Origin of the sequence: Bradyrhizobium sp. I71, assembly GCF_022354745.1 — a bacterium.
Classification (GTDB): Bacteria; Pseudomonadota; Alphaproteobacteria; order Rhizobiales; family Xanthobacteraceae; genus Bradyrhizobium; species Bradyrhizobium liaoningense.
Genome location: NZ_CP059398.1, coordinates 395648 through 622468, shown reverse-complemented (window position 1 = coordinate 622468; position 226821 = coordinate 395648). Strand labels below are relative to the sequence as shown.

220 protein-coding genes, 3 tRNA genes and 7 pseudogenes (1 of these 230 running past the window's edge) are annotated in these 226821 nt (G+C 63.3%); 149 read left to right on the top strand and 81 right to left on the bottom strand.

The genetic code is table 11. The features are described from left to right. The first annotated feature begins 47 nt into the window (after positions 1-47). Both FJV43_RS02955 and FJV43_RS02950 read left to right on the top strand, forming a co-directional pair. Complete coding sequence (locus FJV43_RS02955) at positions 48-746, top strand: histidine phosphatase family protein (RefSeq protein ID WP_239624501.1); 699 nt, start codon at positions 48-50, stop codon at positions 744-746. 120 nt (positions 747-866) lie between these two features. Continuing rightward, positions 867-1634 (top strand): SDR family oxidoreductase, encoded by a 768-nt coding sequence (locus FJV43_RS02950; protein ID WP_239624499.1) that lies wholly within the window; start codon positions 867-869, stop codon positions 1632-1634. Between the two features lie 149 nt (positions 1635-1783). Here FJV43_RS02950 and FJV43_RS02945 read toward each other — a convergent pair whose 3' ends face one another. Beyond that, positions 1784-3019 carry a serine hydrolase domain-containing protein gene (locus tag FJV43_RS02945; protein ID WP_239624498.1) on the bottom strand — a complete coding sequence of 412 codons (1236 nt, stop codon included), beginning with the start codon at positions 3017-3019 and terminating at the stop codon, positions 1784-1786. A gap of 149 nt (positions 3020-3168) precedes the next feature. Here FJV43_RS02945 and FJV43_RS02940 point away from each other — a divergent pair. Then, a tRNA-Trp gene (locus FJV43_RS02940) sits at positions 3169-3244 on the top strand. A 110-nt stretch (positions 3245-3354) separates the two neighbouring features. Here the strand turns inward: FJV43_RS02940 and FJV43_RS02935 are convergent. From FJV43_RS02935 to FJV43_RS02835, 21 genes are all read right to left on the bottom strand, one after another. Beyond that, entirely contained in the window at positions 3355-4116 is a 762-nt protein-coding gene (locus FJV43_RS02935; RefSeq protein ID WP_239624497.1) for a glycosyltransferase family 2 protein, read from the bottom strand. A gap of 141 nt (positions 4117-4257) precedes the next feature. Beyond that, positions 4258-4665, bottom strand: coding sequence for a hypothetical protein (locus tag FJV43_RS02930; RefSeq protein WP_239624496.1), 408 nt, complete (start codon positions 4663-4665; stop codon positions 4258-4260). A gap of 107 nt (positions 4666-4772) precedes the next feature. Further along, positions 4773-5279, bottom strand: coding sequence for a hypothetical protein (locus tag FJV43_RS02925; RefSeq protein WP_239624495.1), 507 nt, complete (start codon positions 5277-5279; stop codon positions 4773-4775). A 228-nt stretch (positions 5280-5507) separates the two neighbouring features. Beyond that, positions 5508-6548, bottom strand: a complete 1041-nt coding sequence (locus tag FJV43_RS02920; protein ID WP_239624494.1) for a Gfo/Idh/MocA family oxidoreductase — start codon at positions 6546-6548, stop codon at positions 5508-5510. 3 nt (positions 6549-6551) lie between these two features. Beyond that, a complete protein-coding gene (locus FJV43_RS02915; protein WP_239624493.1) occupies positions 6552-7757 on the bottom strand; it encodes a class I SAM-dependent methyltransferase in 1206 nt (401 codons plus the stop codon). Continuing rightward, on the bottom strand, positions 7750-8967 hold the full coding sequence (locus FJV43_RS02910) for a class I SAM-dependent methyltransferase (RefSeq protein WP_239624492.1): 1218 nt from the start codon (positions 8965-8967) through the stop codon (positions 7750-7752). Before FJV43_RS02910 ends, FJV43_RS02915 begins: the two co-directional genes overlap by 8 nt. Positions 8968-9211: 244 nt before the next feature. After that, positions 9212-11140 carry a hypothetical protein gene (locus FJV43_RS02905; RefSeq protein WP_239624491.1) on the bottom strand — a complete coding sequence of 643 codons (1929 nt, stop codon included), beginning with the start codon at positions 11138-11140 and terminating at the stop codon, positions 9212-9214. Between the two features lie 344 nt (positions 11141-11484). Then, positions 11485-13236: a hypothetical protein gene (locus FJV43_RS02900; RefSeq protein WP_239624490.1), complete on the bottom strand. Its 1752-nt coding sequence runs from the start codon at positions 13234-13236 to the stop codon at positions 11485-11487. Positions 13237-13253: 17 nt separating this feature from the next. Continuing rightward, positions 13254-13826, bottom strand: a complete 573-nt coding sequence (locus tag FJV43_RS02895; RefSeq protein WP_239624489.1) for a WbuC family cupin fold metalloprotein — start codon at positions 13824-13826, stop codon at positions 13254-13256. Next, complete coding sequence (locus tag FJV43_RS02890; RefSeq protein ID WP_239624488.1) at positions 13804-14469, bottom strand: class I SAM-dependent methyltransferase; 666 nt, start codon at positions 14467-14469, stop codon at positions 13804-13806. Before FJV43_RS02890 ends, FJV43_RS02895 begins: the two co-directional genes overlap by 23 nt. A 25-nt stretch (positions 14470-14494) precedes the next feature. After that, positions 14495-14887 (bottom strand): LIC12192 family sporadic carbohydrate cluster protein, encoded by a 393-nt coding sequence (locus FJV43_RS02885; protein WP_239624486.1) that lies wholly within the window; start codon positions 14885-14887, stop codon positions 14495-14497. Then, positions 14880-15686: a sporadic carbohydrate cluster 2OG-Fe(II) oxygenase gene (locus tag FJV43_RS02880; RefSeq protein ID WP_239624485.1), complete on the bottom strand. Its 807-nt coding sequence runs from the start codon at positions 15684-15686 to the stop codon at positions 14880-14882. Before FJV43_RS02880 ends, FJV43_RS02885 begins: the two co-directional genes overlap by 8 nt. Then, positions 15683-16801: a DegT/DnrJ/EryC1/StrS family aminotransferase gene (locus FJV43_RS02875; protein ID WP_239624483.1), complete on the bottom strand. Its 1119-nt coding sequence runs from the start codon at positions 16799-16801 to the stop codon at positions 15683-15685. Before FJV43_RS02875 ends, FJV43_RS02880 begins: the two co-directional genes overlap by 4 nt. Further along, complete coding sequence (locus FJV43_RS02870) at positions 16791-17897, bottom strand: DegT/DnrJ/EryC1/StrS family aminotransferase (protein WP_239624482.1); 1107 nt, start codon at positions 17895-17897, stop codon at positions 16791-16793. The genes FJV43_RS02875 and FJV43_RS02870 overlap by 11 nt, the downstream gene beginning before the upstream one ends. A gap of 8 nt (positions 17898-17905) precedes the next feature. Further along, the gene (locus FJV43_RS02865) at positions 17906-18865 is read right to left on the bottom strand and encodes a transketolase C-terminal domain-containing protein (protein ID WP_239624480.1); all 960 of its coding nucleotides are present in this window, start codon (positions 18863-18865) and stop codon (positions 17906-17908) included. Positions 18866-18875: 10 nt separating this feature from the next. Beyond that, a complete protein-coding gene (locus tag FJV43_RS02860; protein ID WP_239624478.1) occupies positions 18876-19724 on the bottom strand; it encodes a transketolase in 849 nt (282 codons plus the stop codon). Further along, positions 19699-20736, bottom strand: a complete 1038-nt coding sequence (locus FJV43_RS02855) for an aminoglycoside phosphotransferase family protein (protein ID WP_239624476.1) — start codon at positions 20734-20736, stop codon at positions 19699-19701. Before FJV43_RS02855 ends, FJV43_RS02860 begins: the two co-directional genes overlap by 26 nt. Further along, on the bottom strand, positions 20733-21344 hold the full coding sequence (locus FJV43_RS02850) for a hypothetical protein (RefSeq protein ID WP_239624474.1): 612 nt from the start codon (positions 21342-21344) through the stop codon (positions 20733-20735). The genes FJV43_RS02855 and FJV43_RS02850 overlap by 4 nt, the downstream gene beginning before the upstream one ends. Positions 21345-21349: 5 nt before the next feature. Then, complete coding sequence (locus tag FJV43_RS02845) at positions 21350-22351, bottom strand: SDR family oxidoreductase (protein ID WP_239624473.1); 1002 nt, start codon at positions 22349-22351, stop codon at positions 21350-21352. Positions 22352-22377: 26 nt separating this feature from the next. Next, positions 22378-23943: a PfkB family carbohydrate kinase gene (locus FJV43_RS02840; RefSeq protein WP_239624471.1), complete on the bottom strand. Its 1566-nt coding sequence runs from the start codon at positions 23941-23943 to the stop codon at positions 22378-22380. An 84-nt stretch (positions 23944-24027) separates the two neighbouring features. Beyond that, on the bottom strand, positions 24028-25056 hold the full coding sequence (locus FJV43_RS02835; protein ID WP_239624466.1) for an SDR family oxidoreductase: 1029 nt from the start codon (positions 25054-25056) through the stop codon (positions 24028-24030). A gap of 165 nt (positions 25057-25221) precedes the next feature. On the opposite strand from FJV43_RS02835, the gene FJV43_RS02830 reads away from it, so the two are divergent. From FJV43_RS02830 to FJV43_RS02590, 49 genes are all read left to right on the top strand, one after another. Then, the gene (locus tag FJV43_RS02830; RefSeq protein ID WP_239624465.1) at positions 25222-25809 is read left to right on the top strand and encodes an SIS domain-containing protein; all 588 of its coding nucleotides are present in this window, start codon (positions 25222-25224) and stop codon (positions 25807-25809) included. A 12-nt stretch (positions 25810-25821) separates the two neighbouring features. Next, positions 25822-26844 carry a lysylphosphatidylglycerol synthase transmembrane domain-containing protein gene (locus FJV43_RS02825; RefSeq protein ID WP_239624463.1) on the top strand — a complete coding sequence of 341 codons (1023 nt, stop codon included), beginning with the start codon at positions 25822-25824 and terminating at the stop codon, positions 26842-26844. 154 nt (positions 26845-26998) lie between these two features. Further along, positions 26999-28195 carry a class I SAM-dependent methyltransferase gene (locus FJV43_RS02820; protein WP_239624462.1) on the top strand — a complete coding sequence of 399 codons (1197 nt, stop codon included), beginning with the start codon at positions 26999-27001 and terminating at the stop codon, positions 28193-28195. A 338-nt stretch (positions 28196-28533) separates the two neighbouring features. Continuing rightward, entirely contained in the window at positions 28534-28725 is a 192-nt protein-coding gene (gene secE, locus FJV43_RS02815) for a preprotein translocase subunit SecE (protein ID WP_007611620.1), read from the top strand. Continuing rightward, on the top strand, positions 28725-29279 hold the full coding sequence (gene nusG / locus FJV43_RS02810; RefSeq protein WP_028177956.1) for a transcription termination/antitermination protein NusG: 555 nt from the start codon (positions 28725-28727) through the stop codon (positions 29277-29279). Before secE ends, nusG begins: the two co-directional genes overlap by 1 nt. 134 nt (positions 29280-29413) lie before the next feature. Continuing rightward, complete coding sequence (rplK, locus tag FJV43_RS02805) at positions 29414-29842, top strand: 50S ribosomal protein L11 (RefSeq protein WP_011088164.1); 429 nt, start codon at positions 29414-29416, stop codon at positions 29840-29842. Between the two features lie 6 nt (positions 29843-29848). Further along, on the top strand, positions 29849-30541 hold the full coding sequence (rplA, locus tag FJV43_RS02800; RefSeq protein WP_018647230.1) for a 50S ribosomal protein L1: 693 nt from the start codon (positions 29849-29851) through the stop codon (positions 30539-30541). Between the two features lie 90 nt (positions 30542-30631). Next, entirely contained in the window at positions 30632-31585 is a 954-nt protein-coding gene (locus FJV43_RS02795) for a 2-hydroxyacid dehydrogenase (protein ID WP_239624459.1), read from the top strand. Positions 31586-32173: 588 nt separating this feature from the next. Further along, positions 32174-32692 carry a 50S ribosomal protein L10 gene (gene rplJ / locus FJV43_RS02790; protein WP_035709556.1) on the top strand — a complete coding sequence of 173 codons (519 nt, stop codon included), beginning with the start codon at positions 32174-32176 and terminating at the stop codon, positions 32690-32692. A 54-nt stretch (positions 32693-32746) separates the two neighbouring features. Next, positions 32747-33124 carry a 50S ribosomal protein L7/L12 gene (rplL, locus tag FJV43_RS02785; RefSeq protein WP_028177960.1) on the top strand — a complete coding sequence of 126 codons (378 nt, stop codon included), beginning with the start codon at positions 32747-32749 and terminating at the stop codon, positions 33122-33124. A gap of 482 nt (positions 33125-33606) precedes the next feature. Beyond that, the gene (gene rpoB / locus FJV43_RS02780) at positions 33607-37731 is read left to right on the top strand and encodes a DNA-directed RNA polymerase subunit beta (RefSeq protein ID WP_027574048.1); all 4125 of its coding nucleotides are present in this window, start codon (positions 33607-33609) and stop codon (positions 37729-37731) included. A 128-nt stretch (positions 37732-37859) separates the two neighbouring features. Further along, positions 37860-42056: a DNA-directed RNA polymerase subunit beta' gene (gene rpoC, locus FJV43_RS02775; RefSeq protein ID WP_239624457.1), complete on the top strand. Its 4197-nt coding sequence runs from the start codon at positions 37860-37862 to the stop codon at positions 42054-42056. Between the two features lie 194 nt (positions 42057-42250). Further along, positions 42251-44305, top strand: a complete 2055-nt coding sequence (locus FJV43_RS02770; protein WP_239624455.1) for an FAD-dependent oxidoreductase — start codon at positions 42251-42253, stop codon at positions 44303-44305. A gap of 115 nt (positions 44306-44420) precedes the next feature. Then, the gene (locus FJV43_RS02765; protein WP_239624453.1) at positions 44421-46445 is read left to right on the top strand and encodes an ABC transporter ATP-binding protein; all 2025 of its coding nucleotides are present in this window, start codon (positions 44421-44423) and stop codon (positions 46443-46445) included. Between the two features lie 851 nt (positions 46446-47296). Next, on the top strand, positions 47297-47668 hold the full coding sequence (rpsL, locus tag FJV43_RS02760) for a 30S ribosomal protein S12 (protein WP_007603006.1): 372 nt from the start codon (positions 47297-47299) through the stop codon (positions 47666-47668). 15 nt (positions 47669-47683) lie between these two features. Continuing rightward, positions 47684-48154 carry a 30S ribosomal protein S7 gene (gene rpsG, locus FJV43_RS02755; protein WP_018647239.1) on the top strand — a complete coding sequence of 157 codons (471 nt, stop codon included), beginning with the start codon at positions 47684-47686 and terminating at the stop codon, positions 48152-48154. A gap of 33 nt (positions 48155-48187) precedes the next feature. Then, positions 48188-50260: an elongation factor G gene (gene fusA / locus FJV43_RS02750; RefSeq protein WP_239624451.1), complete on the top strand. Its 2073-nt coding sequence runs from the start codon at positions 48188-48190 to the stop codon at positions 50258-50260. Positions 50261-50300: 40 nt separating this feature from the next. Continuing rightward, positions 50301-51491, top strand: coding sequence for an elongation factor Tu (gene tuf, locus FJV43_RS02745; protein ID WP_028177965.1), 1191 nt, complete (start codon positions 50301-50303; stop codon positions 51489-51491). An 83-nt stretch (positions 51492-51574) separates the two neighbouring features. After that, positions 51575-51883 carry a 30S ribosomal protein S10 gene (gene rpsJ / locus FJV43_RS02740; RefSeq protein ID WP_002712302.1) on the top strand — a complete coding sequence of 103 codons (309 nt, stop codon included), beginning with the start codon at positions 51575-51577 and terminating at the stop codon, positions 51881-51883. A gap of 98 nt (positions 51884-51981) precedes the next feature. Continuing rightward, positions 51982-52695 carry a 50S ribosomal protein L3 gene (gene rplC / locus FJV43_RS02735; protein WP_239624449.1) on the top strand — a complete coding sequence of 238 codons (714 nt, stop codon included), beginning with the start codon at positions 51982-51984 and terminating at the stop codon, positions 52693-52695. A 1-nt stretch (position 52696) separates the two neighbouring features. Further along, positions 52697-53317: a 50S ribosomal protein L4 gene (gene rplD, locus FJV43_RS02730; RefSeq protein ID WP_018647243.1), complete on the top strand. Its 621-nt coding sequence runs from the start codon at positions 52697-52699 to the stop codon at positions 53315-53317. Then, a complete protein-coding gene (locus FJV43_RS02725) occupies positions 53314-53616 on the top strand; it encodes a 50S ribosomal protein L23 (protein ID WP_007603019.1) in 303 nt (100 codons plus the stop codon). The genes rplD and FJV43_RS02725 overlap by 4 nt, the downstream gene beginning before the upstream one ends. 12 nt (positions 53617-53628) lie before the next feature. Further along, positions 53629-54462 (top strand): 50S ribosomal protein L2, encoded by an 834-nt coding sequence (gene rplB / locus FJV43_RS02720; protein ID WP_239624447.1) that lies wholly within the window; start codon positions 53629-53631, stop codon positions 54460-54462. Positions 54463-54474: 12 nt separating this feature from the next. Further along, positions 54475-54753 (top strand): 30S ribosomal protein S19, encoded by a 279-nt coding sequence (rpsS, locus tag FJV43_RS02715; RefSeq protein WP_008136357.1) that lies wholly within the window; start codon positions 54475-54477, stop codon positions 54751-54753. A 10-nt stretch (positions 54754-54763) separates the two neighbouring features. Continuing rightward, a complete protein-coding gene (gene rplV, locus FJV43_RS02710) occupies positions 54764-55150 on the top strand; it encodes a 50S ribosomal protein L22 (protein WP_008136353.1) in 387 nt (128 codons plus the stop codon). A 17-nt stretch (positions 55151-55167) separates the two neighbouring features. Further along, positions 55168-55893, top strand: a complete 726-nt coding sequence (gene rpsC, locus FJV43_RS02705; protein WP_237861444.1) for a 30S ribosomal protein S3 — start codon at positions 55168-55170, stop codon at positions 55891-55893. Positions 55894-55922: 29 nt separating this feature from the next. Further along, positions 55923-56336, top strand: a complete 414-nt coding sequence (gene rplP / locus FJV43_RS02700) for a 50S ribosomal protein L16 (RefSeq protein WP_008136349.1) — start codon at positions 55923-55925, stop codon at positions 56334-56336. A gap of 5 nt (positions 56337-56341) precedes the next feature. Beyond that, a complete protein-coding gene (gene rpmC / locus FJV43_RS02695) occupies positions 56342-56548 on the top strand; it encodes a 50S ribosomal protein L29 (RefSeq protein ID WP_011088144.1) in 207 nt (68 codons plus the stop codon). A gap of 13 nt (positions 56549-56561) precedes the next feature. Continuing rightward, a complete protein-coding gene (gene rpsQ / locus FJV43_RS02690) occupies positions 56562-56810 on the top strand; it encodes a 30S ribosomal protein S17 (protein ID WP_028177969.1) in 249 nt (82 codons plus the stop codon). An 84-nt stretch (positions 56811-56894) separates the two neighbouring features. After that, positions 56895-57263, top strand: coding sequence for a 50S ribosomal protein L14 (gene rplN / locus FJV43_RS02685; RefSeq protein WP_007603030.1), 369 nt, complete (start codon positions 56895-56897; stop codon positions 57261-57263). After that, positions 57263-57577 carry a 50S ribosomal protein L24 gene (gene rplX / locus FJV43_RS02680; RefSeq protein ID WP_028177970.1) on the top strand — a complete coding sequence of 105 codons (315 nt, stop codon included), beginning with the start codon at positions 57263-57265 and terminating at the stop codon, positions 57575-57577. The genes rplN and rplX overlap by 1 nt, the downstream gene beginning before the upstream one ends. After that, complete coding sequence (rplE, locus tag FJV43_RS02675; protein ID WP_018647250.1) at positions 57570-58127, top strand: 50S ribosomal protein L5; 558 nt, start codon at positions 57570-57572, stop codon at positions 58125-58127. Before rplX ends, rplE begins: the two co-directional genes overlap by 8 nt. Positions 58128-58173: 46 nt before the next feature. Further along, positions 58174-58479 carry a 30S ribosomal protein S14 gene (rpsN, locus tag FJV43_RS02670; protein ID WP_239624445.1) on the top strand — a complete coding sequence of 102 codons (306 nt, stop codon included), beginning with the start codon at positions 58174-58176 and terminating at the stop codon, positions 58477-58479. Positions 58480-58493: 14 nt separating this feature from the next. Further along, positions 58494-58892: a 30S ribosomal protein S8 gene (gene rpsH, locus FJV43_RS02665; RefSeq protein WP_131867594.1), complete on the top strand. Its 399-nt coding sequence runs from the start codon at positions 58494-58496 to the stop codon at positions 58890-58892. 16 nt (positions 58893-58908) lie between these two features. Next, positions 58909-59442 (top strand): 50S ribosomal protein L6, encoded by a 534-nt coding sequence (rplF, locus tag FJV43_RS02660; RefSeq protein WP_239624443.1) that lies wholly within the window; start codon positions 58909-58911, stop codon positions 59440-59442. Between the two features lie 11 nt (positions 59443-59453). Then, on the top strand, positions 59454-59816 hold the full coding sequence (gene rplR / locus FJV43_RS02655) for a 50S ribosomal protein L18 (RefSeq protein ID WP_024342458.1): 363 nt from the start codon (positions 59454-59456) through the stop codon (positions 59814-59816). Between the two features lie 47 nt (positions 59817-59863). Further along, the gene (gene rpsE, locus FJV43_RS02650) at positions 59864-60460 is read left to right on the top strand and encodes a 30S ribosomal protein S5 (protein ID WP_014494507.1); all 597 of its coding nucleotides are present in this window, start codon (positions 59864-59866) and stop codon (positions 60458-60460) included. 25 nt (positions 60461-60485) lie between these two features. Further along, the gene (gene rpmD / locus FJV43_RS02645; RefSeq protein WP_027554162.1) at positions 60486-60680 is read left to right on the top strand and encodes a 50S ribosomal protein L30; all 195 of its coding nucleotides are present in this window, start codon (positions 60486-60488) and stop codon (positions 60678-60680) included. Between the two features lie 75 nt (positions 60681-60755). Beyond that, positions 60756-61241 carry a 50S ribosomal protein L15 gene (gene rplO, locus FJV43_RS02640; RefSeq protein WP_239624441.1) on the top strand — a complete coding sequence of 162 codons (486 nt, stop codon included), beginning with the start codon at positions 60756-60758 and terminating at the stop codon, positions 61239-61241. Between the two features lie 148 nt (positions 61242-61389). Further along, on the top strand, positions 61390-62721 hold the full coding sequence (secY, locus tag FJV43_RS02635; protein ID WP_239624439.1) for a preprotein translocase subunit SecY: 1332 nt from the start codon (positions 61390-61392) through the stop codon (positions 62719-62721). Further along, positions 62718-63929 (top strand): preprotein translocase subunit SecY, encoded by a 1212-nt coding sequence (locus tag FJV43_RS02630; RefSeq protein ID WP_239624437.1) that lies wholly within the window; start codon positions 62718-62720, stop codon positions 63927-63929. Before secY ends, FJV43_RS02630 begins: the two co-directional genes overlap by 4 nt. After that, positions 63926-64816, top strand: a complete 891-nt coding sequence (locus FJV43_RS02625; protein WP_239624435.1) for an adenylate kinase — start codon at positions 63926-63928, stop codon at positions 64814-64816. Before FJV43_RS02630 ends, FJV43_RS02625 begins: the two co-directional genes overlap by 4 nt. Positions 64817-65001: 185 nt before the next feature. Then, on the top strand, positions 65002-65370 hold the full coding sequence (rpsM, locus tag FJV43_RS02620; protein ID WP_028137012.1) for a 30S ribosomal protein S13: 369 nt from the start codon (positions 65002-65004) through the stop codon (positions 65368-65370). A 130-nt stretch (positions 65371-65500) separates the two neighbouring features. After that, positions 65501-65890: a 30S ribosomal protein S11 gene (gene rpsK / locus FJV43_RS02615; RefSeq protein WP_007603045.1), complete on the top strand. Its 390-nt coding sequence runs from the start codon at positions 65501-65503 to the stop codon at positions 65888-65890. Positions 65891-66004: 114 nt separating this feature from the next. Further along, on the top strand, positions 66005-67036 hold the full coding sequence (locus tag FJV43_RS02610) for a DNA-directed RNA polymerase subunit alpha (RefSeq protein ID WP_239624433.1): 1032 nt from the start codon (positions 66005-66007) through the stop codon (positions 67034-67036). Positions 67037-67183: 147 nt separating this feature from the next. Further along, on the top strand, positions 67184-67600 hold the full coding sequence (gene rplQ / locus FJV43_RS02605; RefSeq protein ID WP_063682058.1) for a 50S ribosomal protein L17: 417 nt from the start codon (positions 67184-67186) through the stop codon (positions 67598-67600). A 167-nt stretch (positions 67601-67767) separates the two neighbouring features. After that, on the top strand, positions 67768-68556 hold the full coding sequence (locus FJV43_RS02600) for an SDR family oxidoreductase (RefSeq protein ID WP_239624431.1): 789 nt from the start codon (positions 67768-67770) through the stop codon (positions 68554-68556). A 10-nt stretch (positions 68557-68566) separates the two neighbouring features. Continuing rightward, positions 68567-68863, top strand: a complete 297-nt coding sequence (locus FJV43_RS02595; RefSeq protein WP_239624429.1) for a DUF1330 domain-containing protein — start codon at positions 68567-68569, stop codon at positions 68861-68863. Between the two features lie 55 nt (positions 68864-68918). Further along, a complete protein-coding gene (locus FJV43_RS02590) occupies positions 68919-70247 on the top strand; it encodes a chloride channel protein (RefSeq protein ID WP_239624427.1) in 1329 nt (442 codons plus the stop codon). 3 nt (positions 70248-70250) lie between these two features. Here the strand turns inward: FJV43_RS02590 and FJV43_RS02585 are convergent, their stop codons facing one another. The 5 genes from FJV43_RS02585 to FJV43_RS02565 all read right to left on the bottom strand — a co-directional run bounded on the left by FJV43_RS02585 (position 70251) and on the right by FJV43_RS02565 (position 79937). After that, the gene (locus FJV43_RS02585; RefSeq protein WP_239624425.1) at positions 70251-71264 is read right to left on the bottom strand and encodes a zinc-binding alcohol dehydrogenase family protein; all 1014 of its coding nucleotides are present in this window, start codon (positions 71262-71264) and stop codon (positions 70251-70253) included. A gap of 102 nt (positions 71265-71366) precedes the next feature. Beyond that, positions 71367-72854, bottom strand: a complete 1488-nt coding sequence (locus FJV43_RS02580; RefSeq protein WP_239624423.1) for an efflux transporter outer membrane subunit — start codon at positions 72852-72854, stop codon at positions 71367-71369. Between the two features lie 179 nt (positions 72855-73033). Then, positions 73034-74299, bottom strand: coding sequence for an efflux RND transporter periplasmic adaptor subunit (locus FJV43_RS02575; RefSeq protein ID WP_239624421.1), 1266 nt, complete (start codon positions 74297-74299; stop codon positions 73034-73036). A gap of 23 nt (positions 74300-74322) precedes the next feature. Beyond that, positions 74323-77541 carry an efflux RND transporter permease subunit gene (locus tag FJV43_RS02570; RefSeq protein ID WP_239624419.1) on the bottom strand — a complete coding sequence of 1073 codons (3219 nt, stop codon included), beginning with the start codon at positions 77539-77541 and terminating at the stop codon, positions 74323-74325. A gap of 896 nt (positions 77542-78437) precedes the next feature. Next, positions 78438-79937, bottom strand: a complete 1500-nt coding sequence (locus FJV43_RS02565) for a porin (RefSeq protein ID WP_239624417.1) — start codon at positions 79935-79937, stop codon at positions 78438-78440. A gap of 317 nt (positions 79938-80254) precedes the next feature. Here FJV43_RS02565 and FJV43_RS02560 point away from each other — a divergent pair, with 317 nt between their 5' ends. The 8 genes from FJV43_RS02560 (at position 80255) to FJV43_RS02525 (ending at position 88338) form a co-directional block, all read left to right on the top strand. After that, positions 80255-81661: a DegQ family serine endoprotease gene (locus FJV43_RS02560; protein WP_239624415.1), complete on the top strand. Its 1407-nt coding sequence runs from the start codon at positions 80255-80257 to the stop codon at positions 81659-81661. Further along, positions 81658-82995, top strand: a complete 1338-nt coding sequence (locus FJV43_RS02555) for a replication-associated recombination protein A (protein WP_239624413.1) — start codon at positions 81658-81660, stop codon at positions 82993-82995. Before FJV43_RS02560 ends, FJV43_RS02555 begins: the two co-directional genes overlap by 4 nt. Positions 82996-83047: 52 nt before the next feature. After that, a complete protein-coding gene (locus tag FJV43_RS02550) occupies positions 83048-84286 on the top strand; it encodes an RluA family pseudouridine synthase (RefSeq protein ID WP_239624411.1) in 1239 nt (412 codons plus the stop codon). Positions 84287-84331: 45 nt separating this feature from the next. Further along, a complete protein-coding gene (locus FJV43_RS02545) occupies positions 84332-84628 on the top strand; it encodes a hypothetical protein (protein ID WP_239624409.1) in 297 nt (98 codons plus the stop codon). 135 nt (positions 84629-84763) lie between these two features. Then, entirely contained in the window at positions 84764-85558 is a 795-nt protein-coding gene (locus FJV43_RS02540; protein WP_239624407.1) for an ATP12 family protein, read from the top strand. Between the two features lie 55 nt (positions 85559-85613). Next, positions 85614-87185: a flagellar hook-length control protein FliK gene (locus FJV43_RS02535; RefSeq protein WP_239624405.1), complete on the top strand. Its 1572-nt coding sequence runs from the start codon at positions 85614-85616 to the stop codon at positions 87183-87185. After that, positions 87182-87445, top strand: a complete 264-nt coding sequence (locus tag FJV43_RS02530) for an EscU/YscU/HrcU family type III secretion system export apparatus switch protein (protein WP_131867626.1) — start codon at positions 87182-87184, stop codon at positions 87443-87445. The genes FJV43_RS02535 and FJV43_RS02530 overlap by 4 nt, the downstream gene beginning before the upstream one ends. Positions 87446-87519: 74 nt before the next feature. Then, entirely contained in the window at positions 87520-88338 is an 819-nt protein-coding gene (locus tag FJV43_RS02525) for a penicillin-binding transpeptidase domain-containing protein (RefSeq protein WP_239624403.1), read from the top strand. 102 nt (positions 88339-88440) lie between these two features. Here FJV43_RS02525 and FJV43_RS02520 read toward each other — a convergent pair whose 3' ends face one another. Then, positions 88441-88845 carry a DUF4260 domain-containing protein gene (locus tag FJV43_RS02520; protein WP_239624401.1) on the bottom strand — a complete coding sequence of 135 codons (405 nt, stop codon included), beginning with the start codon at positions 88843-88845 and terminating at the stop codon, positions 88441-88443. A gap of 139 nt (positions 88846-88984) precedes the next feature. On the opposite strand from FJV43_RS02520, the gene FJV43_RS02515 reads away from it, so the two are divergent. Both FJV43_RS02515 and FJV43_RS02510 read left to right on the top strand, forming a co-directional pair. Continuing rightward, entirely contained in the window at positions 88985-90517 is a 1533-nt protein-coding gene (locus FJV43_RS02515) for an acyl-CoA carboxylase subunit beta (RefSeq protein WP_239624399.1), read from the top strand. 445 nt (positions 90518-90962) lie between these two features. Next, entirely contained in the window at positions 90963-91310 is a 348-nt protein-coding gene (locus FJV43_RS02510; protein WP_239624398.1) for a hypothetical protein, read from the top strand. Between the two features lie 16 nt (positions 91311-91326). Here the strand turns inward: FJV43_RS02510 and FJV43_RS02505 are convergent, their stop codons facing one another. Both FJV43_RS02505 and FJV43_RS02500 read right to left on the bottom strand, forming a co-directional pair. Then, positions 91327-91479: a hypothetical protein gene (locus FJV43_RS02505; protein WP_239624396.1), complete on the bottom strand. Its 153-nt coding sequence runs from the start codon at positions 91477-91479 to the stop codon at positions 91327-91329. Positions 91480-91554: 75 nt separating this feature from the next. After that, positions 91555-92208, bottom strand: a complete 654-nt coding sequence (locus tag FJV43_RS02500; protein ID WP_239624395.1) for a glutathione S-transferase family protein — start codon at positions 92206-92208, stop codon at positions 91555-91557. Between the two features lie 124 nt (positions 92209-92332). On the opposite strand from FJV43_RS02500, the gene FJV43_RS02495 reads away from it, so the two are divergent. Further along, positions 92333-92647, top strand: coding sequence for a hypothetical protein (locus FJV43_RS02495; RefSeq protein WP_239624393.1), 315 nt, complete (start codon positions 92333-92335; stop codon positions 92645-92647). Positions 92648-92758: 111 nt separating this feature from the next. Beyond that, a complete protein-coding gene (locus FJV43_RS02490; protein ID WP_239624391.1) occupies positions 92759-93043 on the top strand; it encodes a twin-arginine translocation signal domain-containing protein in 285 nt (94 codons plus the stop codon). 162 nt (positions 93044-93205) lie between these two features. Here FJV43_RS02490 and FJV43_RS02485 read toward each other — a convergent pair whose 3' ends face one another. The 3 genes from FJV43_RS02485 to FJV43_RS02475 all read right to left on the bottom strand — a co-directional run bounded on the left by FJV43_RS02485 (position 93206) and on the right by FJV43_RS02475 (position 95551). Then, complete coding sequence (locus tag FJV43_RS02485; protein WP_028182358.1) at positions 93206-93457, bottom strand: hypothetical protein; 252 nt, start codon at positions 93455-93457, stop codon at positions 93206-93208. A gap of 190 nt (positions 93458-93647) precedes the next feature. Continuing rightward, positions 93648-94658, bottom strand: coding sequence for an alpha/beta hydrolase (locus FJV43_RS02480; RefSeq protein ID WP_239624389.1), 1011 nt, complete (start codon positions 94656-94658; stop codon positions 93648-93650). Positions 94659-94852: 194 nt separating this feature from the next. Further along, positions 94853-95551, bottom strand: coding sequence for an ArsR family transcriptional regulator (locus FJV43_RS02475; RefSeq protein ID WP_239624388.1), 699 nt, complete (start codon positions 95549-95551; stop codon positions 94853-94855). Between the two features lie 145 nt (positions 95552-95696). Between FJV43_RS02475 and FJV43_RS02470 the strand changes: the two genes are divergently transcribed. Genes FJV43_RS02470 through FJV43_RS02460 form a run of 3 tightly spaced genes read left to right on the top strand, consistent with a single transcriptional unit; the run spans position 95697 to position 97239 of the window. After that, complete coding sequence (locus FJV43_RS02470; protein WP_131867649.1) at positions 95697-96005, top strand: NIPSNAP family protein; 309 nt, start codon at positions 95697-95699, stop codon at positions 96003-96005. Between the two features lie 23 nt (positions 96006-96028). Then, entirely contained in the window at positions 96029-96379 is a 351-nt protein-coding gene (locus FJV43_RS02465; protein WP_239624386.1) for an antibiotic biosynthesis monooxygenase, read from the top strand. 50 nt (positions 96380-96429) lie between these two features. Then, positions 96430-97239 (top strand): isocitrate lyase/phosphoenolpyruvate mutase family protein, encoded by an 810-nt coding sequence (locus tag FJV43_RS02460; protein ID WP_239624384.1) that lies wholly within the window; start codon positions 96430-96432, stop codon positions 97237-97239. A 58-nt stretch (positions 97240-97297) separates the two neighbouring features. On the opposite strand, the gene FJV43_RS02455 is transcribed toward FJV43_RS02460, so the two are convergent. Then, positions 97298-97723 carry a hypothetical protein gene (locus FJV43_RS02455; RefSeq protein WP_239624382.1) on the bottom strand — a complete coding sequence of 142 codons (426 nt, stop codon included), beginning with the start codon at positions 97721-97723 and terminating at the stop codon, positions 97298-97300. A 166-nt stretch (positions 97724-97889) separates the two neighbouring features. Here FJV43_RS02455 and FJV43_RS02450 point away from each other — a divergent pair. Next, positions 97890-98541, top strand: a pseudogene (locus FJV43_RS02450) (trimeric intracellular cation channel family protein). 55 nt (positions 98542-98596) lie between these two features. Here the strand turns inward: FJV43_RS02450 and FJV43_RS02445 are convergent. Then, positions 98597-99817, bottom strand: a complete 1221-nt coding sequence (locus tag FJV43_RS02445; protein ID WP_239624380.1) for a c-type cytochrome — start codon at positions 99815-99817, stop codon at positions 98597-98599. Between the two features lie 292 nt (positions 99818-100109). Here FJV43_RS02445 and FJV43_RS02440 point away from each other — a divergent pair, with 292 nt between their 5' ends. From FJV43_RS02440 to FJV43_RS02400, 9 genes and pseudogenes are all read left to right on the top strand, one after another. Beyond that, positions 100110-103601 (top strand): indolepyruvate ferredoxin oxidoreductase family protein, encoded by a 3492-nt coding sequence (locus tag FJV43_RS02440; RefSeq protein ID WP_239624378.1) that lies wholly within the window; start codon positions 100110-100112, stop codon positions 103599-103601. A gap of 974 nt (positions 103602-104575) precedes the next feature. Then, a complete protein-coding gene (locus FJV43_RS02435; protein WP_239624376.1) occupies positions 104576-105733 on the top strand; it encodes a thiolase domain-containing protein in 1158 nt (385 codons plus the stop codon). Then, a complete protein-coding gene (locus tag FJV43_RS02430; protein WP_092192950.1) occupies positions 105733-106122 on the top strand; it encodes an OB-fold domain-containing protein in 390 nt (129 codons plus the stop codon). The genes FJV43_RS02435 and FJV43_RS02430 overlap by 1 nt, the downstream gene beginning before the upstream one ends. A gap of 208 nt (positions 106123-106330) precedes the next feature. Continuing rightward, entirely contained in the window at positions 106331-107191 is an 861-nt protein-coding gene (locus FJV43_RS02425) for a MaoC family dehydratase (protein ID WP_061027166.1), read from the top strand. A gap of 191 nt (positions 107192-107382) precedes the next feature. Further along, entirely contained in the window at positions 107383-108261 is an 879-nt protein-coding gene (locus FJV43_RS02420; protein ID WP_239624374.1) for an SDR family oxidoreductase, read from the top strand. A 199-nt stretch (positions 108262-108460) separates the two neighbouring features. Then, complete coding sequence (locus tag FJV43_RS02415) at positions 108461-109414, top strand: dihydrodipicolinate synthase family protein (RefSeq protein WP_239624372.1); 954 nt, start codon at positions 108461-108463, stop codon at positions 109412-109414. Between the two features lie 4 nt (positions 109415-109418). Further along, positions 109419-110216, top strand: coding sequence for an NUDIX hydrolase (locus FJV43_RS02410; protein ID WP_239624370.1), 798 nt, complete (start codon positions 109419-109421; stop codon positions 110214-110216). A 35-nt stretch (positions 110217-110251) separates the two neighbouring features. After that, positions 110252-110401, top strand: a pseudogene (locus FJV43_RS02405) (EamA/RhaT family transporter); the annotation flags it as partial. 127 nt (positions 110402-110528) lie between these two features. After that, the gene (locus FJV43_RS02400) at positions 110529-113216 is read left to right on the top strand and encodes a PAS domain S-box protein (protein ID WP_239624369.1); all 2688 of its coding nucleotides are present in this window, start codon (positions 110529-110531) and stop codon (positions 113214-113216) included. Here the strand turns inward: FJV43_RS02400 and FJV43_RS02395 are convergent, their stop codons facing one another. Next, complete coding sequence (locus FJV43_RS02395) at positions 113217-113570, bottom strand: GrlR family regulatory protein (RefSeq protein ID WP_028178611.1); 354 nt, start codon at positions 113568-113570, stop codon at positions 113217-113219. Positions 113571-113831: 261 nt separating this feature from the next. Between FJV43_RS02395 and FJV43_RS02390 the strand changes: the two genes are divergently transcribed. Further along, entirely contained in the window at positions 113832-114329 is a 498-nt protein-coding gene (locus FJV43_RS02390) for a hypothetical protein (RefSeq protein WP_239624367.1), read from the top strand. Positions 114330-114383: 54 nt separating this feature from the next. On the opposite strand, the gene FJV43_RS02385 is transcribed toward FJV43_RS02390, so the two are convergent. Further along, entirely contained in the window at positions 114384-114770 is a 387-nt protein-coding gene (locus FJV43_RS02385) for a VOC family protein (RefSeq protein WP_239624366.1), read from the bottom strand. A 180-nt stretch (positions 114771-114950) separates the two neighbouring features. On the opposite strand from FJV43_RS02385, the gene FJV43_RS02380 reads away from it, so the two are divergent. From FJV43_RS02380 to FJV43_RS02370, 3 genes are all read left to right on the top strand, one after another. Further along, entirely contained in the window at positions 114951-115523 is a 573-nt protein-coding gene (locus FJV43_RS02380; RefSeq protein ID WP_239624364.1) for a hypothetical protein, read from the top strand. A 160-nt stretch (positions 115524-115683) separates the two neighbouring features. Next, a complete protein-coding gene (locus tag FJV43_RS02375; protein ID WP_239624362.1) occupies positions 115684-116223 on the top strand; it encodes a hypothetical protein in 540 nt (179 codons plus the stop codon). Positions 116224-116373: 150 nt separating this feature from the next. Then, positions 116374-116450, top strand: a tRNA-Arg gene (locus FJV43_RS02370). Between the two features lie 70 nt (positions 116451-116520). On the opposite strand, the gene FJV43_RS02365 is transcribed toward FJV43_RS02370, so the two are convergent. Together FJV43_RS02365 and FJV43_RS02360 are read right to left on the bottom strand one after the other, a co-directional pair. Continuing rightward, positions 116521-117486: an AraC family transcriptional regulator gene (locus FJV43_RS02365; protein ID WP_239624360.1), complete on the bottom strand. Its 966-nt coding sequence runs from the start codon at positions 117484-117486 to the stop codon at positions 116521-116523. A 362-nt stretch (positions 117487-117848) separates the two neighbouring features. Next, complete coding sequence (locus FJV43_RS02360; RefSeq protein ID WP_239624358.1) at positions 117849-118127, bottom strand: hypothetical protein; 279 nt, start codon at positions 118125-118127, stop codon at positions 117849-117851. A gap of 257 nt (positions 118128-118384) precedes the next feature. Here FJV43_RS02360 and FJV43_RS02355 point away from each other — a divergent pair, with 257 nt between their 5' ends. Together FJV43_RS02355 and FJV43_RS02350 are read left to right on the top strand one after the other, a co-directional pair. Further along, complete coding sequence (locus FJV43_RS02355) at positions 118385-118795, top strand: DUF3775 domain-containing protein (protein ID WP_239629820.1); 411 nt, start codon at positions 118385-118387, stop codon at positions 118793-118795. Between the two features lie 39 nt (positions 118796-118834). After that, positions 118835-119296, top strand: coding sequence for a host attachment protein (locus FJV43_RS02350; RefSeq protein ID WP_239624356.1), 462 nt, complete (start codon positions 118835-118837; stop codon positions 119294-119296). A 24-nt stretch (positions 119297-119320) separates the two neighbouring features. On the opposite strand, the gene FJV43_RS02345 is transcribed toward FJV43_RS02350, so the two are convergent. Next, complete coding sequence (locus FJV43_RS02345; protein ID WP_239624354.1) at positions 119321-119584, bottom strand: hypothetical protein; 264 nt, start codon at positions 119582-119584, stop codon at positions 119321-119323. Between the two features lie 301 nt (positions 119585-119885). Here FJV43_RS02345 and FJV43_RS02340 point away from each other — a divergent pair, with 301 nt between their 5' ends. Together FJV43_RS02340 and FJV43_RS02335 are read left to right on the top strand one after the other, a co-directional pair. Next, the gene (locus FJV43_RS02340; RefSeq protein ID WP_028178621.1) at positions 119886-120332 is read left to right on the top strand and encodes a hypothetical protein; all 447 of its coding nucleotides are present in this window, start codon (positions 119886-119888) and stop codon (positions 120330-120332) included. Between the two features lie 96 nt (positions 120333-120428). Continuing rightward, positions 120429-121301 carry a DMT family transporter gene (locus FJV43_RS02335; protein WP_239624352.1) on the top strand — a complete coding sequence of 291 codons (873 nt, stop codon included), beginning with the start codon at positions 120429-120431 and terminating at the stop codon, positions 121299-121301. A 191-nt stretch (positions 121302-121492) separates the two neighbouring features. Here the strand turns inward: FJV43_RS02335 and FJV43_RS02330 are convergent, their stop codons facing one another. Beyond that, positions 121493-121795: a histone gene (locus FJV43_RS02330; RefSeq protein ID WP_239624351.1), complete on the bottom strand. Its 303-nt coding sequence runs from the start codon at positions 121793-121795 to the stop codon at positions 121493-121495. A gap of 66 nt (positions 121796-121861) precedes the next feature. Next, complete coding sequence (locus FJV43_RS02325; RefSeq protein WP_239629818.1) at positions 121862-123253, bottom strand: deoxyribodipyrimidine photo-lyase; 1392 nt, start codon at positions 123251-123253, stop codon at positions 121862-121864. 170 nt (positions 123254-123423) lie between these two features. Between FJV43_RS02325 and FJV43_RS02320 the strand changes: the two genes are divergently transcribed. Next, complete coding sequence (locus FJV43_RS02320; RefSeq protein ID WP_239624349.1) at positions 123424-125148, top strand: Cache 3/Cache 2 fusion domain-containing protein; 1725 nt, start codon at positions 123424-123426, stop codon at positions 125146-125148. A 117-nt stretch (positions 125149-125265) separates the two neighbouring features. Here the strand turns inward: FJV43_RS02320 and FJV43_RS02315 are convergent, their stop codons facing one another. After that, complete coding sequence (locus FJV43_RS02315; protein ID WP_124157731.1) at positions 125266-125925, bottom strand: peroxiredoxin; 660 nt, start codon at positions 125923-125925, stop codon at positions 125266-125268. 394 nt (positions 125926-126319) lie between these two features. On the opposite strand from FJV43_RS02315, the gene FJV43_RS02310 reads away from it, so the two are divergent. Further along, complete coding sequence (locus FJV43_RS02310) at positions 126320-126904, top strand: hypothetical protein (RefSeq protein ID WP_239624347.1); 585 nt, start codon at positions 126320-126322, stop codon at positions 126902-126904. A 55-nt stretch (positions 126905-126959) separates the two neighbouring features. Here the strand turns inward: FJV43_RS02310 and FJV43_RS02305 are convergent, their stop codons facing one another. Beyond that, positions 126960-128813, bottom strand: a complete 1854-nt coding sequence (locus FJV43_RS02305; RefSeq protein ID WP_239624345.1) for a nucleotide pyrophosphatase/phosphodiesterase family protein — start codon at positions 128811-128813, stop codon at positions 126960-126962. Between the two features lie 1228 nt (positions 128814-130041). Next, entirely contained in the window at positions 130042-130323 is a 282-nt protein-coding gene (locus FJV43_RS02300; protein WP_239624343.1) for a hypothetical protein, read from the bottom strand. Between the two features lie 285 nt (positions 130324-130608). On the opposite strand from FJV43_RS02300, the gene FJV43_RS02295 reads away from it, so the two are divergent. After that, positions 130609-131055, top strand: coding sequence for a hypothetical protein (locus FJV43_RS02295; RefSeq protein ID WP_239624341.1), 447 nt, complete (start codon positions 130609-130611; stop codon positions 131053-131055). Here FJV43_RS02295 and FJV43_RS02290 read toward each other — a convergent pair whose 3' ends face one another. Further along, the gene (locus FJV43_RS02290; RefSeq protein WP_239624339.1) at positions 131056-131898 is read right to left on the bottom strand and encodes a GNAT family N-acetyltransferase; all 843 of its coding nucleotides are present in this window, start codon (positions 131896-131898) and stop codon (positions 131056-131058) included. 114 nt (positions 131899-132012) lie between these two features. Here FJV43_RS02290 and FJV43_RS02285 point away from each other — a divergent pair, with 114 nt between their 5' ends. From FJV43_RS02285 to FJV43_RS02275, 3 genes are all read left to right on the top strand, one after another. Beyond that, entirely contained in the window at positions 132013-132717 is a 705-nt protein-coding gene (locus FJV43_RS02285) for an SDR family oxidoreductase (RefSeq protein WP_239624337.1), read from the top strand. 83 nt (positions 132718-132800) lie between these two features. Then, positions 132801-133190 carry a metalloregulator ArsR/SmtB family transcription factor gene (locus FJV43_RS02280; protein ID WP_239629815.1) on the top strand — a complete coding sequence of 130 codons (390 nt, stop codon included), beginning with the start codon at positions 132801-132803 and terminating at the stop codon, positions 133188-133190. Next, the gene (locus FJV43_RS02275; protein ID WP_239624335.1) at positions 133190-133681 is read left to right on the top strand and encodes an SRPBCC family protein; all 492 of its coding nucleotides are present in this window, start codon (positions 133190-133192) and stop codon (positions 133679-133681) included. The genes FJV43_RS02280 and FJV43_RS02275 overlap by 1 nt, the downstream gene beginning before the upstream one ends. 55 nt (positions 133682-133736) lie before the next feature. Here the strand turns inward: FJV43_RS02275 and FJV43_RS02270 are convergent, their stop codons facing one another. From FJV43_RS02270 to FJV43_RS02255, 4 genes are read right to left on the bottom strand one after another with little or no spacing between them, the layout of a single operon-like run. After that, complete coding sequence (locus tag FJV43_RS02270) at positions 133737-134957, bottom strand: ABC transporter substrate-binding protein (protein ID WP_239624333.1); 1221 nt, start codon at positions 134955-134957, stop codon at positions 133737-133739. Positions 134958-134977: 20 nt separating this feature from the next. Next, the gene (locus tag FJV43_RS02265; RefSeq protein ID WP_239624331.1) at positions 134978-135964 is read right to left on the bottom strand and encodes a tripartite tricarboxylate transporter substrate binding protein; all 987 of its coding nucleotides are present in this window, start codon (positions 135962-135964) and stop codon (positions 134978-134980) included. A gap of 57 nt (positions 135965-136021) precedes the next feature. Further along, positions 136022-137218: a CaiB/BaiF CoA-transferase family protein gene (locus tag FJV43_RS02260; RefSeq protein ID WP_239624329.1), complete on the bottom strand. Its 1197-nt coding sequence runs from the start codon at positions 137216-137218 to the stop codon at positions 136022-136024. A gap of 1 nt (position 137219) precedes the next feature. After that, a complete protein-coding gene (locus FJV43_RS02255; protein ID WP_239624328.1) occupies positions 137220-138107 on the bottom strand; it encodes an IclR family transcriptional regulator in 888 nt (295 codons plus the stop codon). A gap of 213 nt (positions 138108-138320) precedes the next feature. Between FJV43_RS02255 and FJV43_RS02250 the strand changes: the two genes are divergently transcribed. Further along, entirely contained in the window at positions 138321-139163 is an 843-nt protein-coding gene (locus tag FJV43_RS02250) for a hypothetical protein (RefSeq protein ID WP_239624326.1), read from the top strand. Between the two features lie 3 nt (positions 139164-139166). Here FJV43_RS02250 and FJV43_RS02245 read toward each other — a convergent pair whose 3' ends face one another. The 4 genes from FJV43_RS02245 to FJV43_RS02230 all read right to left on the bottom strand — a co-directional run bounded on the left by FJV43_RS02245 (position 139167) and on the right by FJV43_RS02230 (position 143718). Next, positions 139167-140378: an ABC transporter substrate-binding protein gene (locus FJV43_RS02245; RefSeq protein ID WP_239624325.1), complete on the bottom strand. Its 1212-nt coding sequence runs from the start codon at positions 140376-140378 to the stop codon at positions 139167-139169. Between the two features lie 41 nt (positions 140379-140419). Next, a complete protein-coding gene (locus FJV43_RS02240) occupies positions 140420-141271 on the bottom strand; it encodes a fumarylacetoacetate hydrolase family protein (protein WP_239624323.1) in 852 nt (283 codons plus the stop codon). Between the two features lie 22 nt (positions 141272-141293). Beyond that, on the bottom strand, positions 141294-142802 hold the full coding sequence (locus tag FJV43_RS02235) for a bifunctional 3-(3-hydroxy-phenyl)propionate/3-hydroxycinnamic acid hydroxylase (RefSeq protein WP_239624321.1): 1509 nt from the start codon (positions 142800-142802) through the stop codon (positions 141294-141296). 124 nt (positions 142803-142926) lie between these two features. Further along, positions 142927-143718, bottom strand: coding sequence for a DNA-binding transcriptional regulator (locus FJV43_RS02230; protein ID WP_239624319.1), 792 nt, complete (start codon positions 143716-143718; stop codon positions 142927-142929). 147 nt (positions 143719-143865) lie between these two features. Between FJV43_RS02230 and FJV43_RS02225 the strand changes: the two genes are divergently transcribed. Both FJV43_RS02225 and FJV43_RS02220 read left to right on the top strand, forming a co-directional pair. Beyond that, positions 143866-144849 carry a VOC family protein gene (locus FJV43_RS02225; RefSeq protein ID WP_239624318.1) on the top strand — a complete coding sequence of 328 codons (984 nt, stop codon included), beginning with the start codon at positions 143866-143868 and terminating at the stop codon, positions 144847-144849. 36 nt (positions 144850-144885) lie between these two features. Next, on the top strand, positions 144886-145848 hold the full coding sequence (locus tag FJV43_RS02220) for an MBL fold metallo-hydrolase (protein WP_239624316.1): 963 nt from the start codon (positions 144886-144888) through the stop codon (positions 145846-145848). 11 nt (positions 145849-145859) lie between these two features. Here FJV43_RS02220 and FJV43_RS02215 read toward each other — a convergent pair whose 3' ends face one another. Further along, positions 145860-146507 (bottom strand): response regulator transcription factor, encoded by a 648-nt coding sequence (locus FJV43_RS02215; protein ID WP_131867745.1) that lies wholly within the window; start codon positions 146505-146507, stop codon positions 145860-145862. Next, entirely contained in the window at positions 146504-147886 is a 1383-nt protein-coding gene (locus tag FJV43_RS02210; RefSeq protein WP_239624315.1) for a histidine kinase, read from the bottom strand. Before FJV43_RS02210 ends, FJV43_RS02215 begins: the two co-directional genes overlap by 4 nt. 193 nt (positions 147887-148079) lie before the next feature. Here FJV43_RS02210 and FJV43_RS02205 point away from each other — a divergent pair, with 193 nt between their 5' ends. Beyond that, positions 148080-148946 carry a DUF3280 domain-containing protein gene (locus FJV43_RS02205; protein ID WP_239624313.1) on the top strand — a complete coding sequence of 289 codons (867 nt, stop codon included), beginning with the start codon at positions 148080-148082 and terminating at the stop codon, positions 148944-148946. Between the two features lie 6 nt (positions 148947-148952). On the opposite strand, the gene FJV43_RS02200 is transcribed toward FJV43_RS02205, so the two are convergent. Genes FJV43_RS02200 through FJV43_RS02190 form a run of 3 tightly spaced genes read right to left on the bottom strand, consistent with a single transcriptional unit; the run spans position 148953 to position 151984 of the window. Then, a complete protein-coding gene (locus FJV43_RS02200; protein WP_239624312.1) occupies positions 148953-149984 on the bottom strand; it encodes an L-idonate 5-dehydrogenase in 1032 nt (343 codons plus the stop codon). 20 nt (positions 149985-150004) lie between these two features. Then, positions 150005-150772 (bottom strand): glucose 1-dehydrogenase, encoded by a 768-nt coding sequence (locus FJV43_RS02195; protein WP_239624310.1) that lies wholly within the window; start codon positions 150770-150772, stop codon positions 150005-150007. A gap of 12 nt (positions 150773-150784) precedes the next feature. Then, on the bottom strand, positions 150785-151984 hold the full coding sequence (locus tag FJV43_RS02190) for a mandelate racemase/muconate lactonizing enzyme family protein (protein WP_239624309.1): 1200 nt from the start codon (positions 151982-151984) through the stop codon (positions 150785-150787). Between the two features lie 177 nt (positions 151985-152161). On the opposite strand from FJV43_RS02190, the gene FJV43_RS02185 reads away from it, so the two are divergent. Together FJV43_RS02185 and FJV43_RS02180 are read left to right on the top strand one after the other, a co-directional pair. Then, the gene (locus tag FJV43_RS02185) at positions 152162-152932 is read left to right on the top strand and encodes a GntR family transcriptional regulator (protein ID WP_239624307.1); all 771 of its coding nucleotides are present in this window, start codon (positions 152162-152164) and stop codon (positions 152930-152932) included. 26 nt (positions 152933-152958) lie between these two features. After that, positions 152959-154323, top strand: coding sequence for an MFS transporter (locus FJV43_RS02180; protein WP_239624305.1), 1365 nt, complete (start codon positions 152959-152961; stop codon positions 154321-154323). A gap of 48 nt (positions 154324-154371) precedes the next feature. On the opposite strand, the gene FJV43_RS02175 is transcribed toward FJV43_RS02180, so the two are convergent. The 4 genes from FJV43_RS02175 to FJV43_RS02160 all read right to left on the bottom strand — a co-directional run bounded on the left by FJV43_RS02175 (position 154372) and on the right by FJV43_RS02160 (position 159843). Further along, positions 154372-154608 (bottom strand): hypothetical protein, encoded by a 237-nt coding sequence (locus FJV43_RS02175; protein WP_239624304.1) that lies wholly within the window; start codon positions 154606-154608, stop codon positions 154372-154374. Positions 154609-154729: 121 nt separating this feature from the next. Continuing rightward, complete coding sequence (locus tag FJV43_RS02170; RefSeq protein WP_239624302.1) at positions 154730-155980, bottom strand: arsenic transporter; 1251 nt, start codon at positions 155978-155980, stop codon at positions 154730-154732. Positions 155981-156006: 26 nt separating this feature from the next. Continuing rightward, entirely contained in the window at positions 156007-157290 is a 1284-nt protein-coding gene (locus FJV43_RS02165) for an MFS transporter (RefSeq protein ID WP_239624301.1), read from the bottom strand. 75 nt (positions 157291-157365) lie between these two features. After that, positions 157366-159843: a PAS domain S-box protein gene (locus FJV43_RS02160; protein ID WP_239624299.1), complete on the bottom strand. Its 2478-nt coding sequence runs from the start codon at positions 159841-159843 to the stop codon at positions 157366-157368. Positions 159844-160058: 215 nt separating this feature from the next. Here FJV43_RS02160 and FJV43_RS02155 point away from each other — a divergent pair, with 215 nt between their 5' ends. The 4 genes from FJV43_RS02155 to FJV43_RS02140 all read left to right on the top strand — a co-directional run bounded on the left by FJV43_RS02155 (position 160059) and on the right by FJV43_RS02140 (position 164651). Further along, positions 160059-161150 (top strand): putative zinc-binding peptidase, encoded by a 1092-nt coding sequence (locus FJV43_RS02155; RefSeq protein ID WP_239624297.1) that lies wholly within the window; start codon positions 160059-160061, stop codon positions 161148-161150. 164 nt (positions 161151-161314) lie between these two features. Further along, positions 161315-163330, top strand: a complete 2016-nt coding sequence (locus FJV43_RS02150) for an acetyl/propionyl/methylcrotonyl-CoA carboxylase subunit alpha (protein WP_239624296.1) — start codon at positions 161315-161317, stop codon at positions 163328-163330. Positions 163331-163488: 158 nt separating this feature from the next. Further along, on the top strand, positions 163489-164355 hold the full coding sequence (locus tag FJV43_RS02145) for an isocitrate lyase/PEP mutase family protein (RefSeq protein WP_239624294.1): 867 nt from the start codon (positions 163489-163491) through the stop codon (positions 164353-164355). Further along, the gene (locus tag FJV43_RS02140) at positions 164352-164651 is read left to right on the top strand and encodes an acylphosphatase (RefSeq protein WP_239624292.1); all 300 of its coding nucleotides are present in this window, start codon (positions 164352-164354) and stop codon (positions 164649-164651) included. Before FJV43_RS02145 ends, FJV43_RS02140 begins: the two co-directional genes overlap by 4 nt. Positions 164652-164731: 80 nt before the next feature. Here the strand turns inward: FJV43_RS02140 and FJV43_RS02135 are convergent, their stop codons facing one another. After that, a complete protein-coding gene (locus FJV43_RS02135; protein ID WP_239624291.1) occupies positions 164732-166249 on the bottom strand; it encodes a PAS domain-containing sensor histidine kinase in 1518 nt (505 codons plus the stop codon). A 124-nt stretch (positions 166250-166373) separates the two neighbouring features. Next, complete coding sequence (locus FJV43_RS02130) at positions 166374-167228, bottom strand: LysR family transcriptional regulator (protein ID WP_239624289.1); 855 nt, start codon at positions 167226-167228, stop codon at positions 166374-166376. Between the two features lie 114 nt (positions 167229-167342). Between FJV43_RS02130 and FJV43_RS02125 the strand changes: the two genes are divergently transcribed. Beyond that, a complete protein-coding gene (locus FJV43_RS02125; protein WP_239624287.1) occupies positions 167343-167765 on the top strand; it encodes a 4-oxalocrotonate tautomerase family protein in 423 nt (140 codons plus the stop codon). Between the two features lie 50 nt (positions 167766-167815). Here the strand turns inward: FJV43_RS02125 and FJV43_RS02120 are convergent, their stop codons facing one another. Together FJV43_RS02120 and lipB are read right to left on the bottom strand one after the other, a co-directional pair. Further along, a complete protein-coding gene (locus FJV43_RS02120; RefSeq protein WP_239624286.1) occupies positions 167816-168529 on the bottom strand; it encodes a DNA helicase in 714 nt (237 codons plus the stop codon). 170 nt (positions 168530-168699) lie between these two features. Beyond that, positions 168700-169449 (bottom strand): lipoyl(octanoyl) transferase LipB, encoded by a 750-nt coding sequence (lipB, locus tag FJV43_RS02115; protein WP_239624284.1) that lies wholly within the window; start codon positions 169447-169449, stop codon positions 168700-168702. A gap of 67 nt (positions 169450-169516) precedes the next feature. On the opposite strand from lipB, the gene FJV43_RS02110 reads away from it, so the two are divergent. Both FJV43_RS02110 and FJV43_RS02105 read left to right on the top strand, forming a co-directional pair. Then, positions 169517-169759: a FliM/FliN family flagellar motor switch protein gene (locus FJV43_RS02110; RefSeq protein WP_028177375.1), complete on the top strand. Its 243-nt coding sequence runs from the start codon at positions 169517-169519 to the stop codon at positions 169757-169759. 193 nt (positions 169760-169952) lie between these two features. Beyond that, positions 169953-170037 (top strand) — tRNA-Leu (locus FJV43_RS02105). A gap of 23 nt (positions 170038-170060) precedes the next feature. On the opposite strand, the gene FJV43_RS02100 is transcribed toward FJV43_RS02105, so the two are convergent. Continuing rightward, entirely contained in the window at positions 170061-171518 is a 1458-nt protein-coding gene (locus FJV43_RS02100) for a hypothetical protein (RefSeq protein WP_239624282.1), read from the bottom strand. Between the two features lie 119 nt (positions 171519-171637). Then, a complete protein-coding gene (locus FJV43_RS02095) occupies positions 171638-171859 on the bottom strand; it encodes a hypothetical protein (RefSeq protein ID WP_239624281.1) in 222 nt (73 codons plus the stop codon). Positions 171860-172469: 610 nt separating this feature from the next. Between FJV43_RS02095 and FJV43_RS02090 the strand changes: the two genes are divergently transcribed. The 10 genes and pseudogenes from FJV43_RS02090 to FJV43_RS02045 form a co-directional block, all read left to right on the top strand. Further along, a complete protein-coding gene (locus FJV43_RS02090) occupies positions 172470-173063 on the top strand; it encodes a hypothetical protein (protein WP_239624279.1) in 594 nt (197 codons plus the stop codon). 42 nt (positions 173064-173105) lie between these two features. Then, a complete protein-coding gene (locus tag FJV43_RS02085; protein ID WP_239624278.1) occupies positions 173106-173609 on the top strand; it encodes a thermonuclease family protein in 504 nt (167 codons plus the stop codon). Between the two features lie 130 nt (positions 173610-173739). After that, entirely contained in the window at positions 173740-173931 is a 192-nt protein-coding gene (locus FJV43_RS02080) for a hypothetical protein (protein WP_239624276.1), read from the top strand. 267 nt (positions 173932-174198) lie between these two features. Further along, the gene (locus tag FJV43_RS02075; RefSeq protein WP_239624274.1) at positions 174199-175392 is read left to right on the top strand and encodes a DUF932 domain-containing protein; all 1194 of its coding nucleotides are present in this window, start codon (positions 174199-174201) and stop codon (positions 175390-175392) included. Between the two features lie 163 nt (positions 175393-175555). After that, entirely contained in the window at positions 175556-177676 is a 2121-nt protein-coding gene (locus FJV43_RS02070; RefSeq protein WP_239624273.1) for a ParB/RepB/Spo0J family partition protein, read from the top strand. A 179-nt stretch (positions 177677-177855) separates the two neighbouring features. Next, positions 177856-181775, top strand: a pseudogene (locus FJV43_RS02065) (strawberry notch-like NTP hydrolase domain-containing protein). After that, on the top strand, positions 181775-182839 hold the full coding sequence (locus FJV43_RS02060; protein WP_239629813.1) for a toprim domain-containing protein: 1065 nt from the start codon (positions 181775-181777) through the stop codon (positions 182837-182839). The pseudogene FJV43_RS02065 and the gene FJV43_RS02060 overlap by 1 nt, the downstream one beginning before the upstream one ends. Before the next feature lie 349 nt (positions 182840-183188). Further along, a complete protein-coding gene (locus FJV43_RS02055; protein WP_239624271.1) occupies positions 183189-184121 on the top strand; it encodes a DUF2493 domain-containing protein in 933 nt (310 codons plus the stop codon). Between the two features lie 141 nt (positions 184122-184262). Further along, a complete protein-coding gene (locus FJV43_RS02050; RefSeq protein WP_239624269.1) occupies positions 184263-184745 on the top strand; it encodes a hypothetical protein in 483 nt (160 codons plus the stop codon). A 547-nt stretch (positions 184746-185292) separates the two neighbouring features. Further along, positions 185293-185448: pseudogene (locus FJV43_RS02045) on the top strand (DUF736 family protein); the annotation flags it as partial. Positions 185449-185586: 138 nt separating this feature from the next. On the opposite strand, the gene FJV43_RS02040 reads toward FJV43_RS02045, so the two are convergent. Then, complete coding sequence (locus FJV43_RS02040) at positions 185587-185883, bottom strand: DUF736 domain-containing protein (RefSeq protein WP_239624262.1); 297 nt, start codon at positions 185881-185883, stop codon at positions 185587-185589. Positions 185884-186456: 573 nt separating this feature from the next. Between FJV43_RS02040 and FJV43_RS02035 the strand changes: the two genes are divergently transcribed. The 5 genes and pseudogenes from FJV43_RS02035 to FJV43_RS02015 form a co-directional block, all read left to right on the top strand. Then, on the top strand, positions 186457-187668 hold the full coding sequence (locus FJV43_RS02035; protein ID WP_239624268.1) for a tyrosine-type recombinase/integrase: 1212 nt from the start codon (positions 186457-186459) through the stop codon (positions 187666-187668). Continuing rightward, positions 187662-188576, top strand: a complete 915-nt coding sequence (locus tag FJV43_RS02030) for a tyrosine-type recombinase/integrase (RefSeq protein ID WP_239624266.1) — start codon at positions 187662-187664, stop codon at positions 188574-188576. The genes FJV43_RS02035 and FJV43_RS02030 overlap by 7 nt, the downstream gene beginning before the upstream one ends. Further along, complete coding sequence (locus FJV43_RS02025; protein ID WP_239624264.1) at positions 188573-189580, top strand: tyrosine-type recombinase/integrase; 1008 nt, start codon at positions 188573-188575, stop codon at positions 189578-189580. Before FJV43_RS02030 ends, FJV43_RS02025 begins: the two co-directional genes overlap by 4 nt. Positions 189581-190057: 477 nt before the next feature. Continuing rightward, a complete protein-coding gene (locus FJV43_RS02020; RefSeq protein ID WP_239624262.1) occupies positions 190058-190354 on the top strand; it encodes a DUF736 domain-containing protein in 297 nt (98 codons plus the stop codon). A gap of 169 nt (positions 190355-190523) precedes the next feature. Further along, positions 190524-190691: pseudogene (locus FJV43_RS02015) on the top strand (DUF736 domain-containing protein); the annotation flags it as partial. Between the two features lie 108 nt (positions 190692-190799). Here FJV43_RS02015 and FJV43_RS02010 read toward each other — a convergent pair. Then, entirely contained in the window at positions 190800-191042 is a 243-nt protein-coding gene (locus FJV43_RS02010; RefSeq protein WP_239624260.1) for a helix-turn-helix transcriptional regulator, read from the bottom strand. A 170-nt stretch (positions 191043-191212) separates the two neighbouring features. Here FJV43_RS02010 and FJV43_RS02005 point away from each other — a divergent pair, with 170 nt between their 5' ends. From FJV43_RS02005 to FJV43_RS01950, 12 genes are all read left to right on the top strand, one after another. Further along, the gene (locus FJV43_RS02005) at positions 191213-191500 is read left to right on the top strand and encodes a DUF2285 domain-containing protein (RefSeq protein ID WP_239624258.1); all 288 of its coding nucleotides are present in this window, start codon (positions 191213-191215) and stop codon (positions 191498-191500) included. A 142-nt stretch (positions 191501-191642) separates the two neighbouring features. Continuing rightward, positions 191643-191837: a DUF6499 domain-containing protein gene (locus FJV43_RS02000; RefSeq protein ID WP_239624256.1), complete on the top strand. Its 195-nt coding sequence runs from the start codon at positions 191643-191645 to the stop codon at positions 191835-191837. 49 nt (positions 191838-191886) lie between these two features. Further along, on the top strand, positions 191887-192417 hold the full coding sequence (locus FJV43_RS01995) for a DUF2285 domain-containing protein (RefSeq protein ID WP_239624254.1): 531 nt from the start codon (positions 191887-191889) through the stop codon (positions 192415-192417). 132 nt (positions 192418-192549) lie between these two features. Continuing rightward, the gene (locus FJV43_RS01990; protein ID WP_239624252.1) at positions 192550-192828 is read left to right on the top strand and encodes a helix-turn-helix domain-containing protein; all 279 of its coding nucleotides are present in this window, start codon (positions 192550-192552) and stop codon (positions 192826-192828) included. Positions 192829-192882: 54 nt separating this feature from the next. Continuing rightward, positions 192883-193347: a DUF2840 domain-containing protein gene (locus tag FJV43_RS01985; RefSeq protein WP_239624250.1), complete on the top strand. Its 465-nt coding sequence runs from the start codon at positions 192883-192885 to the stop codon at positions 193345-193347. Further along, positions 193344-193853, top strand: coding sequence for a S26 family signal peptidase (locus FJV43_RS01980; protein ID WP_239624248.1), 510 nt, complete (start codon positions 193344-193346; stop codon positions 193851-193853). Before FJV43_RS01985 ends, FJV43_RS01980 begins: the two co-directional genes overlap by 4 nt. 2 nt (positions 193854-193855) lie before the next feature. Continuing rightward, complete coding sequence (locus FJV43_RS01975) at positions 193856-194605, top strand: lytic transglycosylase domain-containing protein (RefSeq protein ID WP_239624246.1); 750 nt, start codon at positions 193856-193858, stop codon at positions 194603-194605. A 481-nt stretch (positions 194606-195086) separates the two neighbouring features. After that, on the top strand, positions 195087-197225 hold the full coding sequence (locus FJV43_RS01970) for a DUF3363 domain-containing protein (RefSeq protein WP_239624245.1): 2139 nt from the start codon (positions 195087-195089) through the stop codon (positions 197223-197225). Positions 197226-197426: 201 nt separating this feature from the next. After that, complete coding sequence (locus FJV43_RS01965; protein ID WP_239624243.1) at positions 197427-199433, top strand: conjugal transfer protein TraG; 2007 nt, start codon at positions 197427-197429, stop codon at positions 199431-199433. A gap of 8 nt (positions 199434-199441) precedes the next feature. Further along, positions 199442-199879 (top strand): CopG family transcriptional regulator, encoded by a 438-nt coding sequence (locus FJV43_RS01960; RefSeq protein ID WP_239624241.1) that lies wholly within the window; start codon positions 199442-199444, stop codon positions 199877-199879. A gap of 160 nt (positions 199880-200039) precedes the next feature. Beyond that, positions 200040-200684, top strand: a complete 645-nt coding sequence (locus FJV43_RS01955) for a hypothetical protein (protein WP_239624239.1) — start codon at positions 200040-200042, stop codon at positions 200682-200684. 109 nt (positions 200685-200793) lie between these two features. Continuing rightward, complete coding sequence (locus tag FJV43_RS01950) at positions 200794-202110, top strand: MFS transporter (RefSeq protein ID WP_345946140.1); 1317 nt, start codon at positions 200794-200796, stop codon at positions 202108-202110. Between the two features lie 253 nt (positions 202111-202363). Here the strand turns inward: FJV43_RS01950 and FJV43_RS01945 are convergent, their stop codons facing one another. Beyond that, positions 202364-202963 (bottom strand): TetR/AcrR family transcriptional regulator, encoded by a 600-nt coding sequence (locus tag FJV43_RS01945; protein ID WP_239624237.1) that lies wholly within the window; start codon positions 202961-202963, stop codon positions 202364-202366. Between the two features lie 196 nt (positions 202964-203159). On the opposite strand from FJV43_RS01945, the gene FJV43_RS01940 reads away from it, so the two are divergent. From FJV43_RS01940 to FJV43_RS01885, 12 genes are all read left to right on the top strand, one after another. Continuing rightward, entirely contained in the window at positions 203160-203618 is a 459-nt protein-coding gene (locus FJV43_RS01940; RefSeq protein WP_239624235.1) for a hypothetical protein, read from the top strand. Between the two features lie 610 nt (positions 203619-204228). Beyond that, complete coding sequence (gene trbB, locus FJV43_RS01935) at positions 204229-205197, top strand: P-type conjugative transfer ATPase TrbB (protein WP_239624233.1); 969 nt, start codon at positions 204229-204231, stop codon at positions 205195-205197. Beyond that, positions 205194-205520 (top strand): TrbC/VirB2 family protein, encoded by a 327-nt coding sequence (locus FJV43_RS01930; RefSeq protein ID WP_239624231.1) that lies wholly within the window; start codon positions 205194-205196, stop codon positions 205518-205520. The genes trbB and FJV43_RS01930 overlap by 4 nt, the downstream gene beginning before the upstream one ends. Then, a complete protein-coding gene (locus tag FJV43_RS01925) occupies positions 205520-205783 on the top strand; it encodes a VirB3 family type IV secretion system protein (RefSeq protein ID WP_239624229.1) in 264 nt (87 codons plus the stop codon). The genes FJV43_RS01930 and FJV43_RS01925 overlap by 1 nt, the downstream gene beginning before the upstream one ends. Before the next feature lie 8 nt (positions 205784-205791). Further along, the gene (trbE, locus tag FJV43_RS01920; RefSeq protein WP_239624227.1) at positions 205792-208233 is read left to right on the top strand and encodes a conjugal transfer protein TrbE; all 2442 of its coding nucleotides are present in this window, start codon (positions 205792-205794) and stop codon (positions 208231-208233) included. Further along, the gene (gene trbJ, locus FJV43_RS01915; RefSeq protein ID WP_239624225.1) at positions 208230-208964 is read left to right on the top strand and encodes a P-type conjugative transfer protein TrbJ; all 735 of its coding nucleotides are present in this window, start codon (positions 208230-208232) and stop codon (positions 208962-208964) included. The genes trbE and trbJ overlap by 4 nt, the downstream gene beginning before the upstream one ends. Then, positions 208964-209341 (top strand): putative entry exclusion protein TrbK-alt, encoded by a 378-nt coding sequence (trbK-alt, locus tag FJV43_RS01910; RefSeq protein WP_239624223.1) that lies wholly within the window; start codon positions 208964-208966, stop codon positions 209339-209341. Before trbJ ends, trbK-alt begins: the two co-directional genes overlap by 1 nt. 3 nt (positions 209342-209344) lie before the next feature. After that, positions 209345-210550, top strand: a complete 1206-nt coding sequence (gene trbL / locus FJV43_RS01905; RefSeq protein ID WP_239624221.1) for a P-type conjugative transfer protein TrbL — start codon at positions 209345-209347, stop codon at positions 210548-210550. Then, a complete protein-coding gene (trbF, locus tag FJV43_RS01900; RefSeq protein WP_239624219.1) occupies positions 210550-211230 on the top strand; it encodes a conjugal transfer protein TrbF in 681 nt (226 codons plus the stop codon). The genes trbL and trbF overlap by 1 nt, the downstream gene beginning before the upstream one ends. A 50-nt stretch (positions 211231-211280) precedes the next feature. Beyond that, complete coding sequence (gene trbG, locus FJV43_RS01895; protein ID WP_239624217.1) at positions 211281-212213, top strand: P-type conjugative transfer protein TrbG; 933 nt, start codon at positions 211281-211283, stop codon at positions 212211-212213. Between the two features lie 65 nt (positions 212214-212278). Beyond that, a complete protein-coding gene (locus tag FJV43_RS01890; protein ID WP_239624215.1) occupies positions 212279-213406 on the top strand; it encodes a TrbI/VirB10 family protein in 1128 nt (375 codons plus the stop codon). A gap of 10 nt (positions 213407-213416) precedes the next feature. Next, positions 213417-213653 (top strand): DUF2274 domain-containing protein, encoded by a 237-nt coding sequence (locus FJV43_RS01885; RefSeq protein WP_239624213.1) that lies wholly within the window; start codon positions 213417-213419, stop codon positions 213651-213653. Here the strand turns inward: FJV43_RS01885 and FJV43_RS01880 are convergent. From FJV43_RS01880 to FJV43_RS01860, 5 genes and pseudogenes are all read right to left on the bottom strand, one after another. Further along, positions 213632-214558 carry a LysR family transcriptional regulator gene (locus FJV43_RS01880; protein WP_239624211.1) on the bottom strand — a complete coding sequence of 309 codons (927 nt, stop codon included), beginning with the start codon at positions 214556-214558 and terminating at the stop codon, positions 213632-213634. The genes FJV43_RS01885 and FJV43_RS01880 overlap by 22 nt on opposite strands. A 278-nt stretch (positions 214559-214836) precedes the next feature. Then, on the bottom strand, positions 214837-215217 hold the full coding sequence (locus FJV43_RS01875) for a DUF779 domain-containing protein (protein WP_239624210.1): 381 nt from the start codon (positions 215215-215217) through the stop codon (positions 214837-214839). A gap of 71 nt (positions 215218-215288) precedes the next feature. Further along, entirely contained in the window at positions 215289-216809 is a 1521-nt protein-coding gene (adh, locus tag FJV43_RS01870) for an aldehyde dehydrogenase (protein ID WP_239624208.1), read from the bottom strand. A gap of 179 nt (positions 216810-216988) precedes the next feature. Then, positions 216989-217939, bottom strand: a complete 951-nt coding sequence (locus FJV43_RS01865; RefSeq protein ID WP_239624206.1) for a GAF domain-containing protein — start codon at positions 217937-217939, stop codon at positions 216989-216991. A gap of 64 nt (positions 217940-218003) precedes the next feature. Further along, positions 218004-218561: pseudogene (locus tag FJV43_RS01860) on the bottom strand (aldehyde dehydrogenase family protein); the annotation flags it as partial. Positions 218562-219154: 593 nt separating this feature from the next. Between FJV43_RS01860 and FJV43_RS01855 the strand changes: the two are divergent. From FJV43_RS01855 to FJV43_RS01845, 3 genes and pseudogenes are all read left to right on the top strand, one after another. After that, a complete protein-coding gene (locus FJV43_RS01855; protein WP_239624204.1) occupies positions 219155-220276 on the top strand; it encodes a ferritin-like domain-containing protein in 1122 nt (373 codons plus the stop codon). Between the two features lie 63 nt (positions 220277-220339). Beyond that, positions 220340-220753 (top strand): globin family protein, encoded by a 414-nt coding sequence (locus tag FJV43_RS01850; RefSeq protein WP_239624202.1) that lies wholly within the window; start codon positions 220340-220342, stop codon positions 220751-220753. Between the two features lie 286 nt (positions 220754-221039). Next, positions 221040-221385, top strand: a pseudogene (locus FJV43_RS01845) (transposase); the annotation flags it as partial. 126 nt (positions 221386-221511) lie between these two features. On the opposite strand, the gene FJV43_RS01840 reads toward FJV43_RS01845, so the two are convergent. The 3 genes from FJV43_RS01840 to FJV43_RS01830 form a co-directional block, all read right to left on the bottom strand. Further along, on the bottom strand, positions 221512-222060 hold the full coding sequence (locus FJV43_RS01840) for a DUF2478 domain-containing protein (protein ID WP_239624200.1): 549 nt from the start codon (positions 222058-222060) through the stop codon (positions 221512-221514). 149 nt (positions 222061-222209) lie between these two features. Further along, positions 222210-222674 (bottom strand): molybdenum cofactor biosynthesis protein MoaE, encoded by a 465-nt coding sequence (locus tag FJV43_RS01835; protein WP_239624198.1) that lies wholly within the window; start codon positions 222672-222674, stop codon positions 222210-222212. Between the two features lie 17 nt (positions 222675-222691). Continuing rightward, positions 222692-222973: a MoaD/ThiS family protein gene (locus FJV43_RS01830; protein WP_239629810.1), complete on the bottom strand. Its 282-nt coding sequence runs from the start codon at positions 222971-222973 to the stop codon at positions 222692-222694. 547 nt (positions 222974-223520) lie between these two features. Between FJV43_RS01830 and moeB the strand changes: the two genes are divergently transcribed. Continuing rightward, the gene (moeB, locus tag FJV43_RS01825) at positions 223521-224267 is read left to right on the top strand and encodes a molybdopterin-synthase adenylyltransferase MoeB (protein WP_239624197.1); all 747 of its coding nucleotides are present in this window, start codon (positions 223521-223523) and stop codon (positions 224265-224267) included. Between the two features lie 31 nt (positions 224268-224298). Here the strand turns inward: moeB and FJV43_RS01820 are convergent. Continuing rightward, a protein-coding gene (locus FJV43_RS01820) for an IS5 family transposase (protein ID WP_239624195.1) occupies positions 224299-225122 on the bottom strand; the annotation gives its coding sequence in 2 pieces (ribosomal slippage) (positions 224299-224456 and positions 224456-225122; 825 coding nt in all). A 299-nt stretch (positions 225123-225421) separates the two neighbouring features. Between FJV43_RS01820 and FJV43_RS01815 the strand changes: the two genes are divergently transcribed. Beyond that, positions 225422-225790: a LysR family transcriptional regulator gene (locus FJV43_RS01815; protein WP_239624194.1), complete on the top strand. Its 369-nt coding sequence runs from the start codon at positions 225422-225424 to the stop codon at positions 225788-225790. A 416-nt stretch (positions 225791-226206) separates the two neighbouring features. Next, on the top strand, positions 226207-226821 hold the 5' portion of the coding sequence (glp, locus tag FJV43_RS01810) for a gephyrin-like molybdotransferase Glp (protein WP_239624192.1). The gene runs 615 nt beyond the window's last position; only the first 615 of its 1230 coding nucleotides appear in the window; its start codon is at positions 226207-226209; its stop codon lies beyond the right edge, outside the window.

The following is a 226821-nucleotide window of genomic DNA, read 5'->3' as shown; positions in this document are numbered from 1 at the left end:
GTTCGCTACTCACGTACAGCGACATCAGACGGGATGGAAGGGTTTCGATGGCAGGTGCAGACAAGCCAAATGTGGTCGTCACGCGATGGTGGTGGGTCCGTCACGCGCCGGTGCGCAATGACGGCGGCAACATCTACGGACAGTCCGACATCGCCTGCGACACCAGCGACACCTATGTGTTCAATGCCGTTGCCAAGGTGCTGCCACGCACGGCGGTCTGGTATTCGAGCAACCTGATGCGCACCCACCAGACCGCCGAGGCGATCTGGGCCGCCGGCTTTCCAAGGCCTGCGTCGATGAAGCGGGAGGCGGATCTCGCCGAGCAGAATCTCGGCCGCTGGCAGGGCATGAACCGGGCCCAGTTCATCGCGAGCCGCCCCGTCGGCACGAGCTGGTTCGCCGACGTCAACGAGCCCGCGCCCGGCGGCGAGAGCTTCATGGACCTCTACAACCGCACGCGCCGCACCATCGAGCGGATCAACGCTGAGGCGGCAGGACAGGACATCATCGCGGTCGCGCATGGCGGCACGATCAAGGCGGCGCTGGGGCTCGCGCTCGACGGCCAGCCGGAGCGCGGGCTGTCGTTCGACATCGACAATTGCTCGGTGACGCGGCTGGACTATTTTGCGAGTCCCGAGCGCACCGTCTGGCGGCTGCCGATGGTGAACCAGCAGCCGTGGATTGCGGATGCTGCGCACGCAGCGATGCACCAGCCGGCGGGGCCGGAAGTCAAGAAGCTCGCCTGAGTTAAGCTGTCATTCCGGGGCGATGCAACGCATCGAACCCGGAATCTCGAGATTCCGGGTTCGGTCCTGCGGACCGCTCCGGAATGACATTCAATACCAAGATCAATCAGGGAGAGACACATGACCTTGTTCGACATGAAGGGGAAAGTCGCCGTCATCACGGGATCGACGCGCGGCATCGGGCTTGCGATCGCCGAGCGCATGGCCGAGCACGGCGCCAAGGTGGTGATCTCCTCGCGCAAGGCCGATGTCTGCGAGCAGGTCGCCAAGGGGATCAACGATAAGTTCGGCAAAGGTACCGCGATCGCGGTCGCCGCCAACATCTCGTCGAAAGAGAATCTGCAAAACCTCGTCGACGAGAGCAACCGTGCCTTCGGCAAGATCGACGTGCTGGTGTGCAACGCTGCGTCGAACCCGTATTACGGGCCGCTCGCCGGCATCTCCGACGATCAGTTCAGGAAGATCCTCGACAACAACATCGTCGCCAACAACTGGCTGATCTCGATGGTGGTGCCGCAGATGATCGAGCGCAAGGACGGCTCGATCATCATCGTCTCCTCGATCGGCGGCCTCAAGGGTTCGACCATCCTCGGTGCCTACGCGATCTCGAAAGCCGCCGACATGCAGCTCGCGCGCAACCTCGCCTGTGAATACGGCCCGCACAACATCCGCGTGAACTGCATCGCGCCGGGCCTGATCAAGACGGACTTCGCCAAGGCGCTGTGGGACAATCCGGAGAACCTGAAAGCCTCGACCTCGCGCTCGCCGCTGCTGCGCATCGGCATTCCGGACGAGATCGCGGGCGCAGCGGTGTTCCTGGGCTCTGCGGCCGGCGACTTCATGACCGGCCAGACCATGGTGATCGACGGCGGCGCGACGATCAGTTGACGGTTTCGTGTCCCGGACGCGGTGCGGCACGCAGTGCCGCTCCGCAGAGCCGGGACCCAGAAAGCCAAGGGCTAGATTGCAGAGGCATGGGCCCCGGCTCTGCGCCGCACCGCTACGCGCTGCGTCGCGTCCGGGGCACGAGCGAGACTTCACTCCACCGCAGCGTAAACCAGATCCCGCACCAAGGTCCGCGTGTAGTCGCGCTGTCCAGGGCCCTGGCTCATGAACACCGCGAACAGATCCTCCTTCGGGTCGATCCAGAAGAACGTGCCGGCAATGCCGCTCCAGAAATACTGGCCGACGCTGCCGGGGAAGGGCGCAATGCCGGCCTCCTTGCGCACGGCGAAGCCGAGGCCGAAGCCGTGGCCGGGCGAGAGCAGGGTGCCGTTGATCGCGACGTCCGGCCCGAGGTGATCGGAGGCCATCAGCTCCAGCGTCTTGCGGCCGATGACCCTGTTGCCGTCGAGCGTGCCGCCATTGCGCAGCATCAGGCAGAAGCGGGCATAGTCCATCGTGGTCGAGACCAGGCCGCCGCCGCCGGACTCCATCACCGGCTGCTCGAGCATGTTGAACAGCGCGACCTTGTCGCCGGTCCAGGGATCGGCCGCGAACGGCTCGGCGAGCCGGCCGGCATTGGCCTCGGATGCGGAGAAGCCGGTCTCGGCCATCTGGAGCGGCGCGAGCACGCGCTCGGTGAGGAAGGCGCCGAGCGTCTTGCCGCTGACGACCTCGATGATGCGGCCAACGATGTCGGTGGAGCGGCTGTAGTTGAACGCCGCGCCGGGCTGGCAGACCAGCGGAAAGCTCGCCACCAGCGCGGCGTGCTCGGCGTTGCTGATCTTGCGGCTGCGGACGCGGGACTCCTGGTAGAGCTTGTGCACGGGGCCGTCGCCCTGGTGCTCATAGGTGAGGCCGGAGGTGTGGCGGAGCAGGTCCTGCACGGTCATGGGCCGCGTCGGGGGCACCAGCTCCAACTTGCCGTCCTTGACGACGCCGACCTTCTGGTTCGCAAATTCCGGGATGAATTTTGCGACGGCGTCGCCGAGCAGGAGCTGGCCATCCTCGACCAGCGCCATGATGCCGACCGAGACGATCGGCTTGGTCATCGAGAAGATGCGGAAGATCGAATCGCGCGCCATCGGTGCGGCGCCGGCCGGGCTTTGCTTGCCGAGCGCCTCGAACCAGCCGATCTGGCCGCGCCGGGCCACCAGCACGGTCACCCCGGGCACGGTTCCCTTGTCGATCTCGCGCTTGAACGCGTCCGACATGGCCTGGAGGCGGGGACGCGACAGCCCGAGCGTCTCGGGGCGCGCTTCCGACACAGGCGGGGTCTGGAGCGCGGTCGTGGCCTGTGGGGCGGCTGTGGCGGTCGCTGTCGCGGTCATGGGCACTCCCGGTTGCTTTTGTTATCGCCGACGGACTGTGGCCCAGAAAGCCCGGCACAAACAAGCGAAGCCGGCGCGGTTCACCCTTGCAAAGCGGCCGTCCCTTGTGCTTGAAAGCGCGCCTGATCCTGTGGCGACGCGGGGTCCGTAGGAGTGTAGCTCAATTGGTAGAGCACCGGTCTCCAAAACCGGGGGTCGCAGGTTCGAGCCCTGCCACTCCTGCCAGTCAAATCAATTGCTTAAGCTAGATGCTGGCGGGATAGGGACGGTGCGTCCCACGGACGAATCGCCAAGGAGCGGGTCCCAATTCTCGACGTTCAAATGCCAGGCCCCGCCTAGCGCGCCGGGACCCGCTCGCGGTCGCCGGGAACCTGGCTGGGATCGACGTGACGGATGGGAACGCGGCGGATCAGCGAGAAGATCGTCCCGATGAGCTCGAAATAGGTGCGCAGCCGCAGCGCGCGGGAAGAGCCCTTCAGCTCCGCGTTCAGGCTGACCGGCACCTGCACGTAGGTGAGGCCGAGCTGGAGCAGCGAGATCAGCGCGCAGATCTGATAGCCGTAACCGTCGGCCTTCACCGCGATCTGGCGCAGCCATTTCACGGGGTAGACGATCATGCTGTGGTAGTCGGACAGCCAGAAGCCGAACAGGCAGTTCAGGATGAACCGGAGGGAATGCGACTGGAGGGAGCGGTTGATGGAGCGGTCCGACTGGTTGTCGCGATAGGTGATGACGAGGTCGGCGGCGCCTGCCGCCTTGAACATCCGGGCGATCCCTTCGTTTTGAAAGGCGTGATCGCCGGGAATGAGCGTGATGGCATCGAACTTAGCGCGCGACAGGGCGAATTCGAAGCCGGCGCCGACACCCCGCCGTTCGGCGTTGTGATGCACGATGATGCGTGGCTCGCCGGCCGCGAACTCGTCCATGATCGCGCCGGTGGCGTCGGTGCTGCCGTCGTCGATCAGGAAGATCTCGAAATCGTCGAGCAGCTCGCGGGCGAGTGGCAGCACGCCGTCGATGGTGTCGGCGATCTTGTCCTGCTCGTTCAGTGCAGGGATGACGATCGTAAGCCTTTTAGCCGCCCTGGAAGGTGTCATCTTATGCCGCCGTTGCCGGCTACCCTTGACTGGTAGAATCCCGGGGCAACTCTAGGTCATCTGAGCCGGGCGAACAATGTGGCTCCCGGACATGGTCCACACAACCGGACACGAAAGGCGGGATGTGTGTGTTTCGCGCAACTAGTCGGAAAAATCGTAGAGGCCGGTATCGCCAATGCCGAAGGCGCGGCGCAGCCGTCCGATGCGGCCTGCCACATTCCGGCCCGCCGCCGTCGCCCTGAAGTGCGAATCGACCGGTTCGACCAAGCCGCCATCGACCAGGTTCCCAATTCGTCCCCGGAAGAGATCCGGAACCTGCCTTTCGGCGATGTCCGAAACCGGGGCCCTGCGACCGGGCCGGTCGACGAGGCCGCGCAGGATGTCCAGGGAGACCGATTTATAGACTGCGCCAAAGGCGAAAACGTAAGCCATGACGCAAAATCCGAAAATCGACGCGGCGTTCCAATACTGAAATTGCGGAACGGCGAAAATTCCGAGCATCACGCCGAGACCATGCGAGACGACCGCGGCGATCGCGAGCAGGATCACGGGTCCGAGCGCCCATGCGCGAGCGCGGGCCATGAGCTGCAAGGCAGGCGCCAGCAGGGCGAAGACGACGACGGCGACAAGTCCGACAGCGAAGGACATTGTGCTGCTCACCCAAGACCCGACGATAAACGAACGAGTTTGACCAGATGTGCGACCGCTACCCCCTTGGCCGTCGGGGCCAGCCGGCCGTCCGCCGTCACCACCAGCCTCGAGCTGATCAGGAGTTTCAGGCGGTTGTGCGCGAAGGTGCCGAGGTCGCCGCCCTGCATGTAGGCCGCAGCCCATTGGTCCAAGGTGAGGGGACGTCCGGACTTGACCAGTGCCGTGAGCAGCGTGACCGTAAAGCCCCAGGCCAGCAGGCTGAACAGGACGTAGCAAAACATCATCGCTGTCGCCAGCAGGAGCAGACCGCCAAGCACGTCGTCGACGTGGCGTTGACCTGGAAGCGCGATACAGGCGATCGCGAAAAGCACGACGACGCTGACGCAGGCCAGACGGAAGCGGCGGCCGGATCCGCCGGTGGCGGCGATGCGCGCGTAACACAGCAACAGGAGTGGAAAGGCGATGCTGAGACCAATTGCAGCGGCCTGCGCCGGGCCCGGTAGCATGTTCATTGCGTAAATCGCCCCGGACGCCTCTCAGGCCCAGCCAGAGCGAAAGTCTATAGGAGGTCGCATTTTTCCGGTCAAGAGAGCCCGGCGCCCCGGACTTGCGGTCGTCACACGGGCATGCCAATCGTGTGTCGCGATGCCATTCCTCCGTCCGAGAGTCTTGACCTCGACTTGAATGACGCTGGCCATCCGCTCGACAGCGCGAGCAAGGGTGCCGCGGCTAAAGCGCGATCATGCTTTGCCGCTAGCCCGCGGCTTCCAGACCGTCTCTGCAAGCGAGATGTCGGTCACTGAATCCGCGCCGGAGGCCAAGGGTATTTTCCGCTCGATGATATCGGTGACGAAGGCGTCGGCTTGGCGCTGAAATGCCCAGCTGGCTGCGCGCACCAGCCGAGTTGATTTGCCGTCATGATCGACGATGACCTGCGCCTCCTGTTTGGCGAAGGGGGCGGGCAGCTCGATGGTCACCGCACCGCGCTCAAAATCGATCGTCAGTCCCTCGTGCCAGGCGCCTTCGGACCCGTTCACGAGATCCAGCGTGCAAGCGATGCCGTCGAAGTCAAGGGTCATGCGCGCGGCGCCGGAGGTCTCGATCGAGCTTTCGGCGAGCGTCGGCGATGGTCCGAGCAGGTAGCGCGCCAGATTGATGATATGGCTGAAGACGTTCAGAAAATTGTCGTAGCCGGGGCGCATCGCGCGCGGCATCCAGTCGGGACCATCCTCCCAGAGTTCGAGCCCGTCCGGACGCGCTTCGCCGGTCATCACGAAATTGTCCTGCGCGCGGCCCGTGTCGCCGCCGAAGCACCAGCCTCGCGCGGCGACGATGCGTCCGAGCGACTGGTCTGCGCGGATACGCGCCAGCTCGGCCAGCGCGCGTGCCACGCCGGCGTCGTGTCGTTTCATATAACCGATGCTGTAGATGAGGTCCTGTCGCCGCGCGGCTTCGACCAGTGTCTCGGCCTGAACCGTCGTGTAGGCCATCGGCTTTTCCGACAGCACGTGGCGGCCGCTGTTCAACGCGTCCAGGACGATCGGCCCGGTCGCCCGCCGCTTCGTCACGACGACCACGGCGGACACCGCGCTGTCCGCAAGCAACTCCCGGTGCGTGCCGTAGACCCGCGAGATGCCGAACTTCTGCGCCGCGGCGGCAGCGAGATCCGGCCGGAGATCGGCGATCGCGACGACGCGGCAGGCGGGATTGGCAGCGAAATTGGTGAGGTGGCACATCTGGCCGACCATGCCCGTCCCGATGATGCCAATGCCTGGCTTCACTGGCTATGATTCCTTGGAGCGCTTTCGGATGACGAGGAAGTGCGCCGGCTGTCCCCAGGTGTTGATGAACGCCGGATCCGTCTGGGTGAGGGCAGTGACCGCGGACGCATCCCGTCGCCCGATCGCGCCAAAGATGCGATGGAAACTATCGAGCGTTGCCGTGATGGCTTCGATGTCGGCAGCATCGTCGGCGAGAATGTCCGTCGTCCGGATCGTCTCGCGCAGGGACGCGAGGTTCGCGACCACGCGCGGCAGGCTCTCGCCGAAGGGATCGTCGATCATCGCATCAACGTCGGGAACCAGCGTCTCGATCGATGCCGAGATCGCCTCCACTGCATCGGCGTTGCCGACCAGATAGAGCTTTCGTCCGCCAAGGAAGCTCAGGCGGCTGCGGTCGAGATGGCGCGCCGTGCGCCGCAGCTTCTCGTCGTTGGGCAGAACCTTCTTGTGCCAGTAGACGTCCAAGCTGTCGCGATAGGCTGGCCATGCCGAATGGATGTCGAAACCCTGTTCATGCGCCGCCGTGCACAAGGCCGCCGCGTCGAGGAAGTACCGATGCCGGACGAAGGGATTTTCGAGCACGTCCATCAGCCAGGATTCGAAGCTGCGGGTGTGCGGAATGCTGCTCCATTTCGCATCGAACAGCATCCTCGCCGTCTCGAGCGCAGGACGGCCGGTCAATGCCTTGCCGGCCGAATGGATCGCCTTGAGCGCGAGCTCGAAGAATCCGCCATGGCGCTCGTAATAGGACACGACGGCGTAACCGTCGGGGTTGAGCAGCCGGTGGAAGACGCCGAGCCAATTTTCAGTCGGCTGCACCGTGTAGATGAATCCTTCGGCATCGATGATGTCGAACCCGCGGTCGCTGCGGAATCCCTCGACATCGGCGAGTGCAAGCTCGCGGAGACGTTCGGTCAGGCCGAAATGAGCGAAATAGGCCTGGATCTTCGGGTGTGCATGCCGGTTCGGCTCGGCGAGCGTCATGTTCGCGCCCCAGCTCGCAAACACCAGAGCGTTCTCGCCGGAATCAGGACCGAATTCGAGCACCTCGGCATTGCGGAACAGCCGCGGTGGCAGCACCAGCTTGTCCGAGAACAGTTCGCGCCGCTGGCCGCCGTAAGCCTCGAGCTCGGCGGACGACTTGAAATTTCCGAACGTCGGCAGAACGTCCTGACGTTCGTAGTAGTTGAAGAGCTTGTCCTCAACCATGCGGCGACCCTGCGGCCGCCTCGAGACGGTCGAGCTCGCTCCAGATGTCGGAGGGCGCGAAGATCGAAACGACGTGCAGCGGCCGCTTCACGTTCTCGCGCAGCCGGCTGCTGACCTTGGCTTCGTTCTCCTCGTTCACGGCGAGAAGACAGACGAGCGGTTCTGACTTGCTGGCGAGATCCTCCGGCGAGCGGATCGGAATGCCGGTGCCGGGCAGGAACAAGCCCTGCCGCTCTTTCTGATCGTCGACCGAGAGGTCGACGAGATCCGCCAGCTCGTGGGCGTTGGTGAAGGTGCAGGCGCGGCAGCCGGCGCCGTAGATGGCGATCTCGGCACCATTGGCCCGGGCCTTCGCGAGGATCGGACGAAGGCGCGCGCCATATTCCCGTGCACGTTGACCGAATTTCTCGCCGACTCCCGACGGCGCGGGCGGCGGCGTCACGCGGCCCGCGGCACGACGGGCCGCGATCGCGAGGCTGCCGCCGCTGAAATTGTACTTCTTCACGGACACCGCCTCGAAGCCATGGCGCGCCAGCAGAGCGAGCAGGGTCGGTTCGGTGAAATAGCTGACGTGCTCCTCCCAGAGCACGGAAAGATCGCCCGCTGCCGAGCCGGGGGCGAAATCAGGCACGTCGATGAACAGCAGCCCATCCTCGCGCAGCGCGATCTTCACGCAGTCGAAGAAGTTCTCGAAATCGACGATGTGCTCCAGCACCTGGCGCGAGACGACGAGGTCGAACTTGCCGGCCTGGGCAACGGCGTCGTGACACAGCGCGGGGCTGATCATGTCGGAATAGACCTTGATGCCGCGCTCGCGGGCGATCTTGCCCGACACAGGGTTGGGCTCCACGCCTACCAAGACCTTCGCGCCGCGCTCGCGCAGCTTGTCCATGAACAGGCCATCGTTGCATCCGATCTCGAACACGGACTGATGCTTCGAGAACTTCGCGATGGTGTCGAGCTCGTCCGCCTGGTGCGGCTCCGGCTTCCAGCTGCTGAAATTGTAATTGAATTGGCGATACAGAATTTCGGGATCGATCGGCTTGACGATCTGCGGCAGGCCACATTCGCCGCAAGCCAGCACCTCGAACGGATACCGTTCCTCCTGCTCGTTTCGGCTGTGCCGAAGCCTATGAGCAATCGGCATCAGGCCGAGGTTGATGACCGGTCGCAGGTTGGTCGAATGGCAAAGGCGGCAATGGTCGGTCACTGATTATTCTCGCATTTGGGCAGGTCTGACGAGGCGACCTTCAATGAAAGCCGCCGTGGCCGGCAACGAGACGGTCCCGGATACATCATATCCGGGTTGCGCGGAGCATTCCTCCGGCCGATGCGTCCTCGGGCAAAGCAGGTAGCAGCCGTTGATAGGTCTTGCAAGATGTGCCGCCGCCCATCAATTGGAGGTGGATACGGCCAGCTATGTGCGCTCTCAAGGGCCGCGAGCACGGCCGAGGTCAATGCCGCCGCTCATAGAGTGTCAAATTACCCCTGGTCTCCACTGCCACGAAATCTCTCTTGATCCGCTTCATGGCCTCTTGGACATAGGGATACTCCGGCCTGCGCTCCACCATCCTATCATAAAACAGCCGGTCCGCCGGGTTCATCGAGCGATCCAGGAACCGCGCGTCAAAGGACACCAAGAACGGCATGAAATAGGCCAGTGGCGCCCGATGGGCCTGCGCCAGATGGGCCCAATCCCTGAGGGCGATGACCAGGACCCTCTCGTCTGGCCTGGTTTTTTCCTGGATGAACTTGGTTTCAGTCTCGGTGATCTGGTCAAGGTCCTCCTGCCACGTGACGGGTGGGCTCGAGACGAATGGCCACCTCAGAAGGCTGGGATAAGTTGCATACGATCTCAGGCCGTAGAGGTGTGGATTATTCTCGTCTTGCACGAGCAGCAGCGCAAGAATGGTGGCAACGGCCGCTGTAGCGCCGGCGGCTCTTCGGAACGACGGTTGCCACCCGGCTGAAAATTGACGGATCCACCAAGCCGAGACGATCACCAGCGGCAACGCGTTCTGGTGCCAGACAGCGTCGAGCGTTCGATTGACCCATTTGATCATCAGCGCCATGCCAATCATCGACAGTGTCAGAAGAATCCCTGTCACGAACCGGTCCTGCGCGGAATCACAGGGCCGTGACAGCCGAATTGAGGCCCAGCCGACGGTGATGCATCCGACGATTTGTAGCGGCAGATTGTAGATGATGCCCCAGCCGAAGTCCCATTTGATGGGCGTGCTTCCCCATCCCGTCCCGTAGAGTACGAGCGGGCGGAAGCATTCGATCAGAAAGTCCAGGGAGAAGGCTCTCGATCCGAACAGCACCAGGCACATCAAGATTGCAGCGGCAATCGATGTGACTGCGAACACAAGTGCATTGCGATAGCTCGGAAAACCTCCGGCGATCGCGGCGACGAAGGTGCCTGTCACAAGGAAGAATAGTCCGATCTCGGTCTGCCAGAGCAGCGAGACGGCGCACATGATGGCCGATACGATCAGCCATGTGAGGCGCCCCGGAGCGGTGCAGTGCAGGCTGATCGCGAGGGCAAAGACGATCAAGAGAGGAAATCGCGTCGGGTAGGCAGACGGCGAGTAGAACTGGCCGGTTGTGGAGAAAGCCAGCACGGCGAGAGCCGTGATGATGGCGATTGCGGCGAGTTTCGACCGGATCAAGTAGTTCAGAAGAAAGTAGGCCTGGATGTACGTTGCAAGCGTGATCGCGATGTTCAATCCGACCGCTCGCATGGCCGCCGATTTCCAGCCGTCTCCCATGATGAGATGAAAGAACCAGCCGAGTGCGGGGCCATAATGCGAATGGAAGTCCAATCCCGGAACGAGACCGGGGGCGTAGCCATAGAGCGCCGGACCGATGAAGTAACTTACCTTGTGCGCTTCGTCCCTCACGGCCGCCGTTACGCCTTCAAGGTCGGAGGGGATCAGCAGCAGGGCAAGGAATACGATCACGAGCAGATCGGCGGCCCCCACGCTGAACCGGGTGTCGGTCGAGGGACTTGCAGCAGGAAAGTAATTGTTGGCGCCTCGATTGAGACCGACGGTGATGGCCGCGGCCGCCAGCAAGGCGATCGCGATCCCGGACCTGCCCGTATCGTTGGCGGCGTGGAGTGCAAGGTAGACGAGGCTCGCCGTGATGGTGCTCAGTGTGAGCGAGCCCGATGATCGATGCGTCGCATACAATGCAGCTGCGGCCGCAATCGGCCCGGACAGGAAGAACGAGCCGTAGAACGCCTTCTTGCAGAAGTCGCAATTCCTGTCTGCCAAGGCCATATCGAAGCCTTCGACGAAATTCGATTGAAACGACGGAAGGTGATTTTTCAACAGCAGCAGCACCACATAGGCGACGGCGCATCCCAGCAGGGCGGCCACAACTGCTCTGGCGGCGATCGAGAATTCCCTTGTGTACTCCACTAGGAGGTCTCGAGGCTGGCTACGATCGAAGTCGTGGAGGAGGCTGCGTCGAACACAGCGGAAAATCTAACTCTCTCTGAAATCACGTCCAGTCCCCAATTGCCTCAACTTCCCCTTGCGCCGCGCTTCTACCACCACAGCGTTCCTTGAACAATCCCGCGAAGCCCGTGGTTGCCTCTGGCGTGGCATGTTGCGTTCGAAATGACGGGCGCTGGAACCCTTCATGGCTGACGGCATGCCTGTTCATTTCGGGCAAAAAATCCGGGGCCGCGCGTGCCGGCTCGATCATCGCAACGCGTGGTTTAGCGAACTCCAGAGGCGGCACCATCACATGCGGGGGCGGGGAGAGCCAGCAACCAGGCCGACGCTCGGACGCCGGGCCGGTCGCAAGGTGGCCGATACTCGGCTCTCGCCAAAGGCGCCGGCTCTCCGTCCTTCAGCTGCACCAGTTCACCGCGGCCTTCCGTGGCCGAGAGGCTGTTTCCGAGGACCGCTGTCAGCAACGCGACGAAGCCAATGTCGTCGGGCCGCGGAAGTCCCGGTGCTGCGCGATAACGCCAGCTCTCGCGGCGGGGCGGACAAGGAAAGGTCTCGAGATATGAAACCGGGCAGTTGCCGTTCACGACGAAATGAGGATCGGTGAAATCCCCGCAATAATCAGTATAGACGAACGACCGCTCTCGATTTGCATCGCGCAACATCATCTGAGCCACGTTCATATCATTGGCGCCAAGGCATCGTGAGCGGAACGAGAACACGTGCGAATCCTCGACCTGGAGCTTCACCACCTTTGGCTCGGGATCTGCGAGCAAAGCTGCTCGAACTTGCCGCAGCATGTCGCTACTGAGCAACCCGTCGTAGAGCAGCCATTTGGAATCGTGAGCCAACGACAATGCGAAGATCGCGATCAAGCCTCCCGCGACCGCCGCGCGTACGCGCAATCCCGGAATTGCCTGTACAATGGTCGCAATCAGGATCAAGACGCCAAACTGCGAGGGAAAGAGCAGCCTCGACTCGCCCCGCGTCACGTCGCCATAAATTCCGGTAAGTGCGTAGGGCAGCGCCCCAATAAGGGCAATCGCGGCTCCCAACATCAGCAGCAGAAGTGTCGCATTCCTGGTCGAGCGGCTGTTCAGCACCCAGGGCGTCCACAATGCTCTCGAAGAGAACAGAGGAAACACGGTGATCGCGGCCAATGTCAGGACCACGGAAGCAGGAAACCCCAGCAGCGCGAACCCGTGAGAGTAGGCGTAGCTTAGGCCGTGCGGAAAGGCCATGAGATGAGCATAAAGCGCATTGCCTATGATCGTGAGATCGTTCGCGAAACTATATTGTCCGGCGTAGTGACCGCTCTTCCCAAGAATTGTCAGTCGCAGAACGATCATGGCTGCAACAGCCAGCCAGAACGGTACAAGACGCGCGAGCTTCTGCCTCCAATGCTCAGGGCTAGACCACGCAAGCGCGACGCGGAGCGGTTCGAGGGCGATCAGTGTCTCGAGCGACAACGAGAAAAGCAGACTAAATGGCGCGGCCCATCGAAGCGCACGGACTTTCGAATAGGACAGCTCATAGGACAGCAGATAGAAGAGCAGGAAGAAATCATAGACCGCATTCTGAGTCAGGCGAATTGCATAGAACGGGCTGAGCAAGAACAGGGCGGTAACGAGTGCCGCGATCATTCTTGTGAGAGAAGAGCGCGATAGGACGGAATAGAGCAACACGCCGTTCACAAGATGGCAAGAGAGTCCAGCGAAGCGGGCGGCGACGTCGGGAGTATCGTTCAGGAGCCAGACGAACAGCGTCATGGGAATCGCGAAGCCGGCGTGTGCGGACTCCCACAGCACGCGGGCAACGCCGGCTGTGCCTTCGGTCCAATAGATGTAATAAACGGTCCAGTCGTCGCCGAAGACCTCACGCGCGAGCAGTGCAGGTGCGCTTGCAATAGCAGCAAGAGCGAGGGCCGCGTAGACAAATCCAATGCCCGGTCGGGATCGCTGTCGGAGAGCCGCGGCTCCTGTCGCCGTCATGTCATCGGAATTGGCAGAATCGTCCATCGTCCCCAGGCCTTGCCTCAGCCGCCTCGATGTTCCGCAGCGAGCGCGCCGATTTTCGTGACATAGTCCTGGACCGCGGCAGCGTCGCTGCCGTCCGGGGCCCAGTCGGGAAATGCGGTGCGGGAGGGATCGAACGGACCGGCGGTGGTTTCGTGAAACACCAGCCACTCCGAGGTGATCAGGATCGAGTGGTAGACCTTCTCGGGCATCCGGTAATAGCAGAGGGCGCCCTGGCCGTAGGGTGCCATCTCGAGCACGTCGCGAATGCGGCCGTCGTCCTCGAAGATCACGACCTGCGCGGTACCCTCGATCAGGTGAAACGATTCAGGTTTGCCAAAATGCTTGTGGGGCCGCACATAGGCCTCGCGATGATGCACGATCAGCATCTCGTGCAGGCCGGAGGAAGGATCGGGATGCGTGCAAAGCCGGCTGCGCAGGCGCGGGTTGCCGGCGGCGATACGCTTCAGCTCCGCGATCGTGGCGTCGTCTGCCGTGACGATCGCGTCGTCCGAATAGTACACTTCCGGATTTTGCGCGCGCAACGAGGACGGCCGGCGCAGGCCTGCTTCATTCGAAGAAGATGAACCCATGGTCGCCCCGATACCCGCATTTGTCGTAAATCCAGGCCCACGTTTGCGGACCGTGGAAGCTCAGGCAGGTGAGCTGCCAGTAAAGCAGATTCGCCTTCTCGCGCTCGTTGCGGAAGGATTCGACCATCAGATATTTCGAGGCGCCGCGTCCGACGCGCTCGATCTCCGACACGGCGCGAAAGACGTCCTCGAGCGGAAGATTGTGCAGCACGCCGAGCGACACCACGAGATCGAAGCTGTGATCGGGATAGGGGAGCTCGACGGCGCTGCCGACCGTCAACAGCGGCCGCACCTCCTCCTTGGCATTGGCGATGCCGTAGTCGGAGATGTCGATGCCGGCGATCCTGAGGTCGGGGACGAGCTGGGTGAACTCGTAGAGCAGGTAGCCCTTGCCGCAGCCGACGTCGAGCACGCTCATGCCGGGCTTGATGTCGTAGCGATCGATCAGGGTCTGGGCCAGCGGGCGCCATCGGCCGTCATAGCGATAGCCGCCGTAGCCGTAGCGCCGGTCGCCGTCCCAATAGTCGCGTCCCCATTGTCGCGCGATGGTGGCTGATTCCGCCTTGTCGTGCTCGACCACGCGCTGGACGTAGTTCCGCTTGGTCGAGGCGTGCATCGGCTGCAGCAGGTTGATCTCGGCCATGATCGTCACCCGCCCCGCGCCATCGTCACAGGATGGTCGCGAACTTATTGACGAGCAGGATGTCCTCGACCGCCTGGATGTCCTTCTGCGACGACAGCGTGATCTCCTCGACCGCTGCGTGGAGGTCGCAACCCTCGCGCAGCACGCGGTCGTAGATCTGCCGCCGCCGTGCCTCGTCGGGCGGCAGCATGAAGATGCTGTAAAGTATCAGACCATGCAGCCGCGGCAGCTCGTCCAGGATGTCCTCGAGCACCATGTAGCTGCCGGGCATGGTGTGCTCGGCGGCGCTCAGCAGATAGTGCAGGTTCTTCCGCCGCGCGTAGTCGCGGATCACGATGTTCTGGACGTGCTGCGGGGTGCGGCTGCCGTTCAGCGGCCGGGCGCCGATATAGCCGCGGTGGCCGGCTCGCTCAGCCATGGAAGCCTCCGGGCAGCTTGTATTGCATGCCGACGCGAGTCGCCGGGCGCAGCAGGATCGGCTCGAAGAACTCGCCGAAGCGCTTGTCCGCGTAGGGCGACATGATGCTCTTGAAGCGGCAGTTCATGCTCCAGCGCGTGCCGGCTTCCTCGTTGACGCGATTGCCGTGCATCAGGGTCTGGTTGAACAGCATCACGTGACCGTATGGGATCTCGATGAAAGTCGCGTGCGGCTTGATGGTCTTGTACAGCTCTTCGGCGCTGCGCAGGCTGGCCATCCGGTCCTGCATCTCGCCGTTCAGGGACGGCGGCAGCAGATACATCGATTTGGTGCGGCGCACGTCGACCAGCGGCACCCACACCACGACCTCGAACGGCGAGTCGCCCGACCAGACGTCGGAATGGGTGGCCAGCAGCGACGAGCTGTCGCCGGGGAGCTGGATGCTGAGATTGACGCGGCGCTGCATGCAGAGCTCGTTGCCGACGATGGTCTCGATCGTCGAGCGCGCCAGACGGAAGTAGGTCGGCCGGAACCACGGTTCGGCGTTGAGGCCGTTGAAGACGTGCAGCCGCAGGCCGTTGAGATCATCCACGCTCACCCGCGTGTGGATGGTGTCGAGCATCGCGTAGGGATCGTTGCTGTGCGGCAGCTTGAGATAGTCCGCCGCGAGCTCGGCGGCACGACGCTGGATCCGGTCGAGCCCGGCGCGATCGTCAGCCGGCGTGGTGACGAAGCCATCGTCGATGAAGCGCTGCGCCAGCGCCTGCTCGTCGGCGTGGAGGAAGTCCGTGTCCGTCATGCAAAATACTCCCGGGCGGTCGCGCAAATATAGCTGATGTCGGAGGCCGAGAGGAACTGGTTGATGGGGAGGGTGAGGATCTGGTCTGCCTGCCGTTCCGTCACCGGGAACGCGCCGCGGCCATGACCCAGATGCGCAGCCGCCGGCTGCAGGTGGATCGGGACCGGATAGTGGATCGCGGTCTCGATGCCCTTGTCGGCAAGATATTTCTGGAAATCGTTGCGATGGTCGGTCTGCACGACGAAGGTGTGGAAGGTGTTGAACTCGATGTTGCGGCAGGGCGGAATGAACAGCGGCAGGCCCGCGAGCTCCGCGCGGTATTGCGCGGCGTTGCGCCGCCGGCGTTCGATCACCGACGGCAGGTGACGCAGCCGAATGCGCAGCACCTCGGCCTGAAGCGTGTCGAGCCGCGAGACGATGCCCCATTCCTGGACGTCGCTGCGGTTGATCAGGCCGTGATTGCGCAGCCGGCGGATTCGCCCGGCGAGCTCGGCGTCGGCGGTGACGAGGAAGCCGGCATCGCCCGCGGCGTTCAGGTTCTTCAAGGGATGGGCAGAGAAGCAGCCGAACGTGCCGATGGTGCCGCTCATCCGGCCGTCACAGGTCGAGCCGATCGCCTGGGCGCTGTCCTCGATCACGGCGAGCGCGTGCTTGCCCGCGATCGCCATCAGCGGGGCCATGTCGGCCATGCGCCCGGTCAGATGCACCGGCATGATCGCCTTGGTGCGCGCCGTGACGGCAGCCTCGACCGCGGCCGGATCGATGTTCTGGTCCGGCAGCACGTCCGCAAAGACCGGCGTGGCGCCGACCGCGATGATCGCCGCGGTCGATGCCACGAACGAATTCGGCGGGGTGATGACCTCGTCGCCCGGGCCGATGTCGAGCGCGCGCATGGCGAGGATCAGCGCGTCGGTGCCGGAATTCAGCGTCACGACATGGGGCGAGCCGAGATACGTGGACAGTTCATCCTCGAGCTTTGCGACCGCCGCCCCGCCGATGAAATCGCCCCGCTGGAACACGCCCTCGACCGCCTGCATGATCTCGGCGCGTTCTTCCTCGAATTGCGCGGGAAGATTGACGTAGCCGATGCGCCGGCGGCCGGTGTCAGCGTCCATGGCAGAACTTCCTGACGGTCTCGATGACGCGGTCCTGCTGTGCGCGCGTCAGATGCTGGTCGACGGGGAAGCTGATGACTTCCTTGGCATGGCGATCGGTGACCGGGAAGGTGCCGGGCGCGTAGCCGAGATGCTTGAGGCCTTCCTGCTGATACAGCGGGATCGGATAGTGGATCTTCGCCTCGATGCCGTTCTCCAGGCAATATTTGTAGAGCTCGTCGCGGCGCTCGGCGAACACCATGTAAAGGTGGTAGACGTGCTTCACGTTGGGACGGCGCGGCGGGATGCGCAGGCCGGGCAGGCCGGCAAGGCCCGCGTCGTAATAGGCGGCGTTCTCGATCCGGCGTCGCGTGATCTCGCTGGTCTGGCCGATCAGCCAGTTGCCCACCACCGCCTGTAGAGAATCGAGCCGCGAGTTGCAGCCGAGGATCGCGATCTCGTCGCGGTTCTTCATGCCGTGGTTGCGGATGAGGCGGAGCCGCTCGTTCATCCCGTCGTCATTGGTGACGACGACGCCGGCATCGCCCCAGACGTTGAGGTTCTTGAGCGGATGCAGCGAGAAGCCGGCCGCGATGCCGTGGGTGCCGGAGCGTTTTCCGGCGAACTCCGACAGGATGCCCTGGCAGGCATCCTCGACGACCGGAAGATTGTGGCGCTGCGCGATCGCCATCAGCTTGCCCATGTCGGTGACCTCGCCGGTGAGCTGGACCGGCATGATCGCCTTGGTTTTCTTGGTGATCGCGGCTTCGACCTGGTCGACGTTCATGCAGAAGGAATCGTCGCAATCGACTAGCACCGGCGTCGCGCCGGTCTCCGCGATCGCGCCGACGGTGGCGATGAACGTGTTGGCGGCGGTGATGACCTCGTCGCCATGGCCGATGCCGAGCGCCTTGAGCGGCAGCTTGAGCGCGTCGGTGCCCGATCCGACGCCGATGGCATGACGCACGCCGATCAGCTCGGCAAAGCGCTTCTCGAATTCGGCGACGGGCTTGCCAAGGGTGAAGTCACCGGTCGCAACCAGCCGGCCGATCTCGGCCAGGATCGGAGCGGGGTCGGCGAATTGCTCGAGCAGGTAGGAATATCGAACGTCGTACATGTGACCCGTCAGGTGGAATGAAGTTGAGGGGAGGAGGTGCGCGAGGCGGCGAGCGCATGCTCGATCGAGGTCGCAATCGCACCAGCGGAAAGGCCGTGCTTCTTCAGGAGCGAGTCCTGCGAGCCGTAATTGTGCATGAAGCGGTCCGGCAGCGACAGACGCAGCATCGCAGGGAAGCCGGAGCCGAGCTTGTCGATCAAGGCCTCCGCGACCGCGCTGCCGAGGCCACCGGAGGGTACGTGCTCCTCCAGCGTCGCCACGAGCCTGGTGCCGCGGATCGCCTGCAGCAGGGCCGCGGTGTCGAGCGGCTTCACCGTGTGCATGTGCAGGATGCCGGCGCGAATGCCTTGCGCGGCCAGAAGGTCGGCCGCCGCGAGGGCGCGCTGGAGCATGATGCCCGTGGTCACCATGAGGACATCGCCCGGCGACCGCATCAGGATGGCCTTGCCGATCTCGAAGCCGTGCTCCGCCTTCGAGACGATGGCGTCGCCGCCCTTGCCGAGCCGGATGTAGATCGGACCCTTCCAGTCAAGCGTGTGCTCCATCATGCGCGCCGCCTCGTCGGCGTCGCACGGGCAGATCACCGTCATGTTGGGCAGCGCGCGCATGATGGCGATGTCCTCGATCGCCTGGTGCGTGGGGCCGAGCGGCGCATAGACGAGCCCGCCGCCATTGGCGATCAGCCGGACCGGCAGATTGTGCAGGCAGAGGTCGACGGCCACCTGTTCGTAGCAGCGGCGGGTGAGGAAGGTCGCGATGGTGTTGACGTAGGGCACGAAGCCCTCCATCGCGAGGCCGGCCGACATGCCGATGATGTGCGCTTCCGAGATACCCTCGATCAGATGGCGCTTGGGAAACTCCTTGCTCATCGCGCGCAAGGTGCCCGCGCCGGGATCGGAGCCGATGTAAAGCACACGCTCGTCGCGCGCGGCGAGCTTGTGGACCATGTTCATCGCTGTGTTGCGCATGGGGAGCCGATCAAAAATCGCCGACGGCGACGCGGATGGCGTCGAGCTCGCTGTCGGTCAGCTTGTTCTTGTGATGCCAATCGGCGTTGGATTCCGCCGGCGGCAGACCCTTGCCCTTGACGGTATGGCAGATGATTGCGGTGGGTTTGCCCGGAACGGCCGGGACCTGCTTCAGGACGGTGCGCAGCGCGCCGACGTCGTGGCCGTTGAGCTCCTGCACGGCAAAGCCGAAGCTGCGCCATTTGTCCGCAAGCGGCTCCAGCGGCAGGACGTAGTCGGTCGGCCCGTAGCTCTGGAGCTTGTTGTAGTCGATCATCGCGACCAGGTTGTCGAGCCCGTGCTTGGCCGCGCCCATGGCGGCTTCCCACACCGATCCCTCGTTGATCTCGCCGTCACCGAGCAGCACGAAGGTCCGGTAGCTGCGTTCGCGCATGCGTGCGGCGAGCGCGAGGCCGACACCGATCGACAGGCCGTGGCCGAGCGCGCCGGTCGAGGCCTCGACGCCCGGCACCATGCCGTATTCGGGATGTCCGCCCAGGATGCTGTCGGACCCGCAGAAGCCGTCCAGCTCCGACAGGGGAAAGAAGCCGCGATCGGCCAAGAGCGCATAGAGCGCCAGACAGCCGTGTCCCTTGCTCAGGATCGCGCGGTCGCGATCGGGATCGCGCGGGTTGTTGGGATCGATCCGCAACACGTCGTCGTAGAGCACGCGGACCATCTCGATCAGCGACAGAGCCGGACCGACATGGCCGCGTCCGGCCGAGCGGACAGAACCGAGGACCAGGCGGCGCAGATAAAGGCTGCGCTCGTCCAGCGTGCAGGTGAGGGCGGCTTCAGCGTGGGGTGAGATCTGGATCACGTTGGCAAATCGTTTGATGGAGCCGGCGGGCTTTGTCGAGCTGGCCGGCGAGGCGGACCGTCAGATCGCCACCTTGCGCAGCCAGAGCGCGCCGGGAGCGGCTTTCCGGCAAATAGGCATTCAGGACAATCAGGCACCAAATCGCCCCGAACACAGGATACAGTACGTCACGGCGGATCGCAAACGCGTCATCCCCAGCTTCGAAGGCGCGCGAGAGCCGTTCGATCAATCGGTTCGCGCCGGCAGCCGGCAGATCGCTGCCCGGATGGATCGCGGTGTCAGTCACGAGTTTGACCGGATCGTCCCAGCCGAAATATTCGAAGTCGATAAATCGCAGTCTGCCGTCGTCGGCGCGCAGCGCGTTGTGCAGTCCGAAATCCGACGGGCTCAATGCGCGATGGGCGGGCACAAGGACCGCTGCGGGATCCAGGCCCAGTTCCGCATAGCGTCGACGGAGTTGCCGGATTGCGATGGCGGTGCTGGGAACCAGGCTGCCGTCCATGAACGCGCGCAGGTCCGGATGATCCTGCGATGCGCGCCGCAGTCCGTCCAGGCGCTGCTCGTACTGCGCGATGGCTTCCTCGGGCGAAAAGATGCTGGCTGACGCGCTCCGCAAATTCTGCGCGCCGTCCGCGTTGCGGAGCCTTTGCAGCTCGATCAGGAAATCGGCCAGCTGATCGGCATCATCGTCCTGGGGATGCAGAACTGCCGGATCACCGTCGAACCATTGATACAATGCGCAGAACGCAGCCGGATCTTTCGCGATCGGCCGCGGCGTCGACGTGATGCCGTGGCGCGACAGAAACGAGAGCGCGTCATATTCCTGTCCCAGGCGATCACGCCCATCGGACGGATAGTGCTTGAGGGCGAGGGGCGGTCCCTCCGCCATCTCCAGCCGAAACACCCGGTTGTTGCCTCCGGACCGCGCCGGTTGGGCGGCCGCGACCCGCGCGCCGGAGAGGCGGCTGCCGATCGAGACCGCATCCTGGACGCTGATGTCCGGCTCGCTCATTGCGCGAACACTCCGCGGCGGATGTCGGCCCAGGTCGCGATCGGCTCGCAATGCGCGGGATGGGGAGGCCGCGACTGCGCGAACAGGATCGATCGCGTCGTCTTCGGAAAATGCGGCTGCTCGAACACATCGACGAGATCATCAATGAAGACATCGAGCTTCAGGCTCGCAAGCCGCTCGACCTTCGTCGCCAGCGTGTCCTCGAAATAAATGTTGCCCGCGGCCAGCGCCGTACCGGCGGCGTCGATGAGACCTGCACCCCTCAACCAGCCGCGCGCGGCCTCGCGCAAGTCGACGCGGTCGGGATCCTGATGGCCGAACTGCGTCTTGTGGCTGACGATATAGACGCTCGCGCCTGCCGTGCGACACGTTGAGAGGAATTCGCGGACTCCGGGATAGATCTCGGCGCCGCCAATTCCCTTGCCATAGACGAAGCCTTGCAGTCCTTGCCAGGCAAGCTCGCCGCCCGCGCGGGACCGCAGATAGTTCCGCACCTCGGTCTTCAGCCCGTCCCAGCCCTCCGGCACCAGCCCACGCTGCCGCGCGACGGCGGCAAAGACCTTGTCGTAGCAGATGATCGTGTTGTCGAAGTCGATGCCGATCCGCACGCCGCTCACTTCAGGCTGATGTTCTGCATCATCTTGATGTTGAAATACCTGGGATCGTTGAGCGAGTTCGGCAGGCGGCCGGCCTTGAAGGCGTCCACGAGGCCGGATACGGCCTGCTCGATCGTGTGCGTTGGCGCAAATCCGAGCTCGCGGCGGATCTTCTCCGATGAGACGTGATAGGAACGGAGATCGTCGGTCGGCTCGACGGCCACGTCGACATTGTCTCCGACCACCGATTTGACGATGTCGGCGATCTTCATCAGCGAGTGGTTCTCGTAGCCGATGTTGTAGGTCTTGCCGTCGATCTTCGCGTCATCCTGCTGGAGCAGGAACAGATAGGCCGCGGACATGTCCTCGATGTGCAGGTTGGGTCGCTTCTGCGTTCCGCCGAACACGCGGATGCGGCCGGTGTTGACCGCGAGATTGGTCAGGATATTGACGACGACGTCGAGTCGCTGCCGCGGTGCGTAGCCGCAGACGGTGGCGGGACGAACCGTACAGGTGACGAAGCCGGATGCGGCTTCTTCGGCAAGGTCGGTCTCGCACATCGCCTTGAACTTCGAGTAATCGGTGAGCGGCTCGCAGGACAGCTCCTCGGTCACCTCGGCCTCGTCCTTGATGCCGTAGACGCTGGACGAGGACGCATAGATGAAGCGCTTGATGCCGGCCTTCTTCGCAGCGCGCACCATCGGACGGAAGCAGTCGTAGTTGATGGACTTGCCGAGCGCCGGATCCAGCTCGAACGAGGGGTCGTTGGAGATGCAGGCGAGGTGGATCACCGCATTGTTGCCGCGCAGGGCCTCGTTGATCGCGGCCTCATCGCGGATGTCGCCCTTGATCAGGCGCAGATTGGGATTGTCGCGGACCCCGTTGAAGACGTCCTCGCCATACATGAACAGGTCGAGCACGGTGACCTTGTGGCCCGCCGCCAACAACTGGGGAACCAGCACGCTGCCGACATAGCCGGCGCCACCGGTGACCATCACATTCCATTTCTGACCAATCACTGTCGTTCTCCCGATTCCGGTTCGCGTCACTTCAACAACGCAGTGACAAATTTGACCAGCGGTGCCTTTTCGACCGAGCTGCGGTGGCCGACGATGCCCACCTTGATCGCGCCCGCCGCGTTGCCGATGAAGGCGACGTCTTCGATGTTGCCGCCGGCTGCCACCAGCGGCGCCGTAATCGTCAGGAAGGCATCGCCGGCACCGACCGTATCCACGACGGTCTTGGTGAAGGCGGGCACGCGTGCGACGCCGGTCTTCGACGAGAAGGGGTAGCAGCCGAAGGAGCCGTGCGTGATGATCATGTTGTCGCAATCGATCTTGCGGTGCAGGCGGTCCTGGATCACCGACGCGATGTCGCTGAACTTGTCGGTGGCCGCCAGGCGCGCTTCCGGCGCGTCGATGCAGACGTAGTCGGCGCGCGGATATTTCGTGATCAGATTGTAGCCGTGGTTTCCGCTGTTGCTCTGGGCGTTGACCGCAAGGAACTTCGAGTTTGCGATCAGCGTGTCGATCGTGCTGGGTGCGATCATGCCGTGGCCGAAATCGGTGACGATGACCACGTCACCGCCGCGCACGCGCTCGGCGGTGACACGGTCGATCTCCTTGCGCTCGGCCTCGTCGAGCGGCGTGTCGTCCATGGTGTAGACTTCGAACAGCTTGTGCAGGTAGCCCATCTCGACGTACCGCAACTTGCGGGTGGTCGGGCGGCCCTGAATGCGGATCGGGGTGAGCGTGACATTCGGGCGGACATGCGCGCGGATGAACTCTTCGGGGTAGTCCTTGCCACCCAGCGTCGTGACGATCTCCACCGACTTGCAGAAGCTCGCCACGTGATTGGCCGCGGCAATGACACCGCCGGCAAATTGCTCGCCGTTCTTGAACAGAGTGGCGACAATGTTCTCCTTCGAGGCCTTTCCGAGCGCCGTGACGTACTGGTATTCGTCGATGATGGTATCGCCGACCAGCACGACGTGCATGTCCTGGATCTTGTCGATCAGCTTCAGCAGGCGTTCGGCGCCACCGCCTTCGCGCACCTTCTGGAGGTAATCGCGCAGAGGGGGATCGTAGATGTCGAAGTAGCGGTTCATCAGCGACGACGAGCTGAAGGTCACGTCGCGGGTGAAGACGATGCGGCCGCCATGGCGTTCGACGGCCTCCCGCTCGACCGCGATCTTGCCGGTGACGTCGTCCTCGGGATTCTCGTAGTCGGAGCCCTTCACGTAGATGTCTGGGCGCACGGTATCGAGGATCGGCTCGGCGCTGGATGTCCGGTTGATGCCGACCCAGTCGACGGTGCCGAGCGCGGCCAGCATCTCGGCACGCATGTTCTCCGGAAAAATCGGCCGTCCCGGACCCTTGTTCACGAAGCGGTCCGCCGTGACGGTCACGATGACCACATCGGCCTCGTTGCGTGCCGCCAGGATGTGCCGGACGTGGCCGAGATGCACGAGATCGAACACGCCATGGCAGAGCGCAACGGTCCGGCCCTCGGCCTGCGCGGCCCGCGCGATCTCGCCCAGTTCCTCGACCGTCTTGATCTTCTGGTGCGGCGCCGGATGAACGGTCGGCTTGTCCGTCGGAATATTACCCATGTGAATTATCCAAAGCGCGGGTCGGTCTGGCCGGCCCGGAAATGATCGGTTGGCGGCACGAACGCCGGGGTCGAACGAGTCTGCTCAACGGCCCGCCTTCTGCGGAGTGCCGGACGCCGCATCGCCGTCGTCGCCGAGATATTTGAACCAGTCCTTGGTGGCATCGGCGATCTTGTCCACAGTCCACAGAGGCGCGTCCCTGTACTGGTCCATCGACTTCAACATCGTCGCGACGCCATCCTCGAACTTCACCTTCGGCGCCCATTTCAGGACCCGTTTGATCTTGGTGATGTCGGCGTATGTGCAATCGGGCTCGCCGGGACGCTTGGGAATATGGACCTTGTCGCCGCCGAGAAGCTCGACCAGCCGGTTGACGCTGTAGGTGTTGTCCGAACCGACGTTGAATATCTCATGAGAGACATCGGAGCGCGCCGCGGTCACGAAGGCATCGGCGACATCGCTGACGAAGGTGAAGTCGCGGGTCTGCTCGCCATCGCCGACCACGGTGAAGGGCTTGCCCGCAAGCTTCTGCGCCATGAACACGCCGAACACGGCACCGTAGGTGCCCGTGGTGCGATGGCGAGGCCCGTACACGTTGAACAGGCGTAGCGCCACGGCAGGCAGCTTGTAGACCTGGCACCAGTGCATGACGCACTGCTCGCCGAGATTCTTCGTGAGTGCGTAGGGATACATCGGCCGGATCTCGGCGCTCTCCGGCGTCGGATAGGTGTCGGGGATGCCGTAGCAGGACGATGACGCCGCATAGACGAAGCGGCTGACGCCCGCGTGCCGCGCAGCCTCGAGAACATTGACCGTGCCGTCGACGTTGGCGCGGTGATACGGGATCGGGGACTCGATCGAGGGAACGATGTCAGCCAGTGCCGCGAGATGGAAGACCCAATCGATACCGTGGAAATACGGTTTGATCGCGTCGAGGTCGGTGACGTCCGCCCGCACGACCTTCAACTGGCTCGAACTGGCGCGCGCGGCCAGATTCTCGGCGCGTCCGATAACGAAATTATCGAGCGCAATGACCTCATGGCCATCGTCGAGCAGGCGATCGACGAGGTGGCTGCCAATGAAACCGGCGCCGCCAGTAACGATGCATTTCATGGGGAACATCCGTGACGCGAATGCCCAGCGAAACAGGCTCGCCAATGTTGAGTGAAACCCGAAAGCCGACTACCAGCCGCTCGGAAACTTTGCAAGTATTATACCTTTGCAATCCTTGGTAATAGCCGGTATCACCCGGACATGTTGCAATCGAGCCGCCAGCCCATGCCTGCCGAGTCCGTCGATCCCGAGCATAAGGCCTTTCTCGACGACTACGTGGGCCGCCTGCATCGCGCGACGGCGATCGACGACGGTATTTTTGCCAGGATCTCCGCCACGCGCGCGTCCTGGTTGCGTACGCGAGAGCAGGGCGGTCGTGTCATCTTCATCGGCAATGGCGGCTCGGCCGGCATCGCCTCGCATCTGGCGATCGATCTGGCGAAGAATGCGTCGGTGCCTGCACTCTGCTTCAGCGATGCGAGCATGATGTCGTGCCTTGCCAACGATTACGGCTTCGAGGACTGGATCGCGCACGCAGTGCGGCTGAATGCCCGCGCCGGCGATTGCCTCGTCGCGATCAGCTCGTCCGGACGTTCGAAGAACATTCTCAATGCAGTTGCGCAGGCGCGTACGATGAAGCTCGACGTGATCACGCTGTCGGGCATGAATGCGGACAATCCGCTGCGCAATCTCGGCGACGTCAATTTCTGGGTCGACAGCCGCAGCTACAACATTGTCGAGACCACGCACCAGTTCTGGATGATGGCCGCAATCGACCTCGTCATCGGTCGTGCGGAATATCCGGCGTCCTGAGGCGGGCATCCGATGCAGTCGCGATTCAAGCATGCGGCCCTGTTTTCGGTAAAGCTGCTGCTGTCGGTCGCGGTGCTGGTCTACATCGCGCGCGGCCTCGACCTGCGCCAATTGCGAACCCATCTCGTCTCGGTCGATCCTGTCCTGTTCGTCGTCGCGTTTGCGCTGATCTTCTTTCAGACCTTCGTGCTCAACGGCCGGTGGGAGCTGATCATGCGTGCGCTCGGCGTGCCGCTGAACTGGCTCGCGGGCTGGCGGATCCTCATGATCAGCCTCTGGTTCAATCAGGTGTTGCCGTCGTCGGTCGGCGGGGACGCGGTGCGGATGTGGCTGCTCCGCCAACGTGGCGTGCAGTGGTCGGAGGCGGTCAAGGGCGTTGCGGCAGACCGCTTCACGGCGTTGATCGGGCTGATCGTGCTGATGGTGGCCGGATTGCCGTTTCTGCTGTCACGCGTGTCCAATCCCGCCGCGATCCTGGCCATAGGCGGACTGACGCTGGCGGGCGTCGCCGGCACCGTGGTCCTGTTGACGCTCGACCGTCTGCCGAAACGCCTCATCGCGCTTCCCGCGATCGCAAGCTTCGTTCGGTTCGGAGCGCTCGTCAGGTTTCTTCTGCTGCAATCCGAGCGCCGTGGTTTGCTGTTCGGATCCGCGCTTCTCATCCATCTCGTGACGGCGGCGGCCTGCTACACCCTGGCGCGCGGAGTCGGAGCGCAGCTCTCGATCCTAGACGCCGGCATCCTGATTCCGCCGGTCGTGCTGTTGACGGCCGTTCCGATCTCGATCAGCGGCTGGGGCGTGCGTGAGGGGGCGATGGTCGCCTGCCTCGGTCTTGCGGGTGTGCCGTCCGAGGAGGCGCTGTCGGTTTCACTCCTGCTGGGTGCTATCAGCGTGATCGTTGGCCTCGTCGGCGGCGTGATCTGGCTGGCGAGTCCGGAGCGCGGGTCGTATTCCGCGGACAAGGCCGCCAGGGCGGCGGACGAAGCGCCGGGTTTCGCGCTGCGGCAGGGCACGGAAGTCTCGAGCCACTCATGACCTGCTTGAGCCCGTTGCCAATCTGGTCTTCACAGGGTGGGATTATCTCATTCGCTCGCGTATCTCATATCTCGGTTCCACGATGAAAAACCTGTTCTACGTCCGCCAAACTTGCCGCCTCTGCCATTCGGACAAGCAGGAGCTGGTCGTTCCGATGGCAGGCATGCCCATCGGCACTCCGAACTTCCAGGTGCCGGACGCCAGCGTCGACGATCCCGTCTTCCGGGCCGCGGTACCGATGGCGCTGCATCTGTGCAGGGACTGCGGCCACCTCCAGATTCTCCATGTCGGCAATCCGGAGATCCAGTATCGCAACTACGTCTATACCACCTCGCTCTCGCTCGGCTTGCGGGAGCATTTCGCAGGTTATGCCAACGACGTCGTCAGCCGCTTCGCCATCGCGCCGGGCTCGCTGGTCGTCGAGCTCGGCAGCAATGATGGATCGTTGCTCGGCTTCTTCAAGGAGCGCGGCATGCGGGTGCTGGGTGTCGATCCCGCTGTCGACATCGCGCGGCGTGCGACGGAAGCCGGGATCGAGACCATCGGCGATTTCTTCACGGACGCGATCGGGCACCGCATCCTGCAAAGCCATGGTGCGGCGAGCGTCGTGATCGCCAACAACATGATCGCCAATGTCGACAATCTCGATCCGCTGGTGATCGGGGTTCGCGACGTGCTCGCGCCGGATGGATTGTTCGTCTTCGAGACGCAGTACGGCGTCGATGTCACCGAGAAGAACCTGCTCGACACCGTCTATCACGAGCATCTGTCCTATTTTAACATCAAGCCGTTGACGCGCTTCTTCGCGCGGCTCGGCATGGAAGTGATCGACGTTCAGCACATCTGGACCAAGGGCGGCTCGATCCGCGTGACGGTCCAGCGCGCCGGCGGTACGAAGAAGCCGTCAGCGGAGGTTGCGAAGTTCATCGCTGAGGAAGACCGGCTCGGCGTCGATCAGCCGGCCTATTATGCGCCCTATGTCAAGAGGATCGCGGCCATCCGCGACGAGCTGGTCGCGATGGCCGATGCCGCCCATGCGCGGGGGCAGCTGGTTGCCGGCTACGGTGTCTCGGTCGGCACCACGACGCTGCTTCCGCAGTTCGGCCTGGAGAACAAGATCGACTTCCTGGTGGACGACGACCCCAAGAAGGGGAACGTGATGGCAGGCCCGGGTTACGACATTCCGATTCTGCCCCCGGCGGCCCTCTACGAGCGCAAGCCCGCGTTCGTCGTGGTGTTCGCCTGGCGCTATGTCGACCCGATCCGGGCCAAGCACGCCCGCTATTTCGCCGAGGGTGGAAAATTCGTGGTGCCGCTCCCGGGTGTCTCCATGGTCGACCGGGCCGACTGATCCGGGCGGCGGGTTGGTCAGGGAGGTTCCGGGGCTGATCTCGCCCCCGCGGGGAGGGGGGATAAGTCCTTGATCCTCCTTGGGGTGTGCATGGTCGCCTGAGGACGCCGGCTTCTCGCCGCGAAGCCCCGTATCTTGACCTTTGGCCCCATCCGCAGTATTTACCCGGCACTCGCAGCCGGCCCGTTAGACGCGGATCTCCGGCGCGGCTTTGAAATCCCCGAACAATCGAGCCCGGTTTCCGGCTCATCCTTCGAGACAGAGGGCTGGGCCAACGGCGGCTGTTCGGATCCCCGAAATTCATTCGCGTCTGTCGACGGACGTTGGACATCAAAACGATGGCAGTCAGCCCGTTCAAGTTCTTGCAGGAAGTGCGTTCGGAGACCGCCAAGGTCACTTGGCCGACCCGTCGTGAGACCACGATCACCACCATCATGGTGTTCGTCATGGTCGCCGTCGCCTCGATCTTCTTCTTCGCCGCCGACCAGATCATCCGCTACCTCATCACCTTCCTCCTGGGCATTCACTGATGGCAACGGCAACCGCTCAATTGTCCGACAAGCGCTGGTACATCGTTCACGCCTATTCGAACTTCGAGAAGAAGGTCGCCGAATCGATCCGCGAGCAGGCCAAGCAGCGCGGCCTAGAGGATCTGTTCGAGCTGGTGCTGGTTCCGACCGAGAAGGTCACGGAAGTGCGCCGCGGCCGCAAGATCGATGCCGAGCGCAAGTTCTTCCCGGGCTATGTGCTGGTGAAGATGAAGCTGACCGACGAGGCGTTCCATCTGATCAAGAACACGCCGAAGGTGACAGGCTTCCTCGGCGCGGAAAACAAGCCGATGCCGATCTCTGAGGCCGAGGCCATGCGCATCCTGCACCAGGTGCAGGAGGGCGTGGAACGGCCGAAGGCGTCGGTGTCGTTCGAGATCGGCGAGAATGTGCGCGTGGCCGACGGCCCGTTTGCCTCGTTCTCGGGTGTCGTCGAGGAAATCGACGAGGCGCGCTCGCGCGTGAAGGTCGCGGTGTCGATCTTCGGCCGCGCAACGCCGGTCGAGCTGGAATTCGGTCAGGTCGAGAAGGTCTGACCGGACGAGGCGTGAGGCTTCAGGCCTTGCGCGACAAGAGGCCGTGGGAGGACGAGGGCGGTTGCCAGCCGCGCATCGATCCCGACCACGAACCTGAAACCGCCGGCGACATGCCGGCACAACAGGAGTGATACATGGCAAAGAAAGTGACCGGATACCTGAAGCTTCAGGTCCCGGCCGGCGCGGCGAATCCTTCGCCCCCGATCGGTCCCGCGCTCGGTCAGCGCGGTCTCAACATCATGGAGTTCTGCAAGGCGTTCAACGCCCAGACGCAGAAGGAAGAGAAGAACACCCCGATCCCGGTGATCATCACCATCTATGCGGACCGTTCCTTCACCTTCGAGATGAAGACGCCGCCGATGTCCTACTTCCTCAAGCAGGCCGCCAAGATCCAGTCCGGCTCGAAGGCGCCGGGCCGCGACAAGGCCGGCAAGGTGACCAAGGCGCAGGTGCGCGAGATCGCCGAGAAGAAGATGAAGGACTTGAATTGCGACACCATCGAATCGGCCATGAAGATGGTCGAGGGCTCTGCCCGTTCGATGGGTCTGGAAGTTGCGGGGTAAGCGGTCATGGCAATCGGAAAGCGTTTGAACAAAGCCCGCGAAGGCATTGATCGTGAAAAGCTTTACCCGCTCGCGGACGCCATCAAGATGGTCAAGGAGCGCGCGAAGGCGAAGTTCGACGAGACCATCGAGGTCGCGATCAATCTTGGTGTCGATCCGCGTCACGCCGACCAGATGGTCCGCGGCGTCGTGACCCTGCCGAACGGCACCGGCCGTACGCTTCGCGTCGGCGTGTTTGCCCGGGGCGCGAAGGCCGACGAGGCCAAGGCGGCCGGTGCTGACGTCGTCGGCGCCGAGGACCTGGTCGAGAAGGTGCAGAACGGCTCGATCGACTTCGACCGCTGCATCGCCACCCCCGACATGATGCCGCTGGTCGGCCGTCTGGGTAAGGTGCTCGGCCCCCGCGGCCTGATGCCGAACCCGAAGATCGGCACCGTGACCATGGACGTCACCGGCGCGGTGAAGGGTGCCAAGGGCGGCTCGGTCGAGTTCCGCGTCGAGAAGGCCGGCATCCTGCAGGCCGGCGTCGGCAAGGCCTCGTTCTCCGAGGAGAAGCTGGTCGAGAACATCAAGGCCCTGGCGGATGCCGTCTCCAAGGCGAAGCCGGCTGGTTCCAAGGGTACCTACATCCAGCGCGTTGCGGTGTCCTCGACCATGGGCCCGGGCGTGAAGGTCGAGCCGGGCACCATTCTCGGCTAAGGTTCGGAAATTGCATGAGGCGAGGGGCGGAATTGGGCAACCGATTCCGCCCCTCGTCATTTGTGGCGGCGCTCTCCGGAAACAAGAACAATGGCTGACAAGGTCCTGATCTACTCGCGCTTTCCGAAAACGATGATGGCGCGTTTCGCCGAGCGGTTCGAGCTGCTCGACACCGCTGGCAAGCCCGCGCACGAGGTTTTTCCGGCGGATGAGCTCAGGGGCATCCGCGCGATGCTGACCGCGGGCGGGACCCCGCTCGGCGCGGAGGCGATGGATCTGTTTCCAAAGCTCGGCGCCATCATCTGCTACGGCACCGGTTATGACGGCGTCGATCTGAAGGCAGCCGCCGCGCGCAACATCGCCGTCGGCCACAGCCCGGGCGCCAATGCGGCTTCGGTCGCCGATATCGCGATGACCCTGATGCTCGCGGCGACGCGGCGGCTTCTGGTCGCCGACCAATATGTCCGTAGTGGCGACTGGGCGGCGTCAAAACAGTCGCCAATGATGCGGCCTCAGGCCGGCATGCCCGGCCGCCGCATCGGGGTCTACGGCATGGGCGAGATCGGCCGCAAGATCGCCGTGCGCTGCGCGGCTTTCGAGAGCGAGGTTGGCTATTTCAGCCGCACCAAATACGATCTGCCCTATCGATATTTTTCCTCTCTGGAGGCGCTGGCCGACTGGTGCAGCGTCCTGATGATCGCGGTCCGGGCAGGGGCCGAGACCCAGCATGTCGTCAATGCCGATATCTTTCGGCGACTCGGCGCGGACGGCTATGTCGTCAACATCTCCCGCGGCTCCGTCATTGACGAGAAAGCCCTGGTCGCCGCGCTCGCCGACAAGACCATCGCCGGCGCCGGCCTCGACGTCTTTGAGACGGAACCGCACGCCCCCGATGCGCTGACAGCGCTGCCGAACGTGGTCTTCGCCCCGCATATCGGCGGCCACACCCTGGAATCGCACGTTGCCATGCAGAATTGCGTCCTGGCCAACCTGACCGCGTTCTTCGACGGCAGGCCGCTCCCTTACGCGGTCAAATCGTCCTGAATCGGGCCTTGTCGGCCGAGATCAAGCCTGGCCGGCAATCGATTGGAACTGGTGTGAATTTTGCTCTTGGCAAGCAGGCAGAGAGCGGTTAAAGAACCGCCTCCGGACGTGCCGGCCTCGGCTGGCGCGTTCGTGCACGCATTCCGAAAACCTGACGCGACAGGAGATCATTCCTTTTCAGGACGTCCGCAAGGATTTGCCCGAAAAGGAAGGAAAACCCGTCGGTTGGTGGGATGCGGGCAGAGGTCGGACGGTTCGCCGGCTGGCCTCGTCCTGTCCAAGACTGCAGGCGCCTGCGGGAAATTTCGATTTCTCAACGGCTTAATCGCATGGCCTGCATAGACGGGTGAAGACCGGATTTCACTTCGCGCCCAGCTTCAACGGTTGGGTTCGCGAAACGGGTCTGGTTCGGACCTCGACACGCCGTGGGTGCCCTCAGGTGCTCCCGGAGGGCAGGCTTTGAATTGTCGTCTTGCCCGGCGCGTGTCCGAAGGGTTTTGGCCCCGAGGTTCAGGTTTTGGGCGGGACGATGGGTGCAACCCGGCGGTCCCGCTTCTCGCGATGACCGCCAACCGGAGAGAGCTTGCTGTGGAACGAGCGGCAAAAAAAGAAGCGGTCGAACAGCTCAATGAGGTCTTCAAGACCACGAGCGTCGCGGTCGTTGCTCAATATTCCGGCCTCACCGTCGCTCAGATGCAGAAGCTGCGCCAGCAGATGAAGCAGGCGGGTGCTGCGGTGAAGGTCTCGAAGAACCGTCTCGCCAAAATTGCTCTTGAAGGCACTGACGTCGTTGCCATCGGCCCCATGCTGAAGGGGCCGACCGTGATCGCCACTTCGAACGATCCGGTAGCGGCGCCAAAGGTCGCCATCGAATTCGCCAAGGCGAACGAAAAGTTCGTCATCGTTGGCGGATCGATGGGAAAGACCGTCCTGAATGTCGACGGCGTGAAGGCGCTTGCCTCGCTGCCGTCGCTTGATGAACTGCGCGGCAAGATCGTCGGCCTCATCGTGGCCCCGGCGACCAAGATCGCTCAGCTCGCCAATGCGCCCGCGGGCAAGCTCGCGCGCGTCATCCAGGCTCATGCCTCAAAGGGCGAAGCGGCCTGACGCCCTTCGCAAAACTCAAACCCGAACCAGACTTACACGTAAGGAAACTGAACAATGGCTGACTTGCAGAAGATCGTTGACGACCTCTCGAGCCTCACCGTGCTCGAAGCTGCCGAACTGGCGAAGCTCCTCGAAGAGAAGTGGGGCGTTTCGGCCGCCGCGGCTGTCGCCGTGGCCGGCCCGGCTGCTGGTGGCGCCGCTGCCGCTCCGGCGGAAGAGAAGACCGAGTTCACGGTCGTTCTCGCCAGCGCTGGCGACAAGAAGATCGAGGTCATCAAGGAAGTCCGCGCCATCACCGGTCTCGGCCTGAAGGAAGCAAAGGACCTCGTCGAGGGTGCTCCGAAGCCGGTGAAGGAAGGCGTGAACAAGGAAGAAGCCGACAAGATCAAGGCCCAGCTCGAGAAAGCTGGCGCCAAGGTCGAGCTCAAGTAAGCAACGCTTGCTGACGGGATCCCGGCCGCGCATCGGCGAGGTCCGGGATCCCGGTCCGCTCCTGACAGGGGTGGGCCAGATGCAAAAGGCGTGCGACGGAACGTCCCGACGCAGGCCGAACACGAAAATGTGTGGGGATTTGAGGGTTTACCCCTCGAATCTGCACTATTGTCGCCCCATATCGGGTCGGCAGCACGAAAGCGCGGTGGGCAGGGATGCCGGATTTCCCTGTAAGCCGTTGGGAGAGCAGGCTATTTCGGGCTTTTGCAGTCCGTGAAGACGATCGTTGTGACGGGCGGGTGCGCTCTTGCGCCCCGCGCGTCGTTTTGCGTTTTGAAGGTCTGAAGAACAGATTCAGGACATTCAAGCCTGAAGCTGCGTCTCTGGCCCCCAAGGCGGGTTCGAAAATTCAACCCGGAGAGCGGTGGCAGCCGCGTTCCGGACGGCGCGCCCAGAGCGGGCGACGAAAATGAGAGGCCACGATGGCGCAGCAGACATTCACCGGTCGCAAACGTGTTCGCAAGTTCTTCGGACACATCAAGGAAGTCGCCGAGATGCCGAACCTCATTGAGGTTCAGAAGGCGTCCTATGATCAGTTCCTGATGGTCGACGAACCCCCGGGCGGCCGTCTCGACGAGGGTCTGCAGGCGGTGTTCCGCTCGGTGTTTCCGATCTCCGACTTTTCGGGCACCTCGATGCTGGAATTCGTCCGCTACGAGTTCGAGCAGCCCAAATATGACGTCGACGAGTGCCGCCAGCGCGGCATGACCTTCGCTGCACCCCTCAAGGTGACGCTGCGCCTCATCGTGTTCGATATCGACGAGGAAACCGGCGCGAAGTCGGTGAAGGACATCAAGGAGCAGGACGTCTACATGGGCGACATCCCGCTCATGACGATGAACGGCACCTTCATCGTCAACGGCACCGAGCGCGTCATCGTCTCGCAGATGCACCGGTCGCCCGGCGTGTTCTTCGACCACGACAAGGGCAAGACCCATTCCTCGGGCAAGCTGCTGTTCGCCGCCCGCGTCATCCCGTATCGCGGCTCCTGGCTCGACATCGAGTTCGACGCCAAGGACATCGTCTATGCGCGTATCGACCGTCGCCGCAAGATTCCGGTGACGTCGCTGATGTTCGCCCTCGGCCTCGACGGCGAGGCGATCCTGTCCACGTTCTACAAGAAGATTCTCTACAAGCGGACCAAGGAAGGCTGGCGCGTTCCGTTCGACGCCAACCGTTTCCGCGGCTACTCGACCGTCAACGACCTGATCGACGCCGACACCGGCAAGGTCGTGCTCGAGGCGGGCAAGAAGCTCACCGTCCGCGCCGCCCGCCAGCTCCAGGAGAAGGGGCTGAAGGCGCTGCGCATGGCCGACGAGGAGCTGGTCGGCAACTACGTCGCCGAGGATCTCGTCAACCCGAAGACCGGTGAGATCCACGCCGAGGCCGGTGAGGAAATCACCGACAAGCTGATGAAGGCGCTCAACGAGCAGGGCTACAAGGAGCTGCCGCTGCTCGACATCGACCACGTCAATGTCGGCCCCTACATCCGCAACACGCTGTCGGCCGACAAGAACATGACGCGCGAGGACGCGCTGTTCGACATCTACCGCGTGATGCGTCCGGGCGAGCCGCCGACGCTGGAATCGGCGCAGGCCATGTTCCAGTCGCTGTTCTTCGACGCCGAACGCTACGACCTGTCCGCGGTCGGCCGCGTCAAGATGAACATGCGCCTCGACCTCGATGCGCCCGACACCCAGCGCACGCTGCGCAAGGAGGACATCCTCTCCGTCATCAAGACGCTGGTGGATCTGCGCGACGGCAAGGGCGAGATCGACGACATCGACCATCTCGGCAACCGCCGTGTGCGTTCCGTCGGCGAGCTCATGGAGAACCAGTATCGCATCGGCCTCCTGCGCATGGAGCGTGCCATCAAGGAGCGCATGTCCTCGGTCGATATCGACACGGTCATGCCGCAGGACCTGATCAACGCCAAGCCGGCGGCCGCCGCCGTGCGCGAGTTCTTCGGCTCCTCGCAGCTCTCGCAGTTCATGGACCAGACCAACCCGCTGTCGGAGATCACCCACAAGCGCCGCCTGTCGGCGCTCGGACCGGGCGGTCTGACTCGCGAGCGCGCCGGCTTCGAGGTGCGCGACGTGCATCCGACGCATTACGGCCGCATCTGCCCGATCGAGACGCCGGAAGGTCCGAACATCGGCCTGATCAACTCGCTCGCGACCTTCGCGCGCGTGAACAAGTACGGCTTCGTCGAGACGCCGTACCGCAAGGTCAAGGACGGCCGCGTCACCGACGAGGTCGTGTACCTGTCGGCGATGGAAGAAGGGCGCTATTCGGTGGCCCAGGCCAACGTGCCGGTCGACGCCAAGGGCCGCTTCACCGAAGACCTGGTGGTCTGCCGCTCGAGCGGAACCCGCGACGTCGTGCCGATGACGCCCGACAAGGTCGACTACATGGACGTGTCTCCGAAGCAGCTCGTTTCGGTCGCCGCGGCGCTGATCCCGTTCCTCGAGAACGACGACGCCAACCGCGCGCTGATGGGCTCGAACATGCAGCGCCAGGCGGTGCCGCTGGTTCGCGCCGAGGCGCCGTTCGTCGGCACCGGCATGGAGGGCGTGGTTGCCCGTGACTCGGGCGCCGCGATCGCGGCGCGCCGTTCGGGCGTGATCGACCAGATCGATGCGACCCGCGTCGTCATCCGCGCGACGGAAGATCTCGATCCGACCAAGTCGGGCGTCGATATCTACCGTCTCATGAAGTACCAGCGCTCGAACCAGTCGACCTGCATCAACCAGCGTCCGCTGGTGAAGGTCGGCGACATCGTCAAGAAGGGCGACATCATCGCTGACGGTCCGTCGACCGATCTCGGCGAGCTCGCGCTCGGCCGCAACGTGCTGGTCGCGTTCATGCCGTGGAACGGCTACAACTTCGAAGACTCGATCCTGCTGTCGGAGCGGATCGTGAAGGAAGACGTCTTCACCTCGATCCACATCGAGGAGTTCGAGGTGATGGCCCGCGACACCAAGCTCGGACCTGAGGAAATCACCCGCGACATTCCGAACGTCTCGGAAGAAGCGCTGAAGAACCTCGACGAAGCCGGTATCGTCTACATCGGTGCGGAAGTGCGCGCCGGTGACATCCTGGTCGGCAAGATCACGCCGAAGGGCGAAAGCCCGATGACGCCGGAAGAGAAGCTCCTGCGCGCCATCTTCGGCGAGAAGGCCTCCGACGTCCGCGACACCTCGCTGCGCGTTCCCCCGGGCGTGCAGGGCACGATCGTCGAAGTGCGCGTGTTCAACCGTCACGGCGTCGACAAGGACGAGCGTGCGCTGGCGATCGAGCGGGAAGAGATCGAGCGCCTTGCCAAGGACCGCGACGACGAGCAGGCGATCCTGGACCGCAACGTCTACAACCGTCTCGCCGAGCTCCTCGAGGGGCGGCAGGGCATTGCGGGTCCGAAAGGCTTCAAGAAGGACACCAAGATCACCCGTGCGGTGCTCGAGGAGTACCCGAAGTCGCAGTGGTGGCTGTTCGCTTCGCCCAACGACAAGCTGATGGCCGAAATCGAGGCCATGCGGAAGCAGTACGACGAGTCGAAGAAGGGGCTGGAACAGCGCTTCCTCGACAAGGTCGAGAAGCTTCAGCGCGGCGACGAATTGCCGCCCGGCGTGATGAAGATGGTCAAGGTCTTCGTCGCGGTGAAGCGCAAGATCCAGCCCGGCGACAAGATGGCCGGCCGCCACGGCAACAAGGGCGTGGTGTCGAAGATCGTGCCGATCGAGGACATGCCGTTCCTCGAAGACGGTACGCATGCCGACATCGTGCTCAACCCGCTCGGCGTGCCCTCGCGCATGAACGTCGGACAGATCCTCGAGACCCATCTCGGCTGGGCCTGCGCCGGCCTCGGCAAGCGTATCGGCCAGACGGTCGATGCGTACCTGTCGAAGCAGGACATCAAGCCGCTGAAGGAAACCTTGAAGAAGGTCTACGGCGAGGACGAGACGATCAAGTCGCTCAACGACAACGAGCTGCTTGAACTCGGCCATAACCTCAGCCGCGGCGTGCCGATCGCGACGCCGGTGTTCGACGGTGCCAAGGAAGCCGACATCGAGGAGATGCTGAAGCTTGCCGGTCTCGACGCTTCGGGTCAGTCGACCGTCTATGACGGCCGCACCGGCGATCCGTTCGATCGCAAGGTGACGGTTGGCTACATCTACATGCTCAAGCTGCACCATCTGGTCGACGACAAGATCCATGCGCGTTCGATCGGTCCGTACTCGCTCGTCACCCAGCAGCCGCTGGGCGGCAAGGCGCAGTTCGGCGGCCAGCGCTTCGGCGAAATGGAGGTGTGGGCGCTCGAGGCTTACGGCGCGGCGTACACGCTCCAGGAAATGCTGACGGTGAAGTCGGACGACGTTGCCGGCCGTACCAAGGTGTACGAGGCGATCGTGCGCGGCGACGACACGTTCGAGGCCGGTATTCCGGAATCGTTCAACGTGCTGGTCAAGGAAATGCGCTCGCTCGGCCTCAACGTCGATCTGCACAACTCCAAGATGGGACCGGCGCCGACGTCGGAAGCGGCCGAGTAATTCGACCTTTCATGCCCGGCCTTCGCGGCCGGGCATCGGCGCCCTTCTCGAGGCCTTGAGGGCAGGGCGCCTCGTTGAATGATTTTCGAATTTGCGGCCGGAGGCGACCGGCACGCGAGGAGAAGACGATGAACCAAGAAATTATGAATCTCTTCAATCCGACGACGCCGGCTCAGGTCTTCGACCAGATCCGGATCTCGATCGCGTCCCCAGAGAAGATTCTGTCCTGGTCCTATGGCGAGATCAAGAAGCCGGAGACCATCAACTACCGCACCTTCAAGCCCGAGCGCGACGGCCTGTTCTGCGCCCGCATCTTCGGGCCGATCAAGGACTACGAGTGCTTGTGCGGCAAGTACAAGCGAATGAAGTACAAGGGCATCATCTGCGAGAAGTGCTCGGTCGAGGTCACGCTGTCGCGCGTCCGGCGCGAGCGCATGGGCCATATCGAGCTCGCAGCTCCCGTCGCCCACATCTGGTTCCTGAAGTCGCTGCCCTCGCGCATCGGCCTCCTGCTTGACATGACGCTGAAGGATCTCGAGCGGATCCTCTACTTCGAATATTACGTCGTGCTGGAGCCGGGCCTCACCGCGCTGAAGGACCGTCAGCTGCTGTCGGAAGACGAGTATCTGAAGGCGCAGGACGAGTACGGCCAGGATTCCTTCACCGCCATGATCGGCGCCGAAGCGATCCGCGAGCTGCTCAAGGGCATGGACCTCGAGAAGCTCGAGGCTTCCCTGCGTGTCGAGATGCAGGAGACCGACTCCGACATCAAGCACAAGAAGCTCGCCAAGCGCCTGAAGATCGTGGAAGCGTTCCGCCACTCCGGCAACAAGCCGGAATGGATGATCATGACCGTGGTGCCGGTGATCCCGCCGGACCTGCGTCCGCTGGTGCCGCTCGACGGCGGCCGCTTCGCGACCTCGGACCTCAACGACCTCTACCGCCGCGTCATCAACCGCAACAATCGCTTGAAGCGGCTGATGGAGCTGCGCGCGCCCGACATCATCATCCGCAACGAGAAGCGCATGCTTCAGGAGGCCGTCGACGCGCTGTTCGACAACGGCCGCCGCGGCCGCGTCATCACGGGCGCCAACAAGCGCCCGCTGAAGTCGCTCGCCGACATGCTCAAGGGCAAGCAGGGCCGCTTCCGTCAGAACCTGCTCGGCAAGCGCGTCGACTATTCGGGTCGTTCGGTGATCGTGGTCGGTCCCGAGCTGCGCCTGCACCAGTGCGGCCTGCCGAAGAAGATGGCGCTCGAGCTGTTCAAGCCGTTCATCTATTCGCGGCTTGACGCCAAGGGCCTGTCCACCACGGTGAAGCAGGCGAAGAAGCTGGTCGAGAAGGAGCGGCCCGAGGTCTGGGACATCCTGGACGAGGTGATCCGCGAGCATCCGGTGCTGCTCAACCGCGCACCGACGCTGCATCGCCTCGGCATCCAGGCGTTCGAGCCCGTGCTGATCGAGGGCAAGGCGATCCAGCTCCACCCGCTGGTCTGCTCCGCGTTCAACGCCGACTTCGACGGCGACCAGATGGCCGTGCACGTTCCGCTGTCGCTCGAAGCGCAGCTGGAAGCGCGCGTCCTGATGATGTCGACCAACAACATCCTGCATCCGGCGAACGGCCAGCCGATCATCGTGCCGTCGCAGGACATCGTGCTCGGTCTGTACTACGTCTCGATCATGCGCGAAGGCCTGCCCGGCGAGGGCAAGGTGTTCGGCGACATGGCCGAGCTCGAGCATGCGCTGCACGCGAAGGTCATCCACCTCCACACCAAGATCAAGTACCGGTGGGAAGGCATGGACGAGACCGGCAAGGTCTCAAAGCGCTGGATCGAGACCACCGCCGGCCGTGTGATGCTCGGCAATTTGCTGCCGAAGAATCCGCGGATCTCGTACGAGATCATCAACAAGCTGATGACCAAGCGCGAGATCTCCGGCGTCATCGACCAGGTCTACCGTCACTGCGGACAGAAGGAGACGGTGATCTTCTGCGACCGCATCATGGCGCTCGGCTTCTACAACGCGTTCAAGGCCGGCATCTCGTTCGGCAAGGACGACATGGTCGTGCCGCACGGCAAGTGGAAGATCGTCGATACCACCCGTACGCTGGCGAAGGATTTCGAGCAGCAGTACAACGATGGTCTGATCACGCATGGCGAGAAGTACAACAAGGTCGTCGACGCCTGGTCGAAGGCCACGGAAGAAATCGCCAAGGCGATGATGAAGGAGATCTCCGCCACCAAGAAGACGGCGAGCGGAGCCGACGCCGACATCAACTCGATCTACATGATGGCCCACTCCGGTGCCCGCGGTTCGCCGGCCCAGATGCGCCAGCTCGCCGGCATGCGCGGCCTGATGGCCAAGCCGTCGGGGGAGATCATCGAGACGCCGATCATCTCGAACTTCAAGGAAGGCCTCTCGGTGCTCGAGTACTTCAACTCGACCCACGGCGCCCGCAAGGGCCTCGCGGACACCGCGTTGAAGACCGCGAACTCCGGCTACCTGACGCGTCGTCTCGTCGACGTGGCGCAGGACTGCATCATCACGCAGAGCGACTGCGGCACCAAGCTCGGCATCAAGATGCGCGCCATCGTCGATGCCGGCACCGTGGTGGCTTCGCTCGGCTCGCGCATCCTCGGACGCACGGCCTGCGAAGACGTGCGTGACAGCTCGGGCAAGGTGATCATCAAGCGCGATACGCTGATGGAAGAGAGCCACCTGGAGGCCATTCAGCAGGGTGGCGTGCAGGAGGTGAAGATCCGCTCGGCGTTGACCTGCGAGCTCGTCAACGGCATCTGCGGCAAGTGCTACGGCCGCGACCTCGCCCGCGGCACGCCGGTCAACCACGGCGAAGCGGTCGGCGTCATCGCGGCGCAGTCAATCGGCGAGCCGGGGACCCAGCTCACCATGCGCACCTTCCACATCGGTGGTGCGGCGCAGCTCAACGAGCAGTCGTTCGTCGAAGCCAACTTCGACGGCAAGATCGTGATCAGGAACAAGGCCATCGCCCGCAACAGCGAAGGTCACCTGATCGCGATGGTGCGCAACATGGTTGTCGCAATCGTCGATGCCGACGGCACCGAGCGTGCGACGCACCGTATCCAGTACGGTTCGCGCCTGCACGTCGACGAGGGCGACATGGTCAAGCGCGGCCAGCGCATCGTCGAGTGGGATCCCTACACCCGGCCGCTGCTCACCGAAGTCGAAGGCACCATTGGCTTCGAGGATCTGGTCGAGGGACAGTCGATCTCGGAAACGCTCGACGAAGCCACCGGTATCGCCAAGCGCGTGGTCATCGACTGGCGCTCGACGCGCGGCGGCGCGGACCTGCGTCCGGCCATCGTGGTGAAGGGCAAGGATGGCAAGGTGCTCAAGCTCGCCCGTGGCGGCGATGCCCGCTACATGCTGTCGGTCGATGCCATTCTCTCGGTCGACATCGGAGCCAAGGTACAACCGGGCGACATCCTCGCCCGTGTCTCGACCGAAAGCGCGAAGACGCGTGACATCACCGGCGGTCTGCCGCGGGTGGCCGAGCTGTTCGAGGCGCGGCGTCCGAAGGATGCGGCGATCATCGCCGAAATCGCGGGCACCATCAGGTTCGGGCGCGACTACAAGAACAAGCGTCGCATCTCGATCGAGCCGATGGACAAGACCGACGAGCCGCGCGAGTACCTGATCCCGAAGGGCAAGCACATCCACCTTCAGGACGGCGACGTCGTCGAAAAGGGCGACTTCATCGTGGAAGGCAACCCGGCGCCGCACGACATTCTTGCGGTGAAGGGCATCGAGGAACTCGCGGCCTATCTGGTCAACGAGATCCAGGAGGTCTACCGGCTGCAGGGCGTGCTCATCAACGACAAGCACATCGAGGTGATCGTCCGTCAGATGCTCCAGAAGGTGGAAATCACCGATCAGGGCGATACGGACATGATCTCCGGCGAGCAGGTCGACAAGATCGAGTTCGACGCGCTGAACGTGAAGGCCAAGGAAGAGGGCAAGAAGCCCGCCACGGGAACGCCGGTTCTGCTCGGCATCACCAAGGCGAGCCTCCAGACCCGGTCCTTCTTCTCGGCGGCATCGTTCCAGGAGACCACGCGCGTCCTCACCGAGGCGGCGGTCAACGGCAAGATCGATCCGCTCGAAGGCCTCAAGGAGAACGTCATCGTCGGCCGGCTGATCCCGGCGGGCACGGGCGCCTCCATGGCCAAGATTCGCGAAGTCGCCATGAAGCGCGACAAGCTGATCCTGGACGAGCGCGAGAAGCAGACGGCCGTCGTGTCGCCGGCACCGGAAGCTGAGCTTCCTGCGCTGCCGCCTGCGGAATGATCGTTCATCCGTAGGAATACCGAGGACAACGAAAAGGCCGGCTTTTGCCGGCCTTTTTGCTGCTTTGATTGCTTGCTGCGATGCAGGATCAGCCTTTGTTCATCTTTCCTTCAGCCGTAAAAGCGCTTCTGCTAGGAGAGCTTAGACCGGTGGTCCCGTGATGGGGGGCAGCGCCGGAGGACCACGGAACTCACATGCTTGATCTCGCAATCGTAGGCGGCGGCCCCGGCGGGCTGATGAGCGCCTGGTATCTGAAGCGTAAGCTCGGCGATCTCTGCCGCGTCACCATCTACGAGGCCTCCGACCGGCTGGGCGGCAAGATCGTCACGCGCAAATTCGATTCGGCGCCCGCGATGTACGAGGCCGGCGTTGCCGAGATCTACGACTACTCGATGACGGGGCCGGACCCGCTGCGCGAGCTGATCCAGCATTTCGGCCTCCAGACCATTCCGATGGACGCCGAGCAGGTGCATTTCGGCGGCGAGCTCCTCAATGACGTGCCCGGCATGCGCCGCAAATACGGTGCCAAGACCGCGGCCGCGATCGAGGCATTCCGCGAGCGCTGCACCGAGATGTTGTCGCCGGTCGAATATTACGAGGGCGTCGGCGCGCACGACAACGAGAATCCCTGGGCCTACAAGACCGCCGAGCAGGTGCTCGACGAGGAGGTCGAGGACGAGACGGCAAAGCGTTTCTTCAAGGTGATGGCCCGCTCCGACATCGCGACCGAGAGCCACAACACCAACGGTCTCAACGCGCTCAAGAACTATCTGATGGATGTCGACGGCTATATCGGCCTCTATTCCATCCAGAACGGCAACGAGCAGCTGATCGAATGCCTGCAGTCGGAGGTCAATGCCGACATCCAGCTCAATCACCGCGTGCTCACCGTCGGCAAGGCGCCGACCGGCCGCTATCAGCTCAAGATGATGAACGGCAAGGGACCGGAGACGCGCGACTTCGATCTTGTCCTGGTCTGCCTGCCGCATTCCTGGCTCGCCACCCTTAGCTGGGAGGGCGAGCAGCTGCGCAAGTCGATGGTCAAGCACGTCGCCTATTTCGACCGCCCCGCGCACTATCTGCGCGTCTCGATCCTGTTCGACGAGCCGTTCTGGGGCGAGAAGATTCCGGGCGCCTGGTTCATGTCGGAGGCTTTCGGCGGCTGCTGCGTCTACAACGAGGGCGCGCGCCACGACGTCGGCAAGCATGGCGTTCTGAACTGGCTCATTCCCGGCTCCGACGCGCTGGCTTTCGCCAATCTGTCGGACCAGGAGCTGATCGATGCCGCCCTGAAATCGCTGCCGGCTTCTCTCGGCGATGCGCGTTCGCATTTCATGGAAGGCAAGATCCACCGCTGGCTGTCGTCGGTGAACGCGATTCCCGGCGGTCTGCCCGTACGCGACGTGATGACCAACCACCGGCCCGAGCCGAAGGAGCATCCCGGCATCGTGGTGGTCGGCGACTATCTGTTCGACTCGACGCTGAACGGCCTGCTCGATTCTTCGGATGCGGCGACCGACATCATCCTGACCGAGATGATGCGCCTGCGCCGCGAGCGCTCACAGGACGACAAGCCGCTGTCGGACAAGATCGATCGCGACTATTTCGAGAACTATCGCGGCCTCGGCCCCTATCATGAAGCGTGGCGGCACTTCACCGATCCCGATTACCTCACCAGGCTGATCGGCATCGTCTGGGGCAAGGCGACGGGCGCCAAGCTGCTGGTCGCGGGCTCCGCCAGCGGCGAACTGGTCGGCGCGCTGCGTGATCGCGGCATCGATGCGTGGGGAATCGAGAACAACCGCGCCATCCACGCCAAGACGCCGAAAGCGCTGAAGAAGTACAACAAGCTCGGCTCGATCACCGACATGCCGTTCAAGGACGGCATGTTCGACTTCGTGTTCGAGACCAGCCTCTGCCACGTGTCTCCGAAGCAGGTGGCCCGTGCGATCCGCGAGCTCAACCGCGTGGTCAAGACCGGCCTCGTGTTCGGCTCGATCACCTCGGACATGGCGCCGGCGCTGATCGACCGCTACGACCTGCTGCGCGGGGTCAAGAAGCTCGCCACTTGGTGGGAATGGTCCGAACTGTTCTTCGGCAACGGTTTCGACCTCTCGATGCACCGCAAGGATTGCACCGATGCGCTCTGGGAGGCGACGCTCGCCGCCAACAAGGGGCCGGGGCAGTGGTATGCCGACGCCGACAGTTTGCGCTATTCCTTCTTCGACAAGGTCGAGGACGAGGACTAGCCGCGGGGCGCGGATCGATTGGCCAATTGTTTTGCCGAATTCATTCTGATCGCATAGAATCGGTGCAATAGCGCATTCTCTGCGGTCATGCCGGCCGTCAGCATCGGTTGGTTTCATGGCATCCAAGCCTCTCTTGCCCGACAACAAGCCCGTCTCTGCCGACAAACAGAAGCTCGCCACGGACGAGGCGGTCGAACTCGACGACAAGCTCGCCTCCGCGACCAAGCCGGACCTCGAAGACGACGAGGACGGCGAAGACGAGGGGGACGACGAGCTGGAGCTCGACGAGGACGATGAGGACGAGGACCTCGTCGTCTATACCGCGAGCGAAGCCGCCGGCGCGCTCGCGACCATCGTCGGGTTCGTCAAGCCCTATCTGACGAACTACAAGCGGATGCTGTCATTCGTGGCGTTCGGCGTCTTCGTGGAGACGCTGTTCAACGTCATCATGCCGCTAAGTCTCAAGTTCCTGATCGACGAAGCGCTCGGCGAGGAGGATTTCCAGGCGCTGTACAAGATCCTCGGCGTGCTTGCGGTCGCCGGCATCTTCACCTCGATCGTTGCCGTCTGGTACGAGCGCTGGGATGCGCGCCTCGCCGCCTGCATCATCTCCGACGTCCGCAAGCGCCTGTTCGAGCACGTCCAGGACCTGCCGGCGGCTTATTTCGGCCGCACCAGGCGCGGCGAGATCCTGTCGCGCTTTTCGGTCGATCTCTCGGCCTTTGAAGGCTCGGTCAAGACCTTTGCCAACAGTGCCGCGCTGCCGTTCCTGGAACTGGTGGCCGGCATCATCCTGATGCTGTTCCTGAACTGGCAGCTCGCCGTCGTCGCGCTGCTGGTGTTTCCGATCACGCTGATCGGCCCGCGGATCCTGACGTCCAAGGCGGTGCAGGCCAACTACGAGCAGAAGCTCAACGAGTCGGCGCTGCTCGGCATGGTGCAGGAGAACGTGGCCGCCCAGGCCGTGATCAAGGCGTTCAGCCTGCAACGCAAGATGTTCGGCTTCTTCGCCTTGCGGAACGACGAGACCCGCAACAAGATCGCCTCGGCCGCCTTTCTCTCGACCATGGTGGAGCGGACGGTCACCATCTCGGTGCTGCTCCTGCACCTCGTGGTGCTCGCGATCGGCGCGTATCTCGCAACCAAGGGCCAGATCACCATCGGCACCTTCGTCACCTTCGAGAGTGCGTTCTGGGAGGTTTCCTACAACATCGCTCACGTGATGCATTTCATCCCGGTGTCGATCTCCTCGGCCGCCGCGATTCGCCACATCCAGGAACTGCTCGACGAGCCGACCCGCGGCGCCGATCGCCCCGGCGCGCCGGATCTACCGCGCATCACCAACGACATCACTTTCGATCACGTCACCTTCCGGTACGAGGGCAGTCAGACGCCGGTGCTGGACAATCTCAGCCTCAAGCTCAATGCCGGCAAGCGCATCGCGATCGTCGGCCCGAGTGGCTCCGGCAAGAGCACGCTGCTCAATCTGATCCTGCGGCTCTACGTGCCCGACGAAGGCCGCGTCACCATCGACGGCGTCGACGTTCGCAAGGTGACGCTGGATTCGCTGCGCCGGAGCATGGCGGTGGTGTTCCAGGAGAACATGCTGTTCAACATGTCGATCCGCGAGAACATCCGGCTCGGCAAAGAGGGGGCGACCGACGCGGAGGTGGAGGACGCGGCCAAGAAGGCCGAGATCCACCGCTACATCATGAGCCTGCCGCAGCGATACGACACGCCGGTCGGCGAGCGTGGAGACACGCTGTCTGGCGGCCAGCGCCAGCGCATCGCAATCGCACGCGCAATCATCCGCAACCCGTCGGTGCTGCTGCTGGACGAAGCCACCTCGGCACTCGACCAGACCACGGAAGCGGCGATCAACCGCACGCTGCTCAAGATCGCCAAGGGCCGCACCATGATCTGGTCGACTCACCGCCTGACCTCGGTGGTCGAGATGGACGAGATCATCGTGATTTCAGGGGGCAGGGCGATCGAGCGCGGCTCCCATGCCGAATTGCTCGCCAAGAACGGCACCTATCGCAAGCTGTGGAACGACCAGATCCACCAGCCGCATGGCGCGCCGGCTCACGACGACAGAAGCGATGACGACGAAGACGATGACGAAGAGGACGAGGAGTGACCGGGGCCGGGCACTGCAGCTCCGGCTCGGTGATTCCCGGATGCAAATCGTTCGGCCGGAGCCGAGCCGCTGATTTTTGGCTTCCTCAGGTTGGTGGCATCAACTCCTGCCGATCGATCCGCGCTGCCCGGAGATCGCTGGCGCGACCGGGTGTCACGGCAGGCAATTGCACTGGATCCCCGCCGCACAAGGCGGATTCGCTCACAAGCTGGGAAAAGGGCCTCGGTTTGGTAATAAAAGTATATTTAATCCGGGTATAATATCGTCGAGGCCGACGAAGCAGGTCCTTCGTTCCACGATCGGGCCGGCACGGTGAGGGCACCGAAGAGGCCATTTCTGCAGGCGCATGAAGCGCTTTCTGACTGTCGTTTCGCCTTGACTGGACCGATTCTCGCCTATAGAAAGCGCCTCACTTAACGACAGGCGGTGAGCATCGCCAGCGTCGGAACGGGCCACCCGTTGATCCCAAAGGACCAGTTCCACGAGGGATCGCTCAAGGCGGGCACCAACCTCGACGAATGCCGCTCAAACGCTGTCGATCATAGCTAGGCAATGCCAGTGCGACTTTAGGTCTCTTGAGCACGTTCTCTTGAGATCGAATTCGGATGCATGACCTCAGTGCACGGGCCGCGGCTTTACGCCGAGCGGCCTCGATACTGCGGTCCTCTGTGGCGTCGAAGCGCTTTCCGCTCGTTGATGGAGCGGTTGGCGCAATTTCGCTTTGTGCGGATTGTTCGCATGAGGCGGCCTCGTCGGGCGGGTGGCTCGAAAGAATTTGCGGTTCCGGCAACGGGCCGCGGCAAGACAGCGGACCCGGAAGGGGCCGCGGCAGAACAAAGGGTAAGGCCAGGATGCCGACGATCAACCAGCTGATCGCTCAACCGCGTGAAGTGCAGAAGTCGCGCAAGAAGGTGCCGGCGCTGCAGCAGTCGCCGCAGAAGCGTGGTGTTTGCACCCGCGTCTACACCACGACCCCGAAGAAGCCGAACTCGGCGCTTCGTAAGGTCGCCAAGGTGCGCCTGACCAATGGCTTCGAGGTGATCGGCTACATCCCCGGCGAGGGCCATAACCTCCAGGAGCACTCGGTGGTCATGATCCGCGGCGGCCGCGTCAAGGACTTGCCGGGCGTGCGCTACCACATCCTCCGCGGCGTTCTGGATACCCAGGGCGTCAAGAACCGTAAGCAGCGTCGTTCGAAGTACGGCGCCAAGCGTCCGAAGTAAGCGGGAACCAGGTCCATGTCTCGTCGCCATTCTGCTGAAAAGCGTGAAGTCCTTCCCGATCCGAAGTTCGGGAACATCATCGTCACGAAGTTCATGAACTCGGTGATGTACGCCGGCAAGAAGTCGGTCGCCGAAGGTATCGTCTACGGCGCGTTCGGCATCATCGAAAGCAAGACCAAGCAGAACCCGCTCGGCGTGTTCGAGCAGGCGCTCGAGAACGTCATGCCGACCATCGAGGTGCGCTCCCGCCGCGTCGGCGGCGCGACCTACCAGGTTCCGGTCGAGGTTCGCTCGACCCGCCGTCAGGCCCTGGGCATCCGTTGGCTGATCGCGGCTGCGCGCGAGCGCAACGAGAAGACGATGACCGAGCGGCTCTCGGCGGAGCTCTTGGACGCATCGAATAATCGGGGGAACGCCGTCAAGAAGCGCGAAGACGTGCACCGCATGGCGGAAGCCAACCGCGCCTTCTCGCACTATCGCTGGTAACGGCGCCACACTCGGACTCGCAAGGAACGACCCATGCCCCGCCAACATGCCATCGAGGATTACCGTAACTTCGGTATCATGGCGCATATCGACGCCGGCAAGACCACGACGACCGAGCGCATCCTCTATTACACCGGCAAGAGCCACAAGATCGGCGAAGTGCACGAAGGTGCCGCGACGATGGACTGGATGGAGCAGGAGCAGGAGCGTGGCATCACGATCACTTCGGCTGCCACCACCGCGTTCTGGAACGGCAAGCGCCTGAACATCATCGACACGCCTGGTCACGTCGACTTCACCATCGAGGTCGAGCGCAGCTTGCGCGTGCTCGACGGCGCCGTCTGCGTGCTCGACTCGAACCAGGGCGTCGAGCCCCAGACCGAGACCGTCTGGCGCCAGGGCGACAAGTACAAGGTTCCGCGCATCGTCTTCGCCAACAAGATGGACAAGATCGGTGCGGACTTCTTCAAGTGCCTGTCCGACATCGTCGACCGTCTGGGCGCGAAGCCCGTCGCGATCCAGCTTCCGATCGGTGCCGAGAACAACTTCAAGGGTCTCGTCGACCTCGTGAAGATGAAGGGCGTCGTCTGGAATGATGAAGCGCTCGGCGCCAAGTTCGACTATGTCGACATTCCGGAAGACCTCGTCGACCAGGCCAAGGAATACCGCGAGAAGATGGTGGAAGCCGCCGTCGAGCTCGACGACGACGCCATGGCCGCCTATCTCGACGGCAAGGAGCCGGACGAGGCGACGCTGAAGAGGCTGATCCGCAAGGCGGTGCTGACCGGCGCGTTCTATCCCGTGCTGTGCGGCTCGGCCTTCAAGAACAAGGGCGTGCAGCCGCTGCTCGATGCCGTCGTCGATTATCTGCCGTCGCCGCTCGACGTGCCTGCGATCAAGGGCACCGACGACAAGGGCAACGAAGTCGTGCGCAAGGCGGACGACAAGGAGCCCCTGGCGCTGCTCGCGTTCAAGATCATGGACGACCCGTTCGTCGGCACCATCACCTTCTGCCGCATCTACTCCGGCGTTCTGCAGAGCGGCACCGGCGTCGTGAACTCGACCCGCGAGAAGAAGGAGCGGATCGGGCGCATGCTCTTGATGCATGCGAACAACCGCGAGGACATCAAGGAAGCCTACGCGGGCGACATCGTCGCGCTGGCGGGCCTGAAGGAAGCGCGCACCGGTGACACGCTGTGCGATCCCGACAAGCAGGTGATCCTGGAGAAGATGGAATTCCCCGAGCCGGTCATCGAGATCGCGATCGAGCCGAAGTCCAAGGCCGACCAGGAGAAGCTGGGCGTGGCGCTGGCCAAGCTCGCTGCGGAGGATCCGTCCTTCCGCGTGTCGACCGACCACGAGTCCGGCCAGACCATCCTCAAGGGCATGGGCGAACTCCACCTCGACATCAAGGTCGACATCCTGAAGCGCACCTACAAGGTCGACGCCAATATCGGCGCGCCGCAGGTGGCTTTCCGTGAGCGCGTCACCAAGCGGGTGGAGCACAGCTACACCCACAAGAAGCAGACCGGCGGTACCGGCCAGTTCGCGGCCGTGTCGTTCATCGTCGAGCCGAACGAGCCCGGCAAGGGCTACGAGTTCGAATCGAAGATCGTCGGCGGCGCGGTGCCGAAGGAATACATCCCCGGCGTCGAGAAGGGCCTGGAGAGCGTGCTGTCGTCGGGCGTGGTCGCGGGCTTCCCCGTGGTCGACGTCAAGGTGACGCTCGTCGACGGCAAGTATCACGACGTCGACTCGTCGGCGCTCGCCTTCGAAATCGCTTCGCGCGCCTGCTTCCGCGAAGCGCTGCAGATGGGCAAGTCCGTCCTGCTCGAGCCGATCATGAAGGTCGAAGTGGTGACCCCGGAAGACTACACCGGCTCGGTCATCGGCGATCTGAATTCCCGGCGCGGTCAGATCCAGGGACAGGACATGCGCGGCAACGCCAACGTCATCAACGCGATGGTGCCGCTCATGAACATGTTCGGTTACGTGAACAATCTGCGCTCGATGAGCCAGGGTCGCGCGACCTTCACCATGCAGTTCGATCACTACGCAGAAGCGCCGGCCAACGTGTCGGCAGAAGTCCAGAAGAAGTTTGCCTGATTGTCGTCGGTCTCAAGCTGACGATTGAACGGAGAGTCAAATGGCCAAAGCAAAGTTTGAACGTAACAAGCCGCACTGCAACATCGGCACCATCGGTCACGTCGACCATGGCAAGACGTCGCTGACCGCGGCGATCACCAAGATCCTCGCCGAGACCGGCGGTGCGACGTTCACCGCGTACGACCAGATCGACAAGGCGCCGGAAGAGAAGGCCCGCGGCATCACGATCTCGACCGCGCACGTCGAGTACGAGACCCAGAATCGCCACTACGCCCACGTCGACTGCCCCGGCCACGCCGACTACGTGAAGAACATGATCACCGGTGCCGCCCAGATGGACGGCGCGATCCTGGTCGTGTCCGCCGCTGACGGCCCGATGCCGCAGACCCGCGAGCACATCCTGCTCGCCCGCCAGGTCGGCGTCCCCGCGCTCGTCGTGTTCCTCAACAAGTGCGACATGGTCGACGATCCGGAGCTGCTTGAGCTCGTCGAGCTCGAGGTCCGCGAACTGCTCTCGAAGTACGAATTCCCGGGCGACAAGATCCCGATCATCAAGGGTTCGGCGCTCGCCGCTCTCGAAGACTCCGACAAGAAGCTCGGCCACGACGCCATCCTCGAGCTGATGCGCAACGTCGACGAGTACATCCCGCAGCCGGAGCGTCCGATCGACCAGCCGTTCCTGATGCCGGTTGAAGACGTGTTCTCGATCTCTGGCCGCGGCACCGTGGTGACCGGCCGTGTCGAGCGCGGCGTCGTCAAGGTCGGCGAGGAAATCGAGATCGTCGGTCTCCGCGCCACCCAGAAGACCACCGTCACCGGCGTTGAAATGTTCCGCAAGCTGCTCGATCAGGGCCAGGCCGGCGACAACATCGGCGCGCTGCTCCGCGGCACCAAGCGCGAGGACGTCGAGCGCGGCCAGGTTCTGGCCAAGCCCGGTTCTGTCAAGCCGCACACCAAGTTCAAGGCTGAGGCCTACATCCTCACCAAGGAAGAGGGCGGTCGCCACACTCCGTTCTTCACCAACTACCGTCCGCAGTTCTACTTCCGCACCACCGACGTGACCGGTGTCGTGCACCTGCCGGAAGGCACCGAGATGGTGATGCCGGGCGACAACATCGCGATGGAAGTGCACCTGATCGTGCCGATCGCGATGGAAGAGAAGCTCCGCTTCGCGATCCGCGAAGGTGGCCGCACCGTCGGCGCCGGCGTCGTCGCCTCGATCATCGAGTAACAAGCGAATAGGGAATGGTGAGTGGCGAATAGGGGATTCTATTCGCTACTCGCTACTCGCCACTCACTAGAGAAAGCACGGCAATGAACGGCCAAAACATTCGTATCCGTCTCAAGGCGTTCGACCATCGTATCCTCGATACGTCGACCCGCGAGATCGTGAACACGGCGAAGCGCACCGGCGCGCAGGTCCGCGGACCCATTCCGCTGCCCACGCGCATCGAGAAGTTCACCGTCAACCGTTCGCCCCACGTGGACAAGAAGAGCCGCGAACAGTTCGAGATGCGCACCCACAAGCGCCTGCTCGACATCGTCGATCCGACCCCGCAGACCGTCGATGCTTTGATGAAGCTCGACCTGGCCGCCGGTGTCGACGTCGAGATCAAGCTCTGAGCAAGACCCCGAGAAGTGGGCACCGGTTCTCGGACCGGGTCTTGCTCACTACGAAGATTAGCTAGTCCGCAAGGACAGAAAGAACAGGAAGCAAGCCGATGCGCTCCGGAGTGATCGCACAAAAGGTCGGGATGACGCGGGTCTTCACGGAGGCCGGCGAACATATCCCCGTGACCGTGCTGAAGCTCGGCAATTGCCAGGTCGTAGGCCACCGCACCGAAGAGAAGAACGGTTACGTCGCGCTCCAGCTCGGTTCTGGCGGCCGCAAGACCGTTTACATGCCGAAGGCCGAGCGCGGCCAGTTCGCGGTCGCCAAGGTCGAGCCGAAGCGCCGGGTCGAGGAATTCCGGGTCAGCGCGGATGCGATGATCCCGGTCGGCGCCGAGATCCAGGCGGATCACTTCGTCGTCGGCCAGTTCGTCGACGTCACCGGCACCTCGGTCGGTAAGGGCTTCGCCGGCGGCATGAAGCGCTGGAACTTCGGCGGTCTGCGCGCCACGCACGGTGTGTCGATCTCGCACCGCTCGATCGGTTCGACCGGTGGCCGTCAGGACCCCGGCAAGACCTGGAAGAACAAGAAGATGCCCGGCCACATGGGTGTCGATCGCATCACCACGCTCAACCTTCGCGTCGTCCAGACCGATGTCGAGCGCGGCCTGATCCTCGTCGAAGGCGCCGTTCCCGGCTCCAAGGGCGGTTGGATCCGCGTGCGCGACGCCGTCAAGAAGCCGCTGCCGAAGGAAGCCCCGAAGCCCGGCAAGTTCAAGGTTGCTGGCGACGCGGAAGCCGCTCCGGCTGCGCAGGAGGCGTGAGATGGAATTGAAGGTCACCACCCTCGAAGGTAAGGAAGCCGGCTCGGTCCAGCTCTCCGACGCCATTTTCGGCCTCGAGCCGCGCGAGGACATCATCGCGCGCTGCGTGCAGTGGCAGCTCAACAAGCGCCAGGCCGGCACGCACAAGGCCAAGGGTCGCGCCGAGATCTGGCGCACAGGCAAGAAGATGTACAAGCAGAAGGGCACCGGCGGTGCTCGTCACGGCTCGGCCCGCGTGCCGCAGTTCCGCGGCGGCGGCCGTGCCTTCGGTCCGGTGGTGCGTTCGCACGCCACCGACCTGCCGAAGAAGGTCCGCGCGCTCGCCCTCAAGCATGCGCTCTCGGCCAAGGCCAAAGACGGCGATCTCGTCGTGATCGAGAAGGCCGCGCTGGAAGCCGCCAAGACCAAGGCGCTGCTCGGTCACTTCTCGGGTCTGGGCTTGACCAACGCGCTGATCATCGACGGCGCCGAGCTCAACAACGGTTTTGCCGCCGCGGCCCGCAACATCCCGAACATGGACGTGCTGCCGATCCAGGGCATCAACGTCTATGACATCCTGCGCCGTCAGAAGCTCGTTCTGACCAAGGCCGCCATCGATGCGCTGGAGGCGCGCTTCAAATGACGAAGAACATCGAGCCTCGCCACTACGACGTGATCCTGTCGCCGGTCGTGACCGAGAAGGCGACGATCGCCTCGGAGCACAACAAGGTGCTGTTCAAGGTGGCCGCAAAGGCGACCAAGCCGCAGATCAAGGAAGCGATCGAGAAGCTGTTCGACGTCAAGGTCAAGAGCGTCAACACGTTGGTCCGGAAGGGCAAGACGAAGATCTTCCGCGGCAATCTCGGCTCGCAGTCGAATTCCAAGCGCGCGATCGTGACCCTCGAAGAGGGTCACCGGATCGACGTGACCACCGGTCTGTAAGGTCGTACGACGATGGCACTGAAGACATTCAATCCCACGACGCCGGGCCAGCGCCAGCTGGTCATGGTCGATCGTTCGGCCCTGTACAAGGGCAAGCCGGTCAAGGCGCTCACCGAGGGCAAGCACTCCGCGGGCGGTCGCAACAACACCGGTCGCATCACCGTGCGCTTCCGCGGCGGCGGTCACAAGCGGACGCTGCGCACCGTGGATTTCAAGCGCGAGAAGATCGACGTCCCCGCGACCGTCGAGCGTCTCGAGTACGATCCCAACCGCACCGGCTTCATCGCGCTGATCAAGTATCAGGACGGCGAGCAGGCCTACATCCTGGCGCCTCAGCGCCTGGCCGTGGGTGACACGATCGTCGCCGGCAACTATGTCGACGTGAAGCCGGGCAACGTCATGCCGCTCGGCAACATGCCGGTCGGCACGATCATCCACAACATCGAGGTCAAGATCGGGAAGGGCGGCCAGCTCGCCCGTTCCGCAGGCACCTATGCCCAGCTCGTCGGCCGCGACCAGGATTACGTCATCATCCGCCTGAATTCGGGCGAGCAGCGCCTGGTGCACGGCCGTTGCCGCGGCACGATCGGCGCGGTGTCGAACCCCGATCATATGAACACCTCGATCGGTAAGGCCGGCCGTAACCGTTGGCTGGGCCGCAAGCCGCATAACCGCGGTGTTTCGATGAACCCGATCGACCATCCGCACGGCGGTGGTGAAGGTCGTACCTCGGGCGGCCGTCATCCGGTCACTCCGTGGGGCAAGCCGACCAAGGGCAAGAAGACCCGCACCAACAAGTCGACCAACAAATTCATTCTCCTAAGCCGCCACAAGCGGAAGAAGTAAGGAACGCCGGACATGGTTCGTTCAGTCTGGAAAGGCCCGTTCGTCGAGGGTTCTCTGCTCAAGAAGGCAGATGCCGCGCGCGCGTCCGGCCGTCACGACGTCATCAAGATCTGGAGCCGTCGCTCGACGATCCTGCCGCAGTTCGTCGGCCTGACCTTCGGCGTCTACAACGGTCAGAAGCACGTGCCGGTGGCCGTCAACGAGGAAATGGTGGGTCACAAGTTCGGCGAGTTCTCGCCGACCCGGACCTTCCATGGCCACTCCGGCGACAAGAAAGCCAAGAAGGCTTGAGGATTACACGATGAGCAAACCTAAGCGCGAACGGAGCCTCGCCGAGAACGAGGCCAAGGCGGTCGCCCGGATGCTGCGGGTGAGCCCGCAGAAGCTCAACCTGGTTGCCCAGCTCATTCGCGGCCGGAAGGCAGCTGCTGCGCTCGCCGACCTGCAGTTTTCGCGCAAGCGGATCGCGGTCGATGTCAAGAAGTGCCTGGAATCGGCTATCGCCAATGCCGAGAACAACCACGACCTCGACGTCGACGATCTCGTCGTGGCGCAGGCCTTCGTGGGCAACGGCCTCGTGATGAAGCGTTTCGCCGCTCGCGGCCGCGGCCGCTCGGGCCGTGTCTACAAACCATTTTCGCAGCTGACGATCATCGTTCGTCAGGTCGAAGCCGAAGCAGCCGCTTAAGGGCGCAGGAGAACACGATGGGTCAAAAGATCAATCCGATCGGTCTGCGTCTCGGCATCAACCGGACCTGGGATTCCCGCTGGTTCGCCGGCAAGCAGGAATACGGCAAGCTGCTGCACGAGGACGTCAAGATCCGCGAGATCCTGCACAAGGAGCTGAAGCAGGCGGCCGTCGCCCGCATCGTGATCGAGCGTCCGCACAAGAAGTGCCGCGTCACCATCCACTCGGCCCGTCCGGGCGTGGTGATCGGCAAGAAGGGCGCGGACATCGACAAGCTGCGCAAGAAGGTCGCGGATATCACCTCGTCCGACGTCGTCATCAACATCGTCGAGATCCGCAAGCCGGAGCTCGATGCGACGCTGGTGGCCGAGTCGATCGCGCAGCAGTTGGAGCGCCGCGTGGCGTTCCGCCGCGCCATGAAGCGCGCCGTGCAGTCGGCGATGCGTCTCGGCGCGGAAGGCATCCGCATCAACTGCTCGGGACGTCTCGGCGGTGCGGAAATCGCGCGCATGGAGTGGTATCGCGAAGGTCGCGTGCCGCTGCACACGCTGCGCGCGGACATCGACTACGGCGTCGCGACCGCGTTCACGACCTTCGGCACCTGCGGTGTCAAGGTCTGGATCTTCAAGGGCGAGATCCTCGAGCACGATCCGATGGCCCAGGACAAGAGAATGGCCGAGGGCGAGACGGGCGGCGGTGGCGATCGCGGTGGCCGTCAGCGCCGCGACACGGCTGCAGCCTGAGCTGCACCAGAATTTGAGGGCTTGAAGCCATGATGCAACCTAAGAAAACGAAGTTCCGGAAGGCGCACAAGGGCCGCATCCACGGCGTTGCGTCTTCGGGCGCGACGTTGGCGTTCGGCCAGTTCGGCCTGAAGGCGACCGAGCCTGAGCGCGTCACCGCGCGCCAGATCGAAGCCGCCCGCCGCGCGCTGACCCGCCACATGAAGCGCGCCGGCCGCGTCTGGATCCGCGTGTTCCCCGACGTTCCGGTGTCGAAGAAGCCGGCCGAAGTCCGCATGGGCTCCGGCAAGGGTTCGCCGGAACTCTGGGTCGCGCGCGTCAAGCCGGGCCGGGTGCTGTTCGAGATCGACGGCGTCAACACCCAGACCGCGCGTGAGGCGCTGACCCTGGCGGCGGCCAAGCTGCCGATCAAGACGCGCTTCGTCGAGCGCATTGCGGAGTAATGGCCATGGCCCAGATGAAGATCGAAGACATCCGCGCGATGAGCCCCGACCAGCAGGATGACGCCATCCTGAATCTGAAGAAGGAGCGCTTCAACCTGCGCTTCCAGCGTGCCACCGGGCAGCTCGAGAACACCTCGCGCCTGCGCGAGGCCCGCCGTGACATCGCCCGGATCAAGACCGTCGCCGCGCAGACGCGCGCCAAGAAGAAGTAAGAGGCTTACGAAGATGCCGAAACGTACTTTGCAGGGCGTGGTCGTCAGCGACAAGCAAGCCAAGACCATTGTGGTGCGTGTCGATCGCCGCTTCACGCACCCGATCTACAAGAAGACCATCCGCCGGTCGAAGAACTACCACGCGCACGACGAGAGCAACGAGTTCAAGCCGGGCGACATGGTGTGGATCGAGGAAACGAAGCCGATTTCGAAGTTGAAGCGCTGGGTCGTGATCCGGGGCGAACACAAGAAAAGCGCCTGATCTGTTGGCTCTAGCCGACTGACTTCAGGGAAATGTTGAGCGCCGGCTGGGCTGGCGCAAAGAGAAAGAGGACGAGGTGCATCAATGATTCAGATGCAGACCAACCTCGACGTGGCCGACAATTCTGGCGCACGCCGTGTCATGTGTATCAAGGTGCTCGGAGGCTCCAAGCGCCGCTACGCCACGATCGGCGACATCATCGTCGTGTCGATCAAGGAAGCGATTCCGCGTGGCAAGGTGAAGAAGGGCGACGTGATGAAGGCCGTCGTGGTGCGCGTCCGCAAGGACATCCGCCGCGCCGACGGTTCGGTCATCCGCTTCGACCGCAACGCCGCCGTGCTGATCAACAACCAGTCCGAGCCGGTCGGCACCCGTATCTTCGGGCCCGTGCCGCGCGAGCTGCGCGCCAAGAACCACATGAAGATCATCTCGCTCGCGCCGGAGGTGCTGTGATGGCTGCGAAGATCCGCAAGGGCGACAAGGTCGTCGTGCTGACGGGCCGCGACAAGGGCCGCACCGGCGAAGTGTTCGAGGTGCGTCCCGACGCCGGGACCGCGCTCGTGCGCGGCATCAACGTGGTCAAGCGTCACCAGAAGCAGACGCAGGCCCAGGAGGGCGGCATCATCTCGAAAGAGGCGCCGATCCAACTGTCCAACATCGCGTATGTCGGCAAGGACGGAAAGCCGACCCGCATCGGATTCAAGATTCTGGCGGACGGCAAGAAGGTCCGCATCGCCAAGAGCTCGGGAGCTGAGATCGATGGCTGAGGCCGCTTACACGCCGCGCCTGCGCGCGGAATATGATGCGAAGATCCGCACGGCTCTGACCGAGAAGTTCGGTTATGAGAACGTGATGCAGGTTCCGCGCCTGGACAAGGTCGTGCTGAACATGGGCGTTGGCGATTCCGTCAACGACCGCAAGAAGGCCGAGACCGCCGCTGCCGAGCTGACCCAGATCGCCGGCCAGAAGGCGATCGTGACCTATTCGCGTATCGCGATCGCGACCTTCAAGCTGCGTGAGAACCAGCCGATCGGCTGCAAGGTCACGCTGCGCAAGGCTCGCATGTACGAGTTCATCGATCGCCTGGTGACGGTCGCGCTGCCGCGCGTCCGCGACTTCCGCGGCCTGAACCCGAAGAGCTTCGACGGCCGCGGCAACTACTCGCTCGGCATCAAGGAACACATCATTTTCCCCGAGATCGACTTCGACAAGGTCACGGAAGCCCGCGGTATGGACATCACCGTCTGCACCACGGCCAAGACCGACGAAGAGGCGAGGGCCTTGTTGACCGCTTTCAATTTCCCGTTCCGGCAGTGAGACGCTGACCTAGAGCCTCTCAAACGCGGATACCCAGGAGCCAAGCATGGCAAAGAAGAGTTCAGTCGAGAAGAACAACAGGCGCAAGCGGATGGTGAAGAACGCCGCCGCCAAGCGTGAGCGGTTGAAGGCGATCATCGTCGACAAGACGCTGCCGATGGAGGAGCGGTTCGCCGCGACCCTGAAGCTGGCGGAAATGCCGCGCAATTCGTCGGCGACCCGCATCCGCCTGCGCTGCGAGCTGTCGGGCCGCCCGCGGTCGAACTACCGCAAGAACAAGCTGTCCCGTATCGCGCTGCGCGACCTTGGCTCCAAGGGCATGGTCCCGGGCCTCGTGAAGTCCAGCTGGTAAGGAGGGTCGTTTAGATGTCAACGCACGATCCAATCAGCGATCTGATCACCCGTATCCGCAACGCGCAGATGCGTTCGAAGTCCAAGGTTTCCACGCCTGGCTCGAAGATGCGCGAGAACGTGCTCGAGGTTCTGAAGGCCGAGGGCTACATCCGCGGTTACGCCACGCTCGAGCATTCCTCGGGCCGCAGCGAGATCGAGATCGAGCTGAAGTATTTCGACGGCGAGCCCGTCATCCGCGAGATTGAGCGCGTTTCCAAGCCCGGGCGTCGCGTCTACGCCTCGGTGAAGAACCTGCCGCGGGTGAACAACGGACTCGGCATTTCGGTGTTGTCGACGCCGAAGGGGATCATGGCCGACCACAGCGCGCGCGACGCGAATGTGGGCGGTGAAGTCCTCTTCACGGTGTTCTGAGAAGGATTTTCGATCCATGTCACGTGTTGGCAAAAAGCCTGTGGCGGTGCCGTCGGGCGTTACCGCGACCGTCGACGGCCAGACCGTCAAGATGAAGGGGCCGAAGGGCCAGCTTCAGTTCATCGTCCATGACGACGTCGAGGTGAAGCTCGAGAACGGCCAGGTCAAGGTCAAGCCGCGGACCGAGACCAACCGCGCGCGGGCGCTGTACGGTACCGCTCGCGCCCAGGTCGCGAATCTGGTCGAAGGCGTCACCAAGGGCTTCGAGAAGAAGCTCGAGATCACCGGCGTCGGCTATCGCGCCGCGATGCAGGGCAAGAACCTGCAGCTCGCGCTCGGCTACAGCCACGACGTGATCTATCCGATCCCCGAGGGGATCACGATCACGGTGCCGAAGCCGACCGAGATCACGGTGGCGGGCAGCGACGTCCAGCGCGTCGGTCAGGTCGCCGCCGAGATCCGCTCCTATCGTCCGCCGGAGCCCTACAAGGGCAAGGGCGTGAAGTATGTGGGCGAATTCATCTTCCGCAAGGAAGGCAAGAAGAAGTAACGGAGCCGGTCATGTCGAAAGCCAAGGTTACGAATGCCCGGCGCAAGCGGAGTGTGCGGCTGAAGCTGCGCCGTTCCGCCGGCGGCCGTCCGCGCCTGTCAGTGTTCCGCTCGTCCAAGCACATCTACGCCCAGGTCATCGACGACCTGAAGGGCGAGACGCTGGCCTCCGCCTCCTCGCTCGAGAAGTCGATGCGCGACGGCGGCAAGACCGGCGCCGACATCGATGCGGCGAAGGCGGTCGGCAAGTTGCTGGCCGAGCGCGCGGCCGAGAAGGGCGTCAAGGAAGTCGTGTTCGATCGCGGCAGCTATCTCTACCACGGGCGCGTCAAGGCTCTTGCCGACGCGGCGCGTGAGAGCGGGCTGAGCTTCTAACAGAATTTGAGGATTGGGGCGCAAGCCTCTGAAGGATTGGAAAAACCATGGCAGCTGAACGCGAACAACGTGGTGGACGCGATCAACGCGGCGGCGGACGTGAACGCAGGGAGCGCGAGGAGCGCGACAGCGAGTTCGTTGACAAGCTCGTCCACATCAATCGCGTGGCCAAGGTCGTCAAGGGCGGCAAGCGCTTCGGTTTCGCAGCGCTGGTCGTGATCGGCGACCAGAAGGGTCGTGCCGGCTTCGGTCACGGCAAGGCGCGCGAGGTGCCCGAGGCGATCCGCAAGGCGACCGAGTCCGCCAAGCGCAACCTGACGCGCGTGTCGCTGCGCGAGGGCCGCACGCTCCATCACGACATCGCCGGCCGTCATGGCGCGGGCCGTGTCTACCTGCGTGCAGCTCCGGCCGGTACCGGCATCATCGCCGGCGGTCCGATGCGCGCCGTGTTCGAAACGCTCGGCGTCCAGGACGTGGTGGCGAAGTCGATCGGCTCGTCGAACCCGTACAACATGGTGCGCGCGACCTTTGACGCGCTGAAGCATCAGGATTCGCCGCGCTCGGTCGCTGCCCGCCGCAACATCAAGGTGTCCACCCTCCAGTCCCGCCGTATCGGTGGCGACGCAGAGGCGGCTGCCGACTAACGGAAGCTTTTCGGAGTAGACCACGATGGCCAAGGCCGCAAAGACGATCAAGCTCGAGCAGACCGGCAGCGCGATCCGCCGCCATCACTCGCAGCGTTCGACGCTGATCGGGCTCAAGCTCAACAAGATCGGCCGTATCAGCGAACTGCCGGACACCCCGGCGGTCCGCGGCATGATCGAGAAGGTTCACCATCTCGTCCGCATCGTCGACGAGAAGTAAGCAAAGGCGCACGATCCCGAAGAGCGGGAAGCGGTTTTCGGTGAAGATCGTGCGCAAGACACAAGGAGAAGGGCGATGAAGCTCAGCGATATCGCCGACAACGCCGGCTCGCGCAAGAAGCGTATGCGCGTCGGCCGCGGCATCGGTTCCGGCAAGGGCAAGCAGTCCGGCCGCGGCGGCAAGGGCCAGACCGCGCGTTCGGGCGTGCGCATCAAGGGTTTCGAAGGCGGCCAGATGCCGATGCATCGCCGTCTGCCCAAGCGCGGCTTCAACAACATCTTCCGCATCGAGTTCGCCGAGATCAATCTCGACCGGCTCCAGGAAGCGGTCGATGCCAAGAAGATCGACGCCGGCAGCGTCGTGAACGTCGAGGCCCTGGTGAAGGGCGGCGTGCTGCGCCGCGCCAAGGGCGGCGTGCGGCTGCTCGGCCGCGGCGAGCTCAAGTCCAAGCTCAACATCGAAGTGCATGGCGCCACCAAGACTGCAATCGCGGCGGTCGAGAAGGCCGGCGGCTCGGTGAAGATCCTCGCCCCTGCCAAGGAAGAAGGCGAGGCGGCGTAACAACTGCGTCATTGGCCCGCGGCTCGCGGGCCTTTACGCATGCGGGACGTGGACTTATCGAAGCCGAGCCCCAGATAATGTCCGGCGTCCGCTAAAGTAGCCCGGCCGCGGGCATGACGGCGCAACAGGCGGCGGGAGAAAGTCCAAGATGGTCTCTGCAGCGGAACAACTGGCAGCCAATCTCAATTTCGGCGCGTTCGCCAAGGCCGACGAACTGAAGAAGCGCATCTGGTTCACCCTGGGTGCGCTGCTCGTTTATCGGCTCGGGACCTACATCCCGCTGCCCGGGATCGATCCGAACATCTGGGAGCAGGTGTTCCGCTCGCAGGCGGGCGGCATCCTCGGCATGTTCAACATGTTCGCCGGCGGCGGCATCCACCGCATGGCGATCTTTGCGCTGAACATCATGCCGTACATCTCGGCCTCGATCATCATCCAGCTCCTCACCACCGTCTCGCCGCAGCTCGAGGCGCTGAAGAAGGAAGGCGAGGCCGGCCGCAAGACGCTGAATCAGTACACCCGCTATCTGACGGTCATCCTGGCCGCGTTCCAGTCCTACGGGATCGCGGTAGGTCTCGAAGGCGCCGGCAACGTCGTCAGCGAGCCCGGCCTGTTCTTCCGCCTGTCCACGGCGATCACGCTGACCGGCGGCACCATGTTCCTGATGTGGCTGGGCGAGCAGATCACCTCGCGTGGCATCGGCAACGGCATCTCGCTGATCATTCTCGCCGGCATCGTCGCCGAGCTGCCCGCGGCGCTCGCCAGCATGCTCGAGCTCGGCCGTCAGGGCGCGATGTCGACCGGCCTGATCCTGGTCGTCATCATCATGGCCGTCGCCGTGATTGCCTTCATCGTGTTCATGGAGCGCGCGCAGCGCCGCCTCCTGATCCAGTATCCGAAGCGCCAGGTCGGCAACAAGATGTTCGAGGGCCAGTCCTCGCATCTGCCGCTCAAGCTCAACACCTCGGGCGTGATCCCGCCGATCTTCGCGTCCTCGCTGCTCTTGCTGCCGACCACGGTGGCGAACTTCAATGCGGGCAGCGGGCCGGAATGGTTCCAGTGGATCAACACCCAGCTCGGCCATGGCCGCCCGCTGTTCCTGATCATGTATCTGGCGCTGATCGTGTTCTTCGCCTTCTTCTACACCGCGATCGTGTTCAACCCGACCGAGACCGCGGACAATCTGAAGAAGCACGGCGGCTTCATTCCGGGCATCCGTCCTGGCGAGCGCACTGCCGAATATATCGACTACGTGCTGTCGCGCATTACCGTGCTCGGCGCGATTTATCTGGCGATCGTCTGCCTGATTCCCGAGATCCTGATCTCCTACGCGTCGGTGCCGTTCTATTTCGGCGGCACCTCGCTGCTGATCGTCGTCAGTGTCACCATGGATACGGTGGCGCAGGTCCAGGGCTATCTTCTGGCCCATCAGTATGAAGGCCTGATCCGGAAGTCCAAGCTGCGCGGCCGCCGTAGATGAGCCGGGAGCTCGCGCGCCGAATCGCTTTCACGATCGGCGCGCTTCTCCTCTTCAGGCTGGGCACGCAGATCCCGATCGCGGGGCTGGATGTTTCGCGCCTCTCGTCGCTACCCGATTTCAACGGCCGCCTTTCGCTGTTTTCGCTCGGCCTCGTTCCCTATCTGACTGCGGCGATCTTTGTCCGGTTGCTGTCGTTGGTGTGGCGCGGCCTTAGTTCGCTCGAGCGGTCGGGCGAGGACGGCCGACGCAAGGTGGCCCGCGCCACGCTCGGACTCACGCTGGCTCTTGCCGCCTTTCAGGCTTACGGCATCTCCTCCGCGCTGATCTCCATTCCGCAGCTCGTCAGGGATCCCGACGGCTGGTTCGTGCTGACGGCCACGGCCTCGATGATCGGCGGCGTCGTTGTGCTGGTGTGGCTGAGCGAACAGATCACCCGCTACGGCATTGGCAACGGTCTGGCGCTGATCTTGAGTGTCGGCATGCTCGCCTCCCTGCCGCGAGACGTCGCCGGCATCGCAGATGTCGTGCGGAGCGGGGCGATCTCGGGCAATCTCGTGTTCTTCCATGCCGTGTTCTGGGTCGCGACCGTCGCTGTCATCGTGCTTGTCGAAGGCGCACGGCGAAATGTTCGGGTCCAGTTCGGCGCGCTCAATGTCGGCGCACGGCAACTGCCGGTGCGCGAAGCGGTGCTGCCGATCAAGCTCAACAGCGCGGGGTTCCTGATTCCGGTCACCATGGCGCCGTGGATCTTCTTTCTTCCGCTCGCCCTTGCGGGCCTCGTCATGGGCGCCGATCACCCCTTGGTCGCCGCGGCCTATCACCATCTTCAGCTGGGGCAGCCGGTGCACCTCATCCTCGTATCCGTCGCGGTGTTCGTGCTGGCCTTCGTCTACACCGCTTATGTCATCGATCCCGAGTACACGGCCAAATCCCTGGCGCAACGCGACGGCATCATTTCCGGTGTCGCGCCCGGCGAGGCGACCGCCGCCTATCTCGATCGCGTCGTGTCATTGACGACGGTCATCGGAGCCGTCTACCTGACGGCGTTGCAGTTGATTCCGGAGGTGTTCGACCTTTACGGGATCGGTCTGCCTTATAGTATGGTCGTCAATGGTGGTGCTGCGCTGGTTGTGGTTTGCACCGCTCTTGATATCAAGGCACAGGTGCGCGACGTATCGCTCACCAATCCGGGGGGCGTACGCCGATGAGAATTATACTTCTGGGACCGCCGGGGTCGGGCAAGGGGACCCAGGCGCAACTCTTGGTGCAGCGCTATGGCATCGTCCAGCTCTCGACCGGCGAGATGCTACGCGCGGCGGTTGCGGCCGGAACGCCGGTCGGGCTGAAGGCCAAGGAGATCATGGCCGGTGGCGGCCTCGTTCCGGACGAGGTCGTGGTCGGAATCATCTCCGACCGGATCGACCAGCCGGACGCCAGGAACGGTTTCATCCTCGACGGTTTCCCGCGCACCGTGCCGCAGGCCGAGGCGCTGGATGAGCTGCTCAAGCAGAAGCATCTCAAGCTCGACGCCGTGATCGAGCTCCGCGTCAACGAGAGCGCGCTCTTGAACCGCGTCGAGACCCGTGTTGCCCAGATGCGCGAGCGCGGCGAGGAGGTCCGGGTCGACGATACCCCTGAGGTCCTGACCAAGCGGTTGGCCAGCTACCGCAGCCAGACGGAACCGCTGATTCACTACTATTCCGAGCGGCGGAAGCTCTCGACCATCGACGGCATGATGGCCATCGACGAGGTCACCCGCGCCATCCACCGCCAGCTTTTGGCGCTCGGCGCGGTCGAGCCCAAGACCCACTCGAGAAGCGCGGCCAAGACGGCGCCGGCCAAAAAGGCCAAGGCGGCGAAGAAATCGGCCAAAAAGCCGGCGAAGGCAGCCAAAAAGGCGGCCAAATCGGCCAAAACTGCAAAAAAGGCGGTCAAGAAAGCCGTGAAGGGTTCCAAGACCGCTGCCAAGACCGCTACCAAGACCGCGACCAAGAAAACGGCCAAAAAGGCCGCAAAAACGACCGCCAAGAAGGCCGTCAAAAAGGGTGCCAAAAAGACCGCAAAAAAGGTCACGAAAAAGCGAGCCAAGCGCTAGCAGCGGTTGACGAAAGCCCCCGGAATCCCCTAATAAGCCCCGCATCCAAGTCGGATAGTTTCAGACGATGCCGGGCCCCAGGAAGACCGGGGGTGGGCGTCGTGTTCGCGTTTGTGAACACCTGCCCGAGAACACAAGCACTTAAAGCCCGATCCTGACGAGGATCGGCGACAGGAGAGAAGGCCGTGGCCCGTATTGCCGGCGTGAACATTCCCACCAACAAGCGCGTGCTGATCGCGCTCCAGTACATCCATGGCATCGGTCAGAAGATCGCCAGTGAGATCCTGGAGAAGGTGAAGATCCCCGTGGATCGTCGCGTCAATCAGCTCAGCGACGCCGAAGTGCTCCAGATCCGCGAAGTCATCGACCGCGACTATCTCGTCGAGGGCGATCTGCGTCGCGAGGTCGGTATCAACATCAAACGTCTGATGGACCTCGGCTGCTATCGCGGCCTGCGTCATCGTCGCGGTCTGCCGGTGCGCGGCCAGCGCACCCACACCAATGCGCGCACGCGCAAGGGTCCGGCCAAGGCGATCGCCGGCAAGAAGAAGTAAACTCGCGAATAGGGAATGGCGAATGGCGAGTAGGGAGCATCCCTATTCGCCATTCGCTCTCACTATTTGCTTCCACAGGTGTAGCCGCTGGCATTACGGCGGCGTTTGAGATCTTCAGGAAAGGGACTCAATGGGCAAGGAAGCCACCCGCGTTCGTCGTCGTGAGCGCAAGAACATTGCCTCCGGCGTCGCGCATGTGAACTCGTCGTTCAACAACACGACCATCACCATCACCGACGCGCAGGGCAACACGATTGCCTGGTCTTCGGCCGGCACGATGGGTTTCAAGGGCTCGCGCAAGTCGACCCCGTACGCCGCGCAGGTCGCCGCCGAAGACGTCTCCAAGAAGGCGCAGGAGCACGGCATGCGCACGCTGGAAGTCGAGGTGGCCGGCCCCGGTTCGGGCCGCGAGTCGGCGCTCCGCGCGCTCCAGGCCGCGGGCTTCACCGTCACCTCGATCCGTGACGTGACCACGATTCCGCACAACGGTTGCCGTCCGCGCAAGCGTCGTCGCGTTTGATTTTTACGAGTTGCGGGCGCATCGGCGCCCGCAATGACTTTGCAAGAAGCCGCAGGAATGCTCTGCGGCCTTTCTCCAACGCCAGTATTTGATGCCTCAAATTGGCTGGCCTGTATGGGTGAAACAGTGACGATCCAGAAAAATTGGCAAGAACTGATTCGGCCGAACAAGCTCCAGGTGACGCCCGGCAGCGATTCCTCGCGTTTCGCGACGATCGTCGCCGAGCCGCTCGAGCGCGGCTTCGGCCAGACACTCGGCAATGCCCTGCGCCGCATCCTGCTCTCCTCGCTCCAGGGCGCGGCGGTGCAGTCGGTGCACATCGACGGCGTGCTGCACGAGTTCTCCTCGATCGCCGGCGTGCGTGAGGACGTCACCGACATCGTGCTGAACATCAAGGACATCTCGATCAAGATGCAGGGCGAAGGCCCCAAGCGCATGGTCGTGAAGAAGCAGGGCCCCGGCGTCGTCACCGCCGGTGACATCCAGACCGTCGGCGACGTCGTCGTGCTCAACCCGGACCTCCAGATCTGCACGCTCGACGAGGGCGCCGAGATCCGCATGGAGTTCACGGTCGCCACCGGCAAGGGCTACGTGCCCGCCGAGCGCAACCGTCCCGAGGATGCGCCGATCGGCCTGATCCCGGTCGACAGCCTGTACTCGCCGGTCCGCAAGGTCTCCTACAAGGTCGAGAACACCCGCGAGGGCCAGATCCTCGACTACGACAAGCTGACCATGACGATCGAGACCAACGGCGCAATCACGCCGGACGACTCGGTGGCTTATGCCGCCCGCATCCTGCAGGATCAGCTCAACGTGTTCGTCAACTTCGAAGAGCCGCGCAAGGAAGTCGCCCAGGAGATCATCCCGGACCTCGCCTTCAACCCGGCCTTCCTCAAGAAGGTGGACGAGCTCGAGCTGTCGGTGCGTTCGGCCAACTGCCTGAAGAACGACAACATCGTCTACATCGGCGACCTCGTGCAGAAGAGCGAAGCGGAAATGCTCCGCACTCCGAATTTCGGTCGCAAGTCGCTGAACGAGATCAAGGAAGTTCTGGCCCAGATGGGTCTGCACCTCGGCATGGAAGTGCCGGGCTGGCCGCCGGAGAACATCGACGAGCTCGCCAAGCGCTTCGAGGATCATTACTGAGCGAGTTGGGAGTGGCGAATAGCGAATGGAGAAGAACATCCATTTGCTACTCGCCATTCGCTATTCGCGAACTAGGGCGAACGCAGGAAGCCCACCTGAAAACCAGTCGCTGAACCACCGCGACACAATCGAAAAAGGACTACTCACATGCGTCACGGCAAGGTTCATCGGAAGCTCAACCGCACGGCCGAGCACCGCCGCGCGATGTTCGCCAACATGGCGGCCTCGCTGATCAAGCACGAGCAGATCGTCACCACGCTACCCAAGGCCAAGGAGCTTCGCCCGATCGTCGAGAAGCTCGTCACCCTCGGCAAGAAGGGCGGCCTGTCGCTGCGCCGCCAGGCGATCGCGGAGCTGCGCGACGTCGACATGGTCAAGAAGCTCTTCGACACGCTCGCGACCCGCTACAAGGACCGGCAGGGCGGCTACACCCGCATCATCAAGGCCGGCTTCCGCTACGGCGACAACGCCGCGATGGCCGTGATCGAGTTCGTCGATCGCGACGTCGATGCCAAGGGCCAGGATTCCGGCCCGGTGCAGGAGAAGGAAGCCGAGGCGGCGTAAGCCGATCAGCTTCTATGAATTGAAAGCGGCGCCTTTCCGGGCGCCGTTTTTGTTTGGATGCGTGAGCGGTTCGCCCGTGTACATGCGCTTCCTCACGCGTCAGTGAGCCCGATTGCGGCATCACAGTTCGCTCCCGATATCTCCATCATCATCCATGGAGACATCGCATGAACATCGACCTTTCCGGAAAGACCGCCCTCGTCACCGGCTCGACCGCCGGCATCGGCCACGCCGTTGCCAAGGGCCTCGCCGCCTCGGGCGCGAGTGTCGTGATCAACGGGCGCGGTAAGGACAAGGTCGATGCGGCCGTCCGCAAGCTGGAAGGGGCAGGGGCGAAGGTCCGCGGCATCGCCGCCGACGTCTCGACCGCGGCAGGCTGCGAGGCGCTCGTTGCGGCGCTGCCAGACGTCGACATCCTCATCAACAATGCCGGCATCTTCGAACCCAAGGACTTCTTCGACATCCCGGACGAGGACTGGACCCGCTTCTTCGAGATCAACGTGATGAGCGGCGTGCGGCTGTCGCGCGCGTACATGAAGGGCATGCTCGAGCGCAACTGGGGCCGCATCGTCTTCATCTCCTCGGAGTCGGGTCTCAACATTCCCGTCGAGATGATCCATTACGGCATGACCAAGACAGCCCAGCTGTCCGTCGCGCGCGGCCTGGCGCAGCTCACCCGCGGCACCGGCGTCACGGTCAATTCCGTGCTGCCGGGCCCGACCATGTCGGAGGGCGTCGAGACGTTCGTCAAGGATCTCGCCAAGCAGAATGGACAATCGGTGGACGAGGCTGCTGCGAACTTCGTCAAGCAGCATCGGCCGAGCTCGCTGATCCAGCGCTTTGCCAGCGTCGACGAGATCGCCAACATGGTGGTCTATGTCGCATCCAAGGAAGCGTCCGCGACCAACGGTGCAGCGCTGCGCGCCGAGGGCGGCATCGTCAACACGATCGCCTGAGGCGGCGCGCATGGCGGCCTATGTGATCTCCGAGGTCGAGGTGCGCGACGGAGCCGCGATGGAGGCCTACCGCACGCTCGCGGCTCAGACCATTGCCCAATATGGCGGCCGCTACCTCGCGCGCGGCGGCGCCGTCGAGGTGGTGGAGGGCAGCTCGTCGCCGGGGACCGTCATCATCGTCGAGTTTCCCTCGATGGCGCGGGCACGCGAATGGTACGGCTCGCCGGACTATGCCGAGGCCCTGAAGTTGCGGCGGACGGCGCTGGAGCGCCGGCTGATCTTCGTCGAAGGTGTGGTTCCGGCCTAGCTGATCTGTTCCTCGACCCCTTCAATTCCGGGCGTGACCGGCTAAAACTCGGTGAATGATCACGGCTCGGTTCATACGCAACAAGCGGCTGTGGAGGATCGCTTCCGCCCGATGGCAGCGGCGGGCGATCTTCCTGCTCGGCGGCATCGTCATTGGCGCCGCAGCCGTGGTGCTGGCGCAACTCGCCGATCTCGCCCAGGACGTCTTCGGGCTGCTGCTCGCCAAGTCGCGCTATGCGGTCCTGGTGGTGACGCCGCTCGGCTTCATGTTATCGGCCTATCTCACCATCCGCCTGTTTCCCGGCGCCCAGGGCAGCGGGATTCCGCAGGCCATCGCTGCGCGCCATTTGAACGATCAGGCTGCGCGAGCGCGGCTCGTGTCCCTGCGCATTGCCGCCGGCAAGATGATCCTCACCCTGTTTGGACTGTTGTGCGGGGCTTCCATCGGACGGGAAGGGCCGACTGTGCAGGTCGGCGCCTCCGTCATGTTCGCGATCGGGCGGGTGTCGCCTCGCCGTCAACCCGGATTGATCCTGGCCGGTGCGGCGGCCGGGGTCGCCGCGGCCTTCAATACGCCGTTGGCGGGCATCGTGTTCGGAATCGAGGAGATGAGCCGCGCCTTCGAGACGCGTACCAGCAGCCTCATCATCGCTGCCGTGATCGCGGCCGGCCTGACCTCGCTGGCACTCGCCGGCAATTACGCCTATTTCGGCAGCAGCGTGACGTCGCTGGCGCGTGGCACGGACTGGCTGGCCGTTCCGCTCTGTGGCGTGGTAGGCGGCCTCGCGGGCGGCCTGTTCAGCCGCATCGTCATTGCGACGGCGCGCGGGTTCAAGAATCCGCTCGGACGCGCGATCAAGGTCCATCCGCTCTGGTTCGCATTCGCGTGCGGACTTGCCGTCGCGGTTTGCGGCCTAGTGTCTGGCGATACGATCTATGGCACCGGCTATGAGCAGGTGAAGACGGCACTGGAGCACGGCTCCGCATTGCCGCAGGATTTCGGCGTGCTCAAGCTCCTGGCGACGACCTTGGCCGCGATCAGCGGCATACCGGGCGGCATTTTCTCGCCGTCGCTGGCCGTCGGTGCCGGCATCGGCAGCAACATCGCCTCGTTCTTCCACGATGCGCCGCTCGGCGCGATCATGCTGCTCGGCATGGTCTCGTACTTTGCCGGCGTCGTGCAGGCGCCCATCACCGCGTTCGTGATCGTGACCGAGATGACGGACAATCACGGCATGGTCGTGCCGTTGATGGCGGCCGCGCTGATCGCGCACGTGACCTCGCGAATGATCTGCGAAGAGGGCATCTATCACGCATTGGCCAAAGGCTTTGTCGAACGGGCGACGCGTCCGCCGGAAGCGAAGGCGCCGCCCGCGTCGAGCTGAAGCCTACCACCCCTCCAGCACGATCTTGCCGCGCGACTTTCCGCTCTCCAAGAGCGCGTGGGCTCGCTTGAGGTTGGCGGCGTTGATCGTGCCGAAGGTCTGGTCGAGCGTGGTGCGCAGCACGCCCTTGTCGATGAGGTCGGCGACATCATTGAGCAGATGATGCTGCGCGATCATGTCTGGCGTCTGGAACGAGGAGCGCGTGAACATCGATTCCCAGTGCACCGAGATAGCCTTGCCCTTGAAAGTGCTCATGGCAAATTCCGGGGGATCGTCGATCAGGCCGAACCTTCCCTGCGGAGCCATGAAGTCCGCAATCGCCTTGTAGTGCTGGTCGGTGAAAGTCAGGCTCGCCACCAGCCCGACCGGCGGCAGCTTCAGCTTCTCGATCTGCTCCTTCATCGGCTTGCCGTGGTCGATCACCGCATGAGCGCCGAGATCGAGGCACCATTTCTGCGACTCCGGCCGCGTCGCGGTGGCAAGTACGGTCAGCCCGGTGAGGCGGCGGGCAAGTTGGATCAGGATCGAGCCGACGCCGCCGGCGCCGCCCGTGATCAGGAGCGTGCGCGGATCGACGCTCTTGCCGGGCACCGCGCCGAGCCGGTCGAACAGCAATTCCCAGGCGGTGATGGACGTGAGGGGGAGAGCGGCGGCCTGCGCGAACGACAGGCTCTTCGGCTTGTTGCCGACGATGCGCTCGTCGACCAGGTGGAATTCGGCGTTGGTGCCCTGGCGCAGGATCGAGCCGGCGTAGAACACCTCGTCGCCCGGCTTGAAGAGAGTCACGTCGGGGCCGACGGCATCGACCACACCGGCCGCGTCATAGCCGAGGATCTTCGTCTCGCCCTCGGGCGGAGCTGCGCGCTTGCGCACCTTGTAATCGACCGGATTGGCCGAGATCGCCTTCACGGCGACGCGGATGTCGCGTCCCCCGGGCTCAGGCCTGGCGGTCTCGAAATCGATCAGTGAATCCGCATCCTCGATCGGAAGCGATTTTTTGTAGCCGACGGCCTTCATACCTGTATCTCCGTGAGTAACAGCGTCCTCATAGACTAGTTGTCCTCTGGTGTCCCAATTGCAAGCCGCTCGCCTGCGGCGAGCCAAGAGGCAGCGATCACTTCAGGGTTGGAATTGCAATGAACCGGGATCTGCAGAGGCCGGACGCAGCCGGGCGGATTCCCGCACTGCGGCAGCAATCGCGGGCTCCGGGATCCGTACGGGCGGAACGGCCTGATAGGACTCCCAGCCGCCACCCAGGGCTTTGTAAAGAGCCACTAGCTCACCTCCCGCTCTGCGCTGAGAAGTGACGTATTGGGCCTCGAGTTCGAACTGTTGTCGCTCGGCATCGAGAACGTTGAGGAAATCCGTGAGCCCTCGCTCGTAGCGCTCAGACGCAAGCTTGACGGCAACAAGGGAGGCGCTACGGGCGCGTGACAGGCTGGCGAGGCGACTCCGCTCACCATTGTAGCCTGCGATCGCCTGGTCGACCTCCTGCACGGCATTCAGCACACGGGCCTTGTATCGAAGCAGCGCCTCGCGCGCCTGATAATCGGCCAACTCGACGCGGGCATCGAGGGTGCCGAAGTCCAGCACCGGCCAATAGAGCGCGGGACCGACCCCGCCGATGAACGTAATCGGCGTCCCGGTGGCTGCGCGTGCGCCACCCTGGCCGCCAACTGCGCTTGTAACGGCGAGACGCGGAAAGAGATCTGCGGTTGCAGAACCGACGCGTGCGGTCGCGGACCCAACCTCGAATTCGGCTTGCTGGATGTCCGCGCGTCGCTGCAGTAGGCTGACCGGTAGATCGATCGGGATCTTGGCCGGAAGACGCGGAGGAGGCGTGTACGTCCCGAGTTCTTTGGCAAGCGTCTCGGGAAACTGTCCAAGCAGGCCAGCTATGACATACTGGCTCGACTGAATCTGCCCCGTCAGTGGTCCAACCGTGGCCTCGAACGTCGCGACCTGGCGTTGCGCGAGCGTCACATCCAGCTCGTTCGTGAGTCCTTCACTGAAACGGGTCTGCGCGACCTTCAAACTCCGCTGGGCGGTTTCCATGCTCCTGCGAACTGCTGCGAGTTGGGCCTGATAACCCCGCAATTCGATATACACGCGAGCAACGTCGGCAATGACCGAGACTAGGACCGCGTCGCGAGCCTTAGCGGCAGCCAGCGCGTCCAAATGCGAGGCCTCGATCTCGCGCCGCAGCTTCCCGAAAACGTCGAGCTCCCATGCTGAATCGAATCCTCCAGCTTCGAATACGTGATCGAAACCGGCAGTATTGCTCGCGCTGTGCAGAGTCTCCGAGACTCGTCCTCGGGTGTTGTCGCTACCAGTTCCAAATCCGGCGCCCGCTGACAACTGGCCTTTCGGGAGGGCCGCGCCGGTCAAAACAAACTGTCTGGTGCGGGCCTGTTGCAGGCGGCCTAATGCGATTGCGATGTCGGGATTGGCCGCGATCGCCCGCTCGACAAGTGAAACCAAGTGAGGATCCCGAAACGAACGCCACCATTGCGACAGATCGACGGCTGTCGTTCGCTCATGGGCAGAATGGTTTGCGTTGGAGTCTGGTCTGGCGATGTATCTTCCCGGAAGCTGCGCTTCGGGCATGCTGAAATCCGGGCCGACGGAGCAAGCGGACAAGCTCGCGGCTCCCCAACACAAAATCCAGCTTCTAAATACCCGCGAGGGAAGGAGCGAGTTCATATGCCACCGCCATCATCTAAGGGCTTCGAGAGATCCGGTACCCTTGCCGGGCTTTCAAGATTTCGCTGCTTGCGAGGCCGAAGCTATGATTCCTTGTCGTCCCGGGGGCTGGCGTCGAGATCATGCGCCTCGACTGTCATCCCGGACACGATTTGGCTGGAAAGGTTGAGTGCGACCCTTTCGCCTTCCCTGAGGCCGGATTCGATCTGCACGACATTCCCGTCGTCTACACCGATTTTGACATCCCGAAACTCTACCACATTTTTGTCGTCGACGACCGCAACCTGCGGTGCCGGTCGGAACGACAACGCAGCTGCCGGAACCTGGACCCCGATGGCATTCTTCAGGCTGAACTTTGCCTCCACGTACAGTCCCGGCACCAGCCGGGAATCTGCGTTCGGAATATCGATCTCGACCCGAAGGGTTCTGGAGCGCGGATTGATGGCGCGGGAGGTGCGCGATACCTTGCCTTCGTAATGCCGGCTCGCATCGCCCCCGACTGCAATGTCGGCTTCGGGGGCGTCGGTCAGAAGGCGGTCCGCGGCACTTTGCGGCACGTCGACGAAGACCCGCATCGGTCTGCTCTGGACCACCCGAAAGAGAGCCGACATCCCCGATCCGCTGCCGGCTGTCACGAGGTCGCCGAGGTCGATATCACGCTCGACGATGGTGCCGCCAAACGGAGCCTTCACCTGCTTGAACTCCGTGAGGGAGGTCAGTCGGTCCACGTCCGCCTTGTCCAGCGTGACTTGAGCCTTGGCAGCAACCAGCTCGGATTCCGCAGCTATTGCGGCTGCCTTCTTCGACTCGCGCTCCTGATCCGATACGACGCCTTGAGGCGAGCTACGCCAGCGCTCATACGTGCTCTTGGCGAAGTCGTCCTTGGCTTGTTTGACGTTCACTTCGGCCTCCGCGGCACTCAATTTGGCCCGGGCGGCCTGAAGCTGAGCGTCGAGCTCGGGTGTCTCTATCAATGCCAGCACCTGTCCCTCGCTGACGGGATCACCGATGTCGACGAGCCACTTTTTGACGTAACCATTCACCCGGGCATATATCTTGCTGTCATGCCAGGCGGCGGTCTCGCCGGGCAGGACGAGACGATGTGTGAGCGGCGACGACTTGGCGAGGACGACGTCGACCGGCGGAGGCCTCGACATTTCTTCCCGCGTCGTGGCAGCCAGCTTGTTCGTCTTGTAGCGCCGCTCGGCATTGACGTAGAAGAACCCGGCGACCAGCACTCCCGCGAGCACGAGGGCGACTATGCTCATTCGCGATCCGGTGCGGAAATCATAGTCCAGCATCTTCTTCGGTGGCTGTTCGTCGTTGGGCAGCGGGGGATCGGCTGGCATGGATACCTCGGCTCGAAAGCTCTCTATTGAACGGATGGATTTTCGTCGATTGCGATCCGATCCATCGGGTCGTCCGTCGGCAGAGGGCGTCGGATCAGCCGATAGACGGCTGGTACCAGGATCAGTGTTGCAAACGTTGCAAATAACAGGCCGCCGATGACCGCCCTCGCGAGCGGCGCATTCTGCTCGCCCCCTTCGCCGACGCCGAGGCCCATCGGGATCATCCCCAGGATCATGGCGCCCGCCGTCATCAGCACCGGCCGTAACCGCGTATAGCCGGCTGCCACCGCGGCAGTGATCGGGGTGTCGCCGGCCGCCATTCGTTGATTGGCAAAGGTAACGACGAGGATGCTGTTGGCGGTCGTCAGGCCGATGCACATCAGTGTCCCCATCAAGGCTGGCACGCTGATGTTGGTCCCCGTCAGGAACAGCATCCAGATCACTCCACTGATCGCGAGCGGCACAGCGGACAGGACAATCAGGGGATCGATCCAGCTCTGGAAATTGATCGCGAGGATGAGGTAGACGAGGATAACGGCCACCGCCATGCCGGAAAACAATCCGTTGAAGCTCTCGCGCATGGTGGCGACCTGACCCGCGAGCGTCACGTGGGTCGCTTTGGCCGGGGGAGGCTGGTTCGCCGCCAGGACCTTGTCGATCTCGCGCGCTGCCGTGGCGAGATCGATTCCCTGAACGTCGGCATTGACGTCGAACACCGGGCGGATATTGAGCTGGGACGCCACGAGCGGAGTCTTCTCGCGTCCAAGTTTCGCAACGTTCATCAGGACCTGACTTTGCTCGCCGTCGTTTCTCGCCAGCACAGGCAAGGTGTTGAGGGCGGCGGTCGAGTCCAGGCGATAGGTCGGCGCCTGGATGACCAACGGATAGCTGACGGAGTTCTTGGGGCTGACCCAGAAATTCGGAGCTATCTGTGCGCTCGAGTTGGTAGTCACCAGGACGTTGCCGGCGATGTCTCCCTGGTGCAATCCGAACTGCTGTGCAATGGCGCGATCAACCGAGACCGTGAGTGCGGGCGCGTCGGGGACCTGAAACACGTGCGAGTCGACGATTCCCGGAACTCGCTTGAGATCCGCCGCGATCTTCGACGCCAGCGCGAAACTGTAGTCGCTGTCGGGCCCGGATATTCTGACATCGATTGGCGCAGGCTGGCCGAAGTTGAGGACCTGGTCGATGATGTCGGCCGCCTGGAAGAAGAACTGCATCTGAGGAAACTGCCGCGGCAATTCACGCCTGAGGTCGGCGACATGCGCGGCGGTCGGCGTATGCTTCTTTTTCAGCGATACGAGAATTTCTCCGTCCATCGGACCGACCGTCGCCGAATCGCTCAGCGCGATGTTGATCCCGCTATAGGGCAATCCGATATTGTCGAGCATGGTGTCGATCTGATCGTCACCCACGATCTTGCGGATCGCGCGTTCGACCTGTGCGAATTGCCGCTGGGTTTCCTCGATCCGAGTTGCCGGCGGCGCACGGACATGCAGCCGCATCTGACCGGCATCGACCTGCGGGAAGAAGTCCTGCCCGATCAGGGGAAAAAGCGCCAGGGAAAAGGCCATCAGCACGCCGAAGAAGACGGCGGTGACCGCCGAATGCGCAACGCAGAACGCGAGTGCATTCCGGTAAGTCTCCCGGAAACGCGAGAAGCCCTTTTCGAAGCCGTTGTGGATCGCCCTGAACGGCTTGAGCGCGCGCTCCCTGAGCGAAGTCTGCGGCTTGACCTCGTGTTCGCCATGTTGCTCCACAGCCGATCGCATCAGGGCGCGAAACAGCAGCGGCACGAGCGTGAAGGACAGTAGCAGGCTGGCGACCAGGGAAACGCAGACCGAGAGGGACAGCGGGGAAAAGAGATACTTCGCCACGCCTTGAAGCAGGAAGATCGGGACAAAGACGATGCAGATGCACATCGTCGACAGCACCGTCGGGATGCTCACTTCGCCGGCGCCGTTGATGATCGCGGGCACCAGCGGCTCCTTCTCGCGAATATGCCGCTCGATGTTCTCAATCACCACGGTGCCGTTGTCCACCAGGATGCCCACCGCGAGCGCGAAACCGCCAAGTGTCATCGTGTTGAGCGTCTCGCCGCCCGCATACATGACCAATATGGCGGTGATGATGGCCATCGGTATGGTCGCCAGGATGATGAGCGTCAGTCGCCAGCTGCCGAGGAAAAGCAGAATCATCAACGCGGTCAGGCCTGCCGCCATCAGGCCGCCCATGACCACGCTGTTCAGAGCGGCTTTGACAAAGACCGACTGGTCGAAAATCGGCTTGATGGTGACCCCGTCGGGCAGCAAGTGCCTGATGTTGGAAAGGCTGTCTCGGATTCCATTGATCACGGTGAGCGTGGAAGCGCCTCCCGTCTTTCGCACGGACATCAGCGCGCCCGGAGTTCCGTCGACCGTCACCGAATTGGTCTGCACCTGGTACCCGTCATGGACGTGGGCGACGTCCTGGACGAACACAGTGCGGCCATCGATCTGCTTGAGGGGAAACCGATTGATCGTGCCGATCACGTCGGGACTATTGTTCATCGAGAGCGAATAGTCCTTGCTGCCGATCTTCACGTCGCCGGAGGGCAAAATGATGTTCTGTCGCTGCAGCGCCTTGGCGACGTCACTCGGTGTCAGGCCGCGCGCGTTCAATGCATCCTGGTCGAGGTCGGCCATGATGACACGGGGCTTGCCGCCATACGGATAGGGGACCTCGGCGCCATGCACGACCGCGAGATCAGGACGGATGATGTTCTGACCGAGGTCGTTGAGGGTGGAATCGGGCAGCGACGGGCTCGAGAGGCTGAGCTGGATGATCGGGACGTCCGTCGCTCCGTAACGCAGGACGAGCGGCGGCGTGATGTTGGGCGGCATGTACTTCAGAACGACGAGGGCGCTGCTGGAAAGCTGGGCAATGGCCCGTGTCACGTCGGCGCCCTGATGCAGGAATATCTTTTCGACGCCGACTCCGTAGTAGCTTGTCGCTTCGATGCGTTCGATATCATCGACCAACGAGGCAAGTTGACGTTCGTGCAGCGTCAGAATCCGGTTCTGGATGTCCTGCGCCGACATGCCGTTATAGGTCCAGACCACCGCCACCACGGGAACGTCGATCTCAGGAAAGATGTCGATGGACATCCTTGATATGGCACCGACGCCGAGCAGCGCGATCAGGATCAATCCCGAGATGACCGTATAGGGTCGCTTCAGCATGAACGCGACAAACGCCATCAGATGGGTCTCCCGCGATCGCTAGGAAGCGGTCTTGCATGTCCGGAAGGGCAAATTGATCGCTCTCTGACCCTCAATGTGGTCTGTACAGTCATTGCAGTTGTCCGCGGCACTTCGCATTCGGAGGGATGAGGTGCATGAGATCACAGACCGGCAGCGATGAAGATGCTATGTTGACAGCTTGTCGCGAACTGGCGTCGAGGAAACCACCGATACAGCCCCTCTTGTTGTCGAGGTTCCCGATCGTTCAAGATCCGCTTCTGCCGTCACCATGCGACCTCAGCATCTCCTATAAGATGGGCCGCCGGGTCTTTCATTCGCGCACGGTTATATTCCGTTCGCCGGTCCGAGGACCGGTCCGGCGGCTGTCAGCGTTCACGTGCACGACGGGTCGAGGTAGCGTTTGTTTGAATCGCCTCGCGCGGGCTCCAACGTGTCGGAATTCGATCGTTGTCAGACTGTCGGCCGCTTGATGGGCTCTGAGCGAATCTCGATTGCGCCAGCCCTGGACACCGCCGCGGCCGTGACCATCGCCGCGCTGCGGTCACCTAGCGAATCGTTGCTGGGTCCGAAGTCGCCTATGAGAACAAAAGCTTGTGCCACGATTGCGACAGATACGGCTACAGTCACGTGTACCGACCTGCTGTGCCGGCGTTTGCTTAGGGTGTTCATTTGCTGTCTCGCCAATGCGCTATTCCTGGCCATCGACGCCGGTCGTTTGGCGCTGCCCCGACCTGGCGAGCGACCGGACCGGCTGGTCCGCCTGGAAGCGATGTAGTTCTGGAATGCGCGGGCACCATTGAATTGCAATTTAATCAGCGGGCTCCGCAGACCCAAAGCGAGCGAGTTCGAACGGTGCCCTGGAAACGATCGGACCTATTCGCAGATCGGAGAATTCAGAAGCGGAAGCGCAACCCGACTGTGGGGGCGATGTTGTTGTGTTGCAGAAAGCCGGAGGCCAAGCCTCCATTCACTTGCGTGAACATGATCCCGGCGTAGGTATCCCATTTCGGGGCGAATCGCCAATCAACGGCAGCGGAGATCGCGTCGAAAGTCCCGGCGCATTGTGCGCGCGCGGCACTGAAGCAGGGAGCTGGTCCTCCGGCCGCTGTTCCGAAGAAGGAGTTCTGGATGTAATGGTAGTAGCCGGCGATCACATCCAGATCTTCCGTGACGGCATACTTTGTCCCGAGCCACATGATTTGCAAGGTCCTGTTGCCAAGACCGTTCACACCAAACGCAGCATTGTTGATATTCGTGTTGTTGAATGCGGCGCAGCCTTCGCAAAGGAAGTCTCCGGAGATACTGGTAAAGGCAGTCTGCGGATTGCTCGGCGCCATGTATCGAATATGCTCGTAACCGGCGTATAGCTTGAGCGCTCCGGTCGTGTACTTGGCTACGAACATCACGGCGCTGTTGTCGGAAATCGTCGCCGTGAGAATCTGCGGGAGGAACGGCGGAATCGGCGTCCCATTGGCGTCGTTGCTGCCAGGGGCGAGTCCAAGCGCCACTGAATCCCTGACATAGCTGTAGATGGTGTCGATCGAGAGTACGTCTTTGCCCCATGTCGGAATATCGGCGCCAACTCCGAACTGGTATGCGCCATGGGAGGCGTTGTTCTGGGCATAGCCGCCGAATTGCCAGAGTGCGGCCGCGCGAAACTGGCCGACCTTGAGCCTGTATTTCAGCGACGTCGAGTGTCTGCAATTTTCGGTATTGCCGCCGCCGCACGTGATTCCCTGGAAGCCGATTGGCGAGAAGCCGTAGGAGGCGCCGAACGGATCGTAATCCAGGACTGCATCGAGGGTCAGCGAGTTCTGTCGGAAAACGGTCAAGGTGCCGTAGGTCGGAGAGCTGACACCCACGAAGCCTTGGCCGTTGTACCACTGACCCGCCCGGCTGGAGTCGGAAAACGCAGTTTGCTGGTTCTGGGGGACGCCAATGTTCGCGGCAACCGATCCCGGTCCATCAGATAGCCGCAGGGAATATGGGTCAAATCCGGCGTCCAGCGCGAATACAACGGAGAAGTCTGCGCCGATCGGCTCGGTCCCTTTGATTCCAATGGTGGAGTTGCTGAGCGCGTTGGGCGCTAAAGTCCAAAGGGGTGACCTGTTCTGTTTCTGCACCAGGTATGACGCCGCGACGGCGGACCGTGGGTCGAACGGCGCGCCGTGGCTCTGCCAGCCAACCCCGACGTCGATCGTGCCGTAGACGGTGATACCCTTCCAGGTCAGCAGGCAGTTCGTGGCGACGAAATCCCAGGGATCGGCGCATGGCTTGGGCGCCAAAGCTCCCGCCGCCGACTTGCTGCTGCTGGCTGATTCTGCCTGGGCCTGGGAGGCCGCGAGCACGCCGGCAAGAACAAGCGCCGCTGCCGCAATTCTTGTCCTGATCACGTCAGACCTCCATCGTTTGACGAACCTCCCCAAGTCGCGACGGGAGAGACTAGGATTGAATGATGACTGCCCCGCGGCGGCGCGTCACGGTTGGGCGGTTCCCACTGATGCAAATTCGTCGCAACCGAATTCTGCCGGTGCGCCACAATGCGAGAGGACGCGGATCATGCCAACCCACGGCGCTCTGAAAATTGCGATTTCGCACGACGGGCTTGCATCCGGGGAGCCGTCGGAATGAGGCCGAATATTGCCGCCCCGCGCCCTTCTATTGAGGGGCGAACGCGCCTATATTCCGGCGTCTTTTCCGAGAGGTAGGAATGTTTCGATCGACCTGGACCGCCGTCGTCACGGCCTTGTGCATAGCCTTTTCGGCCCATTTCAATCCGGCCTCTGCGCAGGACCGCCGCGTCCCGTCGTCGCCGGCCGAGCTGCGGCTGTCCTATGCGCCGATCGTGCAACGGGTGCAGCCCGCGGTCGTCAACGTCTATGCCGCCAAGATGGTGCAGAACCGCAATCCGCTGCTGGACGACCCGATTTTCCGCCGCTTCTTCGGCGTGCCGGGTCAGCAGCCCGAGCAGATGCAGCGCTCGCTCGGCTCGGGCGTCATCGTCGATGCCTCCGGTCTCGTCGTCACCAACGTCCACGTCATCGAAGGCGCGGACCAGGTGAAAGTGTCGCTGTCGGACAAGCGCGAGTTCGAGGCCGAGATCCTGCTGAAGGATTCGCGTACCGATCTCGCCGTGCTGCGCCTGAAAGACGCCAAGGAAAAATTTCCGACCCTCGATTTCACGAATTCCGATGAACTGTTGGTCGGCGACGTCGTGCTCGCGATCGGCAATCCCTTCGGTGTCGGCCAGACCGTGACCCACGGCATCATCTCGGCGCTGGCGCGCACGCAGGTCGGCATCACCGACTACCAGTTCTTCATCCAGACCGATGCGCCGATCAACCCCGGCAATTCCGGCGGCGCGCTGGTCGACATGAGCGGCAAGCTCGCCGGCATCAACACGGCGATCTATTCGCGCTCCGGCGGCTCGCAGGGCATCGGCTTTGCGATTCCCGCCAACATGGTGCGCGTCGTCGTCGCATCCGCCAAGAGCGGCGGCAAGGCAGTGAAGCGGCCGTGGCTCGGGGCAAAATTGCAAGCGGTGACGCCAGAGATCGCGGAAAGCCTCGGCCTGCGCTCGCCGACCGGTGCGTTGGTCGCAAGCGTGGTGCCCAACGGCCCCGCAGCGAAGGCCGGTCTGAAATCCTCCGACCTCATCACCGGCATCGACGGCCAGACCGTGGATGATCCCAACGCCTTCGACTACCGTTTCGCAACCCGTCCGCTCGGCGGCACCGCGCAGATCGACGTGCAGCGCGGCAGCAAGCCGATCAAGCTGACCGTGGCGCTGGAGACCGCGCCCGATACCGGGCGCAGCGAGCTCGTCGTCACGGCTCGCTCGCCGTTCCAGGGCGCGAAGGTCTCGACCATCACGCCCGCGGTCGCTGACGAACTGCGTCTGGACGCCGACACCGAAGGCGTCGTGATCACCGATATCGGCGGCGATACCGCGGCTGCCAATGTCGGCTTCCAGAAGGGCGACATCATCCTGGCCGTCAACAACCAGAAGATCAGCAAGACCGGCGACCTCGAGAAGGCCGCAGGCGAGCGGTCGCGGATATGGCGCATCACGCTGGTGCGCGGCGGCCAGCAGATCAACGTCACGTTGGGCGGATGAGTCCGAAGCGACCACAGCCAACGCCGACTCTCTTTGCCGCGGCGGGGCTCGACCACGAGGCGCCACATCCGCTGCCGGACCGGCTGCGGCCGCGCGCGCTGTCGGAGGTCGTCGGTCAGGACCACATCCTCGGCCCCGACGGCGCGCTGACGCGCATGCTGGAGACGCGCACGCTCGGCTCGCTGGTGTTCTGGGGCCCGCCGGGCACCGGCAAGACGACGGTGGCGCGGTTGCTGGCGGATGCCACCGATCTGCATTTCGAACAGATCTCCGCGGTGTTCTCCGGCGTCGCCGATCTCAAGAAGGCATTCGACGCTGCGCGCGCCCGCCGCGAGATGGGCAAGGGCACGCTGCTCTTCGTGGACGAGGTGCATCGCTTCAACCGCGCCCAGCAGGATTCCTTTCTGCCCGTGATGGAAGACGGCACGGTGGTCATGGTCGGCGCCACCACCGAGAACCCGTCCTTCGAGCTCAACGCGGCGCTCCTGTCCCGCGCGCGCGTGCTGGTGTTTCGTTCGCTTGATGCCGCCGCGATCGAAAAGCTGTTCGCACATGCCGAGGCGGTCGAGGGCAAGAAGCTGCCGCTCGATGCGGAGGCGCGCGCGGTACTGGTGCGCATGGCCGACGGCGACGGCCGCGCATCGCTGACGCTTGCCGAAGAGGTGTGGCGTTCGGCGCGGGCGGACGAGATTTTCAATGCCGCGCAGTTGCAGGACATCCTGCAACGCCGCGCGCCGATCTACGACAAGTCGGCCGACGGCCATTACAACCTGATTTCGGCGCTGCATAAGTCGGTGCGCGGCTCCGATCCCGACGCCGCGCTGTATTACCTTGCCCGCATGCTCGATGCCGGCGAGGATCCGCTGTTCCTGGCCCGTCGTGTCGTGCGCATGGCGGTCGAGGACATCGGGCTTGCCGATCCACAGGCGCTCGTCGTCGCCAATGCCGCCAAGGACGCCTTCGACTTTCTCGGCCATCCCGAAGGCGAGCTCGCCATCGCGCAGGCCGTCGTCTATCTCGCCACCGCGCCGAAATCGAACGCGGTCTACACCGCCTTCGGCACGGCGATCCAGGTCGCCAAGCAGGCCGGCTCGCTGCTGCCGCCGAAGCACATCCTCAATTCCCCGACCAAGCTGATGAAGTCGGAAGGCTACGGTGCAGCGTACGAATACGACCACGATGCCCCCGACGCCTTCTCGGGCCAGGACTACTTTCCGGAGGCTCTCGGCCGCCAGACCTTCTACGACCCGCCCGAGCGAGGCTTCGAGCGGGAGATCAGGAAGCGGCTGGATTACTGGGCCAAGCTGCGGAAGGAGCGGGGCGGCTCGCGCTAGAGGCGGCCATTTCGCCGTGACGGGAGCCGGCTTTTAGGGTAGGCAGGCTACCATGAGCCGCCGTATCAAGAGAATGAACCCAAAGCCGCGCTCGCGTGACGAGCGCGATGACTCGCGACCGCATCAGTCGCACAGCGCGAAGAAGGCCGGCCCGCGTCCGGGCGGGAAGCCTGGCGGCAAGCCGCCGCGCTTTGCCGGTGAGCGTGTTGAGCGGCGCGCCCCCGAACGCTCTGAGCGGCGGCCGCCTAAAGCCGCCCTGGAAAGGCCTGCGCCGGAGAAATCTATCGAGCCGCTGCTGCCGACCAAGGTCCAGACCGTCAAGGTGACGGCCGACGAGAACAACATGCGTGTCGACCGTTTCCTCGAAGCGCGCTTCCCCGGGCTGTCGTTCTCCCATATCCAGCGCGTCGTCCGCAAAGGCGAGCTGCGCGTCGACGGCAAGCGCGTCGACAGCAAGGACCGCCTGGAGGAAGGGCAGAGCGTCCGCATCCCGCCGCTGAAGCTCGATGCGCCGAAGGTCGTCGGCGAGCTCTCGGAAGCTGCGCAGAAGACACTGAAGGCGCTGAAGGACATGACGATCTTCGAGGACGACGACGTCCTCGTCCTCAACAAGCCGGCCGGCCTTGCCGTGCAGGGCGGGTCGGGCATGACGCGGCACATCGACCAGATGCTGGAGGTGATGCGCGATGCCAAGGGCCAGAAGCCGAGGCTCGTGCACCGCATCGACAGGGAGACGTCGGGCTGTCTCCTGATCGCCAAGACGCGCTTCGCCGCCTCGCACCTGACAGGCGCATTCCGCTCGCGGTCGGCGCGGAAGGTCTATTGGGCTCTGGTACCGGGCCTGCCGAAGCCCAAGCAGGGCCGCATCTCGACCTTCCTCGCCAAGGAAGAGAGCGAGGACGACACCATCATGCGCATCGCCCAGCATGGCGACGAGGGCGCGAGCCACGCGGTGACCTATTATGCGGTGGTCGAGACCGCCGGCAACAAGCTGACCTGGGTGTCGCTGAAGCCGGTGACGGGCCGCACCCACCAGCTGCGCGCCCACATGGCCCATATCGGCCATCCGATCGTCGGTGATCCCAAATATTTCAACATCGAGAACTGGCAGCTGCCGGGCGGCTTGCAAAACCGGCTGCATCTCTTGGCACGCCGCATCGTCATCCCGCATCCGCGCGGCGGAGTGATCGACGCCACCGCGCCGCTGCCGCCACACATGCAGCAGTCGTGGAACCTGCTCGGGCTGGATGCAACCAGATTTGATCCGATCGAGAACGCGCCTGAAGAATAGTTAAGTCAGGTTGAACGGGGGCGATCGGAGCACAACATATCCTCCATGAAACGGTTCTCGCTCTGTCTCATGGTTTTGACCGCACTGCTCTTGGGGCAGGCGGCTCAGGCACAAATTGTGCTGCCGGGCCCCACGCAGGTCGTTCCGCCGCCTTCGCCGCCACCGCCGCCGAAGCTTGAGGTACCGAAAATGCCGCAGCTCGATGCGCCGCCGAGCTACAACTACCGGCCGCTCCCGCGTAATTCGTTCAGCGATCGCTTTTCGAAGTGCCTTGAGGATGCCGCTGGCGCGGGGCTGGGCCCCGCTCACCGCGGCACCTATGCGCTCAGATGCGCGAACTAGGGTCGATCTAGCGGCCAGGCCCGGCGAACAGGTCCGCAGCGCCCGCCAAGTTCCCCCATGCCCGCCGCTCGCTTTATCGGCTGCCGGGTTTATCCTAAAAGCCTGGCATTCAGCGGCAGGGACTGAAAAACCGACATGCGCGAATTGTTCGATGAAGCTGCGGGGCAAGCCCCGCCAGATCCGCGCGAGGCGGCACGCCAGTCGGCGCGTCCGCCGCAGCGCAAGCGCTTCTACAAGGATGCGGGCGTGAGCGAGGCCGATGGCGGGTATGCCGTCGTGCTCGACGGCAAGCCGATCCGTACGCCGTCCGGCCGCCAGGTAATCATCCCTTCGCGCGACCTTGCCGATGCGGTGGCCGCGGAATGGGCAGCCCAGGGCGAGACGATGGACCCCATGGCCATGCCGTTGACGCGGATGGCCAACAGCGTGGTGGAGGGTGTCGTCGATCGCGTCGAGCTCGTCAGCGACGACCTCGCCAGATATTTCGAGTCCGATTTGCTGTTCTATCGTGCCGGCCATCCCGAGGGACTGGTCGCCCGCGAGGCCGAGCATTGGGATCCCGTGCTGTTCTGGGCGGCGGAGACGCTGGGAGCGCATTTCATCCTGTCCGAGGGCGTCATGCATGTGAAGCAGCCGGAGCAGGCGCTTCGGGCGGCTCGCGCCGCGCTGCCGCAGGATGCCTGGTCGGTCGCCGCTCTCCATGTGGTGACGACCCTGACCGGCTCGGCGTTGCTGGCACTGGCGCTCGCCCATGGCGCGCGGGACGCCGGCCAGGTCTGGACCGCCGCCCACGTCGACGAGGACTGGAACGCCGAGCAATGGGGCGTGGACGAGGAAGCAGCCAGGCGCCGGGCCATCCGCCTCAGGGATTTCGAGGCCGCCGTGGCCGTGCTGGCGGCCGCAAGCCCGGCCGGGACCACAGGTCCTTAACGAGAGGTTTACGACGCAGCGTTACGGTGGGCCGGCGTTCCCTGAGGCCGCTGAGATGCCGACGCCGGTCACTTCCGTTGCTCCCGTCAGCGCCGCCAGCCCCTTGGCTGATGCGGCGACGCCCGATCTTTTGCTTCAAGCCGGCAGTGTCGTCGATGCGAGGGTCGTCAGCGTCCTCGCCGACAATCTGGTGCGGATCGCGATCGCAAATCTATCGCTCGACGTGATGTCGGAAGTCGCGCTGTCGCCCGGGCAAAATCTCCAGCTGGCGGTGTCGCGGAACGACGGCACCGTCCGTCTTGCCGTCGTCGGCGGGGCGGGCGAGGCGGCCGCCGACGTGGTCACGCTGACGCCGCGTGCGGCCTCGCTGGTGGAGAGTCCGCCGCTTGCGCCGTCGGCGGGCGCCGCGCGCAACACGCTGACACCTCCGGAGCAAGTCGCCGTCACGGTGGCTTCGGCCGATGCCGTCACCAGGCAGGGCAGCCAGGCGCCGCTGTTTGCCAATCTGGCCGCCGTCGTCACCGGCAGCGATCTGCCCGCGGGCTTGAAGCAGGCGGTGCTGGCCGTGCTGTCTCAGCAGACGCCGCTCGATACCGGGCTTGCCGGCGGCGATATCGAATCCGCATTCCAGAAGTCGGGGCTGTTCCTCGAGGCTTCGCTCGCCGCAGGCGCAACACCGTCGTCAGGCACAATGCCAGATCTGAAGGCGGCGCTGCTGGAGCTGCGCCAGGCGCTGTCCACGATTGAGAGGGCCGTGCCACCGATGCAAGGCGCCTCGCCGGCTCCGGCAGCAGGTGGGGCGGCGCAGGTCGGATCGCCATCAGCCGAAATCGCGCAACAGCCGCAAACGCCGGGCCGCGCCAATCCCGCCGCTGGCGTGCTCGCCGACATCGCCGGCGGGGCTTCGCAGGCGGCGACGTCGCGGACCATGTCCGCCGGCCTAGCCGCGAGCCTGCTGCAAGAGGTCACGCAGAACCTGCCGCGCCTGACTGGCAACGTGCCGGGCTCCAACAAGGCCGTACCGGATGGCCACGTCTTCGAGGCCGCCGCACACGCGACGCCCCCGCCATTCCGCGGTGCGCTGCCGGCGCCGCAGTCCATCTCCGCGCCATCGCTGGCGCCGGATACGCCGCTCGCTGCCACCGTGCATCGCCTGCTCGACGACACCGATGCGGCGATCGCGCGGCAGACGCTGCTGCAAATCGCGTCGCTCCCCGATCGCATCGATGCCAGCGGGCACCGCATCGATCCGGCCGTGCCGCACTGGAATTTCGAGATTCCGTTCGCGACCCCGCAGGGCACCGCGATGGCGCAGTTCGAGATCTCGCGCGACGGCGGCAATGAGTCCGGCGATTCCGCCCAGCGCACCTGGCGCGCGCGCTTCTCCCTCAATGTGGAGCCGGCCGGACCCGTGCATGCGTTGATCACGCTGAACGGCGACAAGACCTTCGTGCGGATGTGGGCGGAGCGGCCGGCGACCGCGCAGCAGCTCCGTGCCGGCGTCGGTGAGCTCAGCCAGGCATTGACGAGAGCCGAGCTCAAGCCCGGCGACATCGTGGTCCGCGACGGCCCGCCGCCGCAGCCGGCGCCGGCCCGCGCCGGGCACTTCCTGGATCGCGCGACATGAGCGATCCATCCAAGCTTGCGATCGCCCTCCATTACGAGAAGGGCACCAACGCGCCTGTCGTCGTCGCCAAAGGCAAGGGCACGATCGGCGAAAAGATCGTCGAGATCGCCAAGGCCCACGACATCCCGATCGAGGAGAACGAGATTCTGGCCGGCGCGCTGTCCAGGGTCGAACTCGGCGACGAGATCCCGCCGGATCTCTACAAGGCCGTCGCCGAGGTGCTGGTGTTCGTGCTGCGGCTGTCGGGCCGGGGACGGTAAGAATAACCTGTCATCGTTTCACCACGTAGCGGCTGCATGGTCGCGCGGCCTCCCACAGTTCACGGATATCACTTTTGCTGACCCGTCGTTCCACCCTAGGTCTTCTCGCCGCAGCCGCGGTTCTGCCATCCCGCGCGCGCGCCCACGTCGCGCCGCCGCGCAATGAAATCCGTGAGAGTCTTGCAAAACGCTTCACCGATCTCGGCACATCCGGCACCTTCGTCGGCTACAAGGTCGAGGACTATCTGATCGTCGCCAGCGACAAGGAGCGCTCGGGTGAGGGCAAGCTGCCGGCCTCGACCTTCAAGATTCCGAACGCGCTGATTGCGCTGGAGACCGGAGTGGTCGCGGACCCCGACAAGGACGTGTTTCCCTGGGACGGCGTCAAGCGCCCGATCGAGGCCTGGAACAAGGATCACACGCTGCGCAGCGCCATCGCGGTGAGCTCGGTGCCGGTCTTTCAGGAGATTGCACGGCGCATTGGCCAGGAACGCATGCAGAAATATGTCGACGAGTTCGACTACGGCAATCGCGACATCGGCGGCGGCATCGACCAGTTCTGGCTCACCGGCGCCCTGCGCATCGATCCGGTCGAGCAGGTCGATTTCGTCGACCGGCTGCGCCGTCGCGTGCTGCCGATCTCAAAGCGCAGCCAGGATCTCGTCGCCGACATCCTGCCGGTAACCAAGGTCGGCGACAGCATCATCCGCGCCAAGTCGGGCCTGCTCGGGGCCGAGCGCGGCGAGCCGTCGCTCGGCTGGATGGTCGGCTGGGCCGAGAAGGGCGAGGCGCACACCGTGTTCGCGCTCAACATGGATTGTAAGGAGCCGCGTCTGATCGGCGAGCGCATGCCGCTGACACAGGCTTGCCTTGCCGAGATCGGCGCGATCTGACTCCAGCGCCCGTTGCCCCTGACCTGGCTTGAACGGCGCCTGTAAGAACTCCTCCACGGCGGAGGGGGCGGGGAGTCCAAGCTTCGCAGGGTCGCTCGCCGGTCAGGCGTCCTTCTGGCGGCCGATCCGGCCGAGATGGGTGAAGCCGAACCCTGCGGAATATTTCAGGCCGTAGCCGAGCGCCCGGTCGATGCCGATATGGGCAAGCCAGATCAAGGCAATTGACAAAGTGAGGGGCGAGGCGAGGCCGAAGCCCAGCGTCAGCAGCGCCACCGGCGCCATGTAGCTGTGAGCGGCGTTGTAGACCATCGCGCCGAACCTGGCGTCGGACAGGTATGCCAGGAAGCTCAGATCGGGCACGAAGAAGAGCAAGGCAAAAACCAGCCAGGACCCGTCCCAGGCGGCGTAGAGCGTCACCATCCCTGCGAACAGGGTCAGGCCCTCCAGCCGCAACAGGATGTTAACGCTGCCCGTCGCCGCGCCCGCCTCGGCCATTCCTTCGCTCATGTTCGTCTCCTAGGCAAAGCTCTGTAATTCCTTGCGCTTTCACGCTGCGGCAGGGCAGCCCTGCGACGCCGAAAGCCGCTTCCCGGCCCGCAAAATGCCGTGTTAGAACCCCGCATCACTTAAGAACTGGCGGGAGCAAATGAAACACATCCTGGACGCCCTCGAAGACCGTCGCGCCGCCGCAAAACTCGGCGGCGGGGAAAAGCGCATCGAGGCGCAGCACGCCCGCGGCAAGCTGACGGCGCGCGAGCGCATCGAGCTGCTGCTCGACAAGGGGTCGTTCGAGGAGTTCGACATGTTCGTCGAGCACCGCTCCACCGAGTTCGGGATGGAGAAGACCAAGGTTCCCGGCGACGGCGTCGTTACCGGCTGGGGCACCGTCAACGGCCGCAAGACGTTTGTCTTCGCCAAGGACTTCACCGTGTTCGGCGGCTCGCTGTCCGAGACCCACGCGCTGAAGATCACGAAACTTCAGGACATGGCGATGAAGGCGAGGGCGCCCATCATCGGCCTCTATGACGCGGGCGGCGCCCGCATCCAGGAAGGCGTCGCCGCGCTCGCCGGCTACTCCTACGTCTTCCGCCGCAACGTGCTGGCCTCGGGCGTGATCCCGCAGATCTCCGTCATCATGGGCCCCTGCGCCGGCGGCGACGTCTATTCGCCGGCCATGACCGACTTCATCTTCATGGTGAAGAACACCAGCTACATGTTCGTCACCGGCCCGGACGTCGTGAAGACCGTCACCAACGAGGTCGTCACCGCCGAAGAGCTCGGCGGCGCCTCGGTGCACGCCACGCGCTCCTCGATCGCCGACGGCGCCTTCGAGAATGACGTCGAGACGCTCTTGCAGATGCGGCGCCTGATCGACTTCCTGCCGTCCAACAATACGGATGGCGTGCCGGAATGGCCGAGCTTCGACGACATCGGCCGCGTCGACATGTCCTTGGACACGCTGATCCCCGACAATCCGAACAAGCCCTACGACATGAAGGAGTTGATCCTGAAGGTCGTGGACGAGGGCGACTTCTTCGAAATCGCGGAAAGTTTCGCCAAGAACATCGTCACCGGCTTCGGCCGCATCGCCGGCCGTACCGTCGGCTTCGTCGCCAACCAGCCGATGGTGCTGGCCGGCGTGCTCGACAGCGATGCCTCGCGGAAAGCGGCCCGCTTCGTCCGCTTCTGCGACGCCTTCAACATCCCGATCGTCACCTTCGTTGACGTGCCGGGCTTCCTGCCCGGCACCGCGCAGGAATATGGCGGCCTGATCAAGCATGGCGCGAAACTGCTGTTCGCCTATTCGCAGTGCACCGTGCCGCTCGTCACCATCATCACCCGCAAGGCCTATGGCGGCGCCTTCGACGTCATGGCTTCCAAGGAGATCGGCGCCGACATGAACTACGCCTGGCCGACCGCCCAGATCGCCGTGATGGGCGCCAAGGGCGCGGTCGAGATCATCTTCCGCTCTGATATTGGCGACCCCGACAAGATCGCGGCGCGCACCAAGGAATACGAAGACCGCTTCCTGTCCCCCTTCATCGCAGCCGAGCGCGGCTATATCGATGACGTCATCATGCCGCACTCGACCCGCAAGCGGATCGCGCGGGCGCTCGCGATGCTGAAGGACAAGAAGACGGAAATGCCGGCGAAGAAGCACGACAATTTGCCGTTGTGAGGGAAGTGTACCCGGATGAGTGTATCGACATCCGGGTTCTTGCTCATGTCGCTCCGCTCATGCGGGCTACGGCGCAAGATCCGGGGAAAGCAGGGTAGTCGAAGGCCAGTCTTATATGCCGGACGTTTTCGAATTGCCTGAGGACCACCCGCTACGGGTTGCACATAAGAAGTGCAGCAATCACCGTGCGGAGATCGAAAGCAGTCGGCTTTGCGGTTGTTTCTATTGCAAGCAGACGTTTGACCCCGATCGGATTGTCGAGTGGGTTGATAAGGATTCCACCGCCCTGTGCCCCGAGTGTGGAATCGACAGTGTTCTTGGGGACGCCTCAGGAGTGCAGATCAACAAGTCCTTCTTGGAGGCGATGCACTCGGCCTGGTTTGCTGTCCGCTAGGCCGCTGGCATCAAGCTCCGTTCGAGACCAAGCATCGGCGATCTGGACCCAATGACCGACGACGACCCGACCGACGAAATCTCCGACATCGAAGATCGCATCGAGCGGCTCGCCGAGATCGCCGAGCGCTGCCGGAAGTACATCCTGGCGTCGAAGATCGCGATCGGGGGCGGGGCAGCGCTGCTGGTGGTGACGATCCTCGGCGTGTTTGGATTTGGTCAGACTGCCGCGCTCGGTTCGATCGCCCTGGTGCTCGGCGGGATCGTCTCGCTCGGCTCGAACGTCTCGACGTTGCGGCAGACGGACGAGGCCATCAGCGCTGCGGAGGCGCGGCGTGCGGCGCTGATCGGCAGCATCGACCTCCGTGTCGTTGCCGATGCGCCGCTGAAGCTGGTGTGACGCGCGCCAGCACGCCTCACGCGGCGGTCTTGAGCGTCAGCACCGACAATTCCGTGCGGCATTCGGCGGCGAAAGCTTGAAGCCGCTCGGCGGTCTGCCGGTCGAGAATGGCTTTGGCGAGCCGCTCGGCGCGGGCGATCTGCTGTTTGAGATATTCGATGCGGACCATGGGTCACCTGTCGAATGGCGTCCTTCCGTTTCCAACGATCGTACGCCGGGCGCTAAATCAATTGTGTGAGTCACATCACATTCCGCGCACCTTATCCGCCGCCGCGAAATGCGCGATCTGGTCGGCATGGGCTTTGGCGAACGCCGGGCGGCCGGTGGCGCGCGCGACGTAGGCGCGGCAGGCAGGACTGTCCGTCAGCCCGTCGAAACCATCGACGACGCGCAGCACGTCCGACATCAGGATGTCGGCGACGGAGAAGGAGCCGGCCAGCCATTCGCGGCCGGCCAGCACCGGTTCGAGATGCTTGAGCCGAAGCTTGAGGAAGTCGTCCACGAATTTCCACGCTGCCGTGTCGGTCGGATGTCCCATGAACTGCGACATTCCCCAGGGCAGGCTCGCCATCTCCACTGAATTGAGCGCCGCGAACACCCATTCCGTTGTCTCGGCGCGGCCGCGCGGATCGGATGGCATCAGCTTCTCGCTGAGCCCACCGAGATGCAGCAGGATCGCGCCGGTCTCGAAGATCGAGAGGTCGCCGTCGGTCAGCCACGGCACCTGGCCGAATGGCTGGTGCGCCAAATGCGCAGGCCCGCGATCGTCGAACGGGGCGCTTGCGACGCGATAGGGCAGCGCCGCCTCTTCGAGGGCCCAGCGCACACGAAGGTCGCGCACAAAGCCTCGCGGTGCTTCGGGAACCCAATTGAAGGTGGTCAGGGTGAGGTCGGTCATTTGCTGTCTCCGTGTTCGAAGCAAAGGACGAGCGAAGGGCTCCCGTTCCGACATCGGGGCCGGCATTTTTTGTCGTCGTCGGCTTAACCGGCTAAGCTTGCCTCAAACAACAGGAGGAAACCCGATGCCCGCTGCCTTCTTCGTCGTCCGCGCCATCGTCACCGATGCCAGCAAGCGCGCCGCCTTCGACCGATGGTACGAGACGGAACATCTGCCCGATGCGGTGAAGGCGTTCGGCGTGAGTAAGGCCTGGCGGTTCTGGAGCCTGGATGATCCCTCGCTGCACCAGGCGATGTATCAGTTCGATGACGAGGCCAAGCTGAATGCGATGCTGAAAGGTGACGCGCTACAAAAGCTCGTTGCCGACTTCAATCGCGACTGGCCCGACGTGAAGCGCACGCGCGAGACGCTGGTGCTCGCGCAGGAGTTTGCGAAATGAGCGGGAGACATCCGCGGCTCAATTAATCTGAACGCGCGATTCAGCTTCGGTTCATGTCGTGAACGCGACACTTCCTCTGCATCACAGTCACGATGACCAAAGGAAGAAATGATGGAGCGCCGGAACTTTTTGAAACTTGCATTGGGGGTGACAGCGGGCGCCGCCGCCTTCGCCGCAACGGCCGCGCAGGCCGCGCCGCTGTCACCGCAGCCGGTCGGTGATCCCGCCCGTACGCCTCAGGGCAATTCCGACGCTCATCCCGCGGTCACCACCAGCGAGGAAGCCGCCAAGCTGACGCCGGAGCAGGTTCACTACGGCCATCACCGCCACTGGGGCTGGCGCCACCGTCATTGGCGCCGGCATCGCCGCCGCTGGCACCGCCGCCATCACTGGTAAGCTCGCGACGTTCGCGGATTGAAAGGGGATCGCCGCCGGCGGTCCCCATTTCGATTCTGGAAGCGCCCAGGTCCATGGCGGACGAAGCGTCGGCAGCAACTCCAAAAAAAGTGGCCGCGCTGGCTTTTGCCGCGCGGCCACTTTGAACGCAAATGGACGAGGTCAGAACGGGCGGCAGCGGCCGGCGTACCAGCGGAATCCGTAGGGGCAAACACGCGCGCGAGGCACAACGACGACCGGCGCCGGGGCAACCACCACCGGAGCGGGGCGAACGACCACCGGGCCGCGCATCGGACGGCAGCCGCCATAGGGGCCGCGGTACCAACCCGGGCCGCAACCGCCGGCGGCGCTGGCCGCCTCGCTGAAACCGACGACCGCGCTGGCGAGCATGACGGCGGCAAACAGGTATTTCATTGGGTCTTCCTTCTCGTCCTTGGAGGCAGGCTAGGGGAATGGCGCTTTTGGCGCACAATGATTCAAGAGACACGATTCGACACGTTAAATCTGGGGCGTGCCGACACGTTGCGATCCAAACCTGCCAATCATGACCTGAATGCGGCATGAACGGTCCGCGCATCCTGCCTCAGACGACACGCAAGTGTCGCTAGCGGCCGAGAAAGCCAAGCACCAGCTCCTCGTACTTCTCGGGCGCCTCCAGGAAGACGAGATGCCCGGTGTTCGGAATCACTTCTGCCCGCGCATTCGGCATCTTCGCCGCCAGGGCCTTCGCCAGTTCGGCGTTCTGCCCCATCTTGGCCCGCAGTGCCTCGGGCGCGAGTGGCCGGCCCGGCGCGTTGTGGTCGTCGGCCCCCATGATGAACAGCGTGGGCAGCGCGATGAGCGGGATCTCGTGCGCCACCGGCTCCCGGTAGATCATCTGGCCGGAACTGACGAAGGCGCGCAGCCAGCGCGGATAGTCGGGGCTGCCCTTGATGTTGAATCGGGCATCGATGAACGGCGTGATTGCCTCGGCCGGCAGCTTGATCGCGTAATTGGTCTGGAGCTGCTTGCGATAGCCCTCCGCCGTGAGCTTGTCCTCGGTCTCGATCATCTTCTCGGTCGGCGTCGGGGGCACGTAGAGGCGGTAATCCTCCAGCCCGATCGGCGCGGTCAGCACCAGATGGGCGACGCGGTCGGGATAGGCGCGGGCGATGCGCACGCCGAGCATGCCGCCGAGCGAGTGGGCGACGACCTCGGCCTTGTCGATCTTGAGGTGATCGAGCAGCGCAATGGTGTTGCGCGCCAGATTGTCGAAATGCAGTTCGCCCTGCGGCTTGGAGGATTTGCCGAATCCGATCTGGTCCGGCACCACGACGCGAAAACCGGCCTCGCCCAGCATCTTGATCACGGGGGCCCAATAGCTCGACGGGAAATTGCGCCCGTGCAGCAGTACGACGGTGCGGCCGTTCGGCTGCGCGGCGGCCACGTCCATGTAGGCCATGCTGAGTTGCTCGCCGTCGTTGACGACCGGCAGGAGGTGCACGGGGTAGGGATAGGCAAAGCCTTCGAGCGCGATGCCATAGGGCTCGCGGGGCGGCGTGTCCGCGGCGCGCGTGGGCGTGAAGGGGAAAGCGAGGAGGGCGACCGCGAGTGCGGCGGAGAGGATGCGGATCATGGGGGTCTCGTGGTTAGCCATGTCGTTCCGGGGCGATGCGAAGCATCGAACCCGGAACCTCGTCATTCCGGGCTCTGCTCTACGAGCCGCCCCGGATTGACGTGGCCATAAACGCGTGGATGGCCGGGTCAAGCCCGGCCGCGACGAGAGCTCGCATTCACACGCAAACGTGCGAACCTACGCGCCCCGCGTGATCAGTCCTGTACGCTGCCGAACAGCGCGGCGAACTGCTTCTCGCCGGTGCGGGTGAAATTCACCACGCGGCTGCCGGGTGTGGCATCGCGCGAGGCCCATTTCAGCTCGGCGAAACGCTGCATCAAGGCCGCGCCCAGCGTGCCGGCCAGATGGTGGCGCCGCTCGCTCCAGTCGAGGCAGGCCTTGCACACCGGACGGCGCGGATGAGCCAGCATCTCGGGCGAGATCTGCAAATGTTTGGCGAGGAAGCGCTCGCCCTCGGCCGTCAGCTCGATATCCTGCTTCTTCTGCCTGACCAGGTTTCGCTCGCGCATGGTGTCGAGCATCTGCACGCCGAGATCGCCGGCGAGATGGTCGTAACAGATCCGCGCCCGCCGCAGCGCCGGATCCTTCGGTCCGGTGCGCACGCGCATGTGGCCGGTCCGCGCGGCGAGGCCCGCGAGGCCCTCGAGCACGCCGGCGACGTCGTCATCGGTGAGGCGGTAATAGCGGTGGCGGCCCTGCTTCTCCGGCTCGATGAGGCCGCCGGCCTCGAGCTTCGAAAGATGCGAGCTTGCGGTCTGCGGCGTGATGCCGGCCTCCTGCGCCAGCTCGCTCGCGGTGAGCGCGCGGCCGTTCATCAGCGCGGTCAGCATGTTGGCGCGGGCGGGATCGCCGACAAGGGAGGCGACCATCGCGATGTCAGGACCTGATTTCATGCTTCGATGGTAGCCGAAGCATCGCCGGTGGGCAAGCGCGTAACGTGTGCCTGCAAACACGTCATTGCGAGCAGAGCGAAGCAATCTAGTGCTTCAGCGGCGACGGCGTCGCTTTGCGTTCTCGACGAGAAAATCAGGATCCATCATGCCCGTCACCGTCTTCATCCGCTACCAGCTCGATCCGTTCAAGCGCGCGCAGTTCGAGGAATATTCGAAGCGCTGGCTCACCATCATCCCGAGATGTGGCGGCGAGTTGATCGGTTACTTCATGCCGCACGAGGGCACCAACAACATCGCGTTCGCCTTGATTTCGTTCGAGAGCCTTGCAGCGTACGAATCCTATCGCAAACGGCTGCGCGCCGATCTCGACGGCACGGCGAATTTCAACTTCGCGGAGGCCGAGAAATTCATCCTCGCGGAAGAGCGCACCTTCCTGCGCAAGGTGGTATTGTAGGCCATCAATGCAAGGAGATGCCCATGATCGCCGTGATCTTCGAAGTCTGGCCCAAGCCGGAACACCGCCAGGATTATCTCGACCTCGCGGCCGACCTCAAGCCGCTGCTGCAAACCATCGACGGCTTCATCTCGGTCGAGCGCTTCGAGAGCCTGACCGAGAAGGGCAAGATCCTGTCGGTGTCGTTCTGGCGGGATGAGGCAGCCGTGCAGGCCTGGCGCAACACGATGGAGCATCGCCGCACGCAGGCGAAAGGCCGCGCAAAAATCTTCGCGGACTATCATCTGCGCATCGCCAGCGTGATCCGGGATTACAGCATGACCGACCGCGAGCAGGCTCCGAAGGATAGCCGCGCGGTGCACGACGCCCACTAGCGCACTTGAAGACGCGCGCCTATCTCTGCGCAGCAACGAGGGAGAGAAACATGCACGTGACGACCGCGGACAAGCGCGCGACATTCAGGAAGATGCACGAGAGCGGCTGCTTCATCCTGCCCAATCCGGTCGATGTCGGCAGCGCGAAAGCCTTGCAACATCTCGGTTTCAAGGCGATCGCGTCCTCGAGCGCAGGCTTTGCCTGGACCATCGGCAAGGCCGACAACCACGTCAACGTCGAGGACGTCTGTCAGCATCTGGCAGCATTGAGCTCGGCCGTCGACATTCCCGTGAACGCCGATTTCGAGGGCGGCTTTGCCGTCGAGCCGGACAGGGTCGCCGACAATGTCGAGCGCTGTGTGCGCACCGGCGTCGCGGGCCTCTCGATCGAGGATTCCACCGGCGACAAGGACAAGCCGCTCTACGAAAGCGCGCTTGCGGTCGAGCGCATCAAGGCCTCGCGCAAAGCGATCGGCGACAGCGGCACGCTGCTGGTCGGCCGCTGCGAGGCTTACTTGTGGGGCATCACCGACCTCAAGCTCGTCATCGATCGGCTGACTGCTTATGCCGATGCCGGCGCCGACTGTCTCTACGCGCCCGGCCTGAAGAGCCGCGAGGACATCGCCGCGGTGGTGAAGGCGGTGCATCCAAAGCCGTTCAACCTCCTGATCGGCGCGTCCGGCCTGTCGCTGCAGGAAGCCCGAGATCTCGGCGTGCGCCGCATCAGTGTGGGCGGCTCGCTCGCCCGCGCCGCCTGGGGCGGCTTCATGCGCGCTGCAAAGGAGATGGCGGAGAAGGGAACGTTCACGGAGCTTGGCGGCGGCTATTCCGGCGGCGAGCTCAACAAGATGTTCAGCTAGGCCAACGAAAAGCGGCGGGATGTTGCATCCCGCCGCTCTCACGTCTCATTGCGAACTGTTACTTCGCGCCGCTGGACGGCGTCTGCGCATCCGGCGCCGGCTTTGCAGCAGGCGTATCGGGAGCCGGGGCAGCAGGCCTGCTCGGCGCCGCACCCGTGGTCACGCCCGGCTCGGTATTGTTGCGCGGGGTCACGTCGCGCATGCCAGGAGGTGCCGCCGGATTGGTCGGCTGCGTCTGCGCAGTCTGCGAGGCCGGCGTGTTGCTGGCCTGGTTGGTCGTGGTGGTATTGTTCAAGCCGTAGAACACCGCGCCCAGCACCAGCGCGACCGCTACCGCAAACAGCGCGATCTTGCCGCTGGAGGCAGGGCCTTCCCCGAGCTCGGGATCGGCTTGAAGGTCGGCATCCCGGCGCGCCGCGCGAGCAAACTCATCGTCGGCGAGGTTCGGGCGATACGGATCGTTGGGAAAACGGTCGTCAGCCATCGATTGGATCTCCTCGGGTTATGACGTCGGGACAACCCTCAGGTGCGAGATTCCGTTCCGCGCCACCCACTGCTTTCGTCGCATGTTGCTCTCCTGTCGGGAATCGGGAACCTGTTCGCTCGGGAACTGGACGCGAGTTCCATGGGCGCGACGAGGAGCGAAGCCGATGTGGAGTCTGCCGCCGACCGATAGCGTGCTGCACTTTCTGGCCCTCGTCGCCTTGACGGCGGAGGGCATGACGGCAGCACTGGCCGCGGGGCGGCGCAGCATGGATTATGTCGGCGTTTGTCTTCTCGCCTGCATCACCGCGCTTGGCGGCGGCACGCTGCGCGACCTGTTCCTCGGTCACTATCCGCTGGTGTGGGTGGCCAACCCGATCTACCTTGCTCTGCCGGGTGGGGGCGGCGCTGCTGACGATCCTGATCGCGCGCCTCGTGCATCGGCTGCACCTTGCCTTCATCGTGCTCGATGCGATCGGCCTCGTCGTTTTCACCATGATCGGCTGCAACGTCGGCTGGCAGATGGATGCCTCGCTGCCGATCGTGATCGTCTCGGGCATGGTGACGGGCTGCGCCGGCGGCGTGTTGCGCGATGTGCTCTGCAACGACGTGCCGCTGCTGTTTCGATCCGAGCTCTATGCCAGCGTCTCGGTCGTCACGGGCTTGTTCTACGCCACGGCGTTCGGCTTCAATCTCAATGCCGAGCTCTGGACGATTTTGACCTTCGTGCTCGGCCTCAGCTTCCGCCTGCTCGCGGTGCACTACAGATGGGAGATGCCGAAATTCGTGTTCACCGGGGATGAGGAGAAGGAGCGGTGAGCGCTGTCGCGCGCGAGTGGCGAATAGCGAATGGTTCTCGGCCATTCGCCACTCGCTATTCCCCACTCGCCTCTCTCTTCCTCGCCCTCGCCACCTGGGCCGGCGTCACGAGCAGGCCCGCATTGCCCCAGGAATTGCGGATGTAATTCGTCACCGCCGCAATCTCGTCGTCGGACAGTTGCTTGGCATAACCCGGCATCTCCCCGGTGTTGGGCGCGCGCGGTGTGGTCACGGTGTGGGCGCCGTCGAGGATGATGCGCAAGGTGGAGGTTGGGTTGTTGGATTGCAGCAGCGCATTGCCTGGCAACGGCGGATAGATGCGCGGGGCGCCGGAGCCGTCGGCCTCATGGCAGGCGATGCAGAGTTTTGCGTAGACGGCCTGGCCGGCCTTCATCTCGGCATCGTCCGGCGGCGTCACGATCGTCTCGCGTCGCGTCGACGGCAGGCTCTTCAAGTAGATGGCGATTGCGCGGACATCGGCATCGCTCATTTTCGCGGTGGCGTTGACGACGACCTCCGCCATCGGCCCGCCGGCATGGCTTTTGGCGTTGCGCCCGCTTTGCAGATACTCCGTGATGTCCTCCTCGCTCCACGATTTCAGCCCGGTGCGGACGGCGCCATCGAGGCGGGGGGCAAACCAGCCTCCGACCTCGTTGCCGGATAGCGCCTGCGCGTCCCTGTCGGCGCCGAAGTAGTTTTTCGGCGTGTGGCAGGCGCCGCAATGACCGAGCCCGGTGACGAGATAGCCGCCTCTGTTCCAGGCCGCGCTCTTGCTCTGGTCCGGCTCGAACAGGCCGGGCTTGAAGTACATGGCGTTCCACAGCCGCATCAGGCCGCGATAGCCGAACGGCCAGCGCAGTTCCGGCGGCTTGTTGCGGTTCGCCACGGGCGCCAGCGTGGCGAGATAGGCGCGGATCGCCAGCGTGTCGTCCTTCGTCATTTTGGTGAAGTAAGGATAGGGAAACGCCGGGTAATAGTTCGAGCCGTCGGGCGCGATGCCGTAGCGCAGCGCACGGGTGAAATCGGCATCCCTCCAGGCGCCGATTCCGGTGTCGCGGTCAGGCGTCAGGTTCGGCGCAAAGATCGCGCCGAACGGCGTGTCGATCCGCTTGCCGCCTGCGAACGGCTTGGCCGGATCGGCGGTGTGGCAGCCCGCGCAGTCGCCGGCCTCGACCAGCGCCTTGCCGTAGGCGATCAGCTCCGGCGATGGTTCGGCAGCAAGGGCTGCATTTGCAACTGCACTGCACAACGCGATCACAGCCAGAATCGTCCGCATTGAAGGCGTCTCCTGCGACCAATCGCCGTCATCGGCGCCATGGGGGCGGCCATTCATTTCGCGACGGCGGGGGTATGGTGACACAAATTGAAAATGCCCGGCGTGTTTGAGGCCACGAAATTGCGATTTTTACCCGGCGCGCCCTTTCGTCCAGATTTGTGGTGCGGATCATGAAATATCCGACATAGAGTGGCGGTGATGGTCGGCGCGCCCTAGCTAAAAACAACGGGCAGGCAACGGCTTAAGCGGCTTTTAGATAACAAGGGCCTGAGCAGGGCGAAACGAGGACAGCATGGGCATCAACCAGGGTCCGATCAGTCTCGATCAGAAATACACCCAGCAGACCGGACACGTCTTCACCACGGGCATTCAGGCCCTGGTTCGCCTGCCGATGGCCCAGATCCGGCGCGACCGCGCCAACGGCCTCAACACCGCGGGCTTCATCTCCGGCTATCGTGGCTCGCCGCTCGGCGGCTACGACCAGCAGCTTTTTGCAGCCCGCAAGCATCTCGAGCAGTACAACATCAAGTTCCAGCCCGGCGTGAACGAGGACCTGGCGGCCACCGCCGTCTGGGGCTCGCAGCAGCTCAACCTCTCGCCCGGTGCCAAATACGACGGCGTGGTCGGCATCTGGTACGGCAAGGGCCCGGGCGTCGACCGCTGCGGCGATGTGTTCCGCCACGGCAATGCCGCCGGCTCGGCCAAGAACGGCGGCGTGCTCTGCCTTGCCGGCGATGACCACGGCGCAAAATCCTCCACCGTTCCTCATCAGTCGGACCACGCCTTCATCTCGGCGCTGATGCCCTATCTCTATCCCTCCAGCATCCACGAGATGATCGAGATGGGTCTGCTCGGCATCGCGATGTCGCGCTATTCCGGCTGCTGGGTCGGCATGAAGGTGATCACCGAGACGGTGGAGACCACCGCCGAGATCGACCTCACCGACGAGATGAAGCCTTTCATCATTCCCACCGATTTCGAGCTGCCGCCCGGCGGCCTCAACCTGCGCTGGCCCGACGACCGCTTCGAGCAGGATCGCCGCCTGCAGGACTACAAGGGCTTTGCCGCGATCGCCTTCGCGCGTGCCAACAAGGTCAACCGCGTCACCATGGATTCGCCGAACGCCCGCTTCGGCATCATGGCGTCGGGCAAGAGCTATGAGGACGTGCGGCAGGCGCTGCGCGAACTGGGGATCACCGAGGAGGTCGCCGCCAAGATCGGCCTTCGCCTCTACAAGATCGGCATGCCCTGGCCGCTGGAGCCGGAAGGCGTGCGGCAATTCGCGGTCGGGCTCGAAGAGATATTCATCATCGAGGAGCGCCGCGAGATCGTCGAGAACCAGGTCAAGCAGGAGCTGTTCAACTGGCGCGACGACGTCCGTCCGCGCATCGTCGGCAAGATGGACGAGCACGACAAGCGCTTCCTGACCTTCGCCGCCGAGCTCAGCGTCGCCTCGCTTGCGACCTCGCTCACGGAACGCCTGCTTCGACTTAATCTCAACCCCGAAATCGCGGAGATGCTCCGCGTCAAGGCCGACTGGTTCAACGGCCGTCAGGCCACCCAGATGCAGGCGGTCGCGCCTGTCTCCCGCACCCCGTATTTCTGCTCCGGCTGCCCCCACAACACCTCGACCAAGGTCCCCGAAGGCAGCCGCGCGCTTGCCGGCATCGGCTGTCACTTCATGGCGCTGTGGATGGACCGCTCGACCGAGACCTTTACGCATATGGGCGGCGAGGGCGTGCCGTGGGTGGGCATCGCGCCCTTCACCAACGAGAACCACATCTTCGCCAATCTCGGCGACGGCACCTATTTCCACTCCGGCTTGCTCGCCATTCGCCAGGCGGTCGCCTCCAAGACCAACATCACCTACAAGATCCTCTACAACGACGCCGTCGCCATGACCGGCGGCCAGCGCCATGACGGCGATCTCTCGCCGCAGCAGATCACCTTCCAGCTCCACGCCGAGGGCATCCGCGAGATCTATCTGGTCTCGGAGGCGCCCGACGCCTATCCGGCCGACACCATCGCGCCCGGCGTGAAGAAGTATCACCGCGACGAGCTCGACAGCGTCATGAAGATGTGCCGCGAGTACAAGGGCACGTCGGCGATCGTCTTCGTGCAGACCTGCGCGGCCGAAAAGCGCCGGCGCCGCAAGCGCGGCCTGATGGAGGATCCGGCGCGCCGCGTCATGATCAACCCCGCCGTTTGCGAAGGCTGCGGCGACTGCTCGGTGCAGTCGAACTGCATCTCGGTGGAGCCGCTGGAGACCGAGTTCGGCCGCAAGCGCGCCATCAACCAGTCCTCGTGCAACAAGGACTATTCCTGCCTGAAGGGCTTCTGCCCGTCCTTCGTCACTGTCGACGGCGGCAAGCCGCGTCACCGTGCGCCGGCCGAGCTCAGCGAGATCGGCGAGCTGCCTGAGCCGGCCTCGCGACCGACTCTCGACAAGCCCTACAACATCGCGGTCGGCGGCGTCGGCGGCACGGGCGTGCTCACGATCGGCGCGCTGCTCGGCATGGCCGCCCATATCGAGGGCAAGGCCTCGATGATCCTCGACATGTCAGGCCTTGCGCAGAAGGGCGGGGCGGTGCTCAGCCACGTCCGCCTGTCGGATCATCCGGCGGAGGTGACCTGCTCGCGCATCGTCACCGGCACGGCCGATCTCGTGCTCGCGGCCGACGAGGTGGTCGCCGTCGCCAAGGACACGATCTCGCTCTGCGACACCAGCCGCACCCGCGGCATCATCAACAGCCACGTGATCCCGACCGCCGACTTCGTCCTCAACCGCGACTTCAACTTCCAGACCCGCAAGCTCAACGCGGTGCTGGAGACGGCGCTGCACAAGGACTCCGTCTTCTTCGACTTCACCAGGCCGGCCGAGCAGCTGCTCGGCGATGCCATCGCCACCAACATGATGATGATGGGCTACGCCTACCAGAAGGGGCTGTTCCCGCTCTCGGCAGAATCGATCGAGCAGGCGATCGAGGTCAACGGCGTCTCGATCAAGATGAACAAGGAAGCCTTCCGCCTCGGACGCCTCGCGGTCGCGGACCCCGCGCGCCTTGCCGCGATGCTGAAGGGAACGGACGAGGTGGTCGCGCCGAAGACGCTGGACGCGATGACGCTCGATGAGGTCATCGAGCATCGCGCCAAGCACCTGACCGCCTATCAGAACGGCCGGCTGGCAAGACGTTATCGCAAGCTGGTCGACCAGGTTCGCGATGCTGCCAAGCAAGGTGGCTATGGCGATGCGCTGCCGCGGGCGGTCGCAGTGAACTACGCCAAGCTCCTCGCCTACAAGGACGAATACGAAGTTGCGCGCCTCTACACCAACGGCGCCTTCGAGCAGCAGCTCCGCGACCAGTTCGAGGGCGACTTCAAATTCAGCTTCAACCTCGCGCCGCCCATCCTGGCGTCCGGCGTTGATGCGCTCGGGCGCCCGAAGAAGCGTGCCTTCGGCCCGTGGATGCTGAACGTCTTCCGCGTCCTGGCAAGGTTCAAATTCCTGCGCGGTACTCCGTTCGACATCTTCGGCCGCAGCGCCGACCGCAAGCTCGAACGCGACCTGATCGCCGGCTACGAGAAGGATGTCACGACCGTGCTCGGCCTGCTGTCTCCCGTCACGATCGACACCGCCGTCGAACTGCTCTCGCTGCCCGACCGCATCCGCGGCTACGGCCCGGTGAAGGAGAAAGCGGTGGCCGATGCCAAGCTTCGCTACGCCCAGCTCGCCGCCGACCTCGCGAGCCCGCCGCCGGCGCCCAGGCAGATCGCGGCGGAGTAGGACGGTCCCGTAGGGTGGGCAAAGGCGCAACGCGCCGTGCCCACCATCTCGCCGTAGTTGCGCAAAAGACGTGGGCACGCTTCGCTTTGCCCACCCTACGACACCATCCGTTGTGCTGCTCGTCGGGCAAAACACCCAAGAGACGGGTCAATCCAGCGGCACGAAAACATTCCGCTTTACCGAAATTCGGAATTATCGTATTCGTCTGTCACCTCATCCCAGTCAGAGGGGCGTATCGCGATCGTCACGAAACGCGGGGTGAGTGGCGGTGGACGCGGGCTGCGTCGCACGAGCAATCGTCTCGCGCGCACGACGGGCGTGGTCTCGCGTACGGCAAAATCGTGTGGTCCTGACGCCCGGGGTCTGTGCGTCAAGTCTTGCGATCGCTCGCAAGGCGACGGGGGCAATAGTGCATCGCTCCCCGGGGAGAGCACGACATAAGCCGTAAAGCCACTGCGCAGGGAAGGCCGGATGTTTGGCCGCACCTGTATGCCGCTGTGCATCTGTTCTTCGCGCATTCGCGCACAGCGGACCGTGGGTGCCCAGCCGGCACCCGGTCTTCCCTGCGCCCTTGTTTCGAGAGGGAGCAAGACGGAAGCAAAGCTCGGGCGAAACGCGCCGCGAGGATGCTTCAACGCGCTCGCAATCGCTCTGCTGAGGCAGGGAGTAATGCAAGACCGTCATCCTGAGGCGCGAGCCTCTTCGGCGAGCCTCGAAGGACGACGGCCCGACCGTTGCGGCAGGGAGAGCGCTGCAGCATCCCGGCCGTGCATCCTTCGAGGCTCCCCAAGCGGCGCGTTGCGCCGCATGGCTCGCACCTCAGGATGACGGTGCTGAATTCGGGGCTCGTTTCCACCCCACTTGCGCCAACCCGCTGCCCTCTCGCGCGACGGAATATTTCCGCGCTTGCCAATCAGGCCATCGCGGTTCAGAAAAAAACCGAGCAAGAAGAAGCGCAAGCGGAGACCTGAAGTTTGACCATCAAGGGCAAGGCCTACATTGCCGGGATCTACGAACACCCGACCCGGCATGCGCCGGACAAATCCACCGCCCAGCTCCACGCCGAGGTCGCCAAGGGCGCGATCGAGGACGCCGGGATCAGCAAGGACGATATCGACGGCTATTTCTGCGCGGGCGACGCGCCGGGCGGCGCCTGGCCGATGGTCGATTATCTCGGCCTCAACACCAAAAAGCTTCGCCATGTCGATTCCACCGAGACCGGCGGCTGTTCCTACATCATCCATCTCGGTCACGCCGCCGAGGCGATCGCGGCGGGCAAATGCTCGATCGCGCTGATCACGCTCGCCGGCAAGCCACGCACCGGGGCGATGCCGCCGCGCGCGGCCGGCGCCGAGGTCGATTTCGAGACGGCCTACGGCGCGACCACGCACAATGCCTACGGCATGTGTGCCATGCGCCATATGCACGACTATGGCACCACCAGCGAGCAACTCGCCTGGATCAAGGTCGCGGCATCGCACCACGCGCAATACAATCCGCATGCGATGCTCAAGGACGTCGTCACCGTCGAGGACGTTCTTAACTCGCCGATGATCTCCGATCCCTTGCATCGCATGGATTGCTGCGTCGTCTCCGACGGCGGCGGCGCGCTGATCGTGACCACGCCCGAGATCGCCAAGAGCCTGAAGAAGCCTCTGGTGCGCCTGATCGGTCATGGCGAGGCGATGAAGGGTCCGCGCGGCGGCAAGGATCTCGACCTCACTTATTCCGCCGGCGTCTGGTCCGGCCCGCGCGCGTTCGAGGAAGCCGGCATCACGCCGAAGGACATCAAATACGCCTCGATCTACGACAGCTTCACCATCACCGTCCTGATGCAGCTGGAAGACCTCGGCTTCTGCAAGAAGGGCGAAGGCGGCAAGTTCGTCGCCGACGGCAACCTCATCTCGGGCGTCGGCAAGCTGCCGTTCAACACCGACGGCGGCGGCCTCTGCAGCAACCATCCGGTCAACCGCGGCGGCATGACCAAGATCCTCGAGGCCGTGCGGCAGCTGCGTGGCGAGGCGCATCCGAAGGTGCAGGTTCCGAATTGCGATCTCGCCATCGCCCACGGCACTGGCGGCCTTTTGGGCGTGCGCCATGCCGCCTCGACCGCCATTCTGGAGCGCGTGTGATGAGCGAAGCGAAGAAATATCCGGCACCGGTGACGAACCCGGAAACCGCAGCGTTCTGGGACGCGGCGAAGCAGGGCAAGTTCATGATCAAGCGCTGCACCGCCTGTGGTGAGGCGCACTACTTCCCGCGCTCGATCTGCCCGTTCTGCTACTCCGACAAGACGGTGTGGGAGGAGGCGTCGGGCGAGGGCACGATCTACACCTGGAGCCTGATGCGGAAGTCGCCGACCGGTCCTTACGCGATCGGCTACGTCACGCTGAAGGAAGGGCCGTCGGTGCAGACCAACTTCGTCGACTGCGATCTGGAGAAGCTGAAGATCGGCCAGAAGGTGAAAGTGGTGTTCAAGCCGACCGACGGCGCGCCGCTGCCGTTCTTCACGCCGGTGTAGCTGTTTTCTTCCTTCTCCCCTTGCGGGAGAAGGTGGCGCGAAGCGCCGGATGAGGGGTATCGCTCCGCGGAGAAAGCTCTCGATGCGGAGCCAACCCCTCACCCAAATGAGTTTGTTGCGGGCAGCATCTGGCCCTCTCCCACAAGGGGAGAGGGCGCATCAATAGGCGCCGCCGCCCGCCGAAGAAACGCCGGGAGGAAACCAGAAAATGTCCGCCAGATACGAAGAGCTCAAAGGCCTGAAGAACATCGGCCAGAAATACGCCTACACCGACCGCGAGGTGATGCTCTACGCCTACGGCATCGGCCTCGGCGCCGATCCCATGGACGAGAAGGAACTCGCCTTCGTCAACGAGGGCACGCTGACGCCGCGTCCGCTGAAGGTGGTGCCGACCTTCGCCTCCGTCGCGGCCTGGGGTTCGGGGCCGGGCGAGATGAATCTCAACCGCGTGATGGTGGTGGATGGCGAGCGCGACATCACCTTCCACCAGCCGCTGCCGGTCGCCGCCAACATCACTGCCGATTCCTCCGTGCTCGAGGTCTACGACAAGGGCAAGGACAAGGGCGTCGTCATCGTTCACCAGACCGTGCTGAAGAACGAGAAGGGCGAGAAGCTGGCGACGCTGGTTGCCTCGCGCTTTGCGCGTGGCGATGGCGGCTTTGGCGGGCCGAACCTGACCCAACCCGATCCGCACAAGATCCCCTCGCGCGCGCCCGACAAGACCATCGACATCACGACGCGTCCGGACCAGGCGCTGGTCTATCGCCTCTGCGGCGACCGCAATCCGCTGCACTCCGATCCGGAGTTCGCGAAGAAGGCCGGTTTCCCGCGCCCGATCCTGCACGGCATGTGCACCTACGGCATCACCTGCCGCGGCGTGCTCCAGACCTATGCCGACTACGACGCAAGCGCGTTCCGCCAGCACGTCGCGCGGTTCTCCTCGCCGGTCTATCCCGGCGAGACCGTGACCATGGACCTCTGGAAGGACGGCAACGTGATCTCGTTCGAGGCCAAGGTGAAGTCGCGCGGCGTTACCGTGATCAAGAACGGCAAGACGGTGCTGGGTTAGGCGGGCACCGGCGTCTCACTCCCTCTCCCCGCTTGCGGGGAGAGGGTGGGGTGAGGGGGAGTCTCCGCAGGGACGGTGACAGTCGAGTTCGCGGAGGCTCCCCCTCACCCTGAAATCAAGCTGTGCTTGATTTCCGACCTCTCCCCGCAAGCGGGGAGAGGTGAAAGAAAGACAAACAGGGAGAAGCCACCATGGGATTGCTCGACGGCAAGGTTGCGCTGATCACCGGCGCGGGCGGGGGGCTCGGTGAGGCCTACGCAAAGCTGTTCGCTCGGGAAGGGGCATCTGTCGTCGTCAACGATCTCGGCGGGCCACGCGACGGCTCCGGCGCCGACAAGTCGATGGCGCATCAGGTGGTGGACGCGATCAAGGCCGAGGGCGGCAAGGCGGTCGCCAACGGCGCCGACATCTCCACCATGGGGGGCGGCCAGTCGGTATTCGACGACGCCATCAAGCATTTCGGCCGTGCCGACATCCTCGTCAACAATGCCGGCATTTTGCGCGACCAGACCTTCGCCAAGGCCTCCGAGGCCGACTGGGACAAGGTCATCAAGGTGCACCTGAAGGGCACCTTTTGTTGCACCCTGCCGGTGTTTCGCTGGATGCGGGAAAACGGCGGTGGCGTCATCGTCAACACCTCCTCGACATCAGGGCTGATCGGCAATTTCGGCCAAAGCAACTACGGTGCGGCCAAGGGCGGCATCTGGGGCCTGTCGAACGTGCTGGCGATCGAGGGCCGCAAGTACAACATCCGGGTCTGGACGCTGGCCCCGGGGGCCCTGACCCGCATGACCGCAGACCTGCCCCGCTATAAGGAGAACCCCGGCGCGGCGCTGGGGCCGGACGGCATCGCGCCCGCCGTGCTATACATGGTCAGCGACTTGTCGGGCGACCAGACCGGCAAGGTGCTGGGCGTGTCCGGGCCCCGCGGCGTGCGCGAAATGCGGATGATGGAAATGGAAGGCTGGAAACCGCCGCACACGGGCTGGAAAGCCCAGGACATCGTCGATCACGCCAAGGAGATCTTCTTCTCCGAGGAGCAGATCAAGATGGGGGCGCGGCGGTTTTAGTCAGAAAGCGCTGAATGGGCCGTCCCGGCCGAATCATTGGCCTTCTCGCTTTGGCAGCGCTCGCGATCTTGTTCGTACTTTACTGGCGGTCGATTGTTTTTGTGACCATGGTTCTGCTCTATACCGCGTGGCACCGTTTGTTTGGCTGACACGGCCAGAGCGGAACTGGGTCACTTGCAAGGAGAGATAGGGAAAGACGATGCAACTCACCGCCGACGCCAAGGGCACCTTCGCAATCGCGCCGACGCCGTTCCACGACGACGGCCGGATCGACGAGCGCTCGATCGACCGCCTGACCGATTTCTACGAGGAGGTCGGCTGCGACGGCGTCACGGTGCTCGGCATCATGGGCGAAGCCCCGAAGCTCGACGCCGCCGAGGCCGAGCAGGTGGCGGTGCGCTTCGTCAAGCGCGCCAAGAAGATGCAGGTGATCGTCGGCGTCTCCGCGCCGGGCTTTGCCACCATGCGCTCGCTGGCGAAGGCCTCGATGGATGCGGGCGCGGCCGGCGTGATGATCGCGCCGCCGCCCAGCTTGCGCACCGACGATCAGATTATCGGCTATTTCAAGCAGGCGGCCGAGGCGATCGGCCCTGACGTGCCCTGGGTGCTCCAGGACTATCCGCTGACCCTCTCGGTGGTGTTCACGCCCGCGGTGATCCGCAAGATCGTCATGGACAATCCGAACTGCGTGATGCTCAAGCACGAGGACTGGCCGGGCCTGGAGAAGATCTCGGCGCTGCGCAACTTCCAGAAGGACGGTTCGCTGCGGCCGCTCTCGATCCTCTGCGGCAATGGCGGGCTCTTCCTGGATTTCGAGATGGAGCGCGGCGCCGATGGCGCCATGACCGGCTACGCCTTCCCCGAGCTTCTGATCGATGTCGTGCGCCTGTCGAAGCAAGGCAAGCGCGACGCCGCGCACGATCTGTTCGACGCGCATCTGCCGCTGATCCGCTACGAGCAACAACCGGGCGCCGGCCTTGCCGTGCGCAAATACGTGCTGCAGAAGCGCGGCGTCATCGCTTCCAGCGCCCAGCGCAAGCCCAGCGCCACCATCACGGCGGCGGCGAAGGCTGAAGTCGAGTACCTGCTGTCGCGCGTGGCCCGTGTCGACAAGCGCGCCAATCTCGGCCCCCAATCCAGCGCCGCAGGCTAGTCGAATGGCCGAAACATCAGCATCGCGCCCCGCGTCGACGATCCTCCTGCTGCGCGACGGTGCCGCACAGGAAGTCGAGGTCTTCATGATGGTCCGCCATCATCAGATCGAGTTCAACTCGGGCGCGCTGGTGTTTCCCGGCGGCAGCGTCGATGCCGGCGACAAGGAGATCGTCGCGCGCTCGGACCTGTATTCCGGCGGCGAGGGGCTCAGCGAAGCGGACCGCGGATTTCGTATCGCCGCGATCCGCGAGACTTTTGAAGAGAGCGGCATCCTGCTGGCGCGCTCGAAGGAGACGGGCGCGCCGGTCGATGCCAAGCGCGCTGGCGAGATCGCTGACGCACACCGGGTCGCGCTCAACGAGCACAAGATCGGCTTTCTCGACATTCTCGCCGTCAATGGCCTCCAGCTCGCGCTCGACACGCTCGTGCCCTACGCGCACTGGATCACGCCGGAGGGCATGCCCAAGCGGTTCGACACGTGGTTCTTCCTCGCGGCAGCTCCGCCCGACCAGCTCGGCGCCCACGACGGCCGCGAGTCCACGGATTCGATATGGGTCTCGCCGCGCGAAGCGGTGGAGGGCGGTGAGAGCGGCCGCTTCAAGCTGCCGTTTCCGACCACGCGCAACCTGATCCGGCTCGCCAAGCAGCCAAATGTGAGCGCGGCGCTGGAGCACGCCCGCGGCCTGTCCATCGTCACGGTGATGCCGGTCATGACCAAAACCGAAACCGGCCGCCAGCTTCGCATCCCCCGCGAAGCCGGCTATGACGGCGAGGTGTTCGAGGTGGGGGCTGTCGGCTAGAACACTTCGACGCTTGACGAAGTAAGCTCGGCGTTCTCCGCGTTCCCATCGGAGTCGCCATCAGCGTCGCCTTCCTGGGTGAAGCCCTGAGCCGGACCGCCTGGATCGGCCTTGCCTGCGTCGTCCTCGGTGTCGCCGCCATGACCATCCCGGCCCGCAGGGCAGCCAGCGTCAAACTGTCGTAGGACCGAGGCTGAAGAGGGCAACAGGCCCCGATATTAATTAAGGATATTCCGCGCCCCGAGGCATGTTCCCCCCGGGCGGCAATACGTCGTATATTGGGTCTCCAGCAGCCCGGTCCTCAAACCAGCAATGTCCGCCGAATTGACGCCGCCCCCTGAGAAAAGGCGAACATTTTCGCTCTCCATCGGCCAGCTCACCTTCGGCAGTTTTCTGTTGATGCTGGCGGTGATCATCGTCACCTCGACCGCGAGCGTGATCGCGATCCGGCACATCGACACGACATTCGCCGAGCTGCAACGGCTCCAGAGCGTCGGAGATCTCGCCGAGGACATCGATCGCCGCATGAACGAGCTGCGCGTCGCCGCGCGAGACTTCGTCACAGACCCCGGCGCCGGCATCCAGTTCCAGCAGGTGGGCGAGGCGGCCTCGACCCTGAGCGACATCCTGAAGAAGACCCGCATCGAGCTCGCGCCCGAACAGCAGGATATGATCGACGGGGTCACCGAGCGGCTTGCGACCTATCGCAACGGTCTGGAGCGGATCTCGACCCTGATCGACCGCCGCGCCCAGCTGCTCGCCGGCCTGCCGCCGCTGCGCGAACGGTTCGATGCGGCCGTCGCAGGCACTGCGGACCGCGAGCTTGCATCCCGCCTGTCCGAGGCGCAGAGCCGGATCGCGGTCGGGCTGCTCGCGCGCAACCCGTCCGCGGCCGAGCAAGCCGCGCAGGGGATGCGGGCGCTTGATATTGGCGAAGCCACGCTGAAGTCGGCTGTGAACGACTATGCCGAGGCCATCATGGCCGTCGCCGTCCGCGAACGGCAGATCGCCGACATCGATCGCGAGGTGCTGGGCACCGAGGGCCGATTGATCGGCCGCGTCACCGAATTGCTGCGCGAGGTCAGCGCAAGGCGCGGCCACGTGCTGTCGCGCGACTTTGCCCGCACCCTGACCGAGGCGCGGTGGCAGAGCATCGTGCTCGGTACGATCGGCGTGCTGATCGGCATTGCCGCTGCGTTGTTCGTCGTACGCAGGACGGTGCGTCCGCTCGCCCAGATCGCGCGATCCATCCGCGCGCTGGCGGCCGGCCGGAAAGACACCTCGATCCCGTCCGCCGAGCTCGACAATGAGATCGGCGACATCGCGCGGGCGGCCGAAGTGTTCCGCCGCGCGCTGGAGGAGGCCGACACGGCGCGCGAGGCGGCGGTACACGCGCTCACCGAACAGCGCCTCGCGGAAGAGAGCTACCGGAAACTGTTCGAGGGCTCGGTCGACGGCATCTATGTAACGACGCCGGCCGGCGACCTCCTCAACGCCAATCCGGCGCTGGCGCGGATGATGGGCTATGACAGCCCGCAGCAGCTGATCGACAGCATCAACGACATCGCCCACACCATCTACGTCCATCCCGAGGCGCGTGCCGAATACCAGCGGTTGATGGCGCGCGACGGCATGGTGCGCGAGTTCGAGTACCAGGTGCGCCAGCGCAACGGCAACATCCTCTGGCTCTCCGACAGCGCCACGGGCGTGCGGGATGAGCAGGGCAACATCGTCCGCTACGAGGGTACGCTGCGCGACATCACCGACCAGAAGCGCGCGGAGGACGCCATCGCCGAAGGCCGGCGCCTGCTCCAGCAGGTCATCGACACCGTGCCCGCGGTGATCAACGTCAAGGACCGCGAGCTGCGCTACGTGCTGATGAACCGTTACATGGCGGGAATCTTCGGCATCGAGCCCGGCGATGCGCTCGGCCGCACCACGGCCGATCTGATGTCGCGCTATGGCGCGGCCAAGTCCGACGAGAGCGACAAGAGGGTGCTCAAGCTCCGCAAGGGGCTCGGCTTCTACGAGGAGGAATACAAGGACGCGGCAGGCAACATGCGGCAATGGCTGGTCAACAAGCTGCCGCTGCTCGATGCCGAGGGCGAGATCGAGCGGATCGTGACCGTCGCGCTCGACATCGGCGAGCGCAAGCGCGGCGAGCAGGAAATGCGCAAGGCCAAGGAAGCCGCCGAAACCGCGTTGCGCAATCTGCGCGAAACCCAGGCCTCGTTGATCGAGGCGGAGAAGCTCGCCGCGCTCGGGCGCCTGGTCGCCGGTGTCGCCCACGAGGTCAACAATCCCGTCGGCATCAGCCTCACGGTCGCCTCCGCGCTGGAGCGCAAGACCGCGATGTTCACCGCCGAAGTCGAGCGCGGCGAGCTGCGCCGCTCCACCCTCAACGACTTCCTCAACACCAGCCGCGATGCGTCCTCGCAGCTCGTCTCCAATCTCAACCGTGCCGCCGAGCTGATCCAGTCGTTCAAGCAGGTCGCAGCGGACCGCAACTATTCGGACCAGCGTACTTTCGATCTCGGCGACCTCACCGAGCAGGTGGTGATGAGTCTGCGGCCGGGCCTGCGCAAGCACAATCTGACGCTGAACGTCGAGTGCCAGCCGGACCTGAACATGAACAGCTATCCAGGCCCGTACGGCCAGGTGCTGACCAACCTGTTTCTCAATTCGGTGGCACACGCCTTCCCGGACGGCCGGCCCGGGACGATCGAGATCCAGGTGCGCGAATCCGGCAAGGACAATGTCGAGATCATCTTCTCCGACAATGGCTGCGGCATGTCGCTCGACGTCCGCCGCCGTGCCTTCGATCCGTTCTTCACGACACGGCGCGACCAGGGCGGCACCGGCCTTGGGCTGCACATCGTCTACAGCATCGTTACGAATCGGCTCGGCGGACGGCTCGATCTCGATTCCGAACCTGGCGGCGGCACGCGTATCCAGATCATCCTGCCGCGCGTGGCGCCGCTCGAGCAGGCTGCGGAATAGCTAATCGACCTCTGCGAGCTTGTGCAGGGTGGCGCCGAAAATCAGGCTGGCCTTGCCGACCAGCGCTGTGCCCGTCATCTCCGCGCGCGTGTCCGTGTAGGTGCCGCTGACGCCGATGCCGACCGGGGCGGGGCCGCCGAATAGCGGATTGTCGTCGCCCCGAGGCGAAGTGTGCCGTTGCACCAGCACCTCGCCTTTGAAGGTGTTGTTGTTCTTCACCGTGTAGCTGCCGGTGTAATAGAGGTAGGCATCGCCGCCAAGAATCTTGCCGTCGCGGAAAAGAATCACGCCGCTGCCCTTGCCGACTCGACCATCGAGCAGGGTCACGTGAATTGAATAGAGGCCGTTCTTCATAACGTCCCGTGGGCCGGCCGCCATCGCCCAATGGCGTCACCGGTCCGGCTTTTATGCCAAAGCCCATCCCCTCGCGCAACGCGGCAGTTTGCCGGCCGCTCGCGGAAGCCTGCAGCGGCGAGCCGTAATTGTCCCGGCTTGTGCTGATGCCGTCATGACGCTCTGATGGTGAAGCGGGGGCTCGCCGTTACGAATCGGGGTTGGCCCGCGAAATGCATAATCATTGTTGCACTGGCCGCGGGGTGCTGGAGCAAGACGAACGTGACCAACTGGATCGATTCCGGCGGTGATGAGCCGCGTCTGTACGGTGCGCGTCCCACGAATTGCAAAAGCGAACAACGGCGGATTGGCAGTGCGATGCGCCGGCGCAGCCTGACAAGCCTGGCCTACGCCTTGGCCTTGCTTGCGCTGGCAGCCCCCTTTGGGCACGCGCGCGACCGCGGGCAGTTCGTCAACACCAATGCCGAATTGAAAGCATGGTTCGACAGTCTGCGCAGCGGCAAGGGGCCTTGCTGCTCCGATGCCGACGGTTCGGCGCTCTCGGACTCCGACTGGGACAGCAAGGACGGGCACTATCGTGTCCGCGTCCCGCGCCACGGCTACGCGCTCGACGGCCAGCAGCAGGAACTCGTCTGGGTCGATGTGCCCGAGGAGGCCGTGATCTCGGAGCCGAATCGGGTGGGGCGCACCATGGTCTGGCCGATCTACGGCTACATGGGCGTCACCATCCGCTGCTTTATGCCCGGTAGCATGACTTAGCCCCACGCGGGCTCACGTCGTCCCGGTGGCATGCCTGAGGCGGCCTGCGCCGCGTCAGGTGTACTTCTTGTCGCGCTCGAGCAGCTCGATGGAGATGCCTTCGGGGCCGCGGATGAAGCAGATGCGCACGCCGGGCCGAATGGTCGTCGGCTCGCGCGTGAAGGTGACGCCCTTGGCCTTGATCTCGGCGGCGACGGCGTCGATGTCCTTCACCGTCAGGCCAAAATGGTCGAGACCCTGATGCGGATGCGGGGGCGGCGGGTTGACGGCGTTGTCGCCCTCGAGCGGTGCGATGAAGATCCTGGCTCCGCCGAGGTTCACGTCGATCCGTCCGGGGGCGCGCACCACCTCGCCACCAAGGATGTCGCGCAGCCAGGCCGCCGTGGCCTCTGGATCGGGACTGCGGAGATGGATGTGATCCCAGGTGACGGCGATTGGCATTTCATATTCTCCCAACGGGGTCTTCCGATGCTGCGGCGCATGTTAGCGGCCTCGGCCGGTGGTCGCCACCGTCCATGCCGACTCGCATCACGTGCGGGAACCTTAATTCGTCGCCCGGATTAAGGTAGCAGCGGCCCAGTCCATCGTTCATGGTGCTCGGCTGCGATCGGTGCTGCAACCATGAGTGCCAGGCTCGACCGGATCGGATTGGGGCGCTTCGCCGGAACCGGCGAACGATTGGCGCGGGCCGTAACGATCGCGAGCGTCTCGTTTGGCCGTGGTCTTCTGTGGCTGCTGGCGGCAATCATCGGCGGCTGCGGCATCTGGATGCTGCTGCCCCTTTCCAAAGGCAACAGTGCTGAGGCGGCGAGGCCGGAGCTGGCGGCTGTCGAGTCGGCTCCTTCGGGCGATGCGTCCGCGGTGGTGTCGTCGGCGTCCGAAGCTCCGGCACCTGCGACGGCGGAACTCAGTCGGCTCAGGATCTCATCGCAGACCTGGCGCCGTGGCGGCCTTGGCTCCAAAGCCCTGGTGACGTTGACGCTGCGAAACGACAATGACTATGCCGTAAAGGATGTCGAGATCGTCTGCGCGTTTACGCGGCGCGACGGCAGTCATCTGACCAACCGTAGCCGGGTGCTGGCGAATGCAGTCAGCATGAAGAGCCGCAAGACCTTTGCGCGTATCCCCGTCGGCTTCGTTAACGTGAATGCCGATCAGGCGAAATGTTCGCTGGTCGCAGCGCGCCGCGCTTAAAGGCGGCACGTTCCGGTAGCGGAAAAGTTACTCTACGCGGACCTTGGCCAAGAAACTATGCATCGCCATTTGAACCAAATGGCTGGGTCAGGAACCAATTGAGAGATCGCCTGTTGAGGCGGAGAGCCCACGCGGGGATGCGGGGGGCGGAGCGCGGCCAATGCCCATCTTTAGGTATTTCATTTTTGTCGGTGGAGCCTTGCTCGCACTGCTGTTCGCGGCGGATTTCGTTTTCCCGGCGGCGCCCGTAGCTCAAGCCGTCGCGACCGCGGGCAACGAGCAGCCCCTGATCCGAATCCGGTCCAATCGGCACCTGCCAGAGCGCGTCGTGCTCGACACCAGCGAGCCGACGATTGCCGCACCTGCGGTGAAGACTGCCGCTGTTGCGGCTCCCCAACCACCAGTACAGGACGACGTCTCGCCGGCATTGGCCGAGATCTCGGCCAAGACGCGGGTACGCGAGACCTTCGCCCAGTTCACGCCGGAGCCGAGGACCAATACCGCCGCCGCCAAGAAGGCAGGGGCCACTCAATCTCAGATCGCCAGTCAATCTCAGATCGCTCAGGCTCAAGCTTCTCCTGTGCCGGCTCCTCAACCCAAGCGCAAGATCGTCAGGGCGCATCCGGCGCCGCAGCCCGGCCGGCCGATGATGCAGGTCGCTCAGCAGCCGCATTTCGGTCTCTTCAACACGACCTGGTGACAGCGCCTTCGACCCGCCTCGATCGAGGCGGGAAGGGCTTTTTATTGGCCGGGCTCTCTGCTAATTCGAACCAATCCGAACGCCGTCCGGTGTGCTGGTTCGTCACCGGCGCGGTCTGGCGAATCTCGGTGGCCCGGTGCCCGGGCCAGGGCGCTCGTAGCTCAGCTGGATAGAGCATCGGATTTCGATTCCGAGGGTCGGAGGTTCGAATCCTTCCGAGCGCGCCACGATTTCAATGTTCTAGATATGTTCCGAAACGGCTAGTGCCGGTCACGGTCTCGATGCCTGCGGCGTCAATCAGCCTGCCGACACACCGCTTCGCCGGCCGCGTGACAGCGTGTCGGAGGGCGCTTCGTGGAATATCGCGCGGTAGGCTGCGGCAAATTCACCGAGATGGTGGAAGCCGTGGGCGCGTGCGCAGGTGGCAACGGTGACGCCGCCGCCCTTGAGGAGGCGGCAGCGGGTCGCCCACAGCCTTTTCAGGCGAATGTACTGGTGCAGGCTCATGCCGCGCACCATGCTGACGGCGCCGCCGAGCGTCCGGATCGAGACGCCAAACGCGCGGGCGAGATCGGCTGTATAGATCGGCGTGGTCGGATAGGTCGCGACGTAGTCGTCGATGCGCTGCACGAGCTTGATCGCTCGCTCGCCCTGGACCGAGGTGCTCCGATCTGGGATCGAATCGATCCGGAACAGATCGTCGAGAGCAAGCAGCAGGCCTTCCTGGAGATGGGCCGCAACCTCGGTGGTTTCGAACAGGCCCGGCTGCACCGACGCGGTGCGCAGGATGTCGAGCAAGAGTTGTCGCGTGTGCAGCAGGGCGGGCCGGTTCGCGACATGCGCCTGCAAATCGTCGACGTGGTCGAACCAGCCCCGGTCTCTCAGCGCAGGGGAGAAGATGATCATGGCATGATGATTGGTCCGCGGCTCGACGAATTGGCACTCATCGTTGCCGCGGAGCGCAACGAAGAAACGAGCGTCGAGATCCATTCCCTTGAAGTTGACCCGGAGGTCGTCGGTCATGGACAGGATCACCATCCCACCCGGCATGCGATAGGCGGTATCGAGGATGCGTGCGAACGATCTCGTCATGATGATGCGGCACGCCGGCAGGGAGACGACGGCACGGGCCGCCGCGAAGTTCGGGATGTCCAATGGAATGCTTCTCGCATCTTCCATCGTCTCGATCGGCCGAAACGCGTCGATATCGGAAAACCCGATCAGTTGAAGCGCGGAGGACGGTGCGAGGTCGTCGAACACCATGGGTTCTGGCCGGCTGCTGAAATGAGATAATCAAATGAATGTCGATGCAGCGCCATCAATGGCGAAACATCCAGGCTCAGTAAACCGGATTCCGGACCGTAGTATTGCGGACATCATGCCATGAGATCCGCCGGCTCGATGTTACGGCCACATTCTCGGCTCATCGATTCGCCGGCGGCGAGGTCGATGAAATGCTGCATGCGGGCTGACTGGCGAAGGACGCAACTCCGTCGCTTCGTCACCATGTAGAATGACGGTATCGGCTGATTTCAACTTTGATCTGGATCAGATCCAGTCCGGGGGACGGCCGCGCAAGAAATGATCCTGCAAAAGCGAAGGGGCCCCGAGGGCCCCTTCAAACGTCACCAGCGGCGATAGCCGTGGTAACCATAATAGCGCGGGCCGTAATAGCGCGGCGGCCCATAGTACCGTGGGCCGTAATATGGCCGCGGCCCGTAATACCCGTAGTAGTTCGGGCGCCACCAGCACTGCCCCCAGGCGTTGCAGACCATGCGGACCTGCTCGACTTCGGAGACCTGCGGTGTCGCCGGTGCGGGCGCGATGGGCATGGCGGATGCCGCCGACGATGCCGCGAGGGCGCCGAACAGGGACGTGGCGACGAGGCCAGTCTTGAGATTCATGATGTCTTCCTCCGCTTACGCGATGCAGGATATCGAAGTTGTTCGGATCAAATTGTGGCGGACCCGAAATGTAATGCTGATGAACAAACCATCAGCGAACTGGCCCGGCCCTGATCCCAGCACGCCAGCTGGCTTGGGCCACGAGGGCATGCCCGTGACTTGGACCTTGATCCTGCGCAATTCGCAAGTCTGCCTTGGCTTTTAGTGTCGACGACATGGCAGCGGCGTTGTGCGTGCTGCCGGACAAGGTGAACTGGATGCGAGTCATTCCAAATCTGTCGATCTCGCCGGAGAAGGTCTTCTTCGTCATCTCGAAGTCGCGCCGGTCCGACAGCGAAGCGGCCGGGAACGGTGTCATCCTGGAGTCCGGTGACGACGACATGAGCTTCGGCCGCGGTGGACGCGGCGAAACCACCGATCGTGCCGAGCTTGCGGGCTTCATCGGCGACCTCAATGTCGACGAGCAGATCGATCTCGTGGCGCTGACCTGGCTCGGTCGCGGCGACGGCGATCTCTCCGATTGGCGCGAACTGCGCGCTCAGGCCGCGCAGGCGCACAACCGGCGCACGGCATCCTACCTGATCGGCACCCCCATGCTCGCCGATCATCTGGAAGAAGCGATGGCGCAATTCGGCAAGTCCTTCGAGGAATTCGAAGAGCAGCTCTGATGCCGAAGCGGCATCTGCGAGTGTCAAGGAGAAGTTGTGATGGACAAGATGAGAATGGCCAAGGGCGACTGGCTGGTCGTGTGCGACGGGCGCAAGGCGCTGATTCTGGAGAATCTCGGCGACGACAAGTTTCCGAATCTCCACACCAGGGAAGTGCATGAGCAGTCCAACCCTTCGACCACCGCGCAAGGCAGCGATGCGCCGGGCCGGTTGCACCCGGCGGCCGGCGGGGCGCGCAGCTCAGTCGAGCAGACCGATTGGCACGATGAGGCCGAGCGCGCCTTCTTGCGGGGACTGGCGGGCCGGCTCGATGCTGCCATCAACTCCGGCGAGACCAAGGCCCTGACCATGGTGGCCTCACCGCGCGCGCTCGGCATGATCCGCGCCGATTATTCGGACGTCGTGCGCAAGGCGCTCCAGGGGGAGGTCAGCAAGGATCTCGTCAAGCTGCCGGTCTACGAGATCGAGAAGCAATTGCTGCTGTCGGGCGCCGCGAAATAGGACACCCGCACAGGGCGCGGCGCCTCAGTAGCAGGGGTGCCGCCGGCCGTCCTGGCCGATATAAGCGGCCGCGCTGCGGTAGCAGTAGTTGGTCGACGGACCGTCGTAATAGGCGAAGGTGCCGGGGGTGATGCCGGGTCCGTAATTGTGCAGATAGCTGATCGGGTAGGGTAGCGGGTTGGCATAGGAGCGGTGGTGCCGGTGATATCCATTCGCCTCCGCAAGGCCAGGGGGCAGGATTGCAGCCGTCAGGGCCGCAACCGCGGCTACAAGCGTCAACTTGCTCATCTCGATTCTCCGGAACCCGCTCGAACAGATCAGCCATTTATAGCAATTTCGGGCGGTCAGGCATCGCTGCGGAGGCCCGAAATCATGGCCGGTCCTGCAGATTTCCGGGTGGGTGTGACAGAATTGCCGGACATGCGGTCGAAAGCTGCCCATTTTTGGCCTTTTCCGGGTGCTTAACGAATTCCCCACACAAGTATGACCAAAGAGTATTTGCTTGAGATTCCTGCCGCCGTCCCCACGGGATCACTTGCGGGTCCTTCGAGGTCGGTGCATTCCTGAAGGCCATCGCCGTTACCTCGCCATGCGCATCACGCTTCTGAGCCTGCTGTTGCTCTCCGTCGCTGCCGCTACGCCGGCGCGCGCCGAGCTGCATATTACTCGCGACCATGGCGGCTATGTCGAGGAGTACAAGGCCAAGTACAAGCGCGTGCGCGAGAAAGGCGAGCGCGTCATCATCGACGGTATCTGCAATTCGGCCTGCACGCTCGTGCTCGGCATCGTGCCGATGAACAAGATCTGCGTGACGCCGCGCGCGAGCCTCGGTTTCCACCAGGCCTATTACGACAAGGCGTTCACCTTCGGCATCAAGGTCACCAGCGCCGAAGGCACCTCCGATCTCATGTCCTACTACCCCGACAAGGTGAAGGACTGGATTCGTCGCAATGGTGGACTCACCACCGACATGAAGAAGATCAAGAACGGCGTCGAGCTCTGGAAGATCATCGATCCCTGTCCGGAAGAATGGTGATGAGCTGACCTAGACCGCTGTCATCCGCCGCAGCGCAGCATCGTCCGAGCGAAATTCGCATTGCCGCATGGCCTTCGCTGAGGCAATGAGGCGGCAATGAACCATAATCAAGAAAACCTGACCGCCCGCGCCGCGCCGATCCTGTTCGTCCTGCTCTGGAGCACGGGATTCATCGGCACCAAATACGTGGTCAACAATGCCGATCCCTTGACCTATCTCGCCATCCGCATGGCCATCGTGGTCGGGCTGATGGCGATCATCGCAGCCATCGCGCGGCCGAAATGGCCCGACCGGATTGGCATCGCGCACAGCGCGGTCGCCGGCATCCTCGTCCACGGCTTCTATCTCGGCGGCACCGCGATCGCGATCGCGCATTCGATTCCCGCCGGGCTCTCTGCGCTGATTCCGGGACTGCAGCCGATCCTGACTTCGACCATCGCCAATCGCTGGCTCGGTGAGAAGGTGACGCCGGTGCAATGGGCCGGCCTCGTCCTCGGCCTCGGCGGCGTCGTGCTGATCCTGCACAACCGTCCCATGACCGGCGAAGCCGGGCTCGGCTGGCTTGCCTCGGTGGTCTCGCTGATCAGCATCACGCTTGGTACGCTCTATCAGCGCCGCTACTGCAACCACATCGACTGGCGAGCCGGCAATCTCGTGCAATACGTTGCCGTCACCATTTTCTTCGCGATCGGGGCATTCCTGTTCGAAGACCGGGTGGTGCACTGGACACAGGAGTTCGTGCTCGCGCTCGCCTGGCTCGCCGTGGCGCTCTCGATCGGTTCGATCGGGCTGTTGTACTGGCTGATCCGCCACGCTGCGGCAACCTCGGTCGCGAGCCTGTTCTATCTGGTGCCCGCCGTCACCGCGCTGATGGCCTATCTGCTGTTCGGGGAAAGACTCGATGCGCTGGCGATTGCCGGCATGGCGATGTGCGCGGCGGCGGTATTCGTCGTCAACCGGCGCTTCTGAAGCATGATCCGAAAAGATCATGCTTAAACAACAACCTAAAGCGGGGCGGGGCGTCGGAATACATCCCTGCTGAGCGCAGCACCTTCGTGGTCGGCTGGACCGGCCGGGCCGCCGCGCGGCAAGGATCGCGTGTCGTAGGGCAGGTCTCCGGGCGGATGTCCACTCCCGGAGACCTGTTCTGAGCGTTGTGATCAGCGCTTCGCCTTCTTGGCCTTCTTCTTCTTGACGGCTTTCTTGACAGCTTTCTTGGCGGCCTTTTTCGCAGATGTCTTGCCGGCCTTCTTTGCGGTCTTCTTGGCCGCTTTCTTTGAGGACGTCTTCGCTTTCTTCTTGGCCTTCTTCTTGGACGTCTTCTTCGGGCCTACTTTCTTCGCGACCTTCTTGGCGGCTTTCCTGACTTGCTTGACGGCGGTGACCGCCGCGTCCTTGGTCGCTTCCACGGCGCTGGTGATCGTGTCCATCGCCTGTTCGGTGATCGGCTTTTCGTCGTCCATATCGTCCCCCGCGGTTTGACTGAGGCGATGACGATAGCGGGTTTCGAAATTGTGTCAAAGCGGCGCTCAACCTCTGCGGATCTTTGCGTAGGCGGCAAGCGCACGCTCCCGTCCCCTGGCATGATCGATGATCGGCTGCGGATAGGTCTTGCCGAGCGTGATGCCTGCGCTCGCAAGCTCGATCGGCGTTGCGTGCCAGGGCTGGTGGATCAGCTTGGCCGGCAGGTTCTTCAGTTCCGGCACCCAGCGCCGAACGTAGGCGCCGTCCGGATCGAACTTGTCGCCCTGGAGCACCGGATTGAACACGCGGAAATAGGGCGCTGCATCTGCACCGCAGCCGGCGACCCACTGCCAGTTGGCGGGATTGCTGGCGGGGTCCGCATCGACCAGCGTGTCCCAGAACCAGGCTTCGCCCTCGCGCCAGTCGATCAGCAGATGCTTGACCAGGAAGGAGGCGACCACCATCCGGACGCGGTTGTGCATCACCCCGGTGTGCCAGAGCTCCCGCAGACCGGCATCGACGATCGGATAGCCGGTGCGCCCGCGCTGCCAGGCAGCGAGCGCCTTGTCATCGCGCGTCCAGGGGAAGCCATCGAAGTTGGTCTGCAGGTTTGCGGTGGCGAGGTCGGGATGGTCGTGTAGGAGATGGCGGCAGAATTCGCGCCAGCCGAGCTCGCTCAGGAATTTTTCGATGCCCGGCCCGAGCGCCGGATCTTCGGCCGCGGCGAACCGCGCGGCGTGCCAGACCTGGCGAGGGCTGAGCTCCCCGAACCTCAAATGCGGCGAGAGCCGCGAGGTGCCCTCCCGGTCCGGGCGGTCGCGGTCGCCGGCATAGACGCGTGCGGTGCGCTTGAGGAAGTCGCGGAGGCGGCCTCGTGCCGCGGCTTCGCCGGGACTCCATGCCTCGCGCAGGCCACCCGCCCAATCGGGCTTGGCCGGCTCGAGTTTCCAGCTTTCCAGACGATCGCCGGCGATCCCTGGTGCAGGGCGCAGCGCCTTCGGTGCGGGCAGCGGCTTTGGCGGGTCGCCGAGCGACAGCACGCGCCGCCAGAATGGTGTGAACACGCGCAGGCCCCGGCCATCCTTGCTGCGGATCGCCGAGGGTGGGACGAGCAAATCGCCGGGACAATTTTGCGAGTCTGCTCCGAGCTTTGCCAGCACCGATTCGAGCGCTCGCTCAACCGACTGATGCGGCGCCTGGGCGATCCCGTTCCAGTAGACGGCGCGGGCGCCGCTCTCGCGCACCACCTCGGGGATGACCCTGGCGGCCGGTCCCCTGCGCAGGACCAGCGATCCGCCGCGCTCGGCGATTGCTGCCCCGAGCGCCCGCAGCGACTGCGCCAGCCACCAGCGCGCCGCGCCACCCGGTGCCCGCCCGGTCGTCTCATCGAGCACATAGAGGCAGACCACCGGCGCTCCGGTCTTCGCGGCGGCGTGCAGGGCGGGGTGGTCGGACAGGCGGAGATCGTCGCGAAACCAGACGATGATGGGCGGCACCTTTGGCGCGGTCAGGGGGTGTCCTCGTTTACGATTTGGAAAGGCGTGCCGCCTGCAGCGGTATTATGGTCGTTAATGCCACCGTAAGCCTATTGCACGATTATGCAGGAATTACTGGGGCCATTCCATCCATGTTCAAAGCTTCGAAGTTCCTGCCGCAGTTCAAGCTGGGTACCAAGGCTGTCCTGTGCGCCGTGCTGCTGATCGCCATGAATACGGGGCTCGTGGTCGGCGCCGGCTATTGGTCGCTGACCTCCGCCTTCAATGATCGCGCGCTCCGCGACATCGACGTCAGCCTGCGCACGCTGGCGCTGGCGTTCGCGGAGACCGTTCCCGAGGCCAAGATCACGGTCCAGGACGGCGCGGTCGTGCGCGCGGAGATCCCCAAGATGCCCGACTTCAAGGACCATGCCATCGTCGATCGCGCGGTGTCCTATGTCGGCGGCAATGCGACCCTGTTCGTGTTCGACGCGGCGAACGGGCAGTTCGTCCGCCGCTCCACGAATGTGAAGAAGGAAAACGGCGACCGCGCCGTCGGCACCCAGCTTGCCGCCGATCATCCGGGGCAGGCCGCGCTGCGCCGTGGCGAAGCCTATAAGGGGCCGGCCACGCTGTTCGGCAAGACGTTCATGACCGCCTATTTCCCGATCTTGGACTCAACCGGCAAGGTCGCCGGCATTCTCTATGTCGGCATCCCGATGATCCAGTACGAGAACATGCTGGCCCAGGCCATCGAGAGCATGGCGGCGGCCGCCGGGCTTGCCGCGCTTCTGGTGCTGGCTCTGACCCTGCTGGTCGTCCGCCGGATCACCCGGCCGCTCACCTCGGTCACGCGCTCGCTCACCGCGCTTGCCGAGGGCCAGAGCGACGTCGCGATCGAATGCGAGGACCGTGCCGACGAGATCGGCGAGATCGCCCGCACGGTTGCGGTGTTCAAGAGCAATTCGCAGGAGCGGGCGCGCCTGCGCAGCGAACAGGCGGCGGCAGCGACTGCCGCGGCCGAGCAGCGCAAGGCGGAGCTGCGCAGCTTCGTCGAGGAGTTCCGCGGCAGCGTCGGCGGCATTCTCGACAAGGTGCTCGCATCGTCCGGCGAGTTCGAGCGCGCCGCGCGACAGCTCACCGATGCCGCGCGCGCCACGGCCGATCTGTCGGCGCAATCGGCCGGAGCGTCCGAAACCGCGTCCGAGCACGTGCGTTCGGCGGCGTCGGCTTCCGAGGAGCTGTCTCAATCCATCTCCGAGATCACCCGCCGGGTGCAGGAATCGAACCAGATTTCCGCCGACGCGGTGCGGCAGGCAGAGGCGACCGACCAGCGCATTGCGCAGCTCTCGGAGGCCGGTACGCGCATCGGCGACGTCGTCAAGCTGATCACCTCGATCGCCGAGCAGACCAACCTGCTGGCGCTGAACGCCACCATCGAGGCCGCTCGCGCTGGCGATGCCGGCCGTGGCTTTGCGGTGGTGGCTCAGGAGGTCAAGACGCTGGCCGGTCAGACCGCGAAAGCGACCGACGAGATATCGAACCAGATCGAGAGCATGCAGCTTGCGACCGAGGAATCGGTCGCTGCCATCAAGGCGATCAGCGAGACCATCGAGCGCATCAGCGGCATTGCCGGCTCGATCTCGGCTGCGGTCGAGCAGCAGAAAAGCGCAACCCACAACATCGTGGCGAGCGTTCGCGCGGCGGTCTCAGGCACGGCCGAGGTCGCCGTCAACGTCCGGCACGCCGCCAAGGGTGCCAGCGAGACGGGCGAGACCTCGAGCCGGATGTTTGCCTCGGCCCAGGCGCTGTCCGGCGAGAGCCTGCATCTGAAGGCCGAGGTCGACGGTTTCCTCGACCGCGTGCGGACGGCCTAATCGCTACGGTCCTTCCGGGGCGGTCCGGAGGACCGAGCCCGGAATCTCGAGATCCTCGGGTGCGCAATTGCGCACCAGAGTTCGATGCTGACGCATCGCCCCGGGATGACAGCGTCGTTATTTCGGCTGCGGCACGATGCGCAGGTAAGGCTTCGGCTCCTTCCAGCCCTGCGGGTAGATCGTCTTGGCCTCGTCGTTGGAGACCGAGCCCGCGATGATGACGTCATCGCCCTGGGTCCAGTCGGCCGGGGTCGCGACGCGGTGCTTGGCAGTGAGCTGGAGCGAGTCGATGACGCGCAGGATCTCCTGGAAGTTCCGGCCCGTGGTCATCGGATAGACCAGCACGAGCTTGATCTTCTTGTCCGGCCCGATGATGAAGACGTTGCGGACGGTCTGGTTGTCGGCGGCGGTACGCTTGAGGGGATCGCCCGAGATCGCGGCCGGCAGCATGCCGTAGAGCTTCGAGACGTTGTAATCGGTGTCGCCGATCATCGGGTAGTTCGGCGCGGCGCCTTGGGTCTCCTTGATGTCCTCCGACCATTTGGCATGGTTGTCGACGGGATCGACCGAGAGCCCCATCAGCTTGACGCCGCGCTTGTCGAATTCCGGCTTCAGCCTGGCGAGCGCGCCAAGCTCGGTAGTGCACACCGGCGTGAAGTCCTTGGGGTGCGAAAACAAGAGCGCCCAGCTATTGCCGATCCAGTCGTGAAACTTGATCTTCCCTTCGGTGGTCTCGGCTTCGAAGTCGGGTGCGGTAGCGCCGATCGGAAGTGTCATGATTTTACCTCATCACATTGAATTTACAGGAAGATTCGTCTCTGGCCGTCATCCTCAGTATAGGGCCCTTACCAGGCCAAGTGAACGCCAACTGAACCGGCTCAAGTAAAATGTGAATTCTTTGCTTGAAGGGCCGATTTCCTAGCAACTTATTGTTACAGCGGCACCTGCGGCGAAACATCCCCATCCGGGGTCACACGGTCTCGCTCGCCCCGATAATGCCTTTTATGACTTCCATCACGCTCGCCCGGCGCGTCCCCGGAACCGAATTGGTCCTGACAGCGACCAATTGGCAACCATCTCGAAAAGTCGCGATCCCCGTATCGAATCGTTAACCACCCCTTTACGCCGGCATGAAAATGCTGGCCGATCAGAAGAAGTCTGGAAGTGAACTATGTCTGCCGCTGCGCCCAAGTCCGCTGAGAAGTCTGTTGAGTCGCCGTCCCTCGAACCGTCCTGCCGCGACACCGCGGCTCATGCACTCTCCATCGTGCGCGACGGCGTGATCACGGGCGAAGGCCCGACCACCAAGGGCCGCGTCCACTTCTCCCGCTCGCTCGATGCCGATGACACCGCCTGGTGCCTGCGCATCCTGACCGCGACCGCCGTCAACGACCAGCCGGTCAGCCGCGCTGAAGCCGAGCGCCTGTTCGAGATCAACGAGGCCGCGACCGAGCGCACCGATGGCGGCCGGTTCGACGACCTGCTCGCCAAGGCGGTTGCCCATTACGCGGCGAGCGCCTCGGGCCTGAAGGTGCCGCCGCGGAGCGTGGCGCTGTCGGCCGACACCGAGATCGAGAGCTGGGCGCCGTCCTATGCCTCCAAGGTCAACAGCGAGATGCTGGAGTGGATCGCCGGCCAGATGCGCGGCAAGCGCCAGAACAACCGTCGCCTGATGGCAATGGTGGCGACCTTCGTCGGCGCCACTGCGCTGCCTCTGGCGGGCCAGTTGCCGAACGTGTTCGACATCGGGATGTAAGAAACCGGCCATGTAAGATTTGTGCGTCACTCGAGGACGCGAGGGAACGGCGGGGTCATTTCCCCGCCGTTTTCTGTTTGCCGGCGTCAGGCTCGAGCCCGAGCGTGCGGCCCGGGAAGCCGGCGGCATCGAAATAGCGCTGGCTGCCGACGCGCTGGAAGTTCAGCACCGTCATCAGGCCGCCCTCGGCGGGCTTCGACTTCAGCGTGCCGACAAAAGCCTTCGGTACGACGCCGTTGGGCATGGCTTCCGACATCACGCGGCCGATCAAGCCGCCGTTCTGCGAGCCGCGCAGGCCCATCAGCCGGGCGGCCGTCATGCCGACGTCGGCATTGCTGACCGGAATCTCGTCGACATAGCCCGCCTTGAAGTCCGGACCGATCGCGGCCATGAAATTCATGGTGTCGCCGCGGCTGAAGCTGCCATGCATGCCCTGGCCCTGGCGCAGCACGGTATCGGCGACCTGCACCGAGCAGTTGGTCGGCGCCTCGCCGCAATCGCTGGCATAGGAGCGGAAGTTGACGACGATCGACGGCGTCGGCGTCGCCGCCTTGCCGCGCAGGTTGATGCTCGACAGCGGCAACGTGCCGGGAAAGCGGCCGAGCGAGTCCTCGACGAACAGGCCGGAGACGTAATCCTGTTCGAGCAGTGCCTTGATCGTCTTCGCCGCCAGCTTCTTGTCCTTGTTCGGCAGATAGATCAGGTCGGAGCCGCCATTGGTGGCGACGACGAGATCGGGCTTCTCCGGATCCTTGCCGAGCACGCCGTTGCCCGCCCTGGGATGCTTGTTGCCTTCGACCTTCGCGTTCTTGTCGTTGGGGTCGAACAGCGGCAGGTCGAGCGCCTTGGCAAGGTCGAGCGCCAGGAATCCCATTGGCAGGAAATCCTTCGGCGTGTCGTCATAGCCGACCTTGGCCGACGGGCTGGACTTGCTCTCCTTGGAGATGGTCGAGAAGCCGTGATCTGCGGAGACGATGATGTTGGTCGAGGCCGTGAGCCCGAGCTCGTCGAGCGCCTTCCGGAGCTGGGCGAGGTTGGTGTCGGCGTTCTTGATGCCGGCCATCGAGGTCGGCCCGTTGATCCCGGGCATGATCTGGTTGAGGCTGTCGCCGGTATTGTGCTGGCTGCCGTCAGGATCGCGCGACCAGAACACCAGCACGAACGGCTTGTTGCGCGCCTTGAACATCGGCAGCACCACCTTGGTGGCGACGTCCGCGAAATAGGCCTGCTGCGCGACGTTTGCGACCGTGGTGCCCGGCGTCCTGGCATCGCCCGCCTTGGAATTGTCGCCGCGCGGCGGCGTGGCGAGGGGCAGGCCGGCCTTGGTCAAGGCGTCCTTCACCTCGTCGGACAATGCGACACCGTTCTTGCCGCCGGTGGAATCGTCGAACACGACCGAATGCTGGCCGGGCTTTTCAGGCTTGTCGGTGTGGTCGAACTGGTAGGTCGGGCCGACCTTGCCGATCGCCGCGGTGCTCAGCCCCTTGTCGCGGGCCATCTTCAGGATGGTCTCTTCGTTGAGGTAGTCGCCCTTGAAATGCTCGTCGATGTCGCCGAGCACGGCGTCGTTCTCGATGAAGGGGACGACGGTGTCGCCCGCAGGTGCGGAGGTGTAGTTGGTCCAGATCGTGTTGGAGAACACGCCGGTGTCGCCGAGATAATGGCCTGTCGACATCGCCGAGCCATTGGCCATGGTGAAGGTCGGGAACAGCGAATGCGGGTTCTTGAAGTTGACGCCCTTGTCGCGGAGCTCGGCCATCGCCGGCGCGGTTTCCGGTGTGACCTTCAGCGCACGCAGACCGTCGGGAATGAACAGGATCAGGTTGCGGGGCGTGCTGTTCTGGGCAGAGGCCAGTCCGGTGGACAGCACGGTCAGTCCGGCGGACAGCAACACCAGTGAACGGCGCATCAGGATCTCCTAGCGGTGAAGGCGGCGTGGCCGCGACCGCGGCCCCTAGCTTCGTTTAGTTTCGCTGGATGACAGTCTTGTTACAAGGCCCGTTGCCGCTGCAAGGGCTGGGGAGGGGACCCTGTCGTCACTCTCGTGTCCCGGACAAGCTGCAACGCGTAAGCGTTGCTGCGCAGAGCCGGGACCCAGGAGGCCACACGGGTCGCTGCAACATGGGCCCCGGCTCTGCAGCGCATCGTCGAAGAGACGCTGCGCTGCGTCCGGGGCACAAGAGCGGGGTGTTCGCGCTTACTGCCTCAGCATCGTCAGAATCTCTCCGCGGCGACAACAATTGATCCGTCATCCTGAGGTGCGAGGCGTGCGATGCGGACGCATCGCATGCAGAGCCTCGAAGGATGAACGGCCGAGCTGGTGCAGCGGGGCCGTCGCCCTTCGAGGCTTGCTCTGCGACGCTATCGCGCCGCAGCGCGCGCAGGGTGACGGTGATGCATAGGGTTTGCAACGTACTCGCCTTCATGCGGACACAGCATCACATCCTCGCGGCGCGCTTCGCCCGAGCTTTGCTTGTCGCCTCGCCCTCAATTGAAAGGGCGCAGGGAAGACCGGGCGCCGGCTGGCACCCGCGGTCCACTGTGCGAAAGCGTGTGCTTAAAAAAGGCTGCACAGCGGCATACAGGTGAAGCCAAAGCATCCGGCCTTCCCTGCGCAGTGGTTGGAACGGCTTATGTCGTGATCTCCCCGGGGAGCGATGCACTATTGCCCCCGTCGCCTTGCGGATGACTGACGGTGCGAGCCCGGTCGGACCGCAACGTCACCGCAAGACTTGGCGCACAGACCCCGGGCGCCAGGACCACACGATTTTGCCGTACGCTGATGGCACCGGTCGTATGCGCGACGACCTTGCTCACGGTTGCCCGCCCTGCAAGTCCGTTCGCGCCAACGCCATCTGCGTCCACCGCCGCCCGGCCCGCGTTCGTGACGATCGCGATACGCCCCTTTTTCCATGGGCCGGGTTGCGGCGACACATACGCCCTTTCCGAATTTCGGTAAAGCGGAATATTTTTGGCGAGGCGTCTTGACCGATGGCTTGGGTGTTTTGCCTGTCGCGCAACGCAAGGGATTGTGCCCGTAGACGCGATCCGGTGCGGTCGGCTGCGCGGGCGGCAGGGCCGCTGACGCAGGAAGGCCCACCGCCCGTTACGGACGGTGGGCCTCGCGTCAGGCAATCTTACCAGCGATATCTGCCGGTCAGCGTGCCGTTGTTGTTCCCGCCAGGGCCGACATCACCCTGCGTCGAACTCGGAGTTGGATGGTTGGTGCCGTTGAGTGCGCCATACGGCCCGGCCACGTCCGGATAGTATGCGCGCGGCTGAACTGGTTCATAGGCGGGCGCCGTGCGGTCCCAGCCCACGGACCGGCCGCTCCAGTCGTAGCCCTGCGCCGAGGCGGCCGCAGTGCCCGCGACCAGCGATGCCGTGATCAGGCAGAGGAGTTTTGACTTGTTCTGCATTGGAGATGCTCCTTGCTTGTGTCGGGGGCCAACGGTTGCAATGTGGGAGCGTTCCGGACGCATGGGCCAGGAGCGGTCAACTCCGATCAACTGGTTATGATGCGCCCGCCGCGGAACGAAGTGGCTGAAACGAGATGAGAATCCCGGGCGTTCTGCCGCACCATGATCCCCGCTAATCGCGTGCCTTAACCAATAGTTAAAGATATGTTTGCGGCTGGGCGGCAGCCCGGCCTAGCCTCTTGCGGGGAGCCGCTATCGCGAAGCCAAACGAGTGTGGTGCGTATCATGATTGCCAGATCACATGGGGCGCTGTTCGCCTCGCTCAGCGCAGCCGCGCTGCTCCTGACTGCAAGTGACGGCTCTGCCGGACCCGCCGTGGCCGCGGCGCCCGGCGTCGCCACCACCGCGCCGCCGGTTGGAGCACGTCCGCCGATCGCGCCGGGCGCCCGGTTCCATCGCCGCAGCGCTCCGTGGGTCTATTGGCCGGGCGGCGGCGGCTTCTTGTACGATGGCGCTGGCTACAGCCAGCCCTTTGTCGATGCCGCCCAGCCACTCTCCAGCGACGTGCGTTACACCTACACCTATGATGTTCCCTGGGACTGGACGCATCGCTATCCGCCGAACGTCGTGCCATCCAACCGGCCCTATGTGCCGAGCTGCCCGACAGAGCAGGTGACAGTGCCCGGCCGCGGCGGCAGCGAACACACCGTCAACATCATGCGCTGCTACTGACTAGCCCAGCTCGAAGCTGGTCACGCCGAAGACGCGGTCGATGTGAAGTGGCGGGATCGGCCCGGTGTACATCCGCGCCGTCTCGAACACCGGCTTCAGGCAGAGCGACTCCGCGAGCGCAATCGCTTCGCCGTTGACGGCGGGGACGTCGAGGAAAATGTCGCCGCCGCTCGTGCTTCCCAGCAAGGCCTGCATGACCGCCTCCGCTGCCGCCCGATCGTCGGCGACGAGCGGGCCGATCTTATGGCCCGTCCGGCACGGACGGATCACGCCCCATGCGGCGAGCTTGCCCTCGCGCAGCAATGCGCGGCCGACGTGACCTGGTGTGTTGATCCAGGCGCGCAGGAAGGTGCTGCGCGCGGCAGGGAACACGGTGGCATCATCAGCTTCAACGATTGCAAATGGGATCTTGTCGAGGGTGACGACGCCGGCAGGTCGTCTCGGTGGCGCCCCCACGACGCCGCCATAGCGGATATTGGCGTAAGCGAGCTGGAAGCCGGACCTCTTGTAATTGTCCTGCTGCGCTACGACGCCGTCGAGCCCGATCACGCGCCCGTCCGCATGCGCGATGGCTGCGTTCCAGATGCGCAGGCCATGGCCCGCGCCGCGAAAGCACTGGCGCACGATGTAGAAGCCGAGGAAGGCGAAGCGGTCGTCGTAATTGACGCAGGAGACGGTCGCGACCGGCTCGCCGTCGATCTCGCCGACGAAGAAGCCTTGCGGATCGGGGACGGCGAAGCAGGCGGCATCGGCCAGGCCCGGATTCCATCCCTCGGCCGCGGCCCAGTCGACGGCGAGTGCGATTTCGTCGGGGCGCAGATTGCGGATCTGCAGATCACTCATCTCGAGTCGCTCATGATGGATGCCTTCGACCATGGACCTGCCGCGAGGTCTGGCTGTAGAAGGCGCCATGATAGGCCGAGCCTGCGGCTCGCCTCAACACAGGGATGATCGGTCATGGCAGCAGAGAAGGTTGCGCTCGTTACCGCCGGCGGCAGCGGCATGGGGGCGGGGGCCGCGCGCCGGCTGGCAGCGGACGGGTTTCGCATCGCGATCCTGTCGTCCTCCGGCAAGGGCGAGGCGCTGGCCGCCGAGCTCGGCGGCTGCGGCGTCACAGGCTCGAACCAGTCGAACGACGATCTGAAGCGCCTGGTCGACGCCGCGATGGCGAAATGGGGGCGGATCGACGTGCTCGTCAACAGCGCCGGGCACGGGCCGCGTGCGCCCATCACCGAGATTACCGACGAGCAGTGGCACGCCGGCCTCGACACCTATCTGCTGAACGTGATCCGTCCGACTCGGCTGGTGACGCCGGTGATGCAGGCGCAGAAGGGCGGCGCCATCATCAACATCTCGACGGCCTGGGCCTTCGAGCCGAGCGCGATGTTCCCGACCTCGGCGGTGTTCCGCGCCGGCCTTGCCGCCTTCACCAAGATCTTCACCGACACGCATGCGGCGGACAACATTCGCATGAACAACGTCCTGCCGGGCTGGATCGACAGCCTGCCGCAGCTGGACGCGCGCCGCGACAGCGTGCCGCTGAAGCGTTACGGCAAGGTCGAAGAGGTTGCGGCGACGATTTCGTTCCTGGCCTCCGACGGCGCTGCCTACATCACCGGCCAGAACATTCGCGTCGACGGCGGCCTGACGCGCTCGGTCTGAGGCGGCGACTGCGCCGCCAAAATACTTAGCTTGTGAGCTAACAATTATTGACGGCGCAGGGCCGCGGCGCTATAGTTAGCTTTATGGCTAACCAATCGTCCCGCCTCGACCATGTTTTCGCAGCGCTCGCCGATCCCACGCGGCGGGCGATCGTGATGCGGCTCTGCGCGGGCGAGGCGTCGGTCGGCGAACTCGCCGATCCCTTCGACATGGCGCTGCCGAGCCTCATGAAACACATCCACGTGCTGGAGACGAGCGGGCTCGTTCTGTCGGAGAAAACCGGCCGCGTGCGCACCTGCCGCCTCAGTCCGGATGCGCTTCTCGGAGCGGAGGATTGGTTCCAGCAGCAGCGTGCGGTGTGGGAGGCGCGGCTCGACCGGTTCGAGGCCTACGTGATGAAACTCAAGAAAGAGAAGGAGAGGGCCGGCGCCAAGCGGCCGTCCCGAACAACCAAACGGAAAGGTTCCGAGTGATGACGAAGTCTGCCAATCCCGCCCTGTCGCAATGGTCGCTCGACCGTGAGATCGTGATGTCGCGCGTGATCGACGCGCCGCGCGATCTGGTGTTCGAGGCGTGGTCCGACCCGAAGCATCTGCCGCAATGGTTCGGGCCGAAAGGATTCAAGGTCGAGACCTTCGAGATCGACGTGCGCGTCGGCGGCGTCTGGCGCTTCAACATGATCGGGCCCGACGGCACGGTGTACCCGAACCGCATGCGATTCCGCCGCATCGAGCGGCCTTCTCTGATGGAGATGGATCACGGCCTCGACCAGGACGATGATCCCGGCATGTTCCGCTTCACCGTCACCTTTGCCGAGCAGAGCAACGGCAAGACCGTTCTGATGATGCGCCAGCTGGCCTCGACCAGCGAGCAGCGCGACGGCATGATCGGCTTCGGCGCCGTCGAATACGGCTACCAGACGCTGGACAAGCTTGCCGCCTATGTGGCGGGCATGAAGCGTTGATGCCAAGGCGGTCCCGGCGAAGAACTCGCCGGGACCGCTTTCGCGTCTCGCCGCCTCACTCCTTCGCCTCGTCCGTCACGATGTCTCCGAGCTTCTGCCAGCGCAGGCCGTCGAACTGCACCATCTGGAACTGCTTGTTGACCCGATAGTCGGTCGGCGAGGTCGTGACCGAGATCCCCGGGAGTGTCAGGTCGAGCTCGACGTTCTTGAGGTTGGCCGCCTGTCGCATGACGTTGTCGCGGGTGAGATCGTCGCCGCACTGCTTCAGCACCTGCACCAGCAGCTGCGCGGTGATGTAGCCGTAGACGTTCAGGTTCGAATCCTTGTCGCCTTCAGGATAGTACTTGGCCATGAAGGCGAAATAGCGCTTCATGCCGGCATCGTCCTTCCATTCGGGGTCGGCGGCATCCTTGACGTAACCGACGCTGACGACGCCCTTGGAGTTGTCGAGGCCGGCGGGCTTGAGCACGGCGCTGACCGAGGAGGCGTTGATGTCGATGATGTGCAGCGGCTTCCAGCCGATCTCGGCGACCTTCTTGATCGCCTGTGCCGCCTGTTTCGGGGTCGTCGCGCTGAACAGCACGTCGGCGCCCGCATCCTTCAACCGCAAAATCTGCGAGTCGATGGTCGGCTCGGTGATCTCGTAGGAGGTCTCGGCCACGACCATGTTCGCCTTCTCGCCGAGGCCGGCCTTGAGGCCGGCGAGATAATCCTTGCCGAGGTCGTCGTTCTGGTAGAGCACGCCGATCTTCGCGTTCGGGTGGTTCTTCAGCAGGTACTGCGCGTAGATGCGGCCTTCGACCAGGTAGGAGGGGTTGAAGCCCATGGTCCAGGGGAAGTTCTTCGGGTCGGTGAAGCGCGCCGCGCCGGTCGCGGCGAAGAGCTGCGGGATTTTCCTGGCGTTGAGATATTTCTGTACGGCGACGTTCGGCGCCGTGCCGATGATCTGGAACGTCAGCAGCACCTCGTCGCTTTCGACCAGCCTGCGGGTCTGCTCGACCGTTTTCGGCGGCGAATAGGCGTCGTCATACTGGATCAGCTCCACCTTCCGGCCGTTGACGCCGCCCTGGTCGTTGATCATCTTCATGTAGGCGGCCTGGGTCTTGCCGATCACGGCGTAGGCCGATGCCGGGCCGCTGAGCGGCACGGTCTGACCGACCTTGATCGCGGTATCGGACGCGCCGGGGTCGTATTTCTTCTGCGCCTGCGCTGCCGTGATCGAGAGCGCCAGAAGCAGCGCGGAAGCTGCGACGCGCTTGAGAAGAGTGCTTGTCATGTGCTTGTCCCTCCCGCTTGCTATTCGCCCTTGAGGCCGGCGTCGCGGATCAGCCTGGTCCACTTCTGCGTCTCGTTGTCGATGAACCGGCCGAACTCGGCCCCAGTGCCAGCACGCACTTCGAGGCCCTGGGCGGTCAGCTTGTCCTTGATTGCGGGTTCGGCGAGCGCGCGCAGAACCTCGGCCTGGAGCTTGTCGACGATCGCACGCGGCGTCGTGGACGGCGCCATGAAGCCGTACCACCCGGCGGCGGCCACGTTGGGAAAGCCCTGCTCGCGCAGCGTCGGCGCCTGCGGGTAGAGCGCGCTGCGCTCGGCCGAGGCGACGCCGAGCACGATGAACTTGCCGCTCTGGATGTAGGGCAGGGCGGTCGGTAGCGCCGTCAGCGTCGCATCGACGCGGCCGGCGAGCAGCTCGGTGTAGGAGGCCGCATCGCCCCGGAACGGGATGTTCAGCCCTTTGACGCCGGCGTCGCGGAACAAGAGCTCTCCGGCGAGGTGCGGCTGCGAGCCGGCGCCGGGAGAGGCGAAGGTCAGCCCGTCCGGTTTCGATTTGCCGTAGGCGATCAACTCGGGCAGCGTCTTGAACGGGGCGTCGGCACTGATGATGAGGAACAACGGCGCGATCACCACCATCGCGACCGGCTGCAGATCCTTGCGGTCATAGGTCAGCTTGCCGAACAGCGCCTCGGCGGTCGCGTAGGGCGCCGCGACGTACAGGATCGTGTAGCCGTCGCCCGGCGCATGAGCGACCATGTCGTTGGCGATGCGCGTGCCGGCGCCCGGCTTGTTCTCGACGATGAACTGCTGACGCAGGCTGCGGCCGAACTCCTCGGCCAGCAGGCGCAGCGAGATGTCGTTGGAGCCGCCTGGCCCGTAGGGCGAGATCAGCCGCACCATGCGCGACGGCCAGGCGTCCTCGGCATGCGCCGCCAAGCCTGATCCTGCTGCAAGGCCGCCTGCGATCGTGCCCAGCAGGGTTCGGCGTGTGACCTTGAATGATGCCACCGTTGTCGTCCTCCCTCTTGTTGTTGGTCTTCTTGTGTCGTTGGTCTTCTTGCGACGTCAGATCACCTTTCGTTGGGTGAGCCGTTCGATCTCGTGGTCCGACAGGCCGAGCCAGTCCCGGAACACCTCGTCATTGTCCTGGCCGACGTCGCCCGCGGCGTGACGCAATCGCGCGGGATCGACGGTGAAGCGAGGAACGGCATTGGTCATGGCAACCGTGCCGAAATCCCGGTCGGCAACGCGGGTGATCCCCTCGCGCGCCTGCACTTGCGGGTCGGCGGCGATCTGATCGATCGAATAGATCGGCGCGAGGGTTCCCTGCGCGGCGTTGAACCTCGCGAGGACCTCGTCAAGGGGATGCGCGGCGCACCAGGCCGCGAAGATGCCGTTGAGCTCGGCGGCGTGCTTGACGCGCTGGTCGTTGGTGGCAAAGCGCGGATCGTCGACAAGGTCGGGCCGGCCGATCGCCCGGCAATTCGCGGCGAAAAGCGCGTTGGTCGAACCTGCGAGCGTCACCCAGTGATCGTCGCCGGTGCGAAACACGGCGGCCGGCGCCGAATAGCCGTTGGCGTTGCCGATGCGCTCTCGAACGGCGCCGAGCTGGTCATGCTCGATGGCGAGCACATCGAGCAGGCGAAACACTGCTTCGGTCAGCGCGAGATCGATCTCCTCGCCCGGCGCATGCGGATCGCGTGCCCGCTTCCATAGCGCCGCGAGCACGCCGACGGCGCCGAACAGGCCGCCGATCGAATCCCCGATCGGGTAGCCGGGATGGGTCGGCTCGGCCTCGCGCTCGCCGGTGATGTAGGTGAGGCCGCCCATGGCCTCGAAGATGCGGGCAAAGCCGGGGCGGTCGCGATAGGGGCCGTCCTGCCCGAAGGCGGTGGCGCGCAGAATCACGAGGCGCGGCTGGATCGACCACAGCACCTCCCTAGAAAGGCCCCAGCGATCCAGCGTTCCCGGACGAAAATTCTCGACCAGCACGTCGAAGCGGGGAAGGAGCTGCTTGAACAGCGCAAGCCCTTCCGGCGTGCGCAGGTCGAGCGTGGCAAACTTCTTGTTGCGGTTGGCGGCCTTCCACCACAGTGGCTTGCCGTCCTTGAACGGTGGAAACGACCGCACGCCGTCACCGTGCCCGGGCATCTCGATCTTGAGCACGTCCGCGCCGTAGTCGGCCAGCAGCGTGGCGGCGAACGGCGCGGCGATGATCGTTGCGATGTCGAGAACCTTCAATCCTTCGAGCGGCCCAGCCATGTCATGTCCCGGCGCTTGTGATTTTCTTGGTCTTGCGCGTCGTCGTCGTGGGCTCGGCCTGCCCGACGATGGCGCGGATGCTGTCGGCGAGCGCCGCGATGCGCGGACCGATCTCGCCCTCGAGCTGACCTGGCTGGAGCCGGAAGGCGGGGATGCCGCAATTGATCGAGAACGACTGCTTCGATTCGCTTGCATGAAACAGCGGCGCGGCGACGGCATGGATCGAGGCCATGTACTCGCCCCAGCAGGTGCAGAAGCCGCGGTTTTTGCATTGCGCGATCCCGGCGCGGTATTTGTCCCGGAACGTCGACCACAGCCCGGCGTCTTCGGCGGCGATGTTCCGTTCCAGCCGGTCTGCATCGGCCGGCGGCAAGGTCGACGCCGCGGCGCGGCCCATGGCGGTCATCACGACGGGAATGGGCATGCCGATGTCGGGCACGTGCGGGCCGACATCGCCGGAGCGCGCGGTCTCCACATAAATCATCGAGGTGGCATCGAGCAGGCCGATCGAGACCGTGCCGCGGACGCTGTGCGCCAGCTCCTGCATCATCGGCCGCGCCACCTGGCGGAATTGCATTCCGGCGAGCAGGGGATGCGCCATCCGCAGAGCCCGCGCACCGACGCGGTACTTCGACCGTTCGGCGTCGTAACGGAGATAGCCGAGCTCGGCCAACGTATGGGTCAGCCTCGCCACTGTCGGCCGCGGAATGCCCGTCAATGTCGACAGCTCCATGTTGCCGAGCAGCGTGCTCCCGGCCTTGAACGCCTCGATCACGACGAGCCCCTTTGCCAGCGTTGTGGCGAAAGCGGCGTCGTCGGCGCTGTCCGCCAGCACTGCTGCGGCGGAGGAGGGCGGATGTCGTGGCTTGGATGAGCTCGTCGGGGCCATTCCTAATTATCAGACAGCCACAGCTCAGATGTCCAATAGATTCGCCAATTGCGCAAATATTGTCCGATATGTGGACGCGGCTATGCCTGGGACACTTCCGTGAGAGGCAGCTCTCAAACGACCGGGCAAACAGATTTTTGTCGCGATTGCATGCCGTCCTGTGACAGGATTATTACGACGGCATGTCAGATCGATAATTTTGCGGAGCGGCTCATGTTGCAGTGGCAGGCGCGGTCAAATCCCCTCGCGTGGTGGTGGGGATCCCTCACGTTTGTGAGCAGCGCCAATATTCTCGTCTGGTTCATGCTCTATCGGGAGTTCTATCCGACAGTCGCGGGCAGCATCAGTGGCGGCTCGGACATCGGGCTGATGTTCCTGCTGTGCGCCGGCTATGTGTTCGGCTGTGCCTTCCGCTCGGTGCTGCCGCGCGCCGACGTGCAGCGCATCTGCCTGTTCGACACCTGGCTATCGAGCGTCTTCGTGGGACGCTCGGTCGCGACCGTCGCCGAGGTCTGCTTCGCGGCGCAATGGGCCATCATCCTGCATCAGCTCGGCACCATGACCGGCGCCGAAACGGTGGTGAACATAGCGTGGATGATCGTCCCGGTGATCATCATCGCCGAGTGCTTCTCATGGTACGCGGTGGTGACCACCAACTATCTCTACAACGCGATCGAGAATTCGCTGTGGGCGGTGACCTTCTTCCTCGCCGGCATCGCGCTGTGCCGCCTGATGCCGGAATTCCAGGGCGTGGTACGCTGGGCGCTGATGTCAGGCGTCGTCGGCATCGCCTGCTTCCTCGCCTTCCTCATCACCGTCGACGTGCCGATGTATCTCAGCCGCTGGCGGGCGGGGCATGCCGAGGGCAACAGGTTCCTCGGCTTTCTCGAGGGCCTGCACGACGTTTCGACGCGTTGGGTCGTGACCCACGACATCGCGCATTGGAAGGGCGAGCTGACCTGGATGTTCCTGTATTTCAGTGCCGCGGTGTGGTCGAGCCTCGCGCTCTGTGCGCTCTACGCGATGGAAGGCTATCTTACGCGCTATCTGGCCTAGCGATTATTTGCCGACCAGGCCGCACTTGCTGCGGTCGAGCGGACGAAAGGCCTGGTCGGGCGGGATCGTTGCGACCAGCTTGACGAAATCCCACGGGCCTTTTGATTCCTCCGGCGTCTTGACCTGAACCAGATAGAGATCGTGCACCATGCGCTGGTCCTCGCGAATGCGGCCGTTGGGCGTGTAGGCATCTGACACCGGGGTTGCCTTCATCTTCGCCATCACGGTCGCGCTGTCGTCGGAATCGGTGTCCTTGATCGCTTGCAGATAGTGGCGCACGGCGGAGTAGACGCCGGCCTGGATCTGCGAGGGCATCGCCTTGCGCCGCCCATAGAATGCATCCGAGAATTTTCGGGCGGCGGGCGAGACGTCCTCGAAGAACGAGGTGACGATGAGATCACCGCGCGTCGCTTTCAAGCCCACGGACTCGATGTCGACATTCTGGAACGACATCGGCACGATCTTCATGCCCTGATCTGCGAGCCCGAATTCCTCGGCCTGCTTGATCGCGGTGGCGTTGTCGCCGGCGACGTTGATGGCGAGGATCCTGGCGCCGGACGACTGCGCCTGGAGCAGGAACGAACTGTAGTCGGGCGTGCCGAGCTGGGCCTTCACGCTGCCGGCGACCTTGCCGCCGAGCGCGGCGATGCGGTCGCGGGCGGTCGCCTCGATCGAATGGCCGAACGCGTAGTCGCCGGTGATGAAGAACCACGGCTCCTTGCTGGTCTGCATGATGCCGGAGACGACTGCCGTTGCGGTGGAATAGGCGTCCTGGGTCCATTGCACACTGGTCGGCGCGCAGGCTTCATCAGTGAGCTGGTTTGCGCCGGCGCCGGAGACGAGGAAGATCTTGCCGTTGCCGCGCACCAGCTCTTGCACCGCCAGCGCCGCGCCGGAGCTGCCGCCATCGGCGATTGCCTGGACCCCGTCGCTGAACCACTTTCGCGCGAGGGATGCCGCGAGATCCGGCTTGTTCTGGTGATCGGCCTGCAGGATCTCGATCGGCTTGCCGTTGATCTTGCCGCCGAACTCCTCCGCCGCCATGCGCGCCGCCTCGACCGAGCCCGGACCCATCGCGGTCGCGAATACGCCGTTCATGTCGGTGAGCACGCCGATGCGGATGGCGTCGCCCTTGATTTCGGCCCGCGCAGCGGAGCCGGCGAGCGCGAGTGTCATCAGCAGGGTGGCGGCGGAGGCGGTGCGGGTCATGCCCATGGCGTTTCCTGAGTTTATCGTTGATTGATCGGTCTTGACGGTCAGGCCGGTTCGGCGATCACCGTGTTGCGCAAGGTGCCGATGCCGGAAATCTCGACCTCGACGGTGTCGCCGGGGCGCATCCAGAGCGGCGGCGTGCGCTTGGCGCCGACACCGCCCGGCGTGCCCGTGACGATGACGTCGCCGGGCACGAGCGGGCAGATGGTGGAGATGTAGGCGATCAGCTCGGGGATGGCGGTGATCAGGAGATCCGTTGTGGTGTCCTGCACGACGTTGCCGTTCAGCCGGGTCTGCAAAGTGAGCTTTGACGGATCGGGAATCTCGTCCGTCGTCGCCAGCCACGGACCGAAACTGCCGCTCTCGGCAAAGGTCTTGCCGGCGAGGAATTGACTGGTGTGGCGCTGCCAGTCGCGGATGCTGCCTTCGTTGTAGCAGGCATAACCGGCGACGTGGTCGAGCGCGCGGCCGGCGGGAATGTGACGGCCCTCCTTGCCGATGACGAGCGCGAGCTCGCCTTCATAGTCGAAATCGTCGCTGACCTTCGGTTTCACAATGGACTGGAGATGGCCGACCTGGCTACATGGGAAGCGAACGAACAGAGCCGGCTTCTCGGTGACGGTGCGGCCGGTCTCGACCACGTGGTCGCGATAGTTGAGACCGACGCAGATGATCTTGCCGGGATCGGGGATCACGGGTGCGAAGGTGATGCTGTCGAGCGGATGATCGGGGGCAGTGGAGGCTGCAAGCTTGGCCGCTTCGGCGACGCGGCCAGCTTCAAGCAACTGTCGTAGCGTTGTGCAGCCCGTCATGCGCGAGCCCAGATCGACGACGCCATTGTCCTTGACGGCTCCGAACGAGGTGCGGCCGTTGGCGATGAAAGAGAGCAGCTTCATGGGGTATCCTTGGGATGTTCGCTCAGGCCGCGGACGGCACGTGGGTTGGAGGCGTGATGGCGGCCATGAGCCGGTCGAGCTCGGTCTCGTTACGGGCGGTGCCGCGGATGTAGCGGTCGGGGCGAACGACGGCGGCGATGATGCCGTGCTCGCGCAGCCAAGGGCCGACACCCTCGGCATCATTGCTGGTCAGGATCTTGATTCCCGGCAGTGAATGAGCGGGACGCGAAGGGAGCGTGGCCGAGCTCTCGACGAGCAGGACATGGCTGTAGCCGATCCGGTCGTCACCGCGGCTGCCGTCTCGCAGCGCGAACTGCGGCGCGAGATGTCCGGCGAGAGGCAGATCGCCGAGCGCGAGCCCGGGGCCGAGCAGGGGCTTTTTCACCTCCAGCTTGACCGGCGCATTTTCGCGCACCTCGCCGGCGGCAAGGCCGGCCTCGATCGCCTTGGTGTTGATGACGCCGCCGAGGCGAATGGCGAGCTCGATGAACTCGCGCACATGCGGCTGGCGCTCGCTCTGATAGGTGTCGAGCAGGGGGGGCGGGGCGCCGTCGCGAATGACCGCGGCAAGCTTCCAGGCGAGGTTGGCGGCATCGCGGATGCCGGCGCACATGCCCTGGCCGAGAAAGGGCGGCGTCTGGTGTGCAGAATCGCCCGCGAGCAGCAGTCGATCGTTCCGCCATTGCTGCGCGATGACGGAATGAAACGTGTAGACCGCGGCGCGCTCGATCTCGGCATCGTCGGGAGTGATCCAGCGCGACAACAGCTCCCACACCTTCGCGGGCTGCGCGACCTCCTGGGAATCCTCGTCGGGGAGGACCGTGATCTCCCAGCGCCGCCGCGTACCGGTGCCGCGCACGTAGGTCGCCGGCCGGCGCGGGTCGCAATGCTGAAGGCTGTAGTCGCCGAGATCGTCGCGCTCGCGCTTGAGCAGGACGTCGATCACCAGCCAGCGCTCGTGGAAGCCGAGATCCTCCATGCCTGAGCCGATGAAGCGGCGCACCAGCGAGCGGGCACCATCGCAGCCGATCACATAGCCGGTGCGGACTTCGGTGAGCTTCCCGTTGGAGAGGTCTTCGTAGCGGACGCGCACGCCAGTCTCGTCCTGCTCCAGCGCGAACACATCGCAGCGATTACGCAGGGTGACGTGTGGCCAGCGGGCGAGCCCGCCGATCAACACGTCCTCCAGATCCGGCTGGTGGAAGCGGTAGCTGAGATGCCAGCCCATCGGCGTCAGCGTCTGTGGACGAGACCATTCCAGCAGCATGCGACCGGCGGCATCGAGAAAGAGCATGCCGGGACTGAGGATGACATGCGGCAGGATCGTGTCGGCAAGCCCGATGGTCTGGAACACGCGCATGCATTCGTCGTCGAAATGCACCGCTCGCGGCAAATGATAGGTCCGCGCCTCGCGCTCCAATACCAGCGTTCGTACGCCGCACAGGCCGAGCAGGTTGGCGAGCGCGGCGCCGACCGGCCCGCGGCCGACGATCACGACGTCGAAGTCTTCAGCGGTGGATTTATCTTGCATGGGGCTATCTCTTCCCCAAGCCGCGCCGCAGCATCAACGCCGCCGCGCCAAGTGTCCGCCCAGCGGACGGACATAGGGGAAGGTCGTCATGGCCGGACTTGAAGGCGTCGACATACGGGCCGCGCTACACCTCGACCGGAATGGCGGATGCCGACTCCTGAAGTTGTCCCACGAACTGCGTCACCGCTTCCTCGATCCCGAGAGCCGAGCGGATCCAGATGATGGAGATGCAGCCGAACACCACACCATTGCGCACGATGGCAACGGCAATCGAAGCCGTCTTGGGATTGAACTCGCCCTCGCTACGGATCGCGTAACCTCGTGCGGCAGTCTCGGCGACCATGCGGTCGAGCCGGCCCTGGTCGAGGAAGGGGCGGTCGTCGGCTTCGTCGATCCGGCGCAGATGATTGACGATCAGATCGCGTTCGCGCGCGGGGCAGGCGGCGAGATAGGCTCGGCCCGCAGACGTGCGCAGCATCGGCAGGCGCTTGCCGATCATGCCGCGGTCGATCGAGAGCGGGCTGCGAGAGTGTGTGGTCTCCTGCACCACCATCGCCGCGTTCTCATAGGTGGAGAGATCGACCGGCCAGACCAGTTTTTTGCTGAGATCGGCAAGATAAGGCGCCGCCGCCTGGCAGATCACCACTCCAGGATCGTAGCCGTCGCCGAGGCTCAGCGCGCGCCGGGTGACTCGAAATCGGTCGTCGCTGGCGCTGCGGGCGATGTAGCCGAGTTCCTCCAGCGTTTCGAGCAGGCGGTAGACGGTGGGGCGGGGCAGGTCGAGCGCGCGGGCGACGTCGCCGGCGCGGATGCCGCCGGAGCGGTTGACTTCGTGCAGCACGTCGAGCCCGCGCTTGAAGGCGCGAACGCCCTCGGACTGCCGGGGCTGGCCGTTCCGCGTCCGCTCCTTGGACACTTCGTATTTCCTCCCTTGTGGCACATCGCGGCGCGGCTATCGTCGTTGCGAACGCGAAGCGATTGCGGAACGCCACCGTAGGATCGCGCGCGGCCGGTATCAAGCTCGCCGCACTGGGGCGATCGCGATGCCCTCGGGAGGACGTCGATGGAAATTACAGCGCTCGGCTATATCGGGATCAATTCATCCCAGCTCGACCAGTGGAGCCGGATGGCGACCGGGCTGCTCGGCATGCAGCAGGTCGATCGCGGCGGCAAGATGCGCGCCTTCCGCATGGACGACCGCAAGCAGCGCTTGATCGTCGATGGTGGCAGCGATGCCGGCCTTGCGGTGATGGGATGGGAGGTTCCTTCGACTGCCGAACTGGACCGGTTGGCGGGACGGCTGGAAAGCCATGGCATCGGGGTGGTCCGAGGCTCGCGCGCGCTCGCTGACGAGCGGCATGTCGCCGAGCTGATCGCGTTTGCCGATCCCGCCGGCAACCGGCTGGAAGCGTTTTGCAAGCCGGAGCTTGCGAGCGAGCCCTTCAAGCCGGGCCGTCCGATCTCGGGCTTCCGCACCGGCGCGCTCGGCATGGGGCATGTCGTGCTCAATGTGGAAGATGTCGAGCCTCTGTTGCCGTTCTATCGCGACGTGCTCGGCTTTCACGTCTCCGATTTCGGGCTGAAGCCGTACGGGCTCTATTTCTTCCACGTCAATGGCCGCCACCACTCCTTTGCGATGGTCGGCTCGGGGCGGAAGGCGATGCATCACTTCATGGTGGAGCTCGGCAGTCCCGATGACGTCGGACAGGGCTACGACCTCGCGCAGTTGGACGAGGGGCGCATCGCCTATACGCTCGGCCGGCACACCAATGACCACATGACCTCGTTCTACGTAAATACGCCGTCCGGCTTCTTCATCGAATACGGCTGGGGCGGGCGCGTGATCGATCCCGAGACCTGGCAGCCGCACGAGACCTTTGATGGGCCCTCGCTATGGGGCCACGAGCGGCTCCATATGCCCGAGGAGCAGCGCAAGCGCTTGCGCGACATGCGACTAGATGCGGCCGCGCGCGGCGTGCGCGTCGCCGACCCGCGCGTGCCACCGCTCAACTGCGCATGGCTGGACCAGGTGATCGCGCGCGAATGAGCCGCGGCAACAATCCAACACTCAGGAAGAGGAAATATGCTCAAAACGCTCCTGCGGGCGGGCCTTGTGCTGCTCGCGTTCACCACGGTCGCTTCCGCCGAACCGATGAAGGTGACGCTGCTCGGCACGGGCGTGCCGACGCCGCGACCGACCAGTTTCAGCGCGTCGACGCTCGTGGAGGCAGGGAGCGAAAAATTGCTGTTCGATCTCGGCCGCGGCGCGACCATCCAGCTCTACAAGCTGAAGATTCCACTCGGCGCGATCACCGCGAACTTCATCACGCATCTGCACTCGGACCACGTCGTCGGCCTTCCCGACATTTGGCTGACAGGGTGGCTTGCCACGCCCTGGGCTTCGCGTAAGGGGCCGATGAAGCTCTATGGCCCGAAGGGAACCGTCGCCATGACGGAAAACCTCACCAAAGCTTTCGCCGACGACGTCCGCATCCGCATCGATGACGAGCATCTCGATCCCGTAGCGATCACGTTCGCGGCAAAGGATATCGAAGCCGGGCGGGTCTATGAGAACAACGGCGTGACGGTCACCGCGATCGAGGTGAACCACGGCGAGAAGATCAGGCCGTCGTTCGGTTACATCGTCGAATATGGCGGCCACAAGGTCGTGTTGTCGGGCGACACCAAGTACGATGAGCGCATCGCGAAGGCGGCCGAGGGCGCCGACCTGCTGATCCACGAGGTCGCGGTCATCGAGCCGGAGCTGCTGGCCAAGAATCCCGTCTATAAGGACATCCAGGCTCACCACACCTCTCCGGAAGAGGCCGGCAGCATCTTTACCTCGTCCAGGCCAAAGCTTGCCGTCTACTCCCACATCGTGTTCGGCACGGTGAAGCCCGCGCCCGACATTCCCGAGGAGCCGCTGATCCTGCGCACGCGCACCACTTACAAGGGGCCGTTGCTCGTCGGCCGTGACATGATGTCGTTCAGGATCGGTGACGCCGTGGAGGCGTTCTCCCCTGACGGAGCGCGGCTGGAGCCGTAAGGCAACGGCGATCAGACCTCGGTCAACAGTCCCTGGCGCAGTGCCAGGCGGACCAGCTCGATGTCGGAGCCGACGCCGAGCTTGTCCTTGATCAGCGAATGCAGGTTCGCCACCGTCTTCGGGCTGACATGCAGCGTCTCGGCGATCTCCTCCGTCGTGTTCTCGGCGAGCAGCAGCCGCAACACCTCGAATTCGCGCGGCGTCAGCACGTCGGCGGCCGAACTCTCGCCGCTGATGCGGCTGAGCGCAAGCTCGTGGTCGATGTCGGGGCTGATCGCGATCTTGCCGGCGAGCACGTCTTTGACCGCGCGCACCAGCGTCTCGGGCGGGCTGGTCTTGGTGACGTAACCCCTCGCACCGGCGCGGATCGCCTGCACGGCAAAGCCGGCATTCTCGTGCATGGTGAAGATGAGGATCCGTGCCGTCTTGTCCCACTGCCTGATCCGTCTGACGGCCTCGATGCCGCCGATGCCGGGCATGCTGAGGTCCATGATGACGAGGTCGGGCGCCTCGGATTTGTACAGCCGGTAGGCCTCCGCGCCGTCGGCCGCCTCGGCGACGACGCGCAAGCCCGGCTGCTTCTGGAGCACGGAGCGGTAGCCTTCGCGGACGACGGAATGGTCGTCCACCAGCAGGATGGTGGCGTCGGCCGCGCTCATGCCGCGTGCTCCAGCGCCTGCCGATCGTCGGCCGCGAGCGGAATGAACACGCGCAGCGCCGAGCCGTGAGGGCCGGTCTCGAAGCTCAGCCGGCCGCGAAGCGCGGCGACGCGCTCGCGCATGCCGAGCAGGCCCATACCGGATCTGGCGGCAGCCTCGTTCGGCCGGCCGTCATCCTCGATCGCGAGCGCGATCTCATTGTCGGCCATCGCCAGATGCAGGCTGACCTTCGTTGCGCCGGCGTGCTTGGCCGCGTTGGTGAGCGCCTCCTGCACGATGCGGTAGAGATTGGCGCTGACCGAGGCAGGCACGCTCTCGAAGGCACCGTCGAACCGGATATCGAAGCGGGTCTGGCCGCGGCTGCGGCCGTTCCACCCCGACACCAGTCCTTCGAGGCTCGCGACGAGGCCGAGCTCGTCGACATCGGGCGGCCGCAACCGGAACAGCGCGCCGCGCAACGTCTCCATCATTCCGGTCGCGGTCCGGGCAATGCCGTCGCACTCTCCGAGCAAGGCGGGACAGTCCTGCGCCGCAGTCTGGCGGGCGGACGCGGCAAGCGCGCGGATGGCGGCGAGCGACTGGCCGAACTCGTCATGCAGCTCGCGCGCGAGATGGCGGCGCTCCTCGTCCTGGAGCGCGATCAGCTTCCGCGTCAGCTCGTTGCGTTCGGCAAGCGCGGTGTCGAGGCTTTCGGCGAGATGGTTGAAGACGTCGCGGATGGCGGAGAGCTCGGCGAGGTCGAACGGCGGCAGCCGCGTCGTGAGATCGCCGGCAGCGATGCGCTCGAGACCGTTGCCGATCATGCGGGTGGGGCGCAGGGCGCGGGCCAGCGCAGCATAGACCAGCGCGCAGAGCAGCGGCAGCGCGATCGCAAGCGCGATCATCAGGCGACCGGCCTCGTGCCAGGCCTCGGCCGTCTGCACGGCCGCATCGACCGAGACCACGGTCTCGCCGAGCTTCGTTCCGCGCACGATCACGGGCCGTGCCGCCTCGCGGCCGGGGTCGAACAGGCTGCGGTAGAAGGCGGTGAAGGCCTGCGGCGGCGGACTCGCCGGGGCAGGCGCGCCGCTACAGAAGCGCTGGAGGATGTCGCCGCTCGTGCCGCGGAATGCCAGACACAGGCCGGGCGTCATCACATAGGCGGAAACAGGATCGAGGTTCGGAAAGTCCGAGCGCGGGCTGGCCACCCACTGGACCTTGCCCTGTTGCAACTCCAGCGACTTCGCCACGATGGCGGCGATACTGTCGATGCGCGCATACGCGGCGCGGTCGGCCGTCACGAGGAAATAGGCGGAAATCGCGGCGAAGCAGGCAGCCGATATCGCGGCCACGCGCAACGTCAGGCGAATCTTGAGATCGAACCTAGGGCGATTCCACATCGGCGGACACCTGGTGCGAACGGGTTTGTCGCTCCCGCATTAAAGGGCAGAACGCAAGCGGCGGGAAGCGTTCCCGCCTTACCGCAGTGCAACGTCGTGAAATTTTCCCGGCGTTCGTCGGGACGGTCACGGCTGCATGGCGTCAGGCGACCCGTCCAGACTTGCGGGCCCGCTCCATCGAGGAGGCCCGTTCATGCACCGCTCCCGGCTGATTCTCGTCTTTCTCCTCGGCGGCCTCTGTTGTTCACGGGCCGATGCCGGGGACGCCATTGGCGTAGCCATGGACGATTTCAGCTATACCGACACCTCGGCCGAGCCGGCCGACCAGACCGCCGCCCACGAGCGGCGGCTGGCGGCGTTCATGGCCGCGCTTCGAAGGGACATTGGCGCGGACCCGCGCTATCGGCTGGTTCCGTCCGCCCAGGACGGCGCGGCGTTCAAGGTGATCGGCGGCATCCAGAAGACGAGCACGCTGGTGCAATGGGCCAAGGTCGCCGTGATCGAAATCGGCGCCAAGAAGCTCGTGATGGACAAGCTCTACAGCTTCCGCGGCGACAATGATGAATCCTGGGAGCGCGCCGAGATCTTCGTCTCCCGCGAGATCATGGCTGCGCTCGCAACGCCCGCGCCGGTCGCGCTCGCCGTGTTCGATTTCGAGCTCGAGGATACGACCGCCGCCTCGGCCGGCACATCGGCGGCATCGGACGCGTCATACATGGCCGAGGTGACCGGTGGCGTGCGCGAGGCACTGGGCCAATCCGGCCGCTACCGCATCGTCGACGTCAGCGGCGCGCGCGGCGAGGCGGGGAAGGGGCGTGCCTTGCGCGATTGTGGCGGTTGCGAGGCGGCGATCGCGAAAGAGCTCGGCGCGGATCAGTCGCTGATCGGCGTGGTGCGGCGGGTGAGCCGCACCGAATACACGTTCGGCTTCCAGGTGCGCGATGCCAGGACCGGCACGGTGCTGACGCGTGGCGACAGCGGCCTGCGCATGGGCGCGGACTATTCCTGGAAGCGCGGGGCCGTGCGGCTGGTCAGCGACCGGCTGATCGAGAGCCAGTAGCGCGGTTCAGAACGTCAGTTGCACCTTCATCGACTGCGTGCGGTCGCTGGCGAGCTCGAAGGCGGCGACCGCGTTCTCGAACGGCATGGTGGCCGTGATCAAGGGCTTGACGTCGATCAGGCCTTCGCCCATCAGGCGCACCGCCAGTTCGAACTCGGGATCGAAGCGGAAGGTGCCGCGGAGCTGCAATTCCTTGGCGACGATGGAGTTGATCGGCAGCGTCATCTCGCCGCCGAGGCCGAGCTGCACCAGCGTCGCGCCCGGCCTGAGCACGTCGAGCGCGGTCCGCAGCGCCGCCTGATTGCCGGAGGCCTCGAACAGCGTGTCGAAGACGCCCTTGCCGGCGCGCCAGGGATCGAGCGCGGCGGCGTCGGTCGCGACGTTGATGGCGTGCGTGGCGCCGAGCTTCCTGGCGACCGCGAGAGGCGCGTCCGCGACATCGGTCACCACGATCTCGGCCGCGCCGCCGAAGCGCGAGACCAGGATCATCAACGCGCCGATCGGACCGCAGCCGGTGATCAGGACGCGCTTGCCGAGCAGGGGACCGGCCTGCTTGCCGGCATGCAGGCAGACCGCGAGCGGCTCGGCGACCGCGGCTTCGGCGAGCGAGAGCTTGTCCGCGATCGGCACGGCCTGCGTCGCATCGACCGTGATGAATTCGCGAAAGCCGCCCTGCACGTGGGGAAAGCGCATCGCGCTTCCGAGGAAACGCATGTCGAGGCACTGGTTGCGCATGCCCTCCTGGCAATGCAGGCACATACCGCACGGCTTGCTCGGGTTCACTGCAACGCGGGTACCGGGCTTCACGCTGCTGACGCCGTCACCGACCGCCGCAACCACGCCGGCAATTTCATGCCCCAGCGCCATCGGCTGCTGGATGCGGACGACGCCGAAACCGCCGTGATGGTAATAGTGCAAGTCCGAGCCGCAGATGCCGCCATTGGCGATCTTGACGCGGACTTCGCCCGGACCGGGCGCCGGATCGGGATACAGGTCGATCCGCAGGTCCTTCGGTGCGTGGATGACGACGGCGCGCATGAGCTGCTCCTGGTTTGCGGTCACATCGCGGCGATCATGCCGCCATCGACATAGATGATCTGGCCGTTGACATAGGTCGAGGCGTCCGAGGCGAGGAAGATCGCAGCACCCACCAGCTCGTCGGGCTTGCCCCAGCGTTTTGCGGGGATGCGTCCCATCAGCCAGTTGTTGAAGTCGGCGTTGTTGACCAACGCCTCGTTCATGTCGGTCAGCATGTAGCCGGGGCCGATCGCATTGGCCTGGATGCCGTGCTGCGCCCATTCCACCGCCATCGAGCGGGTCAGGTTCTTGATGCCGCCCTTGGCCGCGGTGTAGGGCGCGATGGTGGGACGCGCGAGCTCGCTGCCGAGCGAGCCGATGTTGATGATCTTGCCGTGCTTGCGCGGGATCATGCGCTTGGCCGCCTCGCGGCCGATCACGAAGGCGCTGGTGAGGTTGGTCTCGATCACCTTGCGCCACTCGTCGGTGGTGAATTCCACCAGCGGCTTGCGGTGCTGGATGCCGGCATTGTTGACGAGGATGTCGACGGCGAGCCCTTCGCGGTCGAAGCGCTCGAAGGCGGCGACGATGGCGGGCTCGTCGGTGACGTTGAACGCGGCGCCTTCGGCTTGATGCCCGGCGGCCCGAAATTCGGCAACGGCCTGCTCGACGCGCTTGGGATCGACGCCGTTGACGATGATCCTGGCGCCGGCCTTGGCCATGCCCTCGGCGATGGCGCGGCCGAGGCCGCGGGAGGAACCGGTCACGAGCGCGGTGCGGCCGGAGAGGTCGAAGAGGGAAGTGCTCATCTCGGGAAGTCCTCAGACGTTGGAGCGGCGCACGGTGAGATCGGAGCGGTCGAAGACGGCGGGCAGCAGGTCGACGCCGAGGCCGGGACCTTCCATCGGGTAGACGAAACCATCCTTGATCACCGGCATCGTGGTGACGAGCTCATTGTACCAGCCCTTGTAGAAGGCGCGCACCGATTCCTGGATCAGCGTGTTGGGCTGGCTGAACGACATGTGGATGGCCGCAATGAAGCCGATCGGGCCGATGCAATCGTGCGGTGCGAAGGGCCGGTGATAGGTCTCGGCCATCGCGGCGATCTTGCGGCCCTCGGTGAGGCCTCCAGTCCAGCACAGATCCGCCATCACCACGTGCATGGCGTCGCGGTCGAGCATGTCCTTGTAGGGGAAGCGCGAGCCCAGCGTCTCGCTGGCGCAGACCCAGACGTCGGTCGAGCGCGCATATTCGGCCAGCGCCTGCGGCGAGTTCATGCGGATCGGGTCCTCGTACCAGGTCGGCTTGTAGGGCTCGAGCGCGCGCGCGATCTGCTTGGCCGTCGGCAGGTTCCACAGCGAGTGGAGCTCGACCATGATCTCCATCCTGTCGCCGACCGCCTTGCGGATCTTCTCGAAAGGTTCGATGGCCTGCTTCATCTGCGCGGCGGTGATGTAGAGGCCCTTGTTCTCCTGCGCGGCCGGATCGAACGGCCAGATCTTCATGGCGGAGATGCCGCTTTCCAAAAGGCTTTCGGCAAGCGCGTCGGCGCGATGCATGAAACCGTCGAGATCCTCGTAAGGTCCTTTGGAAGCGCCGAGATTCCAGTTCGCGACCGGACTGATATTGGTCGAGCGGACATATTGCGTGCCGGCGCAGGTGTTGTAGATGCGCTGCTTGTCGCGGCAGAGGCCGCCGAGCATCTGGTGCACCGGCTGGCCGCAGACCTTGCCGAACAGGTCCCACAACGCAATGTCGATCGCGGAGGCTGCGCGATACTCGACGCCCGTCGACGATTGCGCCATGGGCAAATTCAGCATGTCGCGATGGATGGCTTCGATGTGCAGGGGATTGCGGCCGAGCAGGCGGCCGGCAAAGGTGTCGTGGATCTGCGCCTCGACCGCGCCCGCGCCGTAGAACGTTTCGCCGAGCCCGATCACACCCGTGTCGGTGTGAACGCGGACCCAGATGACGTTGGAAAATTCCTCCGTACGCAGCGTCTCGATCGACGTGATCTTCACGGCAATTGTCCTCCCATTACAGACGTCGCGCGTCCGTCGTCTCATTTCGCACTGCAACATGTTGCAGGTCGCGCGGGAGTCTTACGCCGGCTTGTAATATATCACAACATGTTTTAAGGCTCCAACAAACAGGGCGCCATCCAGCAACGAGAGCGCGGGCCGACGGGAGAGAACGACATGGCAAAGCGCAAGCGCGCGCTCGAGGTGGTGAGAAACGACGACAACGACGGCGAGGGCAAGCCCTCGCGGCGCAACCGGCTCAATTTCTTCGAGCTGGCCTACCAGAAGATCGAAGAGCTCCTTGTTCACTGCGAGCTCAAGCCCGGACAATTCATGACGATGCTGGAATTGCAGCATATCACCGGCTTCGGGCGCACACCGGTGCATCACGCCGTCAATCGTCTCTCGGCAGATACCCTGATCATCATCCGGCCCCGTCACGGTCTGCACATCGCGCCGATCGATCTGGCGCGCGAGCGCATGCTGCTCGGCCTGCGCCGCGACATGGAGCGCTTCGTGATCCGCCTTGCCGCCGATCGCGCCAGCCTCTCGCATCGCAATCAGGCGCTGCACATCGAACGTCTGCTGCGCGAGCGCCGCGCCAGCCTGACCCTCGACGAATTCAACAGTATCGACCGCCGCATCGACGCGCTGGTGCTGGAGGCGGCAGGCGAGCCGTTCCTGGTGCATACGATGCGGCCACTGCACACGCTGTATCGGCGCATCGGCTACATCCACCACCGCTTCATGCCGGGGCAGGCGGATCTGTCAGGCACGATCGATCATCATCTCGCCATTCTCGCGGCCGTCGCCAACCGCCGCGTCGAGGACGCGGTGAGGGCGAGCGATGCCCTGATCGACTACATGGATTCGATGTTCACGGGCATGGAGGCCGGGATCGATCCGCGGCTGCTCGATTGCAGCATCGAGCCGCTGCTGGGCGCGTAGAAAGTTTCGAAGAGAGGACCAAGAAAATGTCAACGATGGCGATGCCACAACCAACCGCGAGCGAAGCCGCGGTCCGCTACCTCATCACGAACTACAGCCCCAAGGGCAACAAGGTCGGCTGGCTGATGATGGCCTCGATCCTGGTCGAGGCCTGGGACCTCTATTCGATCGCCTTCGTGCTGATCTTCATCAAGGAGCAGTACAATCCCGATCCGCTGATGCTCGGCCTTGCTGCGGCCGGCACGCAAGGCGGCGCCCTGATCGGCGCGCTGCTCGGCGGGTGGCTGTCCGACAAGATCGGGCGCCGCGTGATGTTCCTGGTGACGATGGTGATGTTCATCGTGCTGGCGCTGGCGCAGGCCTTCGTGCCGAATGTTGCGTGGCTGGTCGTAATCCGCTTCCTACTCGGCATCCCGCTCGGCTCCGACATCTCGACCGGCTACACCTACATCATGGAATCCATGGCCAAGGGCGAGCGCGAGGTCATGGGCAACCGCTGGCAGTTCATGTTCGCCGTCGGCGAGGTCCTGACCATCGGCGTCATCGTGATCTTCCTCCTGATCGACATGAACCACGAGATGCTGTGGCGCGTGACGCTCGGCCTCGGCGCGGTGCCGGCGCTGATCATCCTGATCATGCGCCACGACGTGCCGGAGACGGCGGTGTGGCTGGTGCAGAAGGGGCGCTACCGCGAGGCCAAGCAGGTCGCGCGCGAGATGTTCAACGACAATCTCGACATGCTGCCGGATCGGGACGTCCAGGTGCCGAAGGTCTCGACCCGCGCGTTCCTCGCCGACCTCAAGAAGGACCCGATCCGCTGGCGCGCGACGATCTACGGCTGGATCGCCTGCTTCGCGCAAGGCAGCGAATTCTCGACCTTCGCGTTCTACCTGCCGGTGCTGTTCGTGATGGTCGGCGTGTCGAGCGTGCTCGGCAATAACCTGGTGACGATGGGGCTGTTCTGCTTCGCCGCGTTGTCCGGCTGGGTCGGTCCGCTGCTGACGCCGAAGATCGGCCATCGCGGTATCGCCATCGCCGGTTTCGGCATCGTGCTGGCTTCGCTTCTGGTCGCGGCCTTCGCGCTCTACACCGACAACAAGATACTGCTGCCGTTCGCGGCCGCCGCCATGCTGTGGGGCCACTACTGGGATGCGTCGAACTGCATGACGATCCCGACCATGGTCGCCAGGCCGAGATATCGCGGCACCGCCAGCGGCTTCGCATACATGTTCGTCAAGCTGCCGTCGTTCCTGGCGATCTTCCTGTTCCCGTCGCTGTTCGCGGCGATCGGACAGGCCAACGCCACGCTGTTCGTCGCAATCTTCCCGCTGATCGGATTGCTTGCCGCGATCTTCATCCTGCCGGAAGTCTACGGCTACGAGAACGACTGACGCATAGCCCGGTCGCGGTCCGGTGTGGTCGCGATCGGGCTCCTCCCGCTAGGGGCTCAGGAAGACGGGATCGATCCCGGTACCATGGCCGAGCAGGCCGATGGCCTGAAGCTGCGCCGTGTGGACGTCGATCTCCAGGATGGCGAACAGGGCCAGCAGCACCACGACGGAGAAGACGAGCAAGGGATGGGACGTCTCCATGCGGCCTTTGCCGGGTGCAACGAAGCTCTGAATTCCGCGACGCAGCGAGAAGCTCTGCGGCAGCGACTTTGATCGAATCTGCATGATCAACCTTCCTTGCCGCAGCCTGTCTGAAGCACGCGACAAGTGAACTCTAGCCGCCGCCGCATCGCCGGCATTGATGCACCGCAAACGGCTGTACTTGTTTAGCCGGCGCCCTTTGCCGCTACCTGATGGCAGCCGCCAGTGCACCGATCAAGGCAGGCGGCGTCACCAGCAGACCGAGCTTGAGGAACGGCCAGGCGCCGACCTCGATCTTCTCCCGCCGGAGCGCCACCAGCCAGAGGATGGTGGCGAGCGATCCGGTCACCGACAGATTGGGGCCGAGATCGACGCCGATCAGGATGGCGCTGATGACCGGTGCGGGCAGATGATCGCTGGCGGCGACCGAGCCGGCGACGAGGCCGACCGGAAGGTTGTTGGCGATGTTGTCGGCAAGCGCGGTGGCGATGCCGACGCTCCAGGCCGCCTGGGGCACCGATTGCGCGACCGCCTGGTGCAGCAGCGCGCTCAGCTGCGCGATCACGCCGGTCTTCACCAGCGCTTCCACCATGACAAAGAGCCCGCCGACGAGCGGCAGCACGCTCCAGGAGACACCGCGCAGCACGGGCAACGGCGATTGCCGGTTGATCAGCAGCACGATCGCCGCCGTCGCGACGCCGCAGATGAAGGTCGGCAGGCCCAGTTGCCTGTCCAGCGCCGACGCGGTGACCAGCACGATGCCGATCGCGACGATGCCTATTGCCGTGAGCTTGCCGCCGCGTCCAAGCTTCGGATGCGGCACGCTGCGGGCGATCGTTTCCTCCTTGAGCGCGCGGTGCTGGCTCAGGCGCAGGACCACGTATGTGAGCAGGATCGAGGCCGCCGAGGGCAGGGCGAACAGGCGCAGCCATTCGGTGAGCTGCGGCATGCGCGCGCCGAACACGACGAGATTGGCCGGATTGGAGATCGGCAGCACGAAGCTTGCGGCATTGGCAATGAAGGCGCAGACGAACAGATAGGGCAGCGGCTTTGCGCCGGCTGCGCGCGTCGCGGCATAGACGGCCGGTGTCAGCACGATCGCGGTGGCATCGTTGGAGAGCAGCACGGTGACGAGGGTGCCGACGAGGTAGATCAGCAGGAACAGTCGCTGCGGAGAGCCGCGTGCATACTCCACCGCAAGCGCGGCGAGATAGTCGAACAGGCCTTCGAGCCGCGCCAGCTCTGCGATCAGCATCATGCCGATCAGGAAAAGATAGACGTCGACGCCCTTCTCGATACCTGTCAACGCATCCGGCCACGGCAGCAAACCAGACAGCAGCAGCGCGCCGGCGCCGATCACCGCCCAGATCGCCTCGGGCAGGCGAAAGGGCCGGACGATGACGCCTGCGGTCGCGACGACGATGATGCTCCAGGTCCAGATGGCGTCAGACGGCACTGTTCAGTTCTCGAATGGGAGTGGATTCATTCGGCTGCGATAGCCGATGCGGGCGCCGCTGTCTTCCCCCGCGGGCGCGGATCGCCGTCGTCGCTTTGCCGCGTCTCGGGCAAGGCGAGGAGGCAGATCACGGCACCGATCGCCGCTACGGCGCCGAGCGTGATGAATGCTGCGCTGTAACCGGCGCCGACGACGACCAGGCCCGCCAGTGTCGTCGACAGCGCCGCGCCGATGCTCTGGGCCGTGATGACGGCGCCCTGTGCGACGTTGAAGCGGCCGGTGTTGCGCATGAGGTCGGCGACGATGACGGGAAAGATTGCACCGAAAATGCCGGCGCCGACGCCATCCAGAAGCTGCACGCCGACCAGCCAGAACGGATTGTCGGAGAGCGTATAGAGTGCCCCTCGGATCGGCAGGATCAACAATGCGACAAGGAAGAACCGCTTGTGTCCCCAGCGGTCCGCCCGTGCGCCGACCAGCATCGCGAACGGCACCATCACCACTTGCGCCGCAACGATGCACGCCGACATCAGGCTGGTGCCGATGTTCTTGTCCTGCAGCGCAAGCTTTTGCCCGACCAGCGGCAGCATCGCCGCGTTGGAGAGGTGAAACAGGACGACACAGATCGCGAATATGAGCAGCGGACGGCAGGTCAGGAGCACGCCGAGGCCCGAGGGATGTTCGGGTGCACCATTAGTACGAGCGTGGTGCAGTCCGCGCGCGAGGTCGTGGTCGATGGCCCGTTCGGGGATCGCCAGGATGCTGACGAGGCTCGCGATCGCCATGGCGCCGAGAAGGTAGAACACGACGGTCGGTCCGAACCAATAGGCGGAGAGGCCGGCGATGCCCGCCGCGACGGCGTTGCCTGCGTGGTTGAAAGTCTCGTTACGCCCGATGCGCCTGGTAAATGCGGCATGCCCGAAAATGCCAAGAGAGACCGCGGCGATCGCCGGTGGGAAGACCACAGCAGCGGCTTGCGCGATGCCTTGCGAGATCATCACCGGCAGGAGGTTGGGGAACAACGGCAGCGAGAGCGAGGCGAGCGTCACCAGAATCGCAGCGGCCACCATCACCAACCGCTTCGTCCGTGTGGCGTCAACCAGCGCACCGGCCGGCGTCTGCGCGACGATGCCGGCGATCGTTGCGATCGACATCACGAGGCCAATGCGAGCCTCGTTCCAATGCTGCTCGGTGAGAAGATAGACCGCGAGATAAGGGCCGAGCCCGTCGCGGACGTCGGCGAGGAAGAAATTGGCCGCATCCAGCGCGCGGCCGGCGCGCCTCGCCTGATCAAGGTCTTGGCTCGACATGCATTCCTCGATCCAGGCTGGAAGGTCCCGGCGAAACCCGATTTCACGGCAGCTTTGTTCCGTCAGGTGGCGTAGTCACCGTGCCACGGATAGCTTCTCCGTGATCGCCTTGCGCAATATGCGCGACAGCGACTCTACCGAATACGGCTTCTGGATCAGTTCGAAACCGCGATGGGCGCTTTCGGCGAGCACGTTGCTGTAGCCGCTGGTGAGCACCACGGGCAGGCCCGGATAGCGCTCGCGGATGATGCCGGCTAGCTCGACGCCGTTCATTCCGGGCATGATGACGTCGGAGAACACGAGGTCGACGGCAAATTCGTTCTCGCCGAGGATCGCCAGTGCCGCGTTGGCGTTGGCGACGCGGCGGACGACATAGCCGAGGTCTTCCAGAAGCTCGGTCGAGAACTGGCCGACCTCGTCGTTGTCCTCGACCACGAGCACGCGGTAGCCGCGCCCGGTGGTCGCGGTCTCGCTGGTCAGCGCCGCGGCTTCCTTCTCGGTGGCCGGGCTTTGCGCCTGCGGCAGATAGATGGTGAAGGTCGCGCCTTTGCCTTGCGTGCTCGTCACCGCGATGTCGCCCTCGGACTGTTTTGCGAAGCCGAAGGCCTGGCTGAGGCCGAGGCCGGTGCCCTTGCCGACCTCCTTGGTGGTGAAGAACGGTTCGAAGATCGAGTCGAGATGCTCGGGCGCGATGCCGCTGCCGGTGTCGGTGACGGAGATGGCGACGTAGTCGCCGCTGCGCGCCGATTGCGCGCGCAGCTGAGGGATACCCTGGACCTTGCGCACGGCGATGGTGAGGCGGCCTTCGCCATCCATGGCATCACGGGCGTTGATGGCGAGGTTGATCAGCGCGGCCTCGAACTGGCCGATGTCGGCCACGGTGAAGCAATCGGGATCCCGAACTTCCACGGCGATCTCGATGCGGCCGCCGACCAGTGGCCGGACCAGCTGTGCCACGCCCTCGACCTGGCTGCCGACATTGAAGATCTGCGGCTTCAGCGGCTGCCGTCGCGCGAACGCCAGAAGCTGTGCCGTCAGCTTCGAGGCGCGCTCGACCGTCTCGGAGATGGCGTCGACATAGCGGCGGCGGCGTTCCTCCGGCAGCTCGCGGCGGCGCAGGAAGTCGGTGGCAGAGCGGATGATGGTGAGGAGATTGTTGAAGTCGTGCGCGACGCCTCCGGTGAGCTGGCCGATCGCCTCCATCTTCTGCGATTGCCGCAGCGCTTCCTCGCCGCGGCGGCGCTCGGTGACGTCGACGGCCTCGGGCACCGCGCCGGTGATGTTGCCGTGGCGGTCGAGCACGGGCCGCATGCCGAAATCGAAATCGCGCTCGCCGATGGGAAGGCGCAGGCGCATCTCCAGCCGCACCGCTTCTCCTTTGAGCACCGTGTCGAAGGCCTCTCGCACGGCGGCGCTCATGCCGTTTGTGCCGGCGAACCAGGGCGTGTCCCAGAACGGCTTTCCGATCACATCCGAAGAGCGTGCCTTGATGCCGTCCAGCGCGGTCTTGTTGGCGTAAAGCAGCTCACCTCTGAGATTGACCAGGCCCTGATACTGATTGCTGGTCTCCAGGATCGCGCGCAGCCGTGCCTCGTTGGATTCGAGCTCGGCGGTGCGCTCGGCAATGCGCTGTTCCAGCGTCTCGTTCAGCTGCCGGAGCTCGATCTCGGCCTGCTTGGCGACGGTGATGTCGTGGGCGACGCCGATGAAGCCGATATGCTTGCCCGTCGGGTCCCAGCGCGGCTGCGATTCCGATCGGAGCCACCGCCATTCGCCGCTTGCGTTCCTGTAACGCGCTTCCAGCACGAAGGGTTTGAGGGAGGCTTCACCCTGGACCGATTGCTGGAGCACGTGCGGCAGGTCGTCGGGATGCAGCACCTTGCGCCAGTCGAAGTCGATGGCCTGATCGTAGGGCAGCCCGACGAAATCGACATAGGCCCGGTTGGCGAAGGACCGCTTGCGGTCGAGCTTGGTGACCCAGATCGGGACCGGCGCGCTGTCGGCGATCAGCCGAAAGCGCTCCTCGCTCTCGCGCAGCGTCGCGCGCGCCAGCGCCTGGTCGGTAATGTCGATGTGGGCGCCGACGAGGCGGATCGCGCGGCCGTCCTTGTCGCGCTCGATCTTGGCGACGACCCGGATCCAGCGGGTCTCGCCGTCGCTGGGACGGATGATGCGGTATTCAGCGCTGTAGTCTTCGCTCGTTCCGGCGAGAGCCTCGAAGAAATGCTTGACGGCCGCGTCGCGATCGTCGGGATGGATGCGGTTGACCCAGGCCTCGTGCGTCTCGTCCGCGGCCTCCGGCGGCAGGCCGTGGATCATCAGATATTCGGGCGAGCGACGGTTCTTGAAGCCTTCGCGGAAATCGACCTCGACGCCGCCGACCTTGCCGATGCGCTGGATGCGTGCCAGCTCGGCCTCGCGCTCCTGCAGCGCGCGATAGGCGTTATCGCGCTCGCGCGCGACGTCTTCGAGGTGCTGGCGCAGCCTTTCGGCTGCGATGGTCTCGGGCAAGGGATCGTTCAAGGCATCGGCCGTTGTGATGCGGGTGCGCACGTGCCGAACCGATATTCACACAGACGGAGCGTGATGACCATTGTTTAGAGGGTAAAGTATCGGAAAATGGGAGCGCGTGCCTGAACGCGAGGAACGACCCGGCGGCAACGTCTGGTCTGGCAATTTGTTCCGGAGACTGGAACGATCGGCTGATCGAGGCGTCTTCGCGGGGTGCCAACTCGCTCATAAGAATCCCTTTCCAAAGAGGCTAAATCTTGAAGCTCTTCGTCTGTCAGGCCTGCGGCAACGTTCTCTATTTCGAGAATCGTGCCTGCGAACGCTGCGGCCATCGTGTCGCCTTCATGCCGGAGAAGGAGACAATGTCGGCGATCGAGCCCGACGGAGAAGCCTGGCGGACATTGGCCGACAACGGCGAAGGCCGGATGCTGTGCCGGAATGCCGAATACGACGCCTGCAACTGGCTGACAGACACGGACGATACCACCGGCTATTGCCGCGCCTGCCGCCACAATGGGACGGTACCGAACCTCTCCGATCCGGCGCAGCTTGCTGGATGGCGTGAGCTGGAGGTGGCCAAGCACCGTCTACTCTATGCCCTGATCCGCTGGAGGCTGCCGCTCCAGACCCGGCAGGACAATCCCGAGCATGGGCTGATCTTCAATTTCCTTGCCGACGATCCGAACAGCGGACAGAAGGTCATGACGGGCCACGACAGCGGCCTGATCACGATCGCGCTCAAGGAGGCGGACGACATCGAGCGCGAGCGGCGCAGGCTCGAAATGGGCGAGCCCTACCGGACGCCGCTCGGGCATTTCCGCCACGAGGTCGGACACTATTTCTGGGACGTGCTGGTGCGGGACGGCGGCAGGCTGGACCAATGTCGCGCCGTGTTCGGCGACGATTCCGTCGATTACGGTCAGGCCTTGCAGCGGCACTATGCCGAAGGCCCGCCGCCGGACTGGCGGCAGAGCTACGTCTCGGCCTACGCCACGACACACCCGTGGGAAGACTTCGCCGAGACCTGGGCGCACTATCTCCACATCGTCGACACGCTGGAGATGGCCGCCGAGTTCGGCATGGAGGTGCGCCCCAGGGTCGACCGCGACGGAGAGTTGACGGCGCGCATCCGTTTCAACCCCTACGAGGCAAGGGATATCGAGGCGCTGGTCAACGCATGGCTGCCCTTCACCTTCGCCATGAACAGCGTCAACCGCGCCATGGGCCTGCGCGACCTCTATCCCTTCATCCTGTCGCCGGCTGTGGTTGGCAAGCTGGGCTTCATTCACGGCCTGGTCCGGGACGTGGCCAAGGCCGGGAAGCCCCGGGAAGCGGCACGGCGTCCCTAGGGCTCGCCGGGCCCATTTCGGTCTTGCGCTGGCACGCCAGAGGCCCCGGATTTAGACCGTTGCCTCCGGCCCATTTTGATGTACCACGGGAGCCACACGGCCCGTCCCATAGGCCCCAACGGCCAGGAGACGGGTCCCGCCCAAGGTCGAGACTCAAGAAAAGCATGTTCAAACGGATTCTGATCGCCAATCGCGGCGAAATCGCCTGCCGGGTCATCAAGACCGCCCGCAAGATGGGAATTCAAACGGTTGCGGTCTATTCCGAAGCCGACCGCGATGCCCTCCATGTCGAGATGGCCGACGAGGCGGTGCTGATTGGTCCGCCGGCTGCGGCCGAGAGCTATCTGGTGATCGAGAAGATCGTCGAGGCCTGCCGCAGGACGGGCGCCGAGGCGGTGCATCCCGGCTACGGCTTCCTGTCCGAGCGCGAGGCGTTTCCGCGCGCGCTGGAGGCGGCCGGTATCGTCTTCGTCGGCCCCAACCCCGGCGCGATCGCCGCGATGGGCGACAAGATCGAATCCAAGAAGGCGGCGGCGAATGCCGACGTCTCGACCGTGCCGGGCTTCCTCGGCGTGATCCAAGACGCCAAGCATGCGGTCAAAATCGCCGATGCGATCGGCTATCCGGTGATGATCAAGGCCTCCGCCGGCGGCGGCGGCAAGGGCATGCGGATCGCCTACTCGACCCAGGAGGTCGAGGAGGGATTTGGGCTGGCAAAAGCGGAAGCGAAGGCCTCGTTCGGCGACGACCGCGTCTTCATCGAAAAGTTCATCGTCGATCCCCGCCACATCGAGATCCAGGTGCTGGGCGACAAGCACGGCAACGTGATCTATCTCGGCGAGCGCGAATGCTCGATCCAGCGCCGCAACCAGAAGGTCATCGAGGAAGCGCCGTCGCCGCTGCTCGACGAGGCCACCCGCCGCAAGATGGGCGAGCAGGCGGTCGCGCTGGCCAAGGCCGTGAATTACGACTCCGCCGGCACGGTCGAGTTCGTGGCAGGGCAGGACAAGAGCTTCTACTTCCTGGAGATGAACACGCGCCTCCAGGTCGAGCATCCCGTCACGGAACTCGTCACCGGCATCGACCTCGTCGAGCAGATGATCCGTGTCGCCGCCGGCGAGAAGCTCGCCATCGCGCAGAAGGACGTCACGCTGACGGGCTGGGCGGTGGAGTCCCGCCTCTACGCCGAAGACCCGTTCCGCAACTTCCTGCCCTCGATCGGGCGGCTCGTGAAGTATCGGCCGCCGGCGGAAGCCAGCAAGGACGGCATCACCATCCGCAACGACACCGGCGTGCAGGAGGGGGGCGAGATCTCGATCCACTACGATCCGATGATCGCCAAGCTCGTCACCCATGCGCCGTCGCGCGCGGCTGCGATCGAGGCTCAGGCCACTGCGCTGGATTCCTTCTACGTCGACGGCATCAGGCACAACATCCCGTTCCTGTCGGCGCTGATGCACCATCCGCGCTGGCGCGAGGGACGGCTCTCGACCGGCTTCATCGCCGAGGAATTCCCCAAGGGCTTTGCGGTGCGCGTGCCCGAAGGCGAGGTCGCGCGGCGGATCGCCGCGGTCGGCGCCGCCATCGATCACGTGCTCGGTGAGCGCAAGCGGCAGATCTCGGGCCAGATGGGCGGCCGCATCGTGCAGCGAGAGCGCCGCCGCTCGGTCTGGCTCGACCGCCAGGAGATCCTGCTCGAGGTCGGGCGCGAGGGCGAGGCGATCGCGATCCGCTTCATCGATCCCGACGGCAAGGCCGGCAATGCGCATCTCTTGCAGTCGCCGTGGAAGCCCGGCGATCCGGTCTGGCAGGGCACCATCGACGGTCACCTCGTCGCGGTGCAGGCGCGTCCGATCGCCAACGGCATCCGCCTCGCGCATCAGGGTGTCGAGGTGCCGGTCTATGTCTGGACCGAGGCCGAGGCGGCTTCCGCGCGGCTGATGCCGGTGACGACGGCCTCCGACACCGGCAAGAAGCTGCTGTGCCCGATGCCCGGCCTCGTGGTCTCGATCGCGGTGACCGAAGGGCAGGAGGTCAAGGCCGGCGAGACGCTGGCGGTGGTCGAAGCCATGAAGATGCAGAACGTGCTGCGCGCCGAGCAGGACGGCACCGTGAAGAAGATCCACGCCAGCGCGGGTGCGACACTCGCGGTGGACGCGCTGATCCTGGAGTTTGCGTAAAGCGTCTTCGTGGGGATCTCAGCGTCCCCACGAACACCGTTATTGCGAGCGCAGCGAAGCAATCCAGACTGCCTCTGCGGAAAAATCCTGGATTGCTTCGCTGCGCTCGCAATGACCGAGTATGTTGCGGCTGCGTCGCTACAAATGAGAGGGCACCCATGGCCTTTCGTTCCCGCCGCGAGAAACTTCGCTCCATCCTGTCGGGCGCAACTTGTGTCCATCCCGGCTCGGTCTACGACGCCATCTCGATCCGCATTGCGGAGGACCTCGGGTTTCCGCTCGGCATGTTCGGGGGATCAGTGGCCTCGCTCGCCGTGCTCGGCGATCCCGATATCACGCTGATCACGCTCACCGAGCTTGCCGAGCAGATGCGGCGGATGTCGCGCGCCGCAACACTCCCCGTTCTGGTCGATGCCGATCACGGCTACGGCAATGCGCTCAACGTGCGCCGCACGGTGCAGGAGTTGGAGATGGCGGGCGCCGCCGGCCTCACTATCGAGGACACGCTGCTGCCGGCTGCCTTTGGCGAAACGAAGACGCAGCTGATCTCGCTCGAGGAAGGCGTCGGCAAGATGAAGGCGGCGCTTGGCGGCCGCAGCGATCCGTCGCTGGTGATCATGGGCCGCACGGGCGCTGCCGCGATCACCTCGATCGAGGATGCCGTTCGCCGCGCCAAGGCTTACGAGGCTGCCGGAGTCGATGCGTTGTTCTTCACCGGCATCAAGTCGCGCGCCGAGCTCGAGGCCATCGCATCTGTCACGCGCCTGCCGATCGTACTCGGCGGTGCGCCGGACGAATTGAATGCGCTCGACTACCTTGCGAGCCAGCGCGTACGCATCGCGCTCCAGGGCCATGCGCCGATCGCCGCCGCGACGCAGGCCGTCTACGAGACGCAGAGGGCGTTGCGCGAGGGCACGGCGCCCAAAAGCCTCAAGGGCTTGGCATCGCCGGAGCTGATGGCCCGTGTCATGCGCGAGGGCGAGGCCAGGGTGCGCAGCGCCGATGTCCTCGGATTGAACAAGTGAGCCGGGCAATTCTTCAGGTCATGATCCGCGGACGCGTGCAGGGCGTCGGCTATCGGGCCTGGGTCGAGTATCAGGCGACGGCGAGCGGCCTCGAAGGCTGGGTCCGCAACCGTCGCGACGGCAGCGTGGAGGCGCTGTTCGCCGGCGCGCCGAACCACGTTGCCGACATGGTCGCGCTTTGCCGCCACGGCCCGCCGTCCTCGCGCGTCGACAGCGTCACCAGTGAAACCGCGAGCGCGGATGAGCTGAATCTGCGCCGGGCAGGGGAGACGTTCTCGGTCCTGCCGACGGTGTAGCTTCAGAAGACCGTCATGCCCGGGCCTGCCCGGCCATGACGACGTCGAGGCCGAGGTGCCCAAGCGCTCGATGGGAAATTTCACCTTGGCAGCTTGGCGATCGCCTCGCTCAGCTCATGGATCTCATAGGGTTTGCGCAGGATCGGGAAATCGCCGCGCACACCGGCGGCGACCTCGCTGTACCCGGTGGCGAGCAGGATCGGCAGGCCGGGGCGGATCTGGCGCAGGCGATGGGCGAGGCTGAGCCCGTCCATCTTGCCGGGCATGACGATGTCCGAGAACACGAAGTCGACGCCGTTGCTCTCGATCTCGCGCAATGCCGCTTCGGCATCGGCGACCCGGCGCACTTGATAGCCGAGCTGCTCCAGAAGACCGATGCTGACCAGGGCGACGTCGGGATTGTCCTCGACCAGCAGCACCGTGCCGCTGCCGCGGAGAGGCGTCCCCGATGTCTCGCGCGACGGCGCATCTGTGCCGCGCGGCAGGATGATGGTGAATGTCGTGCCCTTTCCGAGCTCGCTTGCGACCGTTATCGTGCCGCCGGCCTGATGAGCGAAGCCGTGCACCTGCGAAAGGCCGAGGCCGGTGCCTTTTCCGATCGGCTTGGTGGTGAAGAACGGCTCGAAGATCTTGTCGAGAACGTCGGAGGGAATTCCGAGCCCGGTATCTGTGACGTCGATTGCGACGAAGTCGCCGGCGAGAGGAGGTTCGTTCAGCACGACATTGCGCGCGCCGATCGTCACCGTGCCACCGTCCGGCATCGCGTCGCGGGCATTGATGACGAGGTTGAGCAGCGCAGTCTCGAGCTCGGAGACGTCGGCCTTGATCGGCCAGGTGTCGGAGCCGATGTCGTAGGCGAGGCGCACGGAACTGCCCACGCCGGCGTCGAGCACCTCGCGGATGGCCGCGACCCGTTCGGCGAAATCGATCGCCTGCGGGTTGACGCTCTGCCGCCGCGCGAAGGTGAGGAGCTGGTTCGTCAGCGCGGCGCCGCGTTTGGTCGCGGTCTCGATCGCGGACATGGCGCGCTCGAGCTTGGGGTCGTCGGCGGCGCTCTTCTTCAGGATGTGAAGGCTTCCGCTGATGATCATCAGAAGATTGTTGAAGTCGTGGGCAACCCCGCCGGTGAGCTGTCCGAGCGCATCGAATTTCTGCGACTCGGCGAGCTGCTTCTGCATTGCCTCGAGCTTGAGCTGGGCGTTGCGGCGCTCGGTGATGTCGCGCGTGATCTTGGCGAAGCCGATCAGCGCGCCGCCCTCGTAGATCGGGTCGATCACCACGCTGGCCCAGAAGAACGTGCCGTCCTTTCGGACCCGCCAGCCTTCCTCCTCATATCGGCCCTTTTCCCGCGCGATACCGAGCGCCCGCGCCGGCTTGCCATTGGCGCGGTCGGTCTCGGTGTAGAAGCGGGAGAAATGCTGGCCGAGGATCTCCTCGGGCGAATAGCCCTTGATGCGTTCGCCGCCGACGTTCCAACTGGTGATGATCCCCTTGGGATCAAGCATGTAGAGGGCGTAGTCGGCGACTCCCTCAACCAACAGCCGGAAACTGCGCTCGCTTTCGAACAAGTCTCTCTGTTGACTGAACTTTTCGGACATTCCGGACCCCGCCTCGACGGGGACAAACGCCGCACATGGCAGATTTGTTCCCATTCTATGGGACATTTTTAGGCAATATCCCGCTCGGTATACAGAGGCCGCCGCGATGAGGCGCGGTGGGCCGCTAGCTCGTCGCCAGGCTCCGGAACGTCGCAGCCACCGCGCGCAGCGCCGCGAGCTTGGCGGGATCGCCGACTTTCGAATGCAGCATCACCTTCGAGCTGCCTAGTCTCGGCAGCTTGTGCGCCGGCCCGAGATCGACCAAGCCCGGAGGTGCGATCCGCCGCGCCAGCGGCGCAATTGCAAGTCCGGCAAGCGCAGCGGCGACCACCGCCGTGACACCGCCGCCGACAAATCGCTCGCGCCAGGCGATGCCGGCCTTGTCCAGCTCGCGCACGGCGATGGCGCGGACGCCACAGGGCGGGGCGAGCGTTGCCAGCGGCAGTGCTTCGCCCTTCGGGAGCGTGAAACGCCGTGACGCGAACCAGCCGAACTCGTCATCAGCCAGCTTCTCGCCGCCACGGCGGCTGCCCTCCTGGCGGACGATCACGGCGTCCAGCTCGCCCGCATCATAGGCGTCCTGCATCTCGCGCGAGAAACCGATGGTGACGGCGAGCGTGAGATTTGCGGATATCGCGTGCAGCCGTTCGAGCAGCGGCACCAGTTCAGGGCCCGCGGCGTGGTCGGAGATGCCGAGCGAAAGCGACTGCGCGGCGAAAGCCTCGCCGGAGAGCGCACGGTCATGCGCGTCCATGAGCGCGCGGGCGCGATCGAGGAAAGCAGCACCATCCGCCGTGAGCCGAACCGCGCGCGGCGAGCGTTCGACGAGGCGTTTTCCGACCAACGTCTCCAGGCGTTGCAGCTTGAGGCTGACAGCCGCCTGCGTCGTGCCGATCGCTTCGGCCGCACGGGTAAAGCTCTGGAGGTCGGCGACCAGCAGGAAGGCCCGGACCGTGGCGATGTCGAGGGTGGCAGTCATTACAATTCGTTATCACTGATATCAGATGAGATAAGATACCAAAATGAACGGAGGAGGTCTAGCTTCACACCAACGCCGCGCAGACCACCACGCGGCATCCTGAGGAGAACGTCCATGCCCCTGATCACCGTGTCCTACGCCACGTCTCGCCAGTCGCCGTCGCTGAAGGCCGACGTCGCCAATGCCGTCTCCGAGCTGACGGCAAATATCCTGCACAAGGATCCCAAGGTCACCGCCATCATCGTGAAGTCCGTGGATGCGGGCGACTGGTTCGCGGGCGGCAAGTCGCTCGCCGAGCAGAAGCTCGCAAGCTACTGGATCGACATCCACGTCACCGAAGGCACCAACACCAAGGACGAGAAGGCGGCTTATCTCGCTGCGATGTTCAAGCGCATGGCCGAGATCCTGGGCCCGCTGCATCCCGAAACCTATCTGCATGTCGACGAGGTCAAGGGCGACGCCTACGGTTTTGGCGGCCTGACCCAGGAGCGGCGCTACATCGCCGGCAAGCTCGAGGTTTCGCTGCAGGCGGCGTGATGCCTGGTCGCGGGTGAGCAATCTCACCCGCGACCGGTTGCAAGGGATCGTCAGCTCGCAGCCCGGAACTGGACTTCTGAATTGTTGATGAAGCACATCTTGTCGAACAGCTTCAGGTCCAGGGGGTTCGGCAAGCGGACATCGCTGAGATCAGGACAGGGCTTGACTGCGGGATCATAGGATCGATCGATCTGCGAGATGAAGACGACGATCAGCCCCTTGTCTCGTGCGAACGATTTCAGCGCGCGCACCTGAACGGTCAGGTCGGGGTTTTCCCGCCGCTGGTCGAGCAGTTGCAGATAGTCGATCACCACGAATGTGCCGCGCGGGGCGGGGGCCATCTGCTTGACGACGTAATCGGCGCTGATCGCATCGGAGCAATCGAGCTCGAACAATTTGTCGAACTGCGCTGGCTCCACGCCGATCGCCCGCAAGCGGTCCAGAACGTCTCTCTCGGTGTATTCGAGCGAGAAAAACGCGGCGCGGCCACCTTTCCTCATGGCCTCCACCGCAAGTTCGAGACTCATCAGGGTCTTGCCATGACCGGGTCGCGCACCGAGCAGCACCAGCTCGCCCGGCCGGAATTGAGGAAACAGCTTGCCGGCCGGCGTCATGCCCGCGGCTTTTGCCGCGAGCAAGCTCCAGGCGGAAAACCCTTCCGCTGTGGCGACGCGATCAAGCGCGTCGTGGAGTGGAATGCCTTCCTCGCGGGACAGGCGCTTCGCCTTGCGCTTGAGATGATAGATCGGCGCAGACAATCTCATCGTGAGAACCTCCCATTGCGAGCATGATCGCAATCCCTCCTTATGCCCAGCGCTCGAACAGTCGGTCCGATGATCAATTCGCCCGGCATGAAGTCTGCTTTCCCGGCGGAGGGGGGAGGCGCGGGCGACGCCGGAATCAACTATAACCGATTCCGCGCAGAACGCGGTAGCTAGGCGACCGCTTCCGGCAGCAGCGCGCGGGTTGGCCCGAACAATTCTTCGAACGTCTGCCTGAGTGCGATATCGACATCGGCCATGGTCACGAGCTGGCCGAGATCGACCAGCGAGGTGACGCCGTAGCGGGGATCGGCAACGCCGCAGGGCACGATGCCGGCGAAATGCGACAGCTCCGGCTCGACATTGATGGCGATACCGTGGAACGACACCCAGCGCTTCAGACGGACGCCGATCGCCGCGATCTTGTCCTCGTGATCGGCTCCCTTGTCGGGGCGCCTGACCCAGACGCCAACCCGGTCCTCGCGCCGCTCGCCGCGAATGTTGAAGGCAGCCAGCGTCCGCAGGATCAATTCCTCCAGGCTCGCGACATAGGCCCGGACATCGGGCCGGCGGCGCTTGAGGTCGAGCATGACATAGGCCACCCGCTGGCCCGGCCCATGATAGGTGAGCTGCCCGCCACGCCCGGTCGCGAAGATCGGGAAGCGGGCATCCAACAGGTCTGATTGCTTGCCCGAGGTGCCCGAGGTGTAGAGCGGGGGGTGTTCGAGCAGCCAGACCAATTCCGGGGCCTCGCCCGCCGCGATCGCGGCGACCCGGGCCTCCATGATGGCCACCGCATCCGGATAGGGCACCGGAGCATCCGAGATAAGCCATTCGACGGGCTCGCCGCCTGCGGCGGAAAACGACGTCAAATCGAGCTCTTGGCGCTGGTTTTGGCGGGGGTTTTCAGGCGAATTAACCATTGGCTAACCATAACGTGGTGATGATCGCAGGCGCAATGAAGAGTCCCAAGTCGCGGCGGTCCTGACAGTGCCCACTCTCGATAAAGTCACCGTGGATCTCATGGTCGTCCTCGGGACGACCACCATGCCGATCCATCAAGTATTGCGTCTTTCCCGCGGCGCCATCATCGAGCTGGATGCCACCGAGGCCGACGAGGTCAAGGTCCTTGCCAACAATCTGCCGGTCGCCTCCGGCGTCGTGCTGGTCGATCGCAACCGGATCGCGGTCGAGGTCAAGCAGATGCTGCCGCGCTCCGCGGGCACCCGGTAGGCGTTTGGCACCAGCTGGGCAGGCGGCTAGCGGTCCGGCCAACCAGCGAGGTCGATTCGGGGCAGAAGGCTGGAACTTTCCTGCAAAGCTTGTGGAATTCAGGGCCTTTGCAGGCTTGTACCCCTCTGATGGATTTGTTAGATCGGCGCCGTTGATCCGGCCGGCCCTCAAGCCTCAAGCCGGCATCCCCAAAGCGCTCGTGGCGGAACTGGTAGACGCGCTGCCTTGAGGTGGCAGTGAGTAAAATCGTGGGGGTTCGAGTCCCTCCGAGCGCACCATACCCACGCCTAATTCATTGAAATTACGGCGTCTTTTTTCCAAAGTTACTACGCAAAGTTACTACTTTGTTCCTGCCTGGCGTTCCTCCGCTGTTCTCGCCGGACGGCATGAAATCGTCAAATGCAGCATTCTGATCAAACGCAATAATCTTATCCATGCCACTTATGCCGAGCTTTTCTCGGTTCGCCTGGGCGATGTAATGCGCCGGCATCTTCGGATCGGTCCAGCCGAACATTGCCATCATCTGGCTCTCGGTGCAGTCGGCGTAAGCGGCGACCTCGGCCCGCGCTTTTCGCACGCCATGGCAGCTCTTCTTTGGCTCGTTGACGCCGGCGAGCACGGCGTACTTCTTGAACTTCATTGCCCAAGCCTTCTTGTTCATCGTCAGCACGCGGCCCTTCACCATTTTGCCGGTGAAGACTTCCGCGCCGATGATCCCAGCCGCTCGGGCCGCCCGCAGACTTTCCGCAAATTCTGGATGCACCGGAACTGTAACGGTGGTGTTGCCGCGGCTCTTTTCGGTCGCAATCTGCACCGCCATCTTGCGCACGATCTGTCGCAAATGAGGGGGACCGAAGCGATGCGCGTCGCCAACCCGCAAGAATGTGTAATGCAGAATGTCGAACATCAGCCGAGCCTCGGTGCCGAGCGGCCACTTCGTGCGATAGAGGGCCATATCGTCCTCGGTCCAGGGCACGAAGCCGCCGCTTTCTCGGCTCGCCTTCGCCTTGCCAGACTTCAGCCCAATCGTCGGATCATCATCATCTTCGAGGTGTTCTTCGTCGATCATCCAGCGGATCATGCCGCGCAATGCAGACAACAGATTGCCCGCCTGGGACGGCGTGCGTGCCTTCATTTCCGCCTTGATGGCCTTGCGCGTCAGCACGGCAAACGGCCTCTCTCCATTCTCCGGCAACAGGCTCTCGATCAGCCCAGTACGCTGGAGCCGAGTCGAGCCCGACAGTCCATCTTGGCCGACCGACAGGTTGCCGAGCCAATGGTCGCTCTGTTTGTAGAGCATCCAATACCAGCGCAGGGTATGCGGCTTCGGCGGCTCGGTGCGCAGTTCCGGACGCGGCTCGTTGCGTCGTTTCTGCGCATTGACGTAATCGGTCGCATCGCCATAGAGCGCAATCTGCGAAACAATGGCTGCATCACACTCGTCGTCGAATGCTTTCGTGCCGAACTCACTCTGGATCCTGACCTTCGGCAAGCCGTTACGAAGCTGGACATAATAGCGTGTTTGTCCGCGCTGCGAGCGATCGGCCTGCACATAACGGCGTTCAGGCTGTACCAACGGATCAGGCGCGCTACGGCGTTTACGCATTACTCCTCCCAGCGCCGCGATCGCCGCGTCATAGGCGGTGTCGAACGCTTCGGTTCCGTATTCCTCACTGATCCCGATCCGACGACCCTTGCGGCTCAACTTCACGTACCAGCGCAGCGCGCCCAGCGGTGAATAGTCGAAATAGAGATACATTCGCGTGTCCCCAGGTGCGCGGGGTTCGCGGTGTTTTGTTTCAAGCATTGGCTTTCTCCGGGGACCAATGCTTGGAGTCTATTGATGCGGTGACTCCGCATCAATCGATAAGGTGCTTTTCAACCGCTTTCGGTACGTTTCAGGAAACGCTGCAGCGGTTCCGACGGTGTCCATTCGCAGTCAAACTGGTTGGTGGGCTGGATCGGTAGTGTGCTTGCCGTGAGGGCTATCCGAATAACACCCTCACCATCGATCGTGACCGCACTCGCGCCGGCTTCCTTGGCCGCGCGGACTGCACGAGCGATATCGGCTTGTGTAACCTTGGCCGGACGCCGCGGCATTCTCTTCTCCTGTCGTTCAGGGCGCCTGCGAATTCCCGTCCGCCCACGCCAGCGGACCGCTAGGAAAGCCAAAAGAGCGGCTGACAAAAGCGTTAGATGATTGGCGTCGTATTGCCGGCTAGCTCGGCGTAGAAATCGGACGGACGCTACACCGTCAAACGACACAGTCCCTGGAATGATCGTTGGCTTATCCCTTGCACCTGCTCGTACCTTCCCTGCAGCTTCCATCGGGCAGGGGTTCGCAATCGCGATGGCTGCCGTTTCTCACGCGGCTCGACAAACTCGTCCGTTCGAATAGGCCAAACAACTGCTCGGGAATGAAATGCGTTCCAGACGCATAGACATCTCGGTCGCCTTGGGAATGCTGACCGTCTGCGAAGCGGCCCCGCGGCATGACTGTCCGGTGTAGGTCCGAAAGCGTCCGCGCGTGTAGGCGCGCGATGCGGCCTTCTACAAATCCTTGATCTCCGATTCCAGGAGGTTGTTCGCGACGATCAGCGCACGAACGGCTGCGCGCCATCGCAAACGGCGATCACCCAGTCGGCGGCGGCTTCCAGTCCATTGTCCCGCTCGTCTGACTGAGAAACCGAGGGCATAACCCTGTTCCAAGTTGACCGTCGAGGTCTCATGTTCTTATTTTGTTCTCATGGAGTCAAGCCGCCATTTCAAGCCGCCCTGGACGTTAATCCGGGAAAATTCCGAGTGCTACGTGGTCAAGGACGCGAACGGCGTGACCCTGGCATGGATCTATTGCCGGGATGTCACGCAGCGCTACGGCGTCGGCGCCGGCAAGCTGTCGTCGGACGAGGCGCGGCGGATCGGCAAGGCGATCGCGCGCATCCCCGAATTCATGATGCAGCGCCAGGGCTTCTATTCCCGCGGCGGCGGAACGCGCTGGCGCGCTGATCGCCCCTACCACGTCGCTCTTGAAGACCGCTACATCCGCGAACACTGGGATGAGATCGATGCTCTCTGCCGGCTGAACAGCCTGCCATTCAATGCGACGGGCGAGGTCATCCAGAGCGACGGCGTATGGAGGGTCCATGAATTCACCTGGCAGATGGATGCGATCCTGTTTTGGGATCGCTTCGAGGGACGCTGGCTGCGCGGAAGCGAGTTTCACTATCCCGAGCGGCCCCAGAATCTGCCATCACTAAAGCCGCTTCAGAACTGGCCGAAATTCAATCCACGCAATTTGCGGTGACCACTGATGCCAACGTTCAAGAGCATGCACCGAACCCCCGTCATGCTGGTGATCCTGTTGCTGTCGAGCGCGGCCTTCGCGAATGGTTTAGTTGGCCAAGCCAGCGTCGTCGACGGCGACACGCTGGAGATTCATGGGACGCGCATCCGGCTCTGGGGTCTCGATGCGCCCGAGAGCAGCCAGCTATGCCGAGGTGCGGACAGCAACCTGTATCGCTGTGGCGCGAAGGCAGCGAATGATCTCGATTCCTTCATTGCGCGGCGGCCGGTCAATTGTACGCCAACCGCCGAAGATCAATATGGGCGGACTGTGGCAACCTGTTCCGTCGGCGGTGCCGATATCGGAGAATGGCTTGTGCGCAATGGTCTCGCGCTGGATTGGCCGCAATATTCGAAAGGCAAGTACGCCTACGCCCAGCGCGAGGCCGATCGTTCGGGTCGCGGGATGTGGGCGGGCAGCTATGTGGAGCCGTGGTTGTTTCGCGGCTGCATCAGGGCTGGTGGTACTCCGACCAGCTGTTCGGATGATGCAAACGCACATCCTTGAACGCGCCGTCATGCGGCGACTCGGAGCTTCAACAGTTGAGAGGGCGAAATCAACGTCGGAGAGCTGGCGCGATCTGTGCGACTCGCGCTAAGCAATCGCTGTCACCTCCTTACTGCGCAAAGGGAATAGGATGGTTGCTGCTGCCCGTGATTTGCCGGATTCAGGTTATGCACTCGAAGTCGACGGCCGACTCAAGGCCGAATTTGCAACCAGGGACGGAGCAAAGACGGGCGCCGAAGAGCTGAAGAAACGTTTTCCCATGCTCCAAATCAAAATCTATGACGCACAGACAAAGACTCGCGAGGACGTCGAGCTGTCGTGAATCTGGCGCCAGCATGCTCAGAGCGTGCTTTTCGCGAGCTTAGGGCCGTCTCCCTTCGGGACCGGGCTGTCGGCTGGCGCTGAAACCCCGGCTTAAGCCGGGGTTTCACCCTTCGGGCTTCCATCCCTGACGGAAGCTGCGGCGAGAGCGGAGCCGCATCGGCGTCCGCGATCGACGGTGCAGGAGAGGCAGAGTGGGGCGGCGTTCGCCGTGACGGGTTGAAGGCCGGAGGAGAGTCTTCCGGCGCCCGTCATGGAGATTGTTCCCATGAATATGCAGGTTCTTGATGCCCGCCGCGATGCCAGTGGCGGTTACCGGGTGGATGTGAGTCGCGGTGAACGCGTCGGTCGGGTGTCCTCGGAGTGGTTTTCCCGTCCGGCGGATGAGCGCTATCTGTCGCTCAATGAACTGGCCCGCACGGTGCGTGATCGTACGGACCGCAGCCGGACGCGCGTGGTCGAAAGCGCGCTCATCCATGTGGAAGCAAGCCGCGCCGACCCTGAGCGCTTGGCCCTGATGCTGCCCGGCTCGGACACGCCGGTCGTGCCGACCCACTGGAGCTTCGGCCAGCTTGCAAGCCAGGTCGGCGCTCCCGCCGCTTACCTGCGGCAGCTCCCCGCGACGCTCGCAGGCATCAACCTGCAATATGGCCTGACCGCCAACCGCGCCGAACAGATCAAAACGCTTGAGACCGACGATGGCCGTGTTGAGCTTCGCGCCGTCACCAGCCCAGACTATGGCCGGATCTTTGACCATGAGCTGGTTGAGGCCGTGCAGCGCATCGCCGGCAATGGCACGGGCGATACGCGTTGGAAGGTGCCGGGCGTGCTCGACTGGTCGACCGGCATCTACAATCCCTGCGTCGACATTTCCAAGGACACGACGACCCTCTATGCATCCGACAGGGACGTTTTCCTTTTCCTAGTCGATGACCTGAACCCGATCGAGGCTGGCCGTCTCCGGGACGGCTCGCCCGACCTTTACTTCCGAGGCTTCTATTGCTGGAACTCGGAAGTTGGGGCGAAGACGCTCGGTATGGCGAGCTTCTACCTCCGTGCGGTATGCCAAAATCGGAATCTGTGGGGTGTGGAAGATTTCGAGGAGATCATCATTCGCCATTCCAAATATGCCGCTTCCCGCTTTGCGCACGAGGCGGCGCCGGCGCTCCTGAACTTCGCCAACTCCTCGGCCACGCCCTTCGTCAACGGCATCAAGGCCGCCCGCGAGCGGATCGTGGCACGCAGCGACGAGGATCGGACAGAATTCTTGCGCCGCCGCGGCTTCTCGAAGGCCGAGACAGCCAAGGTGATCGACTCGGTGCTGGCGGAGGAAGGGCGCCCGCCTGAAAGCATCTTCGATTTCGTGCAGGGCATCACCGCCGTCGCGCGCGACAAGCCGCATCAGGATGTCCGCCTGGATATGGAGGCGAAGGCGAAGAAGCTCTTGGATCGCGCCGCCTGACTCACGCGAAGCCGCGGAAACCAATTTCGCGTGTCTGCGGCACCTTTCCGTTTCGCCTAATCCGTGGCGCTGCCCTCTTGGAGCAAGAGGGCGGCGCTTCGCTCCGTGAACGGCTTGGAGGCCGAGAGAGAGGCTTTCGGCCGGCCGTTCCGGAGAAACTGACATGGCAAAAGCCGTTCAGAAGATCAAGCTATCGCCATCACGCGACATTCCCTTCAATAAGCTCGTGCTGGCTCAATCCAACGTCCGCCGCACCAAGGCCGGCATTTCGATCGAGGACCTCGCCGAGGACATCGCGCGGCGGTCTCTGCTGCAAAGCCTCAACGTCCGGCCAATCTCCGACGCCGAAGGCCAGGAAACCGGCATGTTCGAGGTGCCCGCAGGTGGCAGGCGCTATCGTGCCCTTGAGCTTCTGGTGAAGCAGAAGCGCCTGGCGAAGACCGCTCCGGTCCCGTGCATCGTTAGCGAAGCCGGTGACGAAATTTCTGCGGAAGAAGACTCGCTTGCCGAGAACGTGCATCGCGTCGCTCTTCATCCGCTCGACCAGTTTCGCGCATTTCAGACGTTGCGCGAGCAAGGTCGTCCCGAGGAGGATATCGCGGCCATCTTCTTCGTCTCCGTCAATGTGGTGAAGCAGCGGCTCCGGCTCGCGGCCGTCTCACCGGCTCTGCTCGACGTCTACGCCGACGACGGCATGTCGCTCGAGCAGTTGATGGCGTTCTCCGTCACCGCCGAGCACGCGCGACAGGAACAGGTCTGGGAGAGCGTCAACAAGTCCGGCTACGACGAGCCGGACCAGATCAGGCGCCTTCTGACCGAGCGTGCGGTGCGGGCTTCCGACAAGCGCGCGCGCTTTGTCGGCCTCGCGGCCTATGAGGCGGCCGGCGGCAGCGTGTTGCGCGATCTCTTCGAAGAGGATGGCGGTGGCTGGCTCGAGGACATAGCTTTGCTCGAACGTCTTGTCGCCGACAAGCTGCGGACGGAAGCCGAGATCGTCGCCGCCGAAGGCTGGAAGTGGCTGGATGTCGCCCCAACCTTTCCCTACGGCCACGATCACGGGCACCGCCGGCTTGAGGGGACACCGGCTGATCTGACCTCCGAGGAGCAGGCGAGCTTTGATGCTCTCCAGGCCGAATACGACGCGCTTCAGGCCAAATATGAAGACGCCGACGAACTGCCGGACGAGGTGGATGCGCGTCTCGGCGAACTCGAGGAGGCGCTCGAAGCCTTCGCGAGCCGGCCGGACGTCTTCAAGCCAGGCGAAATCCTCCACGCCGGCGCCTTCGTCAGCATCGATGGCGAGGGCCGCTTGCAGATCGAGCGAGGCTACGTCCGCCGCGAGGACGAGATCGCATTCGTTGCGGCGACGACCGAACCTGAGAGCGCAGCAACGTCCGACGCCGATGGTGACGATCAGGGCGTGCCACCAGCCCAGCGCGCCACGATCACGGTCGCGGGGCAGGCGAGTGCGGATGGGGAGGACGACGACAGTGCCATCCGGCCGTTGCCCGACCGGCTCGTGATGGAACTGACCGCGCATCGCACGCTGGCGCTACGCGATGCCGTCGCTTGCCATCCGCAGGTCGCGATGACAGCGCTTCTGCACAAGCTTTGCGTGGACGCCTTCTACCAGACCTATGCGCCGGCATGTCTTGAAGCCGGCGTGCGCCACGTCCAGCTTCCCGGTCAGACACCGGATCTGAACGAGAGTGCGTCTGCGAAGTCTGTCGCGGATCGGCAGGCGGCCTGGAAGGCCGATGTGCCGACCGACGAACAGGCGCTGTGGGACTGGCTCGCCACCCTTGACGATGCCAGCCGGCTGGCCCTGCTCGCCCATTGTACTTCGTTCGGCGTCAACGCGTTGTTCGAGAAGGTCGATCGTTTTGGCGGCTCGGGCGTCACCGCCCATGGCTTGCAGCGCCGCCTCGATCAGGCCGATCGCCTGGCGCGGGCGGTGAATCTCGACATGGCGGAGGTTGGCTGGCGACCGACGGTCGACAACTATCTCGGCCGTGTCACCAAGAGCCGGATCCTCGAAGCGGTTCGTGAGGCCAAGGGCGACGGCGCCATGCAGCTCATCGACCACCTCAAGAAAAGCGAGATGGCCAAGGAAGCCGAGCGTCTGCTCGAGGACACCCGCTGGCTCCCCGAGCCGCTGCGACTCGCCGAAGTGGCGCCGCCGTCGGACGTCAAAGAAGCACTGCCGGAGTTCCTCTCCGACGACGAAGGGCAGGCGGGCGAGATCGGCGAGCTCGAGCCGACACAGGCCGTCGCTGCCGAATAACTCACCGCTGCGGAGCGGCAGACGCCGCTCCGCAGCCTTCGCCACGTCCTCTCCTCTCTGCTCTCATGAGGAGAATCGCAGGGAGAGGCAGAGCCGGGCCGGGAAGGGTTTGAGCTGCCGCGGTCTTGAGAGAGCGCCGGGCGGCTCGGCCCAGTCCCGCTCTCCGAGAAATCCCTCCCATGACCGAATCTCTCATCGACGGCGCCGCCGTGCCGCTCCCGATCCGTGCCACCGCAGTTGTCGCCTCCGCCACCGTTAAGGCGGCGCGCCAGCTTTTGACCGATCTTGAACGGGGTCGGCGCGTCGACGCTGCTCGTCTGCGCAATGCCATGGAGGCAGCGTTCGGCGCTTCAGACGCCACCGGCGCCTGGAATTGGAAGACGGCCTATGACGCTTGCGAGGCGGCGACCATCCTGTTCCTGCGACGGTACGGCGCTGCCATGCGCGCCAAGGCGGCTTCGCCGGCCGCCATGCTACCGATGCTGCTGAGGATTACGGGCCTCCTTCCAACACAGACACGGCGGTCCGAGGAAAGTGAATCCCTCCAGCAGTTCTCGACGCCGATTGGACTGGCATACGTCGCCAGCGTCGCTGCCGCGATCACCCCCGCCGACGTGGTTCTGGAACCGTCGGCCGGTACCGGCCTTCTTGCCATCCTCGCTGAACTCGCCGGCGCGTCGCTCATTCTCAACGAATTTGCCGAGAGCCGCGCCGGCATCCTTAGCGACCTTTTTCCCGCGGTCTCCACGACCAGGTTTGACGCCGCTCGCCGCGTTGCCCGATCGCGGGCACCCCGACGGCGGGAGTGCCAGCAATTGCTGGCATTTCAAAGCCTCGAACGGTCCGTGCTTACGTCAGCCAGCGCCCGCCAGCGGCGGTTGTGCCGGCCGCCGATCTCGTGGCGACCGAAGTCGCCTACGAGCCAGTCGACTGGATCCCCACGGATACCAGCAAGATCACCGACGCGCTTTATGAGGCTTACACACTGCAGTCGATTCGCATCCCGGGCGCGCAGGCGCATCCGACCAAGCTCGTGCAGTCGACAGCCATGGCCTCCGTCGTACCGCCAAAGCCATCCTACCGACCGCATCTGCCAGCCAATGTCGTAACGGACGGCATCCTCTCGGACGCCCAGCTCGTGAGCGTCATCTATGCCGGCGAAGCGCATTCGGCATTTCTCGCTGGCTCCTGGACGGTCGATACGACTTTTGACGTCGTGGCTGCAGCGCCCGACGATGCGTCGAATGCTGTCCGTTTTCGCCGCGGCTGGTTTTTGGGCGACGGCACCGGCGCTGGCAAGGGACGGCAGGCCGCCGGCATCTTGCTCGACAACTGGCTGAAGGGTCGTCGCCGCGCGGTCTGGATCAGCAAGTCCGACAAGCTCATCGAGGATGCGCAGCGCGACTGGTCGGCGCTTGGGGTGGAGCGGCTGCTCGTTACGCCGCTTTCTCGTTTCCGGCAGGGCACGCCGATCCGGCTCGCGGAAGGTATCCTTTTTTCGACCTACGCTACGCTGCGCACCGATGAACGCGGAGAAAAGCTTTCGCGCGTGCGTCAGATCGTCGAATGGTTGGGCTCCGGTTTCGATGGAGTGATCGTTTTCGACGAGTCGCATGCGATGCAGAACGCGGTCGGCGGCAGGGGCGAGCGGGGCGACCAGGCAGCGTCGCAGCAGGGTCGCGCGGGGCTCAGGCTCCAGCACGCCTTGCCGAACGCTCGCGTGGTCTATGTCTCGGCAACCGGTGCCACCACAGTGCACAATCTCGCCTACGCCCAGCGTCTCGGCCTGTGGGGTGGCGAGGACTTCCCGTTTGCGACGCGTGCCGAGTTTGTCGAGGCAATCGAGGAGGGCGGCGTCGCGGCAATGGAAGTGCTGGCCCGCGATCTCAAGGCGCTCGGCCTCTATGCGGCCCGCTCGCTCTCCTACGAGGGTGTCGAATACGAGCTGGTCGAACACCAGCTCACGCCGGAACAGATCCGCATCTACGACGCCTATGCCGGTGCGTTCTCGATCATCCATAACAACCTCGACGCGGCCATGCGGGCGGCGAACATTACCGGCGAGACCGGCACGCTCAATGCGCAGGCCAAGTCCGCTGCGCGTTCCGCCTTCGAGAGCGCCAAGCAGCGCTTCTTCGGGCATCTATTGACCTCGATGAAGACGCCTTCGTTGATCCGCTCGATCGAGCGCGATCTCGACGCCGGCCACGCCGCCGTGATCCAGATCGTCTCGACCGGCGAGGCTCTCATGGAGCGCCGCCTCGCGGAGATTCCGACCGAGGACTGGGGCGACGTCCAGGTCGATATCACCCCGCGCGAGTACGTGCTCGACTACCTCGCCCATTCCTTCCCGGTGCAGCTCTACGAGCCCTTCACCGATTCCGAGGGCAATCTCTGTTCCCGGCCCGTGTACCGTGACGGCCAACCGGTCGAGAGCCGCGAAGCCGTCGCGCGCCGCAACCGACTGATCGAGAAACTCGCCTCGCTGGCGCCCGTGCCGGGCGCGCTCGACCAGATCGTTCAGCGGTTCGGCACGGACATGGTCGCCGAGGTTACCGGCCGCTCGCGCCGCGTCGTTCGCAAGCGCGATAGGCTGATGGTTGAGAACCGCGCTGCCTCGGCCAATTTCGCCGAGACCGCCGCCTTCATGGACGATGCCAAGCGCGTCCTCGTCTTCAGCGATGCCGGCGGTACGGGGAGAAGCTACCACGCCGAACTCTCGGCGCGGAATCGTAGGTTGAGGGTTCACTACCTGCTCGAGCCCGGCTGGAAGGCAGACGCCGCTATTCAGGGCCTGGGCCGCACCAACCGCACCAACCAGGCGCAGCCGCCGCTATTCCGGCCCATTGCGACAGACGTAAAGGCGGAAAAGCGCTTTCTCTCGACCATCGCCCGCCGTCTCGACACGCTGGGCGCGATCACGCGTGGCCAGCGCCAGACCGGCGGCCAGGGCTTGTTCAAGCCAGAGGACAACCTCGAAAGCCACTACGCCCGCGACGCGCTGCGCCAGCTCTACCATCTGCTCGTGCGCGGCAAGGTCGAGGCTTGCTCGCTTGAGGCTTTCGAGGACGCGACCGGCCTGAAGCTCATGGATGCCAACGGCATAAAGGACGAGCTGCCGCCGATCACCACCTTCTTGAACAGGCTGTTGGCGCTCACTATCGACCTGCAGAACGTCCTGTTCACCGTATTCGAGCAACTGCTCACCGCTCGCGTCGAAGGCGCGATCGCGTCCGGCACCTACGATGCCGGCCTGGAGACGTTGCGCGCCGAGAGCTTCGTCGTTGCCGATCGGCGCGTCATCTATACCCATCCCGGGACCGGCGCGGAGACACGGCTGCTCACCATCACCGAACGCCGGCGCAACCATCCCGTGACGCTGGGCGAGGCGTTCGATCGGCTTTCCGGTTCGTGCGGTGTTCTGCTCGTCAACGAGCGCTCGGGCCGGGCCGCCGTTCAGGTGCCGGCTCCGAGCCTCATGCTCGACGATGGCGAGATCGAACGGCGCGTGCGCCTGATCCGGCCAATGGAGCATAACAGCCTTCCGCTGAAGATGATGGCGGAAAGGCATTGGGAGGAGGTCGAACGCGAACGCTTCAGCACGGCCTGGCAGGCCGAGCTCGCCGAAGTGCCCGAGTTCACCGAGAGCACCATCCATATCGTGGCAGGCTTGCTCCTGCCGATCTGGAAGCGATTGCCGAACGAGTCGACCCGCGTCTACCGGCTTCAGACCGATGTCCGCGAACGCATCATCGGCCGCAGGGTCTCGCCCGCCTGGGCGGCGGCCGCGCTGGCTGGCGACGCGCCGGCGCCGACGCCGAACGCGGCCTTCGCCGCACTGCTTGAAGGTCGCACCGTTCTCGAGCTTGCTGAAGGCCTGAGGCTTCGGCGCGTCCGCGTGATGGGCGCACATCGCATCGAACTATCCGGCTTCAGCGACACCATGCGGGACCGTCTCCGTGCCTATGGGCTCTTCGCGGAGATCATCTCCTGGAAGCTGCGCATGTTCGTTCCGACCGACGCCACTGGCATCGGTGTTCTGGCCAAGGTGCTCGAACATTATCCGGTCGAGCGGGTCGGTGAACGGGAGGCCGCGTGATGGTGCGCGACGCTTCCGAACTGGCGCGCCGCCTCGCGCGCGAGGCCGAGGCGGTGTGCCGCCACTATCTTTCCAACGGCAAGCGCGAGGGGCGCTACTGGTTGGTAGGCGACGTCCAGAACACGCCGGGCCGCTCCTTGTTCGTGCGGCTCTATGAATCCCCAAAAGGACCTGCCGGCAAATGGACTGATGCAGCGACCGGAGAACATGGCGACTTGCTCGACATCATCCGTGAACGCCTTGGTTTCCGCGACTTCCGCGATGTTGCTGATGAGGCGAGGCGGTTTCTGAATCTGCCTCGCCCGGTGCCCGAACTTTCCCCGAAACCCCTTCGTCCAGCGGTACAGCGCGGATCGCGGGAGGCGGCCAGGCGCCTCTTTGCGATTTCGCGACCGACTGAGGGGACTCTCGTGGAGCTCTATTTGCGCCGTCGCGGTATTGTCGAACTGCACCACGGTGGCAGTCTCCGCTATCAGCCTCGCTGCTATTACCACGGGCCCGATGAAGACTCGCCTGCCGAAATCTGGCCGGCGATGATTGCCGCTGTCACGGATCTCGATGGCACCATCACCGGGGTGCACCGCACGTGGCTGGATCCCGACGGCTTTGATCCCTACCGGCTCGGTAAGGCGCCGATCGACACGCCACGGCGCGCAATGGGTGATCTACTCGGCAATGCTGTCCGCTTTGGTGTGGCCAATGATGTGCTCGTTGCCGGAGAGGGCATCGAGACCATGCTCTCGGTCCGTTGCATGCTTCCGACCATGCCCATCGCGGCGGCACTCTCCGCAAACCATCTCGCGGCCCTACTTCTACCGTACACGGTCCGACGCCTCTATATCGCTTGCGATGCGGACCCAGCCGGAATGGGTGCGGCAGCGACTTTGACGTCGCGGGCAGGGGAAAGCGGCATCGAGGCGTTTCCACTGTCGCCTACGCTCGGCGACTTCAATGAGGACCTGCGCACGCTAGGCATTGAAGATCTTCGGACGACCTTACGTAGGCAGCTTTTGCCGCAGGATATTGTCCGCTTCTTACCCTTGACGACGACCGATACGGCATGACGGAGGCCGCTTCGATCGCATATCGTCATCGCCGGTCGGCCCGAGGCCGGCATTGCCGGCCAGAGTCGCGCCCACGGCCTTCTAGAGGGCGATCGGACGGCAAGCGGCCCGGCCCGGCAATAGCTGCGGGGCGGCTATTTTCCGCCGCGCGTCGCCGAAAGGCGCTCACATTATATATGTGACGATGGCGCGCTTTGCATCGCGAAGCAAAATAGCCGCCCCTCCGCTATCCTCCGCTTCGCTCCGGCCCTGCGCGCTGCTCCGGGTTCTGGTCCGTTCCGCCTGCCGCCAGGTGATCGCCACGAAGGCCGCGATGGGCGCGGCCGATCCGGCAAAAGGACCTCGGGCCATGACGAACGACCACGACGATACCGAACTCGAACCGCCACACGACTCTTCTCCGACCGATCACCTGCTGGGCGAGCTTCAGCTCTATGGACACCGTCCCTTCCAGGACGAGCCTGACCCGAGGCCGCTACCCGAAGGCAAAGCCATCGCAGGCGCCATCGCCGACATCTTCGACGCCCTGGTCGCCACCCTGAACGACACCCGGCTCGAGCCGGACCTGGAGGATCTGCTTTGGTCCACCGTCAACCTGTTCCATCGTGCCGCCGACCGCATCGGACGCCAGCTCGACGACAACGAACAGGCGCAACGCAAGAGCCAGCGCGAACAGGACGGCTCGGAAGTGCGATCCGTCGAACTCGAGCGCTTGACGGCCGAAGGCATCACTCTGATTGAGCGCCGCAACTGCCTGGAACTCTTCCGCGATCAGGCCATCGAACGCTTTGAGATCCATACCGGCTCGTCCTGGCGCCCTCGGTCGGGGTCACTCGTCAACCATCGCACGCTCACCGCAGCAATGATCGACTCCCGCGAATTTATCGCAGCCAAGCGCCGCGCCGAGACCGAGGTCATGTTGCCGGCAGGACCGAAGGTCGCTCTTACCGGTGGCCTCGACTTCAACGACCACCACGCGATCTGGGATCGCCTCGACAAGGTCCACGCCAAGCATCCCGACATGGTCCTGATCCATGGCGGTTCGCCAAAGGGCGCCGAGCTGATCGCCTCAAAATGGGCTGTTAACCGCAAGGTACCCCAGATCACTTTTAAGCCGGACTGGACCAAGCACGCCAAGGCGGCACCGTTCAGACGCAACGACGCCATACTCGAACTGCTGCCAATCGGCGTCATGCATTTCCCAGGCACGGGAATCCAGGACAACCTCGCCGACAAGGCGAAGCGCCTCGGGATCGCCGTTTGGAAATTCGGCGCTTCGTGAGCGCCGACCTGCCATCTTCCACACCACCTAGGTGGAGTTGCATCGCCGCAACTCCGCCTCGTTTCGATTGCATATCCGAAACTGCGCCGTGGTGGTGGTGGAAGGCGCAATCATATCCCCATCGCATATGGAGCCACCACCATGCTCGCCCTCGGACTTCTCCTGAACTTCGCTGGCATTGGCTTGTTCTGCTGGCTGATCTTCACGCTGGCGGCATACGCCTTGCCGTTCTTTGTCGGACTCTACGTTTTCATGCTGGCGTTACACAGCGGGGCCGGTGTCCTGGGTGCGCCTATTCTTGGCATTGCCGCCGGCGGGATGACTCTTGCTATCGGTCAAATTGCGTTTGCAATGACGCGCTCCGTGATCATCCGTGCCATCATTGCCGGCCTGTTTGCTGTCCCGGCGACACTTGCTGGCTATCAGGTCGTGTTTGCGATGTCGCAAATCGGCGTACCATCGTCGGTATGGCGCGAGATCTTCGCCTGCATCAGTGCGGTCTTTATTGGCGGCACGGCGTGGACGCGGTTGACTATCTTCACCGAGAGTCGCCCGCTCGATGCGGATGGGGCAACCGGGAGCGATCCTCGATTGGCTCTCACAGCCGCAGCGCATAAGCAATGAGCCTGCGCTATCTGGCTGTCGAAACTTTTTGGCTACAACGGCGCGCCGAACATGGGTCAGCGAGCTTGAGCGAAAGGTAGCCGCGACCTTCCTCGGAACACTTCGATGACATAGCGTTGATTGCGTTCGGATCCACACAGACACGGCGCTAGAGCCGTTCGTTCGCAGTTGGCTTTGTGCCGACGATAGCGCCTTTTACCTCCCTTCGTTTCTTTTCCTACGCCGAACAGTTTCGACCTCTTGCGGAGCGGAACCGAAGGCCGCCATCTTCTCCCGGCCTTGTGGTTCAGCACGCGACGCACGTGGCCTCTGTGATGGCTCGATCTGGCCGAAGACCGGCTGCGCCTCGATCGTCTGAGCCGCAACGCTGTCGACACGACTTTCTTCCCCTGGGCTAACGCCCATTCCTCGCGAGGCAAGAAAGTCGCGTCGACAGCATCCTCCGCTGCGCTCCAGCCCTTCGGGTGCGTCGCCGATCGTCTTCGGCCTGTAGATCGCCATCGAGGCCGCGGTGGTCGCGGGCTCGAAACACAACAGGAGAAGTGACATGGCTACCATCGGTTCGTTCAAGAAGGTCGGCAACGATTTCCAGGGCGAGATCGTCACCCTCAGTCTGCAGGCCAAAGGCGTCCGCATCGTCGCGGAATCCAATCCCTCCAACGACAAAGCTCCGAGCCACCGCGTGTTTGTGGGCCGAGCCGATTATGCGAAGCGGAGCATTATGCGGAGCGGTGTTGTCTGAGTTCAGGTTTTCTGCGGGTTTGGGGATCGCCGCGCTCCACATAATCCCGAGGGAAGAGCCGCGACGGCTCGGCGGGCGAGCCGTCGCGGAAGCGGTCGGTCAGCGCGACCAGACCAGCGTGTAGTCGGTCTCGCCCTTGAAGAGGTTGGCGTAGATCGGCGCCGGGAAGGACGGGTCGTCGAGCTTGACCGAGTGATACTCGGTGTTCTCCTTCGAGGTGCGGCGCCACGCGGCCCCTATCTCGACGTTGCCCACCAGCACCCGCAGGTCCGGGGCCTTGTCGTTTGTGGACGTGTCGGCGGGTACGAGCCGTGCCTTGACGTTGAAGGCGAGAGTTTTGATGGTGCCGGCGAACACGCCGTCTTCGCCGCGTGTGAAGGTACCGATCTGGGCCATGATAATCTCCGTTTGCTTTTTCAAGCCCGCGACCATCGCGGCCTTGATGGCGATCCGAAGCCCCGGGACGGCCGACCCGCAGCCGTAAGGCCCACAGCGCAGCGCAGGACGGCTGAAGGCAACTTGTTTGTCGCGCGAGGAAGCTGCGCAGCAGCGGGGAAAGAAGTTGCCGCAAGCCGTTGCGGGGATCAGGCCGGGAAGCGCAGCGACCGCATCCTGGGGCGTGATCCGACATCAAAAGGTCCGCGTGTTCGCAGGGCTGTACAGCATGAAGGAGATGATGGCTCCAGAGCACCGCCGCGGCGACAGTGATCTCCCCGGCACCAAACCGCTCTGCGATGCACAAGCGCACCCATCCGGCACCCGAGCGAACGAGAAGGTCCGGCCGCACCGTGCTCACGCGGCAATCGTGAAGCGTGCTCGAAAGCGACCGAGGGAACACTAAGCGAGATGCGTACTGGATCCAAAATGGCACCGATCTCCTGTGGACAGGCGGATTTGTCTCGGCACCCCGCGATCCGCAGGACGTGAGACGCCCCATGCTGTGGCTCCAAGCAAACAAAGGGGGCAATCATGTCGAAGCAGAAACGCAGGCATTGGAACAGCGTGGAGAGTCGGCTGCACTTTGCGAAACTATATGTCGATGGCTTCGAGAACTGGCTTCAAGACCATGGATACACGCCAAGCACCATTGAAGAGCAGGTGAGGCTGCTCGCAGGCTGGACCGACTGGATGCATGCGGCAGGTTTTGCGCTCGACAATGTTTTGGACGGGCTCAATGCATCCTCAGCGGTCTTCAAAGGGAAGAAGAGTACCCGCGCATACGCCGGCGCAGGTCGGCTGTTCATCCGCTATCTTCAAGATCGAGAAACCCTTCCCCGATCGGCACCACCGCCATCGCCGACAGAAATATGGCCGCTCCTTGCCGCATTCCGGCACTGGATGCACGATCAACGGGGTGTCACCAACTCGACGCTTGATACCTATCAGTCGACCTTGGTCGATCTTCTCGAAGCGCTCGGCGACAATCCGACAGTCTTTACCGCCCATGCAATCCGGACCTTTGTTCTTGAACGCGCCAAGCCGCACAGCCGCGGGCGCGCCAAATCGATTGCCACTGCGACGCGCGCGTTCCTCCGCTTCCTGGTGGCGACCGGACAATGCCCGGTGGGACGGGATTATGCTGTTCCGGGCTTCGCCAATTGGCAATTGGCGTCGGTCCCGAGGTTCCTTGCTGCCAATGATATCGACCGCGCCATCGCAGCTTGCGACGGCGAAGGCCGGTTGCGCGACAGGGCGATCATTTTGCTTCTTGCCCGTCTCGGGCTGCGGGCCAGCGAGGTGGCCAATCTGAAATTGGCCGACGTCGACTGGCGGAATGGACGCATTGCCGTTGCGGGCAAATCCCGGCGCGAGGAGTGGCTCCCGCTGACGCAGGAGGTCGGTGATGCGATGATCGCCTACATCGAGCGGGCCAGACCACGGTTGCCGACACCTCGCGTGTTCATCACCGAAGCCGCGCCGGTTCGACCGCTGACCCGCATCGCCATCAAATGCATCGTGCGTCGCACGCTGCTCCGAGCCGGGATCAAGAGCGCCCATCATGGTGCCCATGTTCTGCGCCACTCCGCAGCCACGGAGATGCTTCGGCACGGCATCAGTTTGACCGGCGTTGGCGCAGTCTTGCGTCACAGATCGCCGGCAATGACGATGCACTACGCCAAGGTGGACTTCGCACTCTTGTCGGAGATCGCGCAGCCCTGGATCGGGAGGCTGCCATGCTGAGCGGCGATGCGGAACGTTACATCGAGCTTCGCCGGACCCTTGGCTTCAAGCTCCGAAAGCCGTCGCGACACCTTCAATCCTTTGCTCGTTTTGCAATGGAAAGGGGCGAGACCTATGTCAGCGCGGCCACGGCATTAGAATGGGCGACGATGGCGCCAACACGGGGCGCCCGGCAGCGTCGCCTCGGTGATGTGGTCCGGTTGGCGCGCTTTTTGCGGGCCGAGAATGCGAAACATGAGGTGCCGGTCAATCTCTTTACCGAACGCGCATCGCGGCCAGTTCCGTATATCTACACCCGGGATGAACTAGCCCGTATCCTCGATGCCGCCGGCCAGCTCCGCCGGCAGAAGCCCAATCCCTTGCGCCAGCAGCTCTATGTGATGCTGTTCGGGCTGATCGCTGCCACGGGACTGCGTGTATCCGAGGCGCTCGAACTCCGGCTTGGCGACGTACTGGTCGGCGGCGTTCTGCATATACGCGAAACCAAGTTCGGCAAGAGTCGGCTCGTGCCATTGCACCAGACCGTCGTGGCGGCCCTGGAGGGCTATCTCGACAGGCGCCGCCGTTTTGCGGGATTAGATGATCACCTGTTCTTGTCCGTGAAGGGCAAGATGCTCGCCTATAGTTCGGCGAATTGTACATTCCGCCGCGTCCTGCGGCTTGCGAATATCGCTCCGGAGCGGTCCCGTCGTCCGCGCATCCATGACCTTCGTCATAGCTTCGCGACGCATGTTCTGGAACAATGCAACACCGAGCGTGACGCGGTCGCCCGGCACTTCGTCGCCTTGGCGACCTATCTGGGCCATGTCGATATCAAACACACCTACTGGTATCTTCAGGCGACGCCGGCGCTGATGACTGACATCGCCACCGCTGCCGAAACGTTGATCATGGGGGAGCCCATATGACCCTCCTTGCTCCTCTGATCACCGGCTTCCTGCGCGACTACATGCCCCGACAGCGGGGCTATAGCTCGCATAGCTGCGAAGCTTATGCCTACAGCTTCCGGCTCTTGTTTGCCTTCGCGGCTAAGCGCATCCGGACAAGGCCGTCGCAGCTTCTTATCGAACAGCTGGACGCGCCTTTGATCCTGGACTTTCTTGGTCACATCGAGCGCGAGCGTGGCAATGGTGTCGCCACCCGCAATCTGCGCCTTGCCGCGATCAAGACGTTCATGCGCTACGTCGAATACCAGGTGCCTTCGGCTCTGGAGCAGATCGGTCAGATCCACGCCATCCCCGTCAAGCGCCACGATCAGAAGCTTATCCGTCACCTGATCATGGTGGAGGTGCGCGCGATCCTGAATGCGCCGGACCTCACGACACGTCTGGGCGTACGCGATCGGGCGATGATGCATCTTTGCTTCGCGGCCGGACTGCGCGTCTCGGAGCTGGTCGGGGCCATGATGGCGAATCTATCCCTGCAGCGGCCGCCGAGCCTTCTGGTCCTGGGAAAGGGTCGCAAGGAGCGATGTCTTCCACTCTGGAAAGAAACCGCGGCCGATCTGCGGGCGTGGCTGACGCTGCGGGGCTCGGTTCGTGTGCCCGAGCTCTTCGTCAATGCCGGAGGGACGCCAATGACGCGAGCCGGCTTCGAATATGTGCTGGAGAAGCATGCTCGGGCGGCGGCCGAGACGTGTCCGTCCCTACGCGGCCGTTCGATATCGCCTCATCAGCTGAGGCACAGTTGCGCGGTGATCATGCTGCAAGCCACGCACGACATCCGAAAGGTCGCCTTGTGGCTGGGCCATGCCGATATCCGCACCACGGAGGTCTACCTGCGCATGGATCCCACCGAAAAGCTGGAGGCGGTGGAAGCGGTCATTCCGCCGGAGCTGCGGCGCGGTCGGTTCAAAGCCCCAGACGCGTTGATCGCCTCTCTGTTGGCAGACATAGCGCCACCGCCTGCGTGAGAAAGCCGGGCTGCACTCGAGTGACACGATACGTCGAGGTCCGTCGGTGCAGCCCCGCTGCTCGCATGGCTTGCCCAGGCAGTCCAGACCTTCGCGCTTCGGTCGTGAATCGTCGGGCGGACGCTTTGTGTGGCGTGCGCGTGTGTTGGTGCCATAGCGCCAGCGCCGTCATCGCCGCGGCGGTGCTCTGGAGCCATCATCTCCTTCATGCTGTACAGCCCTGCGAACACGCGGACCTTTTGATGTCGGATCACGCCCCAGGATGCGGTCGCTGCGCTTCCCGGCCTGATCCCCGCAACGGCTTGCGGCAACTTCTTTCCCCGCTGCTGCGCAGCTTCCTCGCGCGACAAACAAGTTGCCTTCAGCCGTCCTGCGCTGCGCTGTGGGCCTTACGGCTGCGGGTCGGCCGTCCCGGGGCTTCGGATCGCCATCAAGGCCGCGATGGTCGCGGGCTTGAAAAAGCAAACGGAGATTATCATGGCCCAGATCGGTACCTTCACACGCGGCGAAGACGGCGTGTTCGCCGGCACCATCAAAACTCTCGCCTTCAACGTCAAGGCACGGCTCGTACCCGCCGACACGTCCACAAACGACAAGGCCCCGGACCTGCGGGTGCTGGTGGGCAACGTCGAGATAGGGGCCGCGTGGCGCCGCACCTCGAAGGAGAACACCGAGTATCACTCGGTCAAGCTCGACGACCCGTCCTTCCCGGCGCCGATCTACGCCAACCTCTTCAAGGGCGAGACCGACTACACGCTGGTCTGGTCGCGCTGACCGACCGCTTCCGCGACGGCTCGCCCGCCGAGCCGTCGCGGCTCTTCCCTCGGGATTATGTGGAGCGCGGCGATCCCCAAACCCGCAGAAAACCTGAACTCAGACAACACCGCTCCGCATAATGCTCCGCTTCGCATAATCGGTGTTATGTGGTGCACCACATAACACGGAGATCGGCGCCGCCTGGTCGAAGCGTTCGGAGGAAGGTCGCGACTACCTTTCGCTGAAGCTCGACGATCCGTCCTTCAACGCGCCGATCTACGCCAACCTGTTCGACGACGAGGGTGGCGAAGGCTACACCCTGCTGTGGTCGCGGCCGCGGAAGAACGGCGAGTAAGTCTCGCTCCGACAGCCCCGCCCGAACTTCTCGGGCGGGGTTTTTCTCAATTCGGCACCTGCCTCAGCTTCGCGAAGAATCACTCCGCTGGCGTCGGCGCGAACGGCGTCAGTCTGCGCGCGATGGCTTTTTTTTCGACGCCGCCGGGCGTGTCAGGAGGTCCACAACCTCCACACCCAGGGCGCGAGCCAGCCGCTCGACGACGTCTATTCCCGCCGCATAGACGCTCCGCTCAAGAGAGCTGATATAAGTTCGGTCGATCTCGGCGCGATGCGCCAGCTCCTCCTGCGACAAGCCACGAGCTCGCCTAAGCTTTCTCAAATTGACAGCTAAAATATCGCGTATATCCATACGCGAGAAGCCATCCTCTTGTAGAGTATTTATCCACGGAGTATTCTCTACAAACTAGCTGCCGCGCAGCTCACTAAAGTTTAACGTTCATCCCCCTTTCGGGAAGCGCCGCGCCAGTTTAGACTTTGTCGGATTTAAGGCGTGATGCCGCTGCAACGCTTGGAAGGTTTATGAAAAAGCCCCCACGAGATCCAGACGTTGCGGATGCCGCACCAACGGATCCCGTGCTCACGGTCTACGACGAAGAGCACATCATTACTTATTTGCGCATGCTCGATGCGGATAAGGAGGGAGCCGACTGGCGTGAAGTGACGCAAATCGTGTTGCACATCAATCCAGAGCTTGAGCCTGATCGCGCGAGACGAGCGTTCGACAGCCACCTGACCCGCGCAAAATGGATGACGGAGCATGGATATCGCCACCTGCTTCGTGGCGGAGCATCAAATCCAAATCTCTGAGCACGTCGTGGAATAATCTTCTCGCGGACGTTTGGTGTCGCTCCGCCGCATCGCGTGATGCAAGCTTAGGGACTAGCTTCAACCAGAGCTTGTTAGAATTATGCCGCCGCCAGCGCGGTAGCTCAGGTTTGGGGACGAGTGCATGCCAAAGTTCAACTGGAGGTCGTTGGATGACACTTACTACGACCACATCGAACAAGCCGAAATGACCGGAATCGCGTGGGAATGCCTGCGCCGCAACGCGTCGTTCGAACGAGATTATCAGTCGATCTCATCATCAGAGCGAACTTTGAGCGGCCGAATCCGGCAGCACTGGGGGTTGGTTTTTCGCAGCTGATCCCGATCGATCCTTCCTCGAACAGACAGTCTTTTGGGCTCCTGAGGCCGTGCCGACGATTGTGCCGGTCCGTCCGACGTCGCTCGTCGGCTCGCACACACAGGTCAGGCTAGATCTGAACGAGCTGAACGAAAGTCAATTTCGGCAAGGCTCGGATGGCTGGCACGCCGTGTTATCTTTGCGCGGCGTAGAGCATCGTATTTGGTTCAAGGAATCGCCGATCATCGCCGCTGCCTATACCGTCGAATTGCCACTCGACCGCGATTTCGAATTCAGAGCGGCTGCCGGTACTCGCTTGTGGCGAGGGCTCAACGGCCGGCCGCAGGGCGCGCCTCCGCACGCGATTTCGGCATATCGCCGGCGGCGAATAGCACTCGCCTTGCGGGCGGCGGATGCAAGCACCGACGGCGCTACCTATCGCGAAATCGCCGAAGTGCTGTTACCCGCCCAACGCATTTCCGAGCGGGAATGGCCAACGCACGAACTGCGGGATCAGATCATCCGCTTGGTCAAGACCGGATTCGCTTTGGTGCAGGGCGGCTACCGCGCTTTGCTAAGGCCGCCTCCGCGAAAAAAATAGTGCGCTTGTCGGGGGTATCGAAAATGCACCCCCTAATCTTCGCCATCCCGGTTTGAGGTTTTCTTCCTCCATGGTGTCCGCCGACCCGCCGGTGATTGCGCTGGCGTACTAGGCGACCATGGAGCCCTTCAGATGTCCGATCCCAACGTCGGCCTGCCGCCACGATACTTGCGGACTGCCGAAGCAGCCCGATTTCTCAGCCTTTCACCTCGCACGCTAGAAAAACACCGCATTTACGGGACTGGCCCTGCTTACCGGAAGATCGGGGCCCGTGTCGTCTACTCGGTCGCCGATCTCAATGCATGGGCCGATCTCGGCACCAAAACCTCCACCAGCGACCCCGGCATCGGCACGGTGCTACCGGCAAAGCGACACGCGCCCATTCCCTATGCAGGAAAAGAGCGGCGCTGACCCATGAAGACACACCCTCACACTCCCGAGAGCTCTTCAGCGAAAGACGACGGCGTGAGCGAGCTGACGATCGTTGAGCTCCTGTGGCTCGAACGACGCATCGAGAACCGCGTACGGTTTGGTCGGCCCGTTTCGGAGAAGGTTCTGGACCGCAACCGGCGTGTCCTGTCGTACGCTCCCGGCAGCATCTTCGCTTTCGTGCGCTGGACGTCCAACGACTTTGGAACGGTGCTATCCCGCGTCGACATCCTGCGCGCAGCGATACCGGGGCAACGTTATTCGACCGTTCCCTGGATCACGCCGGGTGGTGAAAGCCTGTTGCGGCTATCGGGCTGGCCGAAAGTCGAACGAGTGCTGCAATTGATCGATGCTGTCGAGGCGCTTGACATAGATCCTGCCGACGCAGCACCCGATTATTGGCACCACGTTCATAACCGCTTGTCGGTCAACGAAATACCTCGACCATACACCCGATCCCGCCACCAGGCGTGGCTCCATCGCCGGAGGGTTACATCATGAGCGCCCGGTGTGCTGCACTTTTCCCGACATTTGTTGCCACAGGTCTTCTCCTTTCCACGGTCGGAGGATCGACACCGCACTACATATGGAACGCATCAAACAGTGTTCCGATCGGCCTTTATCATCTTCAACCTGCGACACAGCTAGCCGTTACTGAACTTGTTGCCGTACAGCCCCCTGATCTGCTCGCTGCGTTTCTCGATCTCAATGGCTTCCTTCCGATCGGCGTCCCCATGCTCAAGCGCGTGTTGGCGCTTCCTGGACAAACAGTCTGCAGAAATGGCTTAGCGATCGCTGTCGATGGCATAGAGATGGGGCAGGCACACGAGCGCGACGCTAGAGGTCGTCCACTTCCAGTCTGGCACGGATGCAGGATCATTGCGGACGGCGATCTTTTTGTCATGAACTGGCAGTCCGCGGACTCGCTCGACGGTCGATACTTTGGACCGCTGCCTGCATCCGCGGTGATCGGAAGGGCGATACCCGTGTGGACTGATGAGGAGTGATCATGCACGACATTCTCACTCCGTCGACTGATGGCGGCTGCTCCAAATTGTTTCGGATCTTTCCTTGCCGGCCAGGTCCATTAATCGGAAAACGCTCGGTCGGCCTGCAACGGATAAGAAATGCCCGTGAGCTGTCGTGCTCAATTGCACGGCTCCGGTCACGCCGAGCGATTACGCGGATCATCGTCGCCATCGCGCCAATCGTATGCCAGATCGCCGTTTCGACAGTCTTCGTTCCGAGCGCGGGCGCACAGATTGCGACGCGTTCTGAGCCCGTGGATCGGTTCGCCGAATTCATCGAGGAGGCGTCCGCTCGCTTCGCCCTTCCGGCGCGCTGGATCCGCGCTGTGATGCAGGTTGAGAGTAGTGGGGACGTGCATGCGATCTCGTCTCGCGGCGCCATGGGCTTGCTGCAGCTCATGCCTGGCACTTGGGTCGAACTCAGCGTTCGCTACGGTCTCGGCCTCGATCCTTTCGATCCTCGCGACAACATCTTGGCGGGCAGCGGCTACCTCAAGGAGATGTACGATCGCTTCGGAACAGGCTTCCTTGCGGCCTATCACGCGGGTCCGTCGCGGTATGAACAGCACCTCGCGACAGGCCAACCGCTTCCACCGGAAACCACGGCGTACGTTGCGGCAGTCACGCCATTGCTCGACGACGGGCAGGCCGAACACGCGGCATTTCGCATTAGGCGTGCGATTCCCTGGCGGGAAGCTCCGCTGTTTGTCGAACGTACCGAAGGACGGTAACCGCTACTCGCGCTGCATTCGCAATGCTGAAACGTTGCACCGAAATCGCTCTCCGCTGACCCGTTCGTGCGTCAACCATCTGAGGAATTATCGCGATGACCGAAAGTGCATCTTGTCGTATGCGGCTTCGCGCTCTTGGAAGTCTGCAGCTCGGGAGTTGGGCGCTGGAGACGAGCGACCGAGGAGGGCAAGATAAAGCGAACTGGCGTTCGCGAACTCGCCGACCATCAGCGGTCGAGAAGTGCTTGTCTGCACATTGGTTTTTGAGACTGCCGCGGCCGGCGGTCAACGACATTCGATGGGGGCCGGCTGGCGGCTTTCGGGTTTTGCGACGGATTTCAACGAGCTAAGCGACGGCAGTCGCGTACTTCGATTAGCAGAGTTGTACTTTTCGTTCGATCTCGTGCGCACCCCTGCGATTTAGTGCGCTCGACGTGTTGCGATACTTGCATGGGTCGGATCCGACGAGGATCGTCTACTCATGGCGACAGATCAAAGCGACGATTTTCATGTGCGGCCCGGACGCGTGGGTAGCCGGGGGACCCGGATCAAGCCGCGTACAAGCATGCGGTCTCAGCCTTTCCTGAAGCAGGTCCAGGTGGCCATGAGGAGGGCTGGAGGAAACCCTAACAAGATTGGCCGGGGACCGGCTCTGGGCGAAGGACGGGAGGCGGGAAAAACAGGTAGGTTCAACGCGCGAGGTCGCGGTGCAAAAGTCGTCCCCTCATTCCTGCGGGAAGGTCGTAACGGTGGTTGGCAACGGGACTCCGCCGGCCGCTTCCGGTCGCGTCGTGTCGCCGTCAAGGCGCGGATCGTCAAGCTTGATGCCCCGGGACGGAAGCAGGGTGCACGTGGTCCGGAGCGGGCCAGAGCTGCGAGCAAGGCAGTCGATGCCCATCTTCGATATCTCGAGCGGGATGGAGTGAACCGGGACGGCGAGAAGGGGAAGGCCTATTCGGCTATCGAGAACGAGGCCGACAGCAAGGCCTTTGTCGAGCGGGGCCGAGAGGATCGGCATCAGTTCCGCTTCATTGTGGCGCCGGAAGATTCCAATGAAATGGCCGACCTGAGAGGCTTCACGCGCGACCTGATGCGGCAGGTGGAGAAGGATCTTGAGACCCGCCTCAATTGGATCGCGATTGATCATTACAACACCGGCCATCCCCATACCCACATCATTGTCCGCGGTGTTCTGGAGGGAGGTGGAATCCTCAATATCGCCGGAGACTATATCGCCCACGGCGTCCGTTATCGGGCCTCTGAACTGGTGACGCTGGAGCTCGGACACCAGAGCGAGATCGAACTTCAGTCTAAGTTGAAGACCGAGATCGAGGTGGAACGGTGGACTCGGCTCGACAAGATGCTCGCCACCGAGCAGCGCGAGAGGGGGATCATTGACCTAAGGCCGGGAGAAGGAACGACCTATGCATTTCGTGAGAACCGGGGGCTCATGATCAGCCGGGTCAGGCACTTGGAACGCTACGGCCTGGCGAGTGAGGTTGAGACCGGACAATGGGTCATCTCGGATCGCGCGGAGGCCACCTTAAAGGAACTCTCGGAGCGTAACGATATCATCAAGACCATGCATCGGGCGCTCTCAGCTCACGGCCTGGAAGAAGAACGAGGGATCGATCAATACGTCCGTCACGGTGCTCGGCCGAGCGCGAAGATCGTAGGCCGCGTCCTGGCCAAAGGGTTGGCTGGCGACGAGATGGACGAGCGGGTCTATCTGGTGATCGACGGGGTCGACGGCCACGTCCACCACATCGACCTCCACGACCCCTCCCATCTGAACGAGATCGGGCGAGGCACGATCGTGGAGGTCGCACCTGCCATCACCGGCCCCAGAGCCGCCGATCGCAACATCGCTCTCAACACGGGCGGGAAGGACGGATTCTATCGGCCGAGCCAACACCTGGCGCGCATCGACGAACAGTTCGAACGTGAGGGCAAGAATGCCGAATCCTTCGTCCGCTCGCATGTCCGAAGGTTGGAGGCTCTGCGTCGAGCGGGTCTTGTCGAACGAATCGATGACGATCATTGGCAGGTCTCCGGTGATATCATCGAGCGTGGTCAGGCTTACGATCGTACCGGAGGCGGTGACAGCCCGAGGATCAAGACCTTGTCGCCGCAAAGCCTCGATCGACAGATTGGCAGCGACGCCGCCACCTGGCTGGATCGCGAGCTAACGGCTCGGGAGCCTTTGATCATCGCTGACACTGGCTTTGGCCGCGATGTCAAGGACGCTCTGCGTCGTCGCGCTGATCATCTCGTCAAAATAGGCTACGCCACCGTCCTAGACGGCGTCATGCATATCCCGCCGCAGACCGTCCGAAATCTTGAGCAGCGGGAGGTGGAGCGCGTCGGTCGTCAAATGGCTAGCGAGCGAGGCTTGACCTTCACGCCCAGCAAAGCCGGCGAATACGTCAGCGGCCGTCTCGCCGGCACCGCCTCTCTTGCGAGCGGACGCTTCGCCATGATCGAGGATGGACTGGGCTTCCGGTTGGTACCCTGGCAACCCATTCTCGAAAAGCGCATCGGCCAATTCATCACCGGCATCCAGCGCGAGGGTGGGGGCATCGAATGGGAATTCGGAAGGAAACGCGGGCTGGGATTGTAATTGGCCCCGTTGCATCCGAAAGGTCAAGATCTGTGCGCCAATGATGCCAGAGCCCGTTGCATGTGCCTCGTAGGTCTTTTGCGAACAACTCCTTTTGACCCCATGAAGAGTAACCGTCCGATTTTCACGCTATGGCCCCACCGCGTACGATGCCCGGCGATCTCATCTTGAACTATGGTGGCGGTTTAGCACCTTGCGCTCATGTCCTCGACCAAGGTGCTTTGGGGTCAAACCTGCGTCGTGCTCAGCATCGTTCTCCTCACGATGTGGGCGGCGACACAATGGGTTGCCTGGAAGTTGGGATTTCAGCCGCGGTTAGGAGAACCATGGTTTGAGCTGATTGGCGGGATACCTATTTATCTGCCGCCAGCGTTTTTCTGGTGGTGGTACGTATATAATGCCTACGCGCCGAGAATATTCCTGCAGGGCGCCTGCATCGCGGCATCAGGAGGAATCATCTCGATCGTCGTTGCGTTTGTCATGTCGATCTGGCGAGCGCGCGAGGCAAAGACGGCCGCGACCTATGGCTCGGCACGTTGGGCGGCGGCGTCAGAGGTGCGGGCCGCGCGGCTCACTGGTCCGGACGGGGTCGTGCTCGGCCGATTCGGCCGCAACTACCTTCGCCATAATGGACCGGAGCATGTCCTTTGTTTCGCACCGACCCGCAGCGGCAAGGGCGTCGGCCTGGTCATCCCGACCCTCCTGACCTGGCCGGGTAGTTGTATTGTGCACGACATAAAAGGCGAGAACTGGAATCTCACCTCCGGTTTTCGCGCTCAACACGGCCGCATCTTGCTGTTTGACCCCACCAACCGCAGGTCTGACGCTTATAATCCCCTGCTGGAAGTTCGCCGCGGTGAATGGGAGGTGCGCGATGTCCAGAACATTGCGGACGTGCTCGTGGATCCGGAAGGAGCCTTGGAAAGGCGCAATCACTGGGAAAAGACCAGCCACTCGCTGCTGGTAGGGGCCATCCTGCATGTGCTTTACGCCGAGGAGGACAAGACCCTCGCCGGCGTCGCGAATTTCCTGTCTGATCCGAAGCGGCCGATCGAAGCCACATTGAAAGCCATGATGACGACAGCGCATCTTGGCAACTCGGGTCCACATCCCGTCATTGCTTCAGCCGCGCGCGAGCTCATGAATAAAAGTGAGAACGAGTGCTCTGGCGTACTTTCGACGGCGATGTCGTTCCTCGGTCTTTATCGCGATCCCGTCATCGCGCAGGTGACGCGACGCAGCGATTGGCGAATAAGCGATCTGGTCGAGGGCAAGCAGCCCACCTCGTTGTATTTGGTCGTACCACCATCCGACATCAGTCGGACCAAGCCGCTGATACGTCTGATCCTCAATCAAATCGGCCGGCGATTGACGGAGGATCTCGATACTCAAAAACGCCGGCATCGTCTGTTGCTGATGCTCGATGAATTCCCTGCGCTGGGAAGGCTCGACTTTTTCGAATCGGCGTTGGCGTTCATGGCGGGTTATGGGCTCAAAAGCTTTCTTATCGCCCAATCGCTCAATCAGATTGAAAAAGCCTACGGTCCGAACAATTCCATCCTCGACAATTGTCACGTCCGCGTTTGCTTCGCAACCAATGACGAACGAACCGCACGGCGCATATCGGACGCGCTGGGAACGGCCACCGAATTGCGCGCCATGAAAAATTATGCCGGCCACAGGCTAAGCCCGTGGCTGGGACATCTGATGGTGTCACGGCAGGAAACCGCACGCCCGTTGCTCACGCCGGGGGAGGTAATGCAACTACCGTCGAATGACGAGTTGGTCCTGATTTCTGGATGCTCGCCGATCCGAGCCATGAAAGCGCGCTATTTCGAAGACGAGCGATTTCGTGAGCGCGTGATTCCGCCTGCGAAGCCCGATGGTGCCGCAGAGGCTCGCAATAATGCGAAGGATGACTGGAAAGACCTACCGTTGCCCCCCGCTAACGTCCCTGAACCCAAAACAATCAATCGACCGCAGAACGCCGAGCCCATCAGCGATCAAGCCAACGCTGGCATTCGGCGTGAGCCAGAGCTTCCTGAGCACGAAGAGGTCGTGCCGGATCCAGCTCCGGCTAAGGCCGAATTCGACTTCGCCGAAGAAGAAACAGATGATGAAGTCCAGCGCGCAAATACTCTGAGAAAGCAGGGGATGGATATCGCCCGCCAGGCCGCGATGGATCCCGGCGATGACCTTGGCTTGTGAGTAAAGAAATGCGGACCAAACATACATTTCGCCTGCCGCCAGATCTGGCGAGGCAACTTGCCGACTATGCTGGTCGGAAAAAGCTGCATCAGGCCTTCATTGTCGAGACCGCGCTCACGTCTTTTCTGTCGCCGGACAATTCGGAGAGAATGGAAGCGGCGCTCGGGAAGCGGTTGGATCGGCTGACGCGTCAGGTCGAGCGCCTCGAACGTCACGTCACCATCTCCAACGAGGCGATGGCCTTGTTTGTGCGGTTCTGGCTCACCGCTACACCGCCGGTACCCGACGCGGCGCTCCCTGCCGCGCAAGCCAAAGGTCGGGAGCGCTACGAGCGGTTTGTCGAGGCCCTGGGACGTAGGCTAGCCAAGGGTCAGAGCCTGGCGCAGGAAATATCCATCGACACCGAGCCGCAGGTCAGACAATCGAACGAGCCGGGTCCAGCTTGATCGATCGGCCATTTCTTTCTTTTGCTACGCCAGACTACCACCGACATCTTCGGCCGGTTGAAAACAAAGCCGATGAGGTTCTTCTCTCATTTCGCGGGGCGTGGTGATCCGACCATCGTGTCGGATATCGTGACCCCAGCGCTCTTGGCGAAGGGGAAGAATGGTCATGCAGGTCCAGAGCGAACTCGAAATGCAGGTCGGACACGGCGAAGCGGAATCTCCGTCGGTTGCTAAGCGTAAATCTGTGCGGAGCCGCAAGATGACTGTACGGCTCACCGAGGAGCTCTACGATCGGCTTTGTACTGCAACCGAACGACCCGGCATCGGTAAGAGCATGGTCGTGGAAGCTGCCCTTGAGCACTTTCTGAGCGCAGCCCCATCTGCGGAAGATGTCATACGAGAGCGTTTCGACGATATGGGCGTCAGGTTCGACCGCCTTGAACGCGATATGCGAATGGTGGCTGAAACTGTCGCACTGCATGCGCGGTATCATCTCGCAGTATTGCCACCAATTTCGCAGTCGCGGCAGCGCGAGGCGGTTCTCCTCGGCGACGAACGCTTCAAGGTTCTGGCCGAGCAGGTCGACCGGCGCGTTCGGCTGGGCGAGCCCCTGATGCAGGAGACGATCGACCGTCTCAATTCCAGAAATTCCGGCGAATCCCCGCCAACAGTAAGTGAGCGGCACGCTGGTCCTTCAAATGGCCAACATAACCCAGCGGCTGAAGACACCGACATGGATCTCGCGATCTCTGCTGCCGCCGGGGAGGGCGGCAGCAACTCCTACTTTCGCCGCCTGCCGAACTAGCTCCCTCACAGAGCGAGAGCCGATTGCACGGCCAGCGGCGCCAACTTCGAGGGCGGAATTCATCGGTGAGGCACGGGCTTCACGGAAGCGCTCTCCTTCAAAATGGCGCTTGATCCTTTCTGTCTTTCTTCCCTTTGCGGCCGGCTACTATCTCTCCTATTTCTTTCGAACCATCAATGCTTCGGTTTCGCCCGCGCTGGCCTCCGATTTTGGGCTCGATGCCGCCAAGACGGGTCTGCTCGCCTCGATCTACTTCTTGGTCTTTGCGGGGGCCCAGATTCCGATAGGGGTGCTCCTGGACCGGTTCGGCCCTAGGCGGGTCCAGGTTGTCTTGCTCGTTATGGCGGTCGGTGGCGCCGCGCTGTTCGGCACGGCGGATGGATTCGCTGAGCTTCTTGTTGGTCGTGCCATGATCGGGCTTGGGGTGGCAGGGTCCTTGATGGCGGGGCTTAAGGCGATCGTCACCTGGTTTCCGAGAGAGCGGATCGCGCTCGTCAACGGATACATGATCATGCTGGGATCGCTTGGAGCGATCACCGCTACCGTTCCAACCGATTGGTTGCTTGCTTGGATTGGCTGGCGCGACCTGTTCGAAGTCTTGACCTTTGTGACAGTCACTGTGGCCGGATTCATCTACTTCGTCGTGCCGGAGCCCGAGTTGAATTCAGAAAAGGCTGCTAGCTCTTTGGGGTCATTGACCCTGTGGTCCGTCTTTTCGGACTCCCGATTTCTAAGAATTGCGCCTCTTTCGGCTACCTGCATCGGATCATCGTGGGCTTTACAATCGTTATGGGCTGCACCTTGGCTTGCGGACGTAGAGGGACTTGATCGACCGAGCCAGATGGTTCAACTGTTCATCTTGGCTATCGGTATCAGCCTTGCGGCATTAATGTTGGGTACTGTTGCCGACCGGTTCCGTAGACGCGGCATAAGAACGGAGGTGCTATTAGCAATAGTAGCAGCGCTGTTCGTTATGGCCGAAATCGCACTGATTCTGCGCGCCCCACTGCCGTCACTTATACCCTGGTCAACGGTATCAGTCGTGGGCGCTGCCACTGTCCTGAGCTATTCGATGATAGCCGATTACTTTCCGAAGGAGCTTGCCGCGCGTGCCAACGGGGCTCTCAACCTCCTGCATTTCGGCTGGGCATTCGTAGTTCAATACGGGACGGGGCTAGTCATCGCGCAATGGCCAGCTCAGAACGGTCACTATCCGACAGTCGCGTATCAGGTTGCGTTCGGTCTCAGCACGGCTCTTCAGGTGGTCGCTTTGGTGTGGTTCGCGATACCTTGGTTGCGAACTGTTGGCCAAAACCTCCAACTCCGGTTCGCCCAGCCGCGTGCTGAGCTCGGTAGTTGGGCTGGATCCATCGTGCTGCCGATCGAGGAGCCCATCCTTGAGGCACGTGACGGGATGGAATGGTGACCGGGGAGCAAGGACAGTTCACCAAACAACGTTTCGCCGACGGCAACACGGACACGTTGAGGTGTGTAGGTTAAGCTTTTGGCTGCCCGCCCGCGCTCACCGCGGGCGGGCCAAGCCGGCGCTGCTCGGCCATCGTGCGGACGGCTGCCATTCGCCCAAGCAGACGTGAGCCATGCCGTTGTTGAATGCGCTCGGCCGTCAGCCTTTCAAAGGTTGGCTTTCGTCTGCCGCGACGATCAACTCATCGGCGAGATCAACGCTGATCGTGCTGAATCTTAGACCCCACGCCAGCTCCAATGAGGGTAGCCGAAGGATTCCGGCGAACAAGCGGCAGGAAAATTTCCTCTACGATCTCCCGGATAACCTCGTCCGAAAGCGGCTCCAACGTCATCAGCATCTGGTGGCGAGCCAAATCGGTCGGCAGTGCGGCGATGCGAGGCGTGAGGCGGCCAGGATCGACCTCGCCACGCTCAATGCCGCGATCGAGGATGGTATGAATGAGACGGCCGTTCGTGATCTCCGCCCGCACGTCGGCGAAGTTGGACTTTGCCTCCGCTAGGTCACCGGTCATGTCGAAGAACAGCCGGAGGAGGTCCGGCCGGGCACGATCGGACAGCTTGCGCAGAAACAGGCTCATCTCGACACCAACGCTTCCCAGATCAGGGATCTCAATCGGGTTGAGGGCGAGATACCGCCCGAGCGCGGCTGTCGCGACCTTGGTGCGGCTCGGCCAGCGCCGGTGCAGCACGGGCCGGCTCGTACCTGCTCGCTGCGCGACGGATTCCAACGTCATATCGGTGTAGCCGTACTCGATCAGCTCCGCCCAGGCCGCGTCGAGGATCGCATCCTCCAACGCCGCTCCACGCCGCCGGCTCGTTCCCGTTTCCATTTCGCCCACCGCTCATCGCCTTGATCGTGTGGCTTGCTAGACCTTCGGGCATCGCTGTCGCCTCACGCTGAGAAGGCCAAGGCGCATCGCCGCGGAGCGTATCGCGCGAGTGCCGATCTTATGATACGAGGGCAAGCTGCCATTTCTCCTGGGAGCATCCATGCCCCGTCTTTCCGTCATCGCATTCCTGCTCTTTATTTCCATCGCTGCGCCTTCGGCTATTGCGGAGCCGCCTTCGGCAGAGCGCGGCGTCCTTGCCGCACTCGATCAATGGACAAGCGACTTTAATGCTGGACGCGCCGACAAGGTTTGCGACCTCTTTGCAGCCGGCCTGCTCGCGGACGTCAGGGGGGCTATCGAGCGGGATTTTAGTACCCAGTGCCGGGTGCTGCGCCAGGCACTGGCCGATCCTGACCACAGCTACCTGTATGCCTTCAGGCTCAAGGAAATTCTTCCCGAACACGATATGGCTGCGGTGCGGCTCACCTGGACGATGACGACGCGGAACAAGGCGACTGGGGCAATCGAGACGACCGAGGACGAGGGTCTCGATGTGTTCGGACGTGGCGCGGACGGCAGGTGGCTCATCCTGCGCTACATGGCCTATGAGCGACCATGACAGTCACTGCTAAAGCCAAAAATGCTTTGACAATGAGACCTTGGTGACCGACGAACGGCGTCGGCTGACGCGGGCTCGGCGAGACCGCAGCTGGGTTGAAAGATCTCGGCTTACGGGCGGCAAAAAACCGCCGAGTGACCAATGTTTGAACTGGTTGTCAATCAAACGTCTCTTCATTGGAAGTGGCATATCTGCGATTCCTCTGGAAAGATCCTTATGGACGGCAGAGAAAGATCCCGACCAGCGGCGAGGTATCGAGCCCAACGCGCCTTGTTTCTTCTGTTGCTGACGACTTGTCCGCCAGCCTGATTGGCTAGCTCAGCTTCTCCGCCCAATGGACCCGGCAGCCAATCGAGAACCTAATCAAACCCCGGCGGATGGGAGCTCGCGTTCGAGTTCAATGGTCTCGGCGCTTACTTAAAGCGCTTGACTGCGGGAGCACCTTGCCTCGTTACGGATGGTCCCAAAAGTTTGGACACTCCCTGACGTTTCTTTTTCTACGCTGCTCTATGACCGCCACGGTCCAGCCGTTGCGCTGAGCCATTTCCTGCCCTTTTCATTCACCCCTATCTGAGGCCGCGCGGGACGGCCTCATTAGTTGGGGGCGACGGTGGCAATCCATTCCATTCAATCGGAGGCGATCTCGCGCGGTGCGCGCATGTTGCGCACGGCATTCGGACCTGCGATCGCGCGCTTTCTGGAAGATCCGGCGATCATCGAGGTGATGCTCAACCCCGACGGCCGGTTGTGGATCGACCGGCTGTCAAGCGGTTTGGCGGACACGGGTGAGCGCCTTTCAGCTCCCGACGGGGAGCGCATCGTCCGATTGGTCGCCCACCACGTGGGTGCCGAAGTTCACGCCGGAGCGCCGCGTGTATCGGCTGAACTGCCGGAGACGGGGGAGCGCTTCGAAGGCCTGTTGCCTCCCGTAGTTGCGGCCCCGGCCTTTGCGATTCGCAAGCCGGCAGTCGCAGTGTTCACGCTGGATGACTACGTCGCTACCGGGATCATGAACCGGGACCAAGCCGAAGCTCTGAGGGCTTCGGTCGGAACCCGCAAGAACATTTTGGTCGCTGGCGGCACCTCCAGTGGCAAGACGACGCTGACCAACGCATTGCTGGCGGAAGTTGCCAAGACCTCGGATCGAGTCGTTCTCATCGAGGACACGCGGGAGCTTCAGTGTAAGGCACCGAACCTCGTGGCGCTACGCACGAGAGATGGCGTGATCTCGCTGTCGGACCTTGTGCGATCTTCGCTGCGCCTGAGACCTGACCGCATTCCGATCGGAGAGGTACGCGGCGCAGAAGCGCTCGATCTGCTCAAAGCCTGGGGCACAGGCCATCCGGGCGGCGTCGGCACCATCCACGCCGGCACCGCGCTCGGTGCCTTGCGGCGACTCGAGCAGCTCATTCAGGAAGCCGTTGTCACCGTCCCGCGTGCCCTGATCGCGGAAACCATCAACGTCATCGCCGTGCTTTCCGGTCGCGGTGCCGATCGCCGCCTTGCCGAACTCGCCAGCGTCGCAGGGCTCGGACCCTCAGGAGATTACAGCCTTACAGCCATAGGAGACCAACCATGAGTTTAACCACTTCGCTCAAGCGAGGGACTGTCTCGACGATCATAGTCGCGGCCACCTATCTGACCGTCAGTCCAGCTTTGGCTGCGGGCTCCAACATGCCGTGGGAACAGCCGCTCAACCAGATCCTCCAATCGGTCGAAGGGCCGGTCGCGAAGATCATTGCGGTCATCATCATCATCGTCACGGGGCTATCGCTCGCGTTTGGCGACACGTCGGGTGGTTTCCGCAGGCTCATCCAGATTGTGTTCGGCCTGTCCATCGCCTTTGCCGCATCGAGCTTCTTTCTGTCGTTCTTCTCGTTCGGCGGTGGAGTGGTGATCTGATGGACCCGCAGATCCCGAACTTCGTCGTGCCCGTTCATCACGCGCTGACCGAGCCGATCCTGATGGGCGGCGCGCCACGCTCCATCGCCATCCTCAACGGCACCCTCGCTGCCGCGCTCGGCATCGGTCTGCGCCTCTGGATCGCGGGGCTCCTGCTTTGGTTCGTCGGCCACATGGCCGCCGTCTGGGCCGCCAAGCGCGATCCCGACTTCGTCGAGGTCGTTCGCCGACACCTCCGTATTCCCGGTCACCTCAACACATGAGCTCTACCATGATGAACCTCGCCGAATACCGCCGTTCGAATACGCGCCTGGCAGACTTCCTGCCGTGGGCCGCTCTGGTCGATGAGGGCATAATCCTCAACAAGGATGGGTCGTTTCAGCGGACGGCAAGATTCCGCGGCCCCGACCTTGATAGCGCCGTTCCGGCTGAACTCGTCGCCATCGCCGGTCGCTTGAACAACGCCCTGCGGCGCCTGGAATCAGGTTGGGCGATCTTTGTCGAGGCACAGCGCCATTCGGCGGGCGCTTATCCGCCTGGCACGTTCCCGGACGTAGCCTCCGCCCTGGTCGATGCGGAACGACGAGCTCAGTTCGAGGAGGCCGGTGCGCATTACGAGTCGAGCTATTTCCTGACATTTCTATACCTGCCGCCGGCCGAGGGTACCGCGAAAGCGGAACGGCTGCTCTATGAGGGCGGCAATCGCACCGTCGACGCCGATGCACGTGAGGTTCTCCGCGGATTTGTCGATCGAACCAACCGGGTGTTGCAGCTCATCGAGGGCTTCATGCCGGAGTGCTCGTGGCTGGATGATCAGGAAACCTTGACGTACCTGCATTCGACAGTATCGACTAAGCGGCATCGGGTCAGGGTACCCGAGATTCCGATGTATCTTGACGCGCTGCTTGCCGATCAGCCCCTGACCGGTGGGCTCGAGCCGATGCTAGGGTGTGCGCATCTGCGTGTCCTGACCGTCGTTGGATTTCCGACGGCGACGACGCCTGGGATCCTCGACGACCTGAACCGTCTCGCGTTCGCTTATCGCTGGTCGACCCGCGCCATCATGCTCGACAAAGCGGACGCCACAAAACTTCTGACCAGGATCAGGCGGCAATGGTTCGCCAAACGTAAGTCGGTGGCAGCGATCCTGAAAGAAGTGATGACCAACGAGGCTTCCGCACTCCTTGATACCGATGCCCACAACAAGGCCATGGATGCCGACGCGGCGCTACAAGAGCTGGGTTCCGACCAGATCGGTGAGGCTTTTGTCACGGCGACGGTCACGGTCTGGGACGACGACCCCGCTACCGCTGACGAAAAGCTCCGTCTCGTCGAAAAGGCGATCCAGGGGCGGGATTTCACCTGCATGATCGAAACGGTGAATGCGGTCGAGGCCTGGTTCGGCGGCCTGCCGGGGCATGTCTACGCCAACGTCCGGCAGCCGCCGATCTCGACGTTGAATTTGGCACACATGATCCCGTTGTCGGCGGTGTGGGCCGGCGAGGCGAGGGACGATCATTTCAAGGCTCCGGCCCTGTTCCTGGCCCGGACGGAGGGATCGACCCCGTTTCGCTTTTCGCTCCATGTCGGCGATGTCGGACATATGCTGGTGGTCGGACCGACGGGAGCCGGCAAATCGGTGCTGCTGGCGCTGATGGCGCTCCAGTTCCGCCGATACCCAAAAGCTCAGATCTTCGCCTTCGATTTCGGTGGATCGATCCGTGCGGCCGCAATCGCCATGGGCGGCGACTGGCACGATCTCGGCGGTGCAATTGCCGGGGAATCCTCCGAGTTCGTTTCCCTCCAGCCGCTCGCTGGAATCGATGACGTCGCGGAACGCGGCTGGGCAGCCGACTGGATCGGCTCGATTTTGACCCGCGAACGGATCGAAGTCACCCCGGAAGCCAAGGAGCACATCTGGTCGGCTTTGAGTTCGCTAGCCTCTGCGCCGGTTGAGGAACGTACCCTGACGGGCCTTTCCGTTCTGCTTCAATCGAATGTCCTGAAGCGAGCCCTGCAGTCATATTGTCTCGGCGGACCCTACGACCGTTTGCTCGATGCCGAAAGCGAACGTCTCGGGGAGTCATCCGTCCAGGTTTTCGAGACGGACGGCTTGATTGGGACAGCGGTCGCGCCGGCGGTTCTTGCCTATCTGTTTCATCGGATCGAGGGTCGCTTTGATGGTCGTCCGACCCTGCTCATCATTGATGAGGGGTGGCTGGCGCTGGATGATGAAGATTTTGCTGGAAGGCTGCGTGAATGGCTTAAGACGCTGCGCAAGAAGAATGCCTCCGTCATTTTCGCTACCCAATCGCTCGCGGATATCGACGGTTCAGCGATCGCGCCGGCCATCATCGAGAGCTGTCCAACACGAGTGTTGTTGCCCAACGACCGTGCCATCGAGCCCCAGATCATGGCGATCTACCGACGTTTTGGGCTGAACGATCGCCAGATCGAGATCCTCGCGCGGGCCACACCCAAGCGTGACTACTACTGCCAATCGCGGCGGGGCAATCGCCTGTTCGAACTCGGTCTCGGCGAGGTCGCACTGGCCTTCACCGCGGCTTCCTCCAAAGCCGATCAAGGGTCGATCCAGCAGGTCTTTGCCGAACATGGCCGCGACAATTTTGTCTCCGGCTGGCTGAAGGCGCGGGAAATCCCGTGGGCGATCGATCTCATCACGCAACTCGCTGAGCTGGAGCCATCTAAATGAATCGCCTCCATCGTGTCGCCAGCGCCAGCGTGATTGCGTTTGCCGTCCTCATTGGTCCTAACCGGGCCTCCGCTCAGTTGGTTGTGTTTGATCCCAACAATTACGCCCAGAACGTGCTCACCGCTGCTCGCGCGCTGCAGCAGATCAACAATCAGATCGTGTCGCTGCAGAATCAGGCTCAGATGCTGATCAACCAGGCGAAAAATTTGGCGACGCTGCCGTTCTCGTCGTTGTTGCAGTTGGAAAAGTCGATCCTGCGAACGCAACAGTTACTCGCCCAGGCCCAGCGCATCGCCTATGACATCCAGCAGATCGATCGGGCATTCTCGACGACCTACGCGCCAGCGTCATCGAGCTTGTCAAATCAGGCGCTGATAACGAACGCGCAAACGCGTTGGCAGAACGCGATGGCCGGTCTGCAGGACGCGATGCGGACGCAGGCCACAGTGGTCGGCAACCTCGATACCAACCGTACCCAGATGTCAGCCCTTGTCGCCTCGAGCCAGGGGGCGATCGGCGCATTGCAGGTGAGCCAAGCCGGCAATCAACTCTTGGCCCTGCAAGCCCAACAACTCGCGGATCTCACCGCGGTCGTCGCGGCCCATGGACGCGCGCAAAACCTGGAGTCCGCACAGCGCGCCGCCGCCCAGGACCAGGGCAGGGAGCAATTGCGCCGTTTCATGACGCAGGGTGCCGGCTATCAACCCACATCCGTACAGATGTTTCACTGATGAACACGAAAAAACTCGAACGGCTCCCAACCATGGCGGCTGTGATGCTGGTCGTCCTCATTGTTGCCGCCTGCGCAATCCGGTTACGTGGCGACGAAGACCAGTCCGCGTCCGCTACATCGGCTGATCATGCAGCCGATGCGCTGGCAACAAAACTCGCTGAGTGCCGCTCCGTCACATACGAGCAGAAAGACGCTCTCTCCGAATGCCGAAAGGCTTGGGCCGAGAAGCGCCAGCAATTTCTCGGTCAGAAGTCTCCACCATCATCGTTCAACAAGAGGGCTCCTCAAGAGGGCTCCTCATTGTTCGTACCCCCTAAGGACGAGAGTCGGCTGTCACCCGGTTACCCTCCGATTCAGCAGTCCGGGGAGGAGTGAGCGATGGGCGGCACAGGCATTATCGATCAGTTCCTTGGAACATTCACCCAGTACATCGATTCCGGGTTTGGGCTACTGGGAGGCGAAGTCGGATATCTCGCCACCACGCTCGCGGCGATCGATGTCACGCTGGCCGGTCTGTTCTGGGCATGGGGCGCGGACGAGGACATCCTGGCGCGCCTCGTCAAGAAGACTTTGTTCGTCGGCGTGTTCGCTTTCCTGATTGGAAACTGGAACAGCCTCGCCCGCATCATCTTCGAGAGCTTTGCCGGCTTGGGTCTGAAAGCTTCCGGCACCGGACTTTCCTCGGCTGATTTCTTGAGGCCAGGGAAGATCGCCCAGGTCGGGCTCGATGCTGGACGGCCGATCCTCGATTCCATCTCGGGCCTGATGGGCTATGTCAGCTTCTTCGAGAATTTCATCCAGATTGCGGTTCTGCTGTTCGCCTGGATCGTGGTGCTGCTCGCCTTCTTTATTTTGGCCATCCAGCTCTTCATCACCCTGATCGAGTTCAAGCTGACGACGCTGGCCGGCTTCGTGCTCATACCGTTCGGGCTGTTTGGTAAGACCGCTTTCGCCGCAGAGCGCGTGCTCGGCAACGTGATTTCGTCGGGCGTGAAAGTCCTGGTGCTGGCCGTCATCGTTGGCATCGGCTCGACATTGTTCTCACAGTTCACGGCAGGTTTCGGCGGCAATCAGCCGACCATCGATAATGCCATGGCGCTGATGCTTGGTGCCTTGTCGCTTCTTGGCCTCGGCATTTTCGGTCCCGGCATTGCGAATGGCATTGTATCGGGCGGACCGCAACTCGGTGCGGGAGCCGCGGTCGGCACAAGCCTCGCTGCAGGGGGCGCCATCGTCGCTGGCGCCGGTCTTGCGGCAGGCGGCGCCGGACTGGCAGGAGGCGCACTCCTGGGCGGTGCCCGTGGAGCAGCCACGGTAGCGACGGGAACGGCAAGTGCTTACCGAGCGGGAGGTTCGAGTGGCGTCGCCAAGGCAGGCGGCTCAGCGATCGTCAGCCCGCTCCGCCGCATGGCCGCCGGGCTCGGTGGTAGCTCGTCAACCACGGAAGCACCGCCGGCTTGGGCGCGCCGCATGAAACGCGCGCAGACCGTAAACCAGGGTATGTCCGCTGCCACCCATGCCGTTCGCAGTGGCGACAGTGCGGGGGGTGGGTCCTCCGTTGATCTTTCCGAGGGAGGACACTGATGTTTAAGCGACCATCTGTTCATTACGGCCGGACGCCTGAGCCGGTGACGCCGTACCAAAAGGCGGCTCAAATTTGGGACGAGCGCATTGGCACGGCCCGTGTCCAGGCCAGAAACTGGCGGTTGATGGCATTCGGATGCCTATGTCTGTCCGGTGGGCTTGCCACTGGGCTCGTGTGGCAATCCACCCAGGGCACCATCACGCCGTGGGTCGTAGAAGTGGACCATCTTGGTCAGGCCCAGGCGGTCGCTCCGGCAAGTCCTTTCTATCAGCCGACCGATCCGCAAATCGCATTTCATCTCGCGAGATTTATCGAGGATGTGCGGGGACTTCCGGCCGACGCCATTGTGCTGCGCCAGAACTGGCTGCGCGCCTATGACTTTACGACCGATCGTGGTGCCGGGGCACTAAACGATTACGCCCGTAACAACGATCCTTTCGCCAAGCTCGGCAACACGCAGATCTCTATCGACGTCTCGAGCGTCATCCGTGCGTCGCCGGAGAGCTTTCGAGTTGCGTGGACCGAGCGACGCTACGACAGCGGCCAGCTCGCCGCGACAGAGCGCTGGACCGCAATCCTTTCCGTCGCAATCGAAACCCCGCGTGATGCCGACCGCCTGCGCAAGAACCCGCTCGGCGTCTATGTCCATTCCATCAACTGGTCGAAGGAGCTCGGCTAGTGAGAAATCCTGCACCGAGATATTCCAGCCCAAAATGGAACTGGACGCCTGTGCGTCTCGCCCTACTATTTGCGCTCTCGCTCTCAGGCTGCACAACCTTCAAGCCACCGCAGATCAGTTATGACGACGACGTGCCGCCGTCTCCCGATCTACCAATGCCGGCAGACGACCATGCACGTCCATTGCATGTCCCCCCATCCTGGGCGCCGGCGCGCGGCGGCAAGAAAGGTGATGAAGAAGCCAAAGAGCCCGCGGATCGGGTCGCGACGGCCAACGATGTGGCACGGGTCGAGCCACGACGAGCCGGCTATTTTAACGCGGTCCAGGTCTTTCCGTATAGCGTAGGTGCACTCTACCAGATCTATGCCGCGCCCGGTCAAATCACCGACATCGCGCTTGAGCCCGGCGAACAGTTGACGGGATCAGGTCCGCTTGCGGCCGGCGACACCGTGCGCTGGATCGTCGCCGATACTGAAAGCGGCAACGGCGATACCAGGCGCGTCCACATTATGGTGAAACCGACAAGGCCCGCCATCGAGACCAACCTCGTCGTCAACACGGATCGTCGGACTTATCTGATTGAGCTGCGCTCCCGCGAGAAGCCGTACATGCCGTCGGTCGCTTGGTTCTACACTGAAGACCGATCCGGTCGCGCCAAGGCGTTTCCACCAACTCCGATCATCCCGGAAGTTGATCAGCGCCGCTACCGCTACGTCATCGAGGGTGATAGTCCGCCGTGGCGCCCGGTCAATGCGTATGATGATGGCCGCAAGGTCTATATCGAGTTCTCGCCTGGCATCGCCCAGGGCGAAATGCCGCCGCTGTTCGTCATCGGCCAGGACGGTAAGCCCGAGCTCGTCAACTATCGCGCTTACAAAAATGTACTGATTGTCGACCGTTTATTCGCCGCGGCCGAACTGCGCCTTGGCGGACAGAAGCAGCAGAAGGTCCGAATTGTCAGGAACGACGGGAGGCGATCGTGACAGGCAACGGGCAAAACGAGAGCGTCGGTCCCGTCCCGGGACCGCCGCCATCATCTGGAGATGCGATGCAGCCTTTGCGTCTGCGTGCAGAACGCCCAAGGATTACAAGGCTTTCCCGCAAAGTCCTTGCGGGTGGCACCGCATTGGCTTTGCTGCTCATCTCCGGCGCGGTACTGTGGGCGCTGAGGAGCAACCACTCACACAATGCGGCGACAGACGAACTCTACAGCACGGACCATCATAATGTTGCAGATGGCCTGACAACGCTGCCGCGGGATTATACCGGAATTGCCCGCGACGTCCCCCGGCTTGGGCCGCCATTGCCAGGCGACTTGGGGCGTCCCCTTGTTGCGGCCGAAGGCCAATCAGCATCGTTCGGCCTTGATGCTGAACAACAACGTGCCAACCAGGAAACCGAGGCGGCCCGGACGAGCAAGGTATTTGCGTCGACCGCCTCGCCCGTCGCGCCACCGCCTGCCGCATCTCAGGAAACGGCCACCAAGACTGCGGCATCTTCTGATGAAACCTTCACTCAGAACGGACAGGATAGCAAACTTCTCTTCGTCAATGCTCCGGTCGATCGACGGACGACAACGCCCGACCGGCTCTCGCGCCCGGCCTCACCCTTTGTCGTGCAAGCAGGGACGATCATTCCTGCAGCTCTCATTACGGGCATTCGGTCAGATCTTCCCGGCCAGATCTCCGCGCAAGTTACGGAAAATATTTTCGATAGTCCGACAGGCCGATCCAGGCTCATTCCGCAGGGAGCGCGACTCATAGGGGTCTATGATAGCCAAGTCGCATTCGGGCAGTCGCGAGTTCTCTTAGTGTGGACGCGCCTGATCATGCCGAATGGCCGCTCGATCACATTGGAGCGACAACAGGGGGCTGACGCTGGTGGTTATTCCGGTCTGGAGGATGAGATCGACAATCACTGGGCCGAACTGTTCAAAGCGGCGCTGCTCTCGACGATCCTTGGTGTACGAGCAGAGCTTGGCTCAGGAGCGGATAGCGGAAGTAACACCGATATTATTCAGGCGCTGCGACTGAGTGCGGCGAATTCGCTGAATCAGACCGGGCAGAAAGTTGTTCAGCGTAACCTGAATATTCAGCCCACGTTGACGATCAGGCCGGGATTCCCGGTGAGGGTGATCGTTAATCGCGATCTTGTCCTCGCGCCTTACAAAGGGTGAGAACATAAACATGGCAAAGCTCAAGCTAGGCGCCGTCGCTGACGACAAGCCAGTGAGGCTGACGGTCGAATTCTCCGCACCCGTGCATCGCGATCTGCTTGCATACGCGGAGGCTCTTGCGCGCGAAACCGGACAGCCAATCCAGGATCCACTGAAACTGATTTCGCCCATGCTGGCACGGTTCATGGCGACCGACCGTGCGTTCGCGAAGGCGCGTCGCAGGAATCAAAGGGCAGGCGAGGGATAACGCTCCCGTAAAAGCTGCAGAAACCCTGCTAAGGCTAAATTGTCATTTGGTTCTCGCCAAAACGCCGAGAATTCGATTCGTGTCGTGCCGCCGCCGTCTCTTAATTCTTTAAACACAATGGAAGGGACTCGTGCTCCGACATCAGATTCCAGCATCAGCGCCAATCCAAGCTTCATGCTAATTAGGCTCTTCAAAATGCTTCGACTCACATCATGACGTTCGAGACGGGGGCGGTCCTCAGGTAACACAAGCTTCGACATTATGAGGTCTTCGAACTCCCAGTACGGATCGTAATGACTGATCAAAAGCGTTTCCGAGCGTAGATCAGTCCAATAGATGTGGTCACGATCGGCAAGACGATGATCATTAGGTAACGCGATTATAATGCGCTCGCTCCAGAGCGAAATGCTGTTGGATTCCAGGGGTAATCGTCCCGTCGAAATAACTACGTCTAACGTGCCGTTGTGAAGTTTCGTCGAGAGCCGAGATCTGCGGCGCTCCACCATCGCCAATCGAAAAGTTGGAAATCGGGTATGGAAATCTAGAAGATTTGCCCGTAATCCGCCCTCTGAAAGAGATGTACAGATACCGACGCGTAACATATCATTGCGCGACGGCGTTGTTTTCGAAATAAAAAGCTCGTTGGTTTGTTCAAGAATGGCTCTAGCCATTCGGATGAAGTCGCTGCCCGCAATTGAAACAGCAGCGCCTCCTGGGGATCTCTCGAAGAGCCGCACGGAGGCGGCGTGCTCGAGTTGAAGTATCGATCGGCTCAATGTGGACTGCTTAATGTTAAGCGCTTCTGCAGCTTGGCGGAAGCTGCCGTACTCCGCTGCCGTCACCGCATGATGTAGGTGCTTTAAATCGCATTTGCCGTTTAGCGGCTTATGAATTGGCGCGCTCATCTGTTCCTTTCTTCACCGGTAGAGCTAGCGCCGTATTAGACGATTTTAAGTTGCGCTAGATTTACCCGTGTTTCATCACGAGAAGCAGCTAGACAGTACGTCGCCACATACTCGCCGAAGTTCTAGGATTGAGAGCGAGTCCTTATCCGAAATGAAGCATCGAGGCGGTCAAACCCGACTTCGCGTTCACCGGCGGGTCAGGCTCGCCAATGCAGCCATTGGGACACGGGCTGTTCTCGGTCGCACCGAATGGCCGCTACGGCGACGTTCTGATAGCGCTACGCAGCGCCGGCTGGAGGACCTGCCGCTTCAAGCTCCGTAACTTCCAGGTCGGTGAACACGCGGCTGCGCGTAAGGAACCGGACGCCCCCCGGGGCTTCGACCGAAAATCCGGAACCGCGTCCGGGAACGACGTCGATGATCAATTGGGTGTGCTGCCAGTATTCGAACTGCGCGGCCCCGATATAGAAATCGCATCCGGCGATCTTGCCCAGCAGCACATCCTGGGGTCCGACGCGAAAATCGCCGTCAGGGTAGCACATCGGCGCCGAGCCGTCGCAGCAGCCGCCGGACTGATGAAACATCAGGCCGCCGTGCTGTTCCTTCAAGCGCGCCACGACGTCAGCCGCCTTGTCGGTGATCTCGACCCGATTGATCATGATGCGGATTCCCTCTTTCCGAAAAACAACGCAGGCGCGGGTTGGCCCCGCGCCTGCGCTTTGCGTCGATGCTAGAAGAAGCCAAGCGCCTTGGTGCCGTAGCTTACCAGGACGTTCTTGGTCTGCTGATAATGATCGAGCATCATCTTGTGGTTCTCGCGGCCGATCCCGGAAGCCTTGTAGCCGCCGAAGGCGGCGTGCGCCGGATAGGCATGATAGCAGTTGGTCCATACCCGGCCGGCCTGGATCGCGCGTCCGAACTTGTAGGCGCGGTTGCCGTTCCGCGTCCACACGCCGGCGCCCAGTCCGTAAAGCGTGTCGTTGGCGATCGCCAGTGCCTCGTCCTCGTCCTTGAACTTGGCGACCGAGACCACCGGTCCGAAGATTTCTTCCTGGAACACGCGCATCTTGTTGTTGCCTTCGAAGATCGTCGGCTCGACGTAATAGCCTTCGGCGATTTCGCCGCCGAGCTGCGCACGCTTGCCGCCGGTCAGTACCTTGGCGCCTTCCTGTTTGCCGATATCGAAGTAGGACAGGATCTTTTCAAGCTGGTCGTTCGAGGCCTGGGCGCCGATCATGGTGGTGGCGTCGAGCGGATGGCCCTGTTTGATCTTCTTGGTGCGGGCGACGGCGCGCTCCATGAACCGGTCGTAGATCGATTCCTGAACCAGCGCGCGGCTCGGGCAGGTGCAGACCTCGCCCTGGTTGAGGGCGAACATCGCAAAGCCCTCGAGCGCCTTGTCGAAGAAATCGTCGTCCGCATCCGCCACGTCGGCAAAGAAGATGTTCGGCGACTTGCCGCCGAGTTCCAGCGTGACCGGGATGATGTTGTCGGAGGCGTATTGCATGATCAGCCGCCCCGTCGTGGTCTCGCCGGTGAAGGCGACCTTCGCAATCCGCTTGCTCTGCGCCAGCGGCTTGCCGGCCTCGACGCCGAAGCCGTTGACGACGTTGATCACGCCCGGCGGAAGGATGTCGGCGATCAACTCCATCATCACGAGGATGCCAAGCGGCGTCTGCTCGGCCGGCTTGAGGACCACGCAATTGCCGGCGGCAAGCGCCGGCGCCAGCTTCCAGGTCGCCATCAGGATCGGGAAGTTCCAGGGAATGATCTGGCCGACCACGCCGAGCGGCTCGTGATAGTGATAGGCCACGGTATCATGATCGATCTCGGAGATGCCGCCTTCCTGGGCGCGCACCACGCTGGCGAAATAGCGCCAGTGATCGACCACCAGCGGCATATCGGCATAGGTCGTCTCGCGGATCGGCTTGCCGTTGTCGAGCGTTTCGACCAGCGCCAGCAGTTCGAGGTTAGACTCGATCTTGTCGGCGATCTTGTTCAGTATCCGGGAGCGCTCTTGAACGGAGGTGCGGCCCCAGGATTCTCTGGCCTTGTGCGCGGCGTCCAGTGCAAGCTCGATGTCGGCAGCCGTGGAGCGGGGGACCTGGCAAAGCCGCTTACCGGTGATCGGGCTTGGATTATCAAAATACTTGCCTTCGACCGGAGCCACCCATTTCCCGCCAATGAAATTGTCGTAGCTATCACGGATCAAAACCTGCTTGGAGACCTTTTCTAAAGCCTGCTGGTACATTGAGTTCCTCCCTGGGGACGATGGCGCCGTTTTAGCGTTCAATTGCGACAACGCCTGTTGCCAAGCGTCTTTGGCGGAGTTTGCAAGCGGAGGAGCGAAAGGCCAGCCCGGCAGCCGCCGGCGTTGGCGGACCTGTCTCGATTGCGAGACACTTTTGGGCGAAAAAGACGCAGCAGCGATCAGGAACGCAGCGATAGCTTGGCGATGCGACGATATAGGCTCGCACGCGAAATGCCCAGGTCGCGCGCGGCCTTTGAAGCGTTGCCGTTGGCATGGGCCAACGCCCGGCGCAGTTCGGCCCTCTCGGCGGCACCGAGATCGGGACCGGGTTGCGCATCCTCCAGCACGTCGCGGATCGGACGGAGCTTCTTGAAAGTGCCGCGCGACAATCCGTGGTTTCTCCGCGCCCGACGCGTGGCACCGATGAGTAAGTCGTCCTTGTCGACGGCGAACAGCTCGGGTCCCGCGCTGGTTTTGCTCGCTCCAACGATCACGCGAAAGCCGGCAAATGAACCTATGAAATTCTCGGTCTCGATCTGATGAGCGGCGTCGGCAACCGCGTTCCTGAGCAGCAGCGGGAAGCTATCCGTAAGATCGGCTCGACACGAAGATATGTCGAGCACGCCAGCGAGTTCGCCCTCGTGGTCAAATAAAGGTGCGCCCATGCAACTCATCGCGATATTGCGATGGAAGAAATGTTGAGCGCGATCGATCGTGACCGGACGCTGCTCGACCAGACAGGTGCCTATGCCGTTGGTTCCTTCAGCCGCCTCGCTCCAGTCGGTCCCCCTCCACAAACCCCATTCGCGGAACGATTCGTCATCGCCCGGCTTGCCGCGGCGCGCAACGATCAAACCCGTAGCGTCTGTCAGCACAACGCAACAACCGCTGGAACCGACAGCTGCGAACAACCGGTTCATGGCATTGTCAGCAATAGCTGCCAATGCGCCGAACTGTTCGAGTGCCTGGCGACAAGACATGTCGTCGGCAAGCTCTCTATGGTGAAGCGCTTCCGGATCAAGGCCATGGACAAGTAGCGACCGACTCCATGATGCCGTCAGGGCCGACCGACCGGCCCCCGATTTGGAAAACACGGCCTCCCTGATCAGTTCGCCGTGTTTTTCGACCATTGGCTACTCCTGGATGAAATCTGCGTGGGTCAGACTATCCACGCGTCGGGTCAGATCAGCCTCGAACGCCGGGCGGCAGCAGGTCGGCGATCAGCTCGGCGAAAACATGATGATGACCGGAGTCTGTCCGGCCGACTTCAGGACGATGCTGTTGCCAGCGGCGAGCGCGGGCTTCCATGCCGCCATCAGCAGCGCGAAGTCCCACGGAATGATCTGACCGACCACGCCGAGCGGCTCGCTGAAATGATAGGCGACCGTATCGTGGTCGAGTTCAGCCAGCGATCCTTCGTGCGCAGTCGACCACGAGAGGAAGATCGGCGTTCATCGTCTCACGGATCGGCTTGCCGTTGTCGATGGTTTCGACCAGCGCCAGGAAGTCGAGATTTTCCTGGAGGCGGTCAGCGATCTTGTTGAGGATCAAGGAGCGTTCAGCGATCGAGGTGCGGCCCCGGCCCGCGCGGGCTGCAATGAGCAGCGTCCAGCGCCGTTACGATGTCGGCTCCCGATAATCTTGCAACTTCGCAGACCTGCTTCGAAGTGATCGGGGTGATGTTCGAGAAGTACCGGCGCTCCACAGGAGGGATCCATTTTCCGCCGATGAAGTGTCGTACCGTTCCTTCATGGCCAATTTCTTGTCGAATTTAGCCAATGCCTCGTGAACCATCGGATTCTCCTCTACCGTGTTGTGAGCTTCATGCGCGGGTGCCGCTTATGGCGCGGCCAGGTCCGCCGAGAGGGCGACATTGCGTCCGCGCTGGAGGCAATCAAAATCGTTTGTGATGATGATGAAATCCGTTCTGATTATACTTACGCCTGCGTGTTGAGCATTGCGTTGCATCATCATGTTTTTGTGTCGCTGTTGACGCGATTTTTTAGAAATCGAGTTTGGAAATACCGTTTTCGTATGCCGTATCAAGGCATATCGAAACGCCAAGTCGGACGCGGCGCTGCTGTCGGGAGTTGTTGCAGGGCGGTATTACTTGGTGCGGCAAGTGATCGGCGTAAATCAAACAGGCGCTCTGCAGCCCGGGATCGCAAAGCCGCTCCACCGCATAATTAAAGCATTCTGATCTCATAACCATAAACAATTGTTCACTAATGCGACCTTCTGATAAGAAGCAGTGCTTCCTTCTGCTTCCGTCAACGTGTGATCGATCGTTCAGTTGACAAGGCAACGGGGCGGAGCGAGATTGTGCGGGCAGTCGGGAGCGAACGGTGACAATCGATAAGGATTCAAACAAAATACTTCCTGGAATTTTGGACCTGCCGATGGAGACAGTCTCCGCTGAGGACAAGAAGGCTCTCATTATGGCGGTCGAGGGCACGTTCGATACGCTCTTCACCTGGAACTATGAACAGGGTGAAAACAAGCCGATTGAAACGCTTTATAAAAAGGCAAAGACATCCCAGTGGGATTCGGATTTGGATATCGATTGGACCATAAAGGGACAGATCGATCGGGCCCGCGATCCCCGTGATCCTATGAATCGTCTTTGCATTACGGATGAGGGCGTCTTTGGCCGGCTCAATGCCAAAGAGCGGGCAAATTTCGGTCATGCCAGCATATCGTGGACGATAAGTCAGTTTCTGCACGCTGAGCAGGGCGCGCTAACATGCGCCGCCAGGCTTGTTCAGCAGGCGCCCTGGGTTGACACCAAATTCTGTGCTTCCACCCAAGTGATGGAGGAGGCTCGGCACATGGAAGTCTACGCCAAATATCTGCGCGAAAAACTGGAATGGGAGTTCCCCGTCAATGTTCATCTGCGGGGTCTTCTGAAAGACATCGTGAGCGATTCGCGGTGGGATTTCACGTTTCTCGGCATGCAGGTCGTGATTGAGGGATTGGCGCTGGCTGCTTTCGGCTTTCAGTATCAATTGACGAAAGATTCGCTGCTGAAACAGATCACGCGCTACATCATGGCCGATGAAGCCCGGCATGTTGCCTTCGGTGTTCTGTCGCTGAGAGAGGTCTATTCGGACTTGACGTCAGCGGAGCTGCGGGAACGCCAGGAATTTTGTTACGAGTGCGCGCTGCGCCTGCGCGATCGCTTTCTTGCTCAAGAGGTCTGGGAAGCGCTCGACCTTCCGGTGAAGGAATGCATGGAGATCATGAAGCGTAATCCGGTGCAGATCGAATTTCGCAGGGCTCTGTTTTCCAAAGTCGTGCCCAGCGTGAAGAAACTCGGCCTGCTCGATTTCGGTGACGGATGGTTACGTAATAAATTCGGTGAGCTCGGCGTCCTCAAATACGAGGACATGGAAGACGCGAGCGCCGAGTATCACCGGATGGATCTGGATCATGCGCCGTGGTCCGTCATCCGGTACAAGCACTATTAGTATTCTCTCGCGGTGTAATGAATCCATCAATTAGTATTCGCAGGGCAGGAAAGGGCAGAAAAAATGATCCCCGAGCAAGTGAAACTCGTTCAGCAGAGCTTTGCCAAAGTCGCACCGATCGCCGATCAGGCGGCGGTGATATTCTATAACCGGCTGTTTGAAATCACCCCGCAAGTGAAAGCAATGTTTCCCGCCGACATGACCGAGCAGCGCAAGAAATTGATGGCCACGCTTGCCGTGGTGGTCAATGGTATGTCCAATCTCGAGTCGGTTCTGCCCGCAGCGGAAGCGCTGGCCAAGCGCCACGTCGCCTACGGCGTCAAGGCCGAGCATTATCCCATCGTCGGTTCCGCTCTGTTGTGGACCCTCGAGAAGGGGCTTGGGAGTGACTGGACACCCGATGTCGCGAAGGCATGGACTGCTGCCTACACCACGTTGTCCGGCTTCATGATCGAACAGGCTTACGCCCATCCGTAAGGCGCTCAATCAAATCCACCCCATGGCGGCGCGAATGTGACGTTACCAGCGCAGCCATATCGATTGGTTCTGATAAGCATTCAAAGACCAAAACGTCAGGTCGGTCCGCATCGGCCAGCGCCGTTCGGAATGAAAGATTAATCTGCGGGAAGCGGGCTGAAGTACTTCGGATATTTGTCTTTGACATCCTTGAAGTCATCAGCGTCCGACAGTGGGGCTGCTTGGTCTGAGCCCCGCAAGTTCCTCCAAGAATGAGTAGAGTCCGTCACATTTGAAGGGATGGACCATGAAGCCAAGTCGGTTCCCGGACGAGCAGATCATCGGGATCCTCCGGGAGCAGGAGGCGGGCGCGGCTACGGCCAATGTCTACCGCAGCACGGGATCTCCAGTGCGACGTTTTACAAATGGAAGGCCAAGTACGACGGCCTGGAGGTGTCCGACGCCAAGCGGCTTAAGACGCTCGAGGACGAGAACGCCAAGCTGAAGAAGCTGCTGGCCGAGGCGATGCTCGACAACGCCATGCTCAAGGACGTTGCATCAAAAAAATGGTGACGCCCGCTGCAAGGCGAGAGGCAGTCGCTCATCTAGGGACCACCTTCGGGGTGAGCAAACGGCGTACGTGTGAAGTCCTGGTGGCAGACAGCCGGTCGTGCGCGACCTCCTGCGCGAACTGTCGGCTCCGTCATTATCTGCGGCGTAGCAGCTACGGCCCGCACTCAGTCAACGTCAAGAGCCTGCGCCGAGACACTTATCTGAAGTCACAAACGGTTTGACCGTCGCGGCTGATCGCCTCCCGGTTCGCGTATCGAAGCACTACGCCACCACCGGTCCAGTGCGCCCCGCTCGCAGGCAAGTCTGATGCTCATGCCGTCGGCGAATTTGTCCCAGTCTGCGAACGACTCGCTTGCGACCGCTATCACCACGGGAACGTGGGCATCTAGCGCCCGATCAATCACATAGGCGAGCCCCTTGCCGTCGCGTTCGCGCTTGCCGAAGCGATTGATGATGACGAGATCGGCGCCCGCCTCGATTTCGTAGACAATCCGCTCACCAGCATTCTGCAGCCGTGCAAGGTCGAGGCGGCATCCGCGCGCGTTTGGATCAAAATCCTGGGCCAGCAGCACCTTTTCGCCGCTGGGGAGTAGCACCGCGGACAGGCTGGAGTCCGCGCATTGTCCCGCCTGCACCATGCCGACAGCGCGGAAGCCTCGCGCACCGAGATCGCCCGCGAAATCGCGCAGGATCGCGTCCGGATCCTGGCCTTTGTCGTAAACAAGCGCGGCAAGGTCGCATTGAGCATCAAACACGTCTGCCTCCACTCTTGCTGGAAGTTGGGATCGCGGCGCTGCGGCGGCCCCAGCCTTAAAGGGCTAGAAGAAAGAGAATTCCACCGCGGAGCGTGATCCAAATCCAATCGCGAATACTCTGCCCGCCCCACGCTTGATTGCCATCCCCGTCAACGTTCTTTTCGGGCAACTCCCCAGCGCGCCGCCGCCGACGCGTCAGAAGCTTTGGCTGCCACCCAACCGGCGGCACCAGAATCGCCATCGGCCCGCAATTCACGCTTCCAGAAGGGCGCATCGTGCTTAAGGAAATCCATAATAAATTCCGCAGCCGCAAAGGCCTCTTTGCGGTGACGAGCCGCGACCGCAACCAAGACGATGCGTTCCCCAGCCAATACTCGACCATATCGGTGGATAATTGTGACGGCCCCAAGCGACCATCGTTCGTCAGCCGCATTGATAATGGAATCGAACTCCAGATAGGCCATAGCCGGATAGGATTCGAGATAGACCCCGTCGAGAGTGCCACCCTCGCCACGGCACAATCCGACGAAGCTCGCTACGGCGCCCGCATCCTCTACGACGGAGCAAATGGCTCCGATCTCCGCGCCTACATCGAAATCCTCGGTCTGGATCATAATTTTACGAGGCACAGTCACCCCCCGGTGACTGGAGGGAAGAAAGCAATCTCTCTTGCGCCCTTTAGGGATGCCGATGGGCCAACGTGGCGCCGGTTAATGGCTGCTCGGGTCACCACCGGGTTCTCGAATGCGCGAGCATAGCGTTCGCCACCGCTGCTCACGAGCCAGTCGATCAAGCTTGCGATATCGATAACCTGCGAGGGGATCGATATCTGTTCGCTTTCCTTGCCCACCCTGTCGCGGATCCAGGAAAAGTAGCAAATGGTAAGTTCGTTGTGCTGTCCGTCGCTAACCAAACTATTCTCCTCGCTCCCGATCCCTTCGGCATTGGTACGCAAGTCGCTCATGTTGCCCCTAGCCCTGGTCGAATGCAGACGTGCGACATTTCAATCCGATACGTACGAGGCCATCAGCGACACCCTTTCGCGGAGATGGAAGCGAATTTGCCACTTGGCCATCACGCAGAACCAGCGTGCGAATACATTGCGCTGCGAAAAGCGTTAGACCATTTCTCGACCGGCTGGCGGCAAGCTTCAATTCCGGGTGGCACTCACATCTCGAAGTCCACGTCCCGAATGAGTGACGCCGTCGACGACAGCCGCACACCATCAGCGTCGCCGCACGAACACTCGGTGCCGAACCTTTCTCAAGATTCCTCCCTGCATATCCCCTCCGGGGTTCATGGGATTGGTGAGGCGCCATTTCGATCCATCCGCGCAAGATAAGCTCAGCTCATTCATAGACAAAACTTTTTCTATCTATCGATACTATCGATACTATCGATTATAGTTATAGATGGGCCCGTGCTATCTCCCGTTCGGGGTCGCAACGGGGATAGCAGAGATGGTTTACTTCGAGGACGACGAGATCGCCCGCTACTCGCGTCATATAATGCTTCCCGAGGTGGGAGGGCGCGGGCAGCAACTTCTCAAACACTCCAGCGTGTTGGTCGTTGGAGCCGGTGGTCTTGGTGCGCCAGTCCTTATCTACCTTGCGGCTGCCGGTGTCGGACGATTGGGTGTGGTCGACGATGACGAAGTCGAGCTCTCAAACCTTCAGCGCCAAATTATTCACGGCACACCTGATGTCGGCCGGCTAAAGGTCGAAAGCGCTGCCGATATGCTGGATCGACTTAATCCGCGGGTGATGGTCGAACCGCACCCGGTTCGCCTGGCACAGCATAACGTCGATGCGCTCATATCAGGGTATGACGTGATCGTTGACGGTAGCGACAATATCGATACCCGGTATCGGTTGGCCGACGCTTGCGAGCGCCGTGAAAGGCCCCTCGTCATCGCTGCCCTCGGTCGCTTCGATGGGTTGCTTACGACGTTGATGCCGTATGCGAAGGACGCAGAAGGCGGATCCAATCCTCGATTGCGCGATCTATTTCCGTCAGCATTGCCACCCGGCATTCCGGGTTGCGTTGAAGCAGGTGTGATTGGAGCGGCAGCCGGCATTGTCGGAACACTACAGGCAATGGAGGTGCTGCGTGTTCTACTTGGCCTTGGTTCACCACTCGTCGGCACCCTATTGCTCGTTGATACGCTGGCCTTTCGATTCGACAAAATAAGCTATTCGCGGGCCTAAGAGTCCGACTCTTAATGTTTTGGGGGGCTGATCATGCTCTGGCAAGTCTTCGCGAGAGCAACTTGACGCTGGTGATCATAAGCCACGCTTCGGCGCTCGCAATCGGTGCCTCGAAGTCTTTTGCAAGACAACGATTGCGGTTGAGCCATGCGATGGTTCGTTCGACGGCCCAGCGGCGTGGCAACAATTGAAGCCTTTGGCGGCATCGGATCGCTTGACGATCTCGATGGTCCAGCGGCCGATTGAGGCAATCGCCTTTTTGAATTTCGGACAAGCATAGCCACCGTCGGCGAAGGCATGACGTAGCCAGGGGAACGCATTTCGGATCAACTGGAGAAGCACAGGGGCACCGTCGCGGTCTTGTATGCCGGCTTCATGCACGATGCCTGCGATCAGAAACCCAGCGGTGTCAGTAAGAAGGTGCCGTTTGCGCCCTTTGATCTTCTTGCCGGCATCGAACCCGCGCGGACCACCAGCCTCGGTGGTTTTAACCGACTGGCTGTCGATCACTCCTGCGCTGGGACTTGCCTCCCGGCCGTCGGCCTCGTGCGCCATCATGACAAGGTGGTGGTTGATCTTCTGCCAAGTGCCATCGTCGCGCCACCGGTAGAAATACCGCTGCACCGTCGTGTAGGGCGGAAACTCCGTTGGCAGCAACCGCGACTGGCAACCGCCCTGAGCGATGAAAAAAATTGAATTTACCAACGCCCGCATCTCCGTCACACGCGGCCGCCCGCGCCGGTTCTTGTCGGGCATGTAGGCAGCTATCATCGCCCATTCCTCGTCTGTCGTATCGCTTGCGTATCTCAGCCCATCTCGACAATATTTCGCCCGAGTGATTTCAGTCCAAACCAATTTGCGCCTCCGTCGTAGCTCGCAACCACGACTAAATCCCAAATGACTGAAATCACTCAGCTTAATTTCGGGTCAGCCCCTAAGGCGCGCGGCCACGGCCGGAAAAGTGTTTTCGGACATGTGGTACGCAAAGCAAGAGCGCCGGGTCGCACCTGGAGGCAAAATCTCAAGAGGCGGCCCAAGCACGTTGGTGTGGGGCAGGGGAAACAGAAGATCGGCCTTAATGGAACTTAGACATATCCGTCACTTTATCGCGGTCGCGGAAACGGAAAGCTTCACGAAGTTCTCAACGCACATCGGTGTCCCAGCTGGCCTTATCTGCCAGGGTTGCCAAGTTGGTAGCCGAGTATCAGGTCAAGCTGCTCGAGCGTCGTACATCACGGGTCGTTCCGACGGCCGCAGGGTGCCGTCTCCTGGAACGCTTGCCAGTCCGCCGGTTTGCCGACTCGTCAAGAGCGTTTCCCACATGCACCCCGGTGCAAGCTTCGCGCTCTGCGACGGCACCAAAAATAGTCTGCTGTCAAGACTTGCCGACCATAAACTTGATGCGGTTGTCGGAAGAATTGACGGGTCAGATTCAAGGTTCAACTTTTCGATACTATTCAAGGAAAGGTTCGTTAGTTCACCGGACAGACGACACACAGTCCGTGTATTTGCACCGTATATAGGCCTCGGCTACGACGAACGTCATGGCTAGCTCCGATGCTCCAATCGAAGTGTTGTCCTGAGGCAGTCATCTGCACCCACGATCGCGCGCACATCGCGCAAATGGCTACAGACTACAAACTTAAGCGCTATCCGGTTCGCAGGGACAATTTAATGTTCGAATATTGGACATAAATCATTTGTTATAAAAAGACATTATGCTGCTGCGCATCGTCCATATACGCTGCCTATTCAAGCTGCTCCATCTGCCGTGAAGATCTATCAGATAAACGGATCGCCCCATAAAAAGGGACGATTATTCTTGGCGCGTGCCTGCGTGATACTGATAGCGCGAATACGCGATGAAGGAGGGTGAGTTCCGCTCTCGCCGTTGAAGCGTGTTCGGAAATTCTGGCAGTAATCGAGCGAGGCGTATGACGTGAGTGGGAAAAAGCCGGTTGCCGGCGGCGTGACCAGCATTGAGGACGCGGTCGCGCACATCGCCCGGCATCCCCCTGTTTGTGGGGTCGAATATGTCGATCTCTCGCAAGCTCTTTTCCGGGTTCTGGCAGAAGACGTCATCGCTTCTCGGCCGGTGCCTGGTCATGACAGTTCCGCTATGGACGGCTATGCGTTCCGACGGTCCGACCTGCCGCCCGACGGGCGCTTGCCGATGTCGGGTCGCGCCGCGGCTGGCCATCCATTTCAGGGCACGTTACCGCCACGCACTGTCGTACGCATATTCACCGGAGGCGTTATCCCTGAGGGCGCCGACACGGTTGCGATCCAAGAGGACTGTTTCTCTGAAGATGGCGTGATCGCACTACCGACCACGCTGAAGGCCGGTGCGAACCGGCGGTTGGCCGGCGAGGACGTGAGTCAGGGAACTACGGTGTTGACGCGCGGAACCAGACTGCGGCCGCAAGACATCGGAATCGCAGCCGCCGTGGGGCGACCGGCGCTTCTGGTACACCGACAGATTCGTGTCGCGGTCATTGCCACGGGTGACGAGCTGCGTCCTCCCGGCCGGCCGCTGCCGCCGGGCTGCATCTAC

Bases quoted from the DNA above. Each gene is read 5' to 3' on its own strand.
- FJV43_RS02955 (WP_239624501.1), top strand. From the start codon at position 48: ATGGCAGGTGCAGACAAGCCAAATGTGGTCGTCACGCGATGGTGGTGG.
- FJV43_RS02950 (WP_239624499.1), top strand. From the start codon at position 867: ATGACCTTGTTCGACATGAAGGGGAAAGTCGCCGTCATCACGGGATCG.
- FJV43_RS02945 (WP_239624498.1), bottom strand. From the start codon at position 3,019: ATGACCGCGACAGCGACCGCCACAGCCGCCCCACAGGCCACGACCGCG.
- FJV43_RS02935 (WP_239624497.1), bottom strand. From the start codon at position 4,116: ATGACACCTTCCAGGGCGGCTAAAAGGCTTACGATCGTCATCCCTGCA.
- FJV43_RS02925 (WP_239624495.1), bottom strand. From the start codon at position 5,279: ATGAACATGCTACCGGGCCCGGCGCAGGCCGCTGCAATTGGTCTCAGC.
- FJV43_RS02915 (WP_239624493.1), bottom strand. From the start codon at position 7,757: ATGGTTGAGGACAAGCTCTTCAACTACTACGAACGTCAGGACGTTCTG.
- FJV43_RS02900 (WP_239624490.1), bottom strand. From the start codon at position 13,236: ATGGACGATTCTGCCAATTCCGATGACATGACGGCGACAGGAGCCGCG.
- FJV43_RS02895 (WP_239624489.1), bottom strand. From the start codon at position 13,826: ATGGGTTCATCTTCTTCGAATGAAGCAGGCCTGCGCCGGCCGTCCTCG.
- FJV43_RS02890 (WP_239624488.1), bottom strand. From the start codon at position 14,469: ATGGCCGAGATCAACCTGCTGCAGCCGATGCACGCCTCGACCAAGCGG.
- FJV43_RS02885 (WP_239624486.1), bottom strand. From the start codon at position 14,887: ATGGCTGAGCGAGCCGGCCACCGCGGCTATATCGGCGCCCGGCCGCTG.
- FJV43_RS02880 (WP_239624485.1), bottom strand. From the start codon at position 15,686: ATGACGGACACGGACTTCCTCCACGCCGACGAGCAGGCGCTGGCGCAG.
- FJV43_RS02875 (WP_239624483.1), bottom strand. From the start codon at position 16,801: ATGGACGCTGACACCGGCCGCCGGCGCATCGGCTACGTCAATCTTCCC.
- FJV43_RS02870 (WP_239624482.1), bottom strand. From the start codon at position 17,897: ATGTACGACGTTCGATATTCCTACCTGCTCGAGCAATTCGCCGACCCC.
- FJV43_RS02865 (WP_239624480.1), bottom strand. From the start codon at position 18,865: ATGCGCAACACAGCGATGAACATGGTCCACAAGCTCGCCGCGCGCGAC.
- FJV43_RS02855 (WP_239624476.1), bottom strand. From the start codon at position 20,736: ATGAGCGAGCCGGACATCAGCGTCCAGGATGCGGTCTCGATCGGCAGC.
- FJV43_RS02840 (WP_239624471.1), bottom strand. From the start codon at position 23,943: ATGGGTAATATTCCGACGGACAAGCCGACCGTTCATCCGGCGCCGCAC.
- FJV43_RS02835 (WP_239624466.1), bottom strand. From the start codon at position 25,056: ATGAAATGCATCGTTACTGGCGGCGCCGGTTTCATTGGCAGCCACCTC.
- FJV43_RS02830 (WP_239624465.1), top strand. From the start codon at position 25,222: ATGCCTGCCGAGTCCGTCGATCCCGAGCATAAGGCCTTTCTCGACGAC.
- FJV43_RS02825 (WP_239624463.1), top strand. From the start codon at position 25,822: ATGCAGTCGCGATTCAAGCATGCGGCCCTGTTTTCGGTAAAGCTGCTG.
- FJV43_RS02820 (WP_239624462.1), top strand. From the start codon at position 26,999: ATGGCAGGCATGCCCATCGGCACTCCGAACTTCCAGGTGCCGGACGCC.
- secE (WP_007611620.1), top strand. From the start codon at position 28,534: ATGGCAGTCAGCCCGTTCAAGTTCTTGCAGGAAGTGCGTTCGGAGACC.
- nusG (WP_028177956.1), top strand. From the start codon at position 28,725: ATGGCAACGGCAACCGCTCAATTGTCCGACAAGCGCTGGTACATCGTT.
- rplK (WP_011088164.1), top strand. From the start codon at position 29,414: ATGGCAAAGAAAGTGACCGGATACCTGAAGCTTCAGGTCCCGGCCGGC.
- rplA (WP_018647230.1), top strand. From the start codon at position 29,849: ATGGCAATCGGAAAGCGTTTGAACAAAGCCCGCGAAGGCATTGATCGT.
- FJV43_RS02795 (WP_239624459.1), top strand. From the start codon at position 30,632: ATGGCTGACAAGGTCCTGATCTACTCGCGCTTTCCGAAAACGATGATG.
- rplL (WP_028177960.1), top strand. From the start codon at position 32,747: ATGGCTGACTTGCAGAAGATCGTTGACGACCTCTCGAGCCTCACCGTG.
- rpoB (WP_027574048.1), top strand. From the start codon at position 33,607: ATGGCGCAGCAGACATTCACCGGTCGCAAACGTGTTCGCAAGTTCTTC.
- rpoC (WP_239624457.1), top strand. From the start codon at position 37,860: ATGAACCAAGAAATTATGAATCTCTTCAATCCGACGACGCCGGCTCAG.
- FJV43_RS02770 (WP_239624455.1), top strand. From the start codon at position 42,251: ATGCTTGATCTCGCAATCGTAGGCGGCGGCCCCGGCGGGCTGATGAGC.
- FJV43_RS02765 (WP_239624453.1), top strand. From the start codon at position 44,421: ATGGCATCCAAGCCTCTCTTGCCCGACAACAAGCCCGTCTCTGCCGAC.
- rpsL (WP_007603006.1), top strand. From the start codon at position 47,297: ATGCCGACGATCAACCAGCTGATCGCTCAACCGCGTGAAGTGCAGAAG.
- rpsG (WP_018647239.1), top strand. From the start codon at position 47,684: ATGTCTCGTCGCCATTCTGCTGAAAAGCGTGAAGTCCTTCCCGATCCG.
- fusA (WP_239624451.1), top strand. From the start codon at position 48,188: ATGCCCCGCCAACATGCCATCGAGGATTACCGTAACTTCGGTATCATG.
- tuf (WP_028177965.1), top strand. From the start codon at position 50,301: ATGGCCAAAGCAAAGTTTGAACGTAACAAGCCGCACTGCAACATCGGC.
- rpsJ (WP_002712302.1), top strand. From the start codon at position 51,575: ATGAACGGCCAAAACATTCGTATCCGTCTCAAGGCGTTCGACCATCGT.
- rplC (WP_239624449.1), top strand. From the start codon at position 51,982: ATGCGCTCCGGAGTGATCGCACAAAAGGTCGGGATGACGCGGGTCTTC.
- rplD (WP_018647243.1), top strand. From the start codon at position 52,697: ATGGAATTGAAGGTCACCACCCTCGAAGGTAAGGAAGCCGGCTCGGTC.
- FJV43_RS02725 (WP_007603019.1), top strand. From the start codon at position 53,314: ATGACGAAGAACATCGAGCCTCGCCACTACGACGTGATCCTGTCGCCG.
- rplB (WP_239624447.1), top strand. From the start codon at position 53,629: ATGGCACTGAAGACATTCAATCCCACGACGCCGGGCCAGCGCCAGCTG.
- rpsS (WP_008136357.1), top strand. From the start codon at position 54,475: ATGGTTCGTTCAGTCTGGAAAGGCCCGTTCGTCGAGGGTTCTCTGCTC.
- rplV (WP_008136353.1), top strand. From the start codon at position 54,764: ATGAGCAAACCTAAGCGCGAACGGAGCCTCGCCGAGAACGAGGCCAAG.
- rpsC (WP_237861444.1), top strand. From the start codon at position 55,168: ATGGGTCAAAAGATCAATCCGATCGGTCTGCGTCTCGGCATCAACCGG.
- rplP (WP_008136349.1), top strand. From the start codon at position 55,923: ATGATGCAACCTAAGAAAACGAAGTTCCGGAAGGCGCACAAGGGCCGC.
- rpmC (WP_011088144.1), top strand. From the start codon at position 56,342: ATGGCCCAGATGAAGATCGAAGACATCCGCGCGATGAGCCCCGACCAG.
- rpsQ (WP_028177969.1), top strand. From the start codon at position 56,562: ATGCCGAAACGTACTTTGCAGGGCGTGGTCGTCAGCGACAAGCAAGCC.
- rplN (WP_007603030.1), top strand. From the start codon at position 56,895: ATGATTCAGATGCAGACCAACCTCGACGTGGCCGACAATTCTGGCGCA.
- rplX (WP_028177970.1), top strand. From the start codon at position 57,263: ATGGCTGCGAAGATCCGCAAGGGCGACAAGGTCGTCGTGCTGACGGGC.
- rplE (WP_018647250.1), top strand. From the start codon at position 57,570: ATGGCTGAGGCCGCTTACACGCCGCGCCTGCGCGCGGAATATGATGCG.
- rpsN (WP_239624445.1), top strand. From the start codon at position 58,174: ATGGCAAAGAAGAGTTCAGTCGAGAAGAACAACAGGCGCAAGCGGATG.
- rpsH (WP_131867594.1), top strand. From the start codon at position 58,494: ATGTCAACGCACGATCCAATCAGCGATCTGATCACCCGTATCCGCAAC.
- rplF (WP_239624443.1), top strand. From the start codon at position 58,909: ATGTCACGTGTTGGCAAAAAGCCTGTGGCGGTGCCGTCGGGCGTTACC.
- rplR (WP_024342458.1), top strand. From the start codon at position 59,454: ATGTCGAAAGCCAAGGTTACGAATGCCCGGCGCAAGCGGAGTGTGCGG.
- rpsE (WP_014494507.1), top strand. From the start codon at position 59,864: ATGGCAGCTGAACGCGAACAACGTGGTGGACGCGATCAACGCGGCGGC.
- rpmD (WP_027554162.1), top strand. From the start codon at position 60,486: ATGGCCAAGGCCGCAAAGACGATCAAGCTCGAGCAGACCGGCAGCGCG.
- rplO (WP_239624441.1), top strand. From the start codon at position 60,756: ATGAAGCTCAGCGATATCGCCGACAACGCCGGCTCGCGCAAGAAGCGT.
- secY (WP_239624439.1), top strand. From the start codon at position 61,390: ATGGTCTCTGCAGCGGAACAACTGGCAGCCAATCTCAATTTCGGCGCG.
- FJV43_RS02630 (WP_239624437.1), top strand. From the start codon at position 62,718: ATGAGCCGGGAGCTCGCGCGCCGAATCGCTTTCACGATCGGCGCGCTT.
- FJV43_RS02625 (WP_239624435.1), top strand. From the start codon at position 63,926: ATGAGAATTATACTTCTGGGACCGCCGGGGTCGGGCAAGGGGACCCAG.
- rpsK (WP_007603045.1), top strand. From the start codon at position 65,501: ATGGGCAAGGAAGCCACCCGCGTTCGTCGTCGTGAGCGCAAGAACATT.
- FJV43_RS02610 (WP_239624433.1), top strand. From the start codon at position 66,005: ATGGGTGAAACAGTGACGATCCAGAAAAATTGGCAAGAACTGATTCGG.
- rplQ (WP_063682058.1), top strand. From the start codon at position 67,184: ATGCGTCACGGCAAGGTTCATCGGAAGCTCAACCGCACGGCCGAGCAC.
- FJV43_RS02600 (WP_239624431.1), top strand. From the start codon at position 67,768: ATGAACATCGACCTTTCCGGAAAGACCGCCCTCGTCACCGGCTCGACC.
- FJV43_RS02595 (WP_239624429.1), top strand. From the start codon at position 68,567: ATGGCGGCCTATGTGATCTCCGAGGTCGAGGTGCGCGACGGAGCCGCG.
- FJV43_RS02590 (WP_239624427.1), top strand. From the start codon at position 68,919: ATGATCACGGCTCGGTTCATACGCAACAAGCGGCTGTGGAGGATCGCT.
- FJV43_RS02585 (WP_239624425.1), bottom strand. From the start codon at position 71,264: ATGAAGGCCGTCGGCTACAAAAAATCGCTTCCGATCGAGGATGCGGAT.
- FJV43_RS02580 (WP_239624423.1), bottom strand. From the start codon at position 72,854: ATGCCCGAAGCGCAGCTTCCGGGAAGATACATCGCCAGACCAGACTCC.
- FJV43_RS02575 (WP_239624421.1), bottom strand. From the start codon at position 74,299: ATGCCAGCCGATCCCCCGCTGCCCAACGACGAACAGCCACCGAAGAAG.
- FJV43_RS02570 (WP_239624419.1), bottom strand. From the start codon at position 77,541: ATGGCGTTTGTCGCGTTCATGCTGAAGCGACCCTATACGGTCATCTCG.
- FJV43_RS02560 (WP_239624415.1), top strand. From the start codon at position 80,255: ATGTTTCGATCGACCTGGACCGCCGTCGTCACGGCCTTGTGCATAGCC.
- FJV43_RS02555 (WP_239624413.1), top strand. From the start codon at position 81,658: ATGAGTCCGAAGCGACCACAGCCAACGCCGACTCTCTTTGCCGCGGCG.
- FJV43_RS02550 (WP_239624411.1), top strand. From the start codon at position 83,048: ATGAGCCGCCGTATCAAGAGAATGAACCCAAAGCCGCGCTCGCGTGAC.
- FJV43_RS02545 (WP_239624409.1), top strand. From the start codon at position 84,332: ATGAAACGGTTCTCGCTCTGTCTCATGGTTTTGACCGCACTGCTCTTG.
- FJV43_RS02540 (WP_239624407.1), top strand. From the start codon at position 84,764: ATGCGCGAATTGTTCGATGAAGCTGCGGGGCAAGCCCCGCCAGATCCG.
- FJV43_RS02535 (WP_239624405.1), top strand. From the start codon at position 85,614: ATGCCGACGCCGGTCACTTCCGTTGCTCCCGTCAGCGCCGCCAGCCCC.
- FJV43_RS02530 (WP_131867626.1), top strand. From the start codon at position 87,182: ATGAGCGATCCATCCAAGCTTGCGATCGCCCTCCATTACGAGAAGGGC.
- FJV43_RS02520 (WP_239624401.1), bottom strand. From the start codon at position 88,845: ATGAGCGAAGGAATGGCCGAGGCGGGCGCGGCGACGGGCAGCGTTAAC.
- FJV43_RS02515 (WP_239624399.1), top strand. From the start codon at position 88,985: ATGAAACACATCCTGGACGCCCTCGAAGACCGTCGCGCCGCCGCAAAA.
- FJV43_RS02510 (WP_239624398.1), top strand. From the start codon at position 90,963: ATGACCGACGACGACCCGACCGACGAAATCTCCGACATCGAAGATCGC.
- FJV43_RS02505 (WP_239624396.1), bottom strand. From the start codon at position 91,479: ATGGTCCGCATCGAATATCTCAAACAGCAGATCGCCCGCGCCGAGCGG.
- FJV43_RS02500 (WP_239624395.1), bottom strand. From the start codon at position 92,208: ATGACCGACCTCACCCTGACCACCTTCAATTGGGTTCCCGAAGCACCG.
- FJV43_RS02495 (WP_239624393.1), top strand. From the start codon at position 92,333: ATGCCCGCTGCCTTCTTCGTCGTCCGCGCCATCGTCACCGATGCCAGC.
- FJV43_RS02490 (WP_239624391.1), top strand. From the start codon at position 92,759: ATGGAGCGCCGGAACTTTTTGAAACTTGCATTGGGGGTGACAGCGGGC.
- FJV43_RS02485 (WP_028182358.1), bottom strand. From the start codon at position 93,457: ATGAAATACCTGTTTGCCGCCGTCATGCTCGCCAGCGCGGTCGTCGGT.
- FJV43_RS02480 (WP_239624389.1), bottom strand. From the start codon at position 94,658: ATGATCCGCATCCTCTCCGCCGCACTCGCGGTCGCCCTCCTCGCTTTC.
- FJV43_RS02475 (WP_239624388.1), bottom strand. From the start codon at position 95,551: ATGAAATCAGGTCCTGACATCGCGATGGTCGCCTCCCTTGTCGGCGAT.
- FJV43_RS02470 (WP_131867649.1), top strand. From the start codon at position 95,697: ATGCCCGTCACCGTCTTCATCCGCTACCAGCTCGATCCGTTCAAGCGC.
- FJV43_RS02465 (WP_239624386.1), top strand. From the start codon at position 96,029: ATGATCGCCGTGATCTTCGAAGTCTGGCCCAAGCCGGAACACCGCCAG.
- FJV43_RS02460 (WP_239624384.1), top strand. From the start codon at position 96,430: ATGCACGTGACGACCGCGGACAAGCGCGCGACATTCAGGAAGATGCAC.
- FJV43_RS02455 (WP_239624382.1), bottom strand. From the start codon at position 97,723: ATGGCTGACGACCGTTTTCCCAACGATCCGTATCGCCCGAACCTCGCC.
- FJV43_RS02445 (WP_239624380.1), bottom strand. From the start codon at position 99,817: ATGCGGACGATTCTGGCTGTGATCGCGTTGTGCAGTGCAGTTGCAAAT.
- FJV43_RS02440 (WP_239624378.1), top strand. From the start codon at position 100,110: ATGGGCATCAACCAGGGTCCGATCAGTCTCGATCAGAAATACACCCAG.
- FJV43_RS02430 (WP_092192950.1), top strand. From the start codon at position 105,733: ATGAGCGAAGCGAAGAAATATCCGGCACCGGTGACGAACCCGGAAACC.
- FJV43_RS02425 (WP_061027166.1), top strand. From the start codon at position 106,331: ATGTCCGCCAGATACGAAGAGCTCAAAGGCCTGAAGAACATCGGCCAG.
- FJV43_RS02420 (WP_239624374.1), top strand. From the start codon at position 107,383: ATGGGATTGCTCGACGGCAAGGTTGCGCTGATCACCGGCGCGGGCGGG.
- FJV43_RS02415 (WP_239624372.1), top strand. From the start codon at position 108,461: ATGCAACTCACCGCCGACGCCAAGGGCACCTTCGCAATCGCGCCGACG.
- FJV43_RS02410 (WP_239624370.1), top strand. From the start codon at position 109,419: ATGGCCGAAACATCAGCATCGCGCCCCGCGTCGACGATCCTCCTGCTG.
- FJV43_RS02400 (WP_239624369.1), top strand. From the start codon at position 110,529: ATGTCCGCCGAATTGACGCCGCCCCCTGAGAAAAGGCGAACATTTTCG.
- FJV43_RS02395 (WP_028178611.1), bottom strand. From the start codon at position 113,570: ATGAAGAACGGCCTCTATTCAATTCACGTGACCCTGCTCGATGGTCGA.
- FJV43_RS02385 (WP_239624366.1), bottom strand. From the start codon at position 114,770: ATGCCAATCGCCGTCACCTGGGATCACATCCATCTCCGCAGTCCCGAT.
- FJV43_RS02380 (WP_239624364.1), top strand. From the start codon at position 114,951: ATGAGTGCCAGGCTCGACCGGATCGGATTGGGGCGCTTCGCCGGAACC.
- FJV43_RS02375 (WP_239624362.1), top strand. From the start codon at position 115,684: ATGCCCATCTTTAGGTATTTCATTTTTGTCGGTGGAGCCTTGCTCGCA.
- FJV43_RS02365 (WP_239624360.1), bottom strand. From the start codon at position 117,486: ATGGTGTTCGACGACCTCGCACCGTCCTCCGCGCTTCAACTGATCGGG.
- FJV43_RS02360 (WP_239624358.1), bottom strand. From the start codon at position 118,127: ATGAATCTCAAGACTGGCCTCGTCGCCACGTCCCTGTTCGGCGCCCTC.
- FJV43_RS02355 (WP_239629820.1), top strand. From the start codon at position 118,385: ATGCGAGTCATTCCAAATCTGTCGATCTCGCCGGAGAAGGTCTTCTTC.
- FJV43_RS02350 (WP_239624356.1), top strand. From the start codon at position 118,835: ATGGACAAGATGAGAATGGCCAAGGGCGACTGGCTGGTCGTGTGCGAC.
- FJV43_RS02345 (WP_239624354.1), bottom strand. From the start codon at position 119,584: ATGAGCAAGTTGACGCTTGTAGCCGCGGTTGCGGCCCTGACGGCTGCA.
- FJV43_RS02340 (WP_028178621.1), top strand. From the start codon at position 119,886: ATGCGCATCACGCTTCTGAGCCTGCTGTTGCTCTCCGTCGCTGCCGCT.
- FJV43_RS02335 (WP_239624352.1), top strand. From the start codon at position 120,429: ATGAACCATAATCAAGAAAACCTGACCGCCCGCGCCGCGCCGATCCTG.
- FJV43_RS02330 (WP_239624351.1), bottom strand. From the start codon at position 121,795: ATGGACGACGAAAAGCCGATCACCGAACAGGCGATGGACACGATCACC.
- FJV43_RS02320 (WP_239624349.1), top strand. From the start codon at position 123,424: ATGTTCAAAGCTTCGAAGTTCCTGCCGCAGTTCAAGCTGGGTACCAAG.
- FJV43_RS02315 (WP_124157731.1), bottom strand. From the start codon at position 125,925: ATGACACTTCCGATCGGCGCTACCGCACCCGACTTCGAAGCCGAGACC.
- FJV43_RS02310 (WP_239624347.1), top strand. From the start codon at position 126,320: ATGTCTGCCGCTGCGCCCAAGTCCGCTGAGAAGTCTGTTGAGTCGCCG.
- FJV43_RS02305 (WP_239624345.1), bottom strand. From the start codon at position 128,813: ATGCGCCGTTCACTGGTGTTGCTGTCCGCCGGACTGACCGTGCTGTCC.
- FJV43_RS02300 (WP_239624343.1), bottom strand. From the start codon at position 130,323: ATGCAGAACAAGTCAAAACTCCTCTGCCTGATCACGGCATCGCTGGTC.
- FJV43_RS02295 (WP_239624341.1), top strand. From the start codon at position 130,609: ATGATTGCCAGATCACATGGGGCGCTGTTCGCCTCGCTCAGCGCAGCC.
- FJV43_RS02290 (WP_239624339.1), bottom strand. From the start codon at position 131,898: ATGAGTGATCTGCAGATCCGCAATCTGCGCCCCGACGAAATCGCACTC.
- FJV43_RS02285 (WP_239624337.1), top strand. From the start codon at position 132,013: ATGGCAGCAGAGAAGGTTGCGCTCGTTACCGCCGGCGGCAGCGGCATG.
- FJV43_RS02280 (WP_239629815.1), top strand. From the start codon at position 132,801: ATGGCTAACCAATCGTCCCGCCTCGACCATGTTTTCGCAGCGCTCGCC.
- FJV43_RS02275 (WP_239624335.1), top strand. From the start codon at position 133,190: ATGACGAAGTCTGCCAATCCCGCCCTGTCGCAATGGTCGCTCGACCGT.
- FJV43_RS02270 (WP_239624333.1), bottom strand. From the start codon at position 134,957: ATGACAAGCACTCTTCTCAAGCGCGTCGCAGCTTCCGCGCTGCTTCTG.
- FJV43_RS02260 (WP_239624329.1), bottom strand. From the start codon at position 137,218: ATGGCTGGGCCGCTCGAAGGATTGAAGGTTCTCGACATCGCAACGATC.
- FJV43_RS02255 (WP_239624328.1), bottom strand. From the start codon at position 138,107: ATGGCCCCGACGAGCTCATCCAAGCCACGACATCCGCCCTCCTCCGCC.
- FJV43_RS02250 (WP_239624326.1), top strand. From the start codon at position 138,321: ATGTTGCAGTGGCAGGCGCGGTCAAATCCCCTCGCGTGGTGGTGGGGA.
- FJV43_RS02245 (WP_239624325.1), bottom strand. From the start codon at position 140,378: ATGGGCATGACCCGCACCGCCTCCGCCGCCACCCTGCTGATGACACTC.
- FJV43_RS02240 (WP_239624323.1), bottom strand. From the start codon at position 141,271: ATGAAGCTGCTCTCTTTCATCGCCAACGGCCGCACCTCGTTCGGAGCC.
- FJV43_RS02235 (WP_239624321.1), bottom strand. From the start codon at position 142,802: ATGCAAGATAAATCCACCGCTGAAGACTTCGACGTCGTGATCGTCGGC.
- FJV43_RS02225 (WP_239624318.1), top strand. From the start codon at position 143,866: ATGGAAATTACAGCGCTCGGCTATATCGGGATCAATTCATCCCAGCTC.
- FJV43_RS02220 (WP_239624316.1), top strand. From the start codon at position 144,886: ATGCTCAAAACGCTCCTGCGGGCGGGCCTTGTGCTGCTCGCGTTCACC.
- FJV43_RS02215 (WP_131867745.1), bottom strand. From the start codon at position 146,507: ATGAGCGCGGCCGACGCCACCATCCTGCTGGTGGACGACCATTCCGTC.
- FJV43_RS02210 (WP_239624315.1), bottom strand. From the start codon at position 147,886: ATGTGGAATCGCCCTAGGTTCGATCTCAAGATTCGCCTGACGTTGCGC.
- FJV43_RS02205 (WP_239624313.1), top strand. From the start codon at position 148,080: ATGCACCGCTCCCGGCTGATTCTCGTCTTTCTCCTCGGCGGCCTCTGT.
- FJV43_RS02200 (WP_239624312.1), bottom strand. From the start codon at position 149,984: ATGCGCGCCGTCGTCATCCACGCACCGAAGGACCTGCGGATCGACCTG.
- FJV43_RS02195 (WP_239624310.1), bottom strand. From the start codon at position 150,772: ATGAGCACTTCCCTCTTCGACCTCTCCGGCCGCACCGCGCTCGTGACC.
- FJV43_RS02185 (WP_239624307.1), top strand. From the start codon at position 152,162: ATGGCAAAGCGCAAGCGCGCGCTCGAGGTGGTGAGAAACGACGACAAC.
- FJV43_RS02180 (WP_239624305.1), top strand. From the start codon at position 152,959: ATGTCAACGATGGCGATGCCACAACCAACCGCGAGCGAAGCCGCGGTC.
- FJV43_RS02175 (WP_239624304.1), bottom strand. From the start codon at position 154,608: ATGCAGATTCGATCAAAGTCGCTGCCGCAGAGCTTCTCGCTGCGTCGC.
- FJV43_RS02165 (WP_239624301.1), bottom strand. From the start codon at position 157,290: ATGTCGAGCCAAGACCTTGATCAGGCGAGGCGCGCCGGCCGCGCGCTG.
- FJV43_RS02150 (WP_239624296.1), top strand. From the start codon at position 161,315: ATGTTCAAACGGATTCTGATCGCCAATCGCGGCGAAATCGCCTGCCGG.
- FJV43_RS02145 (WP_239624294.1), top strand. From the start codon at position 163,489: ATGGCCTTTCGTTCCCGCCGCGAGAAACTTCGCTCCATCCTGTCGGGC.
- FJV43_RS02135 (WP_239624291.1), bottom strand. From the start codon at position 166,249: ATGTCCGAAAAGTTCAGTCAACAGAGAGACTTGTTCGAAAGCGAGCGC.
- FJV43_RS02130 (WP_239624289.1), bottom strand. From the start codon at position 167,228: ATGACTGCCACCCTCGACATCGCCACGGTCCGGGCCTTCCTGCTGGTC.
- FJV43_RS02125 (WP_239624287.1), top strand. From the start codon at position 167,343: ATGCCCCTGATCACCGTGTCCTACGCCACGTCTCGCCAGTCGCCGTCG.
- FJV43_RS02120 (WP_239624286.1), bottom strand. From the start codon at position 168,529: ATGAGATTGTCTGCGCCGATCTATCATCTCAAGCGCAAGGCGAAGCGC.
- lipB (WP_239624284.1), bottom strand. From the start codon at position 169,449: ATGGTTAATTCGCCTGAAAACCCCCGCCAAAACCAGCGCCAAGAGCTC.
- FJV43_RS02100 (WP_239624282.1), bottom strand. From the start codon at position 171,518: ATGTATCTCTATTTCGACTATTCACCGCTGGGCGCGCTGCGCTGGTAC.
- FJV43_RS02095 (WP_239624281.1), bottom strand. From the start codon at position 171,859: ATGCCGCGGCGTCCGGCCAAGGTTACACAAGCCGATATCGCTCGTGCA.
- FJV43_RS02085 (WP_239624278.1), top strand. From the start codon at position 173,106: ATGCTGGTGATCCTGTTGCTGTCGAGCGCGGCCTTCGCGAATGGTTTA.
- FJV43_RS02080 (WP_239624276.1), top strand. From the start codon at position 173,740: ATGGTTGCTGCTGCCCGTGATTTGCCGGATTCAGGTTATGCACTCGAA.
- FJV43_RS02075 (WP_239624274.1), top strand. From the start codon at position 174,199: ATGAATATGCAGGTTCTTGATGCCCGCCGCGATGCCAGTGGCGGTTAC.
- FJV43_RS02070 (WP_239624273.1), top strand. From the start codon at position 175,556: ATGGCAAAAGCCGTTCAGAAGATCAAGCTATCGCCATCACGCGACATT.
- FJV43_RS02060 (WP_239629813.1), top strand. From the start codon at position 181,775: ATGGTGCGCGACGCTTCCGAACTGGCGCGCCGCCTCGCGCGCGAGGCC.
- FJV43_RS02055 (WP_239624271.1), top strand. From the start codon at position 183,189: ATGACGAACGACCACGACGATACCGAACTCGAACCGCCACACGACTCT.
- FJV43_RS02050 (WP_239624269.1), top strand. From the start codon at position 184,263: ATGCTCGCCCTCGGACTTCTCCTGAACTTCGCTGGCATTGGCTTGTTC.
- FJV43_RS02040 (WP_239624262.1), bottom strand. From the start codon at position 185,883: ATGGCCCAGATCGGTACCTTCACACGCGGCGAAGACGGCGTGTTCGCC.
- FJV43_RS02035 (WP_239624268.1), top strand. From the start codon at position 186,457: ATGTCGAAGCAGAAACGCAGGCATTGGAACAGCGTGGAGAGTCGGCTG.
- FJV43_RS02030 (WP_239624266.1), top strand. From the start codon at position 187,662: ATGCTGAGCGGCGATGCGGAACGTTACATCGAGCTTCGCCGGACCCTT.
- FJV43_RS02025 (WP_239624264.1), top strand. From the start codon at position 188,573: ATGACCCTCCTTGCTCCTCTGATCACCGGCTTCCTGCGCGACTACATG.
- FJV43_RS02020 (WP_239624262.1), top strand. From the start codon at position 190,058: ATGGCCCAGATCGGTACCTTCACACGCGGCGAAGACGGCGTGTTCGCC.
- FJV43_RS02010 (WP_239624260.1), bottom strand. From the start codon at position 191,042: ATGGATATACGCGATATTTTAGCTGTCAATTTGAGAAAGCTTAGGCGA.
- FJV43_RS02005 (WP_239624258.1), top strand. From the start codon at position 191,213: ATGAAAAAGCCCCCACGAGATCCAGACGTTGCGGATGCCGCACCAACG.
- FJV43_RS02000 (WP_239624256.1), top strand. From the start codon at position 191,643: ATGCCAAAGTTCAACTGGAGGTCGTTGGATGACACTTACTACGACCAC.
- FJV43_RS01990 (WP_239624252.1), top strand. From the start codon at position 192,550: ATGTCCGATCCCAACGTCGGCCTGCCGCCACGATACTTGCGGACTGCC.
- FJV43_RS01980 (WP_239624248.1), top strand. From the start codon at position 193,344: ATGAGCGCCCGGTGTGCTGCACTTTTCCCGACATTTGTTGCCACAGGT.
- FJV43_RS01975 (WP_239624246.1), top strand. From the start codon at position 193,856: ATGCACGACATTCTCACTCCGTCGACTGATGGCGGCTGCTCCAAATTG.
- FJV43_RS01970 (WP_239624245.1), top strand. From the start codon at position 195,087: ATGGCGACAGATCAAAGCGACGATTTTCATGTGCGGCCCGGACGCGTG.
- FJV43_RS01965 (WP_239624243.1), top strand. From the start codon at position 197,427: ATGTCCTCGACCAAGGTGCTTTGGGGTCAAACCTGCGTCGTGCTCAGC.
- FJV43_RS01960 (WP_239624241.1), top strand. From the start codon at position 199,442: ATGCGGACCAAACATACATTTCGCCTGCCGCCAGATCTGGCGAGGCAA.
- FJV43_RS01955 (WP_239624239.1), top strand. From the start codon at position 200,040: ATGGTCATGCAGGTCCAGAGCGAACTCGAAATGCAGGTCGGACACGGC.
- FJV43_RS01940 (WP_239624235.1), top strand. From the start codon at position 203,160: ATGCCCCGTCTTTCCGTCATCGCATTCCTGCTCTTTATTTCCATCGCT.
- FJV43_RS01930 (WP_239624231.1), top strand. From the start codon at position 205,194: ATGAGTTTAACCACTTCGCTCAAGCGAGGGACTGTCTCGACGATCATA.
- FJV43_RS01925 (WP_239624229.1), top strand. From the start codon at position 205,520: ATGGACCCGCAGATCCCGAACTTCGTCGTGCCCGTTCATCACGCGCTG.
- trbE (WP_239624227.1), top strand. From the start codon at position 205,792: ATGATGAACCTCGCCGAATACCGCCGTTCGAATACGCGCCTGGCAGAC.
- trbJ (WP_239624225.1), top strand. From the start codon at position 208,230: ATGAATCGCCTCCATCGTGTCGCCAGCGCCAGCGTGATTGCGTTTGCC.
- trbK-alt (WP_239624223.1), top strand. From the start codon at position 208,964: ATGAACACGAAAAAACTCGAACGGCTCCCAACCATGGCGGCTGTGATG.
- trbL (WP_239624221.1), top strand. From the start codon at position 209,345: ATGGGCGGCACAGGCATTATCGATCAGTTCCTTGGAACATTCACCCAG.
- trbF (WP_239624219.1), top strand. From the start codon at position 210,550: ATGTTTAAGCGACCATCTGTTCATTACGGCCGGACGCCTGAGCCGGTG.
- FJV43_RS01890 (WP_239624215.1), top strand. From the start codon at position 212,279: ATGCAGCCTTTGCGTCTGCGTGCAGAACGCCCAAGGATTACAAGGCTT.
- FJV43_RS01885 (WP_239624213.1), top strand. From the start codon at position 213,417: ATGGCAAAGCTCAAGCTAGGCGCCGTCGCTGACGACAAGCCAGTGAGG.
- FJV43_RS01880 (WP_239624211.1), bottom strand. From the start codon at position 214,558: ATGAGCGCGCCAATTCATAAGCCGCTAAACGGCAAATGCGATTTAAAG.
- FJV43_RS01875 (WP_239624210.1), bottom strand. From the start codon at position 215,217: ATGATCAATCGGGTCGAGATCACCGACAAGGCGGCTGACGTCGTGGCG.
- adh (WP_239624208.1), bottom strand. From the start codon at position 216,809: ATGTACCAGCAGGCTTTAGAAAAGGTCTCCAAGCAGGTTTTGATCCGT.
- FJV43_RS01865 (WP_239624206.1), bottom strand. From the start codon at position 217,939: ATGGTCGAAAAACACGGCGAACTGATCAGGGAGGCCGTGTTTTCCAAA.
- FJV43_RS01850 (WP_239624202.1), top strand. From the start codon at position 220,340: ATGATCCCCGAGCAAGTGAAACTCGTTCAGCAGAGCTTTGCCAAAGTC.
- FJV43_RS01835 (WP_239624198.1), bottom strand. From the start codon at position 222,674: ATGATCCAGACCGAGGATTTCGATGTAGGCGCGGAGATCGGAGCCATT.
- moeB (WP_239624197.1), top strand. From the start codon at position 223,521: ATGGTTTACTTCGAGGACGACGAGATCGCCCGCTACTCGCGTCATATA.